Source organism: Photobacterium swingsii (assembly GCF_024346715.1).
GTDB classification, from domain to species: Bacteria; Pseudomonadota; Gammaproteobacteria; order Enterobacterales; family Vibrionaceae; genus Photobacterium; species Photobacterium swingsii.
The window spans coordinates 1,326,290-1,556,975 of record NZ_AP024853.1 but is presented as its reverse complement, the minus strand read 5'-3'; the positions used below and the strand labels follow the sequence as shown (position 1 = coordinate 1,556,975).

The following is a 230,686-nucleotide window of genomic DNA, read 5'->3' as shown; positions in this document are numbered from 1 at the left end:
GCTAACACTCAGTATTAAAAATGTTGCACAGAGCAGCATGCCAAACCTCAACATTGATTACCCGCGTTCTGTTCGTGTATACAGCGAAAAACCGATATATAGCCAAGATAATGGCTACACGCGCATGGTCATTAAGCAGGTTATTATTCCTCGCGAAGTCGGTTCGTTAGCGCTGCCGCCTTTAGCCGTCAATTGGTGGAACACCCAATCTAACCAGCAACAAACTACCCGCGTAGAAGGTTTGGCTATTGATGTAAAAGAAGGCGATCTGAGTAATAGCGTGCAGTTACCGATCCTCAATGATCCATCCGTACAAACAACCAATGACACAGCCCGGCCTGTAGAAGTAAAAACAGTAAAAGACGCAGGGGTTTGGCCTTGGTTAACCGCTATCGTCACCTCATTGTGGTTACTAACAACGGGGTTCTGGTTGAAAGCACGCCAGCGTAACCTAACGCAGGTGCCTTCACCTCAACACGCTGGACACACGCGCAATGCCACACCCACAACAAACGAGCAAGTGTTCGCTCATTTGCTCGCTGCAGTCAAAGCAAACCAGCCAATTCAAGTTCAATCTTATTATCAGCAATGGCAGCGAAGTGATTTTCAAGCAAGTTACATTGCGCAGGTAGATAATGAGATAAATGCCATGATGAAAGCCCACTACAGCACCGACTCGCATACTTGGGATAACCAAGCATTAATTAAATTGCTAGAGAAAGCGAACAAACAGCGGCATCAAGCCTCAACTCAAAGTGCATTAGCACCGCTAATCCCATCAGATAGCAATAAGAAACAATAGCGAACTGTAATTTACAACAGCGAGCAAACATAAGCGGCTGCAATAAGCAGCCGCATGCATAAAAACACCCGGAATATATTCATCCAACCTATTGCAGTCTAAGTAATGCTTCCTGCTATTAGGAAGTAGCCTGCCTTACAATTTGTTACAAATAGCGATGATATTACGGCTGTCAAAATGCAAAAAGTTGCACTTACCCGCCAAGATTTAACAATTCATCATACTAATACACATATTAAAATCCTCACCATCCCCTGCCAACCTGGCTTATGCCTTGATCTCAATAATTAAAGGTAAATTAAGGTTAATCACGTGTTAAACAGTAGTTTCTAAAAAGATGACTGGCAATCAGTCTTAGATCCTGTTAAAAAATGTTTCGGAAGCAAGATAAAACGCTTCGACAAATATATAAAAATGCAGGATGTATTATGAGCCAAACACAACCCTTTCTCGCCCGAGTCGCCAATGGCAGTCTGGTTATCCAGATCATCATTGGTATTGTTGCTGGTGTTTTACTTGCAACTTTCAGCCCAGAATCCGCCACTAAAGCAGGCTTCTTAGGTAACCTTTTTGTTAGTGCCTTAAAAGCTGTTGCACCTATTCTTGTCTTTATTTTGGTAGCGTCATCTATCGCTAACCAGAAAAAAGGCGCGCATACCAATATGAAGCCGATCATCGTGCTGTATTTATTGGGCACCTTTATGGCAGCGGTAACCGCTGTAGCAATGAGCTTTCTTTTCCCGACCACTTTGACGCTTGTTGCTGACAGCACTAACGCAACGCCACCAGAAGGCATTGCCGAAGTGATTAACACTTTACTATTTAAGATTGTTGATAACCCGATCAATGCTCTGATGACAGGTAACTTCATTGGTATCTTGGCATGGGCTATCGCTCTTGGCTTTGCTCTTCACCAAGCAAGCGATGCCACCAAGCAAGTCTTCCACGACATGTCTAATGGTGTAACCCTGATTGTACGCTTCGTTATCCGTCTAGCGCCTATTGGTATTTTTGGCCTTGTTGCAAACACCTTTGCAGCAACAGGCTTCGCAGCGCTAGCTGGTTACGCGCAACTTCTCGGTGTATTGCTTGGTTCAATGGCAATCATTGCGTTTGTTGTAAACCCAATCATTGTGTTTGTTAAAACCAAACAAAACCCTTACCCACTAGTACTACGCTGTGTACGTGAAAGTGGTATTACAGCCTTCTTCACCCGTAGTTCTGCCGCTAACATTCCTGTGAACATGCAGCTATGTAAAGACTTAGATCTACACGAAGATACTTACTCTGTCTCTATCCCACTAGGCGCAACCATCAACATGGGTGGTGCGGCAATTACAATCACAGTGCTAACGTTGGCTGCTGTTCATACGCTTGGCGTACAAGTCGATGTTGCAACGGCACTGCTACTTAGTCTGGTTGCGGCTGTATCAGCGTGTGGTGCTTCAGGTGTAGCTGGTGGTTCTCTACTGCTTATTCCACTTGCATGTAGCCTATTTGGTATTCCAAATGAGATCGCTATGCAGGTTGTTGCTGTAGGCTTCATCATTGGTGTTATCCAAGATTCAGCCGAAACAGCGCTAAACAGTTCAACTGACGTTATCTTCACAGCCGCTGCATGCCGTGCAGCAGAAGCAAAAGAAGGTTCAGCACAAACCGTATAATGCCTCGACTATAGCGTTTTGCTAAACGTGGCTGAAACAAAAAACGGCAACCTCATGAGGTTGCCGTTTTTTTATATCCGTTATCATTGCATCGCAATGCGAGTGACAATAGAGACTTATTTAGTCAAATCTTTTAACTGTGAAGACAGCTCATCCGCTTTATCAGATAATTCTTCTGCTTTATCCGACGCTTGATCTTTAGCATCTTCATACATGTCTTGAACTTCTTCCATCGGACGTGAATTTGTCACATCTTCAATTTGATCTTTGTATGTCACACCTAGGTAAACACCCAATCCCACAAGCGCAATGACAATATATTTAAGCATAGTGTTATCTCTTTCGTTATCTATATCAGTTAATTATACATTGCTAATCAGGTAACAAAAGTAAATTGCAGCATGTTTGCGAACAGTACGTGACGCCAAAAAGGAAAAAAGAGCCTACTCGGTAGTAGGCCCTTTTTATTATTAGAGACTCTTATTAGCTCCCTCTTGTTAGGAAGCGAAGGTGAGCCTGTGACAGTTTTGGGGGAAACTCAGGTGTAATTATTATAGGTGTCGCTAGGTGTTTTTTTGTAAAAACGGTGTAAGGTTTTCAAATAACAGATCAATTTCTTGTTTGGTGTTGTAATGCATCATACCGATACGGATCACACCACCTTGGTGCAGCAAGCCCAATTGTTCAATCAAGCCAATCGCATAGAAATGCCCGCTCCATACGCACATATTATCCTTGGCTAAATGGCCAGCTACATCTGCAGGTGTCACGCCTTCGATTCGTATCGCAAAAGTCGGTGTACGCCCCTGAACACGATCAGTATCTTTAACGCCGTAAAGCTCAAGATTGGTGTATTCACTCGCTTTACTGATAAAGTGACGACTCAGTGCTTGCTCATGCGTTTGATACTGAGCAAAACTCGCGGCTAATTGTGAGCGTAGTGATTTCTCATCATCACCCCATTGCGCAAGGTAATGCACGGCAGCAACAAACCCCGCCAACGCTTCAAAACTCTGCGTACCCGTTTCAAACCGGCCAGGGCCTTCGTTAGTTGCTGGCTCAACTTTATACGGAGTAATGGTATGCAGCCACTTTGGCGCGATATAAGCAACACCCAAATGTGGACCAAAAAACTTATATGCAGAGCAAGCTAAAAAGTCACAGCCTAACGCCTGCACATCCACCAAACCATGCGGGACATAATGCACCGCGTCGACATACACTTTCGCCCCAACGTTATGCGCAGCTTGTGTTACGCGCTTAACATCCACCAAGGATCCCGTTGTGTTAGACGCGTATGTCACCGCAACTAACTGTGTTCGCTCATTAAGTAATGATGCTAAATGCTCATAATCAAGGCTACAGTCTTCAGGATTCACTCGTACCTGATGCACAATCACGCCTTTATCTTCTGCTGCCTGCTGCCAACTTGAGACATTAGAGTAGTGATCAAGCGCAGTAACAATGATTTCATCACCCGCTTGCCAATCTCGGCTGATCGCTCGACTTAATTGAAAAGTCAGCGATGTCATGTTGGCACCAAACACAATGTTATCAGCACACTCAGCGCCCAATAATGCTTGGCCCGCTAAGCGAGCATCTTTTATAAGTGACGTTGTCACCACGCTAGAAAAGAAAGCACCGCCTAAATTCGAGTTATAACGGCCAAGATAAGCCGACATGGTCTCTAAAACGGACTGAGGAACTTGCGAACCGCCTGGACCATCAAAGAAATAAACAGGTTTACCGTTCACTTTCTGTGTTAGTGCAGGAAAAGCCGAGCGTACTGCCTCTGGTGTAAAACTCATCCCTCTGCCCTCTTTGCTGTTAATACGAAAACATCCATATACCCTTGATGATCTTTCTTCACAGCCTTAATTGGACGTGCGTTATGCCACAACTGGTTATCAGCCAAAATTGCCACTTCGCCTTGCTGCAACGCCATACTTAAAAATGGCGGCTCATGCTTTTCACGGTAAACTAAGAAATCGCCACCTTCGATGTTATGGCGATCAATGCCAATAACAGCAATGTGCTGAAAACCATCTTGATGTACCCCTTCTGGCGCAACCTGTGTTTCAACGGCATCTGTAGCAATACGTATTTGATGGATTTCAATTTCATGCTCTACGCTAAGGTGGTTCGCATCTCGGAATACCCGACACATCTCAAACATGCCTTGGCTGTTGATGACATCGTCTTCAATCACCTCAAATGAACGGCTGACATTACCTTGGAATGTATTAATGTCATCTGACTGGACAAACTCACGAGCAGGTAAATGCTCAATACTGTGCTCGCCGACTTTAACGATTGAGTAACGGCGTAAACGATATTGTCCATCTGCATGCTGAGTCTTTGGCAAATCGTTAAACGATGATGAGAGATCGTTAACGGCTTTACCACTCAGCTGAGTCAGTTGAAGTGTACGTTCCAATGTCGCGTTCATTATTAGCTCCTAAACCTTCATGCAAAGCTTACCCTTGCGATGCTTTCCATATGCTAAACAACAAATATTCATTAACATAAGCGCTACATTTAGGATTCATTATTTTATGGGTGTTGCCAAGTGATTAAGGTCGGTTATTTCATCTTTCGTTATATATTCAACACTAATAACTGGATTATCAAGCTGAGGCAGTTAGATCACCCATATTTAACACTGCAACATGTTGAAAGACAGCGATGTCAACTACGTGCTTCATTAAGCTATTGATTACATAAGATTTTGCTATCAGATTACGGACGAACGTCAGGCCTATTGAGTAATATTTGTGACTATCATCTCATTTGGAAATCAACAACTCATTGATAGACACTTTGGTCACCTCACAGCTTGTTCCTCCTAAAAGCAGGAATCATTTAGAGGATTAAACAAGAAGAAATGGTGAAAGCGTCTTATTCTTTAAAGAGCCCACCTCATGGGAGATGTCATTATGGCGCGGCTTCATCAAGTAACAACATGGACAGACACCCGAGATAGTCACCGCTCTCCTCTCACATTCAGCGCGACTTAATCCACGATGCCAGCTGAGATTTCACTCATCATTTTTGAGCTTTGCACGATAGTGATCAGCTCTGCAGTATTAGGCACGCTTTTTTTGTATGCACGTCAGCCCATTATTTTGGCTTACATTGCAGCAGGAATGGTCATTGGTCCATATGGACTTGGTTGGGTTGAAAACGCGGCAAACATCAGTCAGATAGGACACTTAGGGGTGATATTGCTGCTGTTTTTATTAGGGCTGAACCTCCAGCCACGCAAGCTGCTTTCTTTATTTAAAGAGAGTGCTTTAGTCACTTTAGGCACGTGCGGCTTCTTTTTCATTTGCACGCTTATTTTCGCTCTCACCATTCAACTCGCCTTGATGGATGCCCTCATAGCCGCAGCAGCATTGATGTTTTCTAGCACTGTAATTGGATTAAAACTGATCCCCACCACTACCCTTCACCACCAGCGTATGGGCGAAGTTATGACCAGTGTATTACTGGTGCAAGATATACTCGCCATCACCGTGATTTTGTTACTCAGCATGGACAGCGAACAGACTCTATTTGCCGCATTTGTGCTGCTTATCGCGAAAGCTGTTTTATTGTGTTTACTGGCATTTATAGGGGTAAAATACGCTATTTTGCCGCTATTTCGTAAATTTGATGTGATTCAAGAGTACAGCTTCATCACCACATTGGCTTGGTGCTTATTGTGGGCTGAAATCGGCCATCAGATCGGTTTATCTTATGAGAGTGGCGCTTTTATTGCGGGGCTATCAATTGCTGTTAGTAAGGTTTCACAAGCTATTGCGCAGCACCTGAAACCGCTGCGAGAGTTTTTTCTTATTCTCTTTTTCTTTGCGATTGGCGCGAAAATGCAGCTGTTCACTGGCCATCTTTACACCCTCTATGGCATTGGGTTTGGGGCTTTACTCATAGTATTAAAGCAATGGGGGTTTAAGCAAGCACTCGGTATCGCAAACGAAAAGCCAACCATGCGAAACGAACTCAGTGCACGCCTTAGCCAAGCGAGCGAATTCTCACTGTTATTGGCTTATTCGGCCATTAATAACGGCTTACTCAGCGCAAATGGGATGATGTTCATTCAAAGCACTACCTTATGCACTTTTGTCATTTCAACCTATTGGGTCGTCAAACGTTATCCAACGCCCATCTCTCTCGCCAACAAACTCCGACAAGACTAGGCAAGAGAAGGGATTCTCTCCTGTACGTAAGCCATCATCGCGCTAGTACGCACTTTCATTAAGTATTCTTAATCTTTGGTTTAGCCATATTTAATCTAAATTTTAATCTCTTTCGCAAATACAGAAAGCCAACTGACTCACCCCAAATAAGCGCTTAATTCATCACACTCATCACCAAGTCACAGTGCTAAGGTTTGGTTAATGATTTAGACATTCACTTACTGTACTCGCTCAAGGATGATCCACATGCAAGGTCAGTTACCTTTGCTTACTGCAATACGCGGTTTCGCTGCGTTTTTTGTTGCCTTATTCCATGCTCGCTTAGTGCTTTTTCCTCAATGGAAAGAAGAAATCGCTAGCACCAGTCAGCTTCTTGAAAACGGTTATCTCTGGGTTGATATATTCTTCATTCTCAGCGGATTTGTCATGATGCATGTGTACCGTGACAGCTTTCAACAAGGCTGCACCATGGCGAAATGGCGGCATTTTATGTGGCTAAGATTCAGCCGCATCTATCCACTATTCCTCACGACTCTCTTACTCTTGCTTGGCTGGGAAACCACTAAACACATCTACGGTATTGGGTTTTACGGTGGTGAGTTGCTCAATAGCTGGGGGCTGGCTGGTATTCCGGCTTTTCAAGGCCCCTTCAACACCAGTGATACCTTATTTGCTAACCTGTTCCTACTGCAGTCTCTAACAAACCAATCCCTTAGCTGGAACTTCCCTGGCTGGTCACTCAGTGTTGAATGGCTCTGTTATATGCTGTTTCCCATTATTTTGGCGTTGCTATCTTTTAACGCTAAGCGCAGTAGTTGGTTGCCTTTTCTCGTCTTCTTGCTGCTTTATGGGCTTATTTCAACCACAGGCACTATAGATTTAACCTCAGGGATCCCCGCCTTTTTACGTGGGTTATGTGGGTTTTCACTTGGGGCATGGCTATGCCTTATTCGTATTCCCCAAAATATGAAACACTTAATCAGTAACGATATAGTACTTTTCACACTGGCTATTAGCTTGGTAGTACTCTTGCACCATCAGCTCGAAACAGGGCAAATTTTGAGTGTTTACCTACTCTTCGCACTATTGGTTTTCTGTGGGGCAAACCACACGCAAAATACATCACTCTTTATGCGTTTATTCGATAATAAGTTAACCCAGTATCTTGGTGACATTTCGTATTCTGTCTACCTTTGGCACTCTGTATTGCTTTTGATTGGTGTTGAGGTGATACATCAGATCGCTCCTGATTTCACTTCGTGGTGGTATCAACAACACAGTATCGGTGCATTCACGTTGGCTCTAGCCCTTTATACTGCCGTATTACTTGCTATCTCAACTGCCAGTTACCATTTACTGGAAAAGCCCGCCCTTCGCCAATTACGCTCATGGCCATTAGCTAAACTTACAGTTCGTCAGGCCAAGGTTCGTCATCATTAGGCAAAAAAAAAGCTGCAACCCCAGCCTTAAAAGGGTTACAGCCGAACTACAGCAAAGTGGTTTCTGTAGAAAAAGTGGCGACCAAGCATCGCCATTGGTTTACTCTTTTTTCAGCGTTCTTAGCCAACAAGAACGAAAGTGACCTCGTTAGATGGGTATGGCAGCCTGGTTATCATCTTATTTTGTTTATCAGGCAGCCAATACGCATTAGCTTGTCATCACATTGCCCATACAAAGTAGATCTGCGCTTTCATTCGAATGATGATGCCTCGAATCACGTCCAAGAAGCCCATGAAAGAAATCGGTTTCTCTGCGCTTATCCAAGCCAGACCAACAGAGCCTACTGGCATGTCATACCCTTGTGGTTCATCCAACTTCAGACGTACAAAGTGGTGCTTATTCGCAACGTTTAGCCCAGTAACCTGACGAACATTATCATCACGAGCTAAGAGACTACCCTGTGATTCACCTGTTGCCTCAATAATCCCTTCAACTTCGGCGTTAAAGATTTTTCCAGGGTAAACAGCGGATGCAAACTCTGCGCGCTGTCCAACTTTTACGTTACGAATAGCCTGATGGTTCACCCGCATCAGTACGTACTTCTCATTGGTGTACATCTGAATGCGTGGCATTAAGCCAACATACTGCCCTTCACGCATGATAAAGTTGGTTAAGTAACCGTCGGCTGGCGCATACACTTTAGTCTGTTCAAGATTCCATCGCGCTTGAGCCACGTTCTCTTGCTGAGACGTCACATCCACTTCACGGCTATTCACTGTTAGCTTTGATTTTTCAATGGCTAAACGTGCTTTATTAACCGCTAATTTGGCTTTCTCCAACTGACTTTCAACAGTAATTTGTTGTGCTTGTGCGACTTGCACCGCAGTATTTTGTTCATCCATCATGCTTTCAGTGATCGTGTGTTTTACAACTCGGTTTTGCTCACGATAACGATCAAGCGTTGTCTGCTTCCATTTCAGATCTTGTTGCGCTGCAACTAGCTTATTTTGTGATATTTCTATGTCTTTTTTGGCGGCTTCGAAGTTCGCCTGATTAATAGCAATGTCTTCTTTTGCCATATCTAACGCGACGTGTGCCGAATCTAATTTGGCTTGCGCCACATTCAGTGCAATCGTAAAAGGTTCGTCATCAATTTCATAAATCAGTTGCCCTTTTTCCACTTGTTGGTTTGGACGAACATGAATCGCCGTTACCTTACCTTTAATTTGTGTGGTGGATGGACGCAACTGCACATGGGGAGATTGCACTAACGACCCGCCCGATAAGTCCATTGGCGCAAACGTAATCAAGCCAACCCAAACGAACAGTAACCAGCCTGAGCCGCCTAAATACGCAAAACTCTTAGTAAACTTATTCCACGGCATACCCACCATGCGAAGCAAGTAGATAAACAAAGCCCATACGGCTAAACCTTCAAGCATGTTAGACCTCCTGCGCGACGGGCTGATTGTGCGTCTCAGTATTTGGGGCCGCTTGTGTCATAGGCTGTGTTACTGGCTCTGCTTCGGCTTGTGGCGGTATTGCATCGCCTTTCCAAATATCCCGAATACGACGAAGTGCTTGTTCGCCATCAACAAAAGCAATTACAACGGCAATAACCCATACCCAATGCCAAACAAAGCCGATCCAAGTGAGGGCGGTAATTAATCCAAGTTGATGATGTTCTTTACTGTGCGCTTTCTGAATAGGTAATTCATGAAGTCGCCAAAACCCAAAGGCCGCGGCAGCAATCGTGCCAACCATGACCACGCTAGCTATAACATGTAGTGCGGTATCCACCCCACTATCGACAAAAGGCATACTAAAAAGGCTCATTAACATTCTCCGATTTATCGGTTTATTTTTTTGTTGCAGGGAGTGTCATCTAAAATGTGAGCCTTGCCTTAATTTAGGGTAGATCGAATTAAATAGAGCTCAATTACGATACAATCGACCCATCAAATACCGATAAGAGAGCAAAATAACATGTTTGATTTGAGCTTTATTCGTATCACTTACTTACAGATTGTCTTAAATGCAGTAAAAAAACGTTACGGTATTACGACGCAGCAAATCGGTATTCCAGACAGCCTGATGAACGAACCTATGGCCCTGGTCCCATTCAATGATTTCATGGCATGGTTAGAAAAGATTGCAGTACTCAGTGGCGATCCCGCTTATATGCTAAAGATCTCATCAGATCTTTGTTTTAGCCAGATGGGAAGTTTGGGAGAATGGTATTTATCCAGCCCTGATTTAGCACTCGCCGTCAGGCGGATCAACTATGGCGTATCGTGTCTTCATTCAGGAGCAACCTATCACGGTGAGCAATCGGGCAAAATCATGAAATGGAGCTATGATTCCCCCTATGCGCGTCAACAATCACGATGCTTAGACAGTTTGCGCGTAGCAACTATGATGATCAAAGCGCTACGTCACTATATGGGGAATGACTATGCTCCCCTTAAAGTTCAGATCAGCAGTGCACTTATGGGGAATAATCAAGCCGATCGGCAACAAGCAGAAAAGTGGTTTGGCTGTGCGGTGGAATGGAATGCGCCAATGACTAAGGTGTGGATTGATCTTTCTATTCTTCGCCATGGTAGCGAACGGGCTTTTTCTATCAGTCGGCCGATGGTGGTTTCCAACCTACAACTGGATGATATGCTCAACATACCGCAACCCAACGACAGCGCTAAAGTCATGTTCGAGTTAGTGAATTACTCACGCCGCTACGGTGTACCTAACATCGAATTCGTGGCAGAAAAGCTCGGTTTTTCCAAACAACAATTACAACGCCGCCTCCACCAATTTGGCTGGACCTTTAGCAATATCACCCAATACGTAATTTGTAACCTTGCGATTCAATACATGCAAGCAGGCAAACCGATTGAAGACATAAGCCAACTGCTGGGATACACCCATCCGCAAAGCTTTACCAAGGCTTTTCAACGCCAGCGCGGTTTAACCCCTAAGCAATATCAACAACGACTGCTAGAGCGCAGTCGAGAAACCATATCGCTGAATTTATAGATAAAAAACGGTAGCGACACCTTTACCAATCCATGCATCATCAATCCATGCACTCATTGCCACCAGGTTTAGCTACCGGATTTAGTTATAAGAAAGCGAATAGGCAAACTGCGTTAACTTGCCTGTTGCTCACACTGCATTGTGAAGTGATGGTCGGGCGTAATGTGGTACCACATTTCAAAATTCGCTTTATTACGGCTGACAATCGTCGGCTTAAAGAAAATACGATAGCCCGTTAAATCGCGACGTTGCTCGGCATTGAAAGGATCGATATTGAGCGGGTCAGCGATAATTTCTCGGCTTAACTTCACAGGTTTAAGCACGTAATCATCACCCTTTTGCGTAAATCGGTAGTCAACGAATAAGTTATATTCCAACTGCGTTTTACGCTGTTTTTTGTACTGAATCCACTCTTGTGATTTCACCATGCCCTGCTCAGAAAAATCGTAAATAACCCAGCTTTTTTCATTTTCAGTATTCGCTTCAGGCGATTGGCATTGCCATTTACCGTCTAACGTTGGTAAAGCGGCGGCTGAAGCGGAAGAAATCGTTCCCGCTAATAGCAAGGCTGTACCCCATATTTTTATCGACATAGGCAATCCTTTTTATAAGGGCTTTTTCTTTACCTTAGCCTATTTTATGTAAATAACTCAATTAGATAATAAAACTAAGCCGCTAATCACTTTATACTCAACGCGTTTAGCGACAAGTGCACCTCTATATCGTAAGCACAAAAAAGGCACAATCACTGTGCCTAGATGGAAGTATTTGCTTCAACAAGCTAAGTCGCTAACCCGCTTTGATGAGCGCACCTTGTTCAACTTTTTCTAAAATCGCGGATATAGGTACAATTGGGCCCATCATATTGACACGGATCGGCGCGTTGCCACCACCAAAGTGCAGATCTGAAGTCTCGCCCGTAGAATAGTTATAGCGGTAATTAAATTTATCTGTCGCAAGATGCAGCAGATCAACATCTTTCCGATGACAAGAGATATACGCACGCCAATACATCGCCTCTAACACTTCGTTAGGTGTTAAAGCTCGAATAATAAAGCGCCAACCACTTTCTTCCCCGTAAAAGTCTAACGGAAAAATTTTCTTTATTTTTCTTTTACTTAGCAAGGTTTATCCTACATTCCACTACACGCAATCACCAAAACATGAGCAAGACACGGGTGAATCATCATTATGACCAATGATTGTTAAGCATTTATTTGACGTTTATATAGCTATAACTCATAGATCTTTTATAGCAAGGATTATGCAAGAATTTGGAAATAATGGAAGATAATCAGCAAGAATTTCGATTGTTTTGACAAGAATTGAACGAAGAAAAGAGGATTTCTCTAGATTTAATCTTTGTAAAGGTATCACAAAAAAAACGAAATTATCAGGCTTGTTAATAATTTTTATCGCCCTATAATGCTGAAAACCGGAGCGTCTGCCAACGCTCCGGTTTTTTTGTGCCTGCTCGTCAGATATCTATCTGTTGTCTGCCAACGACAGAAAGATTGAGAGCAAAATTCGATTTACATTGAAGGAAATTACCATGCGTATCGAACAAGACTTGAAGTTAGGTTTTAAAGATGTACTGTTTCGTCCAAAACGTTCAACCCTAAAAAGCCGTTCTCAAGTTGAATTAACCCGCGATTTTACATTCAAGCACAGCGGTCGTCAATGGTCAGGCGTGCCTATTATTGCTGCTAACATGGATTCAGTGGGTAGCTTCGAAATGGCGGCATCACTTGCTAAGCACAATGTAATGACCGCTATTCACAAGCACTACACAGTTGAAGACTGGGCTGGCTTTGTGAAAAGCAACGATGCATCCGTGCTTAACAACGCAATGGTGTCTACGGGTACGTCGGATAACGACTTCCAAAAAACTAAAGACATCATGGCCCTTTCCGACGACCTTATCTTCATCTGTATTGATATCGCGAACGGTTACTCTGAGCATTTAGTTGAGTACGTACAACGCGTACGTGCTGAATTCCCAGACAAAGTAATCAGTGCAGGTAACGTGGTTACCGGCGACATGGTTGAAGAACTTATCCTAGCGGGTGCCGACATTGTTAAAGTAGGTATCGGCCCTGGCTCTGTATGTACAACACGCGTTAAAACCGGTGTGGGTTACCCTCAGCTTTCTGCAATTATTGAATGTGCAGATGCTGCACACGGTCTTGGTGGTCGTATTATTGGTGACGGCGGCTGTTCATGTGCGGGGGATGTATCTAAAGCATTCGGCGGTGGTGCAGACTTCGTAATGCTAGGCGGTATGCTAGCAGGTCACGAAGAAAGTAACGGTGAAATCATCGAGCAAGATGGTAAAACCTTCATGAAATTCTACGGCATGTCTTCACAAAGCGCGATGGACAAGCACTCAGGCGGCGTTGCGAAATACCGCGCAGCTGAAGGTAAAACCGTACTATTGCCTTACCGTGGCCCTGTTGAAAACACTATCCAAGACATCATGGGTGGCGTACGTTCTACTTGTACTTACGTAGGTGCAGCGCAGCTTAAAGAACTCACTAAGCGCACGACCTTCATCCGCGTTCAAGAACAAGAAAACAACGTGTTTGGTAAAGAGTAAGCACTCATACAGCATGTAACAAAATAAAGACTATCAGGCCGCTTTTTAGCGGCCTTTTTTGTATCTTATAGTTCAGAATCGTTTCACCTGTTCTTCACTATTATTATTACCAAAGCTTCGTTTTGTTACAGCAGAATAAATGACTTGCTCGTTTTAAATAACCCTTGCTTATTTATTGTAGTTGCTCATATACCGATAAGCGTCCAATAAGAAAGGTAACTGCAGAAAATATTCCTTGACCAATCACCCACAGAAGCAATACAAGTAGCAATGGATGCTGATATCAATAGTAATACACAGAGAAAAAACAAGGATAGACGATGAAATTAGCCTTACGTAAAGCTCAATCGAGCGACCTAGATTATCTCGTCGAGCTACGTGACGCCACTATGCGTGATTATCTTCTTGAAATTGGAGGGAACGTAACACGTGAAGCTTACGAACGGAATATCATGTGGAAATTTGAAGAAGCAGCGCAAATCATCCAAGTTGATGGTCAAGACGCAGGGTTCTGGCGCGTCGTTTTCGAGGAAGACAAAAACCGTTTCTACTTAGATTTAGTCCAAGTTCACCCTGACTTCAATGGTAGAGGCATAGGTAAAACGCTCATTCACAACCTTATCGACCAAGCGCAGTCAGAGGGCAAAGGGCTCGCTCTGTCTGTTTGGAAGATCAACGTTGCAGCTCGTCGCCTATATGAGAAGCTCGGTTTCGTTATTTATGGTGAAGATGGTAATGAATGGTTGCTAGAATATAAATACGCTTAATTATAATTAGTCTAATAACACCGAAGTTAGAGACTGGTTATTTTCATCACTTGTAAAAGGTCTCCAATCCCCTCTAAAAGTGCCAATCTAAGTTTGATACTCTCGGTTAAAATTACGCAGTATTACTGAATTTAACGGGTAACACTTTAAACACGGCTGGCCTAGGTTTCGAAAATATAACCGCATAAATTTGATACCCACAGACCTTTCAAAAAAGTCTGTGGGTACTGACTTACCCAATCAGATCACGTACCGCGGTTCTTGGGCATTCGGCATGACAGATCGCTGAAACCAGTGCCACACTGTCGACTCCAGTTGCTATCACCGCATCAAGATTTGATGCATTAATCCCGCCGATTGCCACTATAGGTAAGGGACTTTGGGCGACGGCATTCGCCAGTCCATCAATGCCCCACTCCTTTTGGATATTGGTTTTCGTCGGGGTCGCAAAGATTGCGCTCAATCCTATGTAGTCAATAGGTAAATGTTTGGCTTCAATCAGTTGCTGTTCATTTTCTACCGACAGTCCCAGTATCTTATCTTTACCAATCAATTGACGTGCGATGTTAGCTGGCATATCAGATTGGCCCAGATGTACACCGTCTGCATCGACAGCCAAGGCCACATCGACACGATCATTAATAATGAGTGGAACCCCAGTGCCCTGCAAAATCGTTTTAACGGCTAAGGCTCTTTCAATAAAGGTACGCACATCACCATGCTTTTCTCGAACCTGTACCATAGTCACACCGCCAATAACGGCTTCTTTAACCACACGTTTCATGGTTTCAAGATCTTGCAGGTCATCAGTTACCAGATATAAACGACACGAACGCATTATTCCCCCCAACACTAAGCCAACTTCAGACGCTGGATGATCATTTCTTCATCAAGCTGATACAGAATATCGAGCAAATTACACTGCAAGCTACCTGGGCCTTTCGACTGTTCGGCAGCCATTTCACCTGCTACGCCGAGTATCGCCGCAGCTGCTAATCCAGTCTCTTCTCCGATAGCCGCAAAAGCACCAGTCAGTGCACTGAGGGTACAGCCCATTCCCGTTACGTGAGGCATCATGGCATGACCATTATGAAGCTGGATCTGCCCTTCATCTGTTACAACAAAATCAACTTCACCTGAAATCACGACATTGCATTGATACTCTCGGATCAAAAAGCGCGCTGCACCTACTGCCGCTTCAGTGCTATCAAGTGCATCGACGCCTTTGTTTTGCCCTTTTTCACCCGCTAAAGAAATGATTTCTGAAGCATTGCCTCGAATAATCAACTTCTTAGCCGCCTTCGCAATTTGGCGAGACGTTTCTGTTCGTAAGCGGCTGGCACCACAACCAACAGGATCAAGCACAACCGTTTTATTATGGATATTTGCCTGCTCGACAGCGAATACCATACGTGGCACCCATACACTGTCCAAGGTACCAATATTAATGACCAGTGCGCCGGCAAAAGACATCATTTCAGCCATTTCTTCACGAGAATGTGCCATGATCGGCGAAGCACCAATGGCCAGTAGCGCATTGGCAGTATTGTTCATGACGACATAATTGGTCAGGTTCACAACCAGTGGTTTCTGCTCACGAACGGCATGCAGAGCGTTAATGATGGTTTGTGTGTTCATGTTTTCCCTCAGCGATTGCTGTTATCAATTCCGGTAGCGGATAGGAAGAACCTGAGGGAAGAAACTGATATGAATACTGAGGCTGGATTCGACATATTTTGCTCCAGCCAAGCCAATAATGTTGATAAAGGTGGATCATCATTAGCTAGACATATAGTTCCCTACGCCAGTGCGAACTGAATCAGGTTCAACGGGTTTCGTAATATACGCTCTCAGCCTTTCGGCACCCCGACTATCTTTTCAAATAGTAACAAGCTCAATGGAAGAACGACAGACAAAACTTATTAGGTCTTTGTTGAGTGCCACCTATTGCTGCGATCCCCCTATTCCTCCCTCAAAAATTCCATAGAAATCTACTCTTCAGCACCTATTGAGATAGTATTTTTCGAGAAAACGCGCATAATCTGGCTATACAACACTCTAGAAGAAATTACCTATGACTGACTTTCAATATTACTTTCATCAACTTCCTTGTTTTAACTGTAAAAAAACCACAGTAAGTACTGATCTTGGTTGGTTAACCGCGGCGATGAAAGAAGATGTCTTGGCACAACTGGCTGCAATTATCGAACAGGGTAAGGTTGAAGCTGATCTTTCAGTGAACGTAACCTGTACTAAAGACGAAGCGCGTGATTACTTATTACTGAATTTCTACGGTTATTCAGAAGAAGAACTTGCAGATCAAATTGAAGCAGACGACGAGCAAGAAGTCGCAGATGAAATAGCGGAACTACTGGCAGACGGTAACGAAAAGGCCGTTTTTGAGCACGAAATCGCGCTACAAAGTTGTACTGATTGCGACATTGATTAATCGTTGATCAAGTGTAATCACTGAATCAAGCGTATAAATAAGCCCCGTACCTGTTGGTAATATCAACGGGTACGGGGCTTTTTTTGCTGAGTTGCAAGCACTCAATATCCGCTAGCTAATCCCTATTCCATGGGTAAATTTTTTCTGACGTGTGCTTTTGAAAAAACTCATAATTGTGCTGCATAAAGTCATCTTTTTTGAGTGCTTTTGGGTTCCACTGCTTAAGATCTAACTCAAAATCAAAATCAGATGCGGTTAAGTGCAGCTGACTAAATTTACGTTTTGCTATTCTGTAAATCGCGGTATCTGGTTCATGACAATCAAACACAATCTGTTGTTCAGCTTGATTATTAACTGTCAGTTTAGCTTCGTATGGCGTTGCTAGGGTGCAAGGTGTTTTCTTGATGAAAGTAAAAAGAAAATCACCATCGTATGTCGTGTTTAGGTAGATCGCTAATTCGCGATCCACATCAACCTGACGAAACACCAATTGCTTCGTATGTGGCGTGCGTGCACTTTGCATTGCAGTCGTATCGGGGCTAATCAGTTGGCTATCTATCCATAACCACCCCATATCATGCTTCATGTAGGTCAACGCCCGATAAGACTGGTAACCTAAATAGCTAAAAATCGAGAGACCGATAACGCCAAGGACTAATAAGGCTTTATACAAGGTTTTCATACTATGCCTCACTCGAAGTACGGTTTACTCTGTAATACACCAAACAACTAACCTCTTTTACATCTTCATTGATTAACAACTTTTACCCTCAATGTAGGGCGTTGAGTATGATACTTGAATACTCGACACGAAACTTGATGACTTGGTATTAAATTGTTCCTCATGTTGCTGACAATCTAAGCAAAAAGTCATAACCAATATGTCACTCTAATCTGTAAAGCTATGGGGATAAGCTCTGGTAATACGTGTTCTATTCAATCAATTGCCTCGCCGCTGCAAAGCACAACGGTGACCATCCCCCAAGCCCACTCACATCATCTGCTTGAGAATAAGAAGACTGGACGATATTAACCTTCCTGAATATTGGGAGACTTGTCCTATTTCCTCATATTTTATTAGCCCGAACTTTAAATTTTAGAAAACAGGAGAGTGTTTCGGATTAGCGAGAAGAATACTTCAACTCTGTAAGTGTAGATTATTGCCATCAATAACTTGAGCGCTACAGATTGATTAAAAGGATTTAAGGATGAAAAGCTAACGCTATAAAACCCAATAGTATCCAGCTTCAAAATGAATACAACAACCAGCCTAGCTTGCTACTTACGTAACTTGCTATCCCTCTTTTCTTTAATAAATAGTGTGTTGTTATACCTAAGGGTGTTTATGTCAATTTCAATGAAAACCAAACTTAGCTACGGATTTGGCGCATTTGGTAAAGATTTCGCCATCACCATCGTATACATGTACCTAATGTTCTATTACACCGACGTTGCTGGCATTTCCGCTGGAATCGTTGGATCTATTTTCCTGATTGCACGTATCTGGGATGCGATAAATGACCCCATTATGGGCTGGATAGTTAACAGTACACGTTCGCGATGGGGAAAATTCAAGCCTTGGCTATTAATAGGCACATTATCCAACTCCGTTGTTCTTTACATGCTATTTCAAGCCCACCATTTTGAAGGTACCGCATTAATTGTTTATGCCGCAGTCACTTATATTTTATGGGGCATGACATATACCCTAATGGATATCCCTTTTTGGTCATTGGTCCCGACATTAACCATGGACAAAAAAGAGCGCGAGGCGTTAGTTCCCTTCCCTCGCTTCTTTGCCAGCCTGGCTTGGGCGCTATCTGCGGCGATAGCCATGCCTATCGTTGATCATTTTGGTGGTGATGATAAAGGGTATGGGTTCACTGTATTTGCTTCTATTTTGATTGGTTTCTTTATCGTCTCTACGGTTATCACCTTGACCAATGTGAAAGAAAAATACACAACAGACAATGTTAAAGACAAGGCATCTCAAGAAAAAAATACGGAGCGATTATCACTTAAAAATATGATTGCCTTGATCCACAAAAATGATCAGTTATCTAGCCTTCTCTGTATGGCACTGTCTAAGAATTTAGCGGGGAACATCATCACAGGGTTCGCGGTTTACTATTTTACCTATGTGATAGGTGATCCAGATTTATTCCCTTTCTACATGGCTTACGCAACCATAGCCAACCTCATCGCAACTGCGTTATTCCCTAAGTTAGCCATGAAATTTTCACGTCGACAGCTATGGGCCGCTTCTTGTATCTGTCCCTTAATTGGTTCTGGGATTTTGATCGCCATTAGCATGTTTGATGCCGCGAGTGCATTTACAGTGACAACCGCTGGCGTATTTATGACTGTGGGTAATGCCCTGTTCTGGGTACTTCAAGTGATTATGGTTGCCGATACCGTTGACTATGGCGAATATAAATTAGGTATTCGCTGTGAAAGCGTCGCTTACTCAGTACAAACCATGGTTGTTAAAGGAGGCTCTGCGCTCGCTTCTTTCTTTATTGGTATCATCTTGACGATAGTAGGCTATGTACCAAATGTAGAGCAATCAAACGAAACCATCTTTGGTATGCAGTTGATTATGATAGGTTTACCTGCGTTCTTTTATGGGCTAACCCTATTCATCTACTTCAAATATTATAAGTTGAACGGTGATTTCCTTGAGCAAGTACAAGCGACAATCAAATCCAAATATGCCGATGACGATAATGACGAGGAAAGCGAACTAAAAGTTGCCACTCAATCATAAAGCGTCATGGATTAACTCGCTTCATTGAAAATCGCTTCCAATAAAAAGCGCCTACCGTCACTGGTAGGCGCTTGCTTAGTAAATAAGAAAATAAAATATCTAAACCGTTATTTACCCATCACTTATTGACCACTTACTTACCGATAACAGGAATACCCGTTCCACGTTGCGCAGCGCGAGGCATAACAAAAACCACAGGCGTCCATGCCGGAATCGTTAAGACCTCACCATCAGCTTTTGCACCTTTAGCCAAATCAGAGCGATGCAATGTGCTGACTTGTAACCCTTTCACGCCTTTTAAAGTAAAGGTTTTCGTTGTGCTTGATGCGTTGATCGCAACAACTAAAGCATCTTTTTTCGGATCTACATCCACGCCTGCACCAACACCGTTATCAATACTCATCACAATTAAGCCCGCTTGTTGGCTAGGGCCTGTATTGTGGAAGCTGACACGTTGATTCACTTCGCTTCCTTTGCCCAAAGTCAGTAATGGGTAGGCTTTACGCAATGCGGCCATTTCTTTGTAGTACACGCCCATTTGCTGAATCTCTTCCGCAGCAGGTTGTGCATTAAGGCCACTTTGCGTCAACACTTGGTCGATAGTTTGGTAATTATCACCATCTTTGTCTTTACGAGGTAAACCTTTGTTCCAGTTATTACCTTGATAAGTAAAATCAACATGGTTGTACCAATCACCTGAATCGTACGAGTCACGCTGCATGGATTTCGAACGTAATAGATCAGATCCCATATGAGTAAATGGAATACCTTGGCCTAACATGGCTGTCGCCAACGACACCGCCTGCATGCGAACACGTGTGTCCAGAGGGGTTGAATCAGGCGCTTTGTACTGATTGTTATCCCACAGGGTTTGGTTATCGTGCTTCGACACATAGTTTTGAATTTCAGTTGGATCGTCAGCGTAACCCGCCGCTTGACCGTTATAATCCACATCTTTACCCGCAACTTTGTTCCCTTTGCTATCGATAAAGGTAAAGGTTTTTAAGTTACCCGCCATACCTAGACGTGTGAGATCGGCAAGGTGGAGTGCATTTTTCACTACGTCCGCCTCTTTTTGATCATTAATACCATTACCAAAACCTTTGTTAGTACGTAACGCTTCGGCGCCATCAAAAGGCCCACCGCCACGCACGGCGTCACGTAAGCGATCCGAGAAGCTACCAATACCTGTACCACCTAAGTGTTTTTGCGTCGCTTGAACAAACAACTGATCATTTTCGACTTCGCCAAAATTCCAACCTTCACCGTAGAAATAGGTATTTGGATCTACTTTTTTCACTGCCGCCAAAGATTCTTCAATCTGCGCTAGCGGATGGTGGCCCATTAGGTCAAAGCGGAATGAATCGATCTTATAATCACGCGCCCAAACCACCAGCGAGTCATCAATCAATTTTGCCATCATGGCATTTTCAGGCGCCGTATTTGAACAACAGGTTGAATTCATCACTTGCCCTGTAACGGGATCTAAGCGGTTGTAATACCAAGGAACAATTTTATCCAATACTGATGTATCAGCCGTTGGGCCTGCGGCATTCGTATGGTTATACACCACATCCATGACCACATTCATGCCGATGTTTTGTTTGATCGATTGGATCATTTCTCGGGTTTCAAGAATACGTTGTGTACCTTCGGCATTGGTCGAGTATGACCCTTCAGGTACCGTGTAATGGAAGGGATCATAGCCCCAGTTGAAGCTGTCGGTTGCCGACACATAACGATTAAGCTCTTGCACAACAGGGTTGTCTGGCGTGTCATTATCTCTTTCAAGATCAAGGACTTCAGCAATCGTCAAACCTGACATGCAATAATTACTAAACCGTGATGTCGTTATGTCCTTATTCACGCTACATAATTGACTAAATTGATCGTTGATATTAGCAACTTTGCTCGGGTCTTCATTAATAGTGGCGATATCAAAGATAGGCAGTAAATGTAAGTGAGTCACTCCACTTTCGCTGAGCGATTTAAGGTGTTGTACAGGCGCGCTATCCTCATCGGTAAATGCAGTAAACTTACCGCGATCTTCGGCTGGTACTGATTCATCTAAAGCGGAAAAATCACGAACATGTGATTCATAAATCACGAACTTAGCTGGATTGTCTTGGGCTACGGGCGCTTTTAGCGTATCCCAACCATCGGGCTTCAGCGATGGATCATCCAAATCAACGACTTGGCTAAATTCAGAGTTGCGAGACAAGCTCAATGCATATGGGTCAGTAACTTGATAACTTTCTACTTTACTTGAAACTGGGTGGACAACATTCACTAAGTAACGATAGTAAGTACCACTCGGTGCTTTATTGGTATTCACCGACCATACACCAGACTCTGGCTGATACGCCATTTGTAAACGGCCAAGCTCTTTTTTGTCTTGATTAAACAATACCGCCACAACGTTTTGTGCCGATGGTGCCCATAAGCGGAACGTGGTATCTGCGCCATCAGTGATTGCACCCAGTTCAGCATCTTTTGCTTTGGTCGCAAATAGGTTATCCAAGCTACCCGCCGCTTGAACTTTTGTCGCAGCTAATACATCACCTTTATCATCAACCGCGATTGCAACCAGCTCAGCTTTAACGATTGGACGCATATCAATCATAGGGTCAATGCTATAAGCGGTTTTACCCTTTAACTTAGGGTATTTCTTCTGCGCGGCGGCAGATATAGAGCCCGTGGTTAACTCAATATATTGGTTATCAAACTGGTAGTTATCACCTTTAGGTTCTATGTCTGAAGCTAACGATAGATACAGGCGTACATCTTTTGCGCCTGTTGCACCATCCCATACTAGGGTATGCGCATCCACTAAATGCGCTTCTGCATTTGCAACGCCCGCCAAAGATAAAAAGGCTGCTTCACGGCTATCATATGGTTCAGTCACACTTGTGGTCAGTGAACCAGTTCGATCTGTAATCGTGTCAAAATCGAACTTTACATTATTTGTAAGTTTATCTGTCCCTTTCCGTACTATGATATTCATACAGTTTGGTGAAGCATTTTGTAACGGTAACTTCCAGTAAGGACCATTACTATCAGAACCTGTTGGAATATTAACGATTTTATTCCAATCGCTTTGCAGGAGCGATTGCCCCGCTCGCTTACAAGTATCGTCATTCCAAATGTATAAGTTATAGTCTGAATAATCTTTTGATGACGCTTTGCCTACACTGCTATCTTTTGCTTTTTCTACTAAATATAAAACAGCCTCACCATCAGCCGCGATAATCGGCTCATCCACTTTACCTGTCGCTTTCAGCTTAGCTACTGGACCTGACGTTTCAGGAATAACGATATTAATTTTAGGTGGGTTAGTGGTATCAAAATAAGCATGCTTATTTCCATCATCATTATTATCGCTACCATTACAACCGACTAATGTTGTTGCGTAAAGTAATGGCAGAATAAGTTGTGCCGTTTTAGATAAAGTAAATTTCACGTTTCATTCCTTGTTATTGGATTTTGGCTAAAGGTATGAAAAGTCGTGTTATGCATACTGTGATACGTGCAATCTTATTTAAAACAGCAGCGTTTTATTACTTTTTATGGGCAGCTACTCACCCTTTGTAGGGGTACATGATTTATAACCTGTTTGCACAAAATGTTGTGATCTTCATGTTTAGTAATAACAAAAGCAATGAGCTTACGACATGCCTAAAAAAGAGGCTGCAAAATAGCAGCCTCTGTCTTTAGTTACTTATTCAGGTTTATTTTACTTTTTACTCGCAATCCAATTGGTAATGCTGGTTTCAACCACTTCCATTGGCTGGTCACCATATTTCAACAATTGATCATGGAATTCAATCCAACTGAAGTTACTGCCTAATTCTGATTGCGCTTTTTCAAGCATTTCTTTAATGACTAAATAGCCTGATTTGTAAGATACCGCTTGGCCAACATACGCCGCATAGCGGAAGCTTTCTGATGCAATATCACCATCACCAAGCGCTGAGTTAGCATCCATGTAGTCGCGCGCTTCTTGAATACTCCAACCTTTAGCATGAATACCGGTATCAACGGCTAAACGCATATTACGCAGTTGCGCTTCATTCAAGCTACCAAAGTATTGAATAGCGTTACACTCTTGTGCATCTTTGTAGATACCACCTTGGAAAGTTGTGTAATCAACCCCTGCTGTCTTACACATACCCGTGCCATTCACAAACGTTGGCTTACCGTTTACGTCTAAATCACCGTAAATACCCATTTCTAAGCCAAGCCATTCGGTGTATAGCGCCCAACCTTCTGCGTATGCTGTGTACCAAACCCCTTTAATGTATTCTGGTTTGTCCGCAGGTGGGTATTCAAGTGAGTAAGCATTTTGGAAGTGATGACCCGGCGCTGCTTCATGAAGCAACAAAGTAGAAACATTCCATTTCTGAAGGCTATATTTAGGGTTAGTGTTTAAGTTAAACGATGTTGAACTGCCACTGTAAGACGCAACGCCATCATACAATTCACGTTCAGCCGCAATTGGGACAATTTTATAGTCCGTTTTAATCGCTTTGAAGTACTTAGCTACAACGTCATTGGCGTCATTTTTAAATTTGTAGTAATCCGTTAAAGCCGCTTCACAAGCCGTCTTAGAGGAAGCCACTTCACAGGTTTTAGCATAGGCTGTTCCGCTAATGGTTCGCCCATCACGACCATAGAAGAAAGCTTCTGAGTTTAAATAGTCAAAGAAGGCAGATAAGTTAACAGTTTTATCAGCGTTAATAACTTTATAGGTTTTGGTTTGTTCATCACCTTTATCATCTAGCCATTTTGCTGTTAGCGTATCTTTATTTGGACTATCTTGTTTTTCAGCAACAAAACGAGCAACACGCTCCATTTCAGCTTTAGCATCAGCCACTAAATCTTCGCCCAATTTATTTAGCTCATCGGCAGATTTACCCGTGGTACTGTTGCGATCGAGTTGCCATTGATACCATACTTTGCCGTTTGGTAAGTCACCCCAGCCGATGTTTTTATCTGTAATATCACCGTCTACGCCTGTACCACGCGCAGAGTTTTGATAATCACCACCAAGATAAGCAACAATAGCCTTGCTGGCGGCTAACGCTTCATCAACTGCACGTTCGTATTGTAATGCTAATAATTGATCATCTTTATTGGTACTTTTAGCCACCAACGTTTTCAAGTGAGTTAAACCCACTTTTAGCATTGAATCATCAGCGTCTTTAATTAATTCCGCAGAACTATCAACATAACGCTTAACCAATACTTTTGGTAATTGTATTTCTTCTACTTGGCCTTGAATATATTGGTCATGCAGGTTGGTTACCCATCTGGTGTAGTCTTGCACAACAGCCAAGTGATCTTGATACTCTTTAACTGTCTCTAATGCTTTTCCTGCGTATTCCGCATTACTTTCGATGTAGTTATAAAAGTGAGTGCTTGGAATATCAAAAGTACCAAAACGCTGGTTAGGAAGTTCACCGCCGCGGATAGCTAATTCACGATCAAACTTAAAGGTGTCATAATAAATCTTATCTTCATCAGACAATAAACTACGGTCTATCTTTTCTAATTCAGTAAGAGACTGCTTATCTTGTTCTTGGCGTAACTTCGCCATCTGATCGGTAACCTGCCCAAGGGGGGTGTCATCAATTTTTTTTATTTCAGAAGTAAAGCCGTCGAATACTGTGTGCATTGCGGCTTTTGCTTGTTTAGCATCTGAACCATTATTGGATGAATCGTCATCATTACAGCCCGATAAGGCAAGTGCCGCAATAATAGAAGCAGTAACTACCGATAAGCGATGATATCTCTGTTTCATGACTATTTTCCTTATTGTCTTTATGATCGTATCTACACGTGGTGTTTAGTACGGAGTAAATCCTAAAATAAGAAAGTCATTAATTGCGTGAATGAATTCACAGTAAATATTACTGATTAATTACCCATTAATGGAGTGAATTTTTTTATGCGTTAATATTCGAAGGTATACCTACTTTTATTAATAGGCGACCCAAGAGTGGATAATTTAGTAATAACCGGGGATATAAAAAAAATGTATTTACTGTTTTTTTTATTTAAGTTTAAAGCAGCCTCACAAAAAACGTACAAAATGTGACCTTACCCTTCATAGTTTTTCATCGATATGCATAAAAGCAATTTATTGTCTCTCACCTTCAAAAAAAGGTCGCGACACGACCTTCCCCTGAAGTGGACTCATGGCGATGACACTACGCAAAAATGGCAAACGGTGCAGCCATAGACAAAAGTAATGCAAACCCTACAAAGTAAAAATAAACCGATTTAAAACTCATAACGACTCCTCAAAAACAAACAATGCCACGTCTAATTCATTAAGTGGTATTTAAAATGCAATATTATAGACAGACTGAGCTTATTTCAATAAGTGTCATTTGATAAGCAACTTATCATCCTTTTTGTCTAAATTTTGTATCTGAATGTAAATAAAGTAAATGATAACGATTATCACTTCATTGCATGTAAGAATGCGCTCCCACTTACGGACAAGCCATTACATATAAATATAACTATGAAATTAAAATTATTATCAGTGGCCATTGCAGCCACATTAGCCTCGACTACTGCGTTTGCCGCAGATACACAAAAAGAAGAAACAATCGTTGTGACGGGCTCAGCGCTTGATAGTCATATCCAAACGTCCATCGATTCTGACACGCTTGAACAAAAACAAGCGTCTGACATTAAAGATATTTTAAATACTATGCCGAGTGTTACCGTTGATGGTAACGCCCGTTACTCACGCAAAGTTTTTGTGCGCGGTATGGAAGACAAATACGCCGTTGTCACTATTGATGGTGCACGCCAAGAAGGTCAGCTCTTCCACCACACTGGCGATCAGACAATAGACCCTGAACTATTGAAAGTTGCTGAAATCGAACTTGGTGCAAACTCTGCCCTAAGTGGTTCAGGCGTAGTAAATGGCTCATTCCGTTACGAAACAAAAGATCCTGAAGATCTCCTTAAAGAGGGTGAAACCTTTGGTGCGCGTATTAAAACAAGCTACCAAAGCGCTTATGAACGTAAAGGGGTGAACGTTTCAGTTTACACCAAAGTGAATGACCAATGGCAATTCATGGGAATTGGTAACTGGTCAGAAGATGGCGAGCTTTACGTTCCTGGTCACGATCCTGTTACCTCTAAGCAAGGTACGTTGAAATCAGGTATGGCAAAAGTTGTCTTCATGCCTAACGATAACAACGAGCTAAAACTGAGTGTTAACCACTACCAAGACGGTGGTAAACGTCAGCTATCTGGCGAGAAGAGTGGTGCGCTATACGCACATGATGAACACAACTACAACGCCATCAGCCGTGATACCGTTACTTTCCAGCATCACTACGATGCAGGTAGCGATCTAGTTAACCTTAAAACTCAACTTTACTACAACCGCCAGTACCTAAATCGCGATCAGCAAATCGATTCACTGTGGGATCGTGATAGTAGCGGTAACTGGATCGAAGACGGTAAAGTTAGCATTCCAAAGCGTGAATACAATGTAACAACTGTAGGCGGTGATATTCGCAATATCTCTTGGGTAGGTGAACACGAACTGACTTACGGTTACGAAGCTTACCACGCAAAACAGTGGATCGATGCTGAAGACGGCAAGATCATCTCTGGTTCTCGCAAGGGCCAATCACAAAAGTATGGCATGGATGGTGGTACAGTTACTGCGCACAGCTTGTACGTTCAAGATATGTTTGAATTCAGCCAATTCCGTTTAACGACAGGTCTTCGCTACGATATTCACCAACTAGGCGGTGTATTTGACGGTAACTTCAGCCAACTATCACCAAAATTCAAAGGTGAATATCAAGCTACTGATGAACTGAAGTTCCGCATTGGTTACGGTCGTATCTTCAAAGGTGCGTCACTGCCTGAAGCGCTAACCATGAAGCCAGCCGAAAAGGTGAACCAGTCTGACACCAAAGCAATGACAGGTCACAACTATGAAGCAGGTTTCGATTACAACCTGACTGAGTTGCTAGCAAGTGATAATGCCATTATTGGTTTCACAGGCTACCGCTACAACGTAGACAACCAAATGCACCCAACCAAAAACAACAGCACGCTGTCGAATCAAAACGATGTGCAAGTTTGGGGTACAGAAACCGTATTTACCTACAGCCTGAGCGATTTCGATCTTTACGCTAACCACTCTTACTCTAAAGGCGAGCAAACGAACCTGAAAACAGGTATTACAAGCCACATGAATAAGACAGGTATCCACAACTTCAAAGCGGGTGTGAAATACCATCTAGACCAAGATATTGTGTTCGGTTGGGATGCACGTTACGTTCCAAGCAACAGCTACACAGACAAAGACTTGGACAAAAAAGGCAACCTAGTAGAAAAAGAAATCGAACGTAAAGGCTTCTCTACGCATAACTTATGGGCAGCTTACAACCCATCGTTTGCTAAGGACCTAACGCTTAACCTTGCGGTTGATAACCTGTTTAACGAGAAGTACGCAGAACACACTGGCTTTGGTGTTTCTTGGGGCTCAGAGAAGTACACCAGCTACGAAGCTGGCCGTAACTTCAAAGCATCACTCGCATACGCTTTCTAATCATTATTATCAGTTTGATACGGATATCATTCCACTGCAAATAGCGCGCTGCGCATAAGCAAAACGGCCCATAATGGGCCGTTTTTTTCGTTCTAAGATTAACTCTACTTTACTTAAGCCATCTTAAACATCTGGGTTTTCGCAAGTAACTCGGCCATTTGGCTTTCCACTTCTCGCATTTCGTTATTAATCTCGCCGACTAACGCACCCGATGCGTTCGCTAATTCCAATAACTCATCAATATCTGCATCAACGGTTTTCGCCGTATCTGACTGCTGCTCGGTTGCTTGCGCAATATTGGCATTGTGATGGCTAATGTCATCAACTAATGCGTGTAGCTTATCAATTGACTGCTTGGTGTCACTCACAACATCTCGAGTTTTTAGGCTGAACTCTTTGCTATGCTGCATGTTCTCAAACGATGCTGTCGCATTGGTACAAATCTCATCAAGCAAGCGACGAATATCTTCAGTCGATTGCTTACTGCGTCCAGCTAGGGTTCTAACTTCATCAGCCACAACCGCAAAACCACGCCCCTGCTCACCCGCACGTGCTGCTTCAATCGCTGCATTCAAAGCAAGTAAATTGGTCTGCTCAGAAATTGCATTTATCGTATCTAAAATCACAGAAACGTTCTGTGTCTGCTGCTCTAGCGACGCCAGTCGATTATATGTTTTATCGATATCCTCTATCAGTTCATTCACCGAATTAAACGAAGAATCACTCTGCTGGTTGCTAGCCTCGGCATGCAGACGCGCATCATCTGCACTTTGCTGCGCTTCAACTGTGGTTGTGGCTACCTGAGCACTGGTTTGCGACATCTCTGTCATTGCCGTCGCAATATTTTCACAGCGGCGCTGCGTGCGCTCACTAGCACTACTGGCCTGCTCCGCAGAATGCGTCACCATTTGTAAACTGGCTTGCGTCGTATTTGCTAGGGTGTTTACCCCTTCGATAATTTTTGCCATGTCACGAATTAGCGTATCAACACTATGGCAAATCGCGCCAATTTCATCACGGTGACCATCACTTAGGCTAATCGTTAAATCATTATGATCCGTCATTTGACGCAGTTTATCGGTTACCGCTTTAACCCGTCGCTTCATCAAACGAATATACACACTGGTCATAAAAATGATTGGTAACACAATCAAAAGTAACCCAGCAATAACCAACATTTTCGCTTGCTGTGCTTGATGTAAATTATTAGCCGACACTTGCATCAATTGCGTGGTGACTTGATCGCGAATGGATTTAATCATCCCAATACGTTCAGTGGCTAATGTAAACCAAGCCGTCGCTTGTGGGCCTTCAATATTATTGAGTGAATCTTGTTGCGCCAAAAACTGCGCCTGAATATCACTCACCTGACGCCATACTGCAGCATTTTTTGCACGATTAAGTGACGTCAGTAATTGATCGGTAAAAAGCAATTCAGCTTGTCGTAAGGCATACCCTTCTTGCACCACATAATTACTTATCTGAGCGTAACGACTGGCGTCTGTTTTACCTGCCGAAAATACACCATTCAATGCACCACGAGCTTTACCGGCTTCCTCTTTAATGATCAATAGAGACAGTAAACCTATGCTATCTCGCTTGATTGTCGCGTCATCAATTTCAGAAATAACTAAACGGACATTATCTATCGCGAGCTGATTCAAATGGGAATAAAACGCAAAAGGGGAATCAACAATGGATCGATTATCAACTTGGCTTCGAATATTACTTTTCTTACTCAGTAGCGATAGTACATCGCGACTAATAGCATTTACGCTATCTTTAGGTAAATATTCAGGTTGGAATTGGCGTAAAGCCTGTTCAGCAGCATCTGCCTTGCGGCGCTGCTTATTTAATTGCTCAGCTTGTGCACCTTGACCTTTCGCTGCCATTACGCCTGCAGTTAAGCCGCGCTCGACTGCAAAATTATGCGCAACATCATCAAATAAATTAATCAATGTTATTGCTTCGCTTGTTATCGCAGCGTTATTACTTTTCTCTTGTGCTTGCCAATATTGATTGGTCAATAACAAAAGAACTATGAAAAGAGGGATCCCCGAAATTAGCACTAGCGCTTGGCTGAGTCGGATAGAGGCCAACTTTTTCAACATGAATTATCCTTAAATATTCACACATGCTCACATACGCAAGCAAAAAACATATATAAGGTCACATTGTCAGATAAATATTCACAATTAACATGTGATCTGCATCAATATTTTTAAAAAGAATGAAAACCATTTGTCAAAAACGAGAGATTACTATGTTAAGTGTCAGTAAGTTGACCGTTTGCCATTTTTTTGACCTAACCCACCTACCCCTTAAGTGTTAATTATTTAAAATTCACGCATATTATTACAAACACCTCAAGGACATTCATTGCAGCTCTCACTTCAATTGACAGCATTGATTTACCGTTTGCACTAACCCTGTACAATCCATAGTTAGCTTTTTCTGAACCGTCTCATTCGTCAGGATATAACCAAACGAATTACAGGAACCATGTTCAGACAAAATAACACTCAGTAACTTATCGCCCAGTTATTTCTTATAATGTGATGACACGGCATAAATGACTTTTATGCTATGGGTTTACCCTTTTATGCTTACTTTCAACACGTTGCAAAGTAGATTATCATTAGCATAGTGGGAACATTTAAGCATTCGAGGTAAAAGAATGAAAAGCAAGGCAAGTCAATCACAGGGATTACTTCTCTTTCGTTTATCACAAACACAAATGTTTGCGATGGGTACACTGAAAGTACAAGAGATTGTTCCTTTTACCTCTTTCACTGCCATGCCCTACTCTCAGCAACATGTACTTGGCGCTGTCTGTATTCGTGGTATGACAATGCCATTAATCGACATGCCTTCAGCAATTGGTTACCGTCCTATTACCCGTGATGAGTTTGCCAGTTGTAGTATCATCATTACCGACTGCAGCCGTACCACTGTGGGTTTTTTAGTGCGCGGGATTGATAAGATCACAGCATGTGATTGGCAAGCTATTGCGCCACCACCTGAAACCTTAGGCAACAATACCTATGTAACGGGCATCACCAAGGTTGAAGACCACCTTGTACAGTTACTGGATGTCGAGTTAATTTTATCGCACCTTAACCCCGATGACCCTAGCACCTTATATCCGACCTTAACGGATATAGATCGCGAAAAACTAAAACCAATGCGTATTTTATTAGTTGATGATTCAGGGGTAGCGCGTCGACAACTATGTAACGCACTCGATAGCATCAATATTCCCTATTTTGTTGCCACAAATGGTAATGATGCCCTCGATATTATGCAGAAGTCATCGCAAGCAGGACACCCTGTTGATATTTTAGTGAGTGATATTGAAATGCCGGGGCTTGATGGCTACGAACTTGCTTTTGAAGTACAAAACACGCCGCATTTAGCGCACACCTACATGATTTTGCATACCTCGCTGTCGAGCGAGATTTGTGTTGAGCGAGCCCTTCAAGTGGGGGCGCATGAAGCCTTAACCAAGTTTGAAGCCAATGAACTGGTACACGCGATGTTACGTGGTGCTAAAAAACGCCGAGAAGCAACGGCAACAGCTTAACATTCAGCGAACAAGCACCAAATCAGTCAAGCTCGCTAAGCCGCTAACAAGTTAACGGATAACAGATCGCAAAAGCCCGAATTACACTGTAAATTCGGGCTTTTTATATTCATCGCGGCCAATTACTTAACTGCTGATTCTAAGACGCTTTCTTTACAAACTTCGCTGTTACCATCATTTCACCAGCCCCATCAAGCTTGCAATCTAACTGGTGATCTTTTCCTTCAACAATACGACGGATTACCCCTTTCGTCCCAATTTTCAGTACTAAAGAACTGCCTTTCACTTTTAAATCTTTTGCTAACGTGATCTTATCGCCTTCTTGCAATACTGTGCCATTGGCATCTTTTTCTGTCGGTGCTTCATCAAGCACTTCAGCAGGATTCCATTCGTAAGCACACTCAGGACAAATCAGATCATCTTGATCTTGGTACACATATTCAGAATTACATTTTGGGCAAAGCGGTAAAGACATATAAAGCTTCTTCTCTTAATGGTTCGGTTATTTCTGGTAATGGTAATAGGTCTTTTTAGGTGGCGTCTAGTGCTATTCACTAGCACAGTGTGGCATCGAAAACCTTGATAACCAACAGCCTCGCCTATCGTCCTTTCTGACTACATTATATTAACTGCAAAACCGTCAATTAGCCCGATAAAAACAAAGAAGGGGCAACAAGTTAGACCTGTTTAATATTGTGAGTCCTTATTGTTAAAGTTAAGGTATATAAATAACTCTAATTAATAATAATGTTGTAATTAAAAATATGAAGACAGTTTTACCCGTTAACTTTCTCGATAAAGTTAAATTTGAGATCGCTAAATATAATAATCCACAATATTTTGTTCAGTTTTGGCAGTTAGATGGTCGGCTGGACAATCAACGTTTGAAAAATGCCTTTGAAAAGGTGTATGAAGCCATCCCAAAACTTCAAACCAAACTGGCCTATCAAGACAATCAATATAAGTATCAACCATTTAACTATCAAAACAACTTTTTACTGGAAGATACAGATCTGTGCCCGGTGGCCGCTCTTCAGGTTGCTTTGAACAACAATTTTCAACAACTAGTAACGCAGGCGAACTTTGCCCCCTTTATTGCGATAAAGTTCGACAAGCGTGACAGCAATGAATCCGTACTGTGCCTTCTTATCAACCATATATTCTGTGATGCACCATCCGGTTACCTATTTAGAGAGCAATTAGCAGCGGAATACAACAACACAAATATAGATTTATCTGATACAACGCTGAGTCTGTCTGATGAGCAGTTTATACAACAACAGGTCAGTGATAACGTCGCTTTTAATAAAGCGATAGAGCAGCAACGTTCACTATCTGCGTGCTTTTTGTCAGAGGCTAATCAGGTTGATCTTTTTTATCGAGAAGATACCAATAATGCCGTGATTTTTGACTTCTTTGATATTGATACCGCAACAGTTAAAAGACCAGACGACATGACTCTTAATACACTGATCTCTTCAGCTATTGCCAAGGTGGTTATGGAGTTGAAGGCAGACACATTGCAAGGTCGTGTTTCCATGTCGATCACTACAAATGTACGTCAAAATGAAGACAAATTATTTGGGAATTTTGTTAGCGCGATTCCGGTCAAGCTTGAACAAGGTGAAATAGAACATATTGCACCAGCGTTTCAGCAGCAAATCAACGACTTTAAAATGAATCCTCTAAGAGCATTGGTATCTTACGCTGGGTTTGCAACAAGCTTTGCCAATGCAACACCAGAGCAGTTGATGAATGGCTTCAGGTTGATCAGCTCTAAATCTAATCTCTATATCTCGAATTTTGGCCATTACAACCGCAACCAGGATGAACATCTTGAGTTTTCGGGCTCGACGACCATTCGCGCTGGCGGTTTCAATTTCCCATTGCAAGGGCATTATGGTCTGATAGTCACTCTTGTTCCCTATGGCCACAAAGTCGGTGTAGGGATTGCGGTTTCTCCTTCTATTTTTAATGAGAAAGATTTAGAGAGCTTTAAAAGTCTGGTGGCAAAATACCTTAGTTAAGCGCCGTAACTGTGCTTAATAAAAAAGAATAAGAGTGCTATGAAATAGTGATTGAGCAACACGAATAGCACTCTAAACTCTTTTGAAGCCATGGCTCCAACCTGTTAAGCATCTCTCTAAGTAAGTTCACTGAATAAACGCGGTAGCCATCTATACAATAAAAAAAATGGTAAACGTCGACAGAGGCTGTAACTTATTTAATGCTTCCGTCATCACACTCTTTTCACAGTTCTCCTAACCCACATCTGGACAAAAAACGGGTTTCAAGTTGGCCTAGTAAATACCCGAAAATGGCACAGAATTACCGCCTTTAACAGCTAAATCTCTACTACGTTCTCCCCTGATAGTGGTAAAATCTCCGCATCAGAATTAGCGAGAAACTCTATGTTTATCCATCATGTTAACGGCATCGACTGGCTGGTCATTACAGCTTTTGAAGAGCTGAAAACTATATTTATCGAAGATGCAGGTACGATTCCCTTTTGCTTTTCTACCGCCAGCGAGTTGAACCTGATTGATCAGGCAAAGCGCACTTACGGATATTTGCCTACTCTCAGCGGCGTAATCACCGATACCGGCACCTTTCAAAGCAAGGATAACGAAGAAGATTTGAACCCTCAGCTTGCCTGCCTAGTTGAAGGACGTGGTCGAGTGTTTATCTATCACGGCGGCTTTGTAGCTTTTGTGGATGACGAGCAAACCTTTATTACGCGACTAGACTGAAAATTATTCAGTAAGTTGAAATCGGAAAATTGGCATCCCTAACAAGGGATGGGGCATTTCCAAATTCGCTATTAAAGCTGAACCGCGCTAGCTGTACTTTCCTCGCAAAAACCATCTAAAAATCACCCAAACTGGAAACCACACTGTCATTTCCAGTCTTGGGCTGGACTAGCACAACAAAAAATCAATAACTTACAAGACGATTTCCAGTTTAAAAAGCCGGTTTTTCCGATAATAAGCTGGATTCTGAGCAAAATTCCGATAATAAGCCGAATTATAGGCAGAGCAGACGAAAAGAGAGCTAGGGGGTTCTCTTGGTACTGCTGTAGAGATGTCATAAGCTCACCACCAGCACCTCACATAAGGTGCGCCTCGACTAACCGCGCCAAACTCCCTCAAAAAACCGCCGAGTGTAACGTGTCACCTTGATGCCTCTGTTATGCCAACAGAACTCAAAATAGCTTTGATTTTGTTGAAAGTAACTATGGTATCAGGAGAGAAACAACCGACTTTCACTTTGTAGTAATCTCTAGCCCAATCAAATAACAGAGGGCCATGAATTAAACCTAGCTGCTCTGGATAGATGCTTAAAAACGATTTACTTAACAAGACTGTTCTTGGAAAAAGGTGGAAATGAATAATACTGGCCGCTTCTCCAAATTTGCAGCAGTACACTTTTTCGGGAGCTAACACTTTTGTAATACTTGATTCAACTTCACTAAGTAATACCCCGAGCTGACATTTAGCTTCATGAGGAAGTTCACTTAACTCTCTTAGATTCTCTTTATACATAACGATTAAGTAACCCGGCACATCACAATCGCGGCACTGACTTACAGTAAAGTATTCTGTCTCAAGTATTGTGGTATTCATTACTCCATCATTCCTTAGGCATAACGCCTTGATAAGGTGCGCCAACGCTGAACTTACTAAACCAAATACACTTCAAACCAAAACCGCCGAGTGTAAGGCGTCACCTTGATTGCCTTGTATGGTGCTAAGAGTGAGTGAAATAATTTAGTATAGCGTTCTAATCAACTTCAAGACCAAGCAAGATATAAAAATTACAATTGACATTAACAAACTAATAAGGGAAAAAGAATAAGGACCATAGCCAGATCCACCAAAACGATACTGTATACTAACGAGCCCATCATCTAAAAGAACACCAATATTGAAAAGTAGCAATACAACAGTAACCAGAAGTATAAGACAAAAAACAATCTTAGTATTCAAGCTCATAACATGTTCTTTTTTAATTGGTTCTTTATAAATAGCCATACTAATTTTAAAAACAAACCAACTCAACACAAGCAAAAAAACTGACAATGTAATGTTAATCATCATTGAACTTGATAACACTCAGTTAAAAGTGACCACTGCTCATTTGATAACGAAACAGTTATAGAACTATCATGTTTGAAAACTTCTTCAGCAATGGCTGAGGCCGTAAATCCATTATTTGATTTCAAAAGAACCTTAAATGAAGATATACTTTCATTTCCATCTATATTTACAACTGCATGAGGCTTAATACCAACTGCAACCTCATCAAATTTATATAACTGTTTTAATTTATCAGATGTTTCCAATAATACTTCTTTTTTAATCACTTCTGTTTGACTTGACTCGTGAATCATAATGCAATTTACATGCACCGTTGCACTTAACGATGCGGATGCTAATATTGATATTAAGAAAATTAAAGTCCTCATTTTAATAATAGACTCCTTTACCCATAGCTTGGCTATTTGCAGTTTGCCACCTCAATCTATCCTCGACCTCCCAAGCTGTTTTCTTAACTTGTTTCATCGTCTTATCCTCAAGTAACTTAGCAAGTCTTTCTGTAATCCTATATTCTTTATCTAGCCTATCAAGCGCATAGCTAACTGCTAAGCCAACAACTATGGCTAATGCTACGGGTGCAGCCGCAATTGTTGTAATTGCAGTTGTACCTGTTGCAAACACTGCCCCAACGATACTTGATATACCGATTTTTATTAGAGAAACAGACAAGTCTCCGACTAACTCATTTAATAAAAATCTATCTTTAAGGACATGCTGAAGTACAATTAAAGGAACAGTTAGAAAAATGGTAAGACGTGCCCCCTGTATTGCTGACGTTTTTATTCCTTTTTGCCCTACGATCATATCGACAACTTTTGCATTATTGCTTAAATATTTTGTTCCAGTAAATATTTTCCGCTGCCCTGGCCTACCTTTGAAAATGACATATTTTTTGCCGTTAACTTTTTTCTCATATGCTCGTCCAGTAAAGCCTAAATCTTTTACAAGCTTACGCAAAATATTGGAATCTAATGAAGCTGCGACATAACCACTTGCTGTTCTTAACCCATCAACATAATCAATATTCTTTGTTTTAGCTAATTCGACCATGTCATTTTCGCTTACCACATACAAACAATGATCACTTGAGATATTGAATTTCATTTGAGACAACGGTTTTATCCCATTGTAATTATAAGCACTCATATTAATCCCTAACATAAAAAGTTTATTGTAATTACTCTTTACCCTTAGAGGTGTTTTAATATTTTGATTTACGACTCATATCAAATTACCTAAACAGACATAGCAGCTAACAGCTCTTTTCTACGCAACCCTTGCGTATATCATGAATAACTTAAGAAATAATACGTACACATTTCGTCTTATCTCTTCAGCTCAATATTCACATTTAAACCTGCTGGTTTAGCATTATATCGTCATACAAGATAAGCAATGTAATACACATCACTTAATTGAACATCAAACTCCTGAACTTAGTTTAGGTGTTACGTCGTGTAAGCAGTATCTTCAGGAAAACCACCTAAAAACCACTCAAACTGGAAACCGGAATTTCAGAAAATTCATCGATTTTTGGAAGGTCATTTAAAAACAAATAGATAAGATGAAAAAGCCAGTCCAGTTTGGCCGGAAAGAATCCAGAACAGGACTGGAAACCACAACAAAACTGTCATTTCCAGTCTTGGGCTGGACTAGCCCAACGCAAAATCAACAACTTACAAGACAGTTTCCAGTTTAAAAAGCCGGTTTTTCCGGTAATAAGCTGGATTTCGAGCGAAATTCCAATAATAAGCCGAATTATGGGCAGAGCAGACGAACAGAGAGCTAGAGGGCTCTCTTGGTACTGCTGTAGAGATGTCACAAGTGTAGTTGAAAACCTGGCAATATTAATATCAACATTACTATTAATTGCGTCTTCCTGTGACGCAAATTTCAGACAAAAAAAAGCACCTGAGTGACCAGGTGCTGTTGATGGTTTATTGTCATTTTGTTCGCCGCCGTTTTTTACCCTTGTAGTTAGGTGATAACTCATCAAACCTTTCTAACAAAATGGTTTCAGCGTGCTTGGGGTAAATCTCGAATGACCCACACCCTTCTTCATTCAACCTCAAAATAGGTTCAATTTTCGCCAACTTCAGCGCACATAAACATTTGGTTTTACTTCTGCCGTTGAAAAAAGCCCACTTATTCAGGATAACGTAATGATCTTCCACTCGCTTCAAAACACAAGTCGGTATCTGTTCATTGATTTTTGGAGCATCATGGCCAGCAATGCCTTTAAAAAAATCACTCGCTAAAAAAGCAGTAACATTCAGCCTCTTCGTGCCTAAATAGGTTGGCAGTAATCCAATCGGCATTAAGCCAATGTTGTGCTGTTTATACTCTTGTGCATATAGCGTTTGAAATGTCACTTTATGCACAAGAAGTCTGTCAATAAATGTCCCCTTAACCTCACTCACGATTTGCGCAGGCAAAACACCCTCACTCATTGCCAAGAGAACATCACTTTCATAGAGGCCCGCAGTAAACAGACAGGCTTTAGGAACCAGGCCATCATAACGTTCAAAGCCATCAGTAACGCGATTAACTACCGGTACGTTCAAGAATTTTGCGACAACATCTTTCAAATTGAAGAGTGCATCTCTTTTGGCCGCTGTGGGGTTCACTTGGGTAAAGAAACCCGAGAGTTTTAATCGTTCTAAATCGCCAGGCTTGATACCTAAACCTTTGCTTAGCGGTGAAGCCTTGATGAGCTCGTGCGTCTCTACGTTCTCACACTGCATTGCTGCATGTTTACTGCTTTTAATGATCTCAAGCGCTCTGGCTCGATCAGAAAAGACCTTTTTGTCCATATCAAATGGGGGCGTTACTTGCTTTGCCGATAAAGCGAGAGCATCGGCTTGGTCGTAAAGAGTCAGTGGTAATGCCTCTCCAATAATCGCGATTTCTTGGCGCCACCGGCAAGAGAGTTTATCCCTCAATTGTTGCCTTGCTGCTTCACTGTGAAGTAACCCCCACGCTTTATCCATCAATGCCATGGTTTCTGTTATGCGCATTTCACGAATGCGCATATCCGTTGTAAAGAGATCGTCAGAGCGGATCACTATCATTGCCATGTTTAACAAGCGCTTGAGCGTAGTTAAAGAGGCGGCACCTTGATTCACTTGAGATTGCCAATCGGGCATTGCCATTTGATGGCGTGACCACCCCTCCACAGCGGATGCACAATGAAAACAACGTCCACCGACACATGTCTCAATCACTATCGCTTCACCACAATGAGGGCAAGTTTCTATGAGCTTCTCTTGATGCAAAGGACAGACGCAGTACAAGGCATGTTGCCATGCTTGCCGGTGGTATCGCGTCTCCTCTACACAGCTCGAGCACATACGTATGGCTCGCACTTTCATATCACTCGTCCCTTTGACACTGGGTGCCCAAAGCGCCTTCAGTTCAGGGGGACGCAATACATCAAGCAACGCACTCTCTGAAACGTTTAAAGCCTTGCCTAATGATGAATACATGTCTTGCTCAGAACGAGAGCCCGGTAGAAACCAAGGCTTACTCTGACGATTAAAACCAAGAAAAGCCAGAATATCACCATAACTGCAGGCATTAACGTCGGCTAATCGCCAGACAAAACTTTTAATACTTTCACCAACCATAGGGCTGCGACGGACAGACAGCGATTGATCATTTCGAGGCCCAAAAATCATACCGCCACCTTTTGAAATACGCGGTTAACCTTAACCCGATCTTCTTCAAATGGATTTAAACCGATCTCTTCCTGACGCTGGATAAAGTACCGCTTAAACGCCTGAGCAAAAGCGTATAAATCTAACTCTTCTTGGCCATTCTCTAGTGCGACATAAATCGCTTCCGTTGCTAACTTTTTGATTAATGCAAGGCTCCCCTCCGTGGCTAAATACAACCGTTTCAGAGCGACCCCTTTAAACTCAAACGCCAAGGGTAAAGGGGCGTTTTTCATCAACTCTGCCACAAACTTACTGAAGTACTCGATAGCCTGGTGACTGCGCATATTAAACCCAGGTAGTTCATACAAATTATACAAACGTTGAAACTGCCGATTAATTTTCAGCAACTCAGCCACAACCTCTGTCCCCGAAATGACAACGGGGATCTTCATCTCCTTCATAAACCCCTTGTAGAAGTTGGCAGTTAAGAGCGCGCTCTGTGTTGACTTACACTCGAAGAGATCTTGAAATTCATCCAAAATAATCATGATCACTCCTTTCTCATGAAAGAGCTTTACCAACCTTTTTCGCATGTCCTCAGTCGTCCCGGAGGTCGAGTTAACAGCCCCAAGCTCAAACAATAGCGAACTATAGAAACCTTTCGCTGTTGTGAACGTCTTCGCTGTGATGTTAATGACGGGTTTTTCATCCGAGTTAGCGGGTAGCATGGCTTGCAATTTTTCCTCAAATGCTCGGCATACCGTACTTTTACCGACACCTGTCGCCCCCGAAACCGCAACAGATTCAAACTCATCGCTGCACGAGAAGCAAAGGGCCTTCTCGAAGGCCTTGAGTACCCTTTTGAAATGCGGGTGATAAACATAGGATGACTTAAAATCAATCAACGTCGGGTTCTGAAACTGACCTAAAATACTGCTTTTCATTAACCTTCACCCTCATCCCAATCGTTTTCATTCACATCATCAAATGCATCGATACTCACACTGTCCTTCTTCATCATGAGCAATTTATCGATTTCAGCTTGTGCGTTATCCACTTCTAATGGCGGGTTCACAGGACGTTTCTTACGGCCCTTTCCTGTGTTTTTTACACGTGATTGGTTTTCAGCAATATGCTGCTTACTCCGCTGTTGATAATTCGTTGATTGATAGTCTGATTCAATCGAAAGCGTGCCATTGATGTACTTCGTTTCACCCAGTGACATCCCCTCTGTAACAAGTGGGTTGGTGCAGGGAACACGCAAGTACTCATCTTTAATCGTGTCATGCACCACAACATGCGACATGTCGCTATGGGAAACATAAATATTGATTTGGGGATTTTTCTTCTGACTTGGCTTTTTGAGTTCACGGTGTAGTTGTTGCAACTCCTTACTGTGATAGAAAAAGTGCATGTTTCTAACCCCTTTCGTCGGGTCGAGTGTGGCAACTTTAACACGCGGGTACGCCATGCGGATTTTATACGCTTCAAGTGGAGGTGACACATCCGTGAAATATGCCCCCTTTTCCCATACATTGAACGGGGTATCACCGTTTAAACCACGGTGTGGCTTATGGTGATAGTCTTTTAAAATAAAATGATAAAGCTCATCTTTAAATTGACTGACGGTCAGTGAAGCACACTTCTCAAGCGTTGAATCTGGCTCCAAGTCATTCGCATAACGACTTGATGAGATATACCCATCCATCTGCTCCAAAAAGCTTTTACGCAAAGTCCCAAAGAAACGCTCAATAAACGGCTTTTTCCAAGGATGACGCACTCTCGTGGTATCGCGAGAGATACTCATCAGAGCAAGCAATAACGTAAAACTTTTTGATGTATAGCCAGCCCCTGCATCCGCAATAATTTGCGATGGCTGACCATACATGGGCCATTCATCCTGGTATTGCTCAGGGATGGCAAGATTCCCTTTCTTAGGCAAAACAGCATTGCGAATACAGTCAACAACATGTTCAGTACTTTCCCCCTTGCGGCCCACTTCAATTGATACCCCTAAGATAACTCGACTGTGCGTATCAATGGCAGCCGTCAACATCACAGGCCCTAAGTAACGAAGCTCTTCATCCAATAACCCCGCAGAAATATACATAGAGTCAATTTCAACTCGCTCAAGAATATGATGCGTTATATATTTGCGTAATGCTGCTCGCTTCGTTTTATTCGATGCGGACTTTCCAAAATGACCTAGAACAATATCGACATCAAAGAGTATTTTATCTTTGATGTTATAAAACGTTGAGTCAGCAGGGTACGACCCTTTCCCTTTCGCTTTGAACCCCTTCGCTTTCCATGTATCAACGAGATCTTTATAAATGGTGGCTAACGGGGCTGGCGTTTTGATTAAGAACCGCTCATCTAACGCTTGCTGAATATCATCAACAAAGTGCGCGGCTGTCTGTATTTTTTTGGGGCCCTTTTGGGTTGGTGCCAACGACATGAATTGCTGACCACCTTGAGTGTACTTTTCTTTCCAGACAGATAACGTAGATTTTGATGGGGATTTTCTATCACCTAATCGCGCAGCTACTGCTGGCAGGGTTTTTAACGCTTTTTTTGATAAAGGCTCATCGAAGGTAAGTAAGTGCTTAACATATTCGATTTTGCGGTTCGTTTCTTCTTGCTCTTCATAAGTCAGTACCTGCTTGACTGGCACCAGCGTTTCTAACGCTTTTATTTCCAGCTCACCCTTCGAAAATTTAGATGAGGCAAGATGTTTATCTAGAGGAAGGTACTCACCGGTTTCACTGAATTGAATGAAAAGAACATCATGGGTTGGGTGAATAATCGTCGCGTCTTTACCGTCGAGCGTAATCTCCATGCCTTTTCTAAAAAACTGAGAATAAGATGCCTGCATCATGCGAATACCACCTCTAATTGCGGTTTAATCGCGCCACGTAGATTACATAGCATGTGCTCACAACCAATCGCATGATAAAGCCCCCCAACTCTGATGCCTTGACCTGTCAGCCAGGTAGCCACCTCCTCAATCGAAGAAGTGGCACCTAATTCGCTCTTGGCATCAGACAGCCAATCGAGCGTATGTGGGTGGCTCTGATGACGCTTCAATAGCCATAAGTTTGCGATATAGGTGCGATTACGCGTTGACTCGTCAGTTAGAATTCGAAATCGAAAGCCTTTTTCGCGTAACCCACATTCAATCTTTCTTAAGCGTTCAATCACTTTCGGCTTTTTGAGTTCATCGACGGGTTTAACTTCTTCAATGTAATCGGTGCCATCGACTTCACGTGTAATCGCGTCAGGTGTATAGCGAATACCATTAATCAATAAGGTAAACGGCTGAGTCTGATACGTTTCGATTTTTGAGTTGAAATCGCGCTGAAGACACCACTCTTTTTCAAGTGTGCTTTCGCAGAACTGAGGTAATGCGTGCTTTAGGCTGGGGTAGGAAATCACCGTTTTTACGGGGCTATGACGAAAAAGTCGGCGTGATAGATAATTTTTTTCAAACATGAAAAGTCCTCTCTGTATTAACACAGAGAAGATAGGCGCAGAGTTAGCTTATTTCAAGCGCATTATCAGCACTTACCGTCATGTTAGTACTAACATAAACAGAATTCAAGCTTTTTCTATCTAAATATTTTAAAGTGAATCAAGGAGATATTGCTTTAATATTGACACAAATATCATTAAAACAGGCACTTAAATAATTTTAATTATTTTGAAAAAATTGATCATTTTCAGCAAGATAAAGCAAGGACTGTACAATTTTCATCCAGATGGGCTTCGATACCCTGCCCACATTTTGAGTCTAAAGAAAAAGAAGTTAGCAAGAAATTCAGGAAAGGCTAAATGTCTAAGCTGAGCAATATGGAAACACATAAGCCGGTAAAGCTTCACCAAGTAAGAGCAGCTGGTCGAGTGGTGATAAATTGAAGCCTTTCATGATAGCGATAACTTAGACGAAGCCGTAGATTGGGTTAGCACTGAGTAATAATAGGTCAATCCAATCTGACTCATTTTTGCTCCAAAGTTTGTTAAGGCCACTAAAAAGAGGCTGATGATTCAGCCTCTGTCAGTCAGTTCTGCTACCTAAGCGAGGTTGTCAGTAATTTCGTGTTTTAGTTAGATGCCAACCATTGCCATACCTGCACTTATAAACTTCTAACTCAATGCCTTTTTCGTCGTAAATGATACTAGCTCTGAGCCTAGCTTCCTTACTTGTCGGGTACGAATTCTTATACTCCCCGATTGCTGATGTACATCTGCTACACTTTTGGCTGGGAGTCATTCTACATTTTGGTGATAAATGCCAGTAATCGCATCTTTGACATTTATACGGTGCCAACTCATTGTCATAAACATTCTTGGAGTATTCAGCAGCGCTTTGTGCTTCAAATTCCGAATAATAAGAGTTTAACGGTTTGCCGGATACTTTCCCTAAGCATGTTTCACTTTTCATGCCAGCACCTCACCACAAATGTTGGATGAGTTTTCAGCATAGTAACGAGACATAAAACGATGACAATTGAAGCTTATTTGGTTCAACGCAGTTTCTACACCCACATCAGTAATACGTTCACTGTAACTATAATCAGACATACCTTTAGAGTTTTGATAAAAACGTCCGTTTGGATCAATCATCAAGTATGACTCAGTCATTGTATTATTTGATTCAGCTGAGATTGGTAAGCCTTTACCTAAATGTCGTTCAACAAAACTGGTGAATTGTTCATCCGAAATTAGAAAGTCAGTTCTACCAGTCGGCATAAGTTGAAGGACTTTCCATTTATCTAGCGATAGGCTGGAAATTAGCGGAGAAAAGTCTTCTTCCCAATTTAGAGCATTTACAACAGTGTTTATTTTGGTCTTCAAGCCTTTTTGAGTGTGCGATAGATGTTGAACTGCGAGCTTAAGCTCATCTATGTTAAATGAATTGCCTTTTCTATCAATACGACCTAACTCTCTTCTTACTGGATGTTGTTGACTATCGAAGCTGATACCAACCATATCTAAAGTGTTAGGAGGTAACTGAAAACGACCTCTTAGCAGGTAGCTGCCGTTAGTAACAATTGAAGTTTTGAATCCTTTTTGTTTCGCCATTACTAAGGCTGTGGGGAACGCGCTACCTAGCATCATAGGCTCACCACCCGCGAAATTTAAACGTACACTTTGGTAGCCAAGAATTCTTTTGATCTCTGGGTTACCATGAATGAAATAGTTGGCTAGTTTGTCGAGCAGTTTTTCAATTGCACCCAATGAGCGATGAAGCTCATTGGGTTTTCCCCACTTAGCAAAGCAATAGGTACAGTTGTAGTTGCACGCCTCTGTTATGTGCCAGTTGATTACGAATTCATTTAACTGACCAGCGGTCGCAGTGTTAACAACAAGGTGATTTTCTGAAGACATACGTATACTCCTTGACAGGCCTACTCTTGTAGGCCGTAAAGTTTTTACATGGCGGACGGTAAGCGTCAGAGTAGGAGCATCGGGCTCCAGTACACCAAGATTGGATTAATGAATTAAATGTAGTTTATGGGTTGCGCATTAAGTTGCGTCTCGTTTTGAGGGCGTCATCATGATTGATTACCATACCAAGATTTTGTCGTTGGCAGATAAGTAGCCACCACTCAGCTGCAATGATGCCCCGCTTCAAATCAGGAATAGTAGAGTTCTTTTTTGTTCTTCTGCGAACTGCTTTGTAACATTCACTTGCAATTGCACGTACATCAGGATCTGGGTCTGACTGTTTGATGAAATACACTGCCTTATGAACTTTACCGTTAAGGTCAACCCCTAGCTCAGTTAATGCCTTTAAGTACCCTTGCCGCCAAACTGAAGACTGCTCAACTATTTGTTCGGCTATGTATTGTTTTTCTCTCGCTTTTTCACCTTTACGAAGGCGTAAACGGCTTAGGCAAAACTCTGCTAAGTAATTAGTGCATGTAACATAAGGTTCCATCAAAGCTTTCAAACGATTTTCAGCTGATTCGGTCAACTGAACATCTAGGTGTAACTCAAACAGCCGAGTAGCTAGATCACATAAAGGAATATACCATTGAGTTAAATTACTTTGGTTCAATGGACTTCCCAAAGAAATCGATTCATCAGTTAGCGGTAGAGCATAGGAGCGCATTAGTAACAGTCGATGACGAAAGGATTTGTTAGGATGTGAACGTTCAAGCCCTTCTAGTAGTTGCTTGAGCTGATCATCATGCCTTTTCTGCTCTTCCGGCTGACATGCTCCGGTTGCCTCTTTTCTTAAAATGCCTATGCTTTTATCAATATATGGAAGTAGGTTTTGCTCCTGTAAACAGCGAGTGGCGGTGACCGTCCATTCAGGGATTAATGTTTTAGGAAAATCATCTGTTTCTGGAAGCTGATTAAACAGCCCACGCCACCATTCTGAACAGTTCCAGATAAATTCGGATGGCTCTCCCCTTCTTGCAGGAAAAGTAGCCGATAAAACATGAAGTTGTTCGCTAGCTTCTAACGTATCCAGGTTTGCTAAAAAAAGATCTTTCCAAACACCAAAGAAAGTTTCGCACACCCATCTCTCAGAGCTTTTAGATAATTCTGGCAATCTTTGTTTGTTGCTCAAAATACGGTCAAAATCTTGCTGAATTGACCATTTAATCCATGCCTCTAATTGTTTAGGGGTTAACTGAGAACATAAATCCTCGAGCTCTTTTTTCAGACGAATATCAAACTCATCGTGGTCGTATGTTTTCCAGTCAATATCGCTCCGAATATGATGGTAGATATCACTAAAATATCGGTCTATGTAGTTAGCCCACTCGTTCCCTTCAAGACCTTCAACATTGCCTGCGTTGAAATTAAGAATTAGAACCTTCTTAAGATCTCGCTCTATGGTGTCGAACCAGTTAGTTAGAGAGCTTTTGGCCTCTTCGTCATCAAAGTCTTTCTGCCAAATTAGTGACTCAAGCTGTTCCCATGAGGTGCCCCAAAAAAAACTAGATAAGTCAAAAGAAATTCGTCCCATTTCAGCATCATATTTGATCCATGCTCGTAAGAATTCTAGGCCTAGTTGGATTGATTGAGCGTGTTCGCAAGGGGAGCTAGACTCATCGTTTGATGAAGCTAGTGATAGTAATCCATTAACTAAGGTCGAGTCGTCTGTACGATATTTTAACCAGTCAAAAGGTGGTGCGATAAAGTGGAAACACTCCCAAAGAAAGCGCATTCTCTCGTTTTTATTTAGAGAGCTAAATGTGTCATCACTAAAGAACTCTTTGGTGAAAAAAAACTCATCACCATAGTGATTTCGAACAAACCAAGCATATGAGGGAAGATGTTTTTCTATCCCCGCCTTATAAAGGCAGTAAGGAGAGGTTGGAAAATACGTGTTTGCTACATCAGCCAAAAACTTGAAGGGTAATGACTCTCTATAAGAATCGCCATCAAGAAATGGTTGTAACCGAAAACGTATGTTTACATTTTTGTAAAACGCAAGCGCTACGCATTTTTCTGGTTCAGAGCTCTGCTCATTAGCAGTAGTCAACGCTTCTTCAAGACGTGACGAATTATAAAAGACATCAATCCAGTTTTCTGAAAAGTGTTTAATCAATAACGTTCGGAAATTGCCTTGAACTTCAAATTCGTCAAGTGCTTGTACGAAACGTTCGACGGGATCTTTTTTTTCATCAAGAGAGCGATTGCCAAATGGCGCATCTATCCTGCACATAGTTTTCTCCAATAAAAATGGGAGTTAGGTTTCACATATAGAATTAACCGGAGCTGTGTCCGGATTTGCAGCTGAAACCTCCCGTGCAATAGAGGGGAGCGGAAAAGTGAGTAACGTACTCGGTAGCCGACTGCAATTTAGTCATATTTACGGTAATTATATTCTGTCGTATTGTCAAGGGCTTAGATTGATCGTGAAAGGTAATTGTGCCTATACGCGTTACCTTGATTTTAAGTGAGTCTATGAGGGATAGAAGCGCATTGGCGCTACCACTCTAAAACGTTTATGCCCCGAAGTGTGCCAGAGCAAGATTGAACATAGTTTCAAACCCAGAAATTTGACTTACTTTTCCTCATGCCGAGAGCTCTAACTATGTAGCCAATTTTTCTAATCCACTACAAAGGTGCTTTTTCCCAACATCAAGTCATGTCGGCCTGTTCTAGCTCATCTTTGCCCCATAATGCGTTAGGGGCCGAAATCTGAATTCAAATAGTCACCTAACAAAAATAATAATTGGCAAAAGGCAAGACCTGACCCTCTCGGTTTTGTAGAGTGTTAAAGCATGTAGAGAAAACTATACAGATTTCATGGGAAAGCAGAGGTAGCTACGAGCTTGATAGGTTGTGAAGAAGCTTGTTTTGTCGCGCTGATATGTGATCTAAGTCTTTCTATTATAGCTTTCCTATTGATATACATAGTTTTTATGTGGTCATAGCTTGTTACATGGTATGATCGTTAGGTGTTTTGTTGCACTTTAAGTGCGTAACTAGTGTGCTGCCTGTTTTTACAGCGCAAATGGCTAACTGAGTGTTTCTCGCTATGAAAGTTAAGTTTCTTGAAGCCAAAAATGGCGACTCAATTTTAATTAATTTCACTGATAATAATGAGATTAATAGAAATATTTTGATTGATGGTGGGACATCAAGCACATATCAATTTAAAAATAAGAAAAGCAAATTAGAAGATGGAAGCTTAAAGAAAGAGCTAGCTAAAATTGATTGTGTTGACTTGTTAATTCTCACGCATGTTGATGATGATCATATCGGCGGAATTTTGAACTGGTTTTCAAAAGATCCCGAAGCAAAAAATAAAGTTAAGAAAGTCTGGTTTAATTCTGGTCGTTTAATATTCGAACAGTTTAATGTTGATGAAATTGAAGAGAACCTACAACCTTTGGACGATAGTAGTAGCCTAAACACAAGTATTAAACAAGGGGCTACTTTTGAGAAATATATCACTGAAAACGGGTTGTGGGATAGGGTTTTAATCGATACGTCAAAAGAAATTGAAGCATTTGGTTTAAATTTTACTTTTCTTTCTCCAGATGAAGACAAGCTTAAAGCGCTACTTCACAAGTGGGAGAAAGAAGACCCTAATTTAAATACATCCGTTTCTGATGACTATAACAAAAGTTTAAAAGAACATATTGATTCAGATTCATTTAAGGAAGATAAATCAATTCATAATGGCAGCTCTATAGCTTTTATCCTTAGTCAGAATGGAAAAAATCTCGTTTTCTTAGGTGATGCTCATCCGAGGTTGGTTGAAAAACGCTTACAAAATCTTGGCTATTCAGATGAAATACCACTTGAGGCTGAATTCTTAAAACTATCTCATCATGGAAGTAAATCGAATACATCATATGAGCTATTAAAGCTTATAAAAACAAATAAGTATGTAGTTAGTTCAAATGGTGATATTCATAGGTTACCTCATAAACAATGCCTTGCAAGAGTCATAAATCACAATAAATCGGCAGAAATATATTTTAACTACGCACAAAAACCTACGGAAATTTTTCGTGACGAGGATCACCAAGAGTTTCCCGATTTTAAGGCAATTTATATTGATAGTGAATTTGATGTATGAGTGATGTAGAAAGATTTAGATATTTTACAGTTCTTGTCCAAAATGGTAGTGGATGTTTATTTCAACCTTACTCTGAAGAATACACTTATGTTTTGACAGCTAAGCATAATTTTGATGATGTAACTAATATCAAGATTACAAGACAGATTTTCGATGAAAATGATGTTGTTCAAATTGAAACATTAACAGCCATTGGTGAGCCATTTTTTCATCCAAATGAAGATATTGATGCGGCAATTATAAAAGTTGAGAAAGTTGAATGCCTTCTGCCACTTTTAAGAATAAGTGATTCTTGTGTTAATCCAACTGACTATTACTTGTGTGGCCATCCAAAATCTCGTGAAGGCAATGATAGCTTTAGGAAAAATAAACTAACAGCCTTGACTAAAAAACATCTAGGTTATGTTGAAGGTGAGATTAATAAATCTGTTACTCATAGTGAGGTTGTCGGGCAGTCCGGAGGTGGAATTTTAAAGTATATAAATGATTCTCATTTCATCGCAGGGATACAAAAGAAAATGTCGGCGCAAGATGATGATGAAATCCTAGGTAGAGTGGACTTCATGCCATTGTCATTTTTTGATGAAATAGTGGATCACTTCCCTGGGGAATTAGAAAAAATTTATCCTGCATATATCAGTTCATTTTTTGAGCTGATAGGTGATACTTACCAGCTTGAAGATTTAGCTATTAGCACAAAAGAATTAATTAAAAGTGAATTACAGGGTGTTGCATCAGATTTATGCCAAGAGTTCAGTCCAGGAAAAATAATTGAATTATATAAAAATGCATATTTAATTAAAAATGAATCTTATGATAGCATTTATAATACAAAATTATGGGTAGGTTTCTTGGAGTTATTAGTTTTGAATCAGATTCATGCTAATGAACAACTTAAAATTATCGATTTAAAAGAAATTAACAAAAAAAACCGTTTGTTTTTTGGCACAGTTGAAAAAAAATGGGCTGAAGTTATGAAGCCTCTATTCTTGTCTGATTTATCGGATGTAGAAAAAGGTGGCAGTATTTTTGTTGTGACTTCTGTTGATGATATGCCTACTAAAACACAATATTCTCCTAGTGGTGTTGAAAATATAGCTCAGGTTTCAAAAAGAAAAATGACCATTAACTCAACTGTAACGGAACCCGCTGAATATTTGAAGATAAAACATATTTATCAATTACAGCAGAATATCATAAATAATGATGACGCATTTTTACAAGTGACGATGTCTAATATTTCGGATGTTATTAAAAATGAAACAAAAAATATCATATGAAGTTGTTCAGGTTGAGTTAAGCGAAGATCTTAAAACAAGCTATAATCTTGAAGATGCTCAGGTTGTAAAAATACAGATCATAAATGGTCTTTATATTGTCTTCTATAAGTTTAAAAAGGAAGCGACACTTGTTAAAAATTGGGATAATTTGAATAGTGTTGTAGCTGCGGAGTTAAGTTCTACATTTGAAAATGACTATGAACGTTGGAATCTATATTCATTTTATTTGTGTGAAAGCTCAGTAAAACCGTCTGTTAAATATAAAATTGAGCATGATAAGTATTCTAGTCGTAAAATTGTACTAGGAAAGTTCGATTCCAACCTCGATGGTGATTCAATATCGAGCCTTATTTCAAAATATATCACTAATGATGATTTGGTTATTAAGGATGTTGAAGATGTAGATGTATCATATTCTTCTGAATCCATAGTATATGGATTAATTGAATCAGAAAAAACATCCAATAAGAATGAAATTGAAAGTTTACATTTTAAACTGTTATTAATGTTGAGAGAAAAATCGAATGTTGGCGAGGTGAGTAATGAAGATTAAAAAAGTTGAAATTCAAGCTTTCCGAGCTTATGACCTTATGGAAGATAGTGTTTTTGATTTTTCCATAAAAAATAATGATATTGCTGATTTTATCTCAATATATGCACCAAATGGTTTTGGAAAGACATCCTTTTATGATGCTGTAGAGTGGGGAGTTACTAATAATATTAGTCGCTTTTTGCGTCGTGAAAAGGAGAATAAATTATCAGCTAAAGCAGAATCGAAAAAATCAACTTTAGGTAAGTATATATTTAGAAATAAGTTCTCATTAAAAGATACTGATACGTTTGTTAAATTATATACAGATTCGACTGAGATTGAAAATGTATTTGATCATAAGAAATTAAGATCAACTCAGCGTGATACCAAATTTGATTCTGATGCTACAAAAAAAGGAACAGAATATCTTCTTGACGTAATATTATCTCAAGACTCTATTGATTCTTTTCTAAAAGAAGATGACTCATTTCTTAGATATACTAAGTTCATGGACTCCTTTGGTGATAAAGAAGTTGACAAAAAATATAGAGTAATAATCGATCTAATTAAAATTAATAAATCTAAAATTAGTGATTGTAATAAAAACCTTATAAATTTAAAAAAAGAGTTGAAATCTGATTTTGATGATGAAATTCTTACAAAAATAAATTCAGCCATTAAAGGCTTCAACAAAAACAACACTAAGATACCATTAATATCTCCTAGTTTTACAGAAAAGGAGGATTTGGAGTTTAGCAATGCCCTTACTGAAAGAACGAAAGATATAGAATTTAAAATCACTGACTTAGAGAAAAAGCAGAATTTAATTGAATCTACTTTCAGTAACAAAAGTGAATTTTTCGATTATTCAAGTAATAAAGAGAAAATAATAAAGCTAGAAAGTGAAATAAGAGAGCTAAAAAATATAGATAAGTTGTTTGGTAAAAAAGATGAGCTAAATACTAAAATCGCCACTTCAAGGAAGAACTTAAATGATTTAGAAAAAAATAAAGTAGAGTTGGAAGAATTATATAAAATATTCTCAAACTTTATTGAAGTAAAGGAAAATATTCGCAAGGTAAATGATAAGATTAGTACATTTAAAAGTAAACTTGAAGGTAAATCGTTTACTCTTTCTGAAAAAATAAAAACACTTTCTGTAGAAAAGACTAAACAAAAATCACTCGATGGAGAGCTTAGAAGTTTTCAAGAAAAAATAGAAAATTCTTCGGGTTTATACCAGAAGCTCGCTTTGGAAAAGACATATAGCATTAACATTAAAAATGTAATAGAAAAATACAAGTCTATTGTAGAGTTAAGGGATAGCAGAGTATCATATCAAGATGAAAAAATAAAAAACTATAACCATTCTATATCTCTTATTAAGAATGATAGATATCCAGACCTTTTCGAGAGTGATCTTGAGTCACTAAAAGTAAAAGTGGATGAAATTAAAAGTAATAATTTACATATCTTAAATCTTAAGGAAGAACTAGAAACATTAACAATAAAAATCAATGATAATGGAGAGTTAAACAAGGAGATTAAGCAGCTCATAAAATTAGGATCAGATATAGTTTCTAAAAATAAGCTATCAAACTGTCCTCTATGTAAAAAAAATCATGGAGACTTTTCTACATTAGCAAAGAGAATATCAAACAACCCGCTGATTGATAACAGCTTTAATGAGTTGATCAAAAATAAATCTGACTTAGAGAATGAGCTTCGTATAGTCAAAAAGAATGTCTCAGCTATCAAAAATGATGTTATTTCATGTTTTGAAAGTATTATTAATATCGAGTCAGTTGAGCTTGAAAATAGAAGGTATAAGCTTTTTAAATCAAGAAATAAATTACTGGAGAAAAGCAAAGAACTTATTTTAATTGAAGATAGAATTAGCGCGTTAACGATTGAAACAAATGGCTTGGAAAATGATACATATATTAGTCAACTATTAAGTGAAGTTAAAAGTATTGAAGCAGTAATAGCAAATTCTAGAGCTGATCTTAATATTTCCTTAGAATCAATTAAAACAATTGAGAAAGAAATTGCATTGTTAAAAACTGAAGTTGACAGTAGTCAAGAGCAATTGAAGTTTTTACAAGGTAATGTTCACTACTTGAAAGTTGTTAATTATATTGAAACAGTATCTACTGTTGAAGATTTTAAACAAGATCATATAAATGATTCTATTTTTAAGTTAATGGATAGAATACAAGTTTGTAAAGATGAAATTTTATCCTTAGTTAAACAAGAAAAAATCATTGAAGAGGAGATTTCTGATAAACCTCTGAGTGACTTTGTGTCTATAATTAATGATAAATCAAAATTGTTCGATAATTTAATAAATTTCAATAGACATGTTGAACAGTTTTTTAGTAACAATTTTGATAAAGATCTAGTTAAGTTAGAAATCACTGATTTACATAAGACTCTTTCTGATGAGAGTGATGTTATCAAGCGAGATGTATCAGTGATGCAAATGAAATTAATTGAAATAGAAAAAATAAAGGAATACAAAGAAAATGTTATTCCTTTCTTAAAACATCAGAAAAATTATTCAGATTATGTGAAATATTTAGATGAGAAGAAATTCCTTGAGGAAGTTGTATCTGAAGAATTGAAAAGAGAAAGACGAAAGCTATCGAATCATATTCACGATAATGTTAGATCATTCTTTCATCAAGACCTTATAAATTCATTGTATAGTAAAATTGACCCTCACCCTAAATACAAGAAAATTTCTTTTGAATGTGATTTTAGTAATGATAAACCAAGACTGGACGTTTTTATAAGTGGAGAGTCTGGAAATATTGTTCCTACACTTTATTTTAGTTCTGCTCAATTGAATATTTTAAGTTTAAGTATATTTTTAGCTAAAGCATTAAATGTTAAGGATGATGATAAAAATCCAGTTAACTGCATCTTCATTGACGATCCAATTCAAGCAATGGATAGTATTAATATATTGTCTGTAATTGACCTGTTTAGAAGTATTGTTGTTAATATGGGTAAACAAATAATATTGTCTACTCATGATGAGAATTTCTATAATTTGCTTCAAAAGAAAATACCAGAAGACTTATTCAAATCTAGATATATAGAGCTTGAATCTTTCGGGAAAGTTAAAAAAGAAGCATAGCTTTATCCAGTGATAGAAGGGAGCTATTACTCCCTTCTATTTAGTAATTACTTTTTGAACTGGCTCTTCCCAATCAAAAGTCTTAAATCAGTAATCATATCGCTCTTGCAAGAACCCATTAAAAATAGGGTCAAGTCTTGCTTTTTTCCTTTAGACGATTTGCCATACTTTTTCTAACCTAAATCAGCCGAAATAGAGCAAAGTATCTAGCTCCTTTTTGTCCAGAATCGTTACAGTCTGATTTTTAACTCATGACACTTTTTACACCGGATATTTTCAGAAAGCCGCACTTTTCACACCGAATGCGAGTACTCGCCCCTTTTTACTCATGATTGCTCGATGGCATCACGGTTTTGAAGGTAAATGTCGTAGTTCTAGAGTTCACTTAGGGGCCGTTGTAAATTATCTAGAAAAGCTAACCTTAATCGAAAATTTACCCCGCACAATATAAGTGATAGCTATCACTCCAACAGCATTAAAGAAGCTCAAATCAGGTAAGGTGGGATGAATACTGGACACCAGGCCATTCCATACAACAACGAGAATGATTGAATTAAGAACGATATTGATGCTCATAACGAGTAGGCTCGTCATACCAAATGCAATCAACGCTTCTTTAATTTTCATCTTTGCCTCACTTCACATTTAGCTCGAACATATAAAACAGTGGACGCTTTCACCCCTCAGCTCGTCGCAATCCTTCTAAGCACTTCACTTGTTTCAACAGCTGTAGCCAAAAGTCATCAATAGTTTCACGTGCATCATCGTCATTAACGAAAGAATACGAGAACTGAACCTTCGACGGTTTAAATCCATCACTGCAGGTTTGGTGTACACACAATTGAAATGCACATTGGAGGCTAAACAAGTCCGATTGCTTGGGGAGCGAGTACATAACCCTTCGAACCTCTTCATCTCGATAAAAGGCGACTGATAGGGCTAACAGACGAAAGTTATACCAATGTGTAATGAGCTGACTTTGGCTGACATAGAGCCCGTATTCATGCATCACCAGCGTTAAATCAAAACCAGTAGGTACTCTTAGTTCATGCTCAAGATGTAAAATATTGGGTATATCCATACTAGCCCTCCATTAATTTGCTATTTTTCAAACTGGAGCAATACTGTGTATAAATACAGTGTAGATCTAATTTCTGAGGTTAGAGTCAAATGGCTAGATATCACAACCACCAAATCAAATTAACACCAAGATATATTGAGGCGATTCACGAACTGTTAGAAGCCGAACTCGAGATGATGCAAGAGCAAGATAAAGACTATAGCGACTGCTGGTCTTGGGGCATCTGCACTATCGGCAATTTTTCAAAACCAAACCATCTTTATCTTACATTTGGTGATGAAGAATCGAGGCCGAAGGGTATGAGCCAGGATACCTGTGTTCGAGAAGGTGATTAACAGCACAATCTAAGGTAACTCTAGATAATCTAACCCAATACTGCCGCCATAATTAAGCGAGGCTCTCACATGAAACATATAGTACTAAACCGAATTAAAACCCCTGACAACACAATCTTGATTAGCCGACATCGTCACGATTATGTCACTTACGTTGATAAGAATGGAGAGACCTACATGGTAGACGGGGGGACGGACGAGCTACGACGCAACGTTAATACTGAGCCATTTGAGGAGCTATCCATCTACTCTGATGCGCCTCATCATGAAATTAGGCAAGGTTTCTTTTGGGGAAAACGAGGCAAAGACGGTAATCAACCTGTCGAATTCAAGCCTCTAAAAACTCTTGATACCGATCATATTGAGGCCATTATTCAAACACAAAAAAATCAGCCTCGCTGGAGAATTGAAATATTCAAAGCGGAATTGGCATTTCGCAAGAAAAGCAGTTAATGATGTTCACTAAGAAATAGCTCTAGGTACCTCAACGGCCTGACATTACGACTACAAACTATTTAGCCTCAAACTTAAAGTAAGCTGCTAATTTAAGAAAAGGTACGAGCAAGCACTGCAGCCTGCAGACGTACAATATAAGCATATGGTACTACCGTCCTCCGATTCGGTTCCCACCTCAGAGAGCTCGAATAATGGCTAAGCTGCTTTATTAAAGTAGAAGAGCCCTCTACAGCTTAGCATTACTGCTATTTCAAACAGTGTATACAAAAATATTGTATTGAGATCAGTAAACGACTGTACTTTTTCTCAATCTGCATATCAGCTTTATTACAATTCAGTTTGTCGAGATCGACGTCAACACGTCTTTGGACAGAAACGTGTCAGTGATTTACCTAACTTAGCAAAATGCGGATTAGTTGAGGTATGGCATAGTTTCAATTAACAGAAGGTAAGATCTGATGTTTTTACGATGGTACTTGGAGCCACTATGTGGAGTCAGATATATCGCTGTTGGTAGAGCTGTCGATCTATTGAACGTACGTTCGTCACATTCTCACAAAGCGATGTTCCCTGATAGTTGAAGTCTTTTACCATAGTACCAATTACATCAGTATGAAACACCGAATTAATAACGAGGCAATGTGGTGAAATTTCCAACGTTTGACTATCGAGCATGGTACAAAACCGATGTAGACTCAATGGAGCAGGTCAAAGCACTATTTTTCAATGAAAAGCCATACAACGATTTTTACTATCGTGGGATGGCTAACTATGACTTTATTTGCATTTCAACGTTTTACCGCTATTTCATCAATAGCCGCAAGCTAGATTGGCGAGAGGTTGATGTAGGCTTTAATTCAATGGTTGAGCTACCTGAAATCGACGAAGATGAATACAAGAACCTCTCGTTTAGCATCCTAGATGATTTCTACTCAAACCTGCTTTCCCTTGGTTCTAAAGAGATTTCTTATGAGTCAGTTGCTTACTTGGCGCAGCACTATGGCTTACCAACTGATCTGATTGATTTTAGCTATGATCCAAAGATCGCGTTGTATTTTGCTTGCTGTGAGATGCCAGAAAGTGATTGCAGCCTTTACATGTTCGATATCTATGCACACGTCAAGCGTATGATGGCTTTAGCTGGTCAGGGGCCAACGGCTAACATTGGTTACATGCTTAACGAAGATGATACGCATATGACCAATGAAGAACGAGCGCAAGCATTTAAAGACTACGGCACGACTTTAAGTAAAGACGGTGCCTCAACAGTGACACCAATCATTAAAGGCGATGATATTCGCTTTGGTGAGCGTATCATTAATCAGAAAGGAGCGTTCATCTATCATCGTAGCGAAGTTCCTATGGATCAGCTGATGTATACCGCTTCTAGTGATTCCTATTATCGTGGACGCAGAATCTATAAGATCGTCAAAGAACTAAAGCCACAAATTCTACAGGTTCTTGATGAATGCTTTGGTATTAACGAAGCATTTGTTTACCCATCAACTGATCTGAACTTTGAAATCATTGATAAGGCATCAGCTATGACCAAAGAAAAGTTCGAACTGTAAACAAATATTTTTGGATAAGTTATGTATCGTTCATGAATGACGTTTGGTAATAACAATGGTTGCTCTGTTTGGGTGAAAATAATTAACTGTATAAGGTTTGTAGTCCTTACTAACAAAGTAAGGACTAAGCACTGAGGCGTCATTTGTATTCGAAAAACAAGGTCAAATTCTGCAGAGATCTGTAAAGACTTATTCTGACATAACACATAAAGGGGCACTTCTGATTTACAAGGTGCCGACTGTGAAGGTTCTGGACAGAAGTTACTTAGAGCTTTTACCCTAAGCTCTAGTGTTCACATTAGGGTTTATAATAGACAACTCGATGCAATTACTCTAGAACCGAACTCACTAAAAAATGTCATATGTGTAACCCGCTTCCGACAACAAGCGAGTTACACTGTCTTTTTAATGACAAGTATTCAACTGTTATTTTCCTACACAACCAAAGCTTCAGTAGCTATGTCAGTTAATTCTTACTTTCAAGTAACTGTTGAGAGGGAACTTCTGCGAGCTGTCCTCTTTCTCTATATTCAGGTAACACATCATTAGATGAACGTTGGAGTAATTCACTACTATCAACAATTTTATCTACGATTTGAGCCGTTAGCTGATCGGTATGTACAGTTATTCTTTCTTTCGTTGCTAAGCTACTTGTAATTATTTTATCTTGTCTTACCGAAAGGTCAGCCAACGCTCGCTCTGAGTATGAAGTTTGATTGGCTATTAAACTATCAATTTTTTTAAAATAAAGCTTATGAGAAGGCGAATCTTCATCATATTTATTCAATTGTTCCAAAAGCTTAGGGAGCTTGTTTTCAGTAAACTCAATATCTCTTTGTTCAATTGACTTTTGAAGTTCGCAGTAAAATCTTTCTACTTCTCTGATTGTATCCATCGAACCTTGCTCTATTATTTTAAGCCTTTTTTCAGCAACATCATTAAAACGTTCTTGCATTGAGGTTATGATCTCACTCATCTGATTCAGACCATTAATTTTCGTGGCATTAAGTACTTCTTGAAACTTAGCCTCCTCCCTTAGAATTTCAAGTTTTGCTTCTTTCATTAAAATAATACGTTCTTGTTCTTTACCTGCAAGTTGGAGTTGAGTTTCTTTATCTATCTCAGCTATTTTAACTTTATCTGGATCGTAATTCCGATGTGATGATGAAGATAAGCTAGATGAATCAGAGCTATCATCAAAGAAATTGGAGACAGCATCAATAGCTCTTCCTCCCCAAGAAAGACATTTATCCCAAAAACTCATAATTTACACCTTCTCTACTGTTGTTTCATTTAACTCTTTGCGCATTTTAAACATCAAAGAACTATATTCCTTATCCCATTTTGCCGACATTTCTGAATGGGCTTTCGCATCATTGATAAAAGTAGAGTAATTTTGTAATCTTAATTGAGTAAAATCACCGATAACAGTTTTAGATATACCATCAAGATCTTTATCTCTGATAAAGTCCAATATTGTATCTATCGCCATATCAATCAAAGCATCGCTCCAATGAAATAACCATAATCGCTCTTCCACTTTTTCAAGAGAAAAAATAATGTCATGCAGTTGTTCTTGGAAGGTAACGGTATGTTTATAAAGCTCATTTTCAGATTCAAATTTTTCTTGTAAATGCCCATCAGGTTGAAATGCAAATTTTTGGTGAATGCTTTTTCTGTCACATAAATAAAAGTTATCGACTTTGTTTTTATATTGAGTAAGCAAATCAATAAGCTGAATAACTAAAGGCGTTGTAGTATTAAGGTTATGGTATACAAACGCGCCTTCAATCCCCTTTTCAATTAATGGCTGCAAGCACTGCTCAATTAACCATCGTTTGTCTGACCAATCAGAAAACCAAGCTTGCCAATGGATTTCTTCGATATCATCTTCTTCACATTCAAGTTTCAAATTTTCTTTTGAAACTGATTTGACCACTTTTAAGTCTTTTGACCACTCTCGTTCTGAATTAATTAATGAATTCACTAATGAGCGATTGTCTTCGTAAAATTCAATTCGTTTGAGTGAATCAGTGAGCATCGTTGCGCTATTTTCTGCAACTAAATCAAAGCTTGGTCTTGGCTCTGATGCAAACTGTCCGAGCTTAACTAAACCATTATCATCAGTATTTAAATCAAATAATTTTTTCTTAAGCGCATAACATTGCAATTTCATAGAAGCTAAATTAGCAATAGGAGTATTCATATCCATATTTAACCGCTCAAACATAAAAGTTTGGCGTTTTTCTAATAATTCATTTTCATTTTTTGTTAAATTTCCATCATGCTTGTACTTCCGTGAAAGATTGTAAGTGATCGCATTTCCTTCTGTGATAAGTTTATGCTGTCGTATTTGATATTCAGTTAACTTCGTTTGCAATAACTCACACCAATCAATTGTCGCATTTGCAAAACGTATCGGTGACATATCAATTTCATGGCAATTAAACTTTTTAAATGCCAAAAGATCCTGATACTTAAACCTAGATGAAAGTAGTTCTCTTTGCTGATGATTAATCGCATTAAGTTCATCCAGTCTAGCTTCAACTTCACTCAGTTGAAATATAAGATTAGGTAAATTAATTAATAATAACTCATAAAGGGGATATATTTTATGATTATCAAATATTGGCACGAATTTGTTCTTCAAAATAACTTTTAAAAAGTCTTCCCTCGCTTTTTGATCTAGTTTTGCAATAGCAACTTCTTTCTCTTTATCTGAGAACTTTTCAAAGCTTGGATCTAATTTATATTCATCAATAGCAAAGGATTTATTAACAAGGAAAAACTGTTTGCTCTGCAATTCTCCCTTAGTTTGAGCATCGATAGTCCAAGATCTATCAAATCTATTTTCAAAAATTATTTTTCTAGGCTTTTCTTGTTGAATTAAATTTAAATATATATTTTCTGTATGATTATCGGAATGGTTTCTCCATTCGTTTAGGATTATTAAGCAATCATTATAATTCAATATCGTATTTTGTTGATGGTTATATTTTGAAACAAAGTGAATATCATCATTTTTATATGCTAAACAAGGTAAATTATTACTTCCACTCCTGTTTACTTCATCACATATGGTTCTTAAATCAGAAGGGGTAGGGATTTCCCAACCTTTAAACGATAAATAATCAATGCTCTTTAATTCATCAGCCAATTGCTTTACTTCATCTTTATCAGCTAAATTCTCGCCAGTGAGTTCAACTTTAATCTTTGAGGTATCTAGCTTTTTTTCGGGCCATAAATAAGAGGTATCACGGTCAAATATGGCATGTGGCAGCTCTTTTAAGTAAAAATATTTCTGCTTAGAGATCGCCTCTAATACCTTTTGTTTAGGCATTTGGTCTGCAATGGCATCGATTTCACTCTGAATCTGACACCTCTCAACATTCAGAGCCTTAATTTTTGTCTCTAATTGATCGCTCACAGGTATAATCCCTTTATTTAAAGTCTAAACACCAATTGTTTGATGATAAAAATATTGTTTAAAATGCTCTAGATAGAGAATAGTCAGAGTTACGAATGCACTTCTGTAACTCTGACAAAGATTATCATAAACCTCATTTAAAACAATGAAATAGCTCTCACTGTCGCAACTAAGTAAGCATTTGCACTCATATAATATTTAACAAACAGGTGCATTTCCAGATATATGTTTAATATCAATACATTACACACAATGCAATATCTAAAATAGACGTGGAAGTTGTTTCTGTAATGTCAGAAATAGTGCAATAAACAGGTCAATCATATCTAGATTATCTTTAATAGAGTCAATTCAGACCGAGCTAAGTTCCGTCACTGCCCCCCTATCCCTACATTATAAAAAGCATGTTAAATTTAGCTCTGTAAACTTTGTAGTTGAGGTGCTATGGAGGCAAAAGTGCCTTAGTGCGATCGTTCAAGTTGCGCATGACCATTCAGATCGACTTTACTGGTAAGGAACTTCGATTTTGCAGGCTTTTGGGAGAAATCGAGCGTAGATAACTTAGGAAACCTTTTCATCCACGCATAAGCTCTAGGATCGAAAACCAGCATTAACAGCCTATGAATGAGTATTTAATCTAACACGAAAAGGGGCATTTTCAAGTTAGCTATTAAAGCTGAACCGCACTTTCCTCACGAAAACCACCTAAAAACCACTCAAACTGGAAACCGGAATTTCAGAAAATTCATCGATTTTTCATAAGTCATTTAAAAACAAACAGATAAGATAAAAAAGCCAGTCCAGTTTGGCCGGAAAGAATCCAGAACAGGACTGGAAACCACACAAAACAAAATTAAAACTCCCGTTTAGAACTTGATCATTTCAATAGTTCTTGTAATATTGAAGTTATGAACAGAGATAACGCTACGAAAATTTTTGAATCCCTTTCTTCTGGTGTGCGATTAGATGCATGGCGCCTATTAGTTAAAGCAGGAAGTAAGGGTCTAGTGGCTGGCGAAATGGCTACAGAGATGGGTGTAGCACCAAACTCATTGTCATTTCATTTAAAAGCCATGTTTCATGCGGGGTTAGTAACCGTAACCAAAGAAGGACGCTTTCAACGTTACCGCGCCGACATTCCTTTAATGCTGGATTTAATCGCATACATGACAGAAGAATGCTGTGAAAGTGAAGACAACACGGCTTGTTCTCCGCCTTCGGCTAACTCGATTTGTCCAAGCTGCGATCAAACATACGCGCAGGATAAGCACACTGAGTAGCACTTAGTAACACTCGCAAGCGCCTCTCTATAACAGAGCGGCACTTATATTCTCAAATTGTACTCTCCTTATCACTAAGGAGAGCGGATTCTCTCACCTTTCATTTACTGAAGGTTTTCACCTAAACGACAGTAAATAAATTCAAGGAACATAACATGGGTATTTTCGAACGCTTTTTAAGTGTATGGGTCGGCCTAGGTATGATTGTCGGCCTTTTTGCTGGAATACTATTTCCCGACACATTTCTCGCTTTGGGTGATCTCCAGTACGCACAAATCAACTTAGTGATTGCTGTACTTATTTGGTTAATGATTTATCCGATGATGATGCAGGTTGATTTCACTTCGGTAAAAAACGTTCACCGTCGCCCTAAAGGGTTAATCATAACCGTTGTGGTGAACTGGTTGATCAAGCCTTTCTCTATGGCGCTGCTTGCTATGTTGTTCATGCGTTATATTTTTGGCCCGTGGATCAGCCCAGAGCTTGGCGATCAATACATTGCAGGCATGATCTTACTGGGTGTCGCACCTTGTACTGCTATGGTGTTTGTATGGAGCCAGCTCACCAAGGGCGATGCGAACTACACCCTAGTACAAGTGTCGATTAACGATTTGATCATGGTTGTTGCTTTCGCGCCACTAGCCGCATTTTTACTAGGCGTAACAGATGTGACCGTTCCTTGGGATACCCTGATCTTGTCGGTTTCACTGTTTGTCGTAGTGCCTTTAGTCGCAGGTGTTATTACTCGCCGCGTAGTGAATAATCAAACTAAGCTCGATAAACTTGGCGCGACATTAAAGCCATTTTCGATTGTGGGTTTGGTAGGCACTGTGATTTTACTATTTGGCTTTCAAGCACAAACCATTATCGAGAACCCGTTAGACATCGTACTCATCGCTGTCCCTCTATTAATTCAGACGTACCTGATCTTTGCTGTGACGTATATTTGGATGAAAAAATGGGGGCAACCGCACCAAGTCGCGGCACCTGGTGCCATGATAGGAGCATCAAACTTCTTTGAGCTTGCTGTTGCCGTGGCTATCAGCCTATTTGGTATCCATTCAGGTGCGGCGTTAGCAACGGTTGTTGGCGTCTTGGTTGAAGTACCTGTGATGCTATCACTGGTTGCTTATGCGAATAAAACACGTGCAGATTTTGCTATTAATGAAGCCACAAGTTAATCGCTAGCTATTGTAGACCAAACTGAAATGAAAAAACGGCTTACCACCTAGATGATGAGCCGTTTTAGTTTCAAACAAGCAGAGCTGTTTGACAGAAATAGGTTACTGCTCACAGCGTGCTGAAGTACCAAATCTTAAAACTGAGTAGACTCACAATCGTAATAGTTCGCTTGTGCATCTCTTAAAATAGTCACTGGCACACCCATTACTGACACTTCAGATGGGATATCTAAGTGGACGTAATTAGCACCTAGCTTGACTGCCGGCTCTAATACTTCACCCACTAACCGCTCCATACCAAGATTTGGGGTTGCACGATCTGTGATTTTCCATTCACGTACTTCGTTAAGTAGCAATTTACATTGCATTGCTTCTTTAGGTACCGCTTGACCGATCAAAACTTCCGTGCCGTTTTCACTGGTGTAACTTTCAACCAAACTCTCAGCAATGCTTGAACAACCTGCAGTTACTGCTAATACACTACCAATTAATAACGCTTTTTTAAGTTGCTTCATGATCTGCTCTTATAATGTTTAACAACAAACCTATAATACAGTGTTCATTTATCAATAATCAACAGGTTTGATGAAAAACATTATAAACTCTATTTGAACTGTTCCCTTAGCCAAGCGCGTAGCATTAGGGCTGTTTCACGTCGCAACTTATCTGGAGGACAAACAAAGTAATAATCTTGATAAGGATTTAGGACTGACGGGCCTATTTCGGCTAATACGCCATGGGTAATGTCATCACGGACAAACTGCCGATGGGTGATCAATACCCCCAACCGTCGTATTGTGGCTTGCACAGCTTGAATTGATGCCGAAAAGGTTAAGTTGTTTTGTTGAAGTGGTAATTCGATACCATTCGCTTCGCACCAGACCTGCCAGTCATGTTTGCGTCTGTCATTCGTGACAAAAATAGGCGGGAAGTGGCTAAGTAGCCGTTTAGCGGAATCAATTAAGTGAGGGCTTTTCAGTGCTTTTTTTAATGGTGGCGAGGTTGCTAACTCGATCAGCTGCGGGCTGCACACCATGATCAGCTCATCATCACCCAGCTTTTCGCAATAATAATCTTCCCATTCGTTCGGCTTGCCATGAATAAGGGCAATATCGACGCCTTCTCGTTCAAGTTCAAAGCTTCCCAAAATATTAGAGATACGAACATCTAACTCAGGCATGGCTTGCTGAAAATCTGGCACTCGTGGAATCCACCAATGCAGCGCGAGTGAATGCACCATATTGATGGTTAAATGCTTATCATGGTGGATATCAACCAGCTCTTCAGTGGCCTCTACGATTTGCTCCAATGCGGGTGCTACCTTTCGGTAATACTTCCTTCCGGCTTGATTAAGCTCGACTCGCCGCCCCGTTCGATTAAATAGTGGCTGACCGATCTGCTTCTCCAGCGCCTTTATCGCTTGGCTGATCGCCGAATGGCTCACACAAAGCACATCAGCCGCTTCGGTCATGCTGCCCATTTCAGCGACAGCAACAAAGGCATAAATTGATTTAAGCGGAACCAGCTTTCTCATCTGTAAGTTTTCCTAACATAGATGTTCACTATTATTCGCTTTTTCTCTGGTATCAGACCACGTAGCCTTACAACATAGCAGGAGAAAAGCATGACGACAGATTACCGCCCCACTTTATTTATGGTTGCCAGCACCTTTACCTTATCGCTCAATGGTGTGTTAGCGAAATGGCTCAGTCATACCTTCACCGCAGAGTGGTTAAGTTTTCTACGTTTTGCTATTCCAGCCATAATACTCTTCATATTCTTAGCTTTTCAACATTGGCAACTGCCACCACGTAATATGTGGAAAGGCTTATTGATCCGTGCTCTTTGCATTTCAGCAAGTCAGTGGTGTTTCTTATACGCAATTGATCATCTGACGCTAGTCGAAACCGTGGTGCTATTCAGCACGGGACCTTTGTTTATTCCCTTGTTAGAAAAACTGTTCTTTAATACATCGATTAAACCGGCAACCTTTCTTAACCTTACCTTGATGTTTATTGGTGTGATGCTACAGGCTGGCAACCCACAGGGGTTTGAATTAAAACCTGAATTACTGATTGGTTTAGCGGCGGGGATATTTAATGCAGGATCACAACTTAGCTTATACCGTGCCAGTAAAGGCAGTTTGTCGCCTTCAGCCTTAAATGCGTGGACATTTAGTCTAGCGGCGCTCATTTTATTACCTTTAGTTGCAACAAGCGCAGTACCCAGTCAGGAAGTCTTTATGCATATTGCGCCTTGGCTACAAATTGGCGAACTTGGAGGTCTAACAACTCATGTCAGTACCTTTGCTGTCCCCGCCATGCTGTTACTTCTGGCACTATGTATTATCAACACACAAGTCATGCGGGCAAAAGCATACCGATTGGCCGAGTCAGGATCTCAACTGGCACCGCTTATTTTTACCAACTTACTGTTTACTGTTGTTTGGCAAGTCACCTTATTTGAACAAGCAATGCCATGGAACAAAGTGGCAGGGGTCAGCATCATCGTATTTGCAAGCTTACTGCATACCTTCCTACCTATCATGAAGAAACGCGTTACGCTCGATCCCGCTCGTTAATACTGCTACTGTTTTGATAATACAGATGAAAGGAAGCATCTTATGTCACTACTTAGCGCCACCAGCTTCACCAATATGGCTCGCCTTACGCTAGCAGCAAGCCTTATCTATGTCGGTTACAGCATCAGCCAATTTGGCCAAAACCTGAGTCAACTTGCTCCTCTCATTGATGAAATTCAGCAAGCTCAACAGCAAGTGCCTGACATTTTAGAGCGGGTCGATGCCATAACAGCACAAATCCCAGAAGTGCTTGAACACGTCGATGCGATCAACCAGAGTATCCCACCCATTTTGCAACGGGTGGACGACGTTACCACTCAAATCCCACTCATTTTGGCGCAAGTGGATGCAGTCGAAAAACAAATACCACCTATTTTGGCGGAATCAAAGCAACTTCGCCAGCAAGTACCTGCAGTATTAAAACGGGTTGATTCAACCAACAAAAGTATTGCGGGCGTATCTAGCCAAATCCCCGCAATATTAGATGAAAGTGAAGCAATTCGTGCAGATGCCCCCGTATTGCTCGCTGATGCTCAGCAACTCGTCAATGATGTCGAAACGGTGGGACAGCAGGCGTCTGAAGGTTTTGTCTCAGGTGTGTTTACCGGTATCCTTAAAGCGCCACTTTCCATTTTACCTGACGGTACACCGCTATTTTCTCGTACATCACTATCAGAAAAAGACGAAAAAATGATGAACGAAACAGTCAGCGAGTTGCTTGCAACTAACCAATTAGGCAGCAAAAAAACCTGGTTTAATAGCGCGACTCAAATTGGAGGCGAGATAACGCTCTTTGCCTCTCAGCAAGATCCTGCGCAATGTCGAGTGCTAAAAATAGAGCTCAGTAAAAAGCGCCGTCAACTCGAATCACGAGCAACAGAGCTGTGTAAAAATAATCAAGGAAAGTGGATGCCAAAGAATTCGTAAGACAAATGCATTTCCCTATACAAACAAGCACCCTATGCGGTGCTTGTTTCATTCCTGCTGGTGATTTATCCTCAAGACACAGTTACATTCAGTGGAAAAACGAAGGGAAATTATGAAAAGTTCGCATACATACCCAATTGGTACTCCAGGCCAAAAATGGGGTGATGAAGAAAAAGCACAATGGCGAGCACAAGTGACGGTTAAGCGCTCTTACCAAGATGATGTTGTGACAAAAATTAACGCACTCGAAGACCGCTTTGATCTGACCCAATATGGCGCACTGTCTTACGATGCTGAACGCTTTCCCCTGCTTTCACTGAAAACGAAAAACTGGGATACCTCAAAGCCAACTGTTTTGATCTCTGGTGGTGTTCACGGCTACGAAACCAGTGGTGTTCATGGCGCGCTTCAGTTCCTAGACACACATGCGGAGCAATACAGCGATACATTTAATATTGTAGTGGCACCTTGTGTCAGCCCTTGGGGTTACGAAACCATCAACCGCTGGAATCCACTCGCTATCGATCCTAACCGCTCTTTCTTCGCCGATAGCCCAGCAGAAGAATCAGCCGCGCTAATGCAATTAGCGGACTCTTTAGGTGATGTGCTAGTACATATCGACCTTCACGAAACCACAGACACTGACGAAGAAGAATTCCGCCCAGCACTGTCTGCACGTGATGGTAAAGAATACATCGAAGACAGCGTACCAGATGGCTTCTACACGGTGGGCGACACTGAAAACCCACAAGCCGACTTCCAAAAAGCCGTAATTGATTCTGTTCGCCGTGTTACACACATCGCGCCACCAGACAGTGAAGGCAAGATCATTGGTGAAAAGATTGAGCAAGAGGGCGTGATCAACTACCCAATGAAGGCACTGAGCCTGTGTAATGGCATTACTGACTGTACTTACGGTACAACTACCGAAGTCTACCCAGACAGCGCACTGGTAACAGATCAAGATTGTAATAACGCCCAAGTTGCTGCGATTACAGGTGCACTTGATTACGTAAAAACACGTATCTAGCCTTATAACTTTCTCTATAAGAACAAAAAGGCAGTGACGATTAATCCTCACTGCCTTTTCTTTTGATGACAACACCTGCGCGCTAAAACACACTAGAAAAGCACGTCACTAAACACAACTGCACCCAATAAACGCAGTGAGTACAATTTAGTGATCGAGATACAAGTAGTTCTGCCAGCTCTTCATCCGTATTAACACTTTACGCATAATCGAAACATGCTCAAAACTGTCTGAGTAAACTGCGATTTCAACATTGGTTCCTTGCGGTAATGCATAATGGGTAATGTCATCGAGCATACGCAGCTTCACCAGTGGCCGGCCTTGGCGATTTAACATGTCAGAACTGTATAGCGTCCCTTGCGCTTGTACTTGGCTTTCACCGATTGCAGGTAACACCTCCACCACTTCAGCTCGAAAGGTTTTCCCCGGTATCGCACGGAAAATCATGTCAGCCTTAAACCCCGGCTTTAAACGCAGTAACGAGTTTTGCCTAAAGGCACCCACGAAAAACTGTTCTTCTTGATGCACAAAGGTCATCACAGTTCGCAGTGGCATAGGTAGTGCCATCATTCCGGGGCGCAATGTGACTTGCGTTACATAACCCGCTGTTGGCGCATAAACCACAGTTTCATCCAAATCAAACTCCGCTTTACGCAGCATAGCTTGGACTTGCGCTGTGGTGGTATTCTCGCCCAAAATCTCAGATTCAAACGCCAATTTCGCTCGACGCTCTTCAGCGTTGGCCGCCTCTAATGTTGCTTCAGCACTTAAGTAAAACTGACGACGATTATCAACATCTGATTTTGTAAACGCGCCACGTTTGTAGCCTTTTTCATACCGTTTAAATTGTGCCAAGGTACGGTCACGTTCAGCTTTCGCTTTTGCAACACTGGCTTGGCTGGCTTTATAACCCGCTTCAAGTTCTAACACATCTTGCTCTGCTTCCGCCAACATGGCTCTTAAGCGGTTCACTTCGGCTTGGTATGGCGTAGGATCAATTTTAAATAAAACATCCCCTTTTTTAAGTAAGACATTTGCTTCAACAGGCACTTCCGTTACGCGCCCACGTACTCCCGGAATAATCGGTGTGCTAACAAAGAACTGCGTTCCTTGATTGGTATGAGGATGATTGTAATTCATCAAAAGAATTAACGTACCGATTAAGATAACCCCACCGAGTACGGCCGTCGGCACCGTCCACTTATTCAATGGAATATTAAAAGTCTTAAAAAGAAACACACACAATGCGGCGTATGTGAGGATTAAGAGTAAATCCATTACTTCTCCTCCCCTGTTTGGTCAGAGCCAGTCTGATTCTCTTGGGTATGCTCAGGCGGTTCCGAGCTCGACACCGGCTTAGGTGTGCCTTCAAGCGTAGCAATTTTGTGACTGAGTAATTCTACCTGAGCAGATAACGTATTGATTTGATGATGCAGCTCGTTCTGCTCTGCCTGAATTTTTTGAAAACCCCACCCACGATCTTTACGCCATAAGGTGGCCCATATCCATAAAAACGGCCAAAGCGCATGCAGGGTAAACAGGCTTACCCAACCCGCATAATGGATAGCATCTTGATGCGGATGATCCCGCTCTTTAGATATTTCATAAGGGATATCGTGAATGACAATAATGCCGTAAAACAACACTAATGCGACAAACACCAATAATCCAAGTGCAAAGTAATCTAAAAACATCTTTCCTCCCTAAAAGATGACAACCTATTTATTATTCTGTTATATCTCGCCTTCATTAAAACTAGCAGAATTCAAACGGAACTTATTAAATTACAATGCAAAATCAGTGGTCGCGCTGATTTGTATTAATCACATTTATTAACGATTAATTGTTCTATTGGAGCAGAGAAAGGAATACAGCCTCCCGGTAACTCTTTCTTTTCACCATTTTGTTGAAAACCATGATGCAGATAAAACGGTTCAGCATAGGTCGATGCATTAAGGCGAATAACTGCGGCAGGGTCGTCTTTATAGCGTTGTATCAGTGCCGACTGTAAAAGTGATGATGCAATACCTTGTCGATGATAAGCGGGATCGACAAATAAACAGCTCAAACGATTATCTGGTTTGAGTAAAACGACGCCAACAACCCGCTGTTTGTGACGGTATAACAAATAGATGTAGCCGCTAGGGATTAACAAGCTCTTTAGCCCTTCATCCACACAGCCAGCCACTAAGCTATCTGCTTCATCTTTAGAAACCGCAAGAGTCTGATGAATGGCTTGCTCAATAACATGAATAACAGCAGATAAATCATCACGCTGAACCGCTTCTATCATAAACATCCTTGTATACCATTGATGAAATGTATCTATCCGCAAGTCACTCGACTGGCGCAGCCCTGCTCTAATCAAAAGCCACAAGCGATTAAGACAGTTTTGTCTTTTTTGCTTGTCGGTATGGTGCAAACAGCACGCTGACATCGACTTTTGCATTAAGCTTGGCTGCTAATAAATACAAGCCACCTAATTTACGATGAAAAAATATCGCATCCGCAGGAGGTGTATGCCAATAACCTTTGTCCATACTGAGTGACGTACCTTCTTCTTTAATCCGCTTAGCGAGATCAGTATCACCAAAGTCATAGCACCCTTGATGCATTAATGGCTCACATGCTTGCTCACACAGGTTAATAACAGCTTGGCGTTGCTCGTCACGAATCGGCTGACTAAAAAAGCCAATACTGGCAAGTGCTGCATCCATCCGCTGCCGATCATTTTCCACCGCACCATTCATTAACTGCAGGTATCCTTCACTGATATACGCAGGATAGGTGCGAGTCGCGCCAAAATCTAATAAGACTAATTGCTTGGTATCACGGTTATATTGAAAGTTGGCAAAATTGGGATCCGTTTGGACCAATCGAAATTCAAAAATCTCCCGAAACAGCAAGGTAAAGGCTAATTCAATGACACGATCTCTTACTGCTTGTGGCGCGTGAACCAAGTTCTCTATAGCTTCCCCCTCAACAAAGCTCATCGCCAGAATATTGGGGGTGGTCAGATCATCGAACACATCAGGGATCAAAAAGTTGCTATCGTCCGCCAGTAAGCTAGCGTATTGGCGCAATAGCTTAGCCTCTAATAAATAATCGGCTTCGTCATGTAATTGCTTTTTAGCCTCTTCCAATAATCCTTGGTAATCCACTTCTTTCGGAATCAAGCCCGATACTCTTAACAGCGTCGCTACGTTATCAACATCACTTTCAATGCTCTCTCTAACCCCTGGGTATTGGATCTTAAGCGCTAAATACCGTCCATCTTTGGTATGGGCTGAATGCACCTGTCCAATAGAGGCCGCAGCTATCGGGTAAAAGGTAAATTGCTCAAAGGCATTTTGCCATTCAGGCTGCCATTCACTTTCCAGTACATGGTTGAGCTGGCTAATTGGCATTGGCTTAGCATCAGATCGTAAACGCGCGAGCAAATCTGTTAATTCTGGTGGCAATAAATCCCCCGCATCCATCGATAACAACTGCCCCACTTTCATGGCCGCACCACGTAATTGCGCCAATTGATCGGCCACCCGTTTGGCATTAGCGGGTGTTAATAACAAGTCGCTGGCTTTAGGCTTTTGTCCTTTCGCTATTTGACGCACGCCTTCGGCAACCATGCCACCAGCAACACGCGAAGCCAATGATCCCAATTTACTCATTCGAGATAAACGACTACGCGGTACTTTGGCATAAGATTTATCAGTATTTTTCATAGTATCTCGATTTCTGAGCGCTCTTAGTTTTCGGGGAAAAGGTGTTGTAGAAACATCGCATTATTGAATGACATGAACAAGAGAAGGTACGAAAGAAATGGAGATAGGGTTCAATTTTAACTAGTCAATGAACCCGTAATTACAGCGGAAGTTTGTCGTTAAAAACAGATAAGCACAATTTACAGCGATTAAATACCGACGCCGACTGAAAGGATAAAGGCATCATTGCTGATCCCTCCCATATCACGGTATTCATAGCCTAAGGTTAAATCAACAACAGGAATAAAAGTCAGAACAACGCCCGCCCCACCAGTGAAACCCCAACCTTTTTCCGTATTTTTTTGCCCAGCAAGTTCCCTATCAGCATTGTAATAGTTTGTGCCTGCTTTCGCGTAAAGCGAGCCTATTACGAACGGTAAATCGCCACGAAGCGTGATTGGGAAAGAGGTATAATCAATGTCGTTTTTTACCGACGCTAATTTCGAATCCACTTCTGCGCTACCTTGAACAAAGCCGGCATTAACACTGAAAATATCATTAATATGGTAGGTTGCATTAATGCCGTATTCGTAGCCATAATCGCTATTACCGTCGTATGAGATACGCGAAGCCCCTGCACTCGCTCCCACCGACACCCCTAATAAATCCGCAGATGCAGTAAAAGGTAACAGTACTAACAAACCTATGATGCCATTCCTTTTCATGCCATTCACTCCTTATTGATTCTTGATGATGGGATGTGACGGTACAACTTTACGTATCCCTGCCTTCAATCATTAGTCCAATTCGAACACTGCGCCAGTCTCTCTGGCAATTTGGATCACAGTTCAAACAATTTCGTTTTCGCGATAACACAACCTCCTTGAGGATTCTGCAAGGATTCACTCGCTGAAAGAAAACCTGAAAATCATGATAGAAAATGCAATTAGCTGTTAAAAAAAGCGTCAACCGGCATGCAATCCATTACAAAGTCACATTTCACTGAAAAACCTTACATTTGTCATTACATTACACAGCAATGGTTATTAGTCCTTAATTATCATAGTTATATGGAATATACGGTCACTCATACCGTTACAAAGTGGCTTAATAATAGAATACTTAGCAAACGATTACGCTCCCGATTTCAACACCAATAGTAATCAATAGGTGTTTTTCGCTTCGTGGTGAGGCAAAATGTGATCGTGATCGCGAGACATTAGTGCTTAGCTCTCTAAACTAGCCCTATATCGAACGGCAATAAACAAAAGGCCATTAGAGCTAAAAAGCCGTCAACATTTGTATTTTGTTATGCGACACACAACGAGGGTAAACACATGAGCGAGATTCTACTTGCGACCTTTGCAGGTTTCATCGTAGGCATATTTTTTACGGCAATTAAGCTTCCTCTTCCGGCGCCACCCGTGCTGCCAGGTATCATGGGGATTGTCGGTGTTTACCTAGGCGGTGTGGCGTATCAATCCATTGTTGAACGTTTCTTCTCTTAATTTGGTCTTTTAATTCAATTCAAATATTCCAGGAGTGAGCTATGGCTACCCCACATATTAATGCAGAACTTGGTGATTTCGCTGAAACAGTCCTAATGCCAGGCGATCCGCTACGTGCAAAACTGATTGCTGACACTTTCTTAGAAGATGTTAAGCAAGTCTGTGATGTACGCAATATGTTCGGCTACACAGGTACTTACAAAGGTAAGCGTATCTCTGTAATGGGCCACGGTATGGGTATCCCGTCTTGCTCTATCTACGCACATGAGCTAATCAAAGACTTTGGTGTTAAAAACATCATCCGTATCGGTAGCTGTGGTGCTGTACACGACGACGTTAAACTAATGGATGTGATCGTTGCTATGGGTGCATCGACAGATTCGAAAGTGAACCGTATCCGTCTAAGCAACCACGATTTTGCTGCCATTGCTGATTACGGTATTCTTGAAACAGCCGTTCATCATGCACGTGAGCAAAAAGTACCAGTACGCGTTGGTAACGTATTTACTGCAGATCTGTTCTACACCCCAGAAACTGAGCTATTCGCTAAAATGGAAAAGCTAGGCATCCTAGGTGTTGATATGGAAGCCGCTGGTATCTATGGTGTTGCTGCTGAATTGGGTGCTAAAGCACTAACAATTCTAACTGTATCTGACCACATCAAACGTGGTGAAAAACTAAGCTCTGATGATCGTCTTAAGTCGTTCAACGATATGATGAAAGTTGCCCTAGAAACGGCAATCAGCATCTAAGCAAGATACAATAATTTAGGTGGCGGTGTTTTCCCCGAGACATCGCTACCCCTTACAGCCAAAAACAATGAATACATAGCTAATACCAAACTGCTATTGGCACAGTTTCAGTGCAGTTTGTTATTAGTGCCCATAAGGAAGCTAAGGCCGTACCTTGTGCAAACAAGGTATTAGCAAGGTTGCTGCTCAATATTTTGTAAAATGTGGCGTCTTACACAATTTGATGAATAGAGTAAGCAAACTCTGATTTTGTTTATTAATCAGTATGCGGATTCTGTCAGGTAACCTTCTCCTTTGCTTCTTTTTGGGCGGCTAATATCCCCAAGTTCACTTACGACCAATAGTAAAAACCTTGGTCTATCAGCAGTAACACTCACTCCACACTGTTATTCTATACTTTGAATCTAGATGGTAATAAGCTGACATGATGACATCACAACCTCTCCAACCCATTCAGCCTTTATTACCTAAGGCCGTCGAACATTTGCAGCTTAATCACTGTAAAACAGTCGGCTGCTGTAACTATGGTTCTAAAAATATCGATGATTATGTGATTCAGCGAACTAACCCTGAACGTCCAACATTAGTATGTCGGGAGTGTGGTGCATTTCCGCCAGTGCTAAGTAATCAAGATGTTGTGGATGAGCTAACCCGTGTAAAAGTCACGCAAAGTAGTGGCTTACCCGCTTGCAGTAACCCGAAATGTGAGAACTTAGGCCTTGCGGTATTAACGCATCGTCACCTTTACCATGCCTTTGGTTACAGTGGTGATCGCCAACGCTATCGCTGTAAATGCTGCCAAGGCACCTTTGTTGATCGTTGGTCTGGCTTTAATAACAAGCATTTAGTGCAACAAAAACTGTTGGCGATGCTTTTTACTGGTTATGCTATTCGCGATATCTGTCGCCGCCTCAGCATGAACCCTAAAACCTTTTACGATCAACTGTCTCATATCGCCAGTCGTTGTCGTCGCCAGCTTGCGATGTTTGATGCGCGCCTCTTCAAACATGCGCAAAACCTCTCGCTTGCGTCTAATCTGACCACCTTGCAGCCTAAAAGTAGTAATGGGGTTTTGTGGATTTCCACCTGTGAAGCCACTTCGGGCTACGTGGTTGGGCAGCATTTAAACTATCAAGCAAGCGATCACGATGAGAAACACTTAGAGCATGACCCATTCCAAGTGGGAACACGCTTTATGGCACCGCCATCAGCATTACTCGAAACCAATACCACCCCACCTTCACAGGGTATTCTGGCACGCGTTGATAATAAATATCGTGAAGTATTATCACGTCCGCAACTCGAAGATCCTCTTAGCAATCAAGCGCGTATTAACTACCCAACGAAAGGCTGTTTAATTCGCCCACAATACACTGTGTATGCACACTATCTTCAGCTTGCTAGCCAACTGGAATACAACCAACAACTGGCGATTTTCATGCCACAAGAACCTTTGATGCGCTCGGCAGTGGTGTCTATCTTTTTGGATCGCATCAAGGCAAAAACCATTCACCCTATCTACGTCGAACAGGATGAACAGTGGCACTCTGACATGGAAGCTGATCGCATTGATATCGTCTTACTAGGTTGGTGGCGTGACCGCTGGGCATTCACCCGTAACAAAGATATCAGCAAGGGAATTTGTCACTTAGCTGGCGAAAAAGAAAACGAACGTTACTGGCTAAACACCGCAACAGATCGCGCGGTACTGCAATATCAACAACGCTTTCACGATCAATTCGCACAACTCGTCAATGAGCCACGCCGTAAATTGCGCCCTGCGGGTTTATTGCCATTACTCGACATTTACCGTGCTTGGCATAACTTATGTCGCCAAGATAGAACAGGTCAAACGCCTGCACAGCAAATGGGCCTCACCTCTGCACCATTAACATTAGAGCAATTGCTTAACTAAGCACTAGTCTTAGTAGAAAGAATCATTACTGACGCCTAGCTTCAAATCCATACTGCCACCTTGTTGTAAAAGGTGGCTAGCCTCACCATTATTACCAACCTGTAAAAGTCATTTATAAAAAGCGCAGATTATCATTTTATAATAAACAATTAAACTAGCCCTTCTTTATCGACAAGTATGAATTTGAGGCTTTTATGGGTTGGTTATTTCTTCTTTTAGGTGTGATGGCAGAAGCAACGTCACATGTAGCATTGCGTGCAACTAATGGCTTTACCAACTTATTACCCAGTAGCATAGTCGTACTTGGTCACTTACTGGCTTTCCTTTTTTTAGGGCAAGCAATGCGTTCTCTACCTGTTGGTATTGTGCACGCAATGTGGGCTGGTATGGCTATCGTATTAGTTACAGCAATGTCTAGTATTATCTACAAGCAACATCTGGATGCGAAAGTATGGCTTGGCATGGTCGTGGTCGCCATAGGTATCGCGATTATTAATTTGTCAGGCGCCCCTCATAGCCATTAATTTTCGCCTACCAGAAGCAAGATTCTTATGCCAGCCTGAGCGCTTAAATAACGCATAAGAATCCCACCCTAAATATGGGCGGCCCCAAGCGAATAAGCAACAAAGTGAGCAGGATTGCTGTTACGCCGCCCTCAGTAACAACAGCAGAATGATGAATTGCTCACAGATTTTTGAACTGACCGCAAAATTATCTCGATTACCTCGCGCCGCCTATATTCATGCTGATATATTTGTTTACAAGATGTTAAATAAAACACGTATCAATTCATCAGCATTCGCAGTAGGGATAGTCGGACATGCAGTTTTTCCCAAACCGTATTAAACCCATCTTATTAGCCAGTATGTTATGCGTAGGCATATTGCCTGCATTTATGTACAGCTGGACCAGCAGTGAAAAACTGTCTTCAGTCGCATTGGAACAAATCGCTACAGGCATGATCAGCCGAACCACAATAGCAGCGCAAAACCTTGACGATCTTATTCAGCACCATATCACTGAGCTCAGTGATATTGCGCAATCCCCCTTGCTCACATCGTCCCCCTTAATTTCAGCGTCACCAGCTATTATCAACACCTACCTTCAGCAATTAACAGCTGGTGAATCCGTTTACAATGCTATTCATCTCATCGAAAAAAGTACGCTTTATTCAACGCCTAGCTATCAAGTTATCGACTCTTCGCATCAGGGTGTGGTTAACCTTAGCCAAGAAGTCGCTAAATTCAGTATCGATAACTTTGATCAGTTAGAACAGCAGTACTTACGTTCAGGTAAAAAAGTCTATTTGTTTGTGCCACCTAACATTGCACAAGCACCTTGCTTATTTTTAATCACTCGCGTCGTAGATAGTGCAACGACTCGTTATCTTTTGGTGGAATACCGCTTAAGTGAAATCAATGATCGACTACGTTTTTTAGGCAAACAAATCAGCGATACCGATTTTGCTTTTATTGTTAACGATCAAGGGGAGACAATGCTTGCAGGTGACTATCAAGGCCAAGCACTGCAAACTTTCGCCGATTTCAAGTTCAACCTAAAAGCGCAAAACATTAGTACTGCTCAGCCACAAATTATCCAGTACAAAGACAGATACCAAGAGTCTTTTACAGCCACAGTAACCGCCATTGGTTCATTACAAGGCCCAGATTTACCGAATTGGTCTTTGGTCACTGTCACACCACAAAAAACCGTAACCAGCTCTATTGATGCCCTGCAACACTATTTTATGTTGGCGTTATTGTTTACGGCATTAGTGATCGTCATTCTTTCCGTGGTATTAACTAAACGCATCACAGCACCACTGGCAAAATTGTCACGGTTTGCTGCTCAATTTAAATTAGGTAACTTTTCAGGGAGTGATAATTTTAAAGGCCCCCATGAGTTTCAAGTACTGCACGATGCGCTAAACCAAGGTGCAGAACGTATTGCTTACGACACCAATCGCCTTAATCAAGCGTTACACAAAGCCAAGTCTGCTGATCAAGCAAAATCCGCTTTTTTAGCCAACTTATCTCATGAAATCCGCACCCCAATGAATGGGATGTTAGGCTTGTCACAACTGCTATTAAAAACCGAGCTAACGCGTGAGCAAGAGCATCACCTCAACACACTACTCGACTCTGGTAAGCATATGATGTCTTTACTTAACGACATCTTGGATTTTTCTAAAATAGAGCAAGGTCAGCTTAAACTCGATCCCACTCATTTCTGCTTTACCGACTTGGTTGGCACTATAGAAAGTACCTATCATTCATTAGCCAAAGAAAAAGGCATCGCCTTTCACATTCATTGTGAATTAGACAAAAGTGCATGGTTTTATGCTGATAAAGCGCGTATTCGTCAGATTCTATTTAACCTGATCAGTAATGCGATTAAGTTTACTGAAGAAGGGGAAGTTAATGTCACCTTACGCCTTCAAGATAGCCAAGAGAAAAATGGCAAACAACTCACCATTATCACCCAAGATAGCGGGATCGGTATCGCGCCCGATCGGGTTAACCAAATTTTCGACCCCTTTGCACAAGCTGAAATTTCAACCAGCCGTCGATTTGGTGGCACAGGGCTTGGATTAAGTATCGTTCGCCAACTTGCTGAACTCATGCATGGGGAAGTCAAACTTGATAGTACCGAAGGAAAAGGGTCTACGTTTACCGTCAACCTCATGCTACAAGCCGGCCATTATGAACCTCAGCAAACACCAGAGGTCAGTTTTGATCAAAGTGCGTTTCAACATCTAAAAGTATTGATTGTCGAAGATAATCACTTAAATACGCTGATCATTGATTCCTTCCTCAAACAACGAGGTTTCACCACCACCGCAGTAGAGAATGGTGCTGAGGCGCTGAATATTTTACAGCATCAGTTATTCGACGTTATTTTGATGGATAACCACATGCCAGTCATGGACGGTATTGAAGCAACAAGACGGATCAGACGCTTACCATCAGATACCTGCAAAGTACCTATTTTTGCCTGTACCGCAGATGTCTTTGAAGAAACCCAACGCAACATGATGGCTGCGGGAGTAGATTGCGTGATCACCAAACCACTTGATGAACGCAAACTGCTTGATGCCTTACAACGCTTTAAACATAAAATATCGGCAATGGCTGAGCTGCGCCTTGCTAATGAGACTAAACAATTACGAGATGAAGCACCAAGCGTAGACCTTGGCTTTCAAAATCAAGCGTTACAAGTACAGTCAAAACAAAGTAGTCCAACTATCATCAGCGCACCCGATACTTCTTCATCCAAACACACATCGGCGAAGCAGGACCAAGTTCTTAGTGATAACTACCAACACGTCGATCTATCTGAATTGCTTGCAATGATGGATGGTGATCACGAGATTGTTCAAACCTTCTTAATGATGTTTGCAACTGAACATGCCAACGATGTTAATAAATTAGAGCAAGCACTCGCTGAACAAGATTTTAGTCAGGCAATTCTCATTAGCCACTCTTTAAAAGGAGCTTCAGGCAGTATCTGTGCAGACGGTGTACGCCAAGCTGCCATCATTGTTGAGAAACAGGTAAAAACCCATACCCTGCCGCAGGAAGACGATCTCATCGAGCTGCGTAAACAGCTCACAATCCTGATCCAGGAAATCCATGAACACACGCTAAATGAAATGGAAAACAGCGTTTAACCATGCGCATATGATCACCAACAAGATCAAATGCTCAATAAAAATTGTTTGAGTCAACTCGAAGAAAAAGTTCGAAACAGGGTGGACACGAATAAAATGACAAAAAACAGCGAATAAATGAGATCAAAGCACGGTTTACCATGCTTTATAATTGACAGAATATGCCAAAAAGATAATTATCATTCCATCAATTGCTCTCGAGCAAACCAAATGTTCACACAGTGATTTTTTGGTACAAACATAAAATGTCGCGATGCTGTAAAGATAATCTTGTTAATCAATATCTGAACTAGCATTGAGACAAGTCCAATACGTAAAAGGTTGATAGATATGAGCACTAAACTAGAACAATTGCGCGCGCTTACTACTGTTGTTGCTGACACAGGTGACATTGAAGCAATCAGCAAGTACAAGCCTGAAGACGCAACAACGAACCCTTCGTTGATCCTGAAAGCCGCTCAAATCGCTGAATATGCACCTCTTATTGATGCATCGATTGCTTATGCAAAAGAGCAAAGCAACGATAAAGCACAACAAGTACAAGATACTTGTGACATGCTAGCAGTCAGCATTGGTAAAGAAATTCTTAACGTTGTACCTGGTCGCATCTCAACAGAAGTTGACGCTCGCCTTTCATACGACACAGAAGGCAGCATTGCTAAAGCACGCCAACTGATCAAAATGTACAACGATGCTGGCATCACTAACGACCGCATCCTGATCAAACTAGCTTCTACTTGGGAAGGTATTCGTGCAGCGGAAGTTCTAGAAAAAGAAGGCATCAACTGTAACCTAACGCTTCTATTCTCATTTGCTCAAGCGCGTGCTTGTGCTGAAGCGGGTGTATTCCTTATCTCACCTTTCGTTGGCCGTATTATGGACTGGTACAAAGCGAAAGAAGGCCGTGATTTCGAAGCACAAGAAGATCCAGGGGTTATTTCAGTATCTAGTATCTACAACTACTACAAAGAACACGGTTACAAAACTGTTGTTATGGGCGCAAGCTTCCGTAACATCGGTGAAATTCTTGAGCTAGCTGGCTGTGATCGCCTAACTATCGCCCCTCAACTTCTTGCTGAACTAGAAGCAGCTGAAGGTGAAGTAGTAGAGAAACTAATTGACTCTAACGGTACCAAAGAACGCCCAGCAGCAATGACACACGCTGAATTCCTATGGGATCACAACCAAGACGCAATGGCAGTAGAAAAACTGGCTGAAGGTATCCGTAACTTTGCGGTTGACCAAGGTAAGCTAGAAACAATGATTGCTGACCGTCTATAAGACTAAAACCTATTTCAGAAAGCGGCCTAAAAGCCGCTTTCTTATTTTTATCGTTTTTTGTTTCAAACAAATTCTATAGTGGAAACCAATATGGAACGTAAAGTATTAGCAAATGCAATCCGTGCCCTAAGCATGGACGGCGTACAACAAGCAAACTCTGGCCACCCGGGCGCACCTATGGGCATGGCTGATATCGCTGAAGTATTGTGGCGCGGCCACATGAACCACAACCCACAAAACCCTGAGTGGGCTGATCGCGACCGCTTCGTGCTGTCTAACGGTCACGGTTCAATGCTAATTTACTCTCTACTTCACCTGACGGGTTACGATCTTTCTATCGACGATCTGAAGAACTTCCGTCAATTGCATTCTAAAACACCAGGTCACCCTGAATACGGTTACGCACCGGGTGTTGAAACAACAACAGGTCCTCTAGGCCAAGGCATTACTAACGCAGTGGGCATGGCGATGGCTGAAAAAGCCCTTGCTGCACAATTCAACCAAGAAGGCCACGACATCGTTGACCACAACACATACGTGTTCATGGGCGATGGCTGTCTAATGGAAGGTATCTCTCACGAAGCATGTTCACTTGCTGGCACGCTAGGTCTGGGCAAGCTGATCGCGTTCTGGGATGACAACGGCATCTCTATCGATGGTGAAGTGGAAGGTTGGTTCTCTGACGATACGCCTAAGCGTTTCGAAGCGTACGGCTGGCATGTTATTCCTGCGGTTGATGGTCACGATGCTGACGCAATCAACGCTGCGATTGAAGCGGCTAAAGCAGAAACAGGTCGTCCAACGCTTATCTGTACGAAAACCATCATCGGTTTTGGTTCGCCAAACAAAGCGGGTTCACACGATTGTCACGGTGCACCACTAGGCGCTGAAGAAATCGCAGCAGCACGTGAATTCCTTGGTTGGAACCACGGTCCTTTCGAAATCCCAGCTGACATTGCAGCTGAGTGGGATGCGAAAGAAGCAGGCGCAGCAAAAGAAGCAAGCTGGAACGAGAAGTTCGCAGCGTACGAAGCGGCTTACCCTGAGCTAGCAGCAGAATACAAACGTCGTGTAAACGGTGAGCTACCTGCACAGTGGGAAGAAAAAGCATCAGCAATCATTGCCGATCTTCAAGCGAACCCAGCGAACATCGCTTCACGTAAAGCCTCACAAAACGCACTAGAAGCGTTTGGTGCGATGCTACCAGAATTCATGGGCGGCTCGGCTGACCTTGCGCCTTCTAACCTGACTATGTGGTCGGGTTCTAAATCACTAACAGCCGCTGATTTCTCGGGTAACTACATCCACTACGGTGTACGTGAATTCGGTATGACAGCAATCATGAACGGTATTGCGCTGCACGGTGGTTTTGTACCATACGGTGCAACTTTCCTAATGTTCATGGAATACGCGCGTAACGCAATGCGTATGGCTGCGCTAATGAAAGTGCAAAACATCCAAGTTTACACTCACGATTCAATCGGCCTAGGCGAAGATGGTCCTACTCACCAACCGGTTGAGCAAGTGTCTTCTTTACGTCTAACGCCAAATATGAGCACATGGCGTCCATGTGACCAAGTTGAATCAGCAGTGGCTTGGAAACTGGCTATCGAACGTAAAGATGGCCCAACATCGCTAATCTTCTCGCGTCAAAACCTTGCACAACAACCACGTGATGCTGAACAAGTAGCGAACATCGCGAAGGGTGGCTACATCCTGAAAGATTGTGAAGGCAAGCCTGAGCTAATTCTTATTGCGACAGGTTCTGAAGTTGAACTAGCAGTAGAAGCAGCAGCGCAACTCACAGCTGAAGGCCGTCAAGTTCGCGTTGTTTCTATGCCAGCAACAGACGTGTTCGATAAGCAAGATGCTGCTTACCGTGAAGCTGTACTACCAGCAGACGTAACAGCTCGTGTGGCTGTTGAAGCAGGTATTGCTGACTTCTGGTACAAATACGTTGGTTTCGGTGGCAAGATCATCGGCATGACAACATTTGGTGAGTCTGCACCAGCAGGTGAGCTATTCAAAATGTTCGGTTTCACGACTGAAAACGTTGTGAACACAGCAAAAGAACTACTAGCGTAATAATCAATACAGCGTTAAGTGACATCACTTAACGCTGTTTATTTCGCTATACGAATACTAAAAATAAAAGTTCTAACTTTCTTCAGATAGCTAGAACGGAATCCCTTCTTATATTGCCGAACTTTTGTTCGGCTTTTTTATCTTATATTTACCCGCTCCAAACAAAAAGCCCCAGCAGCAGCTGAGGCATGGGTTCAATATCTGATTTAAGCTCTCTCGTATACGCCCCTAGTTTAAGAGCATGATTTACTGAAGAGATGCAGAAACGCCATATCGACTATTTGCTCACGTCGATAATCTCTAAATTATCTGGTGCAATGCGGTGTGAACCTTCCACATACTGACCACTACTCAATGAGTACTCAACAAATGAAGCGGCCTGCACGGCTAATTCAGTTGCCGCAGAATCAACAGAACCATAGTCACTATTGCCTTCGGTTTCTGATGTTGTCAGCGTCCCCGCTCCAATATTATGAGTCCCCGTTAGGAAACGAGTGAATGAACGATCAGTGCTATTTAAGGTGTTCTTAAGGCCGTAGACTTCTTCAAGTGGCGTTGCGCCTGCTAATGGAAACTCAGTGTTATTCAAAGAGTAATAGGGCTTAAATGCCGAGCCATTAAAACACCCCATATCTTGGCTCGATTCAGCCCCTTCAGAGTCCGTTGCACGTTTGCACACTTCATACATAGTCGGCTCAGCATACTCTACCTTGATCGGCACAGTTTGATCGGCTGTTGTAAGGTAATTACCAGCAATATCCTGTAACTCAGGCTGTTGCGAAATACTCCCCGTCACCGAAAACGATAGCAGTGGTTTGTCTTGTAGCTCAGTACCATAATTCAGCGGATCTACCGTATCAACGACAGCTTGCATTAAGTACTGAAATTCACTGAAATAAGCTTTCGCAACCTCATCTGACTTCGCTTTGTATTCAACAGGGTTTAACTCCGCGTACTGTCGAACTGCGTCGATGCCTTCAAGACCAAGTTCTGTCGCCATACGCTGATGGAACTCGGGCATGGCTTTGATTGCAGGCGGTACTTCACTGTGACCAAGCCACACTGAATTCATCAAAATACCACCGATTCCGCCCCCAGGGTTGGCAAGAATAGAACCGTTTAACGCAAGATCGCTATCGGCAACAATGCCGCTAAAACTTGCGCCTGCAATAGCGCCCATAGAGTGGCCCATGACATACACATTCTGGCTATCAAAGCTATCTGTAGCAGGAATGGTCGGATACTCGAACGTGATGCCGTTTTCCAGCGATGCACGTAGGTTGATCAGATCTGCGATGCTTTGGCGTAAATTATCGCGCGAAGTCAGCAATGCATCTGCTTTCAAGAAGTTCTTCACATCCGCTTGTTCATGCCCACTAAATAGGCCACGCAAAGATTGGCTAACATTCACGTCATAACTACCGTCACCATCAAAATCGACAGCACGGGTATTATGCAGTGGGTGATCAATCGCAATAACGGCATAGCCTTGATTCGCCAGTTCAGCTTGAACAAAGCTATCTAACAATAACATGCCACCGTTACCAAACTCTTTAGCAGCCGTAATACCATGCGCAAACAATACGACTGGCCAGCCATCATTCGGCATTGGTGTTCGCTCTGGGTTAGGCAGCACAACTTGCACATTGAGTTGTTGGGTGGCTGACTTTTCAGGTCGTAAAGGATCTCGGATTGTCCCTGTCCCTACCACATTCCATGTACTGTAAAGCGACTGACAGCTGTCACGGGTGAAACGGTAGCTCTCAAAGTAGCTTTCATCTTCCTCAACCTTAATACCATCCGTTTTAAACCAAAAACGGGCATCAGCTTGATTGTTACTGTCCACTGAACAATTAGCACTTGTCATCGCTGTTGAATCAGCAAGGTAATAAGGCAGTTTAACCCTCGCTTGTAGTTTACGAACGCACTCAACGAGTAAACCATCACCAAAGTTACTTTCACAGAAGTTAGGATCAATGTCTGGGTTACCAATGATACCGCCAACCACTCGCCCCACTATGGTATCGAGCACTTGTGGCGGTAAACCTGCACCGACAAGGTGTTCTTCTGGTACATCACTCGACACCAAGCCATTAGCGTCCGCCTCTGGTTGTTTAGCTAATGACTTTAATACTTTACCAATAGATTGGGTGTAGATACCTGCAATATAAAAAGTATTCGCAGCTGTTATCGATTCATCTGCCAACTCGGTAAACAAGGCTTCTGTCTGCGCCTTATAAGCTGCTAACACGGGATCAGTTTGGTCATTATTGAGTAAATCATTAAATGCAACGGATGGTTTAACCGCATCGCCATTGGTGCTTTTCAGGCCATTTGATACCACTAAAACATGCTGAGTTGCCGCCGCAAAAGGACGTAGCGGTAGAACTTGGAGGTGATTAAATTCAGTCGCTTGTACTGTAAAATCTTTACCGTATTTCAGCTCACCATAACCACTCAAAGGAAACGAGCGCTCCGCAAACAAACGTACATTGTCTTTAAAGGTGTTGGCATCAAGCTGTGATACATCACCTGTCATCGCTAATGAAAACGGCGCTGTGGTTGACCAACCATCGAGATCTTCTAACGCACACTTAGTCGCATTTTCAATCCTAGTTTCTGTCGTGGCACCATCATTGGTCTCACCACACCCAAAAATCACTAATTTTTTGTCCGCGCTTTGAACGGCATCTTTACCCCAAAAATACAGGTCATTTGGCATCGGCAGGTTGGCATCATTAGCAATTTGTTTACTGTTTTCTAGCCCAAATGAAAATTGTAAATTCGCCGGTAATAACTTCTCTTCGCTATTATTATCATCAGATGAATTACAAGCCGTTAGTGCACCAGCAGCTAATGCCACAACCATGGCTTGAGTCAGTAAATTCTTTTTCATAATATTCTCTCTTTCATACTCTGCTCCGATGGCAGAGCAAAGTATTACTAGAAGGTGTAGGAGTATTGGATGGCGTATAACATGGCGTTACTGGTGGTGGTTTTGAAGAAAAGCCCTTCTTCTTCAATAATTTCACCAGTCTCACCCTCAAGGTAAGTCAAACCAAAGTCGAACTGGTGATCACCACGATAATAAGAAAGACCTGCGGAGTACCACATCCGATCTGAATCAGGAATACTGGCGGTAACATGTTGATCGGTTGGTGTTTCATCGTAAGCAACACCTGATCGTACTGTCCAGTGAGGGGTTATCTTATAAGTTGCCCCTAATGAGTAACGGTTAGAGTCTTTCCACTCTTCAGGCTTTTGTAGACACACTTTGTCGCTCTCACCCGCATTGCTACATTCATTACCTTTTGAGGTCGCTTTTATTTCTTGGAAGCTACTCCAGCCTATATGCACCCAGCTATAGTGAACGGCAAACTCATGGGTTAATTGATGGTAACCAGATAACTCAATGATTGATGGTAAGTTTAACGTCAGTTCACCATCAACATTTTTGACATAATCAAGTTTCGCGTTGTCAGTATTCATCTGAACACCACTGAATTCGCCACTCATATCGATGTCTGACGCACCGGTATAAGCTAATCCCCAGCGGTGATCTTCATTCAATTTGTAAACAGCACCGACTTTGTAACCAAATCCAATGCCTGTTCCCTCAAGGCTGGCAAATACATCGGTTTCTCCACCTGTCACCATGCCAGCAATAGGCGAAAAACGATTTAGTTCAGCCTGTGCCAACAGTAAGCTCGCACTCACCCCTAGAGCTAATTGATCATTCACTTCATAGGCGATGCTGCTGTTTAAGTTAATAACGGTAACGGAAGTATTTCCCGCGATCACGCCAAACTCTTCATTCACTTCTTCACTGTATTCAGACGCTAAGCCGAAATCAGAATAAGAGCCAAATCCAAGGGTAATTTTGTCGTTGAGTTCATGGGTCATAAAGAAGTTAGGCACAAAAGCGGGGGGCGCAGCTTCATCTTCAAAAGCATCAACCGTTGTGCCTTTGCTAAATTCAATCTGAATATCAGGGTCAATATAAGCAATACCTGAACTAACATTCGTTCCTTGTAACATACTCATTGAAGCGGGGTTACGTGCCAATGTCGCCGCGTTATCTGCAATCACGGCTTCACCAGAAAATGCTCGTCCCAGCCCTGACGCGGAGTGCTCTGCTATTTGAAATCCCGCAGCAGAAGTCATGCCGCTCCATAAGCCCAGCGCGCCCAACAATACTTTTGTATGATCAATTTTCATCCGCTTTAGCCTTCACTCATTCTTCGTCCTACCAATCGCGCTTTGCCACATAGCAAAACACGAGATCGAGCCAAACTTACAGAATGAAGTACTATATATCAAATATCAGGGAGAAAAACTGTTAAGTGGATGATTCTAATTTAAGCTGTAACGTACTGTTTTAATGGATAAATAATATTGTCATTATATCAAATTAGACTTTTTACTCTAGCGCAACATAATGAATTAAATAGATAATTTTAATTAACATAATCATCAACCAAAAAACAGAGTAAAGGCAGTAAACGAAAAGAAAATAAAAACAAGCCGCATCAAAATTTGCTTATAATTTAAGCACCAATAAAAACCGACTCATCAGAGTCGGTTTCATTATTAGGTAAGATCACTGCTCTCCATCACGATCAATACTGATCAGCCTGGTTTAGGGGTCATTCGGATCCACAGTTCTTCACCACGCCACTGCGTTTTCCACACTGGTAACTGGATATCTTTCTGCTCAATACACTCACCTGTCGCTAATTGAAAGTGTTGTTTGTACAAGGGCGAAGCTACGCACAATTGACCTGCAATATCACCGACAATACCACGGCTGATCACAAAGGCTTTTCCTATTGGGTCCCAATTTCCTATTGCAAATACCTGCTCTTGTATCGATGGTAAATAAAACAGTGCGAGTTGCTGCTGTCCAACTAATGCGGCTCTACCCGACTCTGGAATAAGGTGTTCACGATGGCATACTTTCGTCCACATTATTGAACCTCCTTCAAAGGAATACGCTGACCACGAATACGTTGATAGCCTACTTGAGGTGTCGCAATGGCAGGATCTGTTTTTGTATTCACAAATTGAGTGAATCGCGCCAGCTTTTCTTCTGAGTTTAATGTGGTTTGCCACTCACACTGGTAGGTATTAATCACATGTGCCATCTGGCTTTCTAGTTCATCGGCAATACCCAGTTCGTCATCAATCACCACTTGTTTCAGGTAAGCCAATCCACCATCAACACTTTCGACCCAGACTGAAGTGCGTTGTAGTCGATCAGCGGTTTTGACATAGAACATTAAGAAGCGATCGATATACTGAATTAAAGTGGTTTTATCGAGATCCGATGCGAACAAGTTCGCATGTCGTGGTCGCATACCACCATTGCCGCCAACGTAAAGATTCCAACCATTTTCGGTCGCAATAATACCGATATCTTTGCTTTGGGCTTCCGCGCACTCTCGGGTACATCCTGATACCGCAAACTTTAACTTATGAGGAGAGCGTAGCCCTTTATAACGGTTTTCTAGCTCTATCGCTAAGCTAACAGAATCATCAACGCCGTAGCGACACCAAGTCGATCCAACGCACGATTTAACTGTCCGCAATGATTTCCCATAGGCATGCCCAGTTTCAAACCCAGCGTGGATCAGAGCCTCCCAAATAGCGGGTAATTGAGACAGTTGAGCTCCAAATAAATCGACCCGTTGACCACCTGTGATCTTGGTATAGAGGTCGAATTTTTGTGCCACCTGCCCTAACACAATCAATTTATCGGGGGTGATTTCGCCACCAGGAACACGAGGAACAACGGAGTAACTGCCATCTTTTTGAATATTGGCAAGAAAAGCATCGTTAGAATCTTGCAGCGGCTGATGGTGAGATTCCAACACATGCTCATTCCACAGTGAGGCAAAAATAGAAGCGGCAGTTGGTTTACAGATATCGCACCCCAAGCCTGTACCATATTTATCTACTAACTCTTCAAAGGTGCGAAGCCCTTCTACTTGGCACAGGTGGTACAAAGCCTGCCGACTATAAGCAAAGTGTTCACAAAGATGATCATTCACTTCCATGCCCATAGCGGCCATTTCATCATCAAGGATCGTCTTAACCATGGTGCCACATCCACCACACCCTGTACCTGCTTTCGTGCATTGTTTTAGCTCACCAAGATCATGACAACCCGCCTGCACTTTCGCCACCAGCTCTCCTCGGGTAACGTTATGGCACGAACAAATGATGGCTGCCTCATTTTGAGTCCCTAATAACATAGAGGTATCAAATAACAAATGCGCGGCATGGTCAGGTAAGGCCGTTTGGTTCAAGTAACACTGTAATAGCGCATCATAGTCGCTATTATCACCCACTAAGATGGCACCCAATAAGCGCTCACCCTTAGCATCGGTGATCAATTTTTTATAACTGCCCGCTTGGTTATCTTGCAGGACGACTTCTCGTGCACCTTTCGTTTGCATTTGCGCATCACCAATGGAAGCGACATCCACACCGAGTAATTTCAATTTGGTGCTCATATCCGCACCGCTAAAAGCTTTGTTTCCCCCCAGTAAATTATCAGCCGCAATACGGGCCATGGTGTAGCCTGGGGCGACTAAACCAAAGATACGTTGCTGCCACAGAGCACACTCGCCAATGGCATAAATAGCAGGATCGCTCGTTTGACAATGATCATTGATCACTATGCCGCCTCGCTCTCCCACATCGAGCTCTGCCAACCTTGCCAGTTGATCTTGTGGTCGGATCCCCGCCGAAAACACCAATACATCCACTTCTAACGGATCTCTGTCTTTAAAGGTCAGGCGATGTTTGCCAGTTTCACCATCACAGATAGATTCAGTCATCATAGAAGTGTGCACGGACACCCCAAGGTCACTCACTTTTTCCGCCAGTAACGCCCCTGCTCCTTCATCTAACTGCACAGGCATCAAGCGTGGTGCAAACTCAACCACATGGGTTTTAACGCCCAATAAACGTAATGCATTCGCAGCTTCTAAGCCGAGTAACCCACCACCAATAACGGCCCCTGTTCTAGCCCCATCACAAGCTTTACGAATGGCGCACAAGTCATCCAAAGTACGATAAACAAAGCAATTGTCACGATCATGCCCTTTAATCGGCGGTACAAATGGGGCCGACCCTGTCGCCAAAACCAACTTGTCATACCCAAGGATCACCTCACTGTCTAATTCAACCCGCTGTTGCATGCGATCAATCTGGGTGACACAACTGCCCAATATCAACTCTATCTTGTTATCTTGATACCATTGGCTATCACCTAACATGAGATCGCGATGATTTTTACCCGAGAACAATGACGACAACTGCACACGATCATAAGCAGCGTAGCGTTCTTCACCAATCACAGTGATATGAAACTGCTCTGTCGCACCTTGCTCCACCAACTGCTGCACTAAGTGATGACCCACCATACCGTTTCCGACGATAATTAAATGTTCCTTGTCCATGTAACCTCCTAAGCAACTTTCTGATTTTCGGCCGAGGTGATCGGTGCAACTTTGCGCTGCTTTTCATACAAAAAGCGCAGCACTTGCTGGCGAAGAAGCTGGTACGTGTCATCGTTAGCCAATTCAATCCGATTACGAGGCTTTGCAAGCTCAACGTCTACTACCTCACCGATGGTGGCGGCTGGGCCATTGGTCATCATCACAATACGATCCGACAGCAATACTGCTTCATCAACATCGTGGGTGATCATAATGACGGTGTTTTTCAATTCTGCTTGAATCGCCATTAGCGCATCTTGCAAATGAGCGCGAGTCAAAGCATCAAGCGCACCAAATGGCTCATCCATTAATAACACTTTGGGTTTCATGGCTAACGCCCGCGCTATCCCAACGCGCTGTTTCATCCCCCCTGAAATCTCATCAGGTCGTTTATCTGCGGCATGACTCATTTGAACTAAATCGAGGTAATGCATCACCCCAGATCGAAGAGCTTGTTTACTTCCCCCTTGGTTCACCTGTTTAAAGGCTAATTCCACATTCTGGTAAACGCTTAACCAAGGTAGTAGCGCATGGTTTTGAAACACCACAGCTCGGTCGGGGCCGGGACCTGAAACCTCTCGCTTACCCACAATCACGCCACCATCAGTGGGTATCTGTAGACCTGCAATTAAATCCAAAACCGTTGATTTACCACACCCCGAATGCCCAATTAACGAAATGAACTCACCTTGCTTAATGGTGAAATTGACATTTTGTAGTGCAACAAACTCACCTTTTGCTGTGGGGTAACGCATACCAAGCTGGGTGAGTTCTAAAAACGTTTTACTCACTGTGGTGCGCGCTTCTGGAGCTGTCTCATTGCTCATATTTTTAGCCATCGCTTTATCCTTCTTTGCTCTGATCACCCGCATCTAACGCAGCAGCTGTTGCTTGTTCCATGACACTTTCTTTTGTAGCGCGAGCATCCCGCGATCTAACAAGAGCCCAATCAAACCTATGGTTAATACCGCAACCATGATCCGCCCCAAAGAGGCCGAACTGCCATTTTGAAATTCATCCCATACAAACTTCCCTAAACCTGGATTTTGCGCCAGCATTTCAGCGGCAATCAGCACCATCCAGGCGATCCCCAATGACAAACGTAACCCTGTAAACATCATGGGCGTCGCCGAAGGTAAAACGATAGACCTAACATGCTGCAAGCCCGAGAGCTGTAAAACACGACTCACATTCATCAGGTCTTTATCTATATTGGCAACACCAACTGCGGTATTGATCAAGGTCGGCCACACACTGCACAGGGCAACAGTAAACAGTGAAATAACAAATGATTTAGGAAATAAGGGCTCACTGCTGACATACACCGCACTAACAACCATGGTGACTATGGGCAGCCATGCCAAAGGAGAAACGGGTTTGAGCAATTGAATAATTGGATTCACCGCCATGTATAAGCTGCTATTCATACCCAATAAAATACCGAGCGGAATTGCCATCATAGAGGCAAGCGCAAAACCACTGGCGACAGTCACTAAGCTGATTCCTATTTGGTCAAAGAAGGTGGGTTTTCCTGTATAAGGACGGATTTTCACTTTCGCATCAGGATTGGTAGCCAGCTTCTCCGCATTACGCTTTTCTTGACGCAACATAAAGGCTTCAGCTTTCTCTGCTTCGGCAAAATGCTCATCGACCAAGCGAGTAAATTGCTGATAAGTTTGCGTTGGACCCGGCAAAGCGCCTAATGAAGTTTGTATTTGCTTTGCGGTTAAGTGCCACACCAATAGAAAAACTAAAATACCAATCACAGGCAACAAGACTGTACGCGATTGATGTAGCACCATTTTCCTATTCGGTATCCGGCGTAAGAGTGCAATATTGTTTGACATAACTCCCCCCTTAGATCGCTTGATCATCTTTCAGCCCAATCGCAAACTGCTTCAAGTACGTATTAGGCAGCTTACCGTCATAGGTAATGCCATCGATAAAGTGAGTTTGTGGCGAACGGAAACCATCTTCCGTTTTAAAGTCAGGAAAATTAGTCGCTTTCATGCGTCCTTCTTTAAGTAACTCACTGACAGCAAATTGATAGATATCTGGACGGTACACTTGCTTCGCAATATCCATGTACCATTGGTCTGTTTGTTGGTGAGGAATTTGTCCCCAACGGCGCATTTGGGTTAGGTACCAAATGGCATCACTGTAATAAGGGTAAGTCGCGTTATAGCGAAAGAAGACGTTGAAATCAGGCACGGCGCGTTTGTCCTCTTTTTCATACTCAAAGGTCCCCGTCATGCTGTTGGCAATCACTTCTTCATCTGCACCAACATACTCACTTTTGGCCAGTATTTTCACGGCTTCAGCACGGTTAGCATTGTTATTTTCGTCTAACCAATGCGCCGCTCGAATCATTGCTTTAATCACCCGAATATGAGTGTTAGGGTATTTTTCCGCCCAGCGTTTCGACACGCCAAACACTTTTTCGGGATTATTTTTCCAGATCTCATAGTCGGTCACGACAGGTACGCCAATCCCTTTAAACACAGCTTGCTGGTTCCAAGGTTCACCTACGCAGTAACCTTTTATGGTGCCCGCTTCCATCGTCGCAGGCATTTGAGGAGGCGGGGTCACGCTCAACAGCACGTCTGCATCAAGCTGGCCGCTGTTATCACCTTTATGGGGAGCATAATAGCCAGGATGTAATCCACCAGCCGCTAACCAATAGCGAAGTTCATAGTTATGAGTGGAAACAGGAAAGACCATCCCCATGTTAAAAGCCTTCCCTTTATCCAGGTAAGACTCCACCACAGGCTTTAATGCCGTTGCAGCTATGGGGTGTATGATTTTTCCATCTGGATCTACCGCTAAGTTTGGCTTCATTTCTTGCCATACATCGTTAGAAACTGTGATGGCATTACCGTTTAAATCCATGCTATACGCCGTAATAATGTCAGCCTGCGTGCCAATCCCTATCGTTGCGCCCAATGGCTGCCCAGCCAACATGTGTGCGCCATCTAGCTGGCCATCAATCACCCTATCAAGCAGTACCTTCCAATTGGCTTGCGCTTCCAATGTGACATACAGCCCCTCATCTTCGAAAAAGCCCTTTTCATAGGCGACGGCTAGCGGTGCCATATCCGTTAGCTTAATGAATCCAAGCGTCAGATCTTCGCGCTCAGGCTCGCCAACAGCGGCGAACACAGGTAAAGCCAATGCTGCACTAAGACAGCACAGCCACTGAGAGATTTGCCTTGGGGGCGACCACATCCTTGTTTGCTTCATGCCTTACTCCTCTATGTCTAACAGTGTTTTGATTTAAAAATACTGAGATTAAAACCAAACAAAAAACGCCACTGCTTCTAAAAGAAACAGTGGCGTCTTTGCCAAGCTATCCTGCCCGCCGTTGAGCTTGAAAACTTGGTGAGCAATGGAAACCATCGCGTTATATTTTTTTGAATTTCTTTAAGTATTAATGCCGTAATAACAGTAACCTTATTGAAAGCACCTAACGTTATATTGCGTATAGTGCTTCTCTGATCATTATTTCATCGTTACTTTTGTTACCTACTTAGATAATCCATTTTCTATGCCAAGATGAGATTAATTTTTAATAAAAAATAATCAACAAGTTAACTATAGACAATATTTTTGACGACCTCACATCGCTTCCAAATGGTGCAGCTTGCACCAAACTTACTCTCGATATAAAAAAGACTAGGTTCGCGAGCCGCTTATGACACTCAAGGTGTGAACAATATTTCTCGCTACTTGCGCAAGAGATTGGCTGTTATTCATCGATGCCGTTCGCAACGCTTTAAACGCGCTCTCTTCATCCAAACCATGATGCTGCATGAGTAACCCCTTGGCCTTCTCGACCCATTTACGATCCGCTAGTTGCTGCGTCAGCTGCTCAATTTCAGATTCTTGTTGGCGCTGACACTGACGAACCTGCTCTGCTCGAAACACCCACGCCGACAAATCAAATTGACTGTCAGCAGGTAACATGACGTAACCATTTGGCTCTGGTAAACGATTGATATCATTTTGATTAAGCTGCCTAAGCAAAATCAACAATGGGATTTTATGGCAAGAAGCATGATCAACAATCATGCTTAATTCAGCACTAGGACGCTGCCATGAGACCACTAAAATACAATCGACATACCGTTCAACCAAAACTTCAAGCTGATGAAGAGTACAACCTATGATTTTATCGTAATCGACTGCCAGTCGACCGGTAATGGCGGCTTGCTGTTGTAAGTTATCACTACACACAATGAGCGGCTTCCCCTGCATTTAGTCTTCCTCTACCTTGGCTACTAATTATTCTTATCACGCTAACTATCAGTATATGGAAGCAAGTTGTCTGCCAGTTTAGTGCTCATAGCACTACAGGCACATGCCCGCTGTTAATAACGGCTTCACTCTTAGTCTGAAACGCGGCTATTGTGGTGGTTAGCTCCGCACGCAAAGTGACAACGTCACCTATTATCAATAATGCTGGCGATTCACCTTTTAATGTGTGTGCCAATACCTGCAGACCATCAAGCTGAGCAATATAAACCAGCTGCAATGGCGAACAACCGTGGGTGACGACAGCCACAGGTGTTGTTGCCGCTAAACCCGCTTGTAATAGTCCCGTTTCAATCTCTATCGCTTTTTCCAACCCCATATAAAAGACCAAGGTTTGCCCTTCATTGGCAAGCATCGACCATGCAGGTAAAGAACCCGCGACTACATGACCTGTGATAAAAGTAACGGAACGCGAGACTTGGCGATGCGTGAGTGGGATAAATGATGAAGCAGCGCAGCCCAGAGCAGCTGTAATACCAGGAATAAATTCAAAAGGGATCTTGTGTTGAGCCAGTGCTAAACCTTCTTCGCCACCACGGCCAAAAATCAACGGGTCACCCCCTTTTAGTCTTACGACATACAAACCTTGTTGCGCCTTAGTGATCAAAAGTTCGTTAATATCAGGCTGCTTTAAACTCGGAAAACCGCAACGTTTCCCTACATATAAATGCTCAGCATCGGGATTAGCCAGCGCAATAATATCTTGGCTAACAAGGCGATCGAAAACCAAAACATCGGCTTGCTGGATGGCTTTCAATGCTTTCACTGTCAGTAGTTCAGGATCACTCGGGCCAGCGCCGACTAAACTAACAAAGCCTTTTTTGCTTGCACTTTCATTCAAATTACAGGCATTCGTTGTAACTGGCACGCTACCACTTCGATTTGAACGGTACTCACGATGCAGTGTTAAATGGTCATGAAAAGCCGTCCGTTGTTCTGAGTTTTTTACTCGATTATCCATAATAGTCTCGCTCCTCGTGCTACCTACCAATCAAGGTAGGCATAAAAATCAGGGGGTCTGCTACTGGCTTCTGGACGTCACTGAAGCAATCAAGAGATCGAGTTGCTGCTCGACTTCAGGTAAACAAGAGCCACAATTGGTGCCACACTTTAGCTGTTTTTGTAATTGACAAAGGCTACCGACTCCCTCCTTTTCCACTGCATGAATGATCTGCTGATCCGTGACTCGAAAACAGCTACAAATCAAACGACTAGGCTGACTGCCATCATTCAACGCCATCAATACCGAAACCAAGGAAAATGGTTGCCCCATCAATTCCGAAAGCACAGCGACATCCAGTGCTATTGGCTGCTCACTAAACGCAAAGATCCCAGTAACAACAAGAGGCTCACCCTGCACATTCAATTCAATAACGGCATAGCCCCACGTTTGCTCGATCACCAATCGTTTACTGACCGTAGGTAATGAAACGCCAACAGAATCCACTTCAAGCTGCTTTTCATTAACAAAAAACTTTTGTAACCACATTGCTAATACTTGGTCATCACTGCGCGGTGTCGAGCAAGTAGTGACTGGCACTTTTTGAGCAAAACGCCAAATGCCACTGCGCCAGCCTTTTTGATAACTGCAACAGTCTGTTGGCAAGGACACAGGCGTTTGCTCACCAAGATACAACCCATGCCACATGTCTGGTGCAGGACGTATGGTCACTTGGTTCGACTTAAATGCCGGTTGACCCGATAGGCAATCTACAGCTGCCGCCACTATATAATTCACGGTATTAGATCCACCAAATACGCCAGCCCAGTGTATAGACATAAAAACTTGATCACGGCGTAAGCCATCATTGCTCTGTAATCGCACGATAATTGAAGGCAGTCTTCCATGTGAATCCGCCAGATCAAATGGATGATGTAAATCTGAAAAAGTGGAGGCTAAAAGAAAAGGGGACGCAGTATCCATAACCACTAATTGCCCGACAGTGAAACCCGCCTGTTGAATACTTACAGGATGCATATAAACCGTGGGTTCGGGTTCAGATTGTGCCAAAGCAGTGATATGCCCTGTCCGTGTCATCGTATGCCACTGATCACGCAGCCGACCAGTGTTCAGCGACCAGAGAGGTAAGCCCTGTTCTTTTTTTTGCTCAGAATCGAGCTGCTGCGAGTGCAATTGAGCTGGTACCACTAGGTTCGCTTTACCGTTGGACGTCGCAAAAGCCCCGTCATGATAGAGTGGTTGTGAAGCACCATGTGTTAATGGCCAACGTGTTGGCTGCCAGTGGATATACTCATCATCTGACATCACAGCTAAAACCGATAAATCCAGTTTAAATGGCGTGTTAGTATTCACCGCCGTTAACGCGGCATATTCACGAAAGATATCCGCTTCAGAATTAAAGGAAAAAGCCTCGTCATAACCTAACTTACGCCCGACATCTGCCAAAATTTTCCAATCTGGTTTTGCCGATCCTGGCGCTGGCATAAAAGCACGTTGCCGCGTCATGCACCGCTCAGAATTCGTGACCATGCCTGACTTTTCACCCCATCCCGCTGCTGGCAATAGAATATCGGCATAGCACGCAGTATCAGTGTCAGCACTAATATCCGATACCACCAGACATTCACATTGCGCGAGTGCTTCCCTGACCTTGGCACTATTTGGCAAAGACACCGCAGGGTTAGTCGCGATGATCCATAAAAAACGAATGTCGCCACGAGCCACTGCATCAAATAAATCCACGGCTTTCAAACCTGCAGTTTGTACGAGATTAGGGGCATCCCATGCATCACGCACAAAATTTAACGCATCAGGTTCAAAGCCCCGATGCGCGGCCAACTGAGTAGCCAACCCTCCAACTTCTCGCCCTCCCATCGCATTAGGTTGCCCTGTGATAGAAAATGGTCCCGAACCTTGCTTGCCGATTTTTCCACTGAGCAGATGACAGTTAATAATCGCGTTAGCTTTATCAGTACCATCTATGGCCTGATTTACCCCTTGGCAAAAAACAGTGATCGCTGTTGGGCTAACTGAAAACCAACGATAAAAGGTTGTCAGTGATTGCACGTCAACACCTAACTGGCAAGCAACTTCATCAAGTTGAAATTCATTGCCACTAACAGCATCAAGCAGCTCTTCACTGCCATTGGTATGGTCTTCAACAAAACGAGAGTCAATCGTTCCATTGTCAGCCATGTAGCGAATAAGGCCGTTAAATAGCGTAATATCACCGTCATTTGCAATCGGTAAGAACAAGTCAGCTTGCTCAGCTGTCACTGTTTTACGAGGATCGATCACCACCAACTTTACGCTTGGGTTCTTGTCTCGTGCTTGCTGAATACGCCTAAATACCACGGGATGGGTCCAAGCGGTGTTAGCACCCACAATCACAATCAAGTCGGTTACATCCAAGTCATCATAAGTCACAGGAACAACATCTTCACCAAACGCGCGTATATGCGCAGTAACCGCCGATGACATGCACAACCGAGAATTGGTATCGATATTGGCGCTACCGATAAATCCTTTCATTAGCTTATTCGCGACATAATAATCCTCTGTCAGCAGCTGGCCTGACACATACATACCAATGGCTTCGGGACCTGACTCTGCTAACACTTGCTGAATTTTATCGCTGATCGCTGAGGTGGCCGTATCCCAACTCACTTCCTGCTGAGATACCTTGGGGTATAACAAACGTGATGGCATGCTGAGGCTATCGGTTAAAGCCGTTCCTTTTACGCACAATGCACCTTTATTGGCTGGGTGGTTTACGTCGCCCTCAATTTTCCCATTACAGATTTTGATCCCACACCCAACCCCGCAATATGGGCAAGCCGATTGAATATTTAGTGATTGCATGTTTATCCCTACCTCAGAAAGCCTGGTTGTTTGCCCATATGGCATAAAAAAACGCCTGCCCTACAAAAAGGACAGGCGCCAATGCCGATGAATAAACCCAACTGTATTTGCCTAGACAATGAAAACTACTCCATTCCATTTAAGGAAAGCATTCATCATGCCAATCTTTTTTTATCTATCTTTCAACTCATTAGATTCAAACCGCATCTTTATCTGATACTCAATGCTTTGATTTGGCGCTTCATTGCACCATAAGTGCTCATTATTCGCCCCAGCCATCCATCCTCTTTGACACCACGAAGGCGTAGAGTGCCTGTTTTTTGACGACTCGTTACATAAAAAAGCCCAATCTCTTCACAATTTGCCTGATATCTGTTTAAACTTGCAGCTATATCATGGATATAACGTCATAATATATGAGCACTTTTCAGCTTCATCTATATACCGTTTGATACAAAGTAAATTGAACGTTTTTCCATTTTGTTGGATCTAATACACATTGCAACGAATCGTGACATCCACATTCGTTCACTATGTTAAACACACTAAAAAAGGGGCTCACAATGACGTGGCAACTACCTGAACTTCAATCGTTACTTAGCGCACATGATGGCTGGGAAGTTGAAGCTTCCGATGACACACTGATCATCAAAAATGAAGACCAAATCGAAGCTTACCTTGCGGTAGCTGGCGAACAAATTTTGGTTGAAGTCCTATTGTTTGCACAACAACAAGTTCAAGACGTTAGTGCACTGAACGAATTTGTACTTCGTACCCATAAAATGTTCCCACTATCGACCATTGGCTTAAGCGACCTAGACGGCGAAAGTTACTATGTTGCCTTTGGCTCCTTATCTTCACAATCAAAAGCAGAAAGTGTCGTTATTGAAGTGGCGACCCTATACCGAAACGTTGAAGCTTTCATTGAGCTTTACCAAGACCACCTAGCGGAGAATGCAGCATGAGTGTTTGGAAGAAACTAGTAACAGCCCTTAAAGGCGGTGCAAACGAAGCGGCTGAAGCGGTAGCAGACAATCAAGCATTACGTATTCTTGATCAAGAAATCCGTGAAGCTAAATCAGAACTCCGTCGCTCAGATGAAGCACTTGTGAAGATTGTAGCTAAACGCAAAATGTCCTCGCAAAAAGTAGCAAGCTTCGATCAAGGCATTAATGAGTATGAAACCCATGCACGTGCTGCAATGGAAAAAGGTCAGCAAGATCTAGCACTTGAGTGTGCACAAAAAGTGGCAACGCTTCGCAATGAGCAACAAGCTGAACAGACTTACCTAGATCAGTTCACGCAATCAGAGCAAAGCATGCGCACGAATATCGCACAAGCTAAAGACAAACTGCGTCAACTTGAGCAACAAGTCGATGTGGTAAAAGCGAACGAAGCGGTACAAAAAGCGCAAAGTGCAGTATCAGCAACCAATGTGGGTGCCAATGCAAAAATGCATACTGCCGTTGAATCACTTGATCGCATTAAACGTCGCCAAGCTGAAAAATCGGCACAACTTGAAGCTGCAGCAGAAATGGCTGAAGAGCAATCCGGTAGCAGCCTTGATAAGAAACTGGCAGAAGCTGGAATTACTCCGGGCGGTTCACAATCAGCAGAAGACGAACTAGCACGTATTCTAGGTAAATAACCACTTACCAAGTGTGAAAAAGGAGGTTGTGGATGTCGATGTGGTTACTCTTGCGTCGCTGGGTGTTAACCCAATTTGGTCAATTAAGTGGGCGAAACCTGCTATTGTCATCAGTAATGTATGCAGCAATCAGCTGGTTTTTACTGAGCCTTGCAGGTGAGCATGCGCTCACTCACTCTTTGACTGATTTCATCTACTACCTCTTTGTTACTGCCTCAACCGTTGGCTATGGCGACATGTCGCCAACGACTGATCTCGGGAAATGGGTTGTTGCCCTATTCGTCATTCCCGGTGGTCTTGGTCTCTTTGCTATCGGAGTTAGCCGTATCGCTAGCTTGCTGATCCATTACTGGAAAGGCGGGCTAATGGGAAAACGGAGTTTAAAAGTGAATAAACACATTCTTGTGCTCGGCTGGAATGAACAACGCACCTTGAGCCTCATCAATATGTTGCTGCACGAAGAACAAGGTCGTCGTGATATCGTTTTGTGTGTGCGTCCTGAAATGGAAAACCCACTACCCGGCAAAATTGAATTTGTTCGTGTTATCAGCTTTACCGATCATGCTGGCATGGCGCGTGCAGGTGTCGCAGATGCCGATTGCATTATCATCGATAACCCTGAAGATGATGTCACCTTGTCAGCATCATTATATTGTGCAAATCAAAACCCAGAAGCGCACTTACTCGCTTACTTCAACGATGAAGCCTTGAGCGATCTACTCAAACAGCATTGCCCTAATGCTGAGTGTATTCCATCTGTCTCTGTTGAGATGCTAGCGAAAGCAGCGGTCGATCCTGGTTCAAGTGAATTGCATCATGAACTGCTTAGTACCAATAAAGGCATGACCCAGTATTCAGTAAACTTCCCAAGCGATAAAACTGAAACTACCGTCGCACCACTTTTTTCTCTGTTCAAAAAACAACATGATGCAATTTTAATTGCACTAGATGCAGGCAAAGGCGTGGAATTAAATCCACCACTTGATAGAGCGGTAACCGCAAATACTAAACTGTTTTATATCGCCGATGAGCGCGTTGATTCTTTTGAATGGCATAAATTAGGAGATCAGGATGTTTGATTGGCTGAAAAAGAAAATGGCCCCTGAAGCCCCCAAAATTGAAGCGCCAGAAGTGCTAGGATTGCGCCTAGGTGGTGCCTTCGAACTTGATGATTTAAAACTCAAGTTAATTGAACCTGATTTGATCATTGAAGGCGCAGCACACACCCATTTAATCCAAGCCGTGGGTGAAGTTAACTTAGATGAACAAACCCGCCTGCTGCGTTACTACACCGACGATGACGGCTTTGTGCAAGTGCTCCAACATGGGCGCTCTGAAGCGGATGTTAGCGAAGTAAAGCTGTACTACTTCTACCACACTAGACCCATTGATACCCAAGCTCAGTGGCAAGACACTCTAGATCATCAAATTGTCCAACCAAGTAAACAGCTTGAAGGGTACGATTTTGAAAAAGTATGGGAAAACGAACGACCTGTTGCTATGACAGAAAAAACCTACTTAGCAGATGGGACAGTCAGCGAAACCGATCAGTTTGTAATGATTTATGAACGTGAGGCCGCAACTGAACAGTACGAATCACTGATGGTATCGGGCGAAGAAAAAATCATTAATAACCGTGCTGAATGGAGCCTAGTGACAAGTACTGGCTTTAACCTCACACCAACAGATTTCACCTTAATCGGTTAATCTACATTAGATAGTTATAGGATTTATCATGGACGTTTTTAGTCAATCACTTGCTGGCCTTGGCGCATTTCTGCTGTATTTCTCGCTGTCGTTAGTCTTCTTGATGCTATTCAAGTTTGTCTATGTCCGCTTTACACCATATGACGAATGGAAGTTGGTAAAAGAAGACCAAAACACAGCCGCAGCCATCGCATTATCGGGCTCAGTGTTAGGCTATAGCCTAGCGATTGCAGGCGCCGCTTCTAACTCAGTTAACTTAATCGACTTTGCGATCTGGGGCCTTGTGGCACTAGCAGCACAGCTGGTTGCCTTTGTCATTGTCCGCTTTGGTTTTATGCCTAAAATCGTAGAGCGCATTGAAGCTGGCGAAATTCCAGCAGGTATTTTGATGGCTGCAACCTCGGTATCAGTTGGCCTCTTAAACGCTGCGTGCATGACATACTAGGAGACGGACGATGAAACGAAGTGAACGCGTCGTCCTCGCCAGCATGCGTAAAAACTGGCGTCCCTACATGGTGACACCGCTAACAGCAGTATTTGCAGGTGTAGCACTAACAGGCTGTAGCGATAACAGTACAGAAGCTGAAATTTACCACTCGCTAGACGATTGTATTAGCGATAACCCAAGCTATACAGAGCAGTGTCAATCAGCGTATCAGTTTGCCTTACAAGAAGCCTCACGGACCGCACCTAAGTATCAGTCAATGAACGATTGTGTGGCCGAATTTGGCTCAAATGGTTGTATGCAATCACCAGGCAATAACTGGTTTATGCCTGCTATGGCTGGTTTTATGTTTGCCCGCATGATGGATAACAATCGCGGCTATTACTCACAGCCCATGTTCCGCTCTTACTACCCTGGCAGTGTCTTCTATGATCGCTGGACCACAGCAGATGGCTATGACTATGGCCGCAGCTCATACCGCAAAACAACGGTACGAGTCGGCAAAGATCAAATGAAACCGAAAGCAACCACCAGCCGTACTATTTCACGAGGTGGCTTTGGTTCTAGTGTGTCAGCTAAATCAGGCTGGAGCAGCAGTAAATCATCCAGTAAGAGCTGGGGAGGCTAATCACCTTATACTTGTATCAGCACCACACACCCAATACCGCCTCACAATAGTAATGCTAGGTTGGCGGTATTGGGGCTTTTATCAACATTGTTTATCTTCATCACTTTGCGACAAAGCCTACAAACATATTCACAGCAACTGCTTATTATCACTCACTAAATAATAAACAACTCACTTTTATTTTTATTACTATCACATAGAAAATAAACGTGACTTCCCCTCAATTTAACCCTCGCCTTATTGTCATCAATTTGTTAAATCACCATTAATTAAAACCATTGCATATTGAAATACAGAGTAAAAGTTGATTAAATTAACAGCATCACAAATCACACCGCTCATTGATTATCTTAAATTGTGATAATTTTATTAATTAGCACTTTTCAATGTAAATAAATCAACATCCTTGATTTATTTTACTATGGCGTATTTCCGACAGTTCATTAGTAGCAAAGACTATAGACTTTACTGCTATCAAATATACATTCATTACAAGTCACTTTATATTTTGGTTTGATGTATATAGAGAACTCAAATCTACATATCTATTATTAATAGATAAGAAATATTATGAGAGCTTATGCGATTATTATCTGCTGTATTGGTTTCATCCTTGTTCCTTGCTGGTTGTAATTCAGGATCGGATCAAGCAGAAAACAACGACAAGTCCTCAGGGAATACCCCTGTAGCGCCGCCAACTGATGGACCAACCACGCCTACAACGCCGGTAATCCCCCCCGTTGAAGTGCCTAAACTCGATCCGAATGTTGCCCCTATCACCAATGGTAGTTGGTATCGCCCGGGGCCACTTACTACCTGGCAATGGCAGCTCAGCGGTACAGTAAATACGTCTTATAATGTCGATATTTACAATATTGATTTATTTGATTCATCAACAGATCTTATTCAAGGTTTACAACAATCAGGCAAAAAAGTTATTTGTTACTTTTCTGCTGGATCTTATGAAAACTGGCGCCCTGACGCCAATGAATTTAAAGAAAGTGATTTAGGTAACAATCTTGATGGTTGGCCGGGTGAGCGCTGGTTAGATATTCGTTCTACTAATGTTTTTTCAATAATGACTAAACGATTAGAACTAGCAAAAGAAAAAGGTTGTGATGGCGTCGAGCTCGATAATATGGACGGTTATACTAATAACACAGGGGTCAATTTAACCAATACCGATCAACTTGCTTATAATCGAGTAGTGGCTAATACTGCCCACCAACTCAATTTATCTATTGGTCTTAAAAATGACCTAGACCAAATTCTTGAGTTGGTTGATTATTATGACTTTGCAATTAATGAGTCGTGTACAGAATATAACGAATGTCATTTACTTAATCCCTTTATCCAAAATGGAAAGGCAGTGCTAAATGCTGAGTATTTAAAGAAATATGTTGATGATGAAGCCGCTAGAAATGCCATGTGCAGTCAATCTAAGCAAATGCAGTTTAGTACCTTAGTGCTTCCGCTCGAATTAAACGATGCATTTCGGTTCAGCTGTTTATAGTTACACCTAATAACTAAACACAGCGAATAAAAAAGCACACTTTCGTGTGCTTTTTTATAATTGTCGCTCACTAGGTAAGCTGTAAGTTATCAGCCATAAATAATTAACCTAGGCAGCTAGTGATTTATTTGTCGTCGGCTTTTTTTCATCACTCTCCTCAGCACTATTGTGCTCACTAAGCACTTCTGCCAGTGTCGAACGAGATAAATGTCCCTCAACATCCCCATCAGCATTAAGTACTGGTAGCGGGTGATCGCTGTCTAAGGTTTCAGGAATAACCGCTTCCAGTAAGGCATCACTTTGAATAGCAGGTACATCCTCCAGTAACGAGGCGTCAATGGCCTTGTTATAATCTTCCTTCTCAACATTCTCTAGCGTTTCTTGGGTAATAACCCCTTGGTAGCCATCGTCATTGACGTAGTAACCGTAATCGTCTTTCGCTTTACGCATTTCAGCAACTGCTTCACCTATTGTTTCAGCGGAAATACGCACGACTTGTGGCTTCATGACCGTTTCGACGGTTAAGGCACGTGCACGGTTAACATCTTTTACAAAGGCTTCAACGTAGTCGTCCGCAGGGTTCAACAGAATATCGACCGGACGCCCTTGCTGCACCAGTACACCGTCACGCAATATCGCAATGCGATCACCAAGACGTAACGCTTCATCGAGATCATGAGTAATAAAGACGATCGTTTTATGGAGCTTTTCTTGCAATTCAATCAGCTGATCTTGCATCTCGCTTCGAATCAAGGGATCAAGCGCTGAGAACGCCTCATCCATCAGCAGGATATCTGCGTCGGTACACAAGGCGCGTGCCAGCCCAACGCGCTGCTGCTGTCCCCCTGAAAGCTGGGCAGGAAACTGGCTTTGATAGCCCCCTAAGCCAACCGTCTCAAGCCATTCCATCGCACGCTGCTTACGCTCATCTTTCGCGACACCTTGGATCTGTAATCCATACCCTATGTTATCCAACACGGTATGATGAGGCATCAAGCCAAAACGCTGGAACACCATAGACATTTTATGGCGACGGAAGGTTTGTAAATCCTTGCTGTTAAGGGCCATGACATCACTACCCTGTACGATAATTTCACCTGCTGTTGGTTCAATTAATCGATTAAAGTGACGGATCAGTGTCGATTTACCCGAGCCAGATAGCCCCATAACCACAAATATTTCACCAGGGTAAACATCGACATTGATGTCACTCAAACCAACGGTATGACCCGTTTCAGCTAAAATCTCATCTTTTGATTTACCTGCCTTAACTTGCTCAAGTACCTTCTTGCCATTGGGGCCAAAGACTTTATATAAGTTTTTTACACTGATCAGTGGTTCTTGCTTAGCCTTATCCATGATCATGTCCTCCAAGGTGCTGCTGAGTACGTTTAGCGTAGCTCTGTGATACGCGGTCAAAAATAATCGCGAGTGCCACTATGGCAAGGCCATTGAGCAGACCTAATGTGAAGTATTGGTTAGTAATGGATTTCAGTACAGGCTGACCTAAGCCTTTAACGCCGATCATAGAGGCAATCACCACCATCGCCAGTGCCATCATGATGGTCTGGTTAATCCCAGCCATAATATTTGGCATTGCAAGGGGAAGCTGTACACCAAATAGACGTTGGGTTGGGCTTGCACCATAAGCGGTTGCCGCTTCTAACACTTCTTTATCAACTAATCGTATGCCTAAATTAGTCAAACGAATAACCGGTGGAATGGCGTAAATTACAACAGCAATAACACCTGGGATTTTACCGATACCTAACAGCATCACCACAGGGATCAGGTACACAAACGCTGGCATGGTTTGCATAATATCAAGCAAAGGCGTCACAAAGGATTGCACACGGTTAGAACGTGCCATCGCAATCCCAATCGGAATACCAAGCCCTATTGCGACAAAGGTCGAGACTAAGATGATGCTCATGGTACGCATGGTGTTATCCCACATACCGAAGAAGCCAATTAAGAAGAAGGCAACAACAACGCCCAGAGTTAATTTCCATGAACGACTTGCCGCATATGCAAGCCCTGCTAACACTGCAATGACTAGCCACCAAGGCGTGCCCAGTAACAGCTTTTCAAACCAAATAAGAAAGGACAACAGGGGATCAAACACAGCTTCAATAGCATCGCCATATTCACGTGAAAATGCGCGATAAGCGCCATCCAATGTTTTTCTAATTTCTAGCAATTGGTGTCGATCCAACTGCGGAATTTCACTTAACCAAGATTGTTCAGACATACAACATCAATCCTTGAGTATGTATTTATACAAAAAAGCCCGCCATCGCGGCGGGCCATAACGCAATTAAAGCTCAGATAAAGCCTGTTTGATCTTTTTCGCAGCAGCGGGTGATACCCATGGTGTCCATGTTTGCGGGTATTCTGTCAGGAAGTGCTCCATCGCAATCTCACCATCGGCTTGATACTCTTCCATCCATGCCAAAATTTCATTCATTTGCGCATTACCAAATGCTCGTGCACTGAGGTAATCCATCGCTTCTGGAGCACGTTTAGAGAATGATGTGGTGACAATGGTATCAACCGGTGAAGGTGGGTACATGGTCGTTTTAGGATCAAGACACTCTTCCTTGGTGATACAAGAACGGAAGTGATCAGCATCAATACCAGATCCAAAATCAACTTTAACCATTTTGTATTTACCTAAAACGGCCGTTGGTGCCCAGTAATAGCCAAACCAGCCTTCTTTACGCTCATAAGCTTTAGCAATCGAACCTGAAAGACCTGCGCCAGAACCTGGATCGATCAATTCAAACCCTGCATCTTCAAGTTTCATTGCGTTAAAAAGATTGCCCGCCGTGATCTGGCAGTTCCAGCCAGCAGGGCAGCTCATGAATGCTGATTTCGATTTATCTTCAGGGTGTTCAAATAATTTCGCATTCGCGATAACCCCTTCGATGGTTGCCAAAGAAGGATCTTTCTCAACCATATAGGCAGGAACCCAAAACCCTTCTTCACCCCCATCGGTGAGCGTAGAGCCAGCAAATTGCAGTCGGCCATCTTTGGCACCACGATCCAAGGCTTCCTTCATCGAGTTACTCCACATTTCAGGCGCAATATCAGGCTCGCCTTTTTCAATCATGGAGGTACCTGTTGGCATAGTATCGCCAGGTACAAGTTCGGCATCACAGCCGTAGCCTTTATCAAGGATAAATTGGTCAATATGAGCGATGAGAGTAGCTGAGTTCCAATTCATATCAGCAATGGTGACTTTGCCACACTCATCAGCAGAGGCAGAAAAAGATGCAGATGCTAATAATATTGAAGTTGCGAGTAGCTTTCGCATATAAAACATTCCTTATTTATTATCCATTCCATGCAAGCACATCAATGCGTGCTGACAATAAGATACCATACTTTGCACACTAAATAATTATTGAACATTTCAAGAGAAAAACCAGTGCGATTATCAATGAATTACAGCCACAACTGAATTCATAAATGTTTAGTGCTGTAATAATTGTGGTGTCATATATGCTTCTAAAAAAATGCTAGCTTCCATATTTTCAAGCACGCCCCCTTGCCCTACACCGCTAGGCATAGCATTTATAACTGCATTATTGGTAGAACGAATAGATCAAAAAAAGCCTTAGCTTATGGGCCAAGGCTTTCTCAAAAAAAACGAAAAAAAATGTAACGCAAAGCGCTATCGACTAAATTTTCATCATTCTTGCCGTTCGAGCTGGAATAGTGAAAGTATGATAACGTGAGGTAATTGTCTCAGAATGGCCACTCAAAACATCACGGTACGCTTGGTGCCAATTTAGTTCATATCGTGAGGTATCGACGGTGTATGACCGTGCTTCTCCGCATTTATTGATGCCAACAATCCCTGCTTTTTCACGTTTAAAAATCAACATGCATTTATCGCTGAACATCACTTCCATGGTCTTACCCTGCATGGCGTTATGAAAACCCACCATCTTCACCATGTCTGAACGGTTCCAAACATTCGCCCAGCGTCCATTATCTTTGTCCTCGTTATCAGGCAAATCATCGCTGTAAACCAAAGGTGTGCCACCATCCTTACCTAAAATATAGCTATAGGCTAACTTCTCATCACCAGCATCCATGATTTGATAACGAAAACTGTCATTTGTTGGAATATCATGCGTAATGGTAAACGTAATAGCGCGGCTATCTGGTAAAGCTTGACCATACGCCTGTGGGTCTTGCAGGTAATTCATTCCACCATTAAACGAAAACGCAGAGCGAATCGAAGCAAAAAGCGGAAAGTCATACGCGCCGTGATTAGTATTGTTCAAATACGGCGCTAAGAATTTATCATAGCTACTATTGCCTTTACCGCCGCTGGTGATCACTTCACCAAAAACGTGCATACCTTGCGTGATCTCAGGAGTAAAAATCTGGTTAATCTGATACTGGCTCATGTGTTTAACTGCATCGATACGAAATCCTTTGATCCCCATTTTTTTCAATGCAGATAAATAGTTTCTCTGCTGCTGAACGACCCAATGATTAGGATCTAAATCAGGCAGGCCCGTATCGCCATCTGCACCACACAAACGCCAATACTGTACATTACCGGGGTTATCCCAATCACTGATACAGCCAGCTGGGTGGAAATCATTCTCTGAAAACAGCCCCTTAGCTAAATCACCAAATAATGTCTGACGAGTGTAGTAAGCGCTATTTTGGCTATAAGTATCTAATAATTCTTTCCCTGGATAATTTAGATCTTTACGCTTCCAACTTTCATTGGCCATGTGGTTTAAAACAACATCAGCATACACTTCCATGCCTTGTGCTTTCATTGCGGCAATTAAGGCTTCTAAATCTTCTTTGTTACCGAGCTCTGAATCAATTAAACGTAAATCTTGAGGCTGGTAACGTGCCCACCACTCTTTGCCTGATGATTTCATGGCAGGTGCTATCAAGACTTTCTTATAGCCCGCTTTTGCTATTTCAGCGGCATTTGCAGTGATATCGCTGTATTTCCAATTAAAAGCATGCAAAATGACATCTGCCTGAGCAGAAGTGGCAAATAAGCTTGCTGAAACAGCCATAGCTAACAATAACGGTTTATTCGGCATATTGGGTATCTCTATACAATGATTAACAAGGATAAATTGGGGATACCACGCCACCAGCAATCTTCACTTGTTATATATAGGGTTAGAAGCTGCTATGTGGTAGTGCGATGCACTGAAATGTAGACACTTTAGAAGCAAAAAAAGACACCCGACCACATAAGCTGTGAGTAATATCAGGTTCGGTAGGACAATAAGCTTTCATTATGTGAAGAGATAACATGAACAAGTCTATATGGCGCAAGCACGCCAAGCGGGTTCACTATTGTTTCGCTAAAGTTTAGAATTTCATGCGTTACGTTAGTGTCGGTGATACTCAGATCGTAACAGCCGTTCAAGCTCTTCTGCAGGTAAAGGGCGACTATACACATACCCTTGAATCAGATTACAGCCCAACTCTTTCACCAGTTCAATTTGTGCTGGCGTTTCAACACCTTCAGCTAAAGTGCAATACCCGAAGGAATGGCACATCATCACAATAGATCGCACTATATCTTTACTCGATTGATCGGTGTCGATGTCCATAATAAATGAACGGTCTATTTTTACGTATTTCAGGGGAAGTTGCTTAAGCAATGACAAAGATGAATAACCAGTACCAAAATCATCAAGAGCAATCTCAAAACCTACATCAATAAACTTATTTAAGATTGCGACACAGTGTTCAAGATCGGTGATCGCCGCCGTTTCGGTGATTTCGATAATAATGTGATTTGGGTTTCCGCCTTCTTCCAAAATAGCGGCAATATAGTCATCAGCAAAGTGCGGGCGCACCAATTGACCAGGACTCACATTGATTGAAAGTTTGAGTATTTCATCAGGGTACATGGCAGACCAACGTACATGCTCACGTACGGACTTACGTGTCATCAACTCGCCGAGCTTATAAATTAAGCCGCTCTCTTCAGCTACTGCAATAAAAGTCGTGGGGCTAATGTGTCCCAGTGCAGGCGAATACCAACGCGCTAAGCTTTCCACCCCATAAAGTTTGCCTGTATATGGGTTATATTGTGGTTGAAAATGTACACTAAGGTCTTCATTTTCAATGGCTTGACGTAATAGCTGTTCTAGTGTTGCTTGTAACTGCACATCAGAATCCATCGAGCAGTCATATAACATCGCACTCACTGAGCTATCGCGCTTTGCGCGGTACATAGCAATGTCCGCTTTTTTGATCAAATCATCCGCAGTCGCCCCATCATGAGGATAGAAAGCAATACCAATACTGCCTTGAGTCGCTAACTCTAAACCATTAAAAACAAAAGGCGTTTCGACTTCTTGCAGAATACGGTTCGCCAGCATTAAAGCAGCTTCATTGGTCGAGACATCACAAAAAAATAAAAATTCATCCCCGCCTAATCGCGCTAATTTATCATTGCGCCTGATCACTCGGCGTAGAGCCGCTGATACATGCTGTAAAAGGGCATCACCCACATCATGTCCATAGGTATCATTCACGAATTTAAATCGATCGAGATCCATCAACATAGCTGCATGGGGAACTCGAGGTCGCTGTTGAATATGGCGATCTAGCTGCTCTTTCATCATGATACGATTCGGAATACCAGTCAGGGTATCGTAGTACGCCAAATGACGAATTTTAGTCGCCATATTTTGGGACTTTTCTTCCCGCAGCTTCACCGATTCGATCAAGGCATCACGCTCAATAAACAGTGATAGCATGTCCAAATAGTTATTAAACATACTGTAGCCACTCGCGCTTGAATCTGAATATAAGTCATCAACCACAGCCACAACCCCACATAAACCATTAGATTCTTGTGGTATAGGGATCAAGGTAATAAGGAAGGCGTCTGGTAAGTGGTAGTTATACAATTCAGCAGGGGGATACTGAGATGGCAAAAATGCATGCTGCGTAATATCTTTACAGCGCTGCTCTTCTTCTCCCATTGCGCACGCTTGCGTGACGTAGAGCTTGTCTTGATCATAATCACGGTAATTCAACGCAAAAAACGCCCATTTTAACGATGTGTTATAAACACTCGGTAAATTAAGTAATGAATGAAAACCATGCTGAGCCAAGTTAAAAAATGATTCATGTATTTCTTCTGGTCGGTGGGCCAAATCATCCAATAATTGTTGTCGCACATAACTGAGGTTTGCACTGGCGCATTTCTTTGATTCTGGTGCCCCACAAGAATCACGTACAATAAGCTGCTGGGGCATCACTATATCACCTGAACTATATGGCGCCCCTTTAATACGCTCAATTAAACGATCGAGTGCTCGTTCAACCAAATTTTCAAGCTGTTGATTTATAGTGGTTAATGCCGGTTCAAACCGTGCACCAAGCAACGTATTATCGATACTCGCCACCGCTAACTGCGCTGGAACGGCAATATTCACCGTTTTTAATTGTTCAATAAACCCGACCGCATTGTAGTCGGTAGCACAGATGATTGCGGTGCACTCAGAGTTACGAGCAATAAACTGCCGCCCCGCATCACGCCCACCGGGTAAAGTCGACTCACTAATAGAAAAAAACCAATGCGCTTGATATGGCATCTGCCAATGTTCGAATCGAGATTGGTAGGCTTTAAAGCGAACTTGGATATCTTCAACCGACAAGTTGCCACAAAAACCTATTTTTTGGTGGCCCTGTCTGACAAGATGATCAAAAACCGCTTCAACACCTTGCTGTTGATCGCTGCGGATAGTTTCCACTTCCAATGTGGGGTATGACTCACCCAGTGACATGACTTTAATGCCCCGCTCAATCGCACATTCCAAAAGTGCTGGCGATGCTGAATCTAAAATAGTCAGTAACCCATCGAGATGATCAAACGCAAGTGGTAGTTGATAATCATCAAAACCACCTGTTCTAATCAGCACTAAATTCACCCCTTTTTGCTGGGCAATTAATCGTAAGCTAGAGGTGATCTCCCCCAAATAAAAACCACTCAATAGCGGCACTATCACACCAATCGTCATTGATGTATGAGCAGGTTGCGAAGGAAATGGAACATTAGCGTCCGCTAAAAAGGGCATGATTTCTTCTCGTTGTAAGGATCACTCACGCGTTACCACTGACTTTAAATCTACGGCTTTATAACAAATGATTAAAAGGTGCTATCGCTCTTATATCGCCATAATAAGAAGTTAGTGCACTCGAAAACATCCTCCTTTACCGATTTTGTTCATCTAATTGATAATAATGTTATCTTGTTAGCATATTTCTTTGTTTATTGGCGTGATTTCCCCAGTAGGATTCCTACAACATCGCATACTTACAACGAATATTGTGTTCCTAACAGCTTGTAATATAAGAATCATAAAGCCATTGCGGCTAGATAATACAGGCTCATCGCGTCTCATCCTTGCTACTCCTACCCTCTTATTTCATCAAAGAGAGGAGGCTTTTGAAACAAACTCCCATTAGTATTCATGGCAATGTTTAAAAAGGTTGTTTTACAATGAAAGCAATTTCAAACCCAATCAACGCGACCTATTCGCAGGCAACAAACGTTATCTTGCATGCGTTTGACTGGCCTTATTGCCGTATTAAAGAACAAGCAGCGTCGATTGCTGATGCAGGCTTCAAAGCCGTACTTATATCGCCACCGATGAAATCCCTTAAATCGGAAGATGGTACCCCGTGGTGGCAACGTTACCAGCCACAAGATTACCGTGTCATTGATAATCAACTGGGTAATACGCTCGATTTCAAAGCGATGACCCACGCCCTTTCGGCCGAAAATATTCACGTTTACGTTGATGTCGTTTTTAACCATATGGCAAACGAAGAAGAAATCAATGAGGCGTTAATCTACCCAAATACGGATGTATTGGCTGACTATAAAAAGAATAAAGCACACTACCAAGATCTCATGCTGTTTGGCGACTTGGGCCAACCGTTATTTACTGACAAAGATTTTGTGCTCGCTTTTCCTATCAAAGACTGGACTGACCCATGGGAAGTACAACATGGCCGCATCAGTAATGGCGATCGAGACCCTGGTTTACCGACGTTAAAATACACAGACAAAGTTGTTGAAGCACAAAAGCAGTACCTAAAAGCCCTAAAGCAATTAGGTGTAAAAGGTTTCCGTATTGATGCGGCCAAACACATGACACTCGAACACCTGCACCAAGTGTGGGACGATGAAATCAGCAGTGAAACCCATGTGTTTGGTGAGATCATTACTGATGGTGGCGCAACAAAGGAAGAATACGAGTTATTCTTGCAGCCCTATCTCGCCAATACCTACCTTGGTGCGTACGACTTCCCGTTGTTTCATACCCTCAAAAATACGTTATCAGAACCTGATAGCACCATGGCCAGCTTGATAAACCCCTATTCACTAGGGTCAGCATTAGCACATGATCGTGCCATTACCTTTGCAATTACCCATGACATCCCTAACAACGACGTTTTTCTCGATCAAGTCATGCCTGAGCATATTGAATGCTTGGCGTATTGTTACATTCTCGGTCGTGATGGCGGCGTACCCTTGATTTATTCCGATCTTGATACCAGTGGGATTACAGATAAATCAGGTAAACCGCGTTGGCTAGATTGTTGGAAGAATCCAACGCTTCAACAAATGATCCGTTTCCACAATTTAATGCACGGCAAGCCAATGGCCTTGGTGCATCAAACAGAGGATGTATTGGTGTTTAGCCGTGGTGCGAACGAAGGCATGGTGGCTATCAACAAGGGGCAGCAAGCGGTTGAAATTTGTCTCAATGCAGAAGTTAGTACCGACATGACAACTGAAATCTTGCAACAAGAAGGCGTCAGCTTCGATGCAACTCACCAGCACCTCACACTGGCGAAGCACAGCTGTGCCATGCTGCTATGTCTTAACCTAAAGCCTAAGGATGTAAACCCGCACTAATCAAGTGGAGCATGACATTCTACGTACGAAGCGTCTTAACATAACTCACGAAAAAAAGCCGAGTCGGTAATCGACTCGGCAAGCAGGGAAACTGTTTTTATTGCCAGCAGGATGAGTAAGATTATTCCTCAAACGGATCGCTGAATATAGGGAGCGTTAACAACGTCTCATCAGTTAACGTTTCCATAAACGCGACCAAGGCTTCTTTCTCTTCTTGGCTCAAATTAAAACGTACGGGAGGCCCTGACTGACTGCCATTTCGTCGTAAGGCTGGCGCTAAATTGCGGTGTGCCTGTACGCCGCTATTATAAAACTCCACCACATCCATCAAAGTAGCAAGACGACCATCATGCATATAAGGGGGACTGGCTGCGATATTGCGTAACGAAGGCACTTTAAAGAAGCCATTACCTGCCCCTTGGTCGGGTGCATTATTACCATCAAGGCCATTGTTATGCGCCTGATCCGCAGTATGAGCCGAAGTATGATGACAAGTATCACACCCTAGCGAATCATTACGATCGCCTGGCACACCAGAGAATAAGCGAAGCCCGAGCATTTCTTGTTCCGTAAAAACCTCTTCAAATTTAGGCGCATTCCATGTACCCACTGTGAATGCCTGATCATACTTAGATTGGTAGCTCACCATTGCACGAATAAATTGCGCTAATGCTTTAGAGATACGATCACTGGTGATCGCCTCATCGCCAAATGCGGCATCAAACAAAGGCGCATAAAAACTGGTTAGCCCTAACTTCACTTCAAGATCGAGTAAATTCATCCCCATTTCGACACTGTCTTGAATAGGCATCAGCACTTGATCTTCCAACGTATTAGCTCGTTCATCCCAAAAGAAACTTCTAGGCGAATAATACGCAGCATTGGATAAGCTCATGGAATGACGGCCTGTTTTCCCGCCATCGAAACCATCACTAAAAACGTTCGGATCTGAAAAGCCATGTTCTTGCTGATGACAAGACGCACAGGCAACGGTGTTGTTTAATGAGAGTCGCTTATCATAAAAAAGCACACGGCCTAAGTTGGCGCCTGCATTTTTTATTCGATTATCAAACGGGGTGTTGTCTTGGCCAGCCACATTACCAAAACTCGCCGAGATACGGGTGTAGTACTGGGGTTGACCATCAACATAGGCTTCGAAGTCTCCCGATTGCGTCAAATCGGGCATAGGTAAACCATCAATATCCACCCTTGGCTCTGGCTCTGGCTCTGGCTCTGGCTCTGGCTCTGGAACAGGGTCGTCTTCCCCTCCCGAGCCACCACCGTCACCCGAGTCACCATCACCTGAACCTCCGCCTGAACCTCCATCTGGTGGAGTAGGATCACTACCACCTGAAGGCGGAGGCGTTACTCCGCCGCTATCGGAACCATCATCAGGTGGTGTTTCAGGCTGTTGCTCTGGAGGAACATTCGTGTCCTCCGTTGTCGCAGAAACAACAGGATTAGCACTTTCGTCTTCGACACTATCATCATCACAAGCCACGACGGATGTCAGGACGACAGCCATCGCGATCAGTTTAGGAGTATTCATTAATACTACCCTCTAGCCAACTTGATTATTATTTATTAATCGGGGCTTATATTTCCCCGTATCATTAATCAAGCTAGCAAGCCATTGCTTGTCTTGTGTCTTATAACCAATAATAACCATACTCTGCCCATGGTTTAGTGACACAACAAAACGAACCGTCGTGATTGTTCATCTTCCCTTTCCCCTAACCAACCGCATGACACTCCTCACGTTTTTATGCTCATTTCATACTAAAGAAGCCGTTTTATAGAGAAAAGGCGTCTAAAAAGACGATTGCAGCACATCATGTTTTGGCAGTAGCATGTTTAGCAAAGGTGATGGGGTTCCACCTACTCAACCAATACCGTTACGACGGAGCTGGTAACAACCGCCATGTGGCTGATGACTCCTACAGAAAAGAAAACAGGTGTAACTGTTGGTGAGCGACGGATGTGGCTCATATCAATCTGCACAAACATGTGATCCATGTAACGGATTAAAGCACTTATCGCTTAATCAAAATTATTGTTATTAGCACCACTGATGACAATTATTTTGAATCGATTTTATATTGCTTTTATCGTTAGTATTCGATCCGTGGCTTGTTCAAATTGATACTATTTTTCTGTAGGGATATAACACGCCAACACACTTGTTTTCCTAACATTTAAAGGAAAACGCCATGCAATACTCTACTGAAATCCAATCTATGTGCCCCGTTCAGCGTGGCGATTTACACCCCTCTGCGCCTATCCCTGTTGAAGGCCGCATGATCCGTCCAACAGACGTTATTGCCATTTCAGGCTTAAGCCATGGCGTGGGCACATGCGCCCCGCAGCAAGGTGCGGCTAAGCTCACCCTTAATATCAAAAAGGGCATCATCGAAGAAGCACTCATCGAGACCATTGGCTGCTCGGGCATGACCCACTCTGCTTCAATGGCCGCAGAAATTCTGACGGGCAAAACCCTGCTTGAAGCGCTCAATACCGACCTTGTCTGTGATGCTATCAATGTTGCCATGCGCGAAATTTTCTTACAGCTTGTTTATGGTCGCAGCCAATCTGCCTTCTCTGAAGACGGCTTAGAAATTGGCGCAGCACTGGAAGATTTAGGAAAAACCCAACGAAGCCAAGTCGGCACCAGTTACGCCACTTCCGCTAAAGGGGTGCGTTATATGGAACTCGCCGAAGGCTATGTAACGAAACTGGCACTCGACGACAATAATGAAGTGATTGGTTACCAATATCTTAACCTCGGAAAAATGATGGCAAGTGTTGAAAAAGGCGTGCCAGCCGAAGAGGCCATGGCTGACGCAACAGGCGTTTATGGACGCTTCAACGACGCCGTAACCACCATCAATCCACGCAACGCATAACGAGGGCTGCATCATGAATTCACAAGTTAACCAATACCTACAAGAAATGAACATGTCATCGTTAGAAGAAGCAAAACAATACTGTCTAACGTTTGGAATTGCGCCACAAGATACCGTATTGGACACCCAACCCATTGCTTTTGATAACGCCTGTGATGCTTACACTCTCGGTACTGCCTTGGCGTTATATCGCCAAGCAGCTAACGCAGAAGCGGCGGCTAACGCCATTGGCGAAGGGCTACAAGCCTTTTGTAAAACCGGTAGCGTGGCTGCACAGAGAAAAGTCGGCTTAGGTCATGGCGCACTTGCGGCACGCCTATTAAATGAAGACACTCAATGCTTTGCCTTCTTAGCCGGTCATGAGTCTTTCGCGGCGGCGGAAGGGGCGATAAAAATCGCAATGAACGCTAACCGCGCAAGAACAACACCACTGAAAGTGATCTTAAACGGTTTAGGTAAAGATGCCGCTTACCTGATCTCACGCATTAATGGCTTTACCTATGTGCGCACCGAATTTAATTACGATACGGGGGAATTAATCGAAGTAAGCCGCCGTCGTTTCTCTAATGAATTACGTGGTGACATTCTTTGCTACGGTGCTGACGATGTCCGCGAAGGGGTGGCTATCATGCACCGTGAACAAGTAGATGTCAGCATTACGGGTAACTCGACTAACCCAACCCGTTTCCAACACCCTGTTGCAGGGATCTACAAATCAGAACGCACCACCCAACAAAAACCATATTTCTCTGTCGCATCAGGCGGTGGTACAGGCCGAACGTTACACCCAGATAACGTCGGCGCAGGCCCTGCTTCATACGGCCTTACTGACACCATGGGACGCATGCACGCCGATGCCCAATTTGCCGGTAGTTCATCCGTGCCAGCCCACGTTGCTATGATGGGTTTCATCGGCATGGGCAATAACCCTATGGTGGGTGCAACCGTTGCATTGGCGGTGGCAGTTGATCAGCAGCTGCACCATTAAGTTCATTAAACGCTGTCATACTTTTAGCCCAGCTTATTCGCTGGGCTTTTTATGGTGTGAGCTTTTTATTAATAGGCTTATTCATCACTTGCTGTTAATACCGAGCAATCCGAAGTGAAATACTGCTGCCCCCATTAGTACCAACAAGATCGTCAGTAAGAACTAATTACCCGAAATTGGAATCATAACAATTACCTAGCGCTTTTATGCGGATTGAATCACACTTTGCAGGCCTGTATTATTTTTATTCATTCATCTGTAAATACGCATGAATAACACACATTAATAATCTTACTTTATGTATGGATATATTGGTTTTTTGCCACATAAATCGAGATGTATTATGGATATTAAACAACGCTTTCTTGGCTACACAACAATAAACACAACCACAAATCAAAAAGCGGGCGCAGCAGGGATCATGCCTTCCTCACCGGGGCAAATCGAATTAGGTAAACGCATTGTCGGCGAGCTCCAAGCCATGAAGGGACTTGTCGATATCGAGCAGCGTGACAACGGCATTGTAACAGCCACCCTACCCGCAAACTGCGCGGGTAACTACCCAACTGTCGCTTTCTTTGGACATCTTGATACCTCCAGCGAGCACACGGGCGACACCCATGCAACTTTAATTCATTACCAAGGTGGCGACATTGCACTGGGTAACGGCGCTGTGCTCACATTAAAAGACAACCCAGATCTTAATGACTACCTAGGTCAGGAAATCTTTGTCACTGACGGCACCAGCCTACTGGGGGCCGATGATAAAGCCGCCATTGCAGCCATCATGCATGCGTTACACGTACTCACGACAGATACCACAATTCGACATGGTGAAGTCAAAGTCGCCTTTGTGCCCGATGAAGAGCAAGGCTTACTTGGCGCGACAGCATTCAACACCCCAGATTTCGCTGATTTTGGCTATACGCTCGATTGCTGTGGCATTGGTGAGTTCGTAAAAGAAAACTGGAATGCTGGTGGTGCCGTGATCACCTTCCACGGCCAAAGCGCTCACCCAATGAATTCCAAAGGTAACTTAAAGAACTCGCTTCTAATGGCACACGATTTCATCAGTCTTTTCCCTCGTCTTGAAACCCCAGAAAACACCGAAGGGCGAGAGGGTTACTACTGGATGAAGAAACTCGAAGGGAACTCAGCCCAAACGGTACTAAACATTGATATTCGAGACTTCACTAAAGAAGGTTACAGCCAGCGTAAAATCTTCGTCGAGAACGCGTGCCAGTCATTTTTAAACCTCTACGGTGAACAATCCCTGAGCTATAAAATTGCCGACCGCTACGAGAACGTTTCTAACTACCTTGAAAACGATCTCGGCCAACAAGCCGTTCAACTTGCCGAGCAAGCATATGCAAGTAATGGGATCAAAATGAAGGTGATCCCAATGCGTGGTGGCTACGACGGTGCAGTATTCTCGGCCAATGGGATCCCATGTCCGAACATTTTCACCGGCGCTCATAACTTCCACTCTATCAATGAGTATCTCCCGCTGCCTTCGTTGATCGCAGCTTCCAATGTTGTACAAACCATCATTACTCAGATAGCACAAGGTGACGACCAATGATCCAAATACTCGTTGTTTTACTGGTTATCATTGCTGCTGCACGATTGATCCTGACAGGCTACAAAACCGAAGCCATCTTGTTTATGGCCGGTATTATTCTAATGGCTTGTACTGGCCTCTTTGGTTGGGGAGATGTACTCCCGGCTAAGGTAGCCTCTACCAACCTTGCAGCATTTGATCCGTTTAAGTTTGTAAGTTACATGCTCGGTTATCGTGCTGGCGGGTTGGGTTTAACGATCATGGTACTCATGGGGTTTGCCGAGTTAATGACACGGATAAAAGCCGATGCCGTTATTGTGCGACTGGCGGTGAAACCATTATCTGTCGTAAAAAACAAAAATATTCTATTGTTCTTCGGCTACATCATAGGCGCATCGTTACAGCTAGCCATTCCAAGTGCCACCGCATTAGCCGTGTTACTCATGGTGACTTTGTATCCAATTCTAACAGGACTTGGGATCTCGCGCGCATCGGCATCTGGGGTTATCGCCTCTACGCTAGGCTTAACCTTAACACCATTAGGGGTTGATGCGATTAAAGCCAGTGAATCGGTTGGAATGGGCTTAATGGATTACCTGTCTTACCAAGCGCCCACCAGTGCCGTCGCAATTGTGGCCGTAGGTATCGCCCATGTAATGTGGCAATCTTATCAAGATAAAAAAGATGGCCATGTGATTGATGCCGATCTTGAAGCGGCTACAGCGTCTGATCCTGATCCAGCCCCTAACATTTACGCCATTTTGCCTATGCTGCCTATCATTGCCGCGATCGTATTTAGCAAACTGGTGATCAGTACTATCCACTTAGATGTCGTGACTATCGTACTGATCTCTGTATTTATTTCATTGGTTTTTGAAGGCATAAAAACACGCTCACTCAAAGAAAGTTTAGATTGCTTTGGGGCATTCATGAAAGGGTGTGGTAACGCATTAACAGGCGTGGTGTTCTTGCTCGTCGCTGCCGGCGTGTTTGCTTACGGCATTCAATCAACAGGTGCCATTAATCACCTGATTGAATCGGCACAGGGCGCTGGTATGCCAGCCTTAATGCTAACATTGGTGTTTGCTGTTGTAGTTGGTTTAGCAGCCTTGGTGATGGGGTCTGGTAATGCGGCTTTCCTATCGTTTGTCGATATTGTTCCGACTGTCGCTCACTCCATGGGTGCAAATCCTGTGGCAATGATGCTACCTATGCAGCAAGCCTCTGCACTCGCCAGGGCAGCCTCACCTGTCGCTGCGTGTGTGATTGTCTCTGCGGGGGGCGCTAAGTTATCAACCTTTGAAGTCGTCAAAAGAACCAGCGTACCAATGCTCGTTGGCTTTGTGGTTCACTTCATCGCGGTGATGATTTTGGTCAATTAACATATAAAGCCAACAATCACCTAGGTTACGCACCTTAAGCCAAATCAATTAGCAAACTTGGTTAACATAAAGTGCGTAACCTTACTCAAACTCCAACTTTAAGCGTTTATCTTTACACGATTACTGACAGCAAGCGCTCGATACCGCTGAGCAGCTTGATAACTCGCACCTCTCATCCTCACCATTCATCACATCTGCTAGATAGGTGTTTGTTAGATAAAAATTGCTGAAAGTAGTGACAAAATCTTGGGGAACGGTTTTTTCGGGTAAACCCGATGCTATCAAAGCGGCCTGCCATTGTTGGACTTTTGGGAAGCCCTCAAGCATATCCAGACCCGATTTCTGTTTAATTACGAATGCACGATGTAATAGCGGTAGCCAAGCGATATCCACATTCGAAATATAATCCCCTTTAAAAAATTGACTCTCACCAAGTTTGTTTTCTGCTTTTGCAAATGCTTTCGCTAAGTTGGTTAAACGGCTTTCAAAAGTCTCTTTGTCTTTACTGCCCATGGTACCGCACTGTGGCATGTAGTGTTTGCTAGCTTGATACGACCACGCGCGATCTAGCGCTTTTTGCTCTGGTGTTAATGCTTCTATCGGCGTGTATTTGTCATCGAGGTATTCCACAATCGCATCAGATTCAAATAATACCGTTTCATCCTCGGTAATGAGTACTGGTACTTGGCCGTTTGGCGCAATATCCAAGAACCACTGAGGCTTATTACTGAGTTCAATATACTCAATTTCAAATGGAATATTTTTCATTATTAGAGAGCCCATAACACGCTGTACAAATGGGCAGTTCTTAAAGCTAATCAGTTTAATCATTGGGCACTCCAAAATCAGTCAATTCATTTTGTTTATACCTATAAGACGAAGTGATCTGGAAAAAGACGACAGACATGGCGATCTTTTTTATTATTCATTTCAGCCTCCCACGCCTAAAAGGTGTAACTTGCTCCATCAAGATCACACCTTAAACAAAGTCTAAAACAGTAGCTAAAACAATACCTAAACAAGCGAAACCCCATCCTATTCGGATGCCTTATTGTTAATTTCACCCATAGGTTATTAACAATATAGAAATAACATTCATAATAGTGATAATAGCGCCTTACCCGTCAGTGGAAAGGAAGCACCCTTTTGCAATTCAAGTTCATTTTATTCAGCCTTTTTATTTCTTTGTTAAGCCCATTGTCTTTTGCTGAGACTCAGACCAAAACCCAAGTAGCCCCCCAAACCGATTCAGCCCAAGCATTTCACCCAAAAGGGGCGACATGTGTTATCCGAGATGCAAAAGGGCAAGTCATCTTAGTACAAGATTATCTTACCCGAACCCTGTCACTACCTGGCGGCTACATTGACAGTAGCGAAACCTTTCAAGCCGCAGCGAAGCGTGAAACCCTTGAAGAAACCGGGATCACGGTTACCGTTGGTCAACAGCTTGCCATAAATAATAACCGTGTTGTATTTAGCTGCCAGCCAAGTTCACCAACAGGCTACATTGATCCTGCCGTTGAGAATGGCTTTAACGCACACATCATCCCAGCGCTCAATTCTGAGCATTTCGGTAAAGAGATCCGTCAAGTTTACCTCACGGCATTAACCCCAGTGGTGGCGGCTAAATACCGCTATCCAAGCGATACTGAAGCACTACACGCTTGGATAAACGCGAGCAAGCTAACACAGTTTTATCCCCTTCAAGATTTAACCGAGCATGCAGACAGCCTGCAGTTAACCCAACTCACTTTGATGGAATCTTTCCAAGCATGGATAAAATCCATCCCTCCTGTACGTGAGTTATTGAACCTCTCTAATGGATTAGGCGAAGGTGCATTGGCAGTGGGTTTGTTACTTGTTTGCCTACTGATATTTCCGCTACGTTATGGGCTGACCATTGCATTTGCTCTGCTTGCGACAGCCTATTCCGTGAACCTATTAAAAATTGGTTTTGCAGTGCCGCGACCGTTTTATTTCTTACCGAGCCTGCAACAAACACAAGCGAGTGGGTTTAGTTTCCCAAGCGGGCATACCACGCAAGCCGCAGCCATGATTGGGGTACTGATCGGTTGGCTATTCACGGAAGGCAAACAGCGTATTAAAATTTCGATCCCAACGGCTGTTGTAAGCTGGCTTGCGTTGTCATTGCTGGCGGGTGCGGCACGAGTTTGGCTAGGCGTACATTATCCAATAGATGTCGTGGCTGGTGTGGGTTTAGGTGGTGTAATTGCCCTAATGTCACTGGCTGTTTGTCATAACCGCTATACCAATAACAAGCGACTGATCGAATCAAAACGCTTATGGTTGTTATTATTAGCGATGTACTTTTACGGCACCTTGCAGCTGATTCAGCCCTTATATGTATTCTCGTGGTTCGCTGCGCTAGGGATTTTTATTTCGTTATTCTTTGTCAAACCCCAGCTAACCAATAACCACAAACAGATGGGCACCAGCAGTAAGGTCGCTTCATGGCAACACCTTGTCATTGCACTACTTGGCCTAGTTGTTATCGTTGGTATGCCTATGCTGCTAATCAGCTCTGCAACCACTAGCATCTTAATTTTGGTGGTGAATTCCCTTGCTATCTTGTGCGGTATGATCTGGATTTTGGTCGGCGCGCCGCGCATAAGCCAAAAGCTTGTTACACCATCGCGCCCCCCTAAAAAAGACGCGTAGCAAGCCATCACACTGAGTGCTACCCACGAAAATCAATCAAGCCGCTGTTATAACAGCGGCAAGCAGATGGGAAACAAATTTTATCCGCATAGGTGTACGAGAACATAAACCGAAGCTAACCAGTACCTATTAATAAGCAATAACCGTTTGTTCTGTTCGCTGATGGTGACGTCTTTCATATAGCTGGGCAACTAAATTACAAGCAATCATCAGACCCATCACACCCAGCTGAAGCGAGCTGAAACTTTCTCCCATGACCGTTGCCCCTAGCACCATCGCAAGGATCGGATTAAAGGTACCGAAAAAACTCAACTCGCTCGTGCTTATCCGAGGTATAGAAAAAACATAAGCGCAATAACTCACTGCGGTTACACCAACAATGAGCCATGCAAGCGCCCCCCATTGAGACCAAGATAATTGAAACGGGTCTGCATAATGAGCACCACTCAAATAAAGGTGCCAATAGGCAATCGGTACCAAGATAATCCCACCAAAAATCAGCTTCCAGGTCAGCAACTTCCACCAATGAATTTTCTTCATTACATGCTCGGTCACAAGGCTACCTCCGATTAATACTGACATTGCCGCCACTAAAAAAAGCACGGCAGAAACATGGATCTCATTGTTACTCGACAGAAATAGAAAGGATGCGCAGACAACCAAAACAGCAGCAGATAACAGCTGAACTAAACTCGGCTTCATCTTATGGACGGCAATAACAACAACTAAACCAATGACTGGCAAGGTGATCATCCCAACCCCAACCAAGGCACTTGGCAATTGCATCGCACTTTCAAATAACAAACTGAAAAATAGAGTGATATTAATGAAGCCCACCAAGATCAAAGCTGGAAGTTCAGACAGTTTGGGAAAACTTGGCTTAATAACAAGCAATAAAATACCAGCAGGTAAGGCACGCCATGCCGCTAAAGCAAAAGGCGACCAACCAGTGAAAAAAGCAGATACCGTTGCATAAGTTGTTCCCCAAAGCAGCGGCCCTAAAAGCGCGATCAAAATTCTCAAAATACAATCCCATTTACCTTCACATAAAGATACTTTACATAAAGATAAATGAGCGGTAAAGTACCACCAACAAAATTGATAAGGTGAAAGTGTTTAATCAAGGTGTTGCGAAATGAATGGGGTCAGACCAAAATATACTTTAAGATAAAGGTTACAGGTTTGATTTATCATCCTGATATTAAAGAAGTAATCTGTTACAAAAAATGAGTAAAAACGTCAAACAACAGATTACGTAAATGACAACCCTTGAGAGAGAGTGATGAGTAAACAACCCGATCATATTGATCAAATATCGCAGCAGTGGAAAAAAAATAATCCTGAACTTGATCACAGCTTAGTTGAAATAATTGGTCGTTTTTCACGGTTAAACAAACACTTAGAATCACAGCGTTCAACTGTTTATAGCGCACTGGATATTAACGCTGGTGAGTTCGATGTCTTAGCCACTCTCTATCGAAATGGTGCGCCATACCAGCTCATGCCAAGCGACCTGATAAAACAGACATTATTAACATCAGGTGCAATGACCAATCGGTTAGATAAACTAGAGAAAAAAGGATTAATCCTGCGTACGAATAGTGATGAAGATAGACGATGTGTCGTTGTTGGTTTAACAGACGTTGGATTAAAATTAATCCAAAAAGGGGCCACACTCTATTTTGATAAAGTGTCCACGCTATATGAGCCGTTAACAAATGAAGATCAAATACAATTAAATGCTTTATTAAAAAAGTGGGGACAACACTTTGAAGGGTAGTATTTACGTTTTCTAGGACTGTCACGCAATAAAAAGATGAATAAAAGCGATGAGCTTATTATTCATCTTAAAACCCAGTGCTATACACTCTCATATAAACCTAAATACTTTATAAATAACAACTTATAACTAAGATCAAACATCTAAGGTATTTACATTGAAAAGAGTAATCGAATCGTACTGTGATGAATTAAATACTTATTGCAATGACAAAAACGCAGATACAAAAATAAAAATCGACGATGCAATATCGAAAATAGATTTTGTGGTTAATGATGATTTTCTACATTTCAATATCTCTAATATCTTTAACGTCAAGCTAGCTATTTGTCTCGCAATGATTATCTTCACTATCATATTGCTGTAGTGCGCATCCCTATCGTCACATTACTTTATGTGTTTACGTTAACTCTCTAAATAGTAATGCAACCACCAGGGACAAAACATTCACTAAAACCTCACTGGGTAAATCAATAAAAAAGGTGCCGCTGGCACCTTTCTTTATTCACGCTACCCGTGAAAATCTAGGCTTGCGAGCTTTATGCTACTTTTTTGCGTTTTTTGTACACCACGCAGAAGTTACCGCGACGGGTACGGCATTTAGAACAGCGTTCGCAATCAACTTCGACTTTATCACCACTTAGCCAACGTTTGATCAAATGCGGCTCTGCCAGTAATGGACGTGATAATGCGAAATACTGAATATTGGTGTTCTCTGCAATGGCTTCAATCGCATCAACATCACTTAAGCCACCCACAGTGATCACAGGCACACTGACATCCTGACTGATCACGTCGCCATATTGATGGAAATAGCCTTCTTCTTGCAAGGTATAGCCATCAAACTGCTGGCCAATCATATCATTGGCTTTGCCGTGAATGTTGCCCGAGATGATGATCGCATCGACGCCAATCGCTTCTAGCTGCTTACAGATAATGCGTGTTTCATCGAAGGTTAAACCACCTTCAAAAAATTCAGTTGCAGTTAGCTTCACTAAAATAGGGAAGTCATCCCCCACCAGTTTGCGGATCGCCGTGTAGATTTCGACCAGAAAACGCATACGGTTCTCTAAGCTACCACCGTATTGGTCTTCTCGACGGTTGTAATAAGGGCTTAAGAACTGGTTGATCAGGTAAGTGTGCGCAGCATGAATTTCTACCCCATCAAAACCTGATTCTTGTGCACGACGGCTGGCCTGAGCAAATGCCTCAACGATATAATCAATCTCGTCTTTGGTCATGACTTTACCCTGCGTTTTCGTCCCCATTTCAGGTACATCACTTGGGGCAAAAATAATTCGTTCACCGACGTTATAGGTCGTTTTTGTGCCACCGTACGCCAATTGCATCACGATTTTAGAGTCATTAGTGTGTACTAACTCAGTCAGCTTTTTGTACTCGTCGATAAAAGAATCGTTATACATGCCCATCATGCCAGCGTTAGGCTTTTCTTCTTCAACAATGTTCGCGTAGCCTGTCACGATTAAACCGACTTCTCCTTGCGCAAGCTCTTCATAGATGGCGTACAACTTATCCGTCATGTGGCCATCATCTGTTGCCATATTTTCCCATGTCGCACTGCGTACAAAGCGGTTCTTTAGGGTCATGTTGCCAATACGGCCTTGTGAAAACAAAATGCTCAAGTCCAGTCCTCTCAAATCGTGTGTAGGGAATCATCGACCTTGTATTAGCTATGTTGTTTTAAAAGCGAGTGCTAACACCGAGTGCAATGAATGGCCGCCATACTGACGTGAAAATCGAGGAAAAACCTTAATCTGGATTAAGTTACTGTGAGATATGTCACTATGGGATGGGAGCAATGAAAGGCAAAAACAAAAAAGCGCTAGCAAACTCAACGTTGCTAACGCCTCTAATTTCAGTATTTTGAAACTCAGCGGTTACTCAACAATGTCGCAATCAGTACAGCTTTGTAGTGCAATTTCGTGTTCGAATACCGCTTTCTCGCAAAATACGATCTAAATAGACGCTAAATGTTGGATTGAGGAGATGGTTTAAGACGAGGTGCAGAGTGAGGTAACTCTGATCGCTTTGCTAACACTAAAAAGAAAATTTGTGGCTTAGAAGGTAAGTGGACATTTCCGTGTCAGCGAATCTGCTAATTTAGTTATTTGCGGATTACTCTGAGTAAGGCAAACCCATGCCATAGTCGTTTGTTATGCGGCGCGTTAATAAGGTAGATCGTCTGCTTCAATACCTACATAGTCTGGTTCTAAGTGTGTCGGAAACTGAACCGCACTAATTGTAATGTGCCCGAGCATCACTGCTTTGCAAACCCTATGCATACCATCCATCACTCGCCCTTCGTGACATAAAATAATGGGATACGACAGGTCTGCATTTTGGATTAGCGATGCATGCTCTAAAACATTTTTGCACGTTGGGCGTGCTCCACCCAAGTCGTACCAAAACTCTTCTTCGAGTTCTTTAATATCGGATAGCTGTATTTCGATGGTAGGTAACTCACAAGAAAACTCAATTAGACGAAATACGTCCCAAGCAAGTAAGCCCTTCTCTGAGTTTCTAAAGTGATATTGTTGTCTCATATGTATCCATACTGCATAACGCTTTATAGACGGAATTATTCCGTGTTTGGACTCCGTCTATGTTGCTGCCATTCATTATAAAACTCAACTGGTATCAACCTGTTGTGTGAATCGACAGAGAGTTTCGGGGTAGAACTACGGAAAGTTTCCGTATAGGAGTCCAAAGTACGGATTAGATTAATTTGGTCTATTGCAATGCTGGCTAGATGGCCAGTTCGTTGAGGTTGAGAAGGTTTGGGGCATAAACGCTTTTCGCTATCCCAGAAAGCAACACCTTGCATACAACAAAATATCTACTACTCTTAATGCGATTCAATTTTCTGCTTCATTCACTTCCCTGATGCTGTCAGCAGAAAAGGCGTTGGTCACAACAGCCTGACGGTTCAAGGAAAGTCCTGATTTCTTCCTTTTGAGGTACCTCCAAGCCCTAGCCTATGGGCATTGACAGGTTTAAGGTTTAGCACGTTTCCTCGGTATTAATTGATGTAGTTTCAGGCCAGCACTATCAGACCAACAGGTATGTATAGATTCAGATGCTATTCACTGATTCACGATAAATAGCGAAGGAAAATGCCATGATTTATTTTGTCTCTAACCGAAACATCACAGATTCCCCATTGTTGTTTGGCGATAACTTCAATGCGCAAGGTGCCGAAGTTTTGCGGGTGGCGAAAGCAGTGCAAGACAATGAGGGGAACTTCTCACTGGCGCTGATGGATGAAGCGCCAATCATGCATAACGGCGACATTGCCGATGAGGTGCAGACGCCTTTAGAAGTTGTTTTTGAACGATGTGACAATGCTGATAGCCCATGCGTGTTGTTTGTTCATGGGTTTAATCAAGACATGAAGAAAAACCTGAAAAAATGCCGAGAAATTGAAGCGTACGGTGTGAATGTGATTGCCTTTTCTTGGCCGTCAAATCCGGGGCCTAATTTTATCTTACGTAAGATCAGCGAATACAAACGCGCCCGTAAGAATGCTCGTCGTTCTGCGATGGCGTTTGAACGCTTGCTCGATAAGTTAAACGGCTTTGTTGAAACCAACCGAAGTAAAACCCGCAAGCAAGGACAAATCCAGACGCTTGCGATTCATAGCTTGGGCAACTACCTCATGCAGTCTATGGTGCAGGTGCCAGACTATGATCACCAAGCCGCTATGTTTAAAAACATTCTTCTTCATCAAGCAGATGCTGATAACCCAGGCCATGCAACGTGGCTTGATACACTTGGGCAAAGCAGGCGTGTGCTGGTGACCGTCAATGAAACCGATGATGTGCTCGATTTCTCTGACTTTATTAACCCTGATCGTATCGGTAATACTGCCGCAAACATGACGGCTCAGTACGCCACTTACTACAACTTCACCGATGCCGCTGGTGCAAACGACAGCCACCGTTTATGGCATAAACCCGCTGTTGAAAACCCGACCATAAAGCACTTCTTTAGCCGTGTGTTCGATGGTAAGAACCCAGTAAAAGCAGGCATGCAATTTGATGGTAATTTGAATTGTTATAACGTAATTTAATCAGACTAATTAGCGGGTAAAGGCCAGTTCGCTGGCCTTTAAATCTTCGAAGAACAGACACCTCACTAACGAGGCTAAATAAAGCACCAAGCAAATAGTGAGGCTTATATTCTTAACTTTGCTTTTTTCTTACGACCAATGTGATTGCAGACAAGTTATTCGCATGCTGACGGAAAACTTTTCGCATTCCCAGTACACGCTTCCTTGCGCTGGGTTTGGTCAAAATGTTCTTTGCGATATTTAATAAACCAGCAAGCCCCTCATCATCCAACATCCTTTTAGGCTCAAGTAAATGCATAGGGGCGATGGCTTCAAATTCAATTTCAAAACCATTGTCTTCCATTAGCTGTTTCCATTCCAATGGGGTTATTGGTTTAGCCGGATGCTGAATTGTCTCGGTAATTTCTTTTTGAATCGTACGCTTCTTATCGTCATCAATGTCATCGGGGGTGATGCAAAGTTCGTGAATACCATAGCGGCCGTTCGTCGCTAAAATACGCGCAGCCTCCGCTATGATTTCATTCTTACGCGCATGAGATTGCATGGTTAGCATTGCCTCACCATAGACGACAGTTGCTTCAGCATTACCTAACCCTGTATCTTGCGCGTTCCCCACCCGACATACCTGTGTTTTTCCATCCAGATAAGAACGAACAATATCCGCAGCCTGCTCATTTTGCTCAATCGCGATATAGTTAGCAGGAGACTGCTGCAAACAGAGACGGGCGGTATAGCCCATTCCTGGAGCAAATTCCACCACCCTATCACTCGGTCTAATACCCAATCCTTTCAGCATTTTTTGAGTCAGTTCTTTGCCACCCGGTCGTAACACTTTTTTGCCCAATTGAGCGAGAACCCAATGACCCGGTGTTTTTGATATCTCGCGGTTTTCATTTGGCATCAAGACTTTTCCAGACATATTAGCTCCTAAGCATAAAGGGCAACCGGTACAAACAGGGCGATGAGAGCCACAAGAGTTATCCATCTAAAGCCAATGCTGATATTTCCCATGCTAACTCCTCTCGCAATGTATATTGCGATTTAGTTAATAATGATTATTATTTTCACCATACATAACTTGCTCGCGTTCACTGCTTGATAATTATCAAGCTAAGGAAAATAAGTGCCTAACTCCATTCTCTCGCTACTTGATGATGAAGAAAAAAAGCAGCTTTTTGCTACAAGTCAGTCGGTGCATTACAGCACAGGAGATTCGTTATTCAATAAAGATGACACGGCACAAAGTATGTATTTGGTTGTTAAAGGAAAAGTATCCCTTTTTCGCCTAATGCCCAATGGTGATGAAAAGCTATTCAAAGTGTTTTTGGCAGGAGAGCTAATCGCAGAAATGGCAATGTTTATGACCCCAAGGGTATACCCTATGAGTGCGCGTGTAGATCAAGAAACGCAATTGCTCGCATTTCACTATACCGATGTGTTAAGCGTTTTTACCAAGTCACCAGGCATCTCGACAAAAGTCATGGGCTATATGAGTAATCGCATTCATCATCTAATGGACACCGTAAATATCCTTACGCAAGTCAATGCCAATCAAAGACTGGTGATGAGACTGGCTGAAATTTATCGATTACAACTTAAACAAGAAGGGAAAGTATTCCTCCCTGTTACCAAAAAGCTACTCGCTACACAGTTAGGCATGACACCAGAAACCCTATCAAGGGCCATTAAGAAATTAAAAGGCGATGGGTTCATTGTTGAATCTGGCAACCAAATTACGCTTATCGATATTCCAGCATTATGTGACTTTGTGGGGTTAACGCCTGATATTTTTGCGACAAATCAAGGGTAAAACTCAAACCGTCAGGCTTGAAATTTATAAACTGATGCAATAACAACCAAATGAAACTTAACCTTTATTTGAACTCGAATAAATGTACATTAAATGTGTCCGCGGTTTGCACTCACAAGTACAGCCCTATTTTTAAATAACACAACTTATTTATTTACAAGCGATAGGAAATTTATTTCAAATTGTAAATCCTTAAAGGATGAATAATAAAAGTGAGACGTTAGTTCACGGGTACAAATAAAGCCAATAACGTGATTTGTTTAGAAAACTAACTATACACACCAGCAATTAAATGATACCCAAGCATTCAGCAATTGCATTAATAGCCACTTTATAGGGATAATTGGCGCTCGCTTCTTCTTTTACGAATAACGTTAATTCATTAGCTTTATTCATTAATCAATGAAGTATTCAGCCTATTCCATAATTATTTTTATAGAGCCTATCTATGATCAGCCTTAGCTCACTCAATAAAAGTTTGCTTGCTGTTGCTATTGCTTCTTCATTCCTTGCTGGATGCAACGATGATTTAGCAACCAATAACACTCAAACACCTGACACTGGCAAACCGCCAACTGAAACAATTCCGCCGACGGATATCGTGCCGCCAACCGAAACGATTCCACCGACAGATATTATTCCACCAACAACTTATACCGCGAGCTTATTCGCTTCAGGAAAAGTGATCACTGGCGATGTTGACTGTAACGGCACCAGCCTAACCAAGGGTACATTCGACGTTTCACAAGGTACGTCTTTCACCTGTTCTTTAGGCTCTGTTACCTTGGGGGATTTCACTGCCCCATTCCCACAAGAATCACAAAGCAAAGCGCTCACTGCGTCAGCAAACCCACCCGCTAACGACGACAATAAAACACTCTCTTTTGAGCTGACAAAAGACGAGAATCAAAACGCAGCTAAGATCCTGCAATCTATCAACAGCTGTGAATCTGACGATAAGATCTGTCTGCAAGAGATTGACTCTTACGATATTGAAGACGTCTACCAGCACCTAGACGATAACGACGCAGTCGATGCTTACTTTGCCGCTAAAGAAGAAAAAGCGACGGATGAAGTGGGCAAAGCGCCAAGTTCACACGTTGATAATACGGTCGTGCCAGCGGTAGATCCTGCTGCCAATAATGATCTTAACTCTAACTTTGTTTCTGCTAATGCAGAGGCGAGCCATGCTTACAAACCAAGTGCTGAGGCTCAAGTTCTTACCCGCAGTAAACTGACTGACAGCAAAGGTACTCCGATTGCTGGCATGAGTTTTTTCTCTGCCCATTCCAGCGGGATGACAGATGAAAACGGTGAGTTTGAGTATAAGTGGGGCGACACCATTAGTTTTGGTATCGACACATTTGAATTCGGTAAAGTCACTGGTAATCAGGTCGATTACAAGCTGACAGATGTAACCGATAACCCAGTGACGAAAGAAAATATTCAAGCACTGGTTGAACGTTACGCCACTAACCAAGGTTCGTCGTATCAAATCACCGACAACATTCACCAAACTTTTGCTAAGTACCCGAATGTTATCAATGAATTGATCAATCTAGCACTACCTAACGGTGAACGTTTAGAAGGCTCTCCATTCTCGCTACCTAACGAGTTTGAAGCGCAGTTTAGTAATGGGCTAACCGCAGACATAGACAGTGAGCTGCGTGTAGCAGGATCAGTAGCGCCTATTATGTACCGCGCTTACTCAGCACCCGTGCCACAAGCACTGAGCATAGATAGCAGCGGTAAGTATGTTACCAATACGCTGCACAAGCTGTTTGCCAATGTAAGTAGCTTCCATGTATTTAACGATAATGGGAGTTTTTACAGCTCAACGGGTTATACCCGTGGCATGCGTGCGCTAAATATCTCGAACGAAGCATTCCCAATCATGATGCCTCGCACCGATATCAACCACACCATTCCGTTCGGTCTACAACAAGCGTGGACACGTGAGGGCAAACCTTACATCGCGGAATATAACGATATTCCTATGCCCAAAATTCCGTTGGTATCGAAAGACAACGCGACTTACGGCTTCCCGTTTGTTACTGCAGGTAGCATAGGTAAAGGCAAGGTTGTGTTCATGGGTAACGCCATGTACCCAAGCATTTTGTCTTGTCCTGACAACTACTGGGCCAACCGTGAATTAAGAATCGACAGCACTGCTAAAACGTGTACTGCCACTGCGGTTGAAAACCAAAAGCATAATGACAATGGCGATATGAAACGCTTCTTCGCTAACTTGTTTAAGTGGTTTAACAATGGCGAATCAACAGCAGGTATCAATGTTGCCACCAATATCGGTACCGCTTATGCGGCTTACCATAACGGCGGATACAACGGTATTCACCTTGGTAGAGAATACAGTTTCTTTATTAGCTCAGAGTACGGTTTAGGTTCTGTTACCCCGCTAACCACGGGTGGCTTTACGGGACTTTCTGCCGAGAATACGCCAATTCTGATCTTGCAGGCGTATCCACCAAAATCCTTACCAGATGGGCAAAGTAATCGTCTACTTGCCGACTTGGACAACCCGAACCTGAGCCAAGACGATATCACCGCGCTGATCAAATACATCAACGATGGCGGTAACGTGTTGTTTATGGATGCGATCCAAACCACCAACCCAGAGCCGATTGGTCGCTTAGCAGATGCCGCTGGCGTGATGCTAGGTGGACAAAATGTCACGCCAACCAACCAAACATTCTGCGGCAGCTCGTACTACTGTCAGTCACCTTATCCAAACCCGCATGTGAAAGGGCAAAAAGATATGGTGGTGCTAGAGCGCTTCCCAGATAAAGACGGCAAGCAGCCTTTTGTTGTTCAACAAGATGGCTCGGTTGAATGGACAGATGAGAAAGCGAAGCTTGAAATTCCAACCTATCAAGCCCCCAAACTTGATAGCCAAGGCAACCCAGAGCTAGATAGCAACGGTCAACCTGTCATGGTTGAAAAACAGGCGCGTATTTTCGTCGAAACACCACAAGAGCGTGATGCAGCCATAGCTGAACTCCAACACGCTTTTGAAGGCACTCCTGTTTGTTCAAATGCCTACGAGTACGAGTTTAACTGTATTGAAACCCGCTCTGGCGATGGGATGACAGATCGTGGCAGCTATGGTCGTTCTGACTTTGATCGCTACCCTGTGAGTAAAGATGTGATTGAAAGCATGGTGAAAGCGGCAAACTTAGGGTCGAACTTCACTGCGCTATACAACCATGAAATCTACTACCGCACCCAGGGCAAGCAAGGTCAACGCCTGTCTACGGCAGCCCTCAACCAAGCCTACGATAATCTGGCTGTGTGGATGTGGAACGACAACCCGTACCGCTACGAAACAAACGTACAAGACGAACTTGGCTTCAAACAAGCAGTGCAGTTCTTGAACTGTTATACCGACGGTCAGCATCAAGTTAACGCAGGTGAAGCTAATTGTCCGGTCGATCTTAAAGCGTCCTTAGTGGCAAATAAGATGATCCACGGCTCTGGCGAGCTCAGTGATCAACTGAACCCTAGCTACCCACTGAACTACATGGAAAAACCGCTGACGCGCATCATGCTAGGTCGCTCATACTGGGATCACCAGATTGTTGTTGATACCACGCAATATCCGGGTCGCACCACGGGCGTAGGCTCAAGTGCTACAGCTACCATTGAAACCGATGGTAACGCGGTAACTTACTCAGCGGGTAATAACCAATCGACAGGGTTATGGGCACCTCAGCTACAACAAGTGACCGTCAGTGGCGGTGTTGAAGCAACGATTACTGTCATGATGGCCGATGATTTAACGGGTAAACCAAAGCACGAAGTGAGCTTAAAACGCCCACCACGCATGCAAACCAGTTATCACTACGACGGTAGTAGCCTTAACTTCACGGCTCCTTACGGCGGTCTTATTTACATCAAACCGAAAGTGAAAGGTAGCGGCGAGCAAACTTTCAATTTCAATGGTGTTGAGCAAGCCGCTTGGTGGAAAGATGGGCATTGGGAGAATACGCCAAGTTCGGCGCAAGCACCCATTGCTGAAGTCGATACAGGTTCTTTCATCTACACCACTGCTGTTCATAACCTAAGCGGCACCGATCTTGATCAGTTCGCAAAAGGCATGAACCGTTTCGCAGACGCGGCAAGTGATTTCTACGGTCGTGACGAAGTGGTTGAAGGTGGTAAGCATCGTCGCTTTACCTACAGCGGTCTGAAGGGTTTCCGTCATCGCTTTGTGAATGATGTACAAATCTCAATTGGTGCTGCGCACTCGGGTTACCCTGTGATGAACACAGGCTTTAATGCCAGCAGAAACACAGTACCAACCAATGCCGTTGATGATTGGCTAATTTGGCACGAAGTGGGTCACAACTTGGCATCAGCACCTTTTGTGGCTGAAGGGAGTACCGAAGTAACCAACAACCTACTGGCGCTGTACATGCAGGAACTGGAAGGTCGTAATGCTAATCCACAAATGGATCGCATTAGTGCCGACATTCGCAAGGCGCCAATGTGGCTTGGCAGCAATCGAGGTCATGCTTGGGCGAACGGTGATGCTGGTATGCGTTTGGTGATGTTTGGTCAGCTGAAGATCTGGGCGAAAAATCACTTCTCGTTAGATAACTGGTACGCAAGCAGTGATGAAAAACCTGCGATTTACGGCAAAGACGCTGGCTGGAATATGATCAAGCTGATGCACCGTAAAGCCCGTGGCGACGTACAAGGCGATACCCTGCAAGGTCGTAACGGCATCAATTACTGTAGCCCTAAAGATACTCGCCTATCTGGTGGTAACTTGATGATGGTATGTAGCTCTTATATCTCTGGCTACGATTTGAGTGACTTCTTCCAACAGTGGAATGTCGGCGAAACCTCAATGACCAACCCAGACGGCAGCAAGGTTTACGGTGGTGGTATTGATGCGAAAGGGTTAGCAAAACTTGCTGAGCTTAATCTTAAAAAGCCATCGAGCAACCCACTAAATGTTAACTCGCTAAGTTATAGCAACTAAAGCAAAGTGACGCCTTAAAACGTAAACTAAAACCCATCCCTCGACCTAGTCGGGGGATTTTTACAATATATAGTCAACCAACCTAGAAACGCTACCAGCAACTCATTCAGAACAATACCCACACTTAAGCAAATCAAAATTAGATTGAATGTAATAAATTTCTACTTCCTTGGCCGGCACATATAAAGCGTATATTCTATAGTCGATAATTCACTCAGGGAGCCTGCATAGCACTTCCCTTAACATGAAAAGGAATTCATAGTGAAAGTTGCTTTAATTACGGGTGGTAGTAAAGGTATTGGACTGGAAGCGGTTAAACGATTTATTGAATTGGGCTTTCATGTTGTCACCTGCTCACGAGATTCACAGCTATGGATCAGCCAAGTGGCTAACGAACCTTTACTTAGTACCGTCGATTACTACGAAGTCGATGTGTCTCAAGAAAGCCAGCTACAACGTTTATTCTCAACACTCACCGAAAAGTACGGAAAATTAGATGTAGCCGTCAATAATGCCTCGCCTAAAACCGAGTCTAATGGCAATTTTGAATCGGTAGACACTTCCGCTCTTCATCACACCTTGATGCAAGATTTTTGGTCGCACGCTATGTGTTTAAAGCATGAGCTTTGCTTGATGGAAAAAGGAGGCACTATCGTCAATATAAGCTCTATCAATGGATTACGAGCGACACCAAACGCCTCGATGTACAGTGCCTGTAAACATGCAATAGAAGGCCTAACACGCTCTGTTGCGCTTGAAGCCATTGAAAAAGGAGTTAGAGTCAACGCCGTAGCACCCGGTGCAACTTGGACACCTCGCTGGGACGAGCGGGCACTCGATAAGCCAAATATTCATAACGATGTCGCCAAATTAATCCCATTAAAACGCTTTGCAGAACCGAAAGAAATCGTTGATGCGATAGAGTTTCTAATCTCAGACAAAGCCAGTTACATCGTCGGTCATACACTTGTTGTCGATGGTGGAATCACGTTGAAGTAAGTTCACAATGAACCATTAACCACCTGATAAACAAAAAAATAAAAGCTAGAGTATCCACCCTAGCTTTTGATATAAATCGTAAAGTTATGACAAAGGCTCAAAAACAGCTGAATTATATGTATTTACGCAGACAGCTGTTGCTCAACGAGCACCTTCCAAAATCCAACGCCATGAGTCAGGATATTGTCATTAAAGTCGTATAATGGATTATGCAGCGCCGTTCCACCACACTCACCAACGCCATTACCCACTAAGACGTAACACCCTTTCACTTCACGGAGCATAAATGAGAAATCTTCACTAATGGTAAAGCGCTCACAGCTACCATTCACATTCTCAGCCCCTACGACACTTTCTGCGGCTTTAATAGCATGTGCCGTTTCTTCCGGTGTATTAATCGTCGATAAGAAACTGTTGTTAAAGCGGTACTGGTAGTCCACCCCCGCAGACATACATTGCCCAGCGACAACACGCTCAATCGCTTTTTCAATTTTATGGAGTGCTTGATCGGTAAAACTACGTGTATCGCCCGTAATCGTTACTTGTGATGGAATGACATTCACTGTGCCATTGGTAACAAAGTTAGTAACAGAAATGACTGCTGTTTCATCTATTGCACTTAAATGGCGAGAAACGATAGTTTGCAAAGCTGTCACAACCTGTGCCCCTACGACAATAGGATCTGTGCCCATGTGTGGCATGGCAGCATGGCCTCCCGTCGCTTTAATCACAATTTCAAAACTGCTTTCGCTCGCCATTAATGAACGAGGGCGAGTCACAAATTGGCCTTCTGCAATCCCGGGCAGATTATGCATCGCGTAAATCGCATCCATATGCCAGCGGGTAAATAAACCATCCGCAATCATGGCTTTGGCGCCAGTACCACGTTCTTCGTCCGGTTGGAAAATGAAATACACAGTGCCATCAAAACTTTTACTATTAGCAAGCTCATAAGCAGCGCCGAGCAACATAGCGGTATGGCCATCGTGACCACAAGCGTGCATTGCACCTTGATGTTTCGAAGCATGACAGAAAGTGTTTTCTTCATGGATACGTAGTGCATCCATATCGGCACGTAAACCAATCGAACGTTTGCTGGTACCATTTTTCAAAATGCCAACCACACCCGTTCCGCCAATACCAGTGTGAACCTCCAAACCAAACTCTTGCAGTTTATTTGCCACAAACGCCGCGGTTTTAAATTCTTCAGTTCCAAATTCAGGGTACTGATGTAAGTGGTGGCGCCATTCAGTCACCATTTGTTGTAGTGTCATAACTTTCTCCAAGCTGAAGGTGGGCACTTACCCACCTTCAATGTTTCTATATAAAATTACGCTTCTTGCACTTTTAATTGTTTTTCTTTTTCCGCTACAGGTTCTACTTTCGTTTCGAACTTAGTAAAGACATACAGTGCAACGACAATCAGCGAAACTATGATGGTTTTGCCCAAGGCCATTTGCTCACCAAGTGTCATAACAGCCACAATGTAACCAACCAACGGCATAAGATTTAACGCCATTGTTGCTTTCTCTACACCAATACGTTTGAAGGCGTAAAGTTGAACCAAGTAGCTACCACCTGAGATACCAGTCCCGAGGAAAATAAGTAATCCGATTAGCAATGGACTAGAGAAGATAATGTAGATTTGAGATAAGTCGAGGCCCATCGCTACCACTACAATAATACCCATCACAGCAACGGAGATGTATTGGTAAAGCATTGAAACAACTGAACCGTATTTATCCGCCAGGCTTGCTCGTAAGTGAGCCGTCCACGCCAAAGCCAGCATTGAACAAGTCACATAAACGTAACCTAGCAGCGGCGTCCCACCTTCAATCGTATTTGTTGGTCCAACACTCATAGCATAAATACAGACAGCAGAAGCAATGAAAGCCCCCCATTGAATCTTATTCATCCGGAAGTTCATGAACATCATGCCAAAAAATACGGTCGCGAACGGCTGCATACCTTGAATAACACCATTTTCTGTTGCACCAATATGGGAAAGAGAAAGGAAATTAAACAAAGAGAATACGCCCTGCCCTACGATGCCACACAGCACAATTCGGCCTATATCTTTGGTTTCGATTTTTAGCGAAGACCCCAAGTCTTTGCTCAGATTTTTACTACGTGATGTAAAAAAGAAAATAATGGAAAGACCGATAACTGCGGTGACATAACGGAAAAATACCAGTGTCATTGGATCAACCGCCATAGATAGTGGCTTTGAAACGACACCTGTTACGCCCCAGATACAAGCGACGGCAATAGCGGCTATCCAGCCAAGAAATGTGTCTCTATTTGTTGTGTTCATTGTTATTCCCTGCAATGTTTTTATATGCGGCCGAATGACGTCACCCAGCCGTAGTTAGCATTAATCGATAATGATTAACTCTGGCTCGGCACGTTCACTCAACCACTCAGCACCATCCTCAGTGATCACAATGTTCTCTTCGTGCACCATAGACTTACCAGGGGCATAAACCATACCCGGCTCGAGTGTCATGACCATGCCTGGCTTTAATACCGTATTATCCGTCGCGGTATTTGATGGACGCTCTGTTAACTCCATACCCAAACCGTGCCCTAAACGACCAACGTCATTGCCCAACGCACCATTAGCTTCCAATACGCCCCACATTGCATTGTAAATATCCGTTGTTGTTGCACCTGGTTTGGCAGCTTCAAAACCTTTTGTTGTCGCTTCATAGGTCGCTCGGTAAGCCGCTTTAGTTTGCTCGCTGGCGTACCCAAATGCCCAGTTACGGTCAAAGTCAGAGAAATAACCATCCCGCACTGCACCAGTATCAATGATCAACACGTCACCCAATTCGATAGCGCGATCAGTTGGCCCCATAATAATGCTGTCATAACCATCAGGGCCTGAGCCTGCAATGATATATGGGCATTCATCGGCACCTTCTAACAACATATCAATTCTGAATTGCTTACAGATTTCACGCTCTGTCATACCGGCTTTCGCATACTCAGGGATCTTTTTAAAACCAACGTTAGTAATGCGGCAAATTTCGCGGGTTTTCTCGATTTCAGCTTGAGATTTGATCTGGCGAAGTTCATGCATTGCCAACGAGACATCAACAAAGTCTTTTTTCACCATAGTGGTAAGTTTGAGGTAGTTATTAATTGGCATACGTAGGTGAGATTCAATACCCAGCGTTGCACCAACTCGACCGTAACGGCAAGGAAGTGAATTCAATGTACTAGCAACCAAACTAATACCGTCATCTTCTGGTCTTGGCGATGGCCAAGTGATGATGTTTTCAACCCAAGTTCCCGCCATGCCGCTTGCTCCAATTTCAGGAATAATCGCAATTGGTTTGCCTTCTGCAGGAATCACCACAAACCAAGGCCGCGTTGGGCTATGCCAAAACTGAGTATGAAAACCCGTAAAGTAGCGAACGTTAGGTTCTGTGGTAAAAATCATCGCGTCTAGCTTATTTTCATGCATGATTTTTTGAGCGCGTGCTGTTCTATTTTCAAACTCGGCTTGGTCAAAGCCGCGATTCAAGTAGTTAGTCATTGGAACCTCAAATTAGTATCGTTGGGTCGGCAGTCGATGGTAACCAACCCTTATAGTTAAATTTTGTTTACGTTACGTTGAGCATCTTACTGACATTTTAGTTAAATAATGTGACCAAGATCTTAGGGTTAACTTTTGTGACCTAAAATCTTCATTTTGTCTTTAAATAGTTGATAGCGATCAAATTTAGGCACTTTTAGGTAACTTTGCACTTGTATGGTCATACAATTTATAGTTCTATAGTTACATAAAGTTAATTGGCAACTTGAAAATCATTGCGTAACCAAAGATAATGAAAGGCAGTTAAAGTTAACAACAGTGGCCTAAGATGAACGCAGCAGCATATAAATCGTTTAGCGTGGAATTCACAGATAAAGATAGGGAGCATCTCGAACTGAATTTTCGACTCGCTGACACCATAGCCGACTTTATTGGTCCGCATTGTGAGGTCGTGATTCACTCATTTGAGAGCTTCGAAAAATCTGTAGTAAAGATTGTGAATGGTCACCACACTGGGCGAAAAGTGGGATCACCGATCACCGACTTAGGCTTAAAAATGCTTGGCGTTATTGAAAGCACTGGCGAAATCACGCCAAAGAGCTATTTCACCACCAGCAAAGATGGTTCGTTACTGAAATCAACGACGTGTGTATTAGCTGGCGAAAATGGCAAACCGATTGGGTTGTTTTGTATCAACATGAACTTGTCCCATCCGTTTCCAGAGATAATAAAAACGTTAATGCCGGACATGGCCAATGCACCAGTAGGTGTACAGGAAAACTTTGGTGCTTCAACAACAGAAGTGATTGAGCAAGCGCTTGAACACGCTATTTTTGAAGTCGATAACGATGAGTCAATTAACTTAAAAGGTCGAAACAAAGCCATTACCAAGCTCTTGCTTGAAAACGGTATTTTCGAATTCAAAGAGGCGACAGCATTCGTGTCTGAACGCCTTGGAATTACTCGTCATGCTATTTACAAATATATTCGCGAGTTTAGAGCATAGACATCATATAAAGAGAAACCAAATGAAAACAAAAATCCATACAGATCTAGCACCTGCAGCAATTGGCCCTTACTCACAAGGCATGGCATTCAAAGACCTTATTTTTGCTTCAGGTCAACTGCCTCTTGATGCAAAAACAATGGCATTTGTTGAAGGCGGCATTAAAGAGCAAGCTCGCATGTCACTTGCAAATCTAAAAGCGGTTTTAGAGCAAAGTGGCGGTTCTTTAGAGACCGTAATTAAAACGACTTGTTTCTTATCTGATATGGAAAACTTTGCTGCATTTAACGAAGTGTATACCGAAGTATTTGGCACCGAGAATGCACCTGCTCGCTCTTGTGTAGAAGCTGCTCGCTTACCAAAAGATGCACTAGTCGAGGTAGAAGCAATCGCCTACATCAAGTAGCCGCTGCCTACCATTAAAGTCAGGCCATTAAGCTGATTAATGGCCTTAAATACCTCAGCCTATATCGAAGTGTGCCCTATGCTAAAGCTATCAAAAAATTCATTTTACACAGGAAAAGTCTGCGAACTGTTTACGGCTTCTCAAGCCAAACAAGCGCGTGAGTTTCATCGCCAAATCGAAGGCTATCAGCCTACACCACTTGTATCTTTACCAAACTTAGCCAAACACCTTGGCGTGAAAGCAATTCTTGTAAAAGATGAATCCAAACGTTTCGGTTTAAATGCCTTTAAGGTACTCGGCGGTTCCTATGCTCTAGGGCGTCAGTTGGCTAAACACTTAGGCATAGATATTACTGAGATCAACCTTAAAACAGTCGCTTCTAAATTAGACAAACCATTAGTTTTTACCACAGCAACCGCTGGCAACCACGGTACTGGTGTTGCTTGGGCTGCACGTGAAATGGGGCAAAAAGCGGTTGTTTACATGCCAAAAGGATCAGCTCAAGCCAGTGTTGAGCGCATTCAAGGCTTAGGCGCTGAGTGTATTGTGACAGACGTAAACTACGACGATACCGTGCGTCTTGCTAACCAAACCGCGCAAGATAACGGTTGGATGCTAGTGCAAGATACAGCATGGGATGGTTATGAAGAGATCCCAACATGGATCTCACAAGGTTACATGACTATGGCCGATGAAGCTGTAGAACAAGCTCAAACACTTGAGTTTGGCACACCTTCTCATGTATTCCTTCAAGCCGGTGTAGGGGCAATGGCCGGTGGTGTACTCGGTTACCTTGCAGATAAACTAGGGGCTGATAACTTCGAGACTATCATTGCCGAACCCGCAGCAGCCGATTGTATTTTCCGCTCTGGCGAGAAGGGCGAGATGGTTAATGTCAGCGGCGAACTAAACTCGATCATGGCAGGCCTTGCCTGTGGTGAACCTAACCCTATCACTTGGCCGATTTTACGTGATTGCAGCAACCACTTTGTCTCTGTTGACGACTGTGTTTCTGCAACTGGTATGCGTGTTCTGGGTAATCCACTTGCAGGTGACAACAAAATAATCAGTGGTGAATCAGGTGCGATCACGCTTGGTTTACTTTATAACCTATGCAATGAAGGCGCAGATCAGGCAATACGCGACGAGCTGAAGTTAAACCAAGACTCAGTCATCATGCTATTTAGCACTGAGGGTGATACTAACGCAGCACGCTACCGTGACATCGTTTGGCATGGCCGTTACAGCTAAATACTGCACCAGTCACTGTCAATAGGTCGAATACATTCAAAGCCACCGCATTGTCGGTGGCTTTCTCTTTCACTCGCCATTATGACTTCAACGCTCTGTGGTTAGATTCATTGGCTTTTTAGGCTCGGGCTGATAACTGCCCTGCGCACCGATATCAATAATGGTGTAGTCATTGGTGTGTGCAGTAGCGGCATCCCTTGTTTGGCTGAGCTTTAATGCTTCAAACATCATCTCTTCCAACTTTAGGTTATATTGTCGAAATTCTTCCTCAGTTAGCCTTAACTTTGATGTGATGAAATAGGCGGTTTTACTGCTAGGGACTATGGTTTGAATCCGCGCTTGTAAGTTATCAATTATTTGATTTTTAAAATGCATCGAAAACTTAGCTGCATCGGAAAATGCGATATGTCGTGGCACAGTTAACTTAAACTGCATGCCTGACAAAAGTGCAATTAAGCCGATCTTTTCCAGTTCTCTTAGATACAAATACATTGAAGGCTCGTTCAAGTCATACTTCGTCATCAAGGCCTTGGCATCCGCTTTATCATCAATGATAGTTAACAACAAAGTGTATAACTCTGGCCATTCACAAAACGCGAGATCTTGTTCTAACGTGAAAAGAGGTGGAGCTGCAATCGCCTTTTCAGCTTCAGCAATTATGCTAGATAAAGGGGTTTGCACTAACTCTGCAATTTCAGCAATGCGCCCAATCGACAAGGGTTGCTGCCGATTGAGTAAACGTTTAACACTGACTTCTGATAACGCCATCTCTGTCGCCAATGTTTTATATGAAATCCCAGCCTTCTTAAGGTGGCGCTTTAAACGCACACAAATTTCATCGTTTAGCTTATCCATAACCCCTCAAAGTATCCGCCGCCTATCCATTAGGTATCATATTTCGTTCCTTTTTGTTTATCAATTGCACAAATTGAGTCATTAGGCGACCTTTTACGACAGACGCAAGGTTCACAATACAAGGCTAAAAGGTTGGTAAAACTATGAATACCTATTTCGATTACATACCAGAGCTACTTCGCACCACAGAGCAAGACCAAGCATACCGATACCCACAGCCCCGCTATTCTCCACCAGCCCGAATAAACACCAATATCCCCGCAATCATTGATAAGTTGGGACTTGAGCATTTACCTCTCCAACGCCAGTTGATTGCCTCTTGTTTGAAGGCATTTGAAAAGCATGAAGATGTGGTTGCCGCAGTGCTTGTCGGTTCGTTAGCTGGGGGGAAAGGCGATAGAATCTCTGATGCCGATATTCTGCTTTTGACACGCAACGCTTTCCATAAAAAGGCTTCGCATGCTTACCAAGAATTTGAATCGGACAAAGCAATCGCTTATACCCTCACAAGCCCTATAAACGACACAGCCAGCTTTCGAAAGTACCTGTTAGAGGATCTCACCAGCATCGAGATCCACTGTGTTGATCTCGAAGAGAAGGTCGAGATCGCCAAGCCGTTCCAAGTGCTTTTTGATAAAGGTGAGGTAATTGCTGCTCGACTCACAGACAAACCAGCCCCTAAGCATAAAGATTTTCCTGTTTACGATCATGGCGATGAAGGATTAATTTGGGAGCTATTTGAATGCATTAAGTGGCTAAGCCGTGGTAATAATGACCTAGCCAAAGGCTACATTAAGCGATTAGCAGCCAAACTCTCTTCCTCCACACAAGAGAAAGCTTCTACCAACCCCGCTTAAACAGGGTGTACAGTTAGCGTTAAGTAACGAAAAACATTATGGCTGTTCCACGAGTTCATCCAGCACTTGGGCCAACATATTGCGAATCACCCTTTGTGTTGGCGTAAGCAAAGGTGTCGAGTGCTGTTCCTTCTTGCTGATATTACGCTCTTTCTCACTTAGGGTATCCCCCAGAGAGTCAAACAGGGCACTTAATAGGTTCATCGATTTAGACATTAATGTCTCACTGTCTTCGCATGTCAAAATTGGTGAGCAATCAACACCGAGAGCAAACAAAATATCATTAAAATGCATGGCATAACCCGCTCCCCGTACATCAAAGGTGCGAAGTGCTGTGCCATTGTTGTCCTTGCGCCACAAGTAAGGAGGATGGGCTAACGTACCAAAACCAATTGCAACCACAGTGTCTTTAAAATGCAGTTCTAAGCGCCTGTCCCAAATATCTCCGCCTTTACCCGCCTCAAGGCTCAAGCGGCAGCATTGAGCTGAATGAGGATGGCTTTTCAGGCACGGCTTGTCGATATGGAGAGGATGTGGCCACGTTATTGTACCCGTCGCGTATAGGTGTGTTTCAGCCCCTAGCGAACGCTCCAGTTTAGGGTGCGTCATCGCTTCGGCAGTCACATAATCAAAGATAACCTCGGCGTCACTCATACCAGCGAGTTGCAGATAACGTACCAAACCAGCAATGGCATGGATCCCCATATCAAAACCAAAACCAGCCCCGCCACTTTTAGACGGATGCAGGAGTTGTCTGGCGTTCAGCAGCTCAATACGGTGATCAAACCGGTATTGTTGTAGTGCTTCAATACTGTCGACTGGGTTATCACAAGCGATGGCGACAATTTTCTCTGGCATTCCAAGTTGGCTGATAGAAAACACGTGATCCGCTGAATTATTGGGAGTGAACAGCTCTTGAATAAACGACTGACAAGTAAACAAAGCCTGCAATGAGGGAGAAACCAAGGCGGTATCAATGAAGTAAAAGCGCGCACCTTGCCGCTTTAACTCAGGCAGTACGTTATTAAATCCTTCATCAACTTCAGAGAGCGAAAAAGACGGCTTTTCAACCACAAATAAAAGCTGATCAACATTCACTGAAGCGCTCAGCTGCTTAATAATTGAAAGGTGGCTACCCACTGGCGTGAGGATCAAAGCAGCAGCAATATGAGCAGGAGTTGCGGTTAGATCATGCTGCTCAGAGTAATGTGCCAGATAATGTTCAAAGGTTGAATAACGTGCATCATAAGGGAAATTAAACTGAGAGCTTTCTAACACAGCAGGGGCTGATACCGCTGGGTCTATCGCGATAAGTGCGTACTGATTGCTTAATGCTTGCAACAGGTCTTGGTACAAAGTGACAACAGATGACTTAGGGTGCCCTAACCCACCAAACACTAATACGACGTCTTTCACCCTTTATCCTTCACTGTTGTCAGTGCACACCTTGCTCACTAGGCTACCAATATTCATATTATGCGTAATGATGTAGCGCAGTTTTCATCAAACATTATACCTTGCTAGCGTAACCCAAGGGGCAAGTAGGCCTTATATCAGCGAGGTTAACCATCATCAGGCGAAACACCTAGCCTTTTAAAGCAACAGACACCTGTGTGGTCTTGTATCACTTTACATTCGGAGATCAGCTTACTTTTAAGCACTAATCGTGCGCGACGTAAACGGGCTTTAGTTGCCGCTAAGCTGAGTTGATGGCGCTTGGCATACTCATGCTGTGCCATACCATTCAGATCACAATGCTCAATGATGTGTCGCTCTTCGTCAGTCAGTAAGGGTAAAATTCGCGGTAAGCAGGTTTGTAACTGTGTCATGACCGGAGGAAGTTTAGTATTTGCCTCTAACTCCTCAGTGTCGATGACATCCACTTTGCGGCGAACATTGTCGATAAAATGGTTTTTAGTAACTTTAAACAACCACGACTTACCATCTTGTAAGTCGCAAAAACGCTCGCGATTACGCATTCCCTTAAGAAACACATCTTGCATAATATCTTCAGTTTCATGTTGGCTTTGAGTCTGTTTTAGTAGCCAGCGATATAGCTGCGGCTCAGCTTCACCCCATGCTTTCATCAGGCACTTCATCGCGATACCAATCTTAAAGAAAACACAAAAGCCGCAGTGCCCTCACCGAAAGCGGTTTTAGACAAAGCGACTTCATTGATTATTGCGCCCGTTATAGAGCGCGAATACGCACCAGTACGTGACAAATATTAGGCTACAACATCTTCCGTTAGCAATTCGTGCACTCGCTCAAGAGATGGCACAGAACCCGTATGTTTTATCACCCCATCAATGCCTACACCTGGGGTACTCATCACGCCAGCCAGCATGATGGCTTCTAGGCTGGTGACTTTCTCAAGCTGAATATGAAGACCCAGATCAGCCGCAACAGCGGTGATACGATCTGCGGTAACGGTACAGTTTTTACAACCTGAACCATAAACTTGAATTGTTTTCATTGTGTATTCCTTTTAGTAAAAGCATTGGTAAAAAGCATCAATAGAAGGCATTAAACAGCCAACCTGTTATCGAAATAGCAATCAATAAATACCCTGCAATAGCCACTAATAAGCGATAACGCATCACTTGTTTCAGCATGATAAATTCAGGCAGGCTCACGGCAACCGCCCCCATGCAAAATGCCAATGTGGTCCCAATTGGCATGCCTTTGTCCAACAAAGACCCCATGATAGGCACAACACCCGACGCGTTCGCGTAAATAGGAATAGCGCTTAAGGTGGCAACAGGCACAGTCCACCATTGACCACTGGCAAGGTTTTGTTCGAACCATTCAGCAGGTACAAAACCGTGAATAAAGGCGCCCAAGCCAACCCCAATGATCACCCATTTCCACACCCGTCCGAAAATCGTCTTCGTTTCAGCCGTTGCAATCTCATGGCGATCTTTCATGGTCATCACTTGGGAAGTTTGCTCTTTCGATTGTGGCTGCGATTGTATCTGCCCAGCTTGTTGATAGGCTTTGGCTAAGAAAGGCTGTAGCCAGCGATGTGCTTGGCATTTATCTAGCACCACACCCGCTATCATGCCCAATAGCATCCCTATCGCGACATACATCACGGTAAACTTGATACCTAACAAACTGCCCAGCATGATGACAACCACTTCGTTGACCAAAGGCGAAGTGATCAAAAACGCAATCGTGACCCCAATAGGAATTTGTGCCGATACAAAGCCCATAAATAACGGAATAGAACTACACGAACAAAATGGCGTGATTGCACCAAAAGTAGAACCTAAAAAGTACCCAACCCCTTTATGCTTACCTTGGAGGTAATCTCGTACTTTATCGACACTCAAGCTGGCGCGAATAAAAGCAATGGCATAAATCAGACAAACCAATAACACTAAGATTTTACTGGTGTCTTCAATAAAGAAATGCACCCCACTCCCAACAGGTGTACCGGGTGTTAAATTAAAAACAGAATAGGTCAGCCAGTCGGCTAACTGAGTAAAGATTTCCAACATGTGTGCATCCTGATCGCCGGTTTGCTAATAACACGTATCAAGCAGGAAAAGGATGCACAATTTTTTCAAAAAAGATGATGTCGTTAATGCAAGTCACACCATAGTCACATCACAATGCGCTAAACCATAAGCTTCGAGCGCATCAATATCACCACTACACAGCAAAGGCATCGCCTCCTTAAGTTGTGGTAACGGCCAATTCCACCACTGAATTCGCAATAACGATTGAATAGCTTGTTCAGTAAAACGCTTCTTCACAACCACGTTATTACCGACAACCACTGAATAAGGTGCAACATCTTTAGTGATCACCGAACGTGCCCCAATCACAGCACCATCACCAATCTTCACCCCAGGCATGATCATGGCCTCGCTGCCAATCCACACATCATTACCGATCACCGTATCCCCCGCGCGTTGAAAACCATTTTTCACTCCCTCACCAAACACATCGGCTGAAAAAGGAAACGTGGAGATCCAATCGATCCTATGGCCTTGGTTACCCGCCAACATAAAAGTGGCTCCCGAAGCAATAGAGCAAAACTTACCGATACGCAGTTTATCGACGTCACCAAACACACCGCTTTGCCAAGCAGACTGCGTAAACTTATCACCCAAGAGGTAACGTACCGCCTGATCTTCAAACGATTTACCGTGATAAAACCCCGAGTAATAGCTATGCTCACCGACTTCAATGTTGGGATGATTAACCTGCTGTTTTAAGTTCTGGCCTTCAAGCCAACTATTGAATGCGTCCATTTTAAAACCCTCGTGTTAAATAAGATTGTCGAGAGTCTAGATAATCCCTATTATTTCTAGTAGAGCTCATTTAGATACACAGAATTACTATATGGAAATAAAGTGGCTACCTTATATCCCAACTTATATTGCGCTATGTGAAGAGAAAAGCATTGCGGGGGCGGCAAACAGACTTGGATGCTCAAATGCACATGCCAGCCGTCAATTAAGACAGCTGGAAGACATTTTATCGGTTCAGCTAATCCAACGAACAACACGCCAATTCAACCTGACCCATGACGGGATTAACTTCTACAAACAAGTTAAATCACTATTTGAAAAAGCTGAAAATATAAATGAGTCCTTGTGCGATACCGATCAAATCGCAGGTAAATTACGCGTGGCGGCTTCTGCTTCCTTTGGTTCTTTAATCCTGACCGAGCCTCTGGCTGAATTGAGTCGACATTACCCTGAATTAGACATTGAGGTGATTTTTACGGAGAAGCCACTCGACTTAATTGAATCTGGCTTTGATGTGGCATTTTACCTAACAGAGACACCACCCGAAGGGTATGTGGGCCATTTCCTTCGGGCGCGATATTGCAAGCCGTTTGCCCATAAGCGGTATATCGAAGAACACGGGGGGATCACCCACCCCACTGAGCTCGTTAAATACCGCCACATACTGTATCGCAATACCGAGTTCACCTTAGATAAATGGACCTTTACCAGCGAAAACGCCAAAGAAGCAGTAAAGGTTAAACTGCAAAGTGCGTTCAGTGTAAATCTGGTGGGGGCTATGGTCGATGCCATGATGTGTGGCACTGGTGTCGCTATGTTAGACGAATTTGCACTGTCTAAACTCTCGACATCACAACGCAAGAACCTAGTACAACTCTTACCACAATGGCAAACAGACCCGATATTGCCACTGTATATTCTTTATCCCAAACGAGAGTACTTACCCAAACGCACCAAGCTGTTAGTGGAGTATTTCAAAGAACATTTGCAGAGCGTTTAAGCGAACAGAGGGTGGCATCACCCTCTAATGTCATGGCAATTTTAGTTTCTTTTATAGTTCGCTTTATCGAGATCATATTTTTTCATGCGCAAATATAACTTCTTGCGTTGGATCTTAAGGTAGTTAGATACTTCATTGATTTGCCCTGAAAACAGATATAAGGCATCTTCTATTAGCTGCCTTTCATACTTTTCCACTAACTCATCAAGTGCACCATCCATTTGTTCTACTGGGTATACTCGCTCAGCCGTTGAAAGCTTAACAATGCCTATCGCATACAGTTCCGCAACACTCTTTAATTCTCTGACATTTCCGGGCCAACAATGATCATGGAGTGTATTTAAATAAGAGCTATCGACTTTGGGCACATCTTTACTCAGTAACAAACAGCTATTTTTCAAAAAATGCTTAAAGAGAACCTTAATATCTTCCTTTCTCTTTTTTAGTGGTGGTATTGAAAATCTGGCATTATTTAACAAGTAATACAGCTCAGGCATCAGCGCATGATCCTGTAAAGCTAATTCAGGCTGCTGACTAAAAATAGTAATGAACTTTACAGTATGTTTCCCTGTTCTTTCTTGTCCAAGAAGATAACGGCTCATATAACCCTGAACCGCCTCGGCCATTTTACTTGGCTCACTAAGGATCACAGTGCCATTCTCCGCCGCCTTAATAACAGATTCTAATTCCAAAACTGTGGTCAAACTCTCCCCTGCTTTAAATATTAAAGGGGCATGATGCCTTGGACTTAGTTCATGCAATAACGTCGCTGAGGTATAACGACCGACCCCATTTTCTCCTATGATCAAGACATCTTTATCTGCTGTTGCCAGTAACTTAATGCGTTCTCGTATCTCTACAATTTCGACACTTTTACCTAGCAATTTCTTGGGTAAATCTCGCTCAATCAAATGCCATTGTTCGACCACTTTTGAGCGCTCACTGATGACTTTCTCAAGTAAACTTAACAACTTTTTGGGCTTTAACGGTTTCTCAAGATAATCACATGCCCCCTTTTGTATTGCCTCTACTGCCATTTCAATATCACCATGACCTGTTATGGTAATGATGGGCAAGTGAGGACTGATGGCCTTAACTTTATCAATAAGATCCATACCACTCATCGTCGGCATATAGATATCAGTCAGGATAACGCCAGACCAATTAGAGTGAATTTGTTGCAGCGCTTTATACGGGTCTAAAAATGCTTTCGTTTTATATCCTGCAAGCTGTAATAGATGTTGGCTTGAGTCTAAAACATGTTGATCATCATCGATAAGCACAACTTGAACATCATCACCTAAAATCATTGTATCGGAAACTCCAAAACTATCATTGCACCACCCTCTAGTGTTGATGCGAGTTGAATTGAACCATTTAAACGGTCCATTATCGAATGGCAGATATTCAAGCCAAGACCTAAGCCCACTTCCTTTGTTGTCGTAAACGGGGTAAAAATTTGATTAATAATGGTGTGGTCAAAACCCGGGCCATTATCACTACAAGCCAACATTAATGAGTCTTGAGCACACTTTAATTGGCTTATTGTGACTACACCTTGATCTCCAGCAACAGGCGCTAAAGCATCACAACTATTAATGAGTAAGTTAACAATAACCTGTTCAATTTGGATAAGCTCGCCAATACAACTGCAATCCTCACCAAGCTGATTACTCAATATAATATTGTGCTGCCTCGCTCTGGAATCCGCGATACCCATTGCATTATTAACGGCTTGATAAAGATTGACCTCAACGGCAGGGTTAGTGAATGACGTCTTTTTCGAAAAGCCCCGCAAATTTGTAATGATCTGTTCCATGCGATCACTTATCTCGTCCATTTTATCCATGGTGTTATAAATATCTGGGTAGTCATCTCGGTTGTACGTCATCTGCACGGTATAGATGTAGGTGGAAAGCGCAGAAAGAGGTTGATTCAATTCATGTGCGAGGGTTGTCATCGCTTGTCCAACAACGGCCATTTTAGCCGCTTGAATCAGTTCCTCTTGCGTGGCAACAAGGCTTTTTTCAGCACGCTTTCTCTCTTCAATCTGGCAATGCAGTTCTGCATTTGTTTGTGTTAATGATTGGGTTTTTTCTTCTACTTTTTGCTCAAGCCAACGGGCAATGTTCTCGTGCTCTGTGATGTCTGTTAGCGTAATGATGATCTTGGGTGATGCGTTTTGATAATAAACACGTAAGTCCAGCCTAAAGTATTGAACTTGCTCACCTTCACCAGTTATGGCCAAGGTTATTGTATATGCCCCGTTAACCAATAAGGTGCTTTCAGGCGAAAAAAGCGTTCTCAACTGATAGTGATAACTAGGGTCAAACAGACCCCAAATGTAATCCTTCTCAAAAGATTTATGACAGAGTTTAAATAAGTTACGGGCACTGAAGTTCATCGACTCGATCACCCCCTCTGTGGTGCAGGTTACCAAGCTTGCTTGAGTGTTATTAATAAGATTCAGCGCATTAGTGTTTTCGATTTCTTGAAGCTGTAAACAAAATTGACTCAACGTTCGACCGAGTAAACCAATCTCATCTCTACCTGTCACTGGGATCAGTTGTTCGGTCTCACCTGCCGCAACGGAGTTTAAATTCATGCTCAAGTCATATAGGCGCTGTACAATTCGCTTACGGACAAAATAAAAATAAATAAATACGCTGACCAAAATTGCTGACACTAAAACAATGATAAGAAATACATTACCTGCTTCAATGATATTTCTAGTACTTAGCTTAATCCCTGCCAGTTCAACACTGGTCTTGTTAACCAAATTCTTTATTTGCTTTTGCTGATTCTCTAAGCGAGATTGGATGGTTTGCCTTTGTTGATTCGATTGTTCAGTGAGCACCTTTAGCGCTTTGAGATTATTGTGCAATGTGCCATTTGGTTTTACAAGTTCGAAGAACTCCAGCAATAACTGTCGGTAAGTAATGCTCGCTGCGTTATTTTCCAGTTTCTCACTCAACATTTTAATTTCATCAGTTTTATAACTAATAAAATGGAATGCGCTTTCCAAGTTACGTTGCTTATATTGCCTAACAAGTTCATTCACTAAAGAGACAAGCTCATTTTCCTTAAGGGTCATCATTTGTAACGTAGTAAAGTCATCATATAAAATGGATTTCTTTTCTGGGCTTAAGCGTACTCTCTCACTGGTAATTTGCCACTCGATTTCTTGTCTTAGCGGATTCACTTCATCAACAATATCTTGATGAAGCCAAAGTATACGCTCTGATATTTTATCAAGTTCTTGCTTCACGTGAACTTTATCAGACAGCAATGGTACAAACTCTTGAATATCAACGCCAAGTAGTTGGTACTCATCCCTTAATTTTTTTATAACCTTTGAATACGTTAATTCATCCGTAAAACGGTTAATATCCTCTAAACTCTTTTTTAAACTTGCATCAAGTTGGTTTAATCTAATGATATTTCTAGTTCCGTGAATTTCATTTAAATACGCTTGTAACTGTGTGCTATTTCGCTCTAATTGATAGCTTACTTTTAACGATGGCATATTATTATCAAGCATCGTATTAACTTTATCATCAAGCATATTCCAAGTAGTAAAAGCCACTAAGCTGATAAAAAAGACCATCAGCAGAATACAAGTAAATGCAGCAACAAGTCGGGAACTGAGAGTATTAGGAAACTTAGGCAATATGATTACTCTTGATTGATTTCATTAATGAGCTGGTTTGCTCTAACTAAATTATCATTGAGCGCTTGCTGCCAACGACGCACTTCTTCAGCGACCGCAGGATCAAGGCTTCGAGCGGCACCTGCATGTGTAAACAATGCTAAATAATCTTTTGACTGCGCTTGACTAGCAGATACAGGCACTCTTGTCGCATAGCGCTTAATTTGCTCAAGTTTTCTCTGATTTTCATCGGACAGTGCTTGTTTTTCCAGTTGGTATATGGACTGCCACGTTATGTTCAGCTGATGTAATTGCTCGGTAATCGCTTGATCAAACAGTAACGAGATAAGCCCATCACGGTCGTAGACCAGCGCTTTGTTGAGTACAACACGCGTTTTCTTGGCTAATTCTGGTTGCGCTAAGGAAAACTTGGTTATCGATGTAGTTTCAAGTAGCTTTTGCCCTTGCTCTGATAGCAAGAAATCTATAATTTTTTGACTATCTTTTTTCGCCTTGCTGTCTTTTGTAATCGCAATATAAGTTGGCATTAATATCGAATGAGGTATGTAATTAAAATCGATATAGTTGAAACTCCTTTTACTATTAATTGCATAGTTATCGATAACTGGGCCTACACCAATAAGCCCCTGAGAAACTGCTTCACTCACACCAAAACTTCGAGACGATATAAAAGCAATATTGCCTCCAATCTTCATGAGAAGCTGCCAACCTTTATCCCAGCCATAGTTTTGCAATATATTTTCTACCATTAGGCTTGTTGTACCAGAACGCGTAGGCGTACTCATGGTCAGGTGGCTAAAATACTGAGCATCAGACAGTTCTTTCCAAGTATGAGGAATGGGTAAATGATAACTTTTTAAGTACTCCTTGTTATACATAAGACCAAAACCCGAATAGGCAAAAGCTGTAACCTTGCCTGACATTTCCAAAATATGAGGTTTTAGCCAGTCTGGCGTTTGATTCTCATTCTCAATTAATTGAAGTTTATCTTTTCCTTCTAACTCATGAAACAGCACTGAAGATGACGATATGATGATATCAACGCTGCTTGAGTTTTCACGCTCCAATAATCGAATAGCTGAACGATTACGACGAAAGATAATATCAACATTTATCTTAGGATTAATATCCTGGAACTTACTAATTATCTGTGAAATAGAGTCTTCAGAAAATGTTGTTAGAATCACAATCGGCTTTTCTTTTGCAGCTAAGGCCATTGTGGATATTGATATAAAAAAAAGGAAAAGAAAAAATCTACTCATACCAACTTTGCTTCATATCTGTGCTGTAATAATTATCAGCAATGTTAATGATTATATTCATTCATTTTGTGTGTCAGGTCAAACTTCAGTAAATAAGTATAAAATCGATTCCACACTGAATGTTCCCATAAAGGGACATATAAAAAACATCTGCCTGGTAAATGACGTAATCATTTAGTTCCTACATTTAAAAATGTGCTTTTTTGCCTCATAAAAATAATGATTTGGGACAAATCTTTCCCAAATACACCCTCTTGTTGATTCATTTTTTCATCTTATTATCTCTCTTCATACGGGGCTACCCCTAAAGAGTTTACATATTAAGGTCTTCTTTTATTGGCCTAACAATCCATATTTAACACATTCAATAGGATTAATAAGAAATGAATACATCTAAGTTAGATGCAACATATAGAAAATTTCGGTGGCAAATAATCTTAGCGACTTTTTTGACCTATACCGTCATGTATATTTCCAGAAAAGCATTTGCCGCTGCAGCCCCTCTTCTTATGGAAGACTTGGGTATGACAGTAGTACAGTTTGGTGCAGCATCTTCTATTTATTACATCGTTTACGGGCTATCTAAATTTAGCTCTGGCTTGGTTGCTGATCGCATCAATCCTCGCACCTTTCTTGGTTCTGTTCTTATCCTAGTTGCAATTATCAATGTCGGTATCGGCATGACAGAAAACGTAACTATGTTGTTGGCTCTTTACTGTTTAACAGCGGTTGTACAAGGGTGTGGGTTTCCACCTATCGCGAAATCAATCAGCCAATGGTATTCAAAATCAGAACGTGGTGGTTGGTATTCAATTTGGAACACGTCACACAACCTAGGCGGTGCATTGGCGCCACTTATCGCTTCAGCCGTTATTGCAGCAACAGGTGATTGGCGTTACGCGTTTTATGTACCAGCAGCAATTACTGCCCTCCAAGCTGTCATTTGTTTCTGGCTAATGCGCAATAAACCTGAAACCTATGGCTTACCGAACGTAGGTGAATGGAAAGGCGATGCAAAACAAATCGCAATCAACAAGCGATCTGAAGCTGGCTTAACCATGTGGGTGATGTTCAAGCGCTATATTTTAACCAACCCTATTATTTGGCTAGCTATCAGTGGTGACCTTTGTATTTACATTATCCGTACTGTCACGAACGATTGGGTCTCTGTCTATTTCGTTAAAGAGCTAGGATGGGATCTTGTTAAATCAAATTCTCTTGTCGCTTGGTTTGAGGCAGGTGGCATTATTGGTGGCTTAACATCAGGTATTATCTCCGACAAACTTTTTGGGGCCGACCGTTGGAAAACTATACTTATTTATTCCTTTATTTTAGTTGCAGGCATGGTGGGTGTCGTACTGACTATTGATATAAGCTACTTATTAGTCTCAGGCTGCTTCTTTGTTATCGGTGCTGGTATTTATGCTCCGCAAATGTTGTTTGCACTAGGTATTATTGAAGCGTCACATGCTGATGGTGCGGGTGCTGCTACAGGCTTAAAAGGCGGTATTACTTACATAGGTGCAGCATTAGCCGGTGCGCCTATTGCGATGATTGAATCTGCATACTCTTGGAATGGCGTATTCATGATCCTTGGCTGTATTGCATTAATACTTATCGTACTGACATGTTCAATTATTCAACTTGATAAAAGAAAATCACAAGACACAGCTTCTAATAACAAAAATAAACTCGCTAGTTCAGAAGTAATCTAACAAAATATTGAAACAACAAATAAAAGCCATGGAGGTTGAGATCAATAATCTCAGCCTCTTTTTTATTCAAAGACCCAAGGCAAAAAGGTAGATAGATCAAACAATAAAACCCTACTTGATCTGTACTTTACCGTTCAGTTTTCGTAATGATCGCAAGACTTCTTGTAGAAAACGCTCTTCTTCTTGTAACTGTGTATTTTCCGTGTCGGCTTGCTGGTCATCTGACTTAGGTACCGATTTATTCTTATCTGATTCGACTTGGTTATCATCAACTTTTTGCGATAAAACCGATGCTAAGTGCTTCCAGTTAGCTAAGTGTTGATTGTGTTCAAAGTTCTTATCGGCGGCTGGGATAGAAAAACGAGAGGGTCGCGTAGGGAGGCGCAGGGTATCACGAAGCAGGATTTGTGGTTGCGAAGATTGCTTATATTTATTCATCATATAATCCTCATTGATAAGCGCTAAACAGCACTTGGTTGGATTCTACTGTACCTTGCTCACTCAAAGACTAAAGGTGAAACGTAAGATCAAAAATACTACTTTGTCTGCGAGTAATGCATACTCAAAGCCAAAGTAGTATGTATAAAGGTGTATTCAGCAGTGCACTACACACTGCAAATCATTTTACTGTACGTAATAACGCGGGTTTGCCAGCCCCCACACGGTATACAGTTCAGGGAAAATTAACGTAGAGTCCGCTTCCATTTCACTCACACTAATTCGTTCACCTTGCTGTTGACCAAATAAAGTTACCTCTTGATCTTGATGAATACCCTTAAGGCCTGTGATATCAACCATAGTCGTATTCATCGATGTCATACCGACAACTTTGGCACGCTGACCGTTAATAATAACGTGAGCTTTGTTACCCATTTTCCTAGGATAACCATCCGAATAACCGACAGGAATATTAGCCAACACACTGTCCTTGCTCGTGGTAAACGTACTGTCATAGCCAACCGTTTTATTCGCAGGTAGCTGATGAATAGAAGCTACCCGAGTCTTAAACGACACAATAGACGGATATTCAGGGTTAGTCGGCAGATCACCATATAACACGCCACCAGGGCGCACCATATCAAGCTGCGCTTCAGGGACATTCAACGACACATAAGAATTGGCGACATGCAGTGTAATATCCTCGCGGTTTAAACCCGCTTCGTGCATTAGCCATGATGAATCTCTTTGAAAGTCTTTCAGCTTGGAACGAACATCATCAGCATTATAATTTGGGAAGTGAGTCATGATGCCGACAACCTCCAAGTGGGATTGCGTGGCAATATCAATGGCTTCTGCTTTGCCATTATCAGTCGACATGTCAATCCCATTACGGCCCATTCCACCATTGTTTAGCGCTAAATGAACCTTGATGGTTTTATTATTTTTAACGCCAAAATCAGCAATGTCTTTAGCTTGTTGGTGGCTACCAATCAGCTCTTCTATATCAAGGTCAATACTTTGCTTTATTTCGCTCAGGCTTGCAGAACGCACACGCATAAGTTGTCCTTTAAAACCACTTTCACGTACTGCACGCGCTTCGGCATTACTCGTAATCGCGACACATGGAATCTGTTGTGCGATAACGGTTGGCATTAATCCACGAATACCATTGCCATAAGCGTCAGCCTTCATTACCGCACAGATTTTAGTGTCAGCGTTGATATGAGATTTGAACTGCTCAATGTTCGACTTAAACTGCCCTAAACTAACTTCCAACCATGCATTTGATTGATTCACCTCTTGCTCACTTGGGATATGCTGATCAATAGATAGCGGGGCACTCAAGGTAGTGAAAGAAGGTAAAGCCATGGCTAGCGATAGCAATGTCATTTTAAATTTCATGATGTCTCCGTACTGTAAGAATGACTGCCTGTTGGAAAAATTATTTAATTAAGTTTGAAACGCTTCATTGCATCATGTAATGACGAAGATAGCTGGCTAAGTTCGTTACAGGCTAACGCAGTTTGCTGTGCCCCTTCTGCCACTTCTTGCGAAGCCACATTGATCGTTTCGATATGGCAACTTAACTCACCCGCTACCGCGTCTTGTTGACTGCATGCACTCGCGATTTCTGTACCCATGTCAGAAATATCTGACACTGTGTCTTCAATTGAGCTCATCAACTTAAGTGATTGAATGCCTTGCTCTGAATAAGTCTCAATGCAAGAACATGACTTTTCAGTCGCCTCTTTTGCCTGTTTGGCAAATGCCTGTAGCTTCTCGATCACAGAAGTGATTTCACCCGTTGAATCTTGAGTACGAGCTGCCAGCGTCCGTACTTCATCTGCGACAACAGCAAAACCTCGGCCCGACTCACCCGCACGTGCAGCTTCAATCGCAGCGTTAAGCGCAAGCAGGTTAGTTTGATCTGCGATGCTTCTGATCACATCAACAATAATGTTAACTTGGTTAGACTGTTCTTCGAGTTCTAATACGGTATTACCCGCTTCCGTTATGACTTGCGAAATCTCTTGAATGGAATCAACCATTGCTTGGTTATTTTGAGCCCCATTTTTCGCTTGCTGGTTGGCATTGTTCGCTTGAACTGCTGATTTTTCAGTGTTTTGTGCAACATCCGATACCGATGACTTCATCTCTGTCATGGCTGTCGCTATCTGCGAAATTTTAGATTGCTGGTCATGCATTCCTTTGGTAGACAATTCAGAAATTTGGTTCATTTCTTCGATTGCACTGCTTAACTGGGTAACAGCAGAAATGATTTCTTCAATCAACTGACGCAAGTTACTTTGCATTAAGGAAGAAGCATCGGCTAACTCCCCTAATTCATCATTACCAATAGATTCGCGATCAACGTTAGTAGATAAATCACCTTTCGCAATAGCATTCGCTTGTTTAACAATCAGGTATAGCGGGTTACAAATCAGTTTCGTTAAAATGATGGTCATCGATACCATGATCAGCAATATAGTAATATTACTCACAACCGAAGAGTTCGATAAATTTGAGACAGAATCAAGAATTTGACTTCGGTTGTTATCCATCGCCTCTTTTAAGATACGGCTTAAATTTCCAACTTCGTTATCCATTACTTTGAATGAAGCATACGAGTCTGTCAGCAATGTTTGATATGCCCCAGTTTTATTATTTGCGGCAATTTGTTTATTAAACACATTAATGCTGTGAGTGTACTGACTCCAAGCACTATTCAAACGCTCAAAAGACTCTTTTTCCTCACCTGGCCATACCGTTTTACCATAAGATTTAATATCATCATTAATTGAATTAACTAAGGTTGAAACTTCATTAAGCTCAGTTGATGACCTTTCCTTTAATAATATTGCCATTTGGGTACGACGTAATGTTGCAACTTCATCATAGATTCCGTTAACTTTATCGTAAGCAGGAAGAGTATCATCAGTATAGTTTATGATATTAGATTTAATATTTATCAAACCAGAATTAAAAACAAAAGCAAAGATAATGTTAATTATTGTTATAATAAAAAATGAAACGGCAATTTTTTTACCTATGGTTAGATTCTTCAAAAACATTCCTGTATTTCCTTTAATGTTCACATTTTATAGTGAACTTTATTAGTATATAAACTAACGTAATATGGTTAGTTTTTTAACGCGACCTGAAAGTAAAATCTTATCTAAATCGATAGACTATTTAACCGAGTCGCAAACACGTAATGATGACGTTAAGCTAACAGGCTTCGAAAGCAAAAAGCCTTGAATAAGCACATTTGATTGTTTAGGTACTAAGTGTAAATGCTCTACCGTTTCGACCCCTTCAACGACCAAGGTTGCATTGATGCTTTCTGATAGCTTAATCATGAACTTCAACGTTTCAGATGCCACTGTATCTCGATCGCACATTCCAATAACTGATTTATCGATTTTGATAAAGTCGAAATGCTTTTCAGATAACAAGTTAAGGTTAGAATAGCCACAACCAAAATCATCAATGGCAAACCTAAATCCAGCATTTTTCAAGTTTATAATATTTTCTTTTACATGTTTTTTTGACAGTATTTCACTATATTCAACCACTTCAAAAATGATTTTTTTTCTTAAATCTCGATATCTCTCCGTTGCTATCATGACATCATCAAAGAAATCAACCATCATAAGGTCGGAGTTACTGACATTGATACTGATCTTTGGAATGCTTTCTTTATTAGATGTTGCATAATCAATAACCTTATTCAAAATCATCATGGTTAGCGAATAATGCAGGTGTGGTTTTGTCGCAACCAGAGGCATAAATTCACCAGGGCCTCCATATTCCGTCCTTTTCCATCTAAGTAAGATTTCCCAAATACAAACCTTAGCCGTATTTAAGCTATTAAATATAGGCTGGTAGCAAAGCTCAAATTGGTCGCCACCTTGACAAATATCTTGACTCAAATCTTGTAAGATCTGACGCTTACGGAGGCTACGTTGATAGTCCGTATTACTATAAATATATAAACCATCGATAGACTTTAAAGATTTCTTGACGCAATAAGCCATTTTTTTAAAAAGATAATTCTTACCTTTCGCTATATCAGTATCAGGAAATGACATACTCGCTATCGAATAATCAAATGGAAGAAGTTTATCATCCACGACTTGTTCATAGGGTAAAGCTCGTTGTACTTTTTGTTGTTGCTCAATAATTTGTTCAGGTAGCCAAGGTGAGTTTTTTACAAACACTAGGACTATATATCTATCTTCAAATAAACCAATAACACTTGGAGAAAGCATTTCATTTAAATGATTATGTAGTTGTGTTTTTATCTTACGGCTAGTTTTAGAGTCAAAGAAACGGTAATAATCTGATGAGCGACCGACACATACAACATGCATAATATGGTGAGAACTCTCATTTACTTCATTAATTTGTAATACCCTTTTCTGGATATAGTTAATATTAGGCAGTTGGCTCTCTTCGCAAAAAAGACTTTTTAATTTTTGTTTTTTTTGCTCTCGCTCTAAACGTAATTGAGCAAAAGAGTGTTTTTTTTCCTCTCTAGAAACCTTCGCAGCCAACAATGCACATAAAGCAATAAGCACAGCAAAACCGCATAACAAGGTTGCATTTATCGAAGTAAATACCATGATTTTTATCGCAATATGACCATAAGAAAGTGCAACACTTTCCCAGATTTCGGGGGAATATCAATTAATAACTGGTCTGATGACTTAGTTTAAATAATAATTTCACGTGAAACAAGATGACTATTGATAAGTCAGTAAATGACCATTTCCTACTCTATAAATGGAGGGTTTAGAAAATAGTTAATACAAAAAAAGACTGATGGAAAATGGATTTTTAACGATATAAAAAGAGCATTTACTCTTTAACAGTATGGCAACCCATATTTACCCAAAACAAAATAGAAAGATAAAAAAAACAATAAGTCGCACTGCAACCCCTGCTGCAAGGTACACATAAAAACCTTTTAAATCAATGCCATACAAATAACACCATTCTGAACAACATCAACAAAAAAGAGTATGACCATATTTTTCGTCCATATAAACGTCGGCAACATGCGTCATTATGACACATTAAATAAAATGAAAACTAATTAAAAAAAGACAGAATAATGTCGTTTGACGTTGGAATTTTGACGGTAAAAATAAAACTATCATTACATAACTTAATATATGTAACCCTGTCATCAATATATATTAACTTATTTGGGGTTGTTAATTTTATTATTTAAACACATATATATTTAGCTCCACATAAAACCAAGTGAAAATTTGAACAAACCTTCTCGTTTGTTCAATGTACTAAATTTTAGACAAAATCATCATGTAGCACGAAATTCACGAGTACATAATGCTAGAAAATGGCTAAGTCTGTCATTGTATGTCGTTTGAATAGTAAGGTGTTTTTCAAGTCAATAAAAAGCAAACATGGTCAATTGTATAGAAAGCTAAATACAACAAAGCCACAAGAGTAACAGGGCTTTGCTGTTCATTGATACAAAGTAAATAGCGGTTAGTTACCTATCGCAATGTGGCCGACTCCCACTCGGTAAGTAATTGCATGATTTGGTATGAATCTTCCGCCGTCGCACAAGGAGGTGCCAATTCACTGCGCCCAGCTTCTACCGCTTCACGTACCTGACGCACTTGGTAAGAAAAAGCATCACCTTGGGCTGAAATCTTAACCTCTCGCTTTGAGGCTTCATACACTTCCACACTGATCGTATTTTCACAGGTTGGTAACCAAGGGTTAGACACCATAGTCACGCTGCCCTTGCTTCCCAACACTCTGAAGTGATGCTGTAAGCCGTGATCTTCTGCGGTATGGATAGTCACACTCTGGTGTTCACCAAACGTCAGCAATACACTTGACTCACACACGTTACCATCAGCACCTTGCCGACCAACGGCTTTCAATGTGCAATTTGCCAATGCATTATTACCCAGCATTGTTTGTACCACTAAATGCAGTAAAGAAACCGGATAACAACCCAAGTTATATAAAGCACCTTTACTTTCTGGATTCACAAATTGATCAATCGCTGCAATATAAGACGCTTGTACCGAACGCAACTCACCGATTTCACCGCTAGTTAATATATCGACTAAAGAAGCAATGAGAGGGTGATGTAAATACATTAAGCCCTCTGCAAAGAAAACCTGATGGTGTTTAACCGCAGCCAAAGCCTGTGCGCTTTTTTCCATATCAACCGACAAGGATTTTTCACATAAAATCGCTTTACCGCATGTCGCAGCTTTAGCAATAAATTCGTGATGAAGATGGTTTGGCAGGGCAATATAGACAATGTCGACTTGCGGATCGTCAAGCAACGCTTCGTAGCTCAAATAAGATTGCAGCACGTTATATTGCTCAGCAAATGCTGCGACATTGGCTTGTGATCGCCCAGCGACGGCATACAGAGCACTACTGCGGTCGGCATTGATCGCCTCGGCCATTACACCTGAGATAAAACTCGTGCCTAAAATCCCCCATTTCATAATGAAAACTCCGCTGAATTCAATATAGCCAGATCAGCCGTAAGCGGCTGAGTTTCAAAGACGTGCACCAACTCAGTGACCTCGGTGGCAATAAATGCTTGAGTATGAGGCATAGAAAAATGCGCCTCAATGGCAGTACGATCCTCGTACAGTTCCCATAAAATAACTCGCTGTGGGTTGGTTTGATCGTAAGTTGAAACGGCTTGCAGACAGCCCGCTTCGCTTTGCATTGCTAGACAAAACGCTTCTATGGCACTGATCACCTCAGATCGAGGGAGATCTGAGCGCATTTTTAACTCTGCGGTAACAAAAATTGGTTGGGCCATTATTGTTCTCTATCTATGGTTTGTTTGTACTTAGTGTGGTTACCTCTAATGTAATTACCGCCATTAAATTGATAAACTCTGTTTTAGTTTATTGTTTATCAAGCCTTGGTTGTTAATCGAGGATTCTTAATCTCGGTTTTTTTAATGACTATTTTTAATAGATAGCTCTGAATCAGTTTTTAATTCTCTGATTGTTAATAGATGGCGTAAGTGAGTAGTGTGCAGTGGATAAGTTAACCAGTATGAAGGTATTCGCCTATATTGCTGAAAAAGGCAGTTTTCGAAGCGCAGCTCACCAATTTAATGTGTCACCAACCATGGTGGGTAAACACATTCAATTTTTAGAACAGGCTCTAAATACCAGGCTGATCCATCGCACCACCCGCAAACAATCTTTGACCGAGGCAGGGAAATTGTACTATCAGGAATGCCGTCGCATTATCGAAGACATTGCAAATGCCGAGAACCTGATCCAAACCCTCAATAATCAGCCACAAGGCACAGTAAAGATAAACTGCCCCATCACTTACGGTAAAAAAGTGATTGCACCAATTGTGGCGGACTTCTTGATTGCTTACCCCGATTTAAATGTGGAACTGATGCTGGATAATAATCTGGTAGACCCTTATCGCTGCGAGGCCGATATTATTATCCGAATTGGAGATCTGGTTGATTCATCCTTGGTGGCACGGTTAATTGGGGAATACCAAATGGTATATTGCGTGTCACCTGCCTACCTTGAGAAGCACGGTCAAATAACCAATATAGAGGCATTAAAAGATCATCATTGCTTAGGCTTTCGCTATCATGAAGGCGATAGTCAACAAGTGCTGAGCCTACCCGTTAGCAGCTTTCATCAAAATCGAATTCGCTTAACGTCGAATAATGGTGATGTCCTAAAGTTAGCAGCGATGAAGGCTATAGGTGTGCTGCTCCAACCTCGCCTTCAAGTTGAAGACGAAATTAAGCAAGGGTTACTCACTGAGGTGTTAGCAGACTTTACGCCGAAACCTAAACCGATCCATCTTGTCTATCGCTCTAAACAATTGTCGTTAAAAAATCGAACCTTGGTTGATTTCATTATTGAGCGATTACATTAAGGAGAGGCTAGTCGTCAAAACATGACTATAAGTTACGCCATTGTCCGCGCATCAAGACTGCACCAATCACTGATAGTCCGACCCCAGTGATAAAGATAATCATGTTTTTTTGTTTTGCTTGTGCCGCAATTTGCGCAGCGCTATTTACATCAAAAAATTCGTGACCACCAGCGGCAAAAAAGCCACCCATATCGCTCACAACCTGATGCTGTCCCATCATGTCACCGAGTGAAACACCGCCCCACAGTAGTGAAGCCATACCAATAAGTAGTGAAATGAATCCCCAGCTTTTTTTGATGTCCATTTGATAAATCCTTGAATGCAGTACCGAGTTAATGACGTTCGGTAGTATTGATAATGTCCTCGATTGTTATAACGTAAAAGTGACTAAATTCTCAATGAACTGGTTCACTGAACCATTGAAAAGCCAAGTTTAAAAAACTTTGTTTTTTAATAGTTTAGAGCAAGATCATGTTTTGATTTGCCTTAATAAAATTGCACGCTGTATTAAACAAAAAAGCGCTACTCGAATAACGAGAAGCGCTTATTTACTCAATTTATGGCTCATTTTATGTAGATGAGCAAAAAGATGAGGCTTTTATTACTTTTGTTTTGGACGGAATGGCTTAATTACCGCTTCGTCACATTCAAGGAATGGACCTTCCATCAAATCAATACAGTATGGGATTGCAGGGAAAACCGCATCCAAGCATTCGCGGATTGATTTAGGTTTACCCGGCAAATTAACAATAAGGCTATCGCCACGTAGACCTGCTGTTTGGCGCGATAGAATTGCTGTTGGTACGAACTTTAATGACTCTGCACGCATTAGCTCACCAAAACCAGGCATCATGCGATCACAGACAGCTTCTGTTGCTTCTGGTGTTACATCACGCTTCGCAGGACCAGTACCACCCGTAGTCACAATCAGGCTACAGTTATCTTCGTCTGCCATTTTGATCAGCGTTGCTTCAATCACATCTTGCTCATCAGGGATCACTTGATAAACCGGTTCCCACTCTGACGTGAGGTAGTCGTTTAGTGTATCGATAATTGCTTGGCCTGAAATGTCTTCATATACGCCCGCACTTGCACGATCACTTACCGTTACAATACCGATTTTTGCTTTTGTCATTTTTTATCCCTCTGGCGGTTAACGCCATCACCTGTGTTGCCGTAATGCTAATATAAATCGCGCTGTTAGCTCAAGAGGCAGATTGGGATAAGTTAGACTTTAGATGCAACTTTAAAGTTCAGTGATGCCTTGATTCCACATTCACTTTCCGTATCACAGTTCCAACATACCGCTGCCTCTCGACATTTTTTTCACTACCAGCTATGTCATTATAAGCAGTGCTTCTCTGTCCCATTTCTGCCTATTTATTGCGAGACGCTGATGAAAATACTCCTAGTTGAAGATCACCTTGATATTGCTGGTATCATTTTTGATTACTTTGAAATCAAAGGCTTTACCTTGGATCATGCCAGCAATGGCGAACATGGTTTGGCTTTAGCACAAAGCAATTACTACGATTTGATCATTCTCGATATCATGCTACCGAAAATGAATGGGATGGAAATATGCCATCAGCTCCGTACCGAAGGCAACGACACACCAATTTTGATGCTGACCGCACTTGATACTCGCGAAGATACATTAACAGGCTTTTCCAAGGGTGCCGACGATTACTTGGTGAAGCCTTTTGACCTTGAAATATTAGAAGCCAGAATAAGAGCTTTAACAAGAAGGCGACAAGGCGAAGTAAGCACTAACGTACTAATATTTGCCGATCTCTCACTTAACTTACATACTCACAGTGCACAGCGGAATGGTAAGAATATCACGCTGAACCCTTCACAATTCATTATCTTACAACTACTCATGCAACGCGCACCTCAGCATGTCAGTAAGCAAGCGCTGAGCCATGCACTCTGGAAAGATGATGAGCCTGAGGGCGATATTCTCCGCAGCCATATTTATCAACTGCGTAACCTGATAGATAAGCCTTTTGCTTCTCCTTATATCCACACTGTGCCTAAGTTTGGTTACCAATTACGCGATGAGGCCAACAGTGAAAAGCATTAAATCCGCCAAACAGATTACCTTTTTCTATTTCAGTATTGTTGCTGTAATGATCATTGCTATTCACCTTTCCGTGTTTGTATCGACCGTCACGCATCTTGAAAAATTTAACGCGCGTAATCGTCTCGCAGCTTCCTTTGAACAAGTCATACCAATGATCCATCAAGGGAATATCACAAAAATCAGCATCCCCCCTTACGATACATTTTATGTTGGTGACGATAGCCTCCCTTCATCCATTCAGCTTCCCGATGATCTTGAATTAGGGCGAGCAACGGAAGTCTATAAGCAAGGTGAAGTCTCAACGGATTTCTATATCGTGAAATATCAACTCGACATAGGTGGTCGCTTACAGAATGTCTATGGTGTGAATATCGACCCTGTCTACGAGCGCAGCGAAACTGAGATGTTTGAAGCTCATATTCAGTCTATCCTGATATCCAGCCTGCTGATCCTGATTTGCCTTTATGTGGTATTACGCATTAGCGAGCGATTAACATCACCGCTCAGTGGGCTTGCACGCCAGTTAGAACAACGCAGTGCCGATGATTTATCACCCTTACTCTTACCTAAAGTAGGGGCGACCAAAGAACTGAAAGTCTTGGTCGATAGCTTTAACAGCCACCAAGCACAAGTACGAACGATACTAGAACGAGAACGTGCCTTTAACCGCTTTGCCAGCCACGAATTACGAACACCATTAATGGTGATCAAGGGTGGCCTATCATTATTAGGGCAATCCACTGAACCAAACTTTGTTGAAAAACAGCGCCAACGGATGCTGACTGCGGCAAATGATATGAATGATTTTGTGGCAACACTCTTAACCCTGACCCGTGATGAAAATCAGGATCAAGCAATCAGTCGCCCGTTACTGCCAGTGGAGATAGAACGTGTCATCGCAAGCCACAAAGAGCTGCTTGCAAATAAACCTGTTACTTATCAATTTATTGTGCAAAAACAGCCTGATATCAAAGCGCCTGAAGCGGCAATAAAAATTTTAGTGGGTAATATTATTAAAAATGCTTTCACCTATACCGACGCTGGCAACATAAGGATCGTACTCACAGAAAAAAGTCTCACCGTCACAGATACAGGTATTGGACTAGGGTTAAATCAAGCAACGAACGAGCGACAAAATACTGCGCAAGGATATGGTTTGGGCTTACTCATCGCCAATGATATTTGCCGCAAATACAGCTGGCAATTAACCATGCAAGATCGTCAACAAGCGGGAGATGCTCAACACGGCTGTAATGCCACTATACGTTTTTCAAACTCTGCAATCCAAGTCTAGCCTCGCTCAAAACAGTCTAACCGCGATCAAAAACAGCCAGCACAATGCTGGCTGTTTTCGTTTACCTTACTGACGAGCAACTGTTCGCAAAATATACACGTAAAGTGTGCTCAATAAACACCCGCTACGCTAACCGTGGTTGACGATGAAAAACCAAGTACAAACATGGGATCACTATCAGCACAACAGGCAGAGACAGCAATAGACCATATCCTAGTGTCAGCGACATCGGTCCCATATACACATCTGTTCCACCAATCCCATAAGCCAACGGTAATAGGCCCACAACCGTTGTTAGGGTGGTCAGCAATATAGGTCGTAATCGACTGACTGCGGCATCCAATACTGCAAGCTCAGGGCGCATCCCCTGTAATACACATTCATTAGCACGGTTGATCAGTACCAACGCATTATTCACGACTACGCCTATCATGCCCAAAATACCTATCATGGCGAACAAAGAGATCGGTTGGAAATGCAACTTCAGCGCCATCAGAGCAGAGACAAACGCGAAAGGGATCACTGCCATCACCAATAAAGGTTGCACTAATGAGTGAAACAAAATCGCTAACACAAAATACACACCGAGCATGGCTGCGGGGAATGCCACCATTAAACCACCGAGAGTCTCATTAGTTTGTTCCGCTTCACCTCCAGTATTGATGGTCACGCCAGCCGGTAATTGATCCACCATGGCTGACAGTAGTTCGGCAGCAATATCATCGGGCGATAAGTTCTCATCAGCCAACTGTGCCGTCACCAGTAATTGTCGATCACCGTTAAAATGCAAAATCTTACGCGGTGCCATGACAGATTCGACCTTGGCTAAACGACTCAACGGCACTTGATCACCCGTTGCGGTGTAAATTTTGGTATTCGCTAACATATCCGCAGTGCGGTATTTCTCAGCCATAATCACCCGCAAATCCACCTCTTCATCCCCCAGCCAAGTGCTAGAAACTTGGTCGCCATCAAAGGCAACCCGTAGGGTAGTCGCTAAATCATTCACTGTGAGTCCATAACGCGCTAACCATTCGTACTGAGGTTTAATTTGGAGTTGTGGATCTTTCAGGGTTTCATTGGTAGTAATGTTGATCAAACTCGCTTTGCCATCACGGCTTGGGTACTCAGCTAACCATGTCATCACTTGTGCCGCGGCTTGCTCCCGTGCATCGTGGTTATTGCTGATCACCCGAATTTCCACAGGCTCTCCCGGTGGTGGCCCACCTGCATCTATGGTCAGTTTGACCAAGGACAAGGACTCACTATCGCTAAGATCGCGATTAAGCTGCTCAACAATACTGTCTAATGAACGATGACGGTCTTCAAAGGCACTAAAGTTAATACGACCAGTACTCACAGGGCTGGCGTAAGTCATTTCATAACTCACAAGCTCTTCTTGAGGTAAGGCTTTCAAAACCGCTTCAAATTCTGCATGGGCCATTTTTACCGCTTCGATTGGTAATCCAGGCTTCACCTCGGTATACACTTCAACATATTTTGCAGCTTGAGTGGGGAAGAAGTCGATCCGCATTGTACTCACAGCCGCCATGGAAAACGTCAGTAGTAGCAGTGATACCATCACCACGGTTTTCTTCCACTGTAGGCACAGTTGCAATAAGGCTTGGTAATACGCTTTAGGTCGGTCAAAAAAGTGTGCTTTAACGTCTTGCTGTAGTGCCTGCTGATTCTCTTTTTGTAACGAGGAAGCCAAGTGCGCAGGTAAAGTCACCGTACATTCTGCAAACGAGAACGACAGTGCCAGTAACACGGTGGCAGGAATAACAGCAATCGCCATTCCGAGCGTGCCCGGCAAAAAGAACATAGGGATAAAGACTAAAGCGGTCGTGAGCAAATTGGCCATAATCGGCTTCATCACCTTTGCCGTGCCTTGCACTGCCGCGTCAATCGCACTGTGCCCGGCTTCGCGTTCTTGATAAATGCTTTCTGCAACAATCACTGAATCATCAACAATGATCCCTATGACTAATAACAGCGCTGCCAGCGTGATGCTGTCTAGGTCTTGGCCAACCACGGGCAACACAGCAATAACGCCAAACACGCAAACAGGGATAGAGACCGCAACCCAAAACGCGACCTGACGTTTAAGTAATAAGCTCAGCACCAGTAGAACCAGTATCAAACCCACGCCGCCGTTAACTGCCACTATGCTGAATTTTTCACTCATGTCGTCAGCGACATTCAAGGATAATGGGTAAGCGTATTGGTGGTTTAATTGCGCCGCTTCAGCATCCAGTAATTGCCGAACCGCATCAACGGTACCTTTGATATCAGCAGAAGCACTTTTGGTCACATTGAACAAAATGCCAAACTGGCTGTTAATGGTGGCAATTTCAGTCCCTTTTTCAAACGTATCTAATACAGTTGCAATGTCACTGAGGCGGACGATACCACCGCCTGACAGCACCTTCACCACCAGCTGTTCAAGCTCAGACACACTGTGTACTTGGGTTAAAGCCACTAATCTTTGTTCATTCGTCCATGACTCAACAATGCCGCCAGATAACGACAAGTTACGATTATTTACCGCACTCATTACGTCATCTACCGTCAATTGATAACGGCGGACTTTATTCGGGTCGACCTCAATCCAAAATTCCCGTTCACGAAAACCCGATAAGGTGACCGAGCCTACACCTGCAATATTACGGATGCGCTTTTCTAAACCGCGCACATATTCACGCAATTCGCTGTAGCTATCACCCCCAGTGACCCCAAAGCGTAGCACTTCAAAAGAAGCGGTACTTTCTTGCAGGACAATTGGCGGATTGGGAATATCTTTGGGTAAGTCGCTGACTCGATCGACGGCTTGTTGAATCTCACGGACCGCTTTATTAAGATCAATGCTTTCATCTAACTCCAACCGAATCGACGAAATGCCGTTGCTGGAGGTTGATTCAAACTTACGGATCCCTTGTACAGAGCGCAGTTCTTTCTCTAGTTTATTGGTGATGTTTAATTCAATATCTTGCGCCGAAGCCCCCGGATATTGGGTATCAATTTGCACTTCAGGAAAGGCAACATCAGGCAGTTCTTGCAGCCTGATTTGGCTCATAATGCCTAGCCCGACGGCTAACACCATCACGGTAATAATACGGGCTAAAAAATGCCTCTCGGCAAAAAAGCGAAGTAAGTTAGTCATCATTACTCTCCTACTTCACGGACTGCGTCGAGGTAAGTAACCCTAGCTCGGTGCTACCATAGACTGACATACCTGGTTTAAAGACCAACTGACTATTTGGAATATCAATTTCTATCGGGTACGCCATCGCTTCACTATCTAGCTCTACCCCTATGCGGGCAATCGTTCCGATAACTTGACGATCTTGTACCGACTCAGACCAGATACGCATCGACTGACCCACTTGAAGTTCACTGACCTCATGTTCGCTAGCATATAAACGAACAATCAGACGATCGATAGAGGCAAGGCGATACAAGGCAGTACCTTCATCAACCCACGACCCGACATCCACCAGCTGCTGGGTGACATACCCGGTAATTGGGCTTTTAATCGCGGTACGTGCTAACGATAATTGCGCCTGCTCAACACTGATTTTTGCTAATAAAGCCGTCGCTTTTGCGGCTTGAAAATCGGCATGCGCCAAATCAAGTTCATTCTGAGAGAGGCTATTTTTTTTAATCAGTGTTTGATAACGCTGATAGAGGGCTTTTTTTAATTCAAGATCAGCCTGTGCCAAGGCTAAATTGGCTTGCTGCTTACTTAAATCAAGTTGAAAGTCTTGCTGTTGAATACGTACCAATACGGCTTGGCGGGTCACGGGGTCGCCTGATTCTGCACGTAAATCTTCAATCACACCGGGCACTTGAGCGACAAGATTAACGTGCTCTTTAGCTTGAAATTGCCCGATGAGTTCAAGAGCTAGGCTGGGGGTCGTGGTCAATAATGTCGCGCTGGCAACCGCCAACGCGAAGAAAGTCTGCTTAGGCATCACTGTATTCCTCTTATAGGTATAGCAATACAGTAAGCCGCAGTATGTAGAATTAATGTCGAAGCACTAGGTCAATGTCACCCCTGTGCAATCGTGCTTATTGAGGTTTATATAGGCCATACACGGCATGATCCAGAATACGGCCGCTAACGACTTCTTTATTGGTGATCACACCTTCAAGCGTCATCCCTAAGCGCTCACACACATCGCGGCTAGAATAGTTATCTTTCGCCGCTGAAATCTGCACTTTCTCAACTTTTAAGTGATTAAAGGCAATATTAATCATCGCCTGACAACAGCGCGTCATGATGCCACAACCTTGATACCGCGCATCGAGCCAATAGCCAATCTCAACCATTTTCAATTCAGGCTTTATCGTATTAAACGCAATGTTACCGACTAAGATCCCTTTATACTCAATCGCACACACCATGCTTTTGCCGTTGGCATAATCCAGCAAGGAATTTTTCACAAAGGCTTTGAAGTCATCTTCAGTTTTCACATGGGGGGCCCATGCCATCCATTGCGATAGATAATCACGGTTTGCTTCTACTATGGTGGCATATTTCATTGCCAATGCAGGATGAACCAAGACCAGTTCTAGTTCGTCATCCACTTTTTTTGCAAACATAGGGGCTCCCCTTCGTTATTATCATCTATGCGAAAACGCGTTCTTTTTTCTAATTAACCACGTACTTGTGCCAATTTTAGATACGCATGTAAAGCACCGTTTTTGTACTCAACCGCCGAATGAATGTTTGCTAAACGGTTAGCGTAAATACTGTAACGGTAGTTATTATGCACGGTATTAAGCTCAACATGGATCACGCCATCCTCTAAGTACCAAACACCTTTCGCATGCTCACGCCGAAATAAGGTAAATTCATCTAAGGTTCCATCGGGAAAAAACTGTAATTCTGTCACATGGCCCGCCGAACAGGTTTTTATCCAGTAACGACATTCGGTATCAGCAATCGAAAAGTCACGCTTATTCTCTAACCACAGGTGAAAATCAGCCATTTCATGATTATTCATCGCTGGCAGTTGATCAACATCTAGCAGGCGCACTCGCTCAGATTCGCGATAGAAAAGCTGCAATTGCTGACGCTGTTTATGGCTCGACATCCCTTTCTCCTATAACCACAAGTTGCATTCGTGACGCGATCACCGTTGACCGAGCCCCGCCTCACCAAGCGATCATGCATGTCATCGCATTATGATGAGAAATATCATAGTAATGGGGAAAAATGAAAGCTGCATTATTCGATGACAAGAAAGTACATCGAGATCAAAAAAAGCGAGGGTTTAAGAAGAGTTAGATATGTAGATGGCGTGACACAAGAAGTTACCTCCTAGTAGGGCATTCGATGAATAATAATCAAGACTGCCATTATTAAAACCAACACTAGGAGGTAATATACCCATCAATACAAGACGGGTAATAACAATTAACGACGCTTTGGCTGCTGGTAAGTACGACCAGCCGCTTGGTAAGTGTCTTTTTGCTTCATTTCGAACATTGCGTAGAAGAACCAAGCAACGAAGACCATCACGTCATCGCCTTCGTTCATCACCCACTCTGCGTATTCTTGCTCTTCACCATCGTCATTTGCTTCTGTGAATACGTGGTAAATACGCTTCTCACCTTCAATCTCAGCAAGACTAAACTGACCAGTGAGAGAAGCAGCAGCTTCAGCGACTTCTTGATCTTCAACCGCTTTTAGCGCGTCTAAAACTTGTGGTAGGTTTTCTTTTTGGCTTAGTTCTTTGACTAGCTCGACAAAATGATCTTGTTGCATTGTTTAATAACCTTTTTAACTGATGCGGCTATTTTATACTTAAACCGTCATAACATGCGATCAAATAAACTCAGCACCTATGGCCTCGCACAATCAGATGCGCCACTCGTCGTTAAACGCGTGGCGCCAGCCATTACAACCTTTCAAATTCAATTCTGCTTGAAGTTGATTATTTTCGTAATTTTTCAATTACTTCAGTCGCGCGCTCAAGCATTACCGCTAACTTGCCTGGGTCGGTATTCGTTGACCAATCTTGCAAGAATGCCACCGTTATACCTGTCTCTAAATCACTAAAGGTCGATTGACCAAAAGAGCCGTGAGAGTAAATGATCTTCTTATCTTTGATGAAGTACGATTGCATGTCATAAGAAACATCCCCACCAGCAGAAAGAACCTCACCAGCCCCCGGGGTTTTGAATAGAACATCATCACTTGTATCCTCTAACTCAGCATAAAATGCTTTGCCGACTTTGCCTTGAGCAATGTATTGGCCAAATAACGTAAAATCTAGCAGGCTGGTATTAATCCCATACGATGGTGATGTGGTGCCATCAGATGTTTTTGCTATCTCGATAGGATCATGACCACCGATCGCTTGGTGAAGCTCACTGAGTAGCTGCTCAAAAGGTTTTCCATTTACCTTCGCTAAGATAAGCGCAAGCGCGTCGGTGTTTTGGTCAGAATAATCCCAGTAAGTCCCCTGTTTATGTTTACTCGCCTTGGCATTTTTAATGGCATTCAAATGGCCGATAGGTTCACCTGAATTTTGCAAACCGATCTCTTTTTCCCACTCGTAACCATTGGAGCCTGGTGTATGATAATTACCAAGTGCTTCAATACCGCTATCCATGCGGGCAATGTTACCAATTAGCGCATCACCGACAATAGACCCTTCAAGTTCAGGTAGGTAAGTCTTCGCTTGAGCATTTAAATCAATGAGTCCCGCATCGACAGCTTTACCTAGTAATACGCCGACATAGGTTTTCGACGCTGATTGCAGGTTATTGAGCATGCCGCGCTTAAAGCCATTATCGTAGTGTTCAGCGAGTACGGTACTGTCTTTCATGACCATAAAGCCTTTCACATTATTACTGATCAGGTCTGCACGGAGCGCTGGGGTAATAATATTATCTTGAATGTCGTACTTAATAGATGCTGGCGTTGTGCTCGCAGGTAGCTCAAACACACCGTAACGCACAAAGTCCTTAATGTGCATACTGGCATAGGTGTAGTAAGGCCATTGCTGGAAAGCATCCATCGGAATTTCAGAAATACTGTAACCTTCATAAAACTTAGACTCTGGCGTGTCGGAAGCCATAGCGGTACCAGTAGAGAAAATACTAGCAAGAACAACAAGTGCAGCAACTTTTGATAATTTCATCATTAATACTCTTCTTTATGACGTTAAAGCAAAATGCATTAAGGCGGTTTGCCTTGGCTTGACGACATAATCACAGTAAATTAGAAATAGTTTGAACTGGTTTCCATCGATACCATCTATACTTGATACCTAACCTCTCGAATCTATTAACAGTATGATCAATTCAGAATTGCTCAAAAGTTTTATCGCAGCTGCTGACACCGGTTCATTCAGCGCCGCAGCACGCCAGCTTGGCCGCCAGCAAAGCACTATCAGTAGCAACATCGCTAAACTTGAAGATGAATTAAATATCGTATTGTTCGACAGAAAGGGGAAATACCCGCAGGTAACGGAAGCAGGGCTGGCTTTGTATGACAGCGCCAAGCTTGCACTTAATAGTGCTGAACGGTTTGAAAATAGTGCGGCATTAATTTCAGCAGGCTCACCAGTCTCGCTGACGATTGCGTTTGATGAAGATTTACCCTTAGCCCCTTTCATGGCGTGGCTTCAGCGTATCCATAAGCAATACCCGATAATGCAATTAAAATTAGTACGTAAAGCGAGTACCCAAATTTTCGATTTGGTTAAAAACAACCAAGTCGACTTAGCACTTACCCCTAGTTTAGAAAGTAACTCCAGTTTTTATGAGTTCACGGCTGTTGGCCATATCCACTACATATTCGCTTGTGGCAAGCAGCACCCATTTCGTCATAAACGCCACATCAGCAATGATGATTTAGCCACATCGACTCAACTTGTTGCCACTTCAATGTTAGACAGCCAACTCGTCCAAACAGTCGCCATGTCATCACAACGTTGGTATTGCGAAGGCTATGACGCCTTACTGGCTACCTTACAAGCGAATATTGGCTGGGCATTTCTGGCAGTTGATCACTCGGCCCCATTACCAGAGGGGATAGTAACCTTTACGCCTGAGTTTTCTGCCACCCAACATAGCGCGCAATACGATATTATTTGGCCAAAAAACAAAATACTGTCAGATACTGAACGTCAACTGCGTGATCAGCTCGCAACGGTTGTCGCAAACTTTAGTATGAACGAACGGTAATGATTTGAATCTGGCATAAATAAAAAAGGAGAACACATCGGCTCTCCTTTTACTCATGCGCTTTGATTACTCAGCTTGATTCATCACTAACGATTGTTCTGGCTGATTAAGTTTTTTCCACCAGTAATCTGTCGTGATAGCTTGCGAGAAATCTAAACTGTCTCCCACCATAGGTGTCACCAGCGTCGCCCCATGGGTATTTGCTTCTTCAATCAAATCATTCACGGGTTCATCCCAGCGGTGTAGAAACAATTCATAGGTCGACCAGTGTACGGGAAATAACTTTTCCGCTCGAACATCAAGGTGCGCCTGCATAGTATGGGAAGCTTGCATATGCCCCCACCCCTCAACAGGGTAACCTTCACCGTCTTTCACGTTAGCCGCAACTTCAATAAAAGATAAGTCAAATGGCCCTAAGCGCTCACCGATCTCGGTAAAATGACCGCCATAAGCGGTATCGCCACTGTAAAACACGCTACCAGAATCAGCCTGAATCGCCCAAGACGCCCACAATGTTTTATTGGTATCGAATAAACCTCGCCCTGAATTATGATTGGCAGGGGCTGCTGTTAAGGTCACGCTGTTGATCTCTTTGTGCTCCCACCAGTCCAGTTCATCAATCAAGTTAGGATCGATCCCCCAACCTTCAAGATGACGGCCAACCCCAAGCGGCACTAAAAATCGTACGCCTTGATCCGCAAAATAACGTGCCGTTGATTCTTCGAGGTGATCATAGTGATCATGCGAAATCACAATCACATCAGGCAATGGCAGGTCTTCACGCGCAACTGGCGCTTCAACATTACGTTTAAACAAGCCAGCGAATGCAGCTGGCGCAGCATAATCAAACACAGGATCAATCAAAATTCGGGTACGATCAACTTCCACAAACAACGAAGAATGCCCTAGCCAAGTGACACGCAATGCATCGCTCGGTGTCGCCAATGCTGCCGTATCAACCGCGTGATAAGGCAAAGCCTTTGCTGGCTTCATTTGGCTACGTTCAGCAAAAAAGCGCCACATTAGTTTCGCCATACCTTGATCCGTATCGACCTTGACGATATTTGAAATCACTTTGCCATCTTTAAATTGAGGCGACTGAGCAATGCGTTCTTGGCGGATATCTTCACTCTTAACAAGATCGCCCGTTACGTTACCACCTGCTGCACCAGCCAGGCCAAGTACGCCTAAAACAGAAACCAGAGATGTTTTCATTGCAGTGTTCATAATTGCAGCTAGCCTCAAAAGTAAACGATGGTGTATACTTTCAATATTATTGGTTTTCACGAAAAAGTAAACACCACCGTTTACCATTATTTTTAGCAAAAAGGCGATTTATGGCTAAAGTGGCTGAAATTAAACAAGAAAATATTATTCAATCAGCGATAAATATTTTTGCTGAAAAGGGTTTAGAGCAAGCAAGTATGGAAGCCATAGCGAAACAGGCTGAGGTATCAAAACGTACTTTGTATAAATACTACCCAACCAAAGACAGCTTATTTTCAGTGATTGTTGATAGGCTATTGGAAGGGTGCAAGGTAATGAAAACCTTAAGCTTTGATGAGAAATCAGACGTTAGAGCACAGCTTGTTGCTATTGCCCAAAAGGAGGTGACGTTACTGTGCCAAACGGAATTTCTCACTCTTTCACGCATGGTGATGACTGAGTGTATTCGCTCTAATGTCATCGCTAATATCATGCTAGAAAGGTTACAGAATCTCGAAGGAGGCTACAGCTTTGAGCAGTGGATCGACAACGCCAATACCGCCGATAAACTTGCCGTTTCTCATCCACAAATTGCCGCGGAGCAATTTTTCGCCAGCTTAAAAGCCGTTGTTTTTTGGCCTCAAATTTTGATGCACCAACCTATCGCGTCAGAAGAACAACAACAGTTAGCCATCACTTGTGCTGTCGATCAATTTTTAGCAGCGTATGCAGTGAAGTAGCTCTCCACAGTAAACGGGCGTACTCGCAGTAACGAGCATGGTACCCATGTCATTAAGCGAATACGCCTCAACAAATACAGTGACCTGTTAACGACTAACTTCATCTGGACGCAAGGTTAACACCTCAACACCGTCACTTGTTACTGCAACTGTGTGTTCCCACTGTGCCGATAATTTTTTATCACGCGTCACGACAGTCCAGCCGTCTTTTTTGGTTTTTGTGCGATGGGTGCCTTGGTTAATCATTGGCTCAATCGTGAATGTCATGCCCTCTTTGAGCACCATGCCGGTACCAGCACGGCCCACATGCAATACTTGTGGATCTTCATGCATTGCCTGACCAATACCATGACCACAATATTCACGCACGACACTATAGCCATGGCTTTCGGCATGTTGCTGCACGGCATGTGCTATATCACCTAAGCGTGCACCAGGTTTTACTTGGGCTATTCCTTTCCAAAGCGCGTTATAAGTTTCCTTCACTAATTTACGCGCCTGTGGTGATACCTCACCAACCATGTACATCTTGCTGGAATCAGCAATGTAGCCATTTTTCTCTAACGTAATATCGAGATTGATAATATCGCCAACTTTCAAAGCACGGTGCGCTTGCGGCATGCCATGACAAATTACCTCATTGATCGATGCATTCAGCACGTAAGGGTAATCATACTGACCTTTACTGGCAGGGCGTGCGTTTAGCGTATTCACTATGTAGTCATCAACGCGATCATTAATCTCCATCGTTGTCACACCGGCAACAACAAAGCTGTCTAACATGGTAAAGACTTCTGCCAACAAGCGGCCAGATTCACGCATCAGTGCAATTTGCTCTGGCGTTTTCACCACCACATTAATCATTATTAGTCACCTTTAAGTTGCTAGCATCGCTGCTTAATAACTGACGCACCAATTCGTTATAGCTCAACGTTGGATTAAGCTCCGCCATCATGCCCATTTTGATCCAAAACTCGGCCTGCGAATTAATCGATCGCGACATCGCACCACTGGCTCTGCGGATCTCTTCGTGTAGTTCTTCTGAAATTTTAACGATTCCCATCGTGACACCGTATCAGCTTGAATATATGAAATATATACGAATCATATACACATCATATAAACCTGTAAACCCTATGCCTTATTGGCGCAAAGCACAATTAAACTGCGAAACACGCTATAAACTTCGTTGTCACGGGTTGCGATCATGGTATGGATAGTGGCATATTCGCTTACATATCAGCACGATAATCAAAGATAAAAGGTTGGACACCCATGCTTCGGATCAATGCGCAGGAAAGACCGCACTGGCGTGCATTAGCGAAAGAATATGGCTTTGGTTTTCACTCTATGTATGAAGACCCTTACTGGGATGAAACGGCTTACTATCAATTCACCCTGAAGCAAATCGAGCAAGATCTCGAAGCACCTACCGAAGAAATCCACCAAATGTGTTTAGCCATGGTCGACAAAGTGGTTAAAGACGAATACTGGCTACAACGCTTCCAAATTCCTGAAACTATGTGGCAAAACGTGCTGGATTCGTGGAAGCGCCAAGAGCCTTCACTCTATTCTCGCCTCGATTTTGCCTACGATGGTAAAGGCTTCGCAAAGTTATATGAAAATAATGCCGATACCCCCACCTCACTGTATGAAACGGGTTTCTGGCAATGGTTGTGGCTTGAAGACTTAGTAGATAATGGCCAGCTCCGTCGCGATGCTGATCAGTGCAATTTACTGCAAGAACTCCTGATCAAACGCTTCAAAGAGCTGTCCAGTATGCAACCGGGGCAAACTATTCACTTTTCGTGCTGTAAAGACACAGTAGAAGATCGCGGCACAGTACAATACATAGAAGATTGCGCCAAAGAGGCGGGCTTATCGACGGCGTTTGTTCACGTTGAAGACATAGGTATCAATGGAAACAACGAATTTACCGATCTCAAAGACACTCCTATTCGCTGGATGTTCAAGCTCTATCCGTGGGAAGACATGTTCCGTGAAGACTATGCCCAATATTTAGATCAAGCCAAAGTTAACTGGCTAGAGCCGATGTGGAAATCAGTTCTTAGCAACAAAGCCTTACTGCCTCTATTATGGAAAGAGTTTAAAGGTCACCCTAACTTACTTCCAGCCTTTTTCGCCGACGATCGTGAATTATCAACGCTTAAAGACTATGTCGTAAAGCCACTATTTGCGCGTGAAGGCGCCAACATTACCGTAGTACAAAATGGCCAACAAACTTTGCGGGTCGACGGCCCGTACGGCGATGAAGGGGTGATTTACCAGGCTTTTCATCCACTGCCTAAATTTGGTGATAACTACACGTTAATCGGCAGTTGGCTGGTGAATGATGAAGCTGCTGGCATCTCCATTCGCGAGGACAGCTCGCTGGTCACCCAAGATATGTCACGTTATATTCCGCACGTGATCATGGGATAGTCAGCCAACAGGCTTTTCCACTCCACCTAAAAAACAGGTATATAAAAAACAGCCTCATTCATCATGAGGCTGTTTCCTTAACGAAAGCACTCGCCGTGTACTAAGGTGCTAGCAGTTTCATCGCTTCACTGATCGCAGCATCCAATTGTGTATCTTGACCTTTTGCCACTTGCTCTGGGGTATTAAACACCAAAACATCGGGCTGAAGTTCCAAGTTCTCGTAATATTGCCCTTTCATATTTTTAAGCGGCAAATATGGGAAACGGTAGCTGATGCCGTCATACACTTCCGATTCAAACCCAGTTACAGCTGTACCTGTACCTGGCACAGGTTCACCTATGATAGGGCCGACCTTCAGATCTTGGAAATACTGACTAAACGCAGAGGCCTCAGAGTATGATGCCGAGTTCGCAATTACTAACGAAGGCTTCAACCAATTTCGACGACTCGCATCTGAAGCGGCTCGCCCTGCGTGCGGCACCACATCGGCAACTTTACGCGCAGTGAGAAACTCAATCAGCGTATCGGCTAGGAAACCACCGCCATTAAAACGTACATCAAGGATCAAAGCTTCAGCAGAGCGAAAACGCCCTAATGCTTCAGAACGTAAGTGCTGGAACGAGGCATTGCTCATGTCTGGCAAGTAAACATAGGCCACTTTGCCTTTGGTTTGCTTGGTTACATAGTTACGGCGTTCGATCTCCCAACGCTTCGCGACTAACACCGAAATCTGCTCGCGATCAGTCGGAGTAACTCTGACCTGCCATTCTTTGTTGTTAATGAGGTTATTGCTTTTAGTTAGGGTCAATTCAACTTGTTGTTCCGCTTTATGGTTTAAGGCTTTTGCTAGTTCAGGCAAGGTCGCTACAGGTTTACCATTGACCGCCACCAGCTTGTCACCGACACCTAGCGTAACATCACCAAGATCTGCAGGACCACCAGGTAAAATGCTGTCGATCACTAAGCCTTCACTTGGTACTTTCGTCGAACTGTTAGCACGTTGGCTAGTAAACACCAAACCAAGCTCTGCCGTTTCATCTTCAGTCACTGTTTGGTTAGGATCACCATAACCGCCGGTATGTGATGCATTCAGCTCACCATATAGTTCACTGATCAAAACGCCAAAATCTCTATCATTATTAATATGCGGTAAAAATTGTTGGTAAAACTGACTGTAGTAATGCCAATCTACTTTGCCCATATCCTGACGATAATAAAGCTGCTCAGTTTGTTTTAGCATCTGCTGATAAGCCGCTGCTTTGCGCGGCTCATGGCGATAATCAATCGGCAAATTAATCGGCAGGTAGGTTTGCTCTGCCGTCTCTAAATCAACTTTCACCACATCGGTTTCTAACTGTAAATACATCACCCCTTGTTGTGGACGTATCACACTCGCCATTGCAATCGGTAAATCATTGAACAGGAGTTCAGTTTGCTGTTTACGAATGTCGTACACAAAGCTACGTGTCAGTTCATCACCTTCTGGGGTCGACTTGCCATCCACGACGTAAAGCTGATCACCAGACAAAGCAAAATCGAGGATATTGCCTGAGAATGGAAACTCAAAGGCTTGGCGGTATTCAAGATTGCGCGCAGAAAAAGGATAAGACGGTATTTCATCTTCTTCTAGTACCACTTCATTCTTATAATCCGCTTTCGCCTGACCATTGGTAAAGACACCTTTAATCACATAGTTTGCATCTTCACCATCAGTACGTTTCAGGCCACCTTCCGTCGATAACCAACTGAGAATACGGCTATCATCACTCCACTTCGGCAGTGTGTTATAGAAGCCATTTTGCGACACATTCACCGCAGGCTTTTTACCTTCAGCGTCAACAACCAAAATATCATTGTTATAGGGCGATGGGTTTACGTGGACAGCAAGCTGACTCGAATCAGGCGACCATGAAAATTGTAAGCTGCCTCGCTCACTCACATTTTCAGGTGAAATAAGCTCTTTCCCCAATACCAGTTGATTACCTCCTTTCAAGGCGCTAATTAATTTAGCTGGTAAGGCTTTATTGGGATCGTAATCTTCAAGGTCAATCACATGGAGCGAACGTCCACCCACAACGAAAGCTAATTTAGCCCCGTCAGGTGAATATTGAGGTTGAGTAATATCTACCCCCTCCACTTGCAAGAAAGGGACTTCCTTAACCACTGGCGCCGAAGATAGCAATTCTTCATCTACCAAGGATTTTGTAACATACAGGCCCCAATTACCGTCTCTTAATGCCGCATAAAGTACCCCATAACCATCTGGGGTATAAACCATCTGTTTTTCGGCAGCAGCGGAATCCGTTAAGCGCACTACTTTGTCTTTTTCTGCGTCAACCGCAAAAATATCACCGTAACTCGCCAGCAAGACTTCATCAGAATCACTATCAGGATCTCTTTGCAAAGGCACAAATGCCGACGCCTCATTGGCTATAAAGTAGCGATCTTTACTTGGTGCAAAATGCGTAATATTTAACGCAATCTTTTGAGGCTCATGACTTCCTTCTGTCATGCGATATAACTCACCACGATAAGAAAAGGCAATATCACCATTTTCCGCAACAGTTAAGTCCCTGACCGGGTGTTTAGCAAACTGCGTAAGCTGCGAGGTTTCATTCGTCGCTAAGTTGTAATACCAAACATTAAAATCACCGCTCTGTTCACTCAAGTAATAGAAACCGTCACCCTTGTGATCCCAAATGGGGGATTGCGCAGCCACGCGATCTGGCGTTAATTGGCGATGTTGTTGGGTTTTAGCATCAAATAGCCAAATAGTCGGAACAGCAAACGAAGTTTGATGCTTACGGTAGCGTTGATCTTTGTGGGGCGTGTTATACAAGAGTTTGTCTTGCTGCTCATTCCACTGTGCATGGCGAGCAGGAATCGCAAGTACACTTTGCATGGCGCTATTGGCAAGGCTAACGGTATATAGCTGATTGCCCGGCGATCCAAATGACCATGGACTGGCTTGGCTATAGAAATCTTGATCTATCGGCGTTGAGCGCGTCGTAGAAAACAACACCTGCTGCCCATCAGGGGTGAAAGCTGTAGGTATATCGCTGCCCGAGCTATAAGTCAGACGCTGCATGGCAAGACTGTCTAGCGACAAGGTAAAAACATCATCATTACCAAAGGGATTAGCCGCAAAGGCTAAGGTTGAGTTATCCGATGACCAAGTCAACGCGTGAGGATAATAGTCACCACCAGTCAGGGCACGAGCGTCCCCTCCTTGGCTAGGCGCAATATAGATTTTACTTTGGTAAGTAAAAGCTATTTTACTGCCATCCGGTGATAGGGCTGTATTTTTAAGCCATAGAGGATCGTTATTGGCGTAAGAAAAAGAAGCAGAGCATGCGGCAACGAGTGCGCAGAGGTACTTGATCGAGGTAGTTGGCATAATACCTTTCCTTGATACTCATCCGTTTTGTGAATGGTAATGATTTTACTTATTATGAACAATGTACATAACTACCATTCATCTACATGACTTACAAGCAAAGAAACGCCCTTAGCCTCTCATCATTACAGTTAATTTTTTGAAACGCAGCCGCTGCAGTATAAAAAAACAAATGGATTATTCCTTTTATACTCAGTCTATTAGCTCTTATCTCCTTAGCTTGGAAGCCTTCTTTTCTAAACTCTCAGATCCAAAACGCATCAAGGTGCGTATTACTTACTCAAGCTAGTAAAAGCGTAACTGCTAGCAAAAGGCAATTTGAGAGGTAACTATGCTGAGATCGATTGTGCTTTTTCTAGCAATACTTTATCTACAAGGCTGTGCTAACAGCACCTTCTTCTCACCCTCTAAAAGCGCCACATTGAACCCAGAAGTTCGCTGGCTAACATCGCAATCAGGTAACGACATCGCATACCTATGGTTGCCGACCGAGCACCCAGTGCCACAGGGCGCTGTTATTCATTTCCACGGTAACAGCGGCCACATGGAAGAAACCCAAGAGAAAGTTGATTGGTTAACCCAACATGGCTACGACGTAATGGTATTTGATTACTCAGGTTTTGGTCATTCTTCAGGGGTTGTTAGCGACGAAGCCGCTTACTTAGATGCTATAACTGTGCTCAAATACATTGAACAGGTGAAAGCCTCGACCATCCAACCTGTCTACACAGTAGCAACCTCAACAGGGGGAAATATATTCCTTCGTGCATGGGCCGATCACCCCATTGCCATTGATGGCGTGATTATAGATTCATCCTTTACTAGCTATATCGACACCGCGGAACATGTGGTGGAGCAAGGTGCATTTGGCGAGTTATTCTCGTGGGTTGTACACCTGATCATGCGTGATGATTATGCCGCGAATCAAGTGGCCGAAAGTCTGCCTGTGGCGCCATCATTGGTACTGCATTGTGAACAAGACAGTGTCGTTCCTATCGAGTTTGGTGAGGGAATTTATGATCAGCTACAAGGGGAAAAAGAATTTTGGCGTTTAGCGGAGTGTAAACATGCTCGTGCATTAACCACTCAGCACCCTGAATATCAACAGCGTTTGCTGGGCTGGTTACAACAAACCGCACCGGCTCTATCACCAAACGGTGAAGAACCAAGTGCGGTGTTAGCAAACAATCAAACAATGCCATCACTGTAAGCGAGACAATAGCAATGACACTTTGTTAGCGGTTGATTACCGCATGTATTGACTGGACGCTATTTCGCTTTCAATTCTAGTAGTGTATGACCTAGGCCAATATCATCAGTGCGCGTTGCAACGTTGAAGCCCGCTTCTTCCACGAGTTCGAGGAAGTCTTCACTGCGGTAGAAACGGCTATTACCATTCGCTAAACATGTGAAGTAAAGCGACGTCGCATTCAAGCTAAATGAAGCGGCATCGTAACGCTGTGCGTCCCAGAAAAGCTCAAGGATATATACTGTTGCGTCTTCGTCCATCGCTTCACGTACGCGACGAAGAATACTTAAGATTTCCATTGGTGAGAAACAGTCAAGGAACTGGCTCATCCACCATACGTCAGCACCACTTGGCAACGCTTGGCTCTTATCTAACATGTTGGCAGGAAAACCATTAACACGATCAGCAAAGCCTTGCTCTTTCGCATTTTTCATGGCCATTTCGATCTGCTGTGGCAAATCAATGATGGTCACTTCAACGTCAGCATCATGGTTACAGCACTGAAGCGCCCACTTACCCGTATTACCACCAATATCAAACACACGTTTTGGCTTCGCCGCAAATACGCGTTCTAATAAGATAGGGAATGAGCGATCAGAATAGAAGTGATCAAAGTTAAACCAGCTTTCTTTCGCTTTTTCAGGCAGTTGTGATAGACCTTCATAAATGGTTGGCCAATCGCCTAACTCTTTAAGGCCTGCAGGTGTACCTTCAGTGATCGCTTCAGTTAAGTGCATCATTGCGGCATAACAAACATCTGCAGTGAAATCCATGTTCGCGCGCGTCATACCATCGTGCAGCAGGAAGTAGCCCAGTTTTGCTAATACATAGTTTGGTTTGTGCCATGTCACGATATGCGCACTCAACGCCATATCGAGCAAGACCTTCACACCGTATTCAGATACGCCAGTTTGTGCTGCGATTTGATCCGCGTTTAATCCTTCACTACCTGCTGAGTCTAGCGCTTCTAAAATACCAAGATCACGAAGAGTACGTGCGGTATGAAAAACGATAGGCGCAAAAGCCAATTTCTGAGCTTCCGTTTTTGCTTCTAAAGCAGTGAACGGGTCTTGTTGATATTGAGTCACAAAAAACCTAATTATTTATTTAGATGTGTAAGCGTAATTATAACAATCATTATTCATATCAATAACGCTTGATATACTCGCGTAAGTGATTAACGCGAGTATTAGTATTAATTATATAAAAGACAGTAAATAATCAATTATTGAGCGATCTTAGCTAGATTTTTCTTAATATCGACATCTAGATTGTTCACCCAACGATTATAATTACGGTGAATCTTACCATCTTCATACTTTAAATTTTCAGAGCTAACATAATGAATTGAGTATGTTTTTGCATTATACTCAATGTCAATAACTGCTTTGTGTGTGCGAACATTTATTTCGCCACGAATCGTACCAGGTTTGGTCTCTGCCATGATCCAACCACGATCAGTACCTGATTGCAAGATAACGCTTCGTACCTGTTCAGCTTGTACATTATATGAAACTGGCGCGTTATCAACATTAAGAACTGGGTGCATACGACTACAGCCCACAACGCCTGTTAGCATCGCAGCAATAATTATCCCTTTAATGATTTTCATGGGGCTCCTTAATTGGCTTAGGTGTAATAGAACATTGATTTATTAGCCTGCAATAATATATCCTGAGTGAAAAATCGCTAGTCATTTATTACTCATATTAATGCAATTTGTTTCTCAACAAAAAGTAAGCTATTGAAAATGAATAACATATCTTTCAACATAAATAAGCTGATGCCATTATCTGCTGGCTTAACGTCTAATGCGGACTGGCAGCATTGGGCAGAAAGTGATCATGAGTGGCTTACTCCCTCAGCGGCAGTGCCACATGATCTTATCCCGCCAATGGCGCGTCGACGCATGAGCAAGCTCAGTAAACTGGCCGTACAATCAGCAATTGCAATCAGCTTAGAACAACAAATTGATTATATTATCTTTTCCAGTCGCCACGGTGAGCTGACTCGCACAGTTCAACTTTTACAAGACATTCTTGCAGGTGAAGATGCTTCACCAACCGCATTCTCACAATCAGTGCATAATACCGCGGCTGGCTTGTATACCATTTTGACCAAACAAGCGATTCCCGTTTCATCCCTGAGTGCAGGAGAAAACACTTTTCCTTCTGCATTGATCGAGGCAAATAGCTATTTAGCGCAACATCCATCTCACCAAGTATTGGTGGTCGACTTTGATGAACCTGTACCCGAGGTTTATCGTCCCTTCACCAAGGAAACATTCCACGGTTATGCGCTTGCTATGCTGGTAACCCAAGGTGAAGATTATCAGCTAAGCTGGACACCTCGCCGTAGCGAACATCCTGGCTACCCGCTACCACATGCCTTAGATTTTATTGCTCATGTTAAACGTGCAAACACCCAATGGTCGGTGGAGTCTCAACGCAACCAATGGCATTGGGTAACTAAAGGTGGAGTCGTTAACTAAATGGCAGCTAGCTCAACCATGAAAACTGAAATTAACCGCTATTGGCGCATTTTTGCCACGGGTTTTTGCTTTTCACTGTTTGGTGTCGGCGCACTTGCGTTAACCTTCCTTGTTTTCCCTGTAATGACCTTGTCAGCGCGTAATCAGCAACAACGTGAGATGCGCGTTCAAGCCATTATTCAACGTACCTTTGCTTTTTTCTGTCGCACCATGAAGTTTACAGGTGCAATTGATTACGAATTTATTGGTGAAGATATTCTGCGCCAAGACCGCAATTGTTTAGTGGTTGCCAATCACCCTAGCTTGATTGACTACGTGTTAATCGCGTCGCGCATGCCACAATGCGATTGCTTAGTGAAAGCGGCACTATGGAATAACCCCTTTATTAAGGGCATAGTAAAAGCTGCTGGGTACATTCCTAACCGTGACCCAGACAACCTGATCAGTGACTGCTCGGAACGCCTTAAGGATGGCAATGTTTTATTAATATTCCCTGAAGGTACACGCACAACACCACAGCAGAAATCGAAGCTACAGCGAGGCGCAGCGCAGATTGCGATACGCACTCGAAGTGATATAAGATTAATCCATATTACCGTTTCCCCCTCCTTTCTGACCAAAGAAAGTAAGTGGTATAACGTACCGAAAAATAAACCTTTTTTTCGTGTTGAGGTAAAAGATAAAATACACACAACACGTTTTATTGATGATGCAGATTCTGTAACAACAGCTGCTCGTCATTTAAATAGCCACCTTGCGGAAGTCCTTTTTCCGCCTTCGGCACTATAAGACACCCATCGATTTCAAATATGACAAGTAGGTTCACATGGAACAATTACAGACAGAATTAAAAGCTTTAATCATTGAAGCACTAAACTTAGAAGATATCGCTGTCGACGACATTGAAACCGATGCACCACTATTTGGTGAAGGCCTTGGTTTAGACTCTATCGATGCGCTAGAGCTTGGCCTTGCGATCAAGAAAAAATACAACATAGTGATCGATGCCGATGACACGAAAACTCGTGAACACTTTGCCTCAGTAGCAAACCTAGCTAACTACATTGCAGCAAACAAAGCGTAATCCATTATGACAGACGTAAACCGTAACGAAGTATTTGAACAAGTGCGCGATGCGCTAGTTGAATTATTTGAAATTGATGCTGCTGACATCACGCCAGAAGCACAACTATATCAAGAGCTAGACCTAGACAGCATCGATGCTGTGGATCTTGTAGTGCACCTACAAAATCTAACTGGCAAAAAAATCAAACCTGAAGAGTTTAAGTCAGTACGCAGCGTAAATGACGTTGTAGATGCTGTGATTGAACTTCTGAAGGAAAGCTAATGCGCGCGCTGACTATTCTGTCAGCGATTGCTTTATTAGCTTATCCGCTAGCAGTTTACTATGGCCTAAGCCAATGGGGTCTTGGGGTTGTAGCTGGGCTGCTAGCGTTTTTATTTTTGCTGCGCATTATCGCTGGAAACCAAACTCGATTACGAGAGCTCAAATACGTTGCTTGGCTAAGCGGCGCCACAGGTATTGTCCTTACATTACTGGGAACCGTCTTTCAGCAAGAAGGTTGGTTTACGTTTTACCCAGTAGTGGTCAACACACTCATGTTTGGCTTGTTCAGTATGAGCCTGTGGCAAAAAGAGACCTTAGTTGAACGTTTAGCCCGCCTGCAAGAACCCAATTTACCCGCCAGTGGTGTGCGATACACGCGTAAGGTAACCAAAGTTTGGTGTGCGTTTTTTGTCATTAATGGCTCAATTGCACTCTATACCTGCTTCCAACCTTTAGCCGTATGGACGCTTTACAACGGCCTAATTAGCTATTTAGCCGCTGGTACTTTATTTATCGTTGAGTTCATCGTGCGTTTCTTTGTCCGAGAAGACGTCGAACCACATAACAACCAACAGCAAAACGACAAGAAAAATGGGTAGAAAGAGACAGCCATGACACAGACCATTTCCTATACCTCGCTGGCGAATGTCATGCTCGAAAAGCGTCCAGCCGATTCGCTGGTTGCTTTTCAAGATGATACTCAATGGCAGCAATTCCAACATGATGTGTGTGAGTTAGCGGCTTACCTTAATACTCAGCCCCAAGTGCGCTGGGCATTGTGCTTTGCAGATAGCTACTACTTCGCCGTTGCCTTTATGGCGTTGTCACACAGTGGCAAACACATCATTTTGCCGGGTAATCACCAACCAGCGGCTTTGGCAGAATTATCTGAACAATTTGAGATCTTACTGCACGATGACGAAGTGGCTGCAATTGCTAATACCCCCTCGCTGACACTGCCTTTTACCGCACAGGCTCGTACAACAGTATCGGAATATGATCTGGCAACATTGGCACTCGATACCCTTAAGCTAACACTGTTTACATCGGGTTCTAGTGGTACGCCAAAAGCCATCGAAAAATCATTATCTGGCATTGCGGCGGAGATTGATGTGCTAGAGTCAATTTGGGGCAAACAGTTACAAGCCTCAAAAATAACCAGTACGGTTTCCCACCAACATATTTACGGCTTACTGTTTCGCGTACTATGGCCACTTTGCAGCGGTCGAGCTTTTGCGCGTCATGATCTCATTTATCCGGAACAAGTGATGGCGCAGGCATCTTCTGATACCTGCTTGATCAGTAGTCCAGCGCTACTAAAACGCCTTGTTGATATGACAGCGACAGCTCCTTATCGCCAAATATTTTCATCTGGTGGGCCACTACCGCACACAGCAGCACAGCACAGCCAAGCGCTCTTCAATCACTTGCCTATTGAGGTCTTTGGCAGTACCGAAACCGGTGGTATTGGCTATCGTCAGCAACATGAAGCCACAACACCGTGGCAACTATTCCCTTGTCACCAAGTCATGTTAAATGCAGAGCAATGCCTGCGTTTACAGTCACCTTTCATAGACACTAAGGCTTGGTACCAGACCAGCGATCAATGCGAGCTCTTGCCGAATAACCAATTTCAGCTAAAAGGCCGTGCTGACCGTATTGTCAAAATCGAAGAGAAACGTATTTCTTTAGTCGATGTAGAGCAACGCCTTAGCCAACTCGCTTGGGTTGAAGAAGCCGCTGTTTTACCGCTTGATGAAGGTCACCGCTTAATTCTGGGTGCAGTTATTACACTCACACCAGAAGGGCAACAAGCACTGGTTGAAACAGGGAAAGGGAAGCTGTGGTTAGCAATCCGTCAACAACTACGCCAATGGCTAGAACCTGTTGGTATTCCACGTCGTTTCCGCGCTGTGGATGAAATCCCCTTGAATAGCCAAGGGAAACGCCAGTTCCAAGCGCTTGTCACGCTATTTTCAGACTAACCGTTAGCCAGGTGCATATTTCAACAAGTGGTTGTTGCTACCCGCTACACTCAATAAGCAACCACTTAATAAAGCAGTAATAAATAACAATGACAAAACGTAAGCCAACCATACTCGATCAAGCGATCACCGATAATCACGCAACATTAACCCTGCGTGTCGATGCGGATATTGTCGACTTTACCGGCCACTTTGCGCAGTTCCCTCTTCTTCCGGGCGTAAGTCAAATCGATTGGGCAACCTACTACGGTCAGCAGCTCTTACAAGCCGCCCCTCAATTCGGTGGAATGGAAGTGATTAAATTCCAAGAACCTATCACACCAGACATGGTGGTAACGCTGAAGCTGGAATGGGTTGCAGACAAGCAAAAACTCTACTTCAGTTACCTTTCTGATGCGGGTACGCATTCATCAGGTCGCATCAAGTTAGGGTACTAGAACATGACGATCTTCCACCCTTGCTTTCTTATTCCTTGCTATAACCATGGAAAAACCGTGGCTGCGGTTATCGATGCGTTAGCTGCATACGATTTTCCTGTCATCATCGTTGACGATGGCAGTAACCGCGAAACCCAAATACTATTGGCTGAGCAAGCAAAACGCGACCATGTCACCCTTGTTACACTTACCACCAATCAAGGGAAAGGCGGTGCGGTCATTGCAGGGATTGAAGAAGCGTTTCGTCAAAGCTTTACCCACACCATTCAGATTGACGCAGACGGTCAGCATGATCTTGATGCATTACCGAGCTTGATCGCGGAAGCCAAAGCCAATCCAACATCCTTGATTTCAGGGTGTCCGGTATACGATGAGTCTGTACCTAAATCTCGCTTGTATGGTCGTTATGCCACCCACGTTTGGGTGTGGATTGAAACGCTATCGATGAGCATTAAAGACAGCATGTGCGGCTTTCGTGCTTACCCTGTTGGTCAAACAATTAAGGTGCTCTCACGCAACAATATCGGCAAGCGAATGGATTTCGACATCGAGATCTTAGTGCGCATGTACTGGGATGACTGCGACATCCGCTTTATCGATACCAAAGTGGTTTACCCTGAAGATGGGTTATCACATTTTGATGCCTTATGGGACAACGTCAAAATCAGCGCAATGCACACACGTTTATTCTTTGGCATGCTGCCACGTATCCCGCGATTATTAAAACGTCGTCAACAGCAGAAAGCCTTGTCCGATAACCAAAAGAGCAGCGCCAATACCCACTGGTCTAAGCAAAAAGAGCGCGGCACCGTAATTGGCATAAAAGTGCTAATGTGGGTGTACTCGCTATTTGGCCGCCGTGTGTTTGCAGCTCTGCTCAAGTTAGTGATTGGTTACTACTACCTCACTGGCGCGAATGCCCGTAAAGAGTCTGAGCACTTCTTAGCGCAAGTGACACAATATGCTGCCGATAAAAACCTGCCGCTACCCAGCCCGCTCAACAGTTATCAGCATCTACTGTCGTTTGGTCACACCATGCTAGACAAGCTGGCTGGCTGGCGCGGTGATTTGAGCACTCAAAACATAACCCTGCACGGCAGTGAACACCTTGCGGAACTGACTGAAAGCAAACAAGGTATTGTCATTTTAGGTTCGCACTTGGGCAACCTTGAGTTATGCCGCGCCCTAAGCCGTGACTATAAAAGCATTAAGATTAATGCGTTAGTGTTTACTGAACACGCAGAACGCTTTAATTCAGTAATGAAAGCCGTTAACCCAGATTCAGAACTGAACCTAATTCAAGTCAGTTCTATGGGCCCCGATACCGCCATCTTATTACAACAAAAAATCGAGCAAGGCGAATGGGTGGTGATTGTGGGTGATCGCACCTCGACCACCAAGGAACAGCGCTCAGTATGGGCTGACTTCTTAGGTAAGCCCGCACCATTCCCACAGGGGCCATTCATGCTCGCAAGTGTGTTAAAAGCCCCTGTCTATCTCCTGTTTGGCTTACGTGACGAACAACAAGTAACACCCCATTTCGACGTGTATTTTGAACTATTTACTAAACAGCTGACGCTGCCACGAAAAAACCGTACCGAAGCATTACAAGGTGCCGTTACTCGCTATGCCGAGCGACTAGAGCACTACACAATGAAAGCACCGCTTCAATGGTACAACTTTTTCAATTTCTGGCAGTTAAGTAATAAAAAAGACTAAATTTTATGAAAAAGACAATAACTTTTGGCGCAGAGCGTTTAACGATTGAAGACGTCGTTGCGATCTCTAATGGCGCAAACGCGGAACTGAATAACTCTGCCGCTTTTAATGACAAGATTGACCGTGGCGTCGCATTCCTTGAACGCTTACTCAAAGAAGAAGGCGTAATTTATGGTGTAACAACAGGTTACGGCGACTCCTGTACCGTTGCGATCCCTACCGATTTAGTTGATGAGTTACCGCTACACTTAACGCGTTTTCACGGCTGTGGTTTAGGTGAAGACTTAGACCCACAACAAGCACGTGCCGTATTAGCCACTCGCCTATGTTCATTAGCGCAAGGGGTTTCAGGTGTTAGCCATGATCTGCTGAATCAAATCGTTACTTTGATTAACAAAGACATCGCACCACGTATTCCACAAGAAGGCTCTGTTGGCGCAAGTGGCGATTTAACGCCATTGTCTTATCTTGCCGCAGCACTTATCGGCGAACGTGAGGTGTTATACAAAGGTGAAATCCGCCCAACGGCTGAAGTATTCAAAGAATTAGGTATCGACCCTATCAAGTTAAAACCCAAAGAAGGTTTGGCCTTGATGAACGGCACCTCAGTAATGACAGCGTTAGCATGTATTGCTTACAAACGCGCAGAATACCTAGCGCAGTTATCAACACGTATTACCGCAATGGTATCAGTTGGCATGCACGGCAATGACTTTCACTTTGATGAAGCCTTATTTGCTGTAAAACCTCACCCAGGTCAGCAGCAAATCGCCTCATGGCTGCGTTCTGATCTTCAGTCTGAACGCCCACCACGTAACAGTGACCGTCTACAGGACCGTTATTCTCTACGTTGTGCACCGCACGTTATTGGCGTACTGCAAGACAGCCTACCTTGGTTGCGCCAGATGATCGAAAACGAACTTAACAGTGCGAACGATAACCCAATCATTGACGGTGACAATGAGCGCGTCCTACACGGTGGGCACTTCTACGGGGGCCACATTGCAATGGCAATGGATACCCTAAAAACAGCCGTTGCTAACCTTGCCGACCTGCTTGACCGCCAAATGGCACAGCTAATGGATTACAAATTTAACAATGGCTTACCGTTTAACTTAACGGGTGCTGAAGGCGAGCGTAAACCCATTAATCACGGCTTTAAAGCGGTGCAAATTGGTATTTCTGCTTGGACGGCAGAGGCATTGAAACACACCATGCCTGCAAGTGTGTTCTCGCGTTCTACCGAGTGTCACAACCAAGATAAAGTCAGCATGGGGACAATTGCCTCTCGTGACTGTCTACGCGTACTTCAACTGACTGAGCAAGTTGCAGCCGCATCATTATTGGCAGCAACGCAAGCATTAGAATTGCGTAAAAAGCACAATGAATTAGATGACAATCACTTCAGCCCAGCGCTAAAAGCGATGACAACAGCCGTGCTGAGCGACTTCGAGCCTGTGATTGAAGATCGCCCATTAGAAGGTGATTTACGTAAATTTATTACGATGATCCAGCAACAACACTGGTCGCTGTATTAATTAAAAGGACGCTGTCGATGACCAAAATTGCACAGCCCTTGACTGCTGAGGTGACGATTGTCACCTCCTTTCAAGATGCAGATCCAATGGGCGTAATTTACCACGGTAATTACTTCCGTTATTTTGAAGAAGCGCGCCATGCGCTGATGGAAAAAATAGGCTATAGCTACCGCGAGATGCAGGCTTCGGGCTATGTCTGGCCGATCATCGATACCCGTGTCAAATACGTAAAACCTTTACCTTTTAATCATGCGATTCGCGTTACCGCGACCATGACGGAATGGGAAAACCGCTTACGGGTCGATTACGTTATTTTCGACCTTGATAGCGGCAAGCGTTTAACCAAGGCACATACAATGCAAGTGGCGGTGCACATCGATAATGGCGAGATGTGTTATGTCTCGCCAACGGTGTTTACCGACAAAGTAGAGGCTTACCATGCAGGTAAAACTGAGTAAGAAAACAAGACAGTTCAGTAAGCGTAAGCTTGCTCCGCTCTATCTTTGGGGCTTGGTAGCTTCGGTTCCCCTTACTGCCAATGTGCAAGCGGCTGATACACAAGCAGCCAATGCACAAACAACTGATGTACAGGCAGTAAATACACAGGTAGCTAAGACGCAGGCAATTTTACTGGCGAAACTGCAGCAACAATTAGCTGAACATAGCTTGGTGCGTGGTAATTTTACCCAAACTCGCACCATGGAAATGTTCAGCCAACCGTTGGTTTCTCAAGGGCAGTTTTTGCTTACCCAGCAGCAAGGTTTATTGTGGCAACAGACCGCACCATTTCCAGTAAAGCTCACGCTTACCGCGGACAAACTTAGCCAACAGTTTGGTGATCAACCCGCGCAGGTTATGTCGGCCAGTGATAACCCTATGGTGTTTTACTTCAGCCATGTTTTTTTATCACTGTTCAAAGGCGATACTAGCCAATTAATGGAGCAGTTTGACCTCACCTTGAGTGAACAAGATAACGAATGGCAATTGGTATTAGTGCCAACATCTGCTCCGCTCAACGCGGTCTTTCGCAATATCACGATTCGTGGCGATCAACACATCAATCAACTTCGTCTTAATGAAGTGCGCGGTGATAACACCCAGATCGATTTTTCTCATCAACGTACAACGCCGGCGGCATTAAGTGCAGAAGAACAACGTGCTTTCCAACTCTAAACTGGCACTCGCTTGGTTGTGTGTCATGCTGTTACTGGCTGTTGCATTAGGGCAACAGCTTTTTTTCCAGCGTAGCAACCCTATCGAGACCAACATACTGGCGTTATTACCCGAAAACCGCCAAGATCCCGTAGCGCAACAGGCTTTTGATCACGTTGCGAAAAGTATGAGTAACAAGGTTATCTTCTTACTGGGCAGTGATGATGCGGACAACATGCTAGCTGCAGCAGATGCGTTTGACAGCGCATTACACACTTCGCCGTTATTTAGCAAAATCACAGCTAAGGTACCCGTTGATACTCAGCAAGCATGGGGGGAGTTATATTTCCCCAAACGCTTTCAACTGCTCACCGCAGACCAAAAAGCACGGTTAACGCTGCACCCAGAGCAACAGACACAATACGTCATTCAATCACTCTATAACCCATTTTCAGGTGTCACTGGCCAAGAGCTAGCCAGTGATCCTTTTTTGCTATTTCGAGATTACCTAAGCCAACTTACCAAACAGACGGGGAACTTCTCGTTAAACAAGGGCTACCTCACAACCCAATATCAAGGTAAGCAGTTTGTACTGATCAGTGCCGATTTAGCCGATTCGCCCTACAGCTATCAGCTACAACAACAATTGCCTGCGCTGTTAAATATTGAGCAAGGCATACGCGACACCTACAAGGTTGAGTTACTGCATACGGGGGTCGTGTTCTACGCAGAACACGGTACAGAAAGTGCAAAAAGTGAAATCAGCACCATAGGGGTTGGCTCGCTGGTCGGGGTGATTTTATTGCTGTTGCTGGTGTATCGCAGTCCATTACCTCTTGCATTAGCGCTATTGTCCATAGGCTGTGGCTTACTAGCCGCGTTCGTCGGCACCGTGGCTATTTTTGGTAAGGTGCACCTATTCAGCCTTGTCTTTGGCGCTAGCTTAATCGGCGTTTCCATCGATTATGCCTTTCACTTTTTAACCGATCGCCTAGCAGCAGGTAATAGCTGGCATGCCAATAAAGGCTTAAAACAGATTTTTACTGCCATTACACTAGGGCTTATCACCAGCCTAATTGGTTACCTTGGCATGTTGATTGCGCCCTTCCCAGGGTTACAACAACTCTCACTTTTCTCAGCCATTGGCCTTGTTGCCGCCTATGCGACTGTCGTATGTTGGTACCCAGTTTTAGCGGCTAAACCGAGCCAATCCCGACCGTTACCGTTAACCCGTGCCATGCACGCTTGGTTGGCCCTGTGGCAACAACCACTATTTAGGAAAGGACTGCCCACACTTTTGCTCAGCCTCGCTCTGGTTGGCCTCTATCATGTTGAATACAACGATGACATTCGCCAGTTACAAGCACTGCCACAAGAGTTAAAGCAGCAAGAAGACACCATAAAAGCCATCACAGGACTCAGTAGCAGCCAGCAAATGTTGGTTGTGACAGCAAATAATCAGCAGCAGCTATTACAAAACCTAGAGTCGGTATCTAATACGCTCACCCAGTTCCAACACCAAGGGGTGTTAAAAGGGTTTCAGAGTATTAGCCAATATCTACCATCGGAAAAGACCCAACGGCAAAACCATGAGCTGATTCAGCACCTTTATCAACAGCAGGGAGCAGTCTTGGCGCAATCACTGCCAACAGCAGGACAAGCTAAACTTGAGCATGATTTTAGCCCATTAACCATAGCGCAGTTTATCGACTCACCCGTGTCTGAGCCACTCCGTTTCTTATGGCTAGGTAAATTGGCGAATCAACAACACGCCGCTATTATCATGCTGAGTGACGTGGCCGACATTGCCCCAATTATCGATTTCGCTGAGCAGTCAGCTACTGTTAGCTACCTTAATAAAGCTGATGAAGTCTCTGCACTGTTTGGTGAATACCGCGTACGCGTGACTGAATTGCTGATCGCTGCCAGCTTAGTGATCATGGCTGTACTATGGTGGCGCTACGATTTCACGCGTGCCGTGCGACTAATGCTACCGCCCGTAATCGCAGGAATAGTGGGAATTGGCGTAACAAGCTTAACAGGTGTACCACTTAACTTGTTTAACTTACTGGCATTGATTCTAATTTTAGGGATAGGTATCGACTACACCTTGTTCTTTGCTGAGCAGCACCAAGCAGATACCACCTTACTGTCGATAACCCTATCCGCTATGACGACCTTGCTCTCATTTGGTTTATTAGCCTTAAGCCAAACTCAAGCGATCCACAGCTTTGGCATCACAGTGCTTACGGGTATCATGGTGGCGTGGTTACTCGCGCCATTATCGATGTCACCTGCGAATACATCCTCTTCAACCAAGGAGCACAACGCATGATTTTATCTAGGACTATCAAGCCTTTTTCGTCTGCGCTTTGCGCTGCTCTGCTCCTAAGTGCGCTATCAGGCTGTAGTTCACAGCCTCAGCAACAACAAACAAACTTAATTGAAATTGCCCCCAATGTGTCGGTCACCATTCCAACGCCTGAAGATCTGGGTTACCGCTTAACCGCGAGCCAGCTCATCGGTGCACAGTGGGGTGCCCCTGCAGAACAAAAGCAACAGCAGCAGCTACCAGTTCAACTTGAAGTCGACCCAAATAAAGTCGCACTTGCGGGGTTTTCATCATGGGGGGCGCGTATTCTAACGCTGTCATACCAAAACCAAATGATTGAAGCGAGTGTGCTAACAGGACTTGAAACGGCGTTGCCAAAACCTGAGCAAGTCTTGTTTAATCTGATGATCACGTTATGGCCTGTTGAGAGCTGGCAACCGCATTTAGCACAAATCGGCTGGCGACTCACCGAGTCTAAGCAACAACGCCAACTGTTTGATGCTAAAGGCGAGCTTGTCGCAGACATTCATTATTCAACCAGCTCGATAGCTGGCGTTAAAACGAGTGCTTATTTAGATGGCCTCATCACTTTCAACAATCGTCAATTGGGTTATACCATCACCATCAAAACCCTGAACCATACTCAACAAGCGCTTTGACCCGCAGCTTGCGAGAAGAGTAATAAAGACCTTGCCTAATCGCTCGGTATAATGAACAACAACAGCACGGTGCAACACGATGAATCAAACAGAGTCAGCCCCAGCAGCCACACCACTATACATTCATAGTTGTGGTTTTCACTCTGCGCTAGGCTTAGACCATCACGAGATCCATACTCGACTTGCTCAAGGGCACAGTCCAGATATGCAAGTTTGTGACAATATGCTGAACGATGGCACATCAACCGTGATAGGCAAAGTGAGCGCTGACTTAGCGGCTCTACCTATCGCATTAAAAGCATTCGACACTCACAATAATCGATTAGCACAATCTGCCTTAATCCAAATTGCACCCAGCGTTGCACAAGCCGTTGCCCAGTATGGACGCGATCGTATTGCAGTGATCGTTGGCAGTAGTACATCAGGCATTGCTGACGGTGAAACCGCGTTAAAAGCCCAAGCGAGTGATGGCGAATTCCCATCAGAATTTCACTACCACCAGCAAGAACTGGGTAACTTAAGTGAATTCATCGCAGACTATTTTCAGCTACAAGGCCCTACGTATACGGTATCAACGGCTTGCTCATCCAGCGGTCGCGTCTTCCTATCGGCGCAACGTTTATTACAATCAGGCCTAGCTGATGCCGTCATTGTGGGCGGTGCCGATTCACTGTGTAAGCTGACCCTAAATGGTTTTCATGGATTGGAAGCGTTATCAGACGAGCGCTGCAACCCTTTTAGTGCTAACCGCAAAGGGATCAATATTGGTGAAGCTGCCGCCTTTATGTTACTTAGCCAAGATAAACCCTCTGCGAATGCTGAAGACTTTGATACAAGTTCTGATACCAGCTCGGATAAAAGAACAGATAACAACCAGCCAGCCATTGCACTATTAGGTGCGGGGGACAGCTCAGATGCGCACCATATTTCAGCCCCCCATCCCGAGGGGAATGGTGCTGAAGAAGCCATGCGAAAAGCATTAACCAACGCCCAATTAGCGCCAACTGATATTGGTTATATTAATGCTCATGGCACAGCAACACCGCTGAATGATGAAATGGAAGCCAAGGCGATCCACCGTATTTTCGGTGACAAAGTGCCCGTCAGTTCAACCAAACCACTCACTGGCCATACTCTTGGCGCGGCAAGTGCCGTAGAAGCTGCAATATGCTGGCACGTTTTACGGTATAATCTTTCAATACCTCAGCAAATTAACGATGGTGAACGCGCAGACAGCTTGGCACCAATTCAACTTGCTGAACAACATATCGCACTCAACAATAAAGCCATTTTGAGCAATTCTTTTGCCTTTGGTGGCAACAATATCAGCCTTATTTTTGGATATGTGTATGACTAAAACTCCCCACTTACATCAATTATTGCCCCACGGTAGCCCTATGGTGCTAATTGATGACATGATCGATGTTGGCGATGAGCATATCCATTGCCAAGTCACCATCAGTGAAAACAACCTTTTTTTCGATCAGCAGACACGTAGCATTCCAGGCTATGTCGGTATCGAATTTATGGCACAAACCGTAGCGGGTTGGTCGGGGTATCAAGCTTGGCGTAACAACCAAAGCGCACCGATCGGCTTTTTACTGGGTAGCCGACGCTATGACAGCGATTACGCGCAATTTGAAGAAAATAACGTCTTCGATATTTTTGCTGAAAAAGTGATGGAAAATAATGGTATGGCAGCCTTCAGCTGTCGCATCGAGCACCAAGGCACTGTCATAGCAAAGAGCCAGCTCAATGCGTTCGTACCCACAGAACAACAACTAGATCAAATGCAAAATAGGAACCATTAATGACCCGACATGTTTTAGTCACAGGCGCAAGTAAAGGCATTGGCCGCGCTGTTGCGACTCAGCTAGCAAAAGACGGCTTCACCCTTGTCGTGCACTACATGAGCGATAAAGCCGGTGCTGAAGCTACCCTTGCCGACATCACGACTGCAGGTGGTGCGGGTCGTATACTTCAATTTGATATTAGTAACCGTCAACAATGTCGCGACGTATTAGAAGCCGATATTGCCGAGCATGGTGCGTACTACGGCGTGGTGAGTAACGCAGGTATTACCCGCGATACCGCTTTTCCTGCGATGACAGAAGAAGAGTGGGATGGTGTTATTCACACGAACCTAGACAGTTTTTATAACGTCTTACACCCATGTGTTATGCCTATGGTCCAAAAGCGTAAAGGTGGCCGTATCGTTACCCTTGCATCTGTATCTGGCATTATGGGTAACCGTGGTCAAACCAACTATAGTGCAGCTAAAGCAGGCGTGATCGGTGCGACTAAGTCACTGGCGTTAGAGCTCGCAAAACGTAAAATCACAGTTAACTGTGTAGCACCCGGTTTAATTGATACGGGCATGGTTGATGAGCACGTCAAAGAACACGCTTTACCCCAAGTTCCGCTTCGTCGTATGGGTGAACCTGAAGAAGTTGCTGGTCTCGTCAGCTACCTAATGTCTGACATTGCAGGCTATGTCACTCGCCAAGTGATTTCAGTCAACGGAGGCCTAGTATGAGCCGCCGCGTTGTTGTAACAGGCATGTCAGGTGTTACTGCTTTTGGTAACGACTGGCAAGCAATCGAACCGAAATTACGCGCTTGTGAAAACGCTACTCAGTACATGCCAAGCTATGAACAGTACGACGGTTTAAACACTAAGCTAGCCGCACCTATTGATGACTTTACGCTGCCAAAACACTATGGCCGTAAACAAGTTCGTGGGATGGGGCGTGTATCTAAACTGTCTACCGTGGCAACTGAAAACGCACTGATCCAAAGCGGCTTGATTGGTAGCGACATACTGACAAACGGTGAGACCGGTATTGCTTACGGCTCTTCAACAGGCAGTACGCCAGCCATTGGGGCTTTTGGTGTGATGCTAAATGAGAAATCAACCAAAGCCATTACTGCCACTACCTATGTTCAAATGATGCCACACACCACTGCGGTGAACGTGGGCTTATTCTTTGGTTTACGTGGCCGTGTTATTCCTACCAGTAGTGCATGTACATCTGGTAGCCAAGCAATTGGCTATGCCTATGAAGCAATCAAACACGGTTACCAAACGGTAATGGTAGCAGGTGGTGCAGAAGAACTTTGCCCAACAGAATCAGCTGTTTTCGATACCTTATTCGCGACGAGCCTTAAAAACGACTCACCGAAGAAAACACCTAGCCCATACGATACAGATCGCGATGGCCTCGTTATTGGTGAAGGTGCAGGTACGCTGGTATTAGAAGAATACGAACATGCCGTTGCCCGCGGCGCAACCATTTATGCTGAGCTAGTTGGCTTTGCCAGCAACTGTGATGCAGCCCATGTTACTCAGCCGAAAAAAGAAACCATGCAGCTTTGTATGGAAATGGCGCTAAAAGATGCCAACCTATCACCCGATGTGATCGGTTACGTCTCTGCCCACGGTACAGCAACCGAGAAAGGTGACATTGCCGAAAGTAATGCCACCGCCAATATCTTTGGTGATAAAGCGCCAATTAGCTCACTGAAAAGTTACTTTGGCCATACCTTAGGGGCATGTGGCGCGATTGAAGCTTGGCTAAGCCTTGAGATGATGAACAGCGGCTGGTTCAGCCCAACATTGAACCTCAATAACCTTGATGAGCAATGTGGCAAGCTCGACTACATCACAGGCGAAGGCCGTGAAATTGATTGTGAGTACCTAATGAGCAATAACTTTGCTTTTGGTGGCATCAATACCTCACTGATCTTTAAACGCTGGGATCGGTAAGCGCTGTGAGCTTTAAGCATTGGAGTCGTTAATTTGATTCTTCCGATGAGTCAATAAAGCCATCGCCATAAGCACAATAAAAAACACACTGCCCAGGTAGTGTGTTTTTTTATCCGCGAATAATGACCTAACAACTTCAACTTAATAACTATGCTTTTTTACGGCGCGATAAACCAAGCCCAGCTAAACCTAACATCACTAAACCTATGGATGCTGGCTCTGGGATTACGGTATCAGGTAAATCAATCAATACCATGTGCTGAGGGTTAGCAGCACTGTAATATTTACCGCTAAACAATTCTTCTTGCTTATCGTTATATAGATATACATCAAAAACATCACGTGATGAACAACAGCCAGTTCGACCAAAAATGCTTAATGAGTCCAACTCACTCGGGCTACCAAGGACAATTTTTAGGAACTCAGATGGACCTTTACCATCAGAGTGATACATAAATGGATAATCCAGCGGACCTGCACCATCAATCGCTTTATCTGGCGAGCTCGCAGCCGACCAATTGCCACTACCCGTCGCCATTGCCCCCGCAGAGCTGAGCGCTAAGTCATTCCCCGTACCGGTTTCAGTCGCGGCAACCTCAGACACTTGGATCCATAAATCCAGCGAGTTTTTTATCACGATTTCAGAAACGCCCATCAGCCCAGCATGCGCATTCAAACTTAACGTAGTCAGTGAAGCAATAACTAATCCTTTGATGCCATTCATGTGATATTCCTTGAAAGTTATTCTAACTATTCAAGTAGATAGCAAATCAAGTGCCAATTTTTTAACCCCTATATTATCAGTACCTTATACGCATCAAATTGATTAGGTACTCGCAGCTTGTAAAGAATGCTGACACCCAAGACTAGAGGCTTCATACCTCAGCCTTAACGCTGTTCAAAGCAGTCCACCAAGTAATCAATAAGAACCCGCAAGCGTTTGGGGATCAGCTGACGTTGAGGATAAACAAAACTGACAGGTACAGCGGGCAATTGCCAATCAGGTAATATCTGTACTAAACGCCCCTCTTTTAAGTGCTGACGGCAAATAAACTCAGGTAGCATCGCAACACCTAACCCATCGACTACCGCCATTAGCGCCGATGTGATGGTGTTTACACGTAGCCGATAAGGCAAATTAACAATTTCTTGTTGCTCATCTTGTGTTAACTCCCAATACGGCAGCTTCACGACACTTGAGACTTTCACTTGGTGATGAGGGGAAACGAGATCACTCGGGTGCTCTATATTGCCATACTGCGCAAGGTATTCAGGGCTGGCGACAATGATTCTGTTCGACTGAAGGAAAGGTCGAGCCACCATACTGGAGTCATTCACCGCCCCAACTTGGGCGTACAAGTCGATTCCTTCGGCAATTAAATCGACATCACGATTGGTCAATTCAAGATGAATGGTGACATTTGGGTACTCCTTCAAAAATGCATTGATGTATTTCCCCATCACTTTTTGACCCAATTCAACAGGCATTGCAATGTTTAACCGCCCACGTATTAAATCTTGGCTTGCGGTTACTTCAAGTTCAGCTTGCGACATGATCTCTAACATTTGGATGCACGATTGATAAAAACGCTCACCTTCTTGCGTTAATGTCAGCTGACGGGTTGAACGTGTGATCAATCGCACACCTAAATGCTTTTCTAGCTCAGCGACTTTACGACTCACTGTCGACTTAGTCATATCAAGCGCTTCCGCAGCCTGTGTAAAACTCCCACATTCAACAACTTGTGCAAACATAGCGGCACTATTGAGATCCATCACTCACCCTATTAATTAAATTTCTGCAACAGTGTTTCCCTTTTCTCCTATCTAATCAACCAATCTTTCTCATTTACACTTGGTTACAAATAAACAGCCAGACAAAACGTGAGAAGAACACCCAATGACACTAACTAAAAAAAATAAAGCCCCACTTATCGCCACTGTCATTATGCTTACGCTCGGCGTCGCCGGTGGTAGCTATTGGTATGGCTATGGCCGTCATTTTGAATCTACCGACAATGCTTATTTGCAAGGTGAAATCACCACTATTAGTCCAAAAGTATCTGGTTATATCACCCAGTCTTTCGTGACCGATAACCAAGTGGTTAAAGCCGGTGATTTAATTGCAACCATAGACGATCGCGATTATCAAGTTGCTGCCGATCAAGCAGAAGCCAACCTTGCCGTTAGCCAAGCAGCCATCACAAATCTAAAAGCCCAGCGCGAGCTGCAACAAACCTTAATCCGCCAATCCAGCAGCAAGATAGAATCGGCACAAGCTGAATACGAACGTGCCCAGCAACAAGTAACCCGCACCCGTAGCCTGCTAAAACGTAACTACTCATCGCAAGATGAACTCGACGACATGCAATCACATTTAAAAGTTACTCGTGCACAACTGTCTGAAGCACAAGCAAACCATCAGGCGGCACAAGATCAACGTGGCGTTATCGATAGCCAAATTGCCCAAGCAACCGCAGCATTATCAGAAGCGGAAGCCCAACTAGAACAAGCCCAACTCAATATCAGCTACACCCATATCTTTGCCCCAGTTGATGGCATCGTTGGCAAACGCAGTGTCCGTGTTGGCTTACTCGTACAACCGGGCATGCCACTATTGAGCCTAGTACCCACAGAACAGGTATGGGTTGAAGCCAACTTCAAAGAAACACAACTCAGCAAAATGCATCAAGGGCAGAAAGTGGATATTGCGTTAGATGCATACCCAGACCAACATTTTGAAGGTGTCATTGACAGTTTCTCTCCCGCTACAGGCGCTAAGTTTGCGCTGTTACCACCAGAAAATGCGACAGGTAACTTTACGAAAATCGTACAACGCGTACCGGTTAAAATCGTGATCCCACAACCTGAAAAATTAACCCGTACGTTAATTCCAGGTTTATCTGTTGTCGCTACTGTTGATACCCGAGGCTAAGCCATGAGTACGGTCACCGAAGCGGTATCCGCACCAATACCGACAAGCAGTGAAGTGCCACGTCGTCATTGGATCGCCTTAATTGGTGGTCTACTGGGGGCATTTATGGCGATCTTAGATATTCAGATCACCAACTCATCACTGAAAGATATTCAAGGTGCTCTGTCTGCAACTCTTGATGAAAGTTCGTGGATTTCGACCTCTTACCTTGTCGCCGAGATGATTGCAATCCCATTGAGTGGCTGGCTGTCTATGGCACTAGGGAAACGCCGTTACATAACTTGGACCACGGTAATTTTTACCCTGTCGTCGCTGTTGTGCTCGATTTCATGGAACATGAGTTCAATGATAATCTTTCGCGCCCTGCAAGGGTTTAGTGGTGGGGCATTAATTCCATTAGCTTTTTCATTGGTAGTGCAACTACTACCTATTCAAAAGCGCGCAATTGGTATGGCGATGTTTGGTGTCACCGCCACCTTTGCCCCTTCGATTGGCCCAACATTAGGGGGCTGGCTCACTGAAAACTTTTCGTGGCATTACATCTTCTACCTCAATATTCCGCCTGCGATTTTGATGATCTTTATGGTGCGCTATGGCCTTGATGATGAACCACTCGACTTAGGTCGTTTGCTGAAAGCGGACTGGCTTGGCATCATCACTATGGCACTGGGACTTGGCTGTTTGGAAGTAGTGCTAGAAGAGGGAAATCGCGAAGAATGGTTTAGCTCGCCATTCATTATTACCTTGGCGATCATCTCTGGGGTGAGTTTAGTGTATTTTGTGATCAACGAACTCCAACACAAAAAGCCACTGGTAAATTTACGCTTACTCTCTAATCGCCACTTTGCGATGTCGTGTGTTGCCTATTTAATTTTAGGGATGGCGTTACTTGGATCGATCTATGTCTTGCCGCTCTACTTAACACAAATACAGCGTTACAACGCAATGGAAATTGGCAGCGTCTTAATGTGGATGGGCTTCCCACAACTACTGATTTTCCCGTTAGTGCCTAAACTGACTGCCATTATTAAGCCTAAGTATTTAGTAACATTTGGGTTTGTCATGTTCGGCCTAAGTTGCTTTGTAAATACACACATGACAGTGGACTATGGCGGCCAGCAACTGATCTTCTCTATGCTATTACGTGCGATTGGTAGCCCATTTATTATGGTGCCATTATCACTGGTTGCGATGCAGGGGATCAGCAAAGAACAAACACCGGATGCGTCAACGCTCACCAATGTAATGCGTAATTTAGGTGGGGCATTCAGTATCGCGATTATTGCAACCTTGCTAGATAACAAAACACGTGAGCATTTAGCACATATCAAAACCAGCTTACCTGCAGTAAGTACCGACGCATGGTATCAATTACAGCAACAAGCGAGTGCATTTATGCACGCAGGCAGTGACAGCGCAACAGCAATGCTACAAGCCCAAGCGTCATTAACGGCTACCATGCAGCGAGATGCGGCCATCATGGCTTACAACGATGTATTCTTGATGATGACAGCCTTTCTCGCATTAGCTGCGGTGCTCATGTTCAGCAGCAAGAGTTAGGATTAATCAATAAAACTAACAGCGGCTTTAATATGGCAAACATCATAAACTGCCAGTATTAAGCCGCGTTACCACTTTCTCCCAAGCATCAGAAACCAAACCCTCACGATAGTCATCGCTGTTCAGAAACAAGCCGCAGCCTCTGGTTACAGCTCGCCTAGGCAAGATTTATGTATTTTCACAACGACTTTCTTTATGAGGCCAGCGCTATCAATCAAGCATCCCGGTTTATGAGGTTCTTCTGGCAAAAACACCGCAAATGCCCCAGCAGATAAACAAACCGTCATCTCATTTTCCATTGAAGAAACTAAATAATAGTCGTCTTGCGCATCATACGCTTTTGCCACAGGATGCTCATTCGGCAAAGCATAATCAATGCGCTCTTGACCAGAAACTAAAAACTGAAAATCGATATATTCCTGATGTACCTCGGCTTGCTTCAAGCTGGCACAGCTGGTTTCAAAAGCCATAACATTTGCAAAGATACGATCACCATCTATGTCGTGACGACCCGTCGCTAATTGGTGTAAATCTTGTTCTCGTAAAAAAGCGAGACTGTCTTGAAATGCTTTCGGTAAAAAAGCATACGTTTCTGGATGATGGATATTGCCTAAAATCATAATATAGCCTCAAAAAAAGGTTTAAGTGAGCCTTCACTTAAACCTTTAGGGGAGAACTTCCTCGTATAGTGCTTCGCGATATACCAAGAAGATCGGGGGAATTAATACTTACTTCTGATGTTGCAGTGTAAATTCTTTGATGTCATCTTCACTTTTACCTTTGAACAATGGCGCTGTTATGTAACCCACAGCAACCACTACCAAAGTACCAATCACACCGTAAAAGAAGAAATTAAGATCTGTCGCAGAGCGCACCCACAGCACAGCGGCGACACTAGCAATGACACCGACCAAAGCACTATTTGCATTCGCGCGTTTAACAAACACACCCAGCATAAATAAGCCAGTCATAGGGCCACCCATCAGGCCGATTAAACTATTAAAAGCATCCCATAGTTCACTTTCGTTAGACATAATCAAATAAGTGGAAGCAATCACGCCAAATACACCTGCAGAGACAGTCACAGCACGTGCGACAAACAAGGTTTTTTGTGGTGAGTGTTCTTTGCCTAAACGGTGATAAATATCAGAGGTAAAACACGCAGAAATGCTGTTCAAGCTACTTGAAATGCTTGACTGAGAAGCCGCAAAAATCGCAGCAATAATTAACCCAGCGACACCCGCAGGCATTTGTGAAATCACGAAGAAAGGCAGGATACCGCCAGTGTTAAAATTCGCGGGTAACAATTCAGCATGCTGAGTATAAAAAGCATACAGAGCTGCACCAACGGCAAAGAAGAACACAGGGATCACCGCCACCAATTTGGCATTAGTAATAAGCGCCTTCTTGGTCTCTTCTAATGAGTCCGTCACAATGTAACGCTGCACAACATCTTGACTGGCAGTGAACTGCTGAAGGCTGGCAAAAAAGAAACCAATAACCAAAACAGGAATGGTACTGTCAGACCAACTCCATGCAAATTTCTCTGCTGGAAAATATTTATCCGCTTCTGCTGACATACGGAAGATCTCCGTCATTCCACCATCAACGTTAAAGCAAATCATTACAAAAATAAGCACGGCCGCAACTGACAACATAATGCCCTGAATAACATCAGTCCAAATAACACCTTCGATACCGCCCATAAAGGTGTAAACGATGCATAGCACACCAATTAAGAACACGATTGTCAGAGGACTAATATCAACAAATGGAATCAAAGCTAAAGCGGTTAAATACGTAATAATCGCAATACGGCCAATGTGGAACAGCATGAAAGATAAGCTAGCAAACAGGCGCATTCTGACATCAAACCGCTTTTCCAAATATTCGTACGCTGAAGTCAAATTCAGCTTACGGAAAAAAGGAATGTAGTACATGAATACAAACGGCAAAATAAGAATTGCCACATATTGGCCAATTAAAAAGGTCCAATCACCCGTATAAGCCTTCGCAGGGATTGACATAAAAGTGATTGAGCTAAGAGTGGTCGCAAAGACACTAATACCAGCAGCCCAACCGGGAATACGCCCACCCGCTTTAAAGTAGTCATCCGCCGATTTTTGTCGGCGAGCAAAATACACTCCGACCAACATGATCGCTGTTAAATAAACCAGTAAGACGACATAATTTAAGGTCCCAAATGCGTGCATTTCCATGCTGTTGCTCCTTTCTGTATAAGTATGTAGGTAAGAGTTTATTTTTCGCTTTTATTTTTTATTCACGTCTTCAGGTAGATTTATCGTTTTTCAAAATTGGACTCAGCCCAATGCACAACCCCCAATAACCCCGCATCATTGCCAGCAGTTGCCGTCATCACTTTCGGTCGATAGATAGCAGGCATAGCTGCTAAAGCCGTATCAACCATGTCGCAATACCCTTGCGCCAAGCCCACACTTCCTCCTAGAACAACCACATCAAGGTCTAAACTAATCGTCAGATCTGCGATTAAATTGGCGATAGTTAATGCCGAGCGCTGCACTATGAGTGAAGCTTGTTCATTACCCGCAAGATGCTGGCGATAAACCTTATGACCATCGCTGCTCTCGCCCAAAAAGGAACGACCAGCAACCCCCATGGCCGTCCCCGAGGCAATACTCTCTACGCAACCAATCCGACCGCATCCGCAACGCGGCCCACTCGGATCAGCTAAGGTATGGCCAGCATGTCCAGCAATGCCTCTACGCCCAATTTGCAACGTCTGATCCAGCACTAACCCAGCCCCAACCCCTGTTGAAACAGTAATGAATGCCATGTTGTTAATCAGAGAGGGGGAAGACGATGACAGAGCGTGATATTCCGCCCATGCTGCAGCTTGCGCGTCATTAATCACAGTGACAGGCAAACCTGTCATATCAATGAGCACTTGTTGTAACGGGTATTGATTTAATCCACCGAGGTTGTCAGGGTTTAAGGCTGTTAATATGCCGTGATCAATAATGCCAGTAGAAGCAACGGCGACAGCATCCACTTCATTTAGAAATGGCGATATTAATTCTGATAAGGCGTTTGTCATGGCATCTGGCGATTGAGAAGAAGGTGTCGTCATCTGCTCACGGCAAAGAATATTACTGCCTCGTACAATAGCTACTGCTAACTTGGTGCCACCAATATCAACCGCTAACCATGTTTTCATGCGACGTCCTCATCAAGGTGTTGCTGACCTTGTTGCACTTGGTCGTAGAACCAACCGCAGATATGTTCAATACGCGTGATCGCCGAACCTACAGTGACACAAAAGGCACCTGCTTCAATCGCTTGGCGCGCCAATGCTGGTGTGTTGTAACGCCCTTCAGCCATAACAAGACACCCCACCTCTTGCAGGCGTGTTACCAGTTCAAAATCAGGCTCAGCCGGCACTGGACCACCTGTGTATCCAGAGAGCGTCGTCCCTATGATTTCAACCCCAATGGATTGGCAATACAGGCCTTCTTCATAAGTCGAGCAATCCGCCATGACCAAACACCCTTGTTCATGAATCGCTTCAACTAACGCCTTAACCGCAGTTGGACGTAGTCGCTCAGTTGCATCAATGGCAATAATATCGGCACCGGCTTTTTTCAATGCCACTACATCTTCAATGAATGGCGTAATACGAACATCGGTTCCCTCTAAGTCCCGTTTAACTATGCCAATAATCGGTACATCTACCGTAGGTCGCACCGCTTTTAGATTAGCAATCCCTTCAATTCGTAAACCAGCAGCACCACCCGCAACTGAGGCTTGCGCCATAGCAGCAACAATATCTGGTCTATCCATAGGGCCGTCATCAACCGGTTGGCACGATGACACAAAGCCTTTACGTAATGTTTCAATGCACATTTTTTGTGTACTAGTCATAAATAGTGTCACTCCAAAGACAACAACATAATGAAGTTTGACTCCACTTTAATTTCCATGAAGTTTTACTTCAACACTAAGATGACCAAACAGAGACCCATGCCTCATTTTTTTAATTCACATCAAACAAAACAAGACATAGCGCAAGACTAACAAGGCACTGCCCCCCCTAACCCAGCAAGGAGTATTACTCCATGCGGTAAATAAATCTCAGATTATAGACAGTATTCACGCTTTAAAATAACCACTTGATGTTCACTCTAAACGCGATTACATTCTCTACAAAATGAAGTTTAACTCCATTGAGATTTCAATTTGCCAACGAGCAGTAGCCTCTCCTGCGATCACCCAAAGGGAATAATTACGATGCCAATAGCGACCACATTTGCCCTCACACACCTAAATGTTTTCAATGGCGACACAGTTTTGCACGATCATGCGCTGATCATTGAGGAAGACACCATCATCCAAATCGTTGCACATGCAGATAACCCTACATTGCCGAAACATCAGATCAATGGGGCAGGAAAGTTAGCAACTTCGGGCTTTATCGATCTGCAGCTTAACGGTTGTGGTGGCGTCCTTTTTAATACCGATGTCAATCAGAAAACGTTAGTGCAGATGAATAGCACCAATGTGAAACATGGTACGACTCAGTTTTTACCAACCTTGATCACCAGCTTAGAAAGTCAGCTTCATACCGCTGTTGAGCTGATAGAGCAACTTGAACAACCAGAGAAGATAGGGATACTAGGGCTACATTTAGAAGGGCCGTTTATCAGCTATGAGAAAAAAGGAGCACACAACGCCGATTGGATTCAAAGCTTAACAATGAGTACAGCACATTACTTAGCCAATCATCATGCTGCTATTTCAGTGATAACTTTGGCACCAGAACGTACATCGCAAGCCGCGATTGATTGCTTAACTGCCGCAGGTATCACAGTCTCACTCGGCCATACCAATGCCAGTTATCAGCAGCTCACCCATAAGATCGGCATGACCATGGCAACGCATTTATATAATGCGATGACCCCTTTAAATTCTCGGGAACCCGGCGCTGTAGGCTACATTTTTGATCACAAGCCATATACAGGCATCATAGTTGATGGCATTCACGCGGCTTATCCTGCGGTTCGCATTGCCCATCAGCAACTTGGCGATAAGTTATTTTTAGTCACCGATGCTGTCACACCAGCAGGTACCAAGATGCACAAATATGACATGGCTGGTACACCTGCTTTTGTCACTAACGGTAAATGCCACTATGCAGATGGCACTATCGCAGGCGCGGCGCTTACCATGATCGAAGGGATAAATAACCTGATCCAACACGTCGGTTTATCGCAAGCCGAAGCACTGCGGATGGCAACTTGGTATCCCGCGAAAGCCATTGGTATTGATGATAGTTATGGGCGCTTACAGCCTGGTTATAAAGCGAATATAAGCCTGTTGAATATTGCACAAAATGACAAAGGAGCAGCAATGCTCACCGTCGAATCTGTCTACCAAATGGGAATAAAGCGATTTTGATTTGAGTTTGCGCCTCAAAGACACGAGGCGCATTTGAGAATCAGACACGCCACCAAAGAAAAAGGCGCTGAACATTCAGCGCCTTTTTTATGTCGATAACTGTCCCGTCCTGAAATGTGTTTACACATTGAGGACTAATGATGACCATTCCAAATAAACACTACGTTAAGCGCACTCAGCGTGATTACACACTAGGCTTTAAATTACAGGTTGTAGACGCCATCGAAAAAGGCGACATGACCTATAAACAAGCCCAATCAATTTACGGCATACAAGGTCGTTCGACCGTTCTTACTTGGTTAAGAAAGCATGGAAAATTGGATTGGACTACCTGTCCAAGGAAGAACACGATGCCAAAGTCACCAAGAGCGAATGAAACGCCGGCCCAGAAAATAAAACGACTTGAACAAGAGCTCGAAGATGAACGCCTTAGATGTCTTCTTCTCAACAGAGTTGTCGATATTCTTGACGCTGAGCATGGGATGTCGCTAAGAAAAAAGTATATAGCGAAGGAGCAAGAAGCCTTCAAAAAGAGAGGAAAGTAAGCTTAAGTAAAGCTTGCTCATTGCTCGATATATCTCGTCAATGTGTCTATCAGAGAGAAAAGCGTGAGGCAACTCGTCAGGCTGAGCTTGCTCCTGTGAGAGGAATGGTACTGGAACTAAGACGCTTCATGCCTCGACTAGGAACTCGTAAGCTCTATTTCTTACTGAAACCTAAGCTGATAGCCAAGGGAATAAAACTTGGTCGTGATGCTTTGTTTAATTACCTCAGAGAAGAACGCTTACTCGTTAAGCCGAAACGGAGTTACACCAAAACAACGAACAGCAGGCACTGGATGAAAAAACATCCGAACTTGCTAAAAGAAGTCGTTCCGTCAAAACCAGAAGAGGTTCTGGTGAGCGACATCACTTATGTTCAGTCGAGCGAGGGCGTTCACTACTTATCATTAGTTACCGATGCCTTCAGTCGTAAAATTATGGGGTATGAAGTCAGTAATGAAATGAAAGCGAGTGATGTTGTGAAGGCTTTAGATATGACGCTAAAGACTCGATGTTATCGTCATGCGACAATCCATCATTCAGATAGAGGACTTCAGTATTGCTCTAGCCTTTATCAAGAGAAGCTTAAAAAGCATGGCATAATACCATCAATGACGGATGGATATGACTGTTACCAAAACGCGTTAGCTGAGCGGGTCAATGGTATCCTCAAGCAAGAGTTCTTGCTTACTCAGTGCAAAGGTCTTAACGAGTTAAAAACGCTTGTTGAAGAGTCTATATATACGTATAACGAAATGAGGCCGCATCTTAGCCTTGGCATGGATACGCCAAATAAAATGCATGAAAAAAGCCAGCAACTTGCGTTACTGGCTTACTAAAATCGTCAACGTATTTTAGGACGAGACAAACGAGCTTTAAGAGAGTGAGTACCACTACAATCTGTGTTTAGATCCCATAATGCGCAATAATTTGATTCTTATAAATTTCAGCTTGGGTGCCATAAATAATTTGAACCCCATTACCTGAACGGATCACACCTTTAGCATGCAGCGAACGCCACACTTCATCCGACGCGACCAGCGAGGCATCCTTGACAGTTACCCGTAACCGCGTAATACAGGCATCAATATTTTCAATATTCTCAATGCCACCAAGCTGTTCAACGATCGCTTCTGTTAATCCTGACTCTTTCTGCTCATTCACATCTTTACGTGTATAAAGTTTATTCTCAGCTTCATTACGCCCTGGGGTTGAATAGTTAAAACGGCGAATCAAGAAACTAAACAGGAAGTAGTACACCACCGAATAGACTGGGCCTAAAATTAAGATCCATTGATAAGATGTCTTCGCAGTGCCTTGCAATAAACCAAAGAAAGTAAAATCAATCAAACCACGAGAGAAGGTGATCCCTACCGCAACATCCAACATATGCATTAACATGTAAGATAGGCCTTCTAATACTGCATGAACCGCATATAAGGCAGGTGCGACAAATAAGAAAGTAAATTCAATCGGCTCAGTGATCCCTGTTAAAAACGATGTTAACGCTGCCGAAAATAAAATGCCTTTGATCTTATTTTTATTCTTATCTTCTGCACAGCGGTACATCGCAAAAGCCGCCGCAGGTAAACCAAACATCATAGGTAAGAAGCCTCCTGTCATCGTTCGCGTGGCTTCAGAGCTAAAATGCGTAACACTCGGATCTGCTAACTGAGCAAAGAAAATTTTCTGACCGCCAGCAATAAGCTGCCCACCAACCTCCTGCACCCCACCTAGTTCGGTGTACCAAAACAAAGGGTAAATCGCATGATGTAAACCAAAAATATTCAGCAGACGCATCACTGAGCCATACAGGAAACTTCCTATGTACCCCATTGAAGAAAATGCCTCGCCCGCATGCACAATAGCCTGAAAAATTGTCGGCCAAATAAGAGGAAATATAAAAGCTAGCGGGATGAAATACAGCATGGTCATCACAGGAACGAGACGGTTACCACTAAAGAATGCCAAATAATCAGGTAACTGTTTATTCGAAAACGTGTTCGTGATGTAGGCAGCTAATAGGCCACAACTGATACCGCCGAAGACCCCAGTTTGTAACGTGAAAATACCCAATTCATGGGCGTACATCGACGCTATCCCTGCCGCCTCCGCGGGTGACTTCCCAGCCGCTAGCAGCGCATCGACGGTTACACTATCAGGCGTAATACCTTGAAAGCCTAACAAAGTTCCAATAACCGTATGGAAGAGTAAGAAGCCTAATACTGCCGCCAATGCCGCTGTTTCTTTGTTAAGGTTTGCCATTCCAATAGCAACCCCAACTGCAAACAACAAAGGCAAGTTAGCAAACACAAACAGCCCGGCATTAAAACACATCTGTAAAAATTGATTAGCCAGCGTACCTGATGCCAAAAACGTTAAGTTATAAGTTTCAATTAGAGGGCCACTGGTAAAAGCGCCACCAATACCAAGTAAAATACCGGCCATTGGTAACACCGCAATGGGCAGCATAAATGCACGCCCAATCTTTTGTAATGATGAAAATATGCTGTTCATACTCTTCTCCCTTTGACCATTTTAGCTCACTCGCAGAGCATAAAACTCCATCAACCCAAACCACAATGAAGTAACACTCCAAAATGTAATTTCAATGGAGTTAGGCTTCAATCAAAACAAAGCAAAAGAGCGATCTTAGCCACATTCACGAGGTCTTTTAGCAAAGTAAATTAGAGATAGATCACTCAACAAAACAATATTTGCAATAGAGTACGGAGGAAAACACCAGATGACAGGTAGCACTAATCGTTATTACAGCAATAGGCGGTGAGTTACTTGAATGGAGGGAGGGAGTATGTGTAAAAAAGCAACAATGCTGTGATAGAAAGATTAGCGGCGTAACAAATAGTAACGCCGCTGATATTTAGCAAAAAAGCAAAAGTAAATTAATTTTCAATAGCTTGAGTGGTTTTCATTTTATTAGCTTGGGTGCCTGTTACATCATCTTTCACCAATAAGGCATAGACTAAATCCAGTACAAACAGCTGCGATATTTTGGTCCCAATTGAATCCCCTTGCAGCTTCCCCTGACGGTTTCCATTTACGAGTACCGCATCAGCAAAAGCCGTGATCGCTGAACGTGGATTGTGCGTGATCGCAACTGTAGTTGCACCCGCCTCTTTCGCCAATTGCAAAGCTTTGGTTGTTTCAACCGAGTTTCCTGAATGGCTAATCGCAATCGCCATATCATCTGATTGCAGCAATGACGCTTTCATATACATAAAGTGATTATTGGTTAATGCATCAACATTGTAACCAATTCGCATCAATTTATTTTTCGCATCTTCAGCCGTAATACCTGATGATCCCACCCCAAAAAAATAAATACCTTTAGCTGACTGTACTTGTTTTGCCACGCTTTCTAACGTCTCAAAATTCAACAAGTTCAGTGTTTCACCCAGTACATTATTTATGGTGTTATGTAATTTTTGCCCAATGAGTTCTGCACCATCATCTGGCATGACATCGGTATCAAGAATTGATTTTTCATTTTGATTTAAGCTAGAAAGCTCAATCGCCAGCTCCATCTTAAAATCTTGAAACCCTTTGAAGCCTAAAGTACGGCAGAAACGAATAATGGTCGCTTCACCAGCGTTTACCGCTTGTGATAATTCTGCAATGGAAAATTTGGTGACTTCGGCAGGCTGCGCTAAAACAAAATCAGAAATACGCTTAGCTGATGGCGTTAGGCTCTCATGCAAACTACCCAACATATCGAGAACTTTGCCCGCTTTAGCAGCTATCACTTTCGTTGCCATCCATTTTCCTCACATCTTATCATCATTGTTTTATCCTTAATTCTCACATGCTTACTGTCATTTGTGAAGTCGAACTCCATAAATAAGCATCTCAATGTCAAACACCTTACAGTTACCTTTATACTAAACCTTTCTAGCGTAGAACATTTCTAGCAAGCACACTGCAATTCTGCTTAGGCCATCACACTTTTAACGCTTGGTCGTAAAAGTCTCCTCCTTACCATTGCGCGATGAAGCTGAACTCCATAAGATAAACCCAAACTCCATATTTAAATGAATTATGAAGCTAAGCTTCACCAACGAGTGAGAAGAGATCCCATGGAAAAGCTAACAGGCTTAATTGCAGCCCCTCATACCCCATTCGATGCTGCAGGAAATGTGAATTATTCAGTGATCGATCAGATTGCGGCACATTTGATTAAAGATGGCGTTAACGGTGTATACATTTGTGGTACTACAGGCGAAGGCATCCACTGCTCTGTCGACGAACGTAAAGCCATTGCCGAACGCTGGGTTAATGCCGCAAACGGCCAACTGAAAATCACAGTACACACAGGCGCTTTGAGTATTGTTGATACACTTGAATTAACCCGTCACGCTGAAACACTCGATATTTTTGCAACTTCGGCCATAGGTCCTTGCTTCTTCAAACCTGGCTCTGTCGCTGATCTTGTTGACTACTGTGCGACTGTTGCTGCTACCGCACCATCGAAAGGCTTTTACTACTACCATTCAGGCATGTCAGGTGTGAACTTAGACATGGAGCAATTTCTGATTCAAGCAGAAGGCCGCATTCCAAACTTATATGGATTAAAATTCAACAGCGGCGATTTATATGAATATCAACGTTGTTTACGTGCCTGTGACGGTAAGTTTGATATCCCATTTGGGGTAGATGAGCACCTACCAGGCGCATTGGCCGTTGGGGCAATTGGTGCGGTTGGTAGTACCTACAACTACGCAGCTCCGCATTTTAACCAGATGATCACTGACTTCCATGCAGGTAAGCACAATGCCGTTATTGCTGGCATGGATAACGTTATTGCTTTAATACGCGTATTAGTTGATTTCGGTGGCGTTGCAGCAGGTAAAGCAGCCATGGCGCTACACGATATTGATGCAGGCGATCCACGTTTACCTCTTACTCCCCTTACATCAGAGCAAAAAGAAACCGTGATCACTCGTATGCGCGATGCAGGCTTCATCAAACAATAACCACTTTATGTACTTATTGTTGAAAAAATCCGAGTGGATAGACACTCGGATTTTTCAGTTCTGCGGCTTAGTCATTCAAAATAGGCCGCTAAGCAGTCTATGAGATTATCAAGGTTGTTCAGTTAAAACTTCATTAGCGGCGCAGCGCATTCAGTTTCGCTTGTGCCAAGCCAAACAGACTGTGGCTGGAATACCCATTCTCACCATCTTGCTCATCAGCTGGCTTGCCTGTTAACAGTTCTAATGCCTCGGTAACATGACTAATAGCCCAAATATTAAATTCCCCTTTTTCAACCGCTTCCACTATGTCTTTTCGTAACATCAAGTTATGCGCATTTGATTGAGGGATGATCACACCTTGGCCAGTAGCACGTCCTTGAATAACACAAACATCATAAAATCCTTCGATTTTTTCGTTCACACCACCAATTGGCTGCGCTTCACCAAATTGGTTCATTGAACCTGTGATCGCAATATCTTGCCGTAATGGCTGCAGGGAAAATGCCGACACTATGGCGCATAACTCGGCCATAGAGGCGCTATCACCATCGACACCACCGTAAGATTGCTCGAACGTTAGGTGAGTCGTAAGCGGTATTTTCGCTGTTTTACCAAACACAGAAGCTAAATAAGCCGATAGGATCATCACCCCTTTTGAGTGAATATTTCCGCCAAGCTCAACGCTACGCTCAATATCAAAAACTTGCCCTTCACCATACGCCGTTGTCGCCGTAATACGGTTTGGCGCACCAAATTGATAGTCTGAGGTTGATATTACTGACAATGCATTGATTTGGCCGACTTTATCACCTTGAGTGCTCATCAAAGTGGTGCCATTCACAAAGCTTTGCATCACATGATCTTTCAAACGACTGACGCGCATCTCTTGATTTTGCAGTGCTTGTTCTACGTGATTAGCACGGATCATGGTGGCATTCGATGATTTGGCAACGTAATTGGTTTCACGCAGCAAATTGGCGATATCCGCAGAATGGAGTGATAGCTTATTCTGATCATCAGCTTGGCGTGAGCTGTATTCAATAATACGTGCAATCGCTTTACGGTCGCAGTGCAGCATATTGTTATCATTCACTATGCTGGAAATAAAGCGGGCATACTGTTGTTCCGACTCATCGGTACGCAACATTTCATCTTCGAAATCAGCAGTCACACGGAACAGTTCGCTAAACTCTGGATCATAGTGCTGCAGCAAACGATAAGTTTCGTAGTCACCAAATAAAATAATTTTCACATCGAGTGGGATCGGCTCAGGATCAAGTGAAATCGCCCCCGATAGTGTTACTTCACGCTCTAATGAACTCAAGTTTAAGGTTTTAGCGCGTAGAGCACGTTTCAAGCCATCCCATACATAAGGGCGTTCAAGCACTTTTACCGCATCCATCATCAAGACGCCACCGTTAGCACGGTGTAGACTCCCTGAACGGATCAGCGAAAAGTCAGTAAATACAGTGCCTTTATAAGTGGCATTTTCAACATAGCCAAAAATACTGTGATAACTCGGGCTTTCTTCTACCACGACAGGAAACTTGTGATCGTCTTGATTCACCAGCACATTAACTTGGTAGCGACGCGGCATTTTCTTTTCAAGCGCGGCATAGGCCAGTGCGACCTGCTCTTCGCTTTCACCCAAGAAAATATCCAAATTATCAAGCATGTCAGCCTGCATCGCCGATAAGTACTGCTTTACTTCTGATAAATGTTTGTACTTATCTTTTAGCGCCTTGATCACATGCGCAATCACTTCTAATGCAATTTCTTCGTCAAGCTTTTGCAGCTTATCGGAGTAGGTCTCTTCCCACTCGGTTAACTTACGCACGATACCACGCAATTCAACTTCTAAACTGTCAATCGCTTGCTCAAACCGCTGTTGTTCAGCTTCACTGAGTGCAGCGAAGCTTTCCTCGGTATGTGGCTCTTCGCCATTCAAGGCAACCAGTTGGTATTCGCCTTGCGGGGTTAAGCTCAGGCTCACACTCTGGGTTTGCGCTTTGCTTGTCAACGTCAGCAGAGCACTTTCTTGCTTCTTCGCAAGCTGCGATTTAAGCGTTTCAGCGCGTGAATAGTACATCTCGTTATCGAATGCCAACGGCAATGCTTTAACCAGACGCGTCATCAGCTTTTCTATTTCTTTTTTAAAGGTAATACCTGTACCTGCTGGCAACTTCAGCACCTTAGGAATACGGGTATCATCAAAATTAGCGACATAGCACCAATCATACAAAGGCACAGCATTGCCATTAGGCTCATGACGATTCAGGTAACGCAGTACCATAGTACGCTTACCTAAGCCATTACGCCCTATCGCATAAATGTTATAGCCTTTTTCTTTAATCGACATCGCAAATTCGACCGCTTTTTGGGCGCGTTCTTGACCCACAATTTCATCCAGCGGTGTCAGATTTTTCGTCGATTTACATTCCTCGTCCAGTCCGTTGAGTGCCGAACCACGATACAGCTTTTCACTGCCTAGAGGTTGAATTGGCATAAGCATATCCCTCTGTAAGCTTCCATTGATTCAGTGTAGTCATAAAATTATTAAAATTTAGTGACTTAGCTTACGGTTAACGGCTTAATCTAAAGGAAACGCACTCAGTTGCTGCTTTTACCACCAGTTCACCAAGAAAAACACTTATAAACCTTATAAAAGAAAGGGTAATTATATGAATACATTACTTGTAATGAATTAAATAAGGCTGATACCCCTCTCTATTCCCCCTTATCTTTTAGTTTCATTACAATAATATTCAATACTTTATTAAGGTTGAAAGCCTATAATAGAAGGCTATTCGCAGTGAAAAAATCATTCATTCGTAAAAAAACAAAAATAAACCTTTACAACCCCCTTGGCTGATGTAAGATGTACGTCGCTCTGTTACACAGAGTTATTAATAAAACATTAAGTAAAAGTAAAACCTCAGAATTTCTTCGTTATTGTTGTTATCCTCAGTGTTTCCTTAGCTTCATCGTCATATTCAATAATTCAAGCTTTCAGTGCACGCAAATTTTTTGCGATTATCTCATGAATTTATATAAGGGGCATAACATGTCTGCTAAATCTACTGGTCTAGTAAAATGGTTTAACGAAGAGAAAGGTTTTGGTTTCATTACTCAAGACAACGGCGGTGCTGACGTATTCGTTCACTTCCGTGCAATCGCTTCTGAAGGTTTCAAAACTCTTGCTGAAGGCCAAAAAGTGTCTTTTGAAGTAGAGCAAGGCCAAAAAGGTCTTCAAGCTGCAAACGTTGTTGCACTATAATCTAGTGAATAACGTAATGGCTTCTTAATAGCCATTAGCAAAATGACGTAAATGGTTTATCCATTTACGTCAATTTAAAGCTTTACCCTCAGAAATACTTTCTCCGTAACTCGAAAGACCATTCTTCTGCCGTCATATATCACAATACTATTTAGTCACGTCGTTATATTACTCGCATAGTCTTTTAGTAATACTAAGATTAATAAATCATATAAAGGTTTATTTAATCTATATTCATAATACATTAAGGATACTTATGTCTCGTTCAATCGGGCGCAAGCGCTTTTGGTTTCAACAATGTCGTAAAGAAATAACCCAATCAAATACAACAAAGGTAAATAAATGACAGTAACTTTTAATATTTTTCAAGGCAACATATCTTGGAGTGCATTAGTCCACCAATTAAATAGTGATATTTTACTACGCCATATTTTAATGAAAGGCAATGTAAACACTATCGACCTAAATCTTTCCTATTGTGAAGAAACAGGCCAAGGTGAAATAACCAATAAAAATAATCAACTTGTTGGTAGTTTTTCTACCTATTTTTAATGCCCATCAATACGTTAATCCTTCTTCGCCTAGGATTATAAACTGCATAATGAGTAAATTTTAGTTATTAACATTGTCGTTAATGCAAAGCTAATAATTAATAAGCCAACATCCCGGCTATTGAATAACATATCATTCCCTTTATTGTGATCCATAAAGTGGAGTAGTAAAGCTTATTATCAGCCAGAGAAATTTACTTACACTTCCTATCATAAATAACTACCTTCTAAATTATCGCTAGTATATTTCTGTACTATTTAAGCAAAACTCCCTTATCAAAAGTTAATAAAGCCGCGAGGCAAGCATTCTGCTCTCGCGGCTTATATCAATTAAAAGTAGTAGTTAGCTTGTAGCCAAGCAACAGTGTCGTCTTTATCCATATTCAGCTTAGTATTTTTAGCGGTATACTCAACTTTTGCACCGACACTCACTTTTTCTGCCACCATGAAGCCACCACCCGCTTCAACTTGCGCTACATTAGTATTAGCTTTACGCATATGAGTGACCTTCGGGTTTACATATAGCCAGTGCCCTGCATCAAAGCCATACATCGCGTAGATGCCACCTTGGAATAGGTTATCTGTTGATTTAACGTCTTTACCTGTCTTGGGTTCTAAGTCTGAACGGGTATAACCTAAACTCGCCATCGGGAATACACTGATGTTGTCCGTTACTTGAAACTTATAGATAAGGCCAGCAAGCACTGTCGTTGATGTCGATTTATCGCCATTTTGTAGGTTCGTTTGACCACCTAAAACGTCAACCGAGTAGCCAAGACCATCAGTCACATGAAAATAACGGCCACGATAATTTACATCACCACTCTTACCTTTATCATCGCTTTTATTTTTAACGCCTAGGTCTAATTGAAAAATATTAGAGCCAGCACCATACATACCATTTAATTGCGTATGATCTTGTGATGCGCTCACACCTAGGGTAGAAAACGATGCCGTTGGATCGCCGTAATTAATATCTTCTTGTGCTTGCTCTTGCGCCGCTACATTCATTGTCATTGCAGCAACAAATAGTGCCCCAGCTGTTTTCACTGTTGAAAATTTCATGGAATACCTCTTCGACATAATCATTTTTTAGATAAGAGATTTCGTTCCATGAAATCAAATTCGTAATTTTCACACCGCTCTTGTTTGGTGTGCGGTAATACTATGACGATTCAGTTAAACCATTAAATCAGGTTCTTTAAGCACGGCTTACACTTAAACTTACAACCAACATAGGCTGCACGTGAGAGACAAGTCACCTTGAGGTATAAACATTTATCCGTCTTATGAAGCAGATTAAATAGCCTCCATAATCAAAAATAGGTTACGGTGATCCTCATAAATCCAACAACTTTATACTAAAGAGGATACACATATGCTCATGACACCAGAACGGTTGCAATATTTAGTACTTGTAGCTGAAACGGGTTCATTTTCAGCGGCAGGTCGGCAATTAGGGATCAGTGCTTCTGCCGTGAGCCAGGTTATCCAAAACATGGAGATCGATCTTAACCTCAAGGTATTCAATCGCGTATCGGGACAAGCACCAACATTGACCGATGTGGGCAAGTCCATGTACTTGCAAGCACTAGAGATTATCCCACGTTTGCAAGCCATCGAAAAAAAGGCGCTCTCTTTCCAAAGTGGTATTGAAGACAAAATTACGATCGCAGTCCATGGTTTCACCATGTATCCCAAACAACGAGAAGGGATCACGGCCCTACTCAAAGCCTTTCCGCATTTAAGTATCAACTTGGTTGATATTGAAGATCACACCTCAGCCGCGTTGGGGCAGCCACAATCACCAGATATTGTGATTGCCCCCGTACAGCTAAGGCAAAGCCATGGCGTGGAAAGCTACATCCTAGACCAAATCAAATGGAAATTCGTTGCCGCGCCGACACACCCACTCGCACAAGTTCGCGGGCAGTTATCTGTGCAAGATTTATTGCAATACCACCAAATTCTGCCGGCGGTTTCCGATTTTGCAGAAGAGGCACTCATTGAGTCGCTGCGCTTTAGCTCTAATACCATTAGCTGTTCCCGTTTTTATCAATACCGTGAACTACTCATTTCAGAAGCAGGGTTCGGTCTCTACCCCGAGCAGCTTGATCCGCACTTGTTTGAAAAAGGTATTTTGCAAACACTCGATGTCGACTTTAGTGAAATCGATATGACTTGGGATATCGAAATGAAGTGGACCAATGCGTTAGGCCCTGCAGGAACTTGGTTTATAGAACACATGATGCCATAACGGCACTCACAGAAATCTTTTTCCGCTGTGAGGAATTTATGAGAATTTCGCGAGAAGATTGCCAACTTTGCCCGCCATGATTGAAACGTTAACTCATTACATGACGGATTATCACCATGAAAAAACGATTGGCACTTCTTGCACTCACCGCAGCACTGAGCACGGCATCGATGACAGCACATGCTGCCAGCATCGATGTATCTATCACCAATGCGACTAAAGGTATCTACTTCACGCCTTTGCTAATCGTTGCTCATAGTAGCGATATTCACCTTTTCCAAGCGGGTTCCGCCGCTTCGCCTGAAATCAAAGCCATGGCAGAAGGCGGGGACATTTCAGGTTTATCATCGCTCGCAGCAAATGCAGGCGCTGTGGTGTCTGAAAACCCTGCCAGCGGCATTCTTAATCCCGGCGTGTCTGCCACGGCAAGCCTAGATACTGGCGCATTTGATCGATTATCCCTCGCCGCAATGCTATTACCGACAAACGATGGCTTTGTTGGCCTAGACAGTTGGAAGATCCCCTCTCAACCAGGCACTTATACCATTCGAATTAATGGTTACGATGCAGGGACTGAAGCCAATGATGAGCTAGCAGCCAGCATGCCTAATCCTCCTTTCATCACCTTCGGGTCTGGCGGCACTGGGGTCGAATCAGTCATCAGTAACGACAAGGTTCACATTCATCCAGGTAACTTAGGGGACAGCGATGCCACAGGTGGAAAAAGTGACTTGAATAGCGCTATGCACCGTTGGTTAAACCCTGTTGCTGTTGTCACTGTAACCGTCAAATAAGGAGGCTCCATGAATACGCGCATGCTTTTACTTGCTGCAAGTGTTGGGTTTCTCGCTGGGTGTCCTGACGATGACACACACTCAAATAACGATTCACCACCAGCATCGCCTCCTGTCCAAACTGAAGCAAAACAATTTGAAGTAACGGTAACCAATTTAACCGTGAGCCAACCATTATCACCGCTAGCCATCTTAGCTCACAGCAGTAGCTACCAATTATTTCAAGTCGGGCAGCCCGCCTCTCTCGCATTAGAGAAAGTCGCAGAAAGTGGTGATAACACCGATTTGTTAGCTGAAAAAGACAATAACGATAACGTCACTATGAGCTATTCTGGCGCAGGCGTAATTTTACCAGGTAGTGCAGATTCACTGACATTTGAGATTGCGGGCGATAGTGCCAGTCAACTGTCCATAGCCAGTATGCTGGTCAATACCAATGATGGCTTTGTCGGCGAAACCGGCATCGACCTAAGTCGCATCGCTGTCGGGGAAAGCTACACCATGAATATGCCAGTCTGGGATGCAGGTACTGAAGCCAATAGTGAAACCAGCGCATCTATTCCTGGACCAGCTGCAGGGGGGGAAGGCTTTAATACCGCTAGAGATGACGACGACAAAGTGAGCTTTCATCCCGGTGTTGTGAGCCTTGATGATGGACTGACAACCTCGGCACTCACTGCTAGCCATCGTTTTTTAAACCCAGGGGCTAGGTTGAGCATCACCCGTATCAAGTAACTCATACCACCCCGAATACTAAGATGAAAGATTCACTTCTCCACACGGTCTTATAACCAACATGATGCGCGCGCCCACTTCATCAGGCGTACAGCCATGAGTAGGAATATAGATACAGACCGTTGTGGAGTGAACAATGACAGCGATAAAAAATACGTCAAACACAGCAACTGACAATACAGTTTTGCACTCAGACGCAAGCAAACCAAGATCGAAAGGCATTGCCCCTAGCACTGTCGAGCGAGGACAAATATTGATAGTTGAAGACGATAACGATCTCGCCGAATTAGTCGCCATTCACTTGTCATTACAAGGCCATCATACTCGCCGTGCAGCCTCCCTTGCGCAGGCGCAGCTTCACCTTGCTCATCATCACTATGATTTGGTTATTTTAGATCGCGGGCTCGATGACGGCGATGGTATCACCCTCTGCCAATCGCTTAGAAATAAACAAAACTGGCTACCAATCTTAATGCTCACAGCCCGTGATAGTGAAATAGATAAAGTCGCTGGCTTAGAAGCTGGTGCTGATGACTACTTAACAAAACCTTTTAGCGTGCTTGAGTTTCAAGCCAGGGTACGGACGATTTTACGCCGTCGGACACATGATCAAATGAACCCCGAGCAAGCAGGAAATCAGAATCAAGCGGCAGCTACACTCGCATTAGGTGGATTGGTGATCAATCCAGAATTACACCATGTTGAAATCAATCACCATGCGGTTCAACTCACCGCAACCGAATTTACTTTGCTCTATTTTTTAGCACAGAAGCCTGGACGCGTGTATAGCAAAGAGGAATTACTTCAGCAGGTATGGCAAACCGACTTTTCAGGCTATCAGCACACAGTTTGTAGCACAGTAAACCGCTTACGAACCAAACTTGAACACGCAAATCCTAATCATCCCTTTATTCATACCGTTTGGGGTGTGGGATATAAATTTGATGCCGCTTGAACATAGCCACTAAGTGACAACGTCACCGCTATTATCCAAAGCGCAAGAATGGTAGGGAAAATGCCCTAAGGATGAACCATGAGCTTTAAACTCAGATTATTATTACTCACCAGTTTTTGGTTTGCCTTATCAGCGATATTGATTGGTTCGTTCATCACATTACAACAAACTCACACCAAGCAACGTACTCAACAAATGCTACATCGCGACCTTGCAGCTCATATGCGTGACGATAACCCGTTAATGGAAGGGACAAACTACAACCCCAAAGCACTTAAATCCATTTTCCATACGCTCATGTTGCTAGGACCAGACTTTGAAATTTACTTTCTTGATCAGCAAGGAAACATTCGTAGTCATGCGGCCCCCGAAGGCAAAATTATCCAAACCAAGGTTGCGCTAAAACCGATTGAGCAATTTCTCACTCAGCAAGCCTTCCCTATTTTAGGCGATGACCCACGCACCCCTTCGCAAAAGAAAGTCTTTTCTGTTGCGCCTATAACGGAGTTTGGTTCCGTCGTAGGCTATCTGTATGTGGTGATTGGCAGTGAACAACGCAGTTTATTAAATGCTGAATTCAGTGTGTTACCTATCGCCCATATACTCAGTCTTGCTATGGTACTTATTTTTACCTTTAGCATGCTGACCTATTGGCTTGTTAAACGCACTCTACTCACGCCTATCGCTACTATGAGTCAAAGCTTGCAAGCACAGACACAAAACAACTTTTGTTTACAAGCCAGTTTTACCGAGCAAGCACCTGAACTAAGGGGTATTGGCCAACACTTCTATCAGATGTCGCAGCGGATACAGCGCCAATTTTTACAACTTCAGCTGCAAGAAAAGACCCGCAGAGAACTACTGATCCAGCTAAGCCATGATCTAAAAACACCGCTCTCTAGCGTATTGGGCTATCTCGAAACTTGGCAACTTCAACAAACCGCCCCCAATCCTTTAATCACAACCGCCCATCGCAACGCCCAAAAATTAGCGACACAACTGGAACAGCAGCTCAAACTCGCTCGCAGCCAAAGGTCACAACCAGAGCCACACTTTGAAACCATAGCACTAGAACCGATCATTCAAGAGAGCATCGAAAGCTTGAATATCATTGCTAACCGCAAAGCAATTCTTATTCAATTCGTTATGCAAGAGGAGGCTCAAATTCTAGGTGATAAGCAACTGCTACAGCGGCTGTTTGCAAATTTACTTGAAAATGCACTTCGCCATGCCCCCTCAAACAGCGACATTAAAATTATGGCAACTAACAGTAAACGAGGGGTGCATGTTTCAGTACAAAATCATATCGATCCACACGCCCCAACAGGAGACTTAGGGGTTGGGACTAAAATCATCCAGTCCATCTTGGCGTTGCATCACAGCAAACTATCAACACAAGAATCATCGGACCACTATAGCCAAAGTTTTCTATTGCCGATGAAGCATCACACGCATTGATAACAGACTAAATAATGACTCAATATGCAGCCATCAATACGAATTTCATACGATAAAGTAGGGGGCGGATTTTCTGTGCAACAGAATATTTTAATAATTCATCATAATGTGATTTAAAATGGAAAATTCCTATCAAATAACGCTAGACAATCCCCTATATATTGGTATGATTCTTCTCGGCCTGTAATCAGACCTATTCAATGTAATAAATATTATGCTTTAAGAAATCTTCGCTGCATCTGCTATACCAGTTAATGTCATGAAGTCTTCCCTGTCATAAATTTTACATAAATATGTAATTTTTTACTTGGCTACCTAATCGCATATTGCGAGTTTTTAATATCAAAAGGATACATTCATGTCTACTGGCATCGTAAAATGGTTTAACGAAGAGAAAGGTTTCGGTTTCATCACTCAAGACAACGGCGGCGCTGACGTATTCGTTCACTTCCGTGCTATCGCTTCAGAGGGTTTCAAAACTCTTGCTGAAGGTCAAAAAGTTTCTTTCGAAACTGAGCAAGGCCAAAAAGGTCTTCAAGCTGCTAACGTAGTTAAGCTATAATTTAGAAGTTTAAATACTTCCAAGATTATTAAAATGCTGGCCCTAGGCCGGCATTTTTTATGCCTGTCATCCACGAAATCCCTGCACTCTTTCTCTCTTCTCTAGAACACATTGGCGCTTGCCAGTTTGTATCACTAAAGCAACACAACACCGTTTTTTCTAAAAATAATGCAATAAACTCAGCCTAAGTCATTTCTACTCCTGTGAATAAGGAGAAATATTATGATTAAAACGGTTTCATTATGGCCTTGCACACTTTCCGCAATCTTCGTCTTTTCAGCCAACGTCAATGCGCAGGAGAGGTTTAAAGACTTTACCTTTGTTGGTGCCGGTGCTGCTGTTGAAGAGTCTGTATTTGCCAATGATGGCGCGAAACCCGGTGCAGCTCTGTATCTTTTCCATCACAGTCAATATGGATTCATTGATGGCAGCCTGGCTAATTTTGCCATCACCCCTTGGTTTGGCCTTTCAGGGAATATCCGCCTTTCTCAGGTCTCTAATGATTTTACTGACTTACCCGATGGCATCGCTGATCGTGACAGTAGTGGTGAATTAGGCGTAACACTTGGTACTTTAGGCGCACGCCTGACCTTTCTCCATGATGTAACCGACAAACATAATGGCTATGAACTCCAACTACATTTAGGACGAGCTTTCGATACCCCCATCGATGACTTGGTATTATCGCCCTACTTTGAAATCAATTATCGAGATCGAAAACTTTCAGAGCACCTCTACAGTATCTCACCAGAAG

Annotated in this window: 191 protein-coding genes and 2 riboswitches (2 of these 193 cut by a window edge); of the genes, 94 read left to right on the top strand and 97 right to left on the bottom strand. The window is 43.0% G+C overall.

Going from position 1 to position 230,686, the window contains the following annotated elements:
• Nucleotides 1-802, top strand: the final stretch of a protein-coding gene (locus OCU77_RS24040) for a BatD family protein (RefSeq protein ID WP_053111894.1). It extends 923 nt beyond the left edge of the window; the window shows 802 of its 1,725 coding nt (coding positions 924-1,725); its start codon lies off the left edge, out of view; its stop codon occupies nucleotides 800-802.
• Nucleotides 803-1,230: 428 nt separating this feature from the next.
• Nucleotides 1,231-2,466: a serine/threonine transporter SstT gene (sstT, locus tag OCU77_RS24035; RefSeq protein WP_048900452.1), complete on the top strand. Its 1,236-nt coding sequence runs from the start codon at nucleotides 1,231-1,233 to the stop codon at nucleotides 2,464-2,466.
• A gap of 116 nt (nucleotides 2,467-2,582) precedes the next feature.
• Here sstT and OCU77_RS24030 read toward each other — a convergent pair whose 3' ends face one another.
• From OCU77_RS24030 to OCU77_RS24020, 3 genes are all read right to left on the bottom strand, one after another.
• Complete coding sequence (locus OCU77_RS24030; protein ID WP_048900451.1) at nucleotides 2,583-2,795, bottom strand: prefoldin domain-containing protein; 213 nt, start codon at nucleotides 2,793-2,795, stop codon at nucleotides 2,583-2,585.
• A 234-nt stretch (nucleotides 2,796-3,029) separates the two neighbouring features.
• Entirely contained in the window at nucleotides 3,030-4,274 is a 1,245-nt protein-coding gene (locus OCU77_RS24025) for a cysteine desulfurase-like protein (protein WP_048900450.1), read from the bottom strand.
• Nucleotides 4,271-4,915: a 2OG-Fe dioxygenase family protein gene (locus OCU77_RS24020; RefSeq protein ID WP_107302955.1), complete on the bottom strand. Its 645-nt coding sequence runs from the start codon at nucleotides 4,913-4,915 to the stop codon at nucleotides 4,271-4,273. Before OCU77_RS24020 ends, OCU77_RS24025 begins: the two co-directional genes overlap by 4 nt.
• 574 nt (nucleotides 4,916-5,489) lie before the next feature.
• On the opposite strand from OCU77_RS24020, the gene OCU77_RS24015 reads away from it, so the two are divergent.
• Nucleotides 5,490-6,662 carry a cation:proton antiporter domain-containing protein gene (locus OCU77_RS24015; RefSeq protein ID WP_048900449.1) on the top strand — a complete coding sequence of 391 codons (1,173 nt, stop codon included), beginning with the start codon at nucleotides 5,490-5,492 and terminating at the stop codon, nucleotides 6,660-6,662.
• 246 nt (nucleotides 6,663-6,908) lie between these two features.
• Nucleotides 6,909-8,102 (top strand): acyltransferase family protein, encoded by a 1,194-nt coding sequence (locus OCU77_RS24010; protein WP_048900448.1) that lies wholly within the window; start codon nucleotides 6,909-6,911, stop codon nucleotides 8,100-8,102.
• A 218-nt stretch (nucleotides 8,103-8,320) separates the two neighbouring features.
• Here the strand turns inward: OCU77_RS24010 and OCU77_RS24005 are convergent, their stop codons facing one another.
• Together OCU77_RS24005 and OCU77_RS24000 are read right to left on the bottom strand one after the other, a co-directional pair.
• A complete protein-coding gene (locus OCU77_RS24005; protein ID WP_048900447.1) occupies nucleotides 8,321-9,544 on the bottom strand; it encodes an HlyD family secretion protein in 1,224 nt (407 codons plus the stop codon).
• A gap of 1 nt (nucleotide 9,545) precedes the next feature.
• Nucleotides 9,546-9,938: an MFS transporter gene (locus OCU77_RS24000; protein ID WP_048900446.1), complete on the bottom strand. Its 393-nt coding sequence runs from the start codon at nucleotides 9,936-9,938 to the stop codon at nucleotides 9,546-9,548.
• Between the two features lie 150 nt (nucleotides 9,939-10,088).
• Here OCU77_RS24000 and OCU77_RS23995 point away from each other — a divergent pair, with 150 nt between their 5' ends.
• Entirely contained in the window at nucleotides 10,089-11,135 is a 1,047-nt protein-coding gene (locus tag OCU77_RS23995) for an AraC family transcriptional regulator (protein ID WP_048900445.1), read from the top strand.
• A gap of 113 nt (nucleotides 11,136-11,248) precedes the next feature.
• Here the strand turns inward: OCU77_RS23995 and OCU77_RS23990 are convergent, their stop codons facing one another.
• Both OCU77_RS23990 and OCU77_RS23985 read right to left on the bottom strand, forming a co-directional pair.
• Nucleotides 11,249-11,728: a hypothetical protein gene (locus OCU77_RS23990; RefSeq protein ID WP_048900444.1), complete on the bottom strand. Its 480-nt coding sequence runs from the start codon at nucleotides 11,726-11,728 to the stop codon at nucleotides 11,249-11,251.
• Between the two features lie 196 nt (nucleotides 11,729-11,924).
• Nucleotides 11,925-12,260 (bottom strand): hypothetical protein, encoded by a 336-nt coding sequence (locus OCU77_RS23985; RefSeq protein WP_048900443.1) that lies wholly within the window; start codon nucleotides 12,258-12,260, stop codon nucleotides 11,925-11,927.
• A 427-nt stretch (nucleotides 12,261-12,687) separates the two neighbouring features.
• Between OCU77_RS23985 and OCU77_RS23980 the strand changes: the two genes are divergently transcribed.
• Nucleotides 12,688-13,731: a GMP reductase gene (locus OCU77_RS23980; protein WP_048900442.1), complete on the top strand. Its 1,044-nt coding sequence runs from the start codon at nucleotides 12,688-12,690 to the stop codon at nucleotides 13,729-13,731.
• A 320-nt stretch (nucleotides 13,732-14,051) separates the two neighbouring features.
• Nucleotides 14,052-14,498, top strand: coding sequence for a GNAT family N-acetyltransferase (locus OCU77_RS23975; RefSeq protein WP_048900441.1), 447 nt, complete (start codon nucleotides 14,052-14,054; stop codon nucleotides 14,496-14,498).
• 232 nt (nucleotides 14,499-14,730) lie between these two features.
• Here OCU77_RS23975 and thiE read toward each other — a convergent pair whose 3' ends face one another.
• Both thiE and thiM read right to left on the bottom strand, forming a co-directional pair.
• Nucleotides 14,731-15,336 (bottom strand): thiamine phosphate synthase, encoded by a 606-nt coding sequence (thiE, locus tag OCU77_RS23970; protein WP_048900440.1) that lies wholly within the window; start codon nucleotides 15,334-15,336, stop codon nucleotides 14,731-14,733.
• A gap of 14 nt (nucleotides 15,337-15,350) precedes the next feature.
• Entirely contained in the window at nucleotides 15,351-16,136 is a 786-nt protein-coding gene (thiM, locus tag OCU77_RS23965; protein ID WP_107302956.1) for a hydroxyethylthiazole kinase, read from the bottom strand.
• Between the two features lie 141 nt (nucleotides 16,137-16,277).
• Nucleotides 16,278-16,377: riboswitch (TPP riboswitch) on the bottom strand.
• 195 nt (nucleotides 16,378-16,572) lie between these two features.
• On the opposite strand from thiM, the gene OCU77_RS23960 reads away from it, so the two are divergent.
• Nucleotides 16,573-16,947, top strand: a complete 375-nt coding sequence (locus OCU77_RS23960; protein ID WP_048900439.1) for a hypothetical protein — start codon at nucleotides 16,573-16,575, stop codon at nucleotides 16,945-16,947.
• Nucleotides 16,948-17,062: 115 nt separating this feature from the next.
• On the opposite strand, the gene OCU77_RS23955 is transcribed toward OCU77_RS23960, so the two are convergent.
• Nucleotides 17,063-17,629 (bottom strand): hypothetical protein, encoded by a 567-nt coding sequence (locus OCU77_RS23955; protein WP_239686057.1) that lies wholly within the window; start codon nucleotides 17,627-17,629, stop codon nucleotides 17,063-17,065.
• 663 nt (nucleotides 17,630-18,292) lie between these two features.
• Here OCU77_RS23955 and melB point away from each other — a divergent pair.
• A complete protein-coding gene (melB, locus tag OCU77_RS23950) occupies nucleotides 18,293-19,714 on the top strand; it encodes a melibiose:sodium transporter MelB (RefSeq protein ID WP_048900438.1) in 1,422 nt (473 codons plus the stop codon).
• A 133-nt stretch (nucleotides 19,715-19,847) separates the two neighbouring features.
• On the opposite strand, the gene pulA is transcribed toward melB, so the two are convergent.
• On the bottom strand, nucleotides 19,848-23,174 hold the full coding sequence (gene pulA / locus OCU77_RS23945) for a pullulanase-type alpha-1,6-glucosidase (protein ID WP_048900437.1): 3,327 nt from the start codon (nucleotides 23,172-23,174) through the stop codon (nucleotides 19,848-19,850).
• Nucleotides 23,175-23,447: 273 nt separating this feature from the next.
• Nucleotides 23,448-25,514 carry a DUF885 domain-containing protein gene (locus OCU77_RS23940; protein WP_048900436.1) on the bottom strand — a complete coding sequence of 689 codons (2,067 nt, stop codon included), beginning with the start codon at nucleotides 25,512-25,514 and terminating at the stop codon, nucleotides 23,448-23,450.
• 729 nt (nucleotides 25,515-26,243) lie between these two features.
• On the opposite strand from OCU77_RS23940, the gene OCU77_RS23935 reads away from it, so the two are divergent.
• Nucleotides 26,244-28,304, top strand: coding sequence for a TonB-dependent receptor (locus tag OCU77_RS23935; protein ID WP_048900435.1), 2,061 nt, complete (start codon nucleotides 26,244-26,246; stop codon nucleotides 28,302-28,304).
• A gap of 113 nt (nucleotides 28,305-28,417) precedes the next feature.
• On the opposite strand, the gene OCU77_RS23930 is transcribed toward OCU77_RS23935, so the two are convergent.
• On the bottom strand, nucleotides 28,418-30,415 hold the full coding sequence (locus OCU77_RS23930) for a methyl-accepting chemotaxis protein (protein WP_146156702.1): 1,998 nt from the start codon (nucleotides 30,413-30,415) through the stop codon (nucleotides 28,418-28,420).
• A 566-nt stretch (nucleotides 30,416-30,981) separates the two neighbouring features.
• On the opposite strand from OCU77_RS23930, the gene OCU77_RS23925 reads away from it, so the two are divergent.
• The gene (locus OCU77_RS23925) at nucleotides 30,982-31,887 is read left to right on the top strand and encodes a chemotaxis protein (protein WP_048900432.1); all 906 of its coding nucleotides are present in this window, start codon (nucleotides 30,982-30,984) and stop codon (nucleotides 31,885-31,887) included.
• 139 nt (nucleotides 31,888-32,026) lie between these two features.
• Here OCU77_RS23925 and OCU77_RS23920 read toward each other — a convergent pair whose 3' ends face one another.
• The gene (locus OCU77_RS23920) at nucleotides 32,027-32,362 is read right to left on the bottom strand and encodes a zinc ribbon domain-containing protein YjdM (RefSeq protein WP_048900431.1); all 336 of its coding nucleotides are present in this window, start codon (nucleotides 32,360-32,362) and stop codon (nucleotides 32,027-32,029) included.
• Between the two features lie 289 nt (nucleotides 32,363-32,651).
• Here OCU77_RS23920 and OCU77_RS23915 point away from each other — a divergent pair, with 289 nt between their 5' ends.
• Complete coding sequence (locus OCU77_RS23915) at nucleotides 32,652-33,914, top strand: condensation domain-containing protein (protein WP_048900430.1); 1,263 nt, start codon at nucleotides 32,652-32,654, stop codon at nucleotides 33,912-33,914.
• Between the two features lie 384 nt (nucleotides 33,915-34,298).
• Nucleotides 34,299-34,637, top strand: coding sequence for a hypothetical protein (locus OCU77_RS23910; protein WP_048900429.1), 339 nt, complete (start codon nucleotides 34,299-34,301; stop codon nucleotides 34,635-34,637).
• 420 nt (nucleotides 34,638-35,057) lie between these two features.
• Here OCU77_RS23910 and OCU77_RS23905 read toward each other — a convergent pair whose 3' ends face one another.
• The 9 genes from OCU77_RS23905 to OCU77_RS23865 form a co-directional block, all read right to left on the bottom strand.
• Nucleotides 35,058-35,510 (bottom strand): HIT family protein, encoded by a 453-nt coding sequence (locus OCU77_RS23905; RefSeq protein ID WP_048900428.1) that lies wholly within the window; start codon nucleotides 35,508-35,510, stop codon nucleotides 35,058-35,060.
• Between the two features lie 470 nt (nucleotides 35,511-35,980).
• Nucleotides 35,981-36,352 (bottom strand): hypothetical protein, encoded by a 372-nt coding sequence (locus OCU77_RS23900; RefSeq protein ID WP_048900426.1) that lies wholly within the window; start codon nucleotides 36,350-36,352, stop codon nucleotides 35,981-35,983.
• 1 nt (nucleotide 36,353) lies between these two features.
• Nucleotides 36,354-37,130, bottom strand: coding sequence for a hypothetical protein (locus OCU77_RS23895; RefSeq protein ID WP_048900461.1), 777 nt, complete (start codon nucleotides 37,128-37,130; stop codon nucleotides 36,354-36,356).
• Between the two features lie 797 nt (nucleotides 37,131-37,927).
• A complete protein-coding gene (locus OCU77_RS23890; RefSeq protein WP_107302957.1) occupies nucleotides 37,928-39,661 on the bottom strand; it encodes a TniQ family protein in 1,734 nt (577 codons plus the stop codon).
• Nucleotides 39,658-40,584 carry a TniB family NTP-binding protein gene (locus OCU77_RS23885; protein WP_048900422.1) on the bottom strand — a complete coding sequence of 309 codons (927 nt, stop codon included), beginning with the start codon at nucleotides 40,582-40,584 and terminating at the stop codon, nucleotides 39,658-39,660. The genes OCU77_RS23890 and OCU77_RS23885 overlap by 4 nt, the downstream gene beginning before the upstream one ends.
• Complete coding sequence (locus tag OCU77_RS23880; protein WP_107302958.1) at nucleotides 40,584-42,518, bottom strand: DDE-type integrase/transposase/recombinase; 1,935 nt, start codon at nucleotides 42,516-42,518, stop codon at nucleotides 40,584-40,586. Before OCU77_RS23880 ends, OCU77_RS23885 begins: the two co-directional genes overlap by 1 nt.
• On the bottom strand, nucleotides 42,515-43,132 hold the full coding sequence (locus OCU77_RS23875; protein WP_048900419.1) for a PDDEXK family nuclease: 618 nt from the start codon (nucleotides 43,130-43,132) through the stop codon (nucleotides 42,515-42,517). Before OCU77_RS23875 ends, OCU77_RS23880 begins: the two co-directional genes overlap by 4 nt.
• Before the next feature lie 945 nt (nucleotides 43,133-44,077).
• A complete protein-coding gene (locus tag OCU77_RS23870) occupies nucleotides 44,078-45,028 on the bottom strand; it encodes a viperin family antiviral radical SAM protein (protein WP_048900417.1) in 951 nt (316 codons plus the stop codon).
• A gap of 124 nt (nucleotides 45,029-45,152) precedes the next feature.
• Nucleotides 45,153-47,324: a hypothetical protein gene (locus tag OCU77_RS23865; protein ID WP_048900416.1), complete on the bottom strand. Its 2,172-nt coding sequence runs from the start codon at nucleotides 47,322-47,324 to the stop codon at nucleotides 45,153-45,155.
• Nucleotides 47,325-48,143: 819 nt separating this feature from the next.
• Here OCU77_RS23865 and OCU77_RS23860 point away from each other — a divergent pair.
• From OCU77_RS23860 to OCU77_RS23845, 4 genes are read left to right on the top strand one after another with little or no spacing between them, the layout of a single operon-like run.
• Nucleotides 48,144-49,193 (top strand): ComEC/Rec2 family competence protein, encoded by a 1,050-nt coding sequence (locus OCU77_RS23860; protein ID WP_048900460.1) that lies wholly within the window; start codon nucleotides 48,144-48,146, stop codon nucleotides 49,191-49,193.
• Nucleotides 49,190-50,473: an ABC-three component system protein gene (locus OCU77_RS23855; RefSeq protein WP_107302959.1), complete on the top strand. Its 1,284-nt coding sequence runs from the start codon at nucleotides 49,190-49,192 to the stop codon at nucleotides 50,471-50,473. Before OCU77_RS23860 ends, OCU77_RS23855 begins: the two co-directional genes overlap by 4 nt.
• Entirely contained in the window at nucleotides 50,451-51,026 is a 576-nt protein-coding gene (locus tag OCU77_RS23850; protein ID WP_048900413.1) for an ABC-three component system middle component 1, read from the top strand. Before OCU77_RS23855 ends, OCU77_RS23850 begins: the two co-directional genes overlap by 23 nt.
• A complete protein-coding gene (locus tag OCU77_RS23845; protein ID WP_107302960.1) occupies nucleotides 51,016-54,147 on the top strand; it encodes an AAA family ATPase in 3,132 nt (1,043 codons plus the stop codon). The genes OCU77_RS23850 and OCU77_RS23845 overlap by 11 nt, the downstream gene beginning before the upstream one ends.
• 402 nt (nucleotides 54,148-54,549) lie before the next feature.
• On the opposite strand, the gene OCU77_RS23840 is transcribed toward OCU77_RS23845, so the two are convergent.
• A complete protein-coding gene (locus OCU77_RS23840) occupies nucleotides 54,550-54,774 on the bottom strand; it encodes a hypothetical protein (protein ID WP_107302961.1) in 225 nt (74 codons plus the stop codon).
• 49 nt (nucleotides 54,775-54,823) lie between these two features.
• The gene (locus tag OCU77_RS23835; protein WP_048901134.1) at nucleotides 54,824-55,228 is read right to left on the bottom strand and encodes a hypothetical protein; all 405 of its coding nucleotides are present in this window, start codon (nucleotides 55,226-55,228) and stop codon (nucleotides 54,824-54,826) included.
• Between the two features lie 89 nt (nucleotides 55,229-55,317).
• Here OCU77_RS23835 and OCU77_RS23830 point away from each other — a divergent pair, with 89 nt between their 5' ends.
• The 3 genes from OCU77_RS23830 to OCU77_RS23820 all read left to right on the top strand — a co-directional run bounded on the left by OCU77_RS23830 (nucleotide 55,318) and on the right by OCU77_RS23820 (nucleotide 57,590).
• A complete protein-coding gene (locus OCU77_RS23830; RefSeq protein ID WP_107302962.1) occupies nucleotides 55,318-55,563 on the top strand; it encodes a hypothetical protein in 246 nt (81 codons plus the stop codon).
• 69 nt (nucleotides 55,564-55,632) lie between these two features.
• A complete protein-coding gene (locus OCU77_RS23825) occupies nucleotides 55,633-56,016 on the top strand; it encodes a hypothetical protein (protein ID WP_146156703.1) in 384 nt (127 codons plus the stop codon).
• Between the two features lie 647 nt (nucleotides 56,017-56,663).
• On the top strand, nucleotides 56,664-57,590 hold the full coding sequence (locus OCU77_RS23820) for an FRG domain-containing protein (RefSeq protein WP_144414944.1): 927 nt from the start codon (nucleotides 56,664-56,666) through the stop codon (nucleotides 57,588-57,590).
• A 466-nt stretch (nucleotides 57,591-58,056) separates the two neighbouring features.
• On the opposite strand, the gene OCU77_RS23815 is transcribed toward OCU77_RS23820, so the two are convergent.
• The gene (locus tag OCU77_RS23815; protein WP_107302963.1) at nucleotides 58,057-58,854 is read right to left on the bottom strand and encodes a hypothetical protein; all 798 of its coding nucleotides are present in this window, start codon (nucleotides 58,852-58,854) and stop codon (nucleotides 58,057-58,059) included.
• Between the two features lie 3 nt (nucleotides 58,855-58,857).
• Entirely contained in the window at nucleotides 58,858-61,017 is a 2,160-nt protein-coding gene (locus OCU77_RS23810; RefSeq protein WP_048900966.1) for a hypothetical protein, read from the bottom strand.
• 908 nt (nucleotides 61,018-61,925) lie between these two features.
• Here OCU77_RS23810 and OCU77_RS23805 point away from each other — a divergent pair.
• Both OCU77_RS23805 and arsB read left to right on the top strand, forming a co-directional pair.
• Nucleotides 61,926-62,297, top strand: a complete 372-nt coding sequence (locus tag OCU77_RS23805; protein ID WP_048900967.1) for an ArsR/SmtB family transcription factor — start codon at nucleotides 61,926-61,928, stop codon at nucleotides 62,295-62,297.
• Between the two features lie 155 nt (nucleotides 62,298-62,452).
• Complete coding sequence (arsB, locus tag OCU77_RS23800; RefSeq protein WP_107302964.1) at nucleotides 62,453-63,478, top strand: ACR3 family arsenite efflux transporter; 1,026 nt, start codon at nucleotides 62,453-62,455, stop codon at nucleotides 63,476-63,478.
• Between the two features lie 134 nt (nucleotides 63,479-63,612).
• On the opposite strand, the gene OCU77_RS23795 is transcribed toward arsB, so the two are convergent.
• Both OCU77_RS23795 and OCU77_RS23790 read right to left on the bottom strand, forming a co-directional pair.
• Nucleotides 63,613-63,993, bottom strand: a complete 381-nt coding sequence (locus tag OCU77_RS23795; protein ID WP_048900968.1) for a hypothetical protein — start codon at nucleotides 63,991-63,993, stop codon at nucleotides 63,613-63,615.
• Nucleotides 63,994-64,082: 89 nt separating this feature from the next.
• A complete protein-coding gene (locus OCU77_RS23790; RefSeq protein ID WP_048900969.1) occupies nucleotides 64,083-65,012 on the bottom strand; it encodes a LysR substrate-binding domain-containing protein in 930 nt (309 codons plus the stop codon).
• Between the two features lie 90 nt (nucleotides 65,013-65,102).
• Here OCU77_RS23790 and OCU77_RS23785 point away from each other — a divergent pair, with 90 nt between their 5' ends.
• From OCU77_RS23785 to OCU77_RS23775, 3 genes are all read left to right on the top strand, one after another.
• Nucleotides 65,103-66,059, top strand: coding sequence for a DMT family transporter (locus OCU77_RS23785; protein WP_048900970.1), 957 nt, complete (start codon nucleotides 65,103-65,105; stop codon nucleotides 66,057-66,059).
• Nucleotides 66,060-66,101: 42 nt separating this feature from the next.
• Nucleotides 66,102-66,986: a hypothetical protein gene (locus tag OCU77_RS23780; protein WP_048900971.1), complete on the top strand. Its 885-nt coding sequence runs from the start codon at nucleotides 66,102-66,104 to the stop codon at nucleotides 66,984-66,986.
• Between the two features lie 112 nt (nucleotides 66,987-67,098).
• On the top strand, nucleotides 67,099-68,016 hold the full coding sequence (locus tag OCU77_RS23775; RefSeq protein ID WP_048900972.1) for a M14 family metallopeptidase: 918 nt from the start codon (nucleotides 67,099-67,101) through the stop codon (nucleotides 68,014-68,016).
• Nucleotides 68,017-68,163: 147 nt separating this feature from the next.
• Here the strand turns inward: OCU77_RS23775 and OCU77_RS23770 are convergent, their stop codons facing one another.
• The 5 genes from OCU77_RS23770 to OCU77_RS23750 form a co-directional block, all read right to left on the bottom strand.
• The gene (locus tag OCU77_RS23770; protein WP_048900973.1) at nucleotides 68,164-69,294 is read right to left on the bottom strand and encodes an HlyD family secretion protein; all 1,131 of its coding nucleotides are present in this window, start codon (nucleotides 69,292-69,294) and stop codon (nucleotides 68,164-68,166) included.
• On the bottom strand, nucleotides 69,294-69,710 hold the full coding sequence (locus OCU77_RS23765; protein ID WP_048900974.1) for a DUF3302 domain-containing protein: 417 nt from the start codon (nucleotides 69,708-69,710) through the stop codon (nucleotides 69,294-69,296). Before OCU77_RS23765 ends, OCU77_RS23770 begins: the two co-directional genes overlap by 1 nt.
• Nucleotides 69,711-69,835: 125 nt before the next feature.
• Nucleotides 69,836-70,309: a GNAT family N-acetyltransferase gene (locus tag OCU77_RS23760; protein WP_048900975.1), complete on the bottom strand. Its 474-nt coding sequence runs from the start codon at nucleotides 70,307-70,309 to the stop codon at nucleotides 69,836-69,838.
• An 88-nt stretch (nucleotides 70,310-70,397) separates the two neighbouring features.
• On the bottom strand, nucleotides 70,398-71,738 hold the full coding sequence (locus OCU77_RS23755; protein ID WP_048900976.1) for an ABC1 kinase family protein: 1,341 nt from the start codon (nucleotides 71,736-71,738) through the stop codon (nucleotides 70,398-70,400).
• A gap of 188 nt (nucleotides 71,739-71,926) precedes the next feature.
• A complete protein-coding gene (locus tag OCU77_RS23750) occupies nucleotides 71,927-72,442 on the bottom strand; it encodes a porin family protein (RefSeq protein ID WP_048900977.1) in 516 nt (171 codons plus the stop codon).
• Between the two features lie 612 nt (nucleotides 72,443-73,054).
• Between OCU77_RS23750 and OCU77_RS23745 the strand changes: the two genes are divergently transcribed.
• The 7 genes from OCU77_RS23745 (at nucleotide 73,055) to tkt (ending at nucleotide 82,928) form a co-directional block, all read left to right on the top strand.
• Nucleotides 73,055-73,225, top strand: coding sequence for a XapX domain-containing protein (locus OCU77_RS23745; protein ID WP_048900978.1), 171 nt, complete (start codon nucleotides 73,055-73,057; stop codon nucleotides 73,223-73,225).
• A 41-nt stretch (nucleotides 73,226-73,266) separates the two neighbouring features.
• A complete protein-coding gene (gene deoD / locus OCU77_RS23740; protein ID WP_048900979.1) occupies nucleotides 73,267-73,977 on the top strand; it encodes a purine-nucleoside phosphorylase in 711 nt (236 codons plus the stop codon).
• 424 nt (nucleotides 73,978-74,401) lie between these two features.
• Nucleotides 74,402-75,892 (top strand): lactate dehydrogenase, encoded by a 1,491-nt coding sequence (locus tag OCU77_RS23735; RefSeq protein ID WP_084711909.1) that lies wholly within the window; start codon nucleotides 74,402-74,404, stop codon nucleotides 75,890-75,892.
• A 194-nt stretch (nucleotides 75,893-76,086) separates the two neighbouring features.
• Nucleotides 76,087-76,416, top strand: a complete 330-nt coding sequence (locus OCU77_RS23730; RefSeq protein ID WP_048900980.1) for a DMT family transporter — start codon at nucleotides 76,087-76,089, stop codon at nucleotides 76,414-76,416.
• 296 nt (nucleotides 76,417-76,712) lie between these two features.
• Nucleotides 76,713-79,562: a hybrid sensor histidine kinase/response regulator gene (locus OCU77_RS23725; RefSeq protein WP_107302965.1), complete on the top strand. Its 2,850-nt coding sequence runs from the start codon at nucleotides 76,713-76,715 to the stop codon at nucleotides 79,560-79,562.
• 330 nt (nucleotides 79,563-79,892) lie between these two features.
• Nucleotides 79,893-80,843, top strand: coding sequence for a transaldolase (tal, locus tag OCU77_RS23720; RefSeq protein WP_048900981.1), 951 nt, complete (start codon nucleotides 79,893-79,895; stop codon nucleotides 80,841-80,843).
• Between the two features lie 90 nt (nucleotides 80,844-80,933).
• A complete protein-coding gene (gene tkt / locus OCU77_RS23715; protein ID WP_107302966.1) occupies nucleotides 80,934-82,928 on the top strand; it encodes a transketolase in 1,995 nt (664 codons plus the stop codon).
• A 277-nt stretch (nucleotides 82,929-83,205) separates the two neighbouring features.
• Here tkt and OCU77_RS23710 read toward each other — a convergent pair whose 3' ends face one another.
• The 10 genes from OCU77_RS23710 to OCU77_RS23665 all read right to left on the bottom strand — a co-directional run bounded on the left by OCU77_RS23710 (nucleotide 83,206) and on the right by OCU77_RS23665 (nucleotide 98,567).
• Nucleotides 83,206-85,824, bottom strand: coding sequence for an alpha/beta hydrolase (locus OCU77_RS23710; protein WP_048899684.1), 2,619 nt, complete (start codon nucleotides 85,822-85,824; stop codon nucleotides 83,206-83,208).
• Nucleotides 85,825-85,871: 47 nt separating this feature from the next.
• A complete protein-coding gene (locus OCU77_RS23705; protein WP_048899683.1) occupies nucleotides 85,872-87,146 on the bottom strand; it encodes an OmpP1/FadL family transporter in 1,275 nt (424 codons plus the stop codon).
• Nucleotides 87,147-87,557: 411 nt separating this feature from the next.
• On the bottom strand, nucleotides 87,558-87,896 hold the full coding sequence (gene nirD / locus OCU77_RS23700; protein WP_048899682.1) for a nitrite reductase small subunit NirD: 339 nt from the start codon (nucleotides 87,894-87,896) through the stop codon (nucleotides 87,558-87,560).
• Nucleotides 87,896-90,394, bottom strand: coding sequence for a nitrite reductase large subunit NirB (gene nirB, locus OCU77_RS23695; RefSeq protein ID WP_048899681.1), 2,499 nt, complete (start codon nucleotides 90,392-90,394; stop codon nucleotides 87,896-87,898). Before nirB ends, nirD begins: the two co-directional genes overlap by 1 nt.
• An 8-nt stretch (nucleotides 90,395-90,402) precedes the next feature.
• Entirely contained in the window at nucleotides 90,403-91,224 is an 822-nt protein-coding gene (locus OCU77_RS23690) for an ABC transporter ATP-binding protein (RefSeq protein ID WP_048899695.1), read from the bottom strand.
• An 81-nt stretch (nucleotides 91,225-91,305) separates the two neighbouring features.
• The gene (locus OCU77_RS23685; RefSeq protein WP_048899680.1) at nucleotides 91,306-92,280 is read right to left on the bottom strand and encodes an ABC transporter permease; all 975 of its coding nucleotides are present in this window, start codon (nucleotides 92,278-92,280) and stop codon (nucleotides 91,306-91,308) included.
• Nucleotides 92,281-92,290: 10 nt separating this feature from the next.
• Entirely contained in the window at nucleotides 92,291-93,658 is a 1,368-nt protein-coding gene (locus tag OCU77_RS23680; RefSeq protein ID WP_048899694.1) for a CmpA/NrtA family ABC transporter substrate-binding protein, read from the bottom strand.
• A 447-nt stretch (nucleotides 93,659-94,105) separates the two neighbouring features.
• A complete protein-coding gene (locus tag OCU77_RS23675; RefSeq protein WP_048899679.1) occupies nucleotides 94,106-94,687 on the bottom strand; it encodes an ANTAR domain-containing response regulator in 582 nt (193 codons plus the stop codon).
• 85 nt (nucleotides 94,688-94,772) lie between these two features.
• On the bottom strand, nucleotides 94,773-95,705 hold the full coding sequence (gene cobA / locus OCU77_RS23670) for a uroporphyrinogen-III C-methyltransferase (RefSeq protein WP_053111860.1): 933 nt from the start codon (nucleotides 95,703-95,705) through the stop codon (nucleotides 94,773-94,775).
• A 60-nt stretch (nucleotides 95,706-95,765) separates the two neighbouring features.
• Nucleotides 95,766-98,567 carry a nitrate reductase gene (locus OCU77_RS23665; protein WP_107302967.1) on the bottom strand — a complete coding sequence of 934 codons (2,802 nt, stop codon included), beginning with the start codon at nucleotides 98,565-98,567 and terminating at the stop codon, nucleotides 95,766-95,768.
• 563 nt (nucleotides 98,568-99,130) lie between these two features.
• On the opposite strand from OCU77_RS23665, the gene OCU77_RS23660 reads away from it, so the two are divergent.
• The 7 genes from OCU77_RS23660 (at nucleotide 99,131) to OCU77_RS23630 (ending at nucleotide 104,508) form a co-directional block, all read left to right on the top strand.
• Complete coding sequence (locus tag OCU77_RS23660) at nucleotides 99,131-99,532, top strand: DUF2170 family protein (RefSeq protein WP_048899678.1); 402 nt, start codon at nucleotides 99,131-99,133, stop codon at nucleotides 99,530-99,532.
• The gene (locus OCU77_RS23655; protein ID WP_048899677.1) at nucleotides 99,529-100,215 is read left to right on the top strand and encodes a PspA/IM30 family protein; all 687 of its coding nucleotides are present in this window, start codon (nucleotides 99,529-99,531) and stop codon (nucleotides 100,213-100,215) included. Before OCU77_RS23660 ends, OCU77_RS23655 begins: the two co-directional genes overlap by 4 nt.
• 32 nt (nucleotides 100,216-100,247) lie before the next feature.
• Nucleotides 100,248-101,294, top strand: a complete 1,047-nt coding sequence (locus tag OCU77_RS23650; RefSeq protein WP_048899676.1) for a potassium channel protein — start codon at nucleotides 100,248-100,250, stop codon at nucleotides 101,292-101,294.
• Complete coding sequence (locus tag OCU77_RS23645) at nucleotides 101,287-101,922, top strand: YjfK family protein (RefSeq protein ID WP_048899675.1); 636 nt, start codon at nucleotides 101,287-101,289, stop codon at nucleotides 101,920-101,922. Before OCU77_RS23650 ends, OCU77_RS23645 begins: the two co-directional genes overlap by 8 nt.
• A gap of 28 nt (nucleotides 101,923-101,950) precedes the next feature.
• Nucleotides 101,951-102,367, top strand: coding sequence for a DUF350 domain-containing protein (locus OCU77_RS23640; protein ID WP_048899674.1), 417 nt, complete (start codon nucleotides 101,951-101,953; stop codon nucleotides 102,365-102,367).
• A gap of 10 nt (nucleotides 102,368-102,377) precedes the next feature.
• Entirely contained in the window at nucleotides 102,378-102,995 is a 618-nt protein-coding gene (locus OCU77_RS23635; RefSeq protein ID WP_048899673.1) for a DUF1190 family protein, read from the top strand.
• 580 nt (nucleotides 102,996-103,575) lie between these two features.
• On the top strand, nucleotides 103,576-104,508 hold the full coding sequence (locus OCU77_RS23630; RefSeq protein WP_053111858.1) for an endo alpha-1,4 polygalactosaminidase: 933 nt from the start codon (nucleotides 103,576-103,578) through the stop codon (nucleotides 104,506-104,508).
• A gap of 108 nt (nucleotides 104,509-104,616) precedes the next feature.
• Here OCU77_RS23630 and OCU77_RS23625 read toward each other — a convergent pair whose 3' ends face one another.
• The 5 genes from OCU77_RS23625 to OCU77_RS23605 form a co-directional block, all read right to left on the bottom strand.
• Nucleotides 104,617-105,867, bottom strand: a complete 1,251-nt coding sequence (locus tag OCU77_RS23625) for a quaternary amine ABC transporter ATP-binding protein (RefSeq protein WP_084711830.1) — start codon at nucleotides 105,865-105,867, stop codon at nucleotides 104,617-104,619.
• Nucleotides 105,860-106,759 carry an ABC transporter permease gene (locus OCU77_RS23620; RefSeq protein ID WP_048899671.1) on the bottom strand — a complete coding sequence of 300 codons (900 nt, stop codon included), beginning with the start codon at nucleotides 106,757-106,759 and terminating at the stop codon, nucleotides 105,860-105,862. Before OCU77_RS23620 ends, OCU77_RS23625 begins: the two co-directional genes overlap by 8 nt.
• Nucleotides 106,760-106,825: 66 nt before the next feature.
• Nucleotides 106,826-107,824, bottom strand: a complete 999-nt coding sequence (locus tag OCU77_RS23615; protein WP_048899670.1) for an ABC transporter substrate-binding protein — start codon at nucleotides 107,822-107,824, stop codon at nucleotides 106,826-106,828.
• Between the two features lie 367 nt (nucleotides 107,825-108,191).
• Nucleotides 108,192-109,592 carry an alpha-amylase family protein gene (locus OCU77_RS23610; protein WP_048899669.1) on the bottom strand — a complete coding sequence of 467 codons (1,401 nt, stop codon included), beginning with the start codon at nucleotides 109,590-109,592 and terminating at the stop codon, nucleotides 108,192-108,194.
• A 297-nt stretch (nucleotides 109,593-109,889) separates the two neighbouring features.
• Nucleotides 109,890-112,598: an EAL domain-containing protein gene (locus OCU77_RS23605; protein ID WP_048899668.1), complete on the bottom strand. Its 2,709-nt coding sequence runs from the start codon at nucleotides 112,596-112,598 to the stop codon at nucleotides 109,890-109,892.
• A gap of 425 nt (nucleotides 112,599-113,023) precedes the next feature.
• On the opposite strand from OCU77_RS23605, the gene OCU77_RS23600 reads away from it, so the two are divergent.
• The gene (locus OCU77_RS23600; protein WP_048899667.1) at nucleotides 113,024-114,448 is read left to right on the top strand and encodes an alpha-amylase family protein; all 1,425 of its coding nucleotides are present in this window, start codon (nucleotides 113,024-113,026) and stop codon (nucleotides 114,446-114,448) included.
• A gap of 121 nt (nucleotides 114,449-114,569) precedes the next feature.
• Here OCU77_RS23600 and OCU77_RS23595 read toward each other — a convergent pair whose 3' ends face one another.
• A complete protein-coding gene (locus OCU77_RS23595; protein ID WP_244915186.1) occupies nucleotides 114,570-115,997 on the bottom strand; it encodes a cytochrome-c peroxidase in 1,428 nt (475 codons plus the stop codon).
• Nucleotides 115,998-116,301: 304 nt separating this feature from the next.
• Nucleotides 116,302-116,395, top strand: a riboswitch (Fluoride riboswitch).
• A gap of 263 nt (nucleotides 116,396-116,658) precedes the next feature.
• Here OCU77_RS23595 and OCU77_RS23590 point away from each other — a divergent pair.
• From OCU77_RS23590 to dcuC, 4 genes are all read left to right on the top strand, one after another.
• Nucleotides 116,659-117,351: an iron-sulfur cluster assembly scaffold protein gene (locus OCU77_RS23590; protein ID WP_107302968.1), complete on the top strand. Its 693-nt coding sequence runs from the start codon at nucleotides 116,659-116,661 to the stop codon at nucleotides 117,349-117,351.
• A 13-nt stretch (nucleotides 117,352-117,364) separates the two neighbouring features.
• Nucleotides 117,365-118,339, top strand: a complete 975-nt coding sequence (locus tag OCU77_RS23585) for a GGGtGRT protein (protein ID WP_048899664.1) — start codon at nucleotides 117,365-117,367, stop codon at nucleotides 118,337-118,339.
• 343 nt (nucleotides 118,340-118,682) lie between these two features.
• Entirely contained in the window at nucleotides 118,683-119,921 is a 1,239-nt protein-coding gene (gene pepT / locus OCU77_RS23580; RefSeq protein ID WP_107302969.1) for a peptidase T, read from the top strand.
• Entirely contained in the window at nucleotides 119,918-121,282 is a 1,365-nt protein-coding gene (gene dcuC / locus OCU77_RS23575; protein ID WP_048899663.1) for a C4-dicarboxylate transporter DcuC, read from the top strand. Before pepT ends, dcuC begins: the two co-directional genes overlap by 4 nt.
• 120 nt (nucleotides 121,283-121,402) lie before the next feature.
• Here the strand turns inward: dcuC and OCU77_RS23570 are convergent, their stop codons facing one another.
• A complete protein-coding gene (locus tag OCU77_RS23570; protein WP_048899662.1) occupies nucleotides 121,403-122,113 on the bottom strand; it encodes a glutathione S-transferase family protein in 711 nt (236 codons plus the stop codon).
• 315 nt (nucleotides 122,114-122,428) lie between these two features.
• Here OCU77_RS23570 and OCU77_RS23565 point away from each other — a divergent pair, with 315 nt between their 5' ends.
• Entirely contained in the window at nucleotides 122,429-123,961 is a 1,533-nt protein-coding gene (locus OCU77_RS23565; protein WP_084711829.1) for a bifunctional NUDIX hydrolase/phosphatase PAP2 family protein, read from the top strand.
• 129 nt (nucleotides 123,962-124,090) lie between these two features.
• Here the strand turns inward: OCU77_RS23565 and OCU77_RS23560 are convergent, their stop codons facing one another.
• On the bottom strand, nucleotides 124,091-124,984 hold the full coding sequence (locus OCU77_RS23560) for a DMT family transporter (RefSeq protein WP_048899661.1): 894 nt from the start codon (nucleotides 124,982-124,984) through the stop codon (nucleotides 124,091-124,093).
• A gap of 259 nt (nucleotides 124,985-125,243) precedes the next feature.
• Here OCU77_RS23560 and OCU77_RS23555 point away from each other — a divergent pair, with 259 nt between their 5' ends.
• On the top strand, nucleotides 125,244-125,741 hold the full coding sequence (locus tag OCU77_RS23555) for a MarR family winged helix-turn-helix transcriptional regulator (RefSeq protein ID WP_048899660.1): 498 nt from the start codon (nucleotides 125,244-125,246) through the stop codon (nucleotides 125,739-125,741).
• A gap of 539 nt (nucleotides 125,742-126,280) precedes the next feature.
• Here OCU77_RS23555 and OCU77_RS23550 read toward each other — a convergent pair.
• Together OCU77_RS23550 and OCU77_RS23545 are read right to left on the bottom strand one after the other, a co-directional pair.
• On the bottom strand, nucleotides 126,281-127,384 hold the full coding sequence (locus OCU77_RS23550) for an NADH:flavin oxidoreductase (protein ID WP_048899658.1): 1,104 nt from the start codon (nucleotides 127,382-127,384) through the stop codon (nucleotides 126,281-126,283).
• A gap of 543 nt (nucleotides 127,385-127,927) precedes the next feature.
• The gene (locus OCU77_RS23545; RefSeq protein ID WP_048899657.1) at nucleotides 127,928-128,305 is read right to left on the bottom strand and encodes a hypothetical protein; all 378 of its coding nucleotides are present in this window, start codon (nucleotides 128,303-128,305) and stop codon (nucleotides 127,928-127,930) included.
• A 575-nt stretch (nucleotides 128,306-128,880) separates the two neighbouring features.
• Here OCU77_RS23545 and OCU77_RS23540 point away from each other — a divergent pair.
• On the top strand, nucleotides 128,881-129,831 hold the full coding sequence (locus OCU77_RS23540; RefSeq protein WP_048899656.1) for an alpha/beta hydrolase: 951 nt from the start codon (nucleotides 128,881-128,883) through the stop codon (nucleotides 129,829-129,831).
• A 112-nt stretch (nucleotides 129,832-129,943) separates the two neighbouring features.
• Here the strand turns inward: OCU77_RS23540 and OCU77_RS23535 are convergent, their stop codons facing one another.
• Nucleotides 129,944-130,750, bottom strand: a complete 807-nt coding sequence (locus OCU77_RS23535) for a class I SAM-dependent methyltransferase (RefSeq protein ID WP_048899655.1) — start codon at nucleotides 130,748-130,750, stop codon at nucleotides 129,944-129,946.
• A gap of 204 nt (nucleotides 130,751-130,954) precedes the next feature.
• Between OCU77_RS23535 and OCU77_RS23530 the strand changes: the two genes are divergently transcribed.
• The 3 genes from OCU77_RS23530 to OCU77_RS23520 all read left to right on the top strand — a co-directional run bounded on the left by OCU77_RS23530 (nucleotide 130,955) and on the right by OCU77_RS23520 (nucleotide 137,645).
• Nucleotides 130,955-131,641, top strand: coding sequence for a Crp/Fnr family transcriptional regulator (locus tag OCU77_RS23530; RefSeq protein WP_048899654.1), 687 nt, complete (start codon nucleotides 130,955-130,957; stop codon nucleotides 131,639-131,641).
• A 448-nt stretch (nucleotides 131,642-132,089) separates the two neighbouring features.
• Entirely contained in the window at nucleotides 132,090-136,646 is a 4,557-nt protein-coding gene (locus OCU77_RS23525) for an SslE/AcfD family lipoprotein zinc metalloprotease (RefSeq protein WP_107302970.1), read from the top strand.
• Nucleotides 136,647-136,907: 261 nt separating this feature from the next.
• The gene (locus OCU77_RS23520; RefSeq protein ID WP_048899653.1) at nucleotides 136,908-137,645 is read left to right on the top strand and encodes an SDR family NAD(P)-dependent oxidoreductase; all 738 of its coding nucleotides are present in this window, start codon (nucleotides 136,908-136,910) and stop codon (nucleotides 137,643-137,645) included.
• A 122-nt stretch (nucleotides 137,646-137,767) separates the two neighbouring features.
• Here OCU77_RS23520 and OCU77_RS23515 read toward each other — a convergent pair whose 3' ends face one another.
• Genes OCU77_RS23515 through OCU77_RS23505 form a run of 3 tightly spaced genes read right to left on the bottom strand, consistent with a single transcriptional unit; the run spans nucleotide 137,768 to nucleotide 141,186 of the window.
• Nucleotides 137,768-138,919 carry an amidohydrolase gene (locus OCU77_RS23515; RefSeq protein WP_107302971.1) on the bottom strand — a complete coding sequence of 384 codons (1,152 nt, stop codon included), beginning with the start codon at nucleotides 138,917-138,919 and terminating at the stop codon, nucleotides 137,768-137,770.
• A 56-nt stretch (nucleotides 138,920-138,975) separates the two neighbouring features.
• Nucleotides 138,976-139,959, bottom strand: a complete 984-nt coding sequence (locus OCU77_RS23510; RefSeq protein ID WP_048899652.1) for a DMT family transporter — start codon at nucleotides 139,957-139,959, stop codon at nucleotides 138,976-138,978.
• Nucleotides 139,960-140,019: 60 nt separating this feature from the next.
• On the bottom strand, nucleotides 140,020-141,186 hold the full coding sequence (locus tag OCU77_RS23505) for a M24 family metallopeptidase (RefSeq protein WP_107302972.1): 1,167 nt from the start codon (nucleotides 141,184-141,186) through the stop codon (nucleotides 140,020-140,022).
• Between the two features lie 328 nt (nucleotides 141,187-141,514).
• On the opposite strand from OCU77_RS23505, the gene OCU77_RS23500 reads away from it, so the two are divergent.
• The 3 genes from OCU77_RS23500 to dpaL all read left to right on the top strand — a co-directional run bounded on the left by OCU77_RS23500 (nucleotide 141,515) and on the right by dpaL (nucleotide 143,849).
• Nucleotides 141,515-142,192, top strand: a complete 678-nt coding sequence (locus OCU77_RS23500) for a helix-turn-helix transcriptional regulator (protein WP_048899651.1) — start codon at nucleotides 141,515-141,517, stop codon at nucleotides 142,190-142,192.
• A gap of 22 nt (nucleotides 142,193-142,214) precedes the next feature.
• Nucleotides 142,215-142,598 carry a RidA family protein gene (locus tag OCU77_RS23495; protein ID WP_048899650.1) on the top strand — a complete coding sequence of 128 codons (384 nt, stop codon included), beginning with the start codon at nucleotides 142,215-142,217 and terminating at the stop codon, nucleotides 142,596-142,598.
• Nucleotides 142,599-142,676: 78 nt separating this feature from the next.
• Complete coding sequence (gene dpaL / locus OCU77_RS23490; protein WP_048899690.1) at nucleotides 142,677-143,849, top strand: diaminopropionate ammonia-lyase; 1,173 nt, start codon at nucleotides 142,677-142,679, stop codon at nucleotides 143,847-143,849.
• An 87-nt stretch (nucleotides 143,850-143,936) separates the two neighbouring features.
• Here dpaL and OCU77_RS23485 read toward each other — a convergent pair whose 3' ends face one another.
• Nucleotides 143,937-144,704, bottom strand: coding sequence for a helix-turn-helix domain-containing protein (locus OCU77_RS23485; protein WP_048899649.1), 768 nt, complete (start codon nucleotides 144,702-144,704; stop codon nucleotides 143,937-143,939).
• A 143-nt stretch (nucleotides 144,705-144,847) separates the two neighbouring features.
• On the opposite strand from OCU77_RS23485, the gene OCU77_RS23480 reads away from it, so the two are divergent.
• Complete coding sequence (locus OCU77_RS23480) at nucleotides 144,848-145,561, top strand: nucleotidyltransferase domain-containing protein (protein ID WP_211320097.1); 714 nt, start codon at nucleotides 144,848-144,850, stop codon at nucleotides 145,559-145,561.
• Nucleotides 145,562-145,597: 36 nt separating this feature from the next.
• On the opposite strand, the gene OCU77_RS23475 is transcribed toward OCU77_RS23480, so the two are convergent.
• The 5 genes from OCU77_RS23475 to OCU77_RS23455 form a co-directional block, all read right to left on the bottom strand.
• Nucleotides 145,598-146,977 (bottom strand): hypothetical protein, encoded by a 1,380-nt coding sequence (locus OCU77_RS23475; protein ID WP_048899648.1) that lies wholly within the window; start codon nucleotides 146,975-146,977, stop codon nucleotides 145,598-145,600.
• Between the two features lie 146 nt (nucleotides 146,978-147,123).
• Entirely contained in the window at nucleotides 147,124-147,648 is a 525-nt protein-coding gene (locus tag OCU77_RS23470; RefSeq protein WP_048899689.1) for an RNA polymerase sigma factor, read from the bottom strand.
• Nucleotides 147,649-147,788: 140 nt separating this feature from the next.
• On the bottom strand, nucleotides 147,789-148,037 hold the full coding sequence (locus OCU77_RS23465; RefSeq protein WP_048899647.1) for a thioredoxin family protein: 249 nt from the start codon (nucleotides 148,035-148,037) through the stop codon (nucleotides 147,789-147,791).
• A 37-nt stretch (nucleotides 148,038-148,074) separates the two neighbouring features.
• Entirely contained in the window at nucleotides 148,075-149,064 is a 990-nt protein-coding gene (locus OCU77_RS23460) for a permease (protein ID WP_048899646.1), read from the bottom strand.
• A gap of 93 nt (nucleotides 149,065-149,157) precedes the next feature.
• Nucleotides 149,158-149,823 carry a CatB-related O-acetyltransferase gene (locus OCU77_RS23455; protein WP_048899645.1) on the bottom strand — a complete coding sequence of 222 codons (666 nt, stop codon included), beginning with the start codon at nucleotides 149,821-149,823 and terminating at the stop codon, nucleotides 149,158-149,160.
• Between the two features lie 91 nt (nucleotides 149,824-149,914).
• Here OCU77_RS23455 and OCU77_RS23450 point away from each other — a divergent pair, with 91 nt between their 5' ends.
• Entirely contained in the window at nucleotides 149,915-150,823 is a 909-nt protein-coding gene (locus OCU77_RS23450) for a LysR family transcriptional regulator (RefSeq protein ID WP_048899644.1), read from the top strand.
• Nucleotides 150,824-150,864: 41 nt separating this feature from the next.
• On the opposite strand, the gene OCU77_RS23445 is transcribed toward OCU77_RS23450, so the two are convergent.
• From OCU77_RS23445 to OCU77_RS23435, 3 genes are read right to left on the bottom strand one after another with little or no spacing between them, the layout of a single operon-like run.
• Nucleotides 150,865-152,133 carry a sigma-54-dependent transcriptional regulator gene (locus tag OCU77_RS23445; RefSeq protein ID WP_048899643.1) on the bottom strand — a complete coding sequence of 423 codons (1,269 nt, stop codon included), beginning with the start codon at nucleotides 152,131-152,133 and terminating at the stop codon, nucleotides 150,865-150,867.
• The gene (locus OCU77_RS23440; RefSeq protein ID WP_144414920.1) at nucleotides 152,130-154,493 is read right to left on the bottom strand and encodes an ATP-binding protein; all 2,364 of its coding nucleotides are present in this window, start codon (nucleotides 154,491-154,493) and stop codon (nucleotides 152,130-152,132) included. Before OCU77_RS23440 ends, OCU77_RS23445 begins: the two co-directional genes overlap by 4 nt.
• 5 nt (nucleotides 154,494-154,498) lie before the next feature.
• The gene (locus tag OCU77_RS23435) at nucleotides 154,499-155,755 is read right to left on the bottom strand and encodes an ABC transporter substrate-binding protein (protein WP_084711826.1); all 1,257 of its coding nucleotides are present in this window, start codon (nucleotides 155,753-155,755) and stop codon (nucleotides 154,499-154,501) included.
• Nucleotides 155,756-156,138: 383 nt separating this feature from the next.
• On the opposite strand from OCU77_RS23435, the gene OCU77_RS23430 reads away from it, so the two are divergent.
• Nucleotides 156,139-157,470 carry an MFS transporter gene (locus OCU77_RS23430; RefSeq protein ID WP_048899640.1) on the top strand — a complete coding sequence of 444 codons (1,332 nt, stop codon included), beginning with the start codon at nucleotides 156,139-156,141 and terminating at the stop codon, nucleotides 157,468-157,470.
• A 111-nt stretch (nucleotides 157,471-157,581) separates the two neighbouring features.
• On the opposite strand, the gene OCU77_RS23425 is transcribed toward OCU77_RS23430, so the two are convergent.
• From OCU77_RS23425 to OCU77_RS23400, 6 genes are all read right to left on the bottom strand, one after another.
• Nucleotides 157,582-157,911 (bottom strand): hypothetical protein, encoded by a 330-nt coding sequence (locus OCU77_RS23425; RefSeq protein ID WP_048899639.1) that lies wholly within the window; start codon nucleotides 157,909-157,911, stop codon nucleotides 157,582-157,584.
• A 183-nt stretch (nucleotides 157,912-158,094) separates the two neighbouring features.
• Nucleotides 158,095-159,312, bottom strand: coding sequence for an alanine racemase (alr, locus tag OCU77_RS23420; RefSeq protein ID WP_107302973.1), 1,218 nt, complete (start codon nucleotides 159,310-159,312; stop codon nucleotides 158,095-158,097).
• A 44-nt stretch (nucleotides 159,313-159,356) separates the two neighbouring features.
• Nucleotides 159,357-160,982, bottom strand: a complete 1,626-nt coding sequence (locus OCU77_RS23415) for a methyl-accepting chemotaxis protein (RefSeq protein WP_048899638.1) — start codon at nucleotides 160,980-160,982, stop codon at nucleotides 159,357-159,359.
• A 117-nt stretch (nucleotides 160,983-161,099) separates the two neighbouring features.
• Nucleotides 161,100-162,536, bottom strand: a complete 1,437-nt coding sequence (locus OCU77_RS23410) for an EAL domain-containing protein (protein WP_107302974.1) — start codon at nucleotides 162,534-162,536, stop codon at nucleotides 161,100-161,102.
• A 900-nt stretch (nucleotides 162,537-163,436) separates the two neighbouring features.
• The gene (locus OCU77_RS23405; protein ID WP_048899637.1) at nucleotides 163,437-164,414 is read right to left on the bottom strand and encodes a Gfo/Idh/MocA family protein; all 978 of its coding nucleotides are present in this window, start codon (nucleotides 164,412-164,414) and stop codon (nucleotides 163,437-163,439) included.
• The gene (locus tag OCU77_RS23400) at nucleotides 164,411-164,740 is read right to left on the bottom strand and encodes a putative quinol monooxygenase (protein ID WP_048899636.1); all 330 of its coding nucleotides are present in this window, start codon (nucleotides 164,738-164,740) and stop codon (nucleotides 164,411-164,413) included. The genes OCU77_RS23405 and OCU77_RS23400 overlap by 4 nt, the downstream gene beginning before the upstream one ends.
• 224 nt (nucleotides 164,741-164,964) lie before the next feature.
• On the opposite strand from OCU77_RS23400, the gene OCU77_RS23395 reads away from it, so the two are divergent.
• Nucleotides 164,965-165,840 (top strand): LysR family transcriptional regulator, encoded by an 876-nt coding sequence (locus tag OCU77_RS23395; RefSeq protein ID WP_048899635.1) that lies wholly within the window; start codon nucleotides 164,965-164,967, stop codon nucleotides 165,838-165,840.
• Between the two features lie 25 nt (nucleotides 165,841-165,865).
• On the opposite strand, the gene OCU77_RS23390 is transcribed toward OCU77_RS23395, so the two are convergent.
• Nucleotides 165,866-166,144, bottom strand: a complete 279-nt coding sequence (locus OCU77_RS23390; protein ID WP_048899634.1) for a hypothetical protein — start codon at nucleotides 166,142-166,144, stop codon at nucleotides 165,866-165,868.
• Between the two features lie 297 nt (nucleotides 166,145-166,441).
• Nucleotides 166,442-166,975, bottom strand: a complete 534-nt coding sequence (mog, locus tag OCU77_RS23385) for a molybdopterin adenylyltransferase (RefSeq protein WP_048899633.1) — start codon at nucleotides 166,973-166,975, stop codon at nucleotides 166,442-166,444.
• A gap of 261 nt (nucleotides 166,976-167,236) precedes the next feature.
• Here mog and OCU77_RS23380 point away from each other — a divergent pair, with 261 nt between their 5' ends.
• Together OCU77_RS23380 and OCU77_RS23375 are read left to right on the top strand one after the other, a co-directional pair.
• Nucleotides 167,237-167,926, top strand: a complete 690-nt coding sequence (locus OCU77_RS23380) for a response regulator transcription factor (protein WP_048899632.1) — start codon at nucleotides 167,237-167,239, stop codon at nucleotides 167,924-167,926.
• Complete coding sequence (locus OCU77_RS23375; RefSeq protein WP_048899631.1) at nucleotides 167,913-169,220, top strand: sensor histidine kinase; 1,308 nt, start codon at nucleotides 167,913-167,915, stop codon at nucleotides 169,218-169,220. Before OCU77_RS23380 ends, OCU77_RS23375 begins: the two co-directional genes overlap by 14 nt.
• Before the next feature lie 124 nt (nucleotides 169,221-169,344).
• Here OCU77_RS23375 and OCU77_RS23370 read toward each other — a convergent pair whose 3' ends face one another.
• The 6 genes from OCU77_RS23370 to OCU77_RS23345 form a co-directional block, all read right to left on the bottom strand.
• Nucleotides 169,345-172,383 carry an efflux RND transporter permease subunit gene (locus OCU77_RS23370; RefSeq protein WP_107302975.1) on the bottom strand — a complete coding sequence of 1,013 codons (3,039 nt, stop codon included), beginning with the start codon at nucleotides 172,381-172,383 and terminating at the stop codon, nucleotides 169,345-169,347.
• Nucleotides 172,384-172,393: 10 nt separating this feature from the next.
• Nucleotides 172,394-173,194: an efflux RND transporter periplasmic adaptor subunit gene (locus tag OCU77_RS23365; protein ID WP_107302976.1), complete on the bottom strand. Its 801-nt coding sequence runs from the start codon at nucleotides 173,192-173,194 to the stop codon at nucleotides 172,394-172,396.
• 97 nt (nucleotides 173,195-173,291) lie between these two features.
• Nucleotides 173,292-173,825: a GNAT family N-acetyltransferase gene (locus OCU77_RS23360; protein WP_048899630.1), complete on the bottom strand. Its 534-nt coding sequence runs from the start codon at nucleotides 173,823-173,825 to the stop codon at nucleotides 173,292-173,294.
• A gap of 53 nt (nucleotides 173,826-173,878) precedes the next feature.
• A complete protein-coding gene (locus tag OCU77_RS23355; protein WP_048899629.1) occupies nucleotides 173,879-174,319 on the bottom strand; it encodes a hypothetical protein in 441 nt (146 codons plus the stop codon).
• A 323-nt stretch (nucleotides 174,320-174,642) separates the two neighbouring features.
• Nucleotides 174,643-174,993 (bottom strand): hypothetical protein, encoded by a 351-nt coding sequence (locus OCU77_RS23350; RefSeq protein WP_048899628.1) that lies wholly within the window; start codon nucleotides 174,991-174,993, stop codon nucleotides 174,643-174,645.
• A gap of 169 nt (nucleotides 174,994-175,162) precedes the next feature.
• Entirely contained in the window at nucleotides 175,163-176,377 is a 1,215-nt protein-coding gene (locus OCU77_RS23345) for a serine hydrolase (protein WP_107302977.1), read from the bottom strand.
• 151 nt (nucleotides 176,378-176,528) lie between these two features.
• Between OCU77_RS23345 and OCU77_RS23340 the strand changes: the two genes are divergently transcribed.
• Entirely contained in the window at nucleotides 176,529-177,422 is an 894-nt protein-coding gene (locus OCU77_RS23340; protein WP_048899626.1) for a LysR family transcriptional regulator, read from the top strand.
• Nucleotides 177,423-177,488: 66 nt separating this feature from the next.
• On the opposite strand, the gene OCU77_RS23335 is transcribed toward OCU77_RS23340, so the two are convergent.
• Complete coding sequence (locus OCU77_RS23335) at nucleotides 177,489-178,637, bottom strand: MBL fold metallo-hydrolase (protein WP_239686020.1); 1,149 nt, start codon at nucleotides 178,635-178,637, stop codon at nucleotides 177,489-177,491.
• 122 nt (nucleotides 178,638-178,759) lie between these two features.
• On the opposite strand from OCU77_RS23335, the gene OCU77_RS23330 reads away from it, so the two are divergent.
• Nucleotides 178,760-179,368: a TetR/AcrR family transcriptional regulator gene (locus OCU77_RS23330; protein ID WP_048899625.1), complete on the top strand. Its 609-nt coding sequence runs from the start codon at nucleotides 178,760-178,762 to the stop codon at nucleotides 179,366-179,368.
• Between the two features lie 87 nt (nucleotides 179,369-179,455).
• Here OCU77_RS23330 and map read toward each other — a convergent pair whose 3' ends face one another.
• On the bottom strand, nucleotides 179,456-180,232 hold the full coding sequence (map, locus tag OCU77_RS23325) for a type I methionyl aminopeptidase (RefSeq protein ID WP_107302978.1): 777 nt from the start codon (nucleotides 180,230-180,232) through the stop codon (nucleotides 179,456-179,458).
• A complete protein-coding gene (locus tag OCU77_RS23320; protein WP_048899624.1) occupies nucleotides 180,225-180,431 on the bottom strand; it encodes a ParD-like family protein in 207 nt (68 codons plus the stop codon). The genes map and OCU77_RS23320 overlap by 8 nt, the downstream gene beginning before the upstream one ends.
• A 212-nt stretch (nucleotides 180,432-180,643) precedes the next feature.
• Between OCU77_RS23320 and OCU77_RS23315 the strand changes: the two genes are divergently transcribed.
• Nucleotides 180,644-181,810, top strand: a complete 1,167-nt coding sequence (locus OCU77_RS23315) for a glutathionylspermidine synthase family protein (RefSeq protein WP_048899623.1) — start codon at nucleotides 180,644-180,646, stop codon at nucleotides 181,808-181,810.
• 100 nt (nucleotides 181,811-181,910) lie between these two features.
• Here the strand turns inward: OCU77_RS23315 and OCU77_RS23310 are convergent, their stop codons facing one another.
• Nucleotides 181,911-185,207, bottom strand: a complete 3,297-nt coding sequence (locus OCU77_RS23310; protein WP_048899622.1) for a S41 family peptidase — start codon at nucleotides 185,205-185,207, stop codon at nucleotides 181,911-181,913.
• A gap of 331 nt (nucleotides 185,208-185,538) precedes the next feature.
• Between OCU77_RS23310 and OCU77_RS23305 the strand changes: the two genes are divergently transcribed.
• Complete coding sequence (locus OCU77_RS23305; RefSeq protein WP_048899621.1) at nucleotides 185,539-186,417, top strand: alpha/beta hydrolase; 879 nt, start codon at nucleotides 185,539-185,541, stop codon at nucleotides 186,415-186,417.
• A gap of 59 nt (nucleotides 186,418-186,476) precedes the next feature.
• On the opposite strand, the gene OCU77_RS23300 is transcribed toward OCU77_RS23305, so the two are convergent.
• Nucleotides 186,477-187,544: a methyltransferase gene (locus OCU77_RS23300; RefSeq protein WP_048899620.1), complete on the bottom strand. Its 1,068-nt coding sequence runs from the start codon at nucleotides 187,542-187,544 to the stop codon at nucleotides 186,477-186,479.
• 137 nt (nucleotides 187,545-187,681) lie between these two features.
• Nucleotides 187,682-188,068, bottom strand: a complete 387-nt coding sequence (locus OCU77_RS23295; RefSeq protein WP_048899619.1) for a hypothetical protein — start codon at nucleotides 188,066-188,068, stop codon at nucleotides 187,682-187,684.
• Between the two features lie 138 nt (nucleotides 188,069-188,206).
• Here OCU77_RS23295 and OCU77_RS23290 point away from each other — a divergent pair, with 138 nt between their 5' ends.
• The 17 genes from OCU77_RS23290 to OCU77_RS23210 all read left to right on the top strand — a co-directional run bounded on the left by OCU77_RS23290 (nucleotide 188,207) and on the right by OCU77_RS23210 (nucleotide 203,882).
• Nucleotides 188,207-188,947: a beta-ketoacyl synthase chain length factor gene (locus OCU77_RS23290; RefSeq protein ID WP_048899618.1), complete on the top strand. Its 741-nt coding sequence runs from the start codon at nucleotides 188,207-188,209 to the stop codon at nucleotides 188,945-188,947.
• Nucleotides 188,948-189,736: a lysophospholipid acyltransferase family protein gene (locus OCU77_RS23285; RefSeq protein WP_048899617.1), complete on the top strand. Its 789-nt coding sequence runs from the start codon at nucleotides 188,948-188,950 to the stop codon at nucleotides 189,734-189,736.
• Nucleotides 189,737-189,773: 37 nt separating this feature from the next.
• Complete coding sequence (locus tag OCU77_RS23280) at nucleotides 189,774-190,031, top strand: phosphopantetheine-binding protein (RefSeq protein ID WP_048899616.1); 258 nt, start codon at nucleotides 189,774-189,776, stop codon at nucleotides 190,029-190,031.
• Nucleotides 190,032-190,037: 6 nt separating this feature from the next.
• Nucleotides 190,038-190,295 (top strand): acyl carrier protein, encoded by a 258-nt coding sequence (locus OCU77_RS23275; protein ID WP_048899615.1) that lies wholly within the window; start codon nucleotides 190,038-190,040, stop codon nucleotides 190,293-190,295.
• The gene (locus OCU77_RS23270) at nucleotides 190,295-190,894 is read left to right on the top strand and encodes a COG4648 family protein (RefSeq protein WP_048899614.1); all 600 of its coding nucleotides are present in this window, start codon (nucleotides 190,295-190,297) and stop codon (nucleotides 190,892-190,894) included. The genes OCU77_RS23275 and OCU77_RS23270 overlap by 1 nt, the downstream gene beginning before the upstream one ends.
• Nucleotides 190,895-190,906: 12 nt before the next feature.
• Nucleotides 190,907-192,280, top strand: coding sequence for an AMP-binding protein (locus tag OCU77_RS23265; RefSeq protein ID WP_048899613.1), 1,374 nt, complete (start codon nucleotides 190,907-190,909; stop codon nucleotides 192,278-192,280).
• Nucleotides 192,281-192,369: 89 nt separating this feature from the next.
• A complete protein-coding gene (locus OCU77_RS23260; RefSeq protein ID WP_048899612.1) occupies nucleotides 192,370-192,717 on the top strand; it encodes an ApeI family dehydratase in 348 nt (115 codons plus the stop codon).
• A gap of 3 nt (nucleotides 192,718-192,720) precedes the next feature.
• Nucleotides 192,721-194,436: a glycosyltransferase family 2 protein gene (locus tag OCU77_RS23255; RefSeq protein WP_048899611.1), complete on the top strand. Its 1,716-nt coding sequence runs from the start codon at nucleotides 192,721-192,723 to the stop codon at nucleotides 194,434-194,436.
• 5 nt (nucleotides 194,437-194,441) lie between these two features.
• Nucleotides 194,442-195,974 carry an HAL/PAL/TAL family ammonia-lyase gene (locus OCU77_RS23250; protein WP_107302979.1) on the top strand — a complete coding sequence of 511 codons (1,533 nt, stop codon included), beginning with the start codon at nucleotides 194,442-194,444 and terminating at the stop codon, nucleotides 195,972-195,974.
• A 17-nt stretch (nucleotides 195,975-195,991) separates the two neighbouring features.
• Nucleotides 195,992-196,432 (top strand): acyl-CoA thioesterase, encoded by a 441-nt coding sequence (locus OCU77_RS23245; RefSeq protein ID WP_048899610.1) that lies wholly within the window; start codon nucleotides 195,992-195,994, stop codon nucleotides 196,430-196,432.
• A complete protein-coding gene (locus OCU77_RS23240; protein WP_084711824.1) occupies nucleotides 196,413-197,147 on the top strand; it encodes an outer membrane lipoprotein carrier protein LolA in 735 nt (244 codons plus the stop codon). Before OCU77_RS23245 ends, OCU77_RS23240 begins: the two co-directional genes overlap by 20 nt.
• A gap of 25 nt (nucleotides 197,148-197,172) precedes the next feature.
• Nucleotides 197,173-199,461: an MMPL family transporter gene (locus OCU77_RS23235; protein WP_107302980.1), complete on the top strand. Its 2,289-nt coding sequence runs from the start codon at nucleotides 197,173-197,175 to the stop codon at nucleotides 199,459-199,461.
• Nucleotides 199,458-200,117 carry a DUF3261 domain-containing protein gene (locus OCU77_RS23230; protein WP_048899609.1) on the top strand — a complete coding sequence of 220 codons (660 nt, stop codon included), beginning with the start codon at nucleotides 199,458-199,460 and terminating at the stop codon, nucleotides 200,115-200,117. The genes OCU77_RS23235 and OCU77_RS23230 overlap by 4 nt, the downstream gene beginning before the upstream one ends.
• Nucleotides 200,118-200,196: 79 nt before the next feature.
• Nucleotides 200,197-201,474 carry a beta-ketoacyl-[acyl-carrier-protein] synthase family protein gene (locus OCU77_RS23225; RefSeq protein WP_048899608.1) on the top strand — a complete coding sequence of 426 codons (1,278 nt, stop codon included), beginning with the start codon at nucleotides 200,197-200,199 and terminating at the stop codon, nucleotides 201,472-201,474.
• A complete protein-coding gene (locus OCU77_RS23220; protein ID WP_048899607.1) occupies nucleotides 201,467-201,928 on the top strand; it encodes a hotdog family protein in 462 nt (153 codons plus the stop codon). Before OCU77_RS23225 ends, OCU77_RS23220 begins: the two co-directional genes overlap by 8 nt.
• Nucleotides 201,928-202,653, top strand: coding sequence for a 3-ketoacyl-ACP reductase FabG2 (locus OCU77_RS23215; protein WP_048899606.1), 726 nt, complete (start codon nucleotides 201,928-201,930; stop codon nucleotides 202,651-202,653). The genes OCU77_RS23220 and OCU77_RS23215 overlap by 1 nt, the downstream gene beginning before the upstream one ends.
• Nucleotides 202,650-203,882 (top strand): beta-ketoacyl-ACP synthase, encoded by a 1,233-nt coding sequence (locus tag OCU77_RS23210; RefSeq protein ID WP_048899605.1) that lies wholly within the window; start codon nucleotides 202,650-202,652, stop codon nucleotides 203,880-203,882. Before OCU77_RS23215 ends, OCU77_RS23210 begins: the two co-directional genes overlap by 4 nt.
• Before the next feature lie 148 nt (nucleotides 203,883-204,030).
• Here the strand turns inward: OCU77_RS23210 and OCU77_RS23205 are convergent, their stop codons facing one another.
• Together OCU77_RS23205 and OCU77_RS23200 are read right to left on the bottom strand one after the other, a co-directional pair.
• Nucleotides 204,031-204,606, bottom strand: coding sequence for a PEP-CTERM sorting domain-containing protein (locus OCU77_RS23205; protein WP_107302981.1), 576 nt, complete (start codon nucleotides 204,604-204,606; stop codon nucleotides 204,031-204,033).
• A gap of 164 nt (nucleotides 204,607-204,770) precedes the next feature.
• Nucleotides 204,771-205,658, bottom strand: coding sequence for a LysR family transcriptional regulator (locus tag OCU77_RS23200; protein ID WP_048899603.1), 888 nt, complete (start codon nucleotides 205,656-205,658; stop codon nucleotides 204,771-204,773).
• A 124-nt stretch (nucleotides 205,659-205,782) separates the two neighbouring features.
• Between OCU77_RS23200 and OCU77_RS23195 the strand changes: the two genes are divergently transcribed.
• Entirely contained in the window at nucleotides 205,783-206,817 is a 1,035-nt protein-coding gene (locus tag OCU77_RS23195) for an HlyD family secretion protein (protein WP_107302982.1), read from the top strand.
• A gap of 3 nt (nucleotides 206,818-206,820) precedes the next feature.
• The gene (locus tag OCU77_RS23190) at nucleotides 206,821-208,377 is read left to right on the top strand and encodes a DHA2 family efflux MFS transporter permease subunit (protein WP_048899601.1); all 1,557 of its coding nucleotides are present in this window, start codon (nucleotides 206,821-206,823) and stop codon (nucleotides 208,375-208,377) included.
• 146 nt (nucleotides 208,378-208,523) lie between these two features.
• Here OCU77_RS23190 and nanQ read toward each other — a convergent pair whose 3' ends face one another.
• The 4 genes from nanQ to OCU77_RS23170 all read right to left on the bottom strand — a co-directional run bounded on the left by nanQ (nucleotide 208,524) and on the right by OCU77_RS23170 (nucleotide 212,259).
• A complete protein-coding gene (gene nanQ / locus OCU77_RS23185; RefSeq protein WP_048899600.1) occupies nucleotides 208,524-208,997 on the bottom strand; it encodes an N-acetylneuraminate anomerase in 474 nt (157 codons plus the stop codon).
• A 108-nt stretch (nucleotides 208,998-209,105) separates the two neighbouring features.
• Entirely contained in the window at nucleotides 209,106-210,596 is a 1,491-nt protein-coding gene (locus OCU77_RS23180) for a sodium:solute symporter (RefSeq protein WP_048899599.1), read from the bottom strand.
• Nucleotides 210,597-210,676: 80 nt separating this feature from the next.
• Nucleotides 210,677-211,573 carry an N-acetylmannosamine kinase gene (locus tag OCU77_RS23175; protein WP_048899598.1) on the bottom strand — a complete coding sequence of 299 codons (897 nt, stop codon included), beginning with the start codon at nucleotides 211,571-211,573 and terminating at the stop codon, nucleotides 210,677-210,679.
• Entirely contained in the window at nucleotides 211,570-212,259 is a 690-nt protein-coding gene (locus OCU77_RS23170; RefSeq protein WP_204375172.1) for an N-acetylmannosamine-6-phosphate 2-epimerase, read from the bottom strand. The genes OCU77_RS23175 and OCU77_RS23170 overlap by 4 nt, the downstream gene beginning before the upstream one ends.
• A 384-nt stretch (nucleotides 212,260-212,643) precedes the next feature.
• Here OCU77_RS23170 and nagA point away from each other — a divergent pair, with 384 nt between their 5' ends.
• Together nagA and OCU77_RS23160 are read left to right on the top strand one after the other, a co-directional pair.
• Nucleotides 212,644-213,810, top strand: coding sequence for an N-acetylglucosamine-6-phosphate deacetylase (gene nagA, locus OCU77_RS23165; RefSeq protein WP_048899596.1), 1,167 nt, complete (start codon nucleotides 212,644-212,646; stop codon nucleotides 213,808-213,810).
• A gap of 140 nt (nucleotides 213,811-213,950) precedes the next feature.
• Nucleotides 213,951-215,191 (top strand): IS3 family transposase gene (locus tag OCU77_RS23160; protein WP_390624771.1). Its coding sequence is split into 2 segments (ribosomal slippage): nucleotides 213,951-214,323 and nucleotides 214,323-215,191, totalling 1,242 coding nucleotides; the frame shifts between segments, so codons are not numbered across the junction.
• 67 nt (nucleotides 215,192-215,258) lie between these two features.
• Here the strand turns inward: OCU77_RS23160 and OCU77_RS23155 are convergent.
• On the bottom strand, nucleotides 215,259-216,869 hold the full coding sequence (locus OCU77_RS23155; protein WP_107302539.1) for a PTS transporter subunit EIIC: 1,611 nt from the start codon (nucleotides 216,867-216,869) through the stop codon (nucleotides 215,259-215,261).
• A 386-nt stretch (nucleotides 216,870-217,255) separates the two neighbouring features.
• On the bottom strand, nucleotides 217,256-218,128 hold the full coding sequence (locus OCU77_RS23150) for a MurR/RpiR family transcriptional regulator (RefSeq protein ID WP_048897326.1): 873 nt from the start codon (nucleotides 218,126-218,128) through the stop codon (nucleotides 217,256-217,258).
• Between the two features lie 318 nt (nucleotides 218,129-218,446).
• On the opposite strand from OCU77_RS23150, the gene OCU77_RS23145 reads away from it, so the two are divergent.
• Entirely contained in the window at nucleotides 218,447-219,343 is an 897-nt protein-coding gene (locus OCU77_RS23145) for a dihydrodipicolinate synthase family protein (protein ID WP_048897327.1), read from the top strand.
• 133 nt (nucleotides 219,344-219,476) lie between these two features.
• Here OCU77_RS23145 and OCU77_RS23140 read toward each other — a convergent pair whose 3' ends face one another.
• On the bottom strand, nucleotides 219,477-221,849 hold the full coding sequence (locus OCU77_RS23140; RefSeq protein WP_107302540.1) for a Lon protease family protein: 2,373 nt from the start codon (nucleotides 221,847-221,849) through the stop codon (nucleotides 219,477-219,479).
• 558 nt (nucleotides 221,850-222,407) lie between these two features.
• Here OCU77_RS23140 and cspE (OCU77_RS23135) point away from each other — a divergent pair.
• Both cspE (OCU77_RS23135) and OCU77_RS23130 read left to right on the top strand, forming a co-directional pair.
• Nucleotides 222,408-222,620 carry a transcription antiterminator/RNA stability regulator CspE gene (gene cspE, locus OCU77_RS23135; protein WP_048897328.1) on the top strand — a complete coding sequence of 71 codons (213 nt, stop codon included), beginning with the start codon at nucleotides 222,408-222,410 and terminating at the stop codon, nucleotides 222,618-222,620.
• Between the two features lie 342 nt (nucleotides 222,621-222,962).
• Nucleotides 222,963-223,172 carry a hypothetical protein gene (locus tag OCU77_RS23130; RefSeq protein ID WP_048897329.1) on the top strand — a complete coding sequence of 70 codons (210 nt, stop codon included), beginning with the start codon at nucleotides 222,963-222,965 and terminating at the stop codon, nucleotides 223,170-223,172.
• Between the two features lie 329 nt (nucleotides 223,173-223,501).
• Here OCU77_RS23130 and OCU77_RS23125 read toward each other — a convergent pair whose 3' ends face one another.
• A complete protein-coding gene (locus tag OCU77_RS23125) occupies nucleotides 223,502-224,236 on the bottom strand; it encodes a hypothetical protein (protein ID WP_048897330.1) in 735 nt (244 codons plus the stop codon).
• 313 nt (nucleotides 224,237-224,549) lie between these two features.
• Between OCU77_RS23125 and OCU77_RS23120 the strand changes: the two genes are divergently transcribed.
• The 7 genes from OCU77_RS23120 to OCU77_RS23090 form a co-directional block, all read left to right on the top strand.
• Entirely contained in the window at nucleotides 224,550-225,428 is an 879-nt protein-coding gene (locus OCU77_RS23120) for a LysR family transcriptional regulator (RefSeq protein ID WP_048897331.1), read from the top strand.
• 116 nt (nucleotides 225,429-225,544) lie between these two features.
• The gene (locus OCU77_RS23115; protein WP_048897332.1) at nucleotides 225,545-226,222 is read left to right on the top strand and encodes a spondin domain-containing protein; all 678 of its coding nucleotides are present in this window, start codon (nucleotides 225,545-225,547) and stop codon (nucleotides 226,220-226,222) included.
• A 9-nt stretch (nucleotides 226,223-226,231) separates the two neighbouring features.
• Complete coding sequence (locus OCU77_RS23110) at nucleotides 226,232-226,957, top strand: spondin domain-containing protein (protein ID WP_107302541.1); 726 nt, start codon at nucleotides 226,232-226,234, stop codon at nucleotides 226,955-226,957.
• Nucleotides 226,958-227,093: 136 nt separating this feature from the next.
• On the top strand, nucleotides 227,094-227,912 hold the full coding sequence (locus OCU77_RS23105; RefSeq protein ID WP_084711686.1) for a response regulator transcription factor: 819 nt from the start codon (nucleotides 227,094-227,096) through the stop codon (nucleotides 227,910-227,912).
• Nucleotides 227,913-227,990: 78 nt separating this feature from the next.
• Nucleotides 227,991-229,370, top strand: a complete 1,380-nt coding sequence (locus tag OCU77_RS23100) for a sensor histidine kinase (RefSeq protein WP_048897333.1) — start codon at nucleotides 227,991-227,993, stop codon at nucleotides 229,368-229,370.
• 358 nt (nucleotides 229,371-229,728) lie between these two features.
• Nucleotides 229,729-229,932, top strand: a complete 204-nt coding sequence (gene cspE / locus OCU77_RS23095) for a transcription antiterminator/RNA stability regulator CspE (RefSeq protein WP_048897334.1) — start codon at nucleotides 229,729-229,731, stop codon at nucleotides 229,930-229,932.
• Between the two features lie 222 nt (nucleotides 229,933-230,154).
• Nucleotides 230,155-230,686, top strand: the 5' portion of a protein-coding gene (locus OCU77_RS23090) for a MipA/OmpV family protein (protein WP_048897335.1). It continues 200 nt past the right edge of the window; the window shows 532 of its 732 coding nt (coding positions 1-532); its start codon is at nucleotides 230,155-230,157; its stop codon lies off the right edge, out of view.

Bases quoted from the DNA above. Each gene is read 5' to 3' on its own strand.
- sstT (WP_048900452.1), top strand. From the start codon at position 1,231: ATGAGCCAAACACAACCCTTTCTCGCCCGAGTCGCCAATGGCAGTCTG.
- OCU77_RS24030 (WP_048900451.1), bottom strand. From the start codon at position 2,795: ATGCTTAAATATATTGTCATTGCGCTTGTGGGATTGGGTGTTTACCTA.
- OCU77_RS24025 (WP_048900450.1), bottom strand. From the start codon at position 4,274: ATGAGTTTTACACCAGAGGCAGTACGCTCGGCTTTTCCTGCACTAACA.
- OCU77_RS24020 (WP_107302955.1), bottom strand. From the start codon at position 4,915: ATGAACGCGACATTGGAACGTACACTTCAACTGACTCAGCTGAGTGGT.
- OCU77_RS24015 (WP_048900449.1), top strand. From the start codon at position 5,490: ATGCCAGCTGAGATTTCACTCATCATTTTTGAGCTTTGCACGATAGTG.
- OCU77_RS24010 (WP_048900448.1), top strand. From the start codon at position 6,909: ATGCAAGGTCAGTTACCTTTGCTTACTGCAATACGCGGTTTCGCTGCG.
- OCU77_RS24005 (WP_048900447.1), bottom strand. From the start codon at position 9,544: ATGCTTGAAGGTTTAGCCGTATGGGCTTTGTTTATCTACTTGCTTCGC.
- OCU77_RS24000 (WP_048900446.1), bottom strand. From the start codon at position 9,938: ATGAGCCTTTTTAGTATGCCTTTTGTCGATAGTGGGGTGGATACCGCA.
- OCU77_RS23995 (WP_048900445.1), top strand. From the start codon at position 10,089: ATGTTTGATTTGAGCTTTATTCGTATCACTTACTTACAGATTGTCTTA.
- OCU77_RS23990 (WP_048900444.1), bottom strand. From the start codon at position 11,728: ATGTCGATAAAAATATGGGGTACAGCCTTGCTATTAGCGGGAACGATT.
- OCU77_RS23980 (WP_048900442.1), top strand. From the start codon at position 12,688: ATGCGTATCGAACAAGACTTGAAGTTAGGTTTTAAAGATGTACTGTTT.
- OCU77_RS23975 (WP_048900441.1), top strand. From the start codon at position 14,052: ATGAAATTAGCCTTACGTAAAGCTCAATCGAGCGACCTAGATTATCTC.
- thiE (WP_048900440.1), bottom strand. From the start codon at position 15,336: ATGCGTTCGTGTCGTTTATATCTGGTAACTGATGACCTGCAAGATCTT.
- thiM (WP_107302956.1), bottom strand. From the start codon at position 16,136: ATGAACACACAAACCATCATTAACGCTCTGCATGCCGTTCGTGAGCAG.
- OCU77_RS23960 (WP_048900439.1), top strand. From the start codon at position 16,573: ATGACTGACTTTCAATATTACTTTCATCAACTTCCTTGTTTTAACTGT.
- OCU77_RS23955 (WP_239686057.1), bottom strand. From the start codon at position 17,629: ATGAAAACCTTGTATAAAGCCTTATTAGTCCTTGGCGTTATCGGTCTC.
- melB (WP_048900438.1), top strand. From the start codon at position 18,293: ATGTCAATTTCAATGAAAACCAAACTTAGCTACGGATTTGGCGCATTT.
- OCU77_RS23940 (WP_048900436.1), bottom strand. From the start codon at position 25,514: ATGAAACAGAGATATCATCGCTTATCGGTAGTTACTGCTTCTATTATT.
- OCU77_RS23935 (WP_048900435.1), top strand. From the start codon at position 26,244: ATGAAATTAAAATTATTATCAGTGGCCATTGCAGCCACATTAGCCTCG.
- OCU77_RS23930 (WP_146156702.1), bottom strand. From the start codon at position 30,415: ATGTTGAAAAAGTTGGCCTCTATCCGACTCAGCCAAGCGCTAGTGCTA.
- OCU77_RS23925 (WP_048900432.1), top strand. From the start codon at position 30,982: ATGAAAAGCAAGGCAAGTCAATCACAGGGATTACTTCTCTTTCGTTTA.
- OCU77_RS23920 (WP_048900431.1), bottom strand. From the start codon at position 32,362: ATGTCTTTACCGCTTTGCCCAAAATGTAATTCTGAATATGTGTACCAA.
- OCU77_RS23915 (WP_048900430.1), top strand. From the start codon at position 32,652: ATGAAGACAGTTTTACCCGTTAACTTTCTCGATAAAGTTAAATTTGAG.
- OCU77_RS23910 (WP_048900429.1), top strand. From the start codon at position 34,299: ATGTTTATCCATCATGTTAACGGCATCGACTGGCTGGTCATTACAGCT.
- OCU77_RS23905 (WP_048900428.1), bottom strand. From the start codon at position 35,510: ATGAATACCACAATACTTGAGACAGAATACTTTACTGTAAGTCAGTGC.
- OCU77_RS23900 (WP_048900426.1), bottom strand. From the start codon at position 36,352: ATGAGGACTTTAATTTTCTTAATATCAATATTAGCATCCGCATCGTTA.
- OCU77_RS23895 (WP_048900461.1), bottom strand. From the start codon at position 37,130: ATGAGTGCTTATAATTACAATGGGATAAAACCGTTGTCTCAAATGAAA.
- OCU77_RS23890 (WP_107302957.1), bottom strand. From the start codon at position 39,661: ATGATTTTTGGGCCTCGAAATGATCAATCGCTGTCTGTCCGTCGCAGC.
- OCU77_RS23885 (WP_048900422.1), bottom strand. From the start codon at position 40,584: ATGAAAAGCAGTATTTTAGGTCAGTTTCAGAACCCGACGTTGATTGAT.
- OCU77_RS23880 (WP_107302958.1), bottom strand. From the start codon at position 42,518: ATGATGCAGGCATCTTATTCTCAGTTTTTTAGAAAAGGCATGGAGATT.
- OCU77_RS23875 (WP_048900419.1), bottom strand. From the start codon at position 43,132: ATGTTTGAAAAAAATTATCTATCACGCCGACTTTTTCGTCATAGCCCC.
- OCU77_RS23870 (WP_048900417.1), bottom strand. From the start codon at position 45,028: ATGTCTTCAGAAAATCACCTTGTTGTTAACACTGCGACCGCTGGTCAG.
- OCU77_RS23865 (WP_048900416.1), bottom strand. From the start codon at position 47,324: ATGTGCAGGATAGATGCGCCATTTGGCAATCGCTCTCTTGATGAAAAA.
- OCU77_RS23860 (WP_048900460.1), top strand. From the start codon at position 48,144: ATGAAAGTTAAGTTTCTTGAAGCCAAAAATGGCGACTCAATTTTAATT.
- OCU77_RS23855 (WP_107302959.1), top strand. From the start codon at position 49,190: ATGAGTGATGTAGAAAGATTTAGATATTTTACAGTTCTTGTCCAAAAT.
- OCU77_RS23850 (WP_048900413.1), top strand. From the start codon at position 50,451: ATGAAACAAAAAATATCATATGAAGTTGTTCAGGTTGAGTTAAGCGAA.
- OCU77_RS23845 (WP_107302960.1), top strand. From the start codon at position 51,016: ATGAAGATTAAAAAAGTTGAAATTCAAGCTTTCCGAGCTTATGACCTT.
- OCU77_RS23840 (WP_107302961.1), bottom strand. From the start codon at position 54,774: ATGAAAATTAAAGAAGCGTTGATTGCATTTGGTATGACGAGCCTACTC.
- OCU77_RS23835 (WP_048901134.1), bottom strand. From the start codon at position 55,228: ATGGATATACCCAATATTTTACATCTTGAGCATGAACTAAGAGTACCT.
- OCU77_RS23830 (WP_107302962.1), top strand. From the start codon at position 55,318: ATGGCTAGATATCACAACCACCAAATCAAATTAACACCAAGATATATT.
- OCU77_RS23825 (WP_146156703.1), top strand. From the start codon at position 55,633: ATGAAACATATAGTACTAAACCGAATTAAAACCCCTGACAACACAATC.
- OCU77_RS23815 (WP_107302963.1), bottom strand. From the start codon at position 58,854: ATGAGTTTTTGGGATAAATGTCTTTCTTGGGGAGGAAGAGCTATTGAT.
- OCU77_RS23805 (WP_048900967.1), top strand. From the start codon at position 61,926: ATGAACAGAGATAACGCTACGAAAATTTTTGAATCCCTTTCTTCTGGT.
- arsB (WP_107302964.1), top strand. From the start codon at position 62,453: ATGGGTATTTTCGAACGCTTTTTAAGTGTATGGGTCGGCCTAGGTATG.
- OCU77_RS23795 (WP_048900968.1), bottom strand. From the start codon at position 63,993: ATGAAGCAACTTAAAAAAGCGTTATTAATTGGTAGTGTATTAGCAGTA.
- OCU77_RS23790 (WP_048900969.1), bottom strand. From the start codon at position 65,012: ATGAGAAAGCTGGTTCCGCTTAAATCAATTTATGCCTTTGTTGCTGTC.
- OCU77_RS23785 (WP_048900970.1), top strand. From the start codon at position 65,103: ATGACGACAGATTACCGCCCCACTTTATTTATGGTTGCCAGCACCTTT.
- OCU77_RS23780 (WP_048900971.1), top strand. From the start codon at position 66,102: ATGTCACTACTTAGCGCCACCAGCTTCACCAATATGGCTCGCCTTACG.
- OCU77_RS23775 (WP_048900972.1), top strand. From the start codon at position 67,099: ATGAAAAGTTCGCATACATACCCAATTGGTACTCCAGGCCAAAAATGG.
- OCU77_RS23770 (WP_048900973.1), bottom strand. From the start codon at position 69,294: ATGGATTTACTCTTAATCCTCACATACGCCGCATTGTGTGTGTTTCTT.
- OCU77_RS23765 (WP_048900974.1), bottom strand. From the start codon at position 69,710: ATGTTTTTAGATTACTTTGCACTTGGATTATTGGTGTTTGTCGCATTA.
- OCU77_RS23760 (WP_048900975.1), bottom strand. From the start codon at position 70,309: ATGATAGAAGCGGTTCAGCGTGATGATTTATCTGCTGTTATTCATGTT.
- OCU77_RS23755 (WP_048900976.1), bottom strand. From the start codon at position 71,738: ATGAAAAATACTGATAAATCTTATGCCAAAGTACCGCGTAGTCGTTTA.
- OCU77_RS23750 (WP_048900977.1), bottom strand. From the start codon at position 72,442: ATGAAAAGGAATGGCATCATAGGTTTGTTAGTACTGTTACCTTTTACT.
- OCU77_RS23745 (WP_048900978.1), top strand. From the start codon at position 73,055: ATGAGCGAGATTCTACTTGCGACCTTTGCAGGTTTCATCGTAGGCATA.
- deoD (WP_048900979.1), top strand. From the start codon at position 73,267: ATGGCTACCCCACATATTAATGCAGAACTTGGTGATTTCGCTGAAACA.
- OCU77_RS23735 (WP_084711909.1), top strand. From the start codon at position 74,402: ATGATGACATCACAACCTCTCCAACCCATTCAGCCTTTATTACCTAAG.
- OCU77_RS23730 (WP_048900980.1), top strand. From the start codon at position 76,087: ATGGGTTGGTTATTTCTTCTTTTAGGTGTGATGGCAGAAGCAACGTCA.
- OCU77_RS23725 (WP_107302965.1), top strand. From the start codon at position 76,713: ATGCAGTTTTTCCCAAACCGTATTAAACCCATCTTATTAGCCAGTATG.
- tal (WP_048900981.1), top strand. From the start codon at position 79,893: ATGAGCACTAAACTAGAACAATTGCGCGCGCTTACTACTGTTGTTGCT.
- tkt (WP_107302966.1), top strand. From the start codon at position 80,934: ATGGAACGTAAAGTATTAGCAAATGCAATCCGTGCCCTAAGCATGGAC.
- OCU77_RS23710 (WP_048899684.1), bottom strand. From the start codon at position 85,824: ATGAAAAAGAATTTACTGACTCAAGCCATGGTTGTGGCATTAGCTGCT.
- OCU77_RS23705 (WP_048899683.1), bottom strand. From the start codon at position 87,146: ATGAAAATTGATCATACAAAAGTATTGTTGGGCGCGCTGGGCTTATGG.
- nirD (WP_048899682.1), bottom strand. From the start codon at position 87,896: ATGTGGACGAAAGTATGCCATCGTGAACACCTTATTCCAGAGTCGGGT.
- nirB (WP_048899681.1), bottom strand. From the start codon at position 90,394: ATGGACAAGGAACATTTAATTATCGTCGGAAACGGTATGGTGGGTCAT.
- OCU77_RS23685 (WP_048899680.1), bottom strand. From the start codon at position 92,280: ATGTCAAACAATATTGCACTCTTACGCCGGATACCGAATAGGAAAATG.
- OCU77_RS23680 (WP_048899694.1), bottom strand. From the start codon at position 93,658: ATGTGGTCGCCCCCAAGGCAAATCTCTCAGTGGCTGTGCTGTCTTAGT.
- OCU77_RS23675 (WP_048899679.1), bottom strand. From the start codon at position 94,687: ATGCAGGGGAAGCCGCTCATTGTGTGTAGTGATAACTTACAACAGCAA.
- cobA (WP_053111860.1), bottom strand. From the start codon at position 95,705: ATGGATAATCGAGTAAAAAACTCAGAACAACGGACGGCTTTTCATGAC.
- OCU77_RS23665 (WP_107302967.1), bottom strand. From the start codon at position 98,567: ATGCAATCACTAAATATTCAATCGGCTTGCCCATATTGCGGGGTTGGG.
- OCU77_RS23660 (WP_048899678.1), top strand. From the start codon at position 99,131: ATGACGTGGCAACTACCTGAACTTCAATCGTTACTTAGCGCACATGAT.
- OCU77_RS23655 (WP_048899677.1), top strand. From the start codon at position 99,529: ATGAGTGTTTGGAAGAAACTAGTAACAGCCCTTAAAGGCGGTGCAAAC.
- OCU77_RS23650 (WP_048899676.1), top strand. From the start codon at position 100,248: ATGTCGATGTGGTTACTCTTGCGTCGCTGGGTGTTAACCCAATTTGGT.
- OCU77_RS23645 (WP_048899675.1), top strand. From the start codon at position 101,287: ATGTTTGATTGGCTGAAAAAGAAAATGGCCCCTGAAGCCCCCAAAATT.
- OCU77_RS23640 (WP_048899674.1), top strand. From the start codon at position 101,951: ATGGACGTTTTTAGTCAATCACTTGCTGGCCTTGGCGCATTTCTGCTG.
- OCU77_RS23635 (WP_048899673.1), top strand. From the start codon at position 102,378: ATGAAACGAAGTGAACGCGTCGTCCTCGCCAGCATGCGTAAAAACTGG.
- OCU77_RS23630 (WP_053111858.1), top strand. From the start codon at position 103,576: ATGCGATTATTATCTGCTGTATTGGTTTCATCCTTGTTCCTTGCTGGT.
- OCU77_RS23625 (WP_084711830.1), bottom strand. From the start codon at position 105,867: ATGGATAAGGCTAAGCAAGAACCACTGATCAGTGTAAAAAACTTATAT.
- OCU77_RS23620 (WP_048899671.1), bottom strand. From the start codon at position 106,759: ATGTCTGAACAATCTTGGTTAAGTGAAATTCCGCAGTTGGATCGACAC.
- OCU77_RS23615 (WP_048899670.1), bottom strand. From the start codon at position 107,824: ATGCGAAAGCTACTCGCAACTTCAATATTATTAGCATCTGCATCTTTT.
- OCU77_RS23610 (WP_048899669.1), bottom strand. From the start codon at position 109,592: ATGCCGAATAAACCGTTATTGTTAGCTATGGCTGTTTCAGCAAGCTTA.
- OCU77_RS23605 (WP_048899668.1), bottom strand. From the start codon at position 112,598: ATGCCCTTTTTAGCGGACGCTAATGTTCCATTTCCTTCGCAACCTGCT.
- OCU77_RS23600 (WP_048899667.1), top strand. From the start codon at position 113,024: ATGAAAGCAATTTCAAACCCAATCAACGCGACCTATTCGCAGGCAACA.
- OCU77_RS23595 (WP_244915186.1), bottom strand. From the start codon at position 115,997: ATGAATACTCCTAAACTGATCGCGATGGCTGTCGTCCTGACATCCGTC.
- OCU77_RS23590 (WP_107302968.1), top strand. From the start codon at position 116,659: ATGCAATACTCTACTGAAATCCAATCTATGTGCCCCGTTCAGCGTGGC.
- OCU77_RS23585 (WP_048899664.1), top strand. From the start codon at position 117,365: ATGAATTCACAAGTTAACCAATACCTACAAGAAATGAACATGTCATCG.
- pepT (WP_107302969.1), top strand. From the start codon at position 118,683: ATGGATATTAAACAACGCTTTCTTGGCTACACAACAATAAACACAACC.
- dcuC (WP_048899663.1), top strand. From the start codon at position 119,918: ATGATCCAAATACTCGTTGTTTTACTGGTTATCATTGCTGCTGCACGA.
- OCU77_RS23570 (WP_048899662.1), bottom strand. From the start codon at position 122,113: ATGATTAAACTGATTAGCTTTAAGAACTGCCCATTTGTACAGCGTGTT.
- OCU77_RS23555 (WP_048899660.1), top strand. From the start codon at position 125,244: ATGAGTAAACAACCCGATCATATTGATCAAATATCGCAGCAGTGGAAA.
- OCU77_RS23545 (WP_048899657.1), bottom strand. From the start codon at position 128,305: ATGAGACAACAATATCACTTTAGAAACTCAGAGAAGGGCTTACTTGCT.
- OCU77_RS23540 (WP_048899656.1), top strand. From the start codon at position 128,881: ATGATTTATTTTGTCTCTAACCGAAACATCACAGATTCCCCATTGTTG.
- OCU77_RS23535 (WP_048899655.1), bottom strand. From the start codon at position 130,750: ATGTCTGGAAAAGTCTTGATGCCAAATGAAAACCGCGAGATATCAAAA.
- OCU77_RS23525 (WP_107302970.1), top strand. From the start codon at position 132,090: ATGATCAGCCTTAGCTCACTCAATAAAAGTTTGCTTGCTGTTGCTATT.
- OCU77_RS23515 (WP_107302971.1), bottom strand. From the start codon at position 138,919: ATGACACTACAACAAATGGTGACTGAATGGCGCCACCACTTACATCAG.
- OCU77_RS23510 (WP_048899652.1), bottom strand. From the start codon at position 139,959: ATGAACACAACAAATAGAGACACATTTCTTGGCTGGATAGCCGCTATT.
- OCU77_RS23505 (WP_107302972.1), bottom strand. From the start codon at position 141,186: ATGACTAACTACTTGAATCGCGGCTTTGACCAAGCCGAGTTTGAAAAT.
- OCU77_RS23500 (WP_048899651.1), top strand. From the start codon at position 141,515: ATGAACGCAGCAGCATATAAATCGTTTAGCGTGGAATTCACAGATAAA.
- OCU77_RS23495 (WP_048899650.1), top strand. From the start codon at position 142,215: ATGAAAACAAAAATCCATACAGATCTAGCACCTGCAGCAATTGGCCCT.
- dpaL (WP_048899690.1), top strand. From the start codon at position 142,677: ATGCTAAAGCTATCAAAAAATTCATTTTACACAGGAAAAGTCTGCGAA.
- OCU77_RS23485 (WP_048899649.1), bottom strand. From the start codon at position 144,704: ATGGATAAGCTAAACGATGAAATTTGTGTGCGTTTAAAGCGCCACCTT.
- OCU77_RS23480 (WP_211320097.1), top strand. From the start codon at position 144,848: ATGAATACCTATTTCGATTACATACCAGAGCTACTTCGCACCACAGAG.
- OCU77_RS23470 (WP_048899689.1), bottom strand. From the start codon at position 147,648: ATGAAAGCATGGGGTGAAGCTGAGCCGCAGCTATATCGCTGGCTACTA.
- OCU77_RS23465 (WP_048899647.1), bottom strand. From the start codon at position 148,037: ATGAAAACAATTCAAGTTTATGGTTCAGGTTGTAAAAACTGTACCGTT.
- OCU77_RS23460 (WP_048899646.1), bottom strand. From the start codon at position 149,064: ATGTTGGAAATCTTTACTCAGTTAGCCGACTGGCTGACCTATTCTGTT.
- OCU77_RS23455 (WP_048899645.1), bottom strand. From the start codon at position 149,823: ATGGACGCATTCAATAGTTGGCTTGAAGGCCAGAACTTAAAACAGCAG.
- OCU77_RS23450 (WP_048899644.1), top strand. From the start codon at position 149,915: ATGGAAATAAAGTGGCTACCTTATATCCCAACTTATATTGCGCTATGT.
- OCU77_RS23445 (WP_048899643.1), bottom strand. From the start codon at position 152,133: ATGATTTTAGGTGATGATGTTCAAGTTGTGCTTATCGATGATGATCAA.
- OCU77_RS23435 (WP_084711826.1), bottom strand. From the start codon at position 155,755: ATGAGTAGATTTTTTCTTTTCCTTTTTTTTATATCAATATCCACAATG.
- OCU77_RS23430 (WP_048899640.1), top strand. From the start codon at position 156,139: ATGAATACATCTAAGTTAGATGCAACATATAGAAAATTTCGGTGGCAA.
- OCU77_RS23425 (WP_048899639.1), bottom strand. From the start codon at position 157,911: ATGATGAATAAATATAAGCAATCTTCGCAACCACAAATCCTGCTTCGT.
- alr (WP_107302973.1), bottom strand. From the start codon at position 159,312: ATGAAATTTAAAATGACATTGCTATCGCTAGCCATGGCTTTACCTTCT.
- OCU77_RS23415 (WP_048899638.1), bottom strand. From the start codon at position 160,982: ATGTTTTTGAAGAATCTAACCATAGGTAAAAAAATTGCCGTTTCATTT.
- OCU77_RS23410 (WP_107302974.1), bottom strand. From the start codon at position 162,536: ATGGTATTTACTTCGATAAATGCAACCTTGTTATGCGGTTTTGCTGTG.
- OCU77_RS23405 (WP_048899637.1), bottom strand. From the start codon at position 164,414: ATGAAATGGGGGATTTTAGGCACGAGTTTTATCTCAGGTGTAATGGCC.
- OCU77_RS23400 (WP_048899636.1), bottom strand. From the start codon at position 164,740: ATGGCCCAACCAATTTTTGTTACCGCAGAGTTAAAAATGCGCTCAGAT.
- OCU77_RS23390 (WP_048899634.1), bottom strand. From the start codon at position 166,144: ATGGACATCAAAAAAAGCTGGGGATTCATTTCACTACTTATTGGTATG.
- mog (WP_048899633.1), bottom strand. From the start codon at position 166,975: ATGACAAAAGCAAAAATCGGTATTGTAACGGTAAGTGATCGTGCAAGT.
- OCU77_RS23380 (WP_048899632.1), top strand. From the start codon at position 167,237: ATGAAAATACTCCTAGTTGAAGATCACCTTGATATTGCTGGTATCATT.
- OCU77_RS23370 (WP_107302975.1), bottom strand. From the start codon at position 172,383: ATGACTAACTTACTTCGCTTTTTTGCCGAGAGGCATTTTTTAGCCCGT.
- OCU77_RS23365 (WP_107302976.1), bottom strand. From the start codon at position 173,194: ATGCCTAAGCAGACTTTCTTCGCGTTGGCGGTTGCCAGCGCGACATTA.
- OCU77_RS23360 (WP_048899630.1), bottom strand. From the start codon at position 173,825: ATGTTTGCAAAAAAAGTGGATGACGAACTAGAACTGGTCTTGGTTCAT.
- OCU77_RS23355 (WP_048899629.1), bottom strand. From the start codon at position 174,319: ATGTCGAGCCATAAACAGCGTCAGCAATTGCAGCTTTTCTATCGCGAA.
- OCU77_RS23350 (WP_048899628.1), bottom strand. From the start codon at position 174,993: ATGCAACAAGATCATTTTGTCGAGCTAGTCAAAGAACTAAGCCAAAAA.
- OCU77_RS23345 (WP_107302977.1), bottom strand. From the start codon at position 176,377: ATGATGAAATTATCAAAAGTTGCTGCACTTGTTGTTCTTGCTAGTATT.
- OCU77_RS23340 (WP_048899626.1), top strand. From the start codon at position 176,529: ATGATCAATTCAGAATTGCTCAAAAGTTTTATCGCAGCTGCTGACACC.
- OCU77_RS23335 (WP_239686020.1), bottom strand. From the start codon at position 178,637: ATGAAAACATCTCTGGTTTCTGTTTTAGGCGTACTTGGCCTGGCTGGT.
- OCU77_RS23330 (WP_048899625.1), top strand. From the start codon at position 178,760: ATGGCTAAAGTGGCTGAAATTAAACAAGAAAATATTATTCAATCAGCG.
- map (WP_107302978.1), bottom strand. From the start codon at position 180,232: ATGATTAATGTGGTGGTGAAAACGCCAGAGCAAATTGCACTGATGCGT.
- OCU77_RS23320 (WP_048899624.1), bottom strand. From the start codon at position 180,431: ATGGGAATCGTTAAAATTTCAGAAGAACTACACGAAGAGATCCGCAGA.
- OCU77_RS23315 (WP_048899623.1), top strand. From the start codon at position 180,644: ATGCTTCGGATCAATGCGCAGGAAAGACCGCACTGGCGTGCATTAGCG.
- OCU77_RS23310 (WP_048899622.1), bottom strand. From the start codon at position 185,207: ATGCCAACTACCTCGATCAAGTACCTCTGCGCACTCGTTGCCGCATGC.
- OCU77_RS23305 (WP_048899621.1), top strand. From the start codon at position 185,539: ATGCTGAGATCGATTGTGCTTTTTCTAGCAATACTTTATCTACAAGGC.
- OCU77_RS23295 (WP_048899619.1), bottom strand. From the start codon at position 188,068: ATGAAAATCATTAAAGGGATAATTATTGCTGCGATGCTAACAGGCGTT.
- OCU77_RS23290 (WP_048899618.1), top strand. From the start codon at position 188,207: ATGAATAACATATCTTTCAACATAAATAAGCTGATGCCATTATCTGCT.
- OCU77_RS23285 (WP_048899617.1), top strand. From the start codon at position 188,948: ATGGCAGCTAGCTCAACCATGAAAACTGAAATTAACCGCTATTGGCGC.
- OCU77_RS23280 (WP_048899616.1), top strand. From the start codon at position 189,774: ATGGAACAATTACAGACAGAATTAAAAGCTTTAATCATTGAAGCACTA.
- OCU77_RS23275 (WP_048899615.1), top strand. From the start codon at position 190,038: ATGACAGACGTAAACCGTAACGAAGTATTTGAACAAGTGCGCGATGCG.
- OCU77_RS23270 (WP_048899614.1), top strand. From the start codon at position 190,295: ATGCGCGCGCTGACTATTCTGTCAGCGATTGCTTTATTAGCTTATCCG.
- OCU77_RS23265 (WP_048899613.1), top strand. From the start codon at position 190,907: ATGACACAGACCATTTCCTATACCTCGCTGGCGAATGTCATGCTCGAA.
- OCU77_RS23260 (WP_048899612.1), top strand. From the start codon at position 192,370: ATGACAAAACGTAAGCCAACCATACTCGATCAAGCGATCACCGATAAT.
- OCU77_RS23255 (WP_048899611.1), top strand. From the start codon at position 192,721: ATGACGATCTTCCACCCTTGCTTTCTTATTCCTTGCTATAACCATGGA.
- OCU77_RS23250 (WP_107302979.1), top strand. From the start codon at position 194,442: ATGAAAAAGACAATAACTTTTGGCGCAGAGCGTTTAACGATTGAAGAC.
- OCU77_RS23245 (WP_048899610.1), top strand. From the start codon at position 195,992: ATGACCAAAATTGCACAGCCCTTGACTGCTGAGGTGACGATTGTCACC.
- OCU77_RS23240 (WP_084711824.1), top strand. From the start codon at position 196,413: ATGCAGGTAAAACTGAGTAAGAAAACAAGACAGTTCAGTAAGCGTAAG.
- OCU77_RS23235 (WP_107302980.1), top strand. From the start codon at position 197,173: ATGCTGTTACTGGCTGTTGCATTAGGGCAACAGCTTTTTTTCCAGCGT.
- OCU77_RS23230 (WP_048899609.1), top strand. From the start codon at position 199,458: ATGATTTTATCTAGGACTATCAAGCCTTTTTCGTCTGCGCTTTGCGCT.
- OCU77_RS23225 (WP_048899608.1), top strand. From the start codon at position 200,197: ATGAATCAAACAGAGTCAGCCCCAGCAGCCACACCACTATACATTCAT.
- OCU77_RS23220 (WP_048899607.1), top strand. From the start codon at position 201,467: ATGACTAAAACTCCCCACTTACATCAATTATTGCCCCACGGTAGCCCT.
- OCU77_RS23215 (WP_048899606.1), top strand. From the start codon at position 201,928: ATGACCCGACATGTTTTAGTCACAGGCGCAAGTAAAGGCATTGGCCGC.
- OCU77_RS23210 (WP_048899605.1), top strand. From the start codon at position 202,650: ATGAGCCGCCGCGTTGTTGTAACAGGCATGTCAGGTGTTACTGCTTTT.
- OCU77_RS23205 (WP_107302981.1), bottom strand. From the start codon at position 204,606: ATGAATGGCATCAAAGGATTAGTTATTGCTTCACTGACTACGTTAAGT.
- OCU77_RS23200 (WP_048899603.1), bottom strand. From the start codon at position 205,658: ATGGATCTCAATAGTGCCGCTATGTTTGCACAAGTTGTTGAATGTGGG.
- OCU77_RS23195 (WP_107302982.1), top strand. From the start codon at position 205,783: ATGACACTAACTAAAAAAAATAAAGCCCCACTTATCGCCACTGTCATT.
- OCU77_RS23190 (WP_048899601.1), top strand. From the start codon at position 206,821: ATGAGTACGGTCACCGAAGCGGTATCCGCACCAATACCGACAAGCAGT.
- nanQ (WP_048899600.1), bottom strand. From the start codon at position 208,997: ATGATTTTAGGCAATATCCATCATCCAGAAACGTATGCTTTTTTACCG.
- OCU77_RS23180 (WP_048899599.1), bottom strand. From the start codon at position 210,596: ATGGAAATGCACGCATTTGGGACCTTAAATTATGTCGTCTTACTGGTT.
- OCU77_RS23175 (WP_048899598.1), bottom strand. From the start codon at position 211,573: ATGAAAACATGGTTAGCGGTTGATATTGGTGGCACCAAGTTAGCAGTA.
- OCU77_RS23170 (WP_204375172.1), bottom strand. From the start codon at position 212,259: ATGTGCATTGAAACATTACGTAAAGGCTTTGTGTCATCGTGCCAACCG.
- nagA (WP_048899596.1), top strand. From the start codon at position 212,644: ATGCCAATAGCGACCACATTTGCCCTCACACACCTAAATGTTTTCAAT.
- OCU77_RS23155 (WP_107302539.1), bottom strand. From the start codon at position 216,869: ATGAACAGCATATTTTCATCATTACAAAAGATTGGGCGTGCATTTATG.
- OCU77_RS23150 (WP_048897326.1), bottom strand. From the start codon at position 218,128: ATGGCAACGAAAGTGATAGCTGCTAAAGCGGGCAAAGTTCTCGATATG.
- OCU77_RS23145 (WP_048897327.1), top strand. From the start codon at position 218,447: ATGGAAAAGCTAACAGGCTTAATTGCAGCCCCTCATACCCCATTCGAT.
- OCU77_RS23140 (WP_107302540.1), bottom strand. From the start codon at position 221,849: ATGCCAATTCAACCTCTAGGCAGTGAAAAGCTGTATCGTGGTTCGGCA.
- cspE (WP_048897328.1), top strand. From the start codon at position 222,408: ATGTCTGCTAAATCTACTGGTCTAGTAAAATGGTTTAACGAAGAGAAA.
- OCU77_RS23130 (WP_048897329.1), top strand. From the start codon at position 222,963: ATGACAGTAACTTTTAATATTTTTCAAGGCAACATATCTTGGAGTGCA.
- OCU77_RS23125 (WP_048897330.1), bottom strand. From the start codon at position 224,236: ATGAAATTTTCAACAGTGAAAACAGCTGGGGCACTATTTGTTGCTGCA.
- OCU77_RS23120 (WP_048897331.1), top strand. From the start codon at position 224,550: ATGCTCATGACACCAGAACGGTTGCAATATTTAGTACTTGTAGCTGAA.
- OCU77_RS23115 (WP_048897332.1), top strand. From the start codon at position 225,545: ATGAAAAAACGATTGGCACTTCTTGCACTCACCGCAGCACTGAGCACG.
- OCU77_RS23110 (WP_107302541.1), top strand. From the start codon at position 226,232: ATGAATACGCGCATGCTTTTACTTGCTGCAAGTGTTGGGTTTCTCGCT.
- OCU77_RS23105 (WP_084711686.1), top strand. From the start codon at position 227,094: ATGACAGCGATAAAAAATACGTCAAACACAGCAACTGACAATACAGTT.
- OCU77_RS23100 (WP_048897333.1), top strand. From the start codon at position 227,991: ATGAGCTTTAAACTCAGATTATTATTACTCACCAGTTTTTGGTTTGCC.
- cspE (WP_048897334.1), top strand. From the start codon at position 229,729: ATGTCTACTGGCATCGTAAAATGGTTTAACGAAGAGAAAGGTTTCGGT.